A 171163-nucleotide genomic window follows, 5' to 3' on the forward strand; every position below is an offset into this window, starting at 1 on the left:
TTAATATCAAATGTTGGGACTTCATCTAGACCTAAACGTTGTTGGAGCAAATTACTAACACCAGGAAATGCGTGATCTGGTGTTACTGTCGCAACAATAACCATATCAATGTCTTTAATCGTTACTGAAGAGGCTTCTAACGCTTTCAACGACGCTTTTTCAGCTAAATCGGTTGTCGTATCAGTTACACTAATATGACGGCGTTTAATCCCGGTACGAGATGCAATCCATTCATCATTAGTCTCTACTATATTTGCAAGATCATCATTGGTCAGTACCTTTGGTGGTACCGCATGTCCTGTGCCATTTATTTTTGTATATCTCATCGTTTTACGCCTCCTAAATTATCATAATTAAAGCGTTGGAAAAAGCCAATTTCACGATATTTTTGATATCGTTTTTGTAGCAATTCACTTTCTTTATAAATAGAAAGCATATCCAACCCTTGCTCAATTGCTTGTTTGGTTCGCTCATAAGTTAGCAATTTGTCATAATGTGCACCACCAATTGGTTCTTGAATAATACGATCAATAATGCCTAACTCTTCTAAATCATAACTTGTTAACTTCATACTTTCTGCGGCTTCACTTGCTTTTGATGCATCTTTCCATAAGATTGATGCATAGCCTTCTGGACTTAGTATTGAATATATACTGTTTTCTAACATATAAATATGGTCACTTACACCAAGTGCAAGGGCACCACCACTACCACCTTCACCAATAACAACCGATATAATAGGGACAGTTAAATGGCTCATTTCATACAAATTTTTTGCGATTGCTTCGCCTTGTCCTCGTTCCTCTGCGCCTATCCCAGGATAGGCACCAGGTGTATCGATAAACGTAATAATAGGACGGTTGAATTTCTCGGCTTGTTTCATTAACCGTAACGCTTTACGATATCCTTCTGGATGTGGCATAGCGAAATTCCTTGTGATATTTTCTTCAACAGTGGTCCCTTTTTGTTCAGCAACGATAGTGACTACATGTCCATTTATTTTACCGATCCCACCAATAATACTGCCATCATCACGAAAGTTTCTGTCCCCATGCAGTTCAATAAAAGACTCTGTCATATATTCGATAAAGTCTTTTGCTGTGGGACGTTTTTGATGACGTGCAAGTAAGACACGATCCCAGGCACTTAAATTCGTCATTGCCGTATGCTTGTACTGACTTATTTTTTCACGAATGGATTCTATAAGTACTTGGTCTTCTAAATCATTTAATTGTTCTTCTAATGTTTTTAGCTTTCGCTCTTTGTCTAAGATTGTCATCCAATCACCTTCCGATGATACTGTAATAATTGACTTAAGGTGTGAGTCATGTCTTTGCGATCGACAATCTTATCAATGAACCCTTTTTCTAATAAAAACTCACTTTTTTGAAAGCCATCAGGTAAAGTTTGATTAATAGTTTGTTCGATAACACGCGGTCCTGCAAAACCTATTAGTGCCCCAGGTTCAGCTAGAATAATGTCTCCTAATGTCGCAAAACTGGCTGTAACACCACCTGTTGTAGGATGTGTTAAGACACTGATATATAGTAATCCATTATCGCTATGTTTTTTTACTGCGCCACTGGTTTTAGCCATCTGCATCAAGCTAAAAATTCCTTCCTGCATACGTGCACCACCACTGGCTGTAAAGAGAATCATTGGCAATTGTTTATAAATAGCATATTCAAAGCTTTTTGTAACTTTTTCACCCACAACACTTCCCATACTTCCCATAAGGAAATAACTATCCATAACACCGATTACACAAGGGTTTCCGTCTATTTCGGCATACCCATAGATATAGGCTTCATCAAGTTTTGTCTGATCTTGATAGGTTTTTATTTTTTCATCATACCCTTCATTAAAGAGCGGATTCAAGGTAATAAACCCTAGTCCCTTTTCAACAAAGGTACCTTCATCAACCGTTATACGAATTCGATCGACAGCTCGCATACGAAAATGTTCATTACAGTGTTTACATGTAAACAATGTTTTTTTCATATGATTCATATTCACTGTTTCTTTACATTTTGGACACTTTTCGTATAATCCTTTAGGGACATCTACGGCATTTTTATAGTTTTGTTTTAACGTTAAATATTTCTTTTTTTGCGTATCTTTTTTACGCGTTTCAAATGCTTTTACGAGTTTATTCATAGTCATCACCTATCAGCATATCTTTATATTTAGCGATAAACGATGTGTCGAAGTCTCCGCGCCTAAACTGTTTATGACTAATTATTTGACGACAGAAGCTTCGATTATATGCAAATCCTTCAATAATCAGTTCATCTAACGCATTACGCATTTTCATCAGCGCTGCCTCTCGTGAATGATCGTGAACAATCAATTTCCCGACCAATGAATCATAATATGGACTCACGGTATACCCCGTATATAAGAAACTATCAAATCGTACACCAAATCCATTTGGTACATGTAATAACTCGACAGTTCCCGGGGATGGTCTAAAGTTATGATTGGGGTCTTCTGCGTTGATACGACATTCAATGGCATGTCCATTGACAGTAATATCTGATTGCTTAAGTAATAGTTTTTCGCCACTCGCAATACGAATTTGTTCTTTAATTAAATCAACGCCTGTAACCATCTCAGTTACAGGGTGTTCAACTTGAATACGGGTGTTCATTTCAATGAAATAATACTTGCCTTGACTTACAAGGAATTCAATTGTACCGGCATTTTCATACTTTACAGCCTTAGCTGCTTTTATAGCAGATTCTCCCATTTGCTGTCTTAAATCATCACTGATTAATGATGGTGACTCTTCCACAACTTTTTGATTGCGTCTTTGAACAGAACAATCTCTCTCTGCCAAATGGATCACATGGCCATACTTATCAGCCAATATCTGAAACTCAATATGTTTTGGGTTTTCAACAAACTTTTCAAGGTATACTTGGTCATCCCCAAAAGCGTTCTTTGCTTCTGATTTCGCAGTTTCATAGCCTATGACAAGTTCATCTCTGGTGTAAGCGATACGCATACCACGTCCTCCACCACCACTACTGGCTTTAATCAATACCGGTAGTCCAATCTCATCTGCTAATTCCTTAAGATGCTCAACTGATTTTATAATGCCTTTACTACCAGGGACTACAGGAACACCTGCTTCTATCATTGTTTTACGCGCTTCTGATTTATTTCCCATTTTGCGAATGACATCAGCTTGTGGACCAATGAACCGTAATCCTACTTCATGACACAATTCCGCAAAATCTGCATTCTCACTTAAAAATCCAAATCCTGGATGAATCGCTTCTGCATGGGTTTCGATCGCAGCACTGACAATGTTTTCCATATGTAAGTATGATTCACTGCTTTTGGCACCACCAACACAAACAGCCTCATCGGCGATTTGGACATGTAAACTTTCTTTATCAACATCACTATAAATTGCAACGGTCGCTATCCCTAACTGTTTGCACGCTCGAATAATTCGTACAGCGATTTCACCTCGATTTGCAATTAAAACCTTTTGAAACATTATGCTTCAATCTCCAAAAGGACTTCTCCATACTCTACCATAGTTGCATCAGTAGCATGGATCTTCACTACTTTACCACTCACAGGTGCCGTGATTTCATTCATAACTTTCATCGCTTCAACAATACATAAAGTGTCCCCTTCTGATACTGTTTGATTTAGTGAAACAAACGGACTACTGTCTGGCGATGGACTATTATAGAATGTCCCCACCAATGGTGCTTTCACTAATACATTCGTGTTTTCTTCCTCTGCCTTTGGCGCAGCAGTAGTTGTTTGTTCACTAACTACTGCTGTATTTGCCGCTGGCGTTAGAGAGGAAGTGATATTATTATTAGTTTTACCTTCTTTTTCTAATTTTAAAGAAAATTCGTCATTACTCAATTCTAATTTATGCACCTTAGAGTTCTCAAATTCCTTTAATATATTTTTTATCTGACGTAAGTCCATAATATCCTCCTCAGATACTTTGAAATTCAAATATTTTTTCGAATAAAAAAATTACGTTTTATTTGTTATTTTCGATGTAATCAACAATCGATTGGACAGTTGTTAACGATTGTGCTTTTTCATCACTAATTTCTAAATCAAATTCATCTTCTAATGCCATGATTAATTCAACCGCATCTAATGAATCTGCCCCTAAATCTTCTGTCAAGTTTGCTTCAAGTGTGACTTCGTCTTTATCAACACCTAATTCGTTTGCAATAATGTCCTTTAACTCTTCAAATACCATAATTATCCTCCAATCTTTCTAAATTATATCCTATTTTATCCAAAAAAAAAGGACTTGTCAAATCCTTTTGAAGTTCAAAGCATCAATTTTATTTTCATATTGATTCTCGCTCATATGTTACGTCTGAACGTATGCGCACATATGCATACAATGAGACACATATTTTCAAAATATCGCCAGGAACATACAAGTAGAATGCCTTTATAACAAGCCAATATCTTACATTTGATACAAAAGTTAAATATGCGGCTCCACTCATATATATAATTGCGTTGGCAATAAGTAAAATGACGAAAACACTTACATAATTTTTATTTATAAAATTTATGTTTTTCATTTTAGCAATAAAAAAAGCGGCTATAATAAACCCAATTAGAAATCCTAAACTTTTACTTAAAACCACGCCTAGTCCACCAGTAAAACCACTAAAAATAGGGAGTCCAATAGTCCCTAATAAAACATACACACTCATACTAAGAAATGCCTTTTTGGGTGACAATAATAATCCCGCTAAGATGACAAACAACGTTTGTAAGGTGATTGGTGGTAAACTCCCTAATGGAATGACAATCCCTGCCGTTGCCGCCATTAAAGCGGGAAAAATCGCGATTTCCGTTAAATCTTTTGTTTTACTTGTCATAATACAACTCCTCTAATGTAATGTCATCCATTGATACCAATCTGAATGTATCATCAAATGAAATTTGTAATAACCCTTTACGGGTAATTTTTGTAATCGTTGCTTTGTGACCTTGAAACTTTATTTCTTTACCAATAACATACGAATGAGCAATATACTGTTGATATAAGTGCTCTTCTTCTTTGTGCATAATATCATTACAGTTTTTGACAAAAGCATATAAAATATCTAGTGGATCAAAATTATATCCTGTTTCAAATTTAATACTTGTTGCTTTGGCTTCAAGGGTTTCAAACTGCTCTTCTCTTACATTCAACCCAATACCAATAATCATAAATCCCTTTTTCGCTTCAATCAAAATACCAGCAATTTTTCTTCCTCTTACCATAATATCATTTGGATATTTAATCTTAGCCTCAAGACCAAACTCAGCTAGTGCTTGAACCAAGACGGTACTAGCCCGCATGACATAGGAAAAATTACAGTCATAATCTCTTTCTAATAACAAGCTAAAAAATAGATTTCCTTCATTACTAATCCACTCTTTACCACGTCTACCCTTACCAGCTATTTGTCTCTTGGCTGTAACAATTGTCCCCGGTTCCAACTTGTCAAGGTGGTTTTTGACATACTCATTTGTACTGTCTAAAGAATTGAAAAATAAAATATCTTGACCAATCACTGGTCCCACCTCCTTCTGCCCATAGTCTAATTCTTTTTACTTTGTATGTCAAATAAAATCAATTAATAATCACCTTACTTGTCTTTAAAAAAAGCAAGTAACAATGCGTTACTTGCTTATAAACTATTTTCCTGCTTTTGCTTTTTTAATGTTTTTCTTGAGTTCTCGCTCTGCCTTAGCAAAGTCAAAATTACGCTTTCTATTTTCTTCAAGGCGTTCTTCACGGACGGTATTTAAATGGTCCATCGCACTTTCTTTACTCATACCAACATGCGCTTCTTGTGCACTAACGTTCACAATATTATTGTTGTGTTCAACAACACCATTAATAATCACGGTGAATAATGCTTTGTCGTCGCGTACCATTTTGACATAGCCTTTATCAATTGATGAAATGATGGGAATATGATCTTTTAAAATCGCAAACTCACCATTCATCTGTGATGAGACAACAACATAATCAACATTTTCGTTATACAGTTCACCACTTGGGGTTACGACATTGACTTTCATATTTTCACCTACTTCATAGATTCAGCTTTTTTGACAGCATCTTCAATACTTCCGACTAAACGAAAGGCTTCTTCAGGTAAGTGATCATACTCACCTTCTAAAAGTGCTTTAAATCCTTTAATGGTATCTTCAACAGAAACGTATGTTCCTGGTTGACCTGTAAATTGTTCTGCAACGTGGAAGTTTTGACTTAAGAATAATCGTATACGTCTTGCACGATGCACAACTAATTTATCTTCTTCACTTAATTCATCCATACCTAAGATAGCAATAATATCAAGTAACTCGTTATAGCGTTGAATTGTTCTTTGAACTTCTCGTGCAACATCGTAATGTTCTTGACCAACAATCTCAGGCGCTAGGGCACGTGAGGTCGACGCAAGAGGATCCACCGCTGGATAAATACCTTCCTCACTAATTTTACGTGACAAGTTAGTTGTCGCATCTAAGTGCGTAAAGGTTGTTGCTGGGGCTGGATCTGTATAGTCGTCCGCAGGCACATAGACCGCTTGAATTGATGTAATTGATCCTTCTTTCGTTGAGGTAATACGCTCTTGTAATTTCCCCATTTCAGTTGCTAAAGTCGGTTGATATCCAACCGCACTTGGCATCCGACCAAGTAACGCTGATACTTCTGAACCAGCTTGGGTAAAACGGAAAATATTATCAATAAATAGAAGAACATCTTGCTTTTCACGGTCACGGAAATGTTCAGCCATCGTTAATCCCGTTAATCCAACACGCATTCTTGCACCAGGGGGTTCATTCATTTGACCAAACACCATTGAAGTTTTTTTGATAACACCCGAATCTGTCATTTCATGATATAAGTCGTTTCCTTCACGTGTACGTTCGCCAACACCGGCAAATACACTAATACCACCATGTTCCTGTGCTATATTATTAATCAATTCCTGAATCAGTACCGTTTTTCCTACACCAGCACCACCAAAGAGTCCGATCTTACCCCCTTTGATATAAGGCGCGAGTAAATCAACAACTTTTATACCCGTTTCAAGAATTTCGACGTCACTACTTAATTCATCTAATTTAGGGGCAGGACGATGAATTGGATCTCGTTGAATATCTTTTGATAGTTCCCCTTTTCCATCAATTTCATTTCCAAGTACATTGAAAATACGTCCTAATGTTTCTTTCCCTACAGGGACACTAATTGGCGCTTTGGTATCCACTACTTCCATTCCTCGAACAATCCCATCTGTTGAATCCATGGCAATTGTACGAACAACATTATCACCAAGGTGAAGTGATACTTCAAGTGTCAAATCAATGGCAACATTATGATTATCCTCTGCATCTACTTGAATCGTTAATGCATGGTTAATTTCTGGTAACTCTTCTTCAAATTTAACGTCAATGACAGGTCCCATAACCTGTGTGACTTTACCTTTGTTCATCAAATTCCTCCTCTAGCTAACAGCATTGGCGCCACCAATGATATCAGTTAGCTCAATTGTAATTGCGGCCTGACGAGCACGGTTATAATGTAATTGAAGGTCTTGAATTAACTCTTCTGCATTATCAGTTGCACTCTTCATCGCAGTCATCCGTGATGCATGTTCACTTGCTTTGGCATCTAAAATAATGCCATATAGTGTGTTTTCAACATACATCGGTACTAAATGATTGATAATTTCTTGTGGATTAGGTTCATATGCGTAAATATCATTTAGTGTGGATTGTGGTTCTTCTTTATCCTCGTCTTGATCATCTTCATTTTGTGTAACAGGTAATATATCAAATGATTCAACTTGTTGTGTTATGGTATTAATAAAATGGTTATAGTAGACAACAACTTTGTCAACTTTACCGCTTAAAAAAGCAGTCATAAACAGATCTGTAATTTCTCTAAAATCAATGAACTGAATGTCATCTCTTACATTGATTGGTTTATCATTTAACAGTTGGTATCCTTCTCTTTTGGCAAAACCCATCGCTTTATGGCCGATCGGTGCAACAATAAATTCATTATCGCTTTGATGGTGTTCTTTAACGTGCGCTTTAAACGCTTTAAACACACTTGAGTTATAAGGACCTGCTAACCCACGATCACTTGAGACAATGACATAACATGTGACTTCAATATCATGCTTAATAAGCATTGGATGCGAGACATCTTCAGATGTCTCTAACACATTATCAATCATTTCCTGGAGTCGATACATTAATGGTTGATAATCTTTCATAAGCTTTTCAGCTTTTTTCAATTTACTGGCACTTACCATATGCATCGCTTTGGTAATCTGTGATGTCTTTTTGGTTGCGTTAATTCTTGATTTTATTTCTCGCATTGATGCCATAATAACACCACCTTATACAAAAACTTTTTTGAAACGTTCTAACACATCATCGAGTGTATCAGTATCTGGTAGTTTTTTCGTTTCAACAATTTGTTTCAACAATTTACTACCCTCATCATCTTGTTCAAAATACTCATGGAGTTCTGTTTCAAAACGATCAATGTCATCAATTTTAATATCATCTAAATAGCCATTTGTCAAAGCGTAAATACTTAAGACTTGTTTTTCTACCGGTAGCGTTTCATGTAATCCCTGTTTTAATATCTCAACAGTTCGTTTACCGCGCTCTAGACGTGCTTTTGTAGCGTCATCTAAATCACTACCAAATTGCGTAAATGCTTCTAACTCACGGTATGAAGCAAGGTCCAACCGGAGTGTTCCTGAGACTTTCTTAATTGCTTTGATTTGCGCTGCACCACCAACACGAGATACCGATAAACCGGCATTAATCGCAGGGCGTACGCCACTGTAAAATAGGTCACTTTGCAAGAATATTTGACCATCTGTAATACTAATAACATTGGTTGGAATGTAAGCACTAATGTCGCCAGCTTGTGTTTCAATAATTGGTAAGGCTGTTAAACTTCCCCCACCTAAGTCATCATTTAACTTCGCAGCACGCTCTAGCAATCTTGAATGAAGGTAGAATACATCACCAGGGAATGCTTCACGTCCTGGTGGGCGGCGAAGTAACAAACTCAATTCGCGATAAGCTGTCGCATGTTTACTTAAATCATCATAGACAACAAGAACATCTTTACCCTCAAACATAAACTCTTCTCCCATTGTAACACCTGCATATGGCGCTAAATAAAGAAGTGGAGATGGTTGTGACGCACTCGCATTAACGATGATTGAATAATCCATCGCACCATGTTGTTTTAATGTCTCATGGACACTCGCAACAGTACTTTCTTTTTGACCGACAGCAACATAAATACAAATGACATCCTTACCTTTTTGGTTAATAATAGTATCCACCGCAATCGATGTTTTCCCTGTTTGACGGTCACCAATAATTAACTCTCGTTGTCCACGACCGATAGGGACTAAAGCATCAAGTACTTTAATTCCTGTTTGAAGTGGCTCATCAACACTTTTACGGCTCATTACACCGGTTGCTTTTTGTTCAATAGGACGCGTTTTAGCGGTTTCTATTTGACCTAAACCATCAATAGAATTACCGAGCGGATCAACCACTCGTCCAATTAAGGCTTCGCCTACAGGCACCTCTAAAATCCGTCCTGTCGTCTTGACTTCATCGCCTTCTTTGATGGCGGTACTTTCATCAAGAAGAATCGCACCTACATGATCACTTTCTAAGTTTAAAACCATGCCCATCACATCATTTGGAAAAGCAAGTAATTCTCCACTCATTGCTTGATCCAAACCATGAATTAATGCAATCCCATCACCGACACTAATTACAGTTCCTACGTTATCTGTTTTAATGTCAAAACTATATTTCTTTATTTGTTCTTTAATCAGCGAACTAATTTCTGCTGGATTAATTTTACTCATGATTCCACCTCGCTATTTCTTTAAGTTAGCTTTTAGGCTGTGTAAATAATTATTGATAGTATCATCAAGTATATATCCTTCATACTCAATTCTTAGTCCACCAACAATTGATTCATCAACAACATTTTTAAGCGATATATCTCGATTTGTTTTTTGCTTAAGATCTTTAATAACACGATCTTTTTCTGTATCTGATAAGTTCTTTCTCGAATAGACCGTTACCTCTAACAACTTATTCTGCTTATCTAGAATCGTTTTATACTCATCTTTAATGTTATTCAATTCATTTAGCCGATTATTATCGATCAACACAAACAAAAAATGACGAAAAAGTTCATCTTCACTCATTTTTGCAATAACTGTTTTTTTATCTTCTTTAGGCACATTTGGATGTGTCAAGAAAATATGACTATCACGATCAATTTGTGTTAATACAGTATCAAAAAGGGGATAAATATTATCAGCTTTTTTGGCTTCATTTGCAAGAGAAAACAAAGCTTCTGCATATTGAAACCCAAGTAAACTCATGATTTCATGACCTCACTTGTAGCTTTTTCTATCCACTTTTTATGTTGTGTTTCATCAATCTCTTTTTCGATGATTTTTTCTGCCATCAACGTTGCAACACTCACAATTTCATCATTAATTTCTGCTTTTGCTTTTTCAACCATACTGTCCACTTCTTTATGGGCATTATTAATAATTGTTTTCGCATCATTCTTAGCTTCCGAAATGATTTCTTTGCGCTTTTCTTCACCACGTTCTTTGGCTTGGTTGTATTTTTCGCTAGCCGATTCTTTGATTAAAATCAATTCTTCTTCAGCTTGCTTTTTTAAATCTTCTGATGCATTTTTATTCGCAACAGCTTTTTCATAATTTTCTGACATTTCTTTACGGCGATCTTCTAAATACGCCGTAACTTTTTCCCAGAAAAAGTATTTAACAACCAAAAACAAAATCACCGTTGAGATAATCTGAATCGCCATTTCTTCAAATGAAACCCCTAAGGCTTCATTCACAAAAAGCGAAATTTTTTCAGCAAACCCCATGATTTTGCCTCCTAATAAAGCGTATTTTTAATTATAATGTTAATCCGTTTGCAAAAATTAATAAGATTGCAACAAGTAATCCGTATAAACCAGTTGTTTCCGCTAATGCTTGACCGGTAATCATAACGGTACGAATACTGCCAACAGCTTCAGGTTGACGTCCGATAGCTTCTACAGCTTTACCTGCAGCATATCCTTGTCCAATCCCTGGCCCAATTCCTGTTAATACAGCGATACCTGCTCCTAAGAATGCCATACCTGCTGCGAAAAACTCTGTAAAAATTGAAACATATTCCATTGCTATTTCCTCCTAAATTTTTTTATATTTTATATATTATCTGAAAACTCAGTTAATAACTATTCTTCTACTGCCATACTGATAAAAATGGTCAGTAACATATAATACACATATGCCTGGACAACACCAAAGAAGATATTGAATACGGCATGTAAGAATGGTCCAAGAATTATACCAGCCCATCCTAATATTGCATAAATAAATAGCGCGATAATACTACCACTGATTAAGTTCCCAAATAAACGTAAGCCCATCGCAAATGGTGTTGACATTTCTCCAATAATATTAATCGGTGTAAACGCCCAATGTGGACTAGCTATATCTTTAGCGCGTTGCTTTGGTTTCTTAATAAATAGTGCTGAAAACTGAATCGATAGAAAGGCAAAAATACTGAAACTTAATGCCACACTAATATTAGATAATGGAGCTGTTAACCCTAGAAGTCCTGCTGTGTTCGCAAGCGACAAATACAGTAGAATAGTAAACAATAAGGGGGTGAATTTTCGCCAATACGTTGGGAAAAAATCCTTTTGTGAAGTATTAATACTATCAACTAATTTTACCACTACTAATGTAAATCCTGTTGGCACTTGATCTGTCTTTAAACGTGACACCTTAATTCCTTGAAATACCAAAATCACCATCATTAATAATGTGATGATTAATGATGCCTTAATCCCGCCTGATAATCCCACATAAAACTCAAGCATTTTGCTCACCTCGATCAGTTATAAAATAGAGTATATAAAAAACAATTTTAAATGAAAATAATCCGATAGCAGTCACAATGATATTCAAATTGGGATGTACTGCTGCTGTAATCAGAATGATTGCATAAAATAGATATCTAAAGGCGTAATTCTTGATAGCCATACGTTGAGCTCCTTGTTTATCTTGAGCTAGTACTTTTTTTGAACTTTTATATAACATACTCATCGTAAACAGCATTGTAATTGAACCTAAGGCATAAGATAATGCCCAGATTGGTTGATTTACCAACCAAAGCACAATACTGATGATGAATGTTAATCCCCACATAACAGGGAATGTTACTAAGAAAGGGTCACGTTTATCCATCGTTATCCTCCAAATCATTTGCCCGTTTAATCAGTCGTAAAATACCTGCAACAATTGCAATTAATGCGAGTAATATTGTAAATAACGGACTACTATCAAAGCGTGTATCTAAGAATCGTCCAATAAAGAACAATCCCCCAATCAATACAACCATCTCAAACGCAAAAGCACTCACTAAAGCAATGAGTCTAGCTGTATCTTTTTCCTTCATTATTTTGTGCCAAATAATCTGTCGCCACAATCTCCAAGTCCTGGAACGATGTAGCCAACATCATTTAATTTCTCATCCAATGCAGCTAAATAGATATCAACATCTGGATGATCTTGATTAAGTTTTTCAACACCTTCAGGTGCCCCAACTAATCCTACAAATCGAATATCTTTAGCCCCACGTTTTTTTACAGCATCAATAGCTGCAGAGGCACTTCCTCCAGTTGCTAACATCGGATCAACAACCAAGACAGTCCCATCAACAATTTCTGCAGGGAATTTCGCATAATATTCATGTGGTTGTAATGTTGTTTCATCGCGATACATACCAACATGACCAACTTTGGCTGTTGGAATAATCATTTGAATACCATCAACCATCCCTAAACCAGCACGTAAAATTGGTACAATAATAACATCTTTACTTAATTGTTTTGCAATCGTTTTTTGAATTGGCGTTTCTATTTCAACATCTTTCGTTGCTAAATCTCTTGTAATTTCATACGTAATCAATCCCCCAATTTCATTTACGTTCTCGCGGAAACGTTTTGTATTGGTTGACTTATCACGAATGATTGACATTTTATGATCAATTAATGGGTGATTCAATACCGTTACTTTTGCCATCGTCATCACTCCCAATAATTGTTAATTTTATTAACACGTCGTTCATGGCGTTCAACACCACTAAACTCTGTATTTACCCATACATCAACAATTTTCAATGCAAGGTCTTTACCAATTATGCGGCCACCCATAGTTAACACATTACTATCATTATGTAATCTGGTTGCTTCTGCGGTAAATACATCATGAACAAGCGCTGCACGAATACCTTTAATTTTATTCGCCATAATAGACATACCGATACCTGTACCACAAACTAAAATACCGCGATCAAACTTTTTATCGCGAACACCCTCTGCGACTTTAACAGCATAGTCATTATAGTCAACACTGTCCTGTGTTTCAGGCCCCATATCTGTCACATCAAAGCCTTTCTCTTTTAAAAACTTTTTGATGGCTTCTTTCAGCTCAAAACCACCATGATCTGCACCTAATGCAATTTTCATTTTTCAAAACACCTCACTGTTTGTTTTGTCTCACCTATAATATATCATTACAATTATATCAAAACATGTGAATAAAACAACCTTTTTATGAAACAATTTCATGATTATTCGACCTTGAAAATGTGTTATCGAAAATGTGTTACCGAAAATCGTTTCGACTATCGAACTATTCAATAAACTAACGCTCAAATGCATGCTGCATTTACCATTCTACAACTTATAAAGAATTATAATTAAGAGCTACGTGTCGTTGAATAACACCGTATTATAATCAATTAAAAGTGTTTTTATTCACCATATTTATTGTAACACATTTTAATAAATTATGTTATAATTAGTTTTGAGGTGTTTTAGATGTTAAAGAAATTTATTGACTACTATAAAAACCATCAATTGTTATTTTATTTAGATACATTAGCCGCCACAATTATGAGTGGGTTGAATCTTATATTTCCTGTCATTGTTAAAAATTTCATTGATGACTATATCCCTAATGAAAGATTGAACTTAATTTTTACTTTTGGGGCTATTTTATTTTTGCTTTATTTGGTTCGCATGGGCTGTAACTACTTTGTGAATTATTATGGCCACGTTATGGGAACACGAATTGAACGAGATATGCGGATTGACCTCTTTAAGAAGATTCAAACATTAGATTCCGATTACTTTGATGAACATAAAACAGGTAGTATTATGACCTATATTGTTGGCCATTTACGAGATATATCCGAAATGAGCCACCATACACCAGAAAATTTATTTGTTTCATTAATCATGATAGTAGGTAGTTTTATCATTTTGATTAACATCCATGCACCATTTACATTAATCGTCTTCTTCTTCATTGTCTTACTCGTCATTTTTAGTGCAATGCGCCGTAAAAAGATGTTGAATGCTTCAAGAAAAACTCGTACAACACATGAATCAATTAACTCTGAAATTGAAAACTCTCTAGGAGGTATTCGTTTAACAAAAGCATTTACGAATGAGGACTTCGAAATGCAAAAATTCACCCGTGTTACCAATCAATACCAAGAATCTTATGATCACTTTTATAAACAAATGGGGATATTCTCAAGTGGCACGAATTGGTTCATTGATTTACTCTATATTGCAGTGTTAGTTTTCGGTGGTTACTTTGTATACTTAGGACAAATAACGGTTGGACAGTATACCCAATATTTTCTATACTTAGCGTATCTAATCCAACCGATTAGAACATTAATTATGACAATTGAACAGGTTCAAAAAGGTTGGAGTGGCTATGAGAAGTTTTACAAAATACTTCAAATCGAGCCCAAAATTGTTAATCCTGATCATCCTGTATTCTTGAAGGACCCACAAGGAAAAATAGAATTTGATAATGTGGATTTCACCTATCAAAGAAACCGTACTCACGTTTTAAAGAATTTCAATTTAACTGTTAAGCCTGGTCAGAAAGTTGCCTTAGTAGGTGAAACAGGTGTGGGTAAAAGCACGATATCAAAACTGATTCCACGTTTTTATGATGTTGAAAAAGGTACTGTAAAAGTTGATGATGTTAATGTAAAAGATTACGACATATACTCATTGCGTTCAAACATAGGACACGTACAACAAGATGTTTATATATTCTTTGGTAGTATTAAAGATAACATACTATATGGTCGACCAGAAGCAACTTATGAAGATGTTGTTACTGCGGCAAAACAAGCAAATATTCATGACTTCATCATGTCATTAGAAGATGGTTATGAGACACTTGTTGGCGAACGTGGTGTCAAACTATCGGGTGGACAAAAACAACGGGTGAGCATTGCTCGAGTATTCTTAAAGAACCCCCCTATACTCATTTTAGATGAAGCAACATCCTCACTCGATACAATCACAGAACGACTCATACAATCAGCTCTAGACAAACTAAGTAAAGGTCGAACAACCCTAGTGATTGCACATAGACTATCAACCATTTCTAATTCTGATGAGATTCTTGTCTTAAGTCAAAATGGTATTAGTGAAAGAGGCACTCATCAAGAACTGATTCAAGCAGATGGATATTATGCATCACTTTATAAAGCAAGCATAAACCAAGTTTAAGAGATGGCAACATCTCTTTTTTTGTCGTATTGATTTCTTTTATACGGTTTTTACATTATAATAATTATAAAGAGGTGAGTAATGTGGCAAAATTTGATTTATTAGAAGCTGCCCTTGTTGGTAGTGCTAGTGCTTTAGGATATAACTGGATCTATGATCGTGAGTTGCTTAATTCCATAAAGGATGATAAACAACTTCTATTCGCACCAATTGACCATGAACTGTATAAGCAAGCAAAACATGCGTTTGATGTTTATCCAAATTACAGTGTTGGTGATGTTGATTTTATGGCAGAAATGATGCTTGTCTTACATCGTTATTTAATGAACACCGACATCCCTACACCAAAAGGGTTCTTTAAAGCAGTGTATGAACATATCAGCGATAACGGACCTTATGATGGGTATATTGAAGGGTATGGAAAAGATCTTATTAAACGCTATGAAGATAATGATATAACTCTGCCAACCCCCTACATTGATAAACAGCTTATAGGACCAGCAATTTACTTGGTGATTCATGAGCATTTCAAAGAAGATAGAATTAAAACTGGCCTTCGTTATGCTCATGTATTTACAAGTTATAAACATACGAAACATTTCATGCTACTGTTTAAACAGTTACTAAATGATTTAGACAATGGCATATCTATGAAAGAAACTTTACAGCAAAACATTAAGAATGCACCCGCTTCATATCAACCTTCTTTAACAAAAGCTTTAACAGATATTGATATTGATTCTTTTATAAAAGAATATAGTGGCGTAGCTTGCGGTCTTGACCAGGCTGTCCCTTTAATCTTCTACATCTTAGCACATAATGATACGACAGCAGCTGCCTTAAAACAGAATATTATTTTAGGAGGCGCAAGTTGTGCAAGAGGTATCTTTATAAGTGCCTTAATGAATAAAGTAGACCCGCTTAAAACAAAGTACAAAAAGAACCTTAAAATTACGCTGTAAGGCGTAATTTTTATATGCTCTTAAACTCATACAAGCATTAACGTTTTCATCCACTCAAAACACGTTTAATAAGAAATAGGAGGTGTTCCTGTGGCAAGTGATTTAACGAAAGGACGTTTGACAGACCATTTCAAAAATATTAGTATTCCAGCATCTGTTGGTTTTCTATTTAATACATTTTATAATGTTGTGGACACCTTTTATGCTGGGCGTTTAGGAACTGAGTCTTTAGCTGGTCTCACCATTAGTTTTCCTATTTTTTTTTGCTTCTTTCTATCAGCAACGGATTAGGAAATGGAACAGCCGCATTGTGTGCAGTCGAGAAGGGGAAAGATAATCAAAAACAGTTTCATCTCATCGCTAAAAACGCGCTGTTTCTAGCCATTATATTTGGACTTTTTATCCCTTTATTGTCGCCACTATATATAGATGGTTTATTTGCCTTAACACGGGCTGAACAATCGGTTATTAATATTGGTATTACCTATACTCAAACCATCTTAGTTGGTATAATATTCTTCATGATTAACAGTACCTTTTATGGCATTTTAAAGGCTCAAGGTATCACTAAACCCTACCGAAACTTCTTAATTATAGGATTCTTACTGAATGTCCTTCTAGATCCATTATTTATGTTCGGATGGTTATTCATACCAGAACTTGGTGTTAGGGGTGTCGCGATTGCGACAATCCTTATTCAAGCAATGGGGAATATCTATTTAGGATATCATGTGCTTCAATCTGGCTATGTTAAAATTGAGTATATTCAACCTATTAAGATTAAACTTGAAGCGATTAAAGATATTTTAGATCAAGGAATTCCTGCATCATTAAACAGCGCGACCATTGCGATTGGTGTCTTTATCATTAATTACTATGTCATTAAGTATGCTGGGTCAAGTACCTTAGCTGGCTATGGTATTGCTGTTAGGATTGAACAAATTGCTCTAATTCCAGCACTCGGACTTAATGTTGCTGTATTATCTATTGTTGGACAAAACTATGGTGCAGAGCAACTTGAAAGAATTAAAAAAACCCGTAAAAAAGCCACACTCTACGGGGTTATTATTATGCTAATTGGTACTGCTGTGATTGTACCATTGGCGCCATTCCTAATACAAATTTTTGATAATTCTAATGATGTTGTAAATGCGGGGAAAACTTATTTACGGATTGAAGCTATAGCCTTTACAACATATGTCTTCATCAATGTCAACAACTCCACCATCCAAGGTATAAAAAAACCGCGTTTTGCGATTATCCTTGGTGTTTATAGACAAATACTACCGTTTGGACTGTTTTATTTGCTTGGTACTACTTTTGGTCTTGGTATTTATGGTGTCTGGTGGGGTATCGTTATCATTAACTGGTCTGCTGTCTTGTTATCACACACCTACACAACATATCGGCTTAACCATATCTCATATGACCGTAAAGATGCACAACCGTTTACTGCTGCAATGGCTAAGTAGACGGTTTTTTTTTAAAAGAAAAAAAGACTCATTAAAGTCCTTTATCCTAAAACTTTCTTTTCAATAATCCAATATAAAATAACACCAATCAATGGAAAGAAAATCACAATTAAAGCCCAAATGATTTTGTTTAAATTCTTTGGATTAGGTCCTGTAAATAAAACGTAGAGCGTGTAAATAACCAAAATAAAGTGAAGCAATCCCAATAATCCTTCAAACATTAGTCGACCTCCTTATTTATATCTCTATTTTAAAAGCGTAATAAATCAAGTGATGTCTGATCATGATCGTGAATTTCACCGGCTTTTTCGAATGCTTTTTTAACAATTATTTCACCAATAAGTTTATATACAATAACTGCAGATAAGACAACGGTGAATATTGTTTGACCGATGATCTCATATTGAATGTTTCCTGTTTCTTGAGCAATTTGAACAAAACGTAACTCAGCGAGAATTGCCATGTCTAATGCGACGCCACCTTGTGGAATCATCATTAGCCCTAAAAACTTCTTCGCTTTTGTATTTTCTTTAACAGCATAAGTAGCCATCATCGTTCCAAAAACCTTACCAAATATCCGTGCAAATAGGTAAATTATAGTTAATATTCCAATAACATCCATTTGTTGAATGCGTAAATCCGCCCCTGACATAGTGAAGAACACCAGCAATAATGGGAGTAAAATAGTATCTGTATTATTTTTGATTTTATTAATAATTTCTGGGTTAAAGAAATTTGTTATTACAATCCCCATTACGAGAGGAATTAAGATGTCAGACATATTGACTAATTCACTAATACCTACTGAAATCATGATTGATACAACTATGATTAACTCAAGTGACATGTTAGTTGAATGGCGTAAATATTTAATGACTAATGATGTGAAATATCCTAAAAGTAATCCGATAAAGACAGACATCGCGATATCAAATAATGGTTGTTGGATTAGTTCCATAAATGTAATAACTTCCCCTTCATGCCCTGCTAAGAATATCGCAAACGGTAAAATCAATGTAAAGACAATAATGCCAACAATATCATCAAGCGCTACTACTGGAGGAATTAATTCAGATAATGTCCCTTGTGTTTGATAGCTTCGCATACATGCAATAATTGGTGCAGGTGTTGTAACGGTTGCGATTGATGCTAATATAAGGGCATATACAATATTGTGTGTACTAGCTAGAAAATAAACAAATGCAAAGACAACAGCAAATGTAAATAATGCTTGAATTATCGTGATTAAAATAACTTCTAATCCTTTATTTTTTAATATTAACCCTTTTACTTCCATGCCGATATTAAACCCAATGAATCCCATGGCTAGTATTTTCACAAGTTTTAGATCCGTTATAAAGTCTCCTGAAATAAGACCAATTGCGTTTGGTCCAAATAGAATTCCTGCAAAGATATAACCTGTTACTTTTGGTAATTTAAATCTATGAAAAATAATTCCACCCATAAGACCAATAATAATTAATAGGCTTAAATTAAGAAAAAAACTTGAGCCATAATCAGTTGCTAATAAATAAAACATATACATCATCCAATTCTAAAAATGTTATGTCGATATATTCTTTCTTTTATTTTAGCACGAACAAGCTAAATATTCTAATATTTTATAATTGATTAGAAATCAAACACTCTTTACCCATTCTTTTTTAATACAATTACATTTTTATTATTGTGTTTTAAAATCTCTAACCCGGTCGTTTTAGCAATATATTGAAAGGTTTCAATTGTATAAAAACTTATGTGTGTATTATCTCTACGATACCACCATGATAAAAAGTCTTCCCGATCATACTTATTAAAACTTGTCATTACAAACAAATACCCTCCTGGCTTTAACAAAGATTTCAAATGTTCAAACTCTTCTATCGGGTGAGCAAAATGTTCAGCTACCTCAGTTGTAGTTATAAAATCAAAGGCCTTTGTTTGATACGTCATATCCGGATGGTAAAAAGGGTCATAGTGCATCATATCGTACCCCTTCCTTTTAAGGAGTTCGTATAATACAGGTCCTGGTCCCGAACCGAATTCAAGCCCTTTTTTGAGACCTTCAACAGGTTCTATAAATGCCTCTATAAATGACTCAAACATATTTACATATCCTGTAGATTCAAAAGTGTTTTGGTGTTGATCATAGGTTGCCTTTTCATTTTTTTCATTGACCTGATACTGTGTTTGCTTATAAATGAACCCGCAATTATCACACACATCATAATATAGTGATAGTTGAGGGTCATATAGCGGCGTGGTCTTCATATGACAAATTTGACATTTATGACTCATGTTTATCACTTTTTCCTGTCCAGACTTTTTCTTTAAGTTCTGTCAGAATATGATTAATCTCTTGATCAATCATAACTTTGGGTGAGTTATCATCTGAAGTATCATCATTCTCAACAATTAATACCTTACTATCCTCTTTTAATGTATGGGTGTGATACACCCCTTTTTTTATGTTATAAATCTTATGAGGTTCCATATCAATAGCGTTAATATTGGCAATTCTGCCATCTTTCTTATCGCCCAAAAACAAGATACACTTACCACTTAACAAGATGAATGTTTCATCTGTTTCTAAGTGGGCTTGAAAATTATCAATCTGCATTGTTTCTAATTCATCGATATAATTTAACATGGCAACTCGCCAATTATTATAGGCTACTAATGGTTTATAACCTGGCTCATTAAAATCTATTATTTCTATTCTTTTCATTATTGCCTCCAATCCGCTATTGATTATAACACACTTTGTATAATTAATCACAAAAAAAGTGCCTTATAATGGGCACTTTCATTATTTTTATATGATGTTAAGCTGTTGTAGTTTCTTCTGTATCCTCGTCTTCCTCTTCCTCTTCATCATCGTCAGGATCTTCTTTTTCAATTTCTTTACGGTCTTTACCTTCTTCTTCAATTTCGTAAGTATAAATTGTTTCTCCTGCTTCATTTTCGCCAACAGTTATTTTAATTTCTCCTTCAACACCATCAACCTCATATTCAAGTTTATAAACGAGACCTTCATCTTCCATTTCACGTTTGAATTCGTATGATTTACCTTCTTCTACGATTTCAATTTTGTACTCGTCAGCCTCTTGTTTAATTTGGAGTTCAACGGCACTTTCAACACCATCAATGTTTTTAACAATGACAAACTCTGTTTCGACTTCTTCTTCATCACTTTCTGCCTTATAGGTGATTGTGATTGTATCAGTACCGTTTGTTGCGGTAAGCGTCATTTCTTTTTCAGTTTCTTCCTCATCTTCGTCATCTTCAGAGTCATCATCAGTATCTACTTCTTCATTTTCATCGTCTAACTCATCTTTGTCTTCGTTATCTATTTCTTCATTTTCATCGTCTAACTCATCTTTGTCTTCTAAGTTGTTGGTGGCAATGATATTATACTCAACGTCATCAACGATAAAGATTCCGGTAATGGCATCCGAATCAACATCTAAATTATAATAAAGAACATAAAAATCTTGATTAACTGTGATTGTCATTTTATGTTCATATTCAGCGCGGTCTGATGTTTCTTCAATGATACTTCCAAATTGATCTGCGCCATTAATGAATGCCATTAATTTATCAACGTAAACATTAATATTATCTAACTCATCTTCAACAACTGTCGTTTCCTGTTCTGATAAAAATGTAAGTTCAGAAGCTGTTGGGGTATCTATATCCCCTGTGTTCATGAATCCAGCACTTAAATATGATAGTGTTGCAATTGCTTCATCACTTGATAAAGGTTCTTTTAAAGTGGTTGTCTCAGTTCCTGAACATCCTACTAAAGTTATGGCTAATGCAAGTGTAACCAAAAATGCTAATAATTTTTTCATTTTAATTCAACTCCTTTTCACATATATACAAAGGTCATCCAGTTTTTTCTCCATTTTTGTTAAAATTAATCAATTATTTTAACAAATGCTCTAACAAATGCTCCTTCAGAAGCTATTTTAAGTGGCATAATATTAACCTCAAAATGAGTGAGCGATAATAGTTTGTCGGTATTCACTGCATTTTCAACAATTAAGATATCGTGTTTCAATAATTTTTTATGGATAGTAAAAGGGGCATAATCAGGGCTAAAACTATCTAAAATGATGGCTTTAACTTGTTGCTTGATTAAAAGTGATACAAACTTATCTGTAAGTACCGGATAGTCATTATAATAAGCATCATCACCAAAATCAACTTGTTTATTTGTATGGATAATAACAATAGAATGCATGGGAATTTTCAATGCATCACTATCCTCTAATTCAATTTGACTGGCGTTCGTAAAATCAAGTGCGACACCTTGAGCAATAAAGTGTTCTAGGGGATAGTCACTCATTAATTTCCCACCAGGAATCATATGACTTGGTGCATCCATATGGGTACCTACATGCATTGAGGTATCTAGTCTTGAATCAGCATATCCATCATTCTCTATTGTCTTATATGTTGTTAAAGAAAGCATATCATCAAAAGGCGACGTGCTAATTAAATCGGTAATCGTTCGTGTTAAATCGATTATCCTCATATCAGTTCACCTACTAAATCAGTTGTTATCTTAGGTACTACTGTGCATCTTTTGTGTTCAAAATCATCCAACTTATCTCTTTCAACACCAATGACACTTGCACCACTTTTAATACCTGCCTTAATCCCAGATAGGGAATCTTCAATAATCAGCGTTTCTTCTGGTTGACTCTCTAGTAAAGCCATTGCATGAAGATATAGATCTGGATATGGTTTATTTCTTAAGTTATTATCTTTTGTCCCTTCAATTACAAGATCAAAATAACCCAGTAGTCCTGCTTTGTCAAGCACTTCTTTGGCCATGGATGAGGCACTCACAACTGCAAGTTTAAGTTTTGATTGTTTTACATCTTTAATAAAATTCATTGTATCTTGATACACATCAACATGTTTATTAATACGTTCTTTATATACCTGACGTTTGGTTTGTGAAATTAATTCAATTATTTTCTTGTCATTTGAACCAATCACTGCGCTAATCGCTTGTTGATGGTTACGCGCCTGAACATGTTCATGATAGTTATTTTTCGTAATATCTATATCAGCTAACTTGAATGCTTCTTGCCAAGACTCAAAATGATACTTCTCAGTATTGGTTATCACACCATCCATATCAAATAAAATTGTTGTTATCATATTATCACCATTATTATTCTATCATAGAAACAAAGGACTTGACATACTTATGATTTATTATTCAGTGTCATTTTCTCTAAATATAAAAATGCAACCATAAAGGTTGCATTTAGTCTTATTCTTCAAACACGTCATTATATTGTTTTGTAACGCGAATAAATGTTGTACATTTGGATAATTGTTTTAATGTTGGTGCCCCAACATATGTGCATGTCGACCGTAATCCACCTAAGATATTTTTTACTGTACAATCCACATTGCCACGATATGGTAATCTAACTGTTCTCCCTTCACTACTTCTATATTCAGCCACACCACCATGATGTTTATCCATTGCAGTATCACTCGACATTCCGTAAAACTCAACATATTTTTTGGTTTCAGTCTTAAGTTGTTGTGTCTTTGGATCAACTTCTTTTGTTTGCATAACTTTTTCGATGATTGTCCCGCCACCTTCGTCATGACCAGCAAACATTCCGCCTAGCATTACAAAGTCTGCACCTGCACCAAATGCTTTGGCAATATCGCCGGGTGATGTACAGCCTCCATCAGCTATAATATGTGCGCCAAGTCCATGTGCTGCATCAGCGCACTCCATGATTGCACTGAGTTGTGGATAACCTACGCCCGTCTGAATACGTGTGGTACAAACACTACCCGGCCCGATCCCAACTTTAATTATGTCAGCGCCGCGTAAAATGAGTTCTTGTGTCATATCCGCAGTCACTACATTACCTGCGATAATGGTATAATGCGGGAAGTCTGTACGTACCTTTTCAACAAAGTCTCCAAACTTTTCTGAATAGCCATTGGCCACATCAATACAAATAAAGTAGAGTTCTGGATGTGCTTGTATAATTGCTTGCACTTTTTTATAGTCTCGTTTCGAAATACCCGTGCTAATCGCAACATAATCAGGATTAACATTAAAGCCTTTTAAATCATCTTCATCATATGTCTTTACGAGACAGGTAAAGAGTTGCCGTTTTTGTAACTCGTTGGCCATTTCTAATGTTCCAACACCATCCATATTGGCAGTCATAATTGGAATACCAGTCCATTCTTTATGGCTATGTTTAAAGGTGTATGTTCTCTTTAAACTGACTTCTTTACGACTTGATAAATTCGATCGCTTTGGTCGTATTAAGACATCCTTAAAATCTAGTTTTGTATCGCTTTCCATTCGCATGTTTAGCCTCCTTAGGCAATCGTTAATTATGAACTAACTCTATTTTTATAATACTCGATTCCGTAATAAATTGGAAGACCTAAGAGAATTAATCCTGTTCCGATTAATGACGATTGTAAATTCTCAACATATGTCGCAATCAATAATAAAACAGTAATAATCACTGCTAGAGCAGGTAAGAATGGATATCCCCAAACACGGTATGGTCGCTCTATATTTGGTCTTGTTTTGCGGAATATAAATAAACTAATAAAGATTAATGTATTGAATAATAATCCTCCAAATGCTACAAGTGAAATTAAATCATCTAGCCCGAACACAAGTAACAAAATAGCCATTGTTCCTGATCCAATAATTGCATAAACAGGCGTTTTGTAAGTTGAATCAACTTCTTTAAATTTGCTAAAGAACACACCGTCTATACTCATAGCATAATAAACACGTGGAAAAACAATTATTGCGCCGTTAAGAGCGCCTAAAACACTTAAAAGCATCGTTATCATGACTAAATACATACCAATGTTTCCTAATAATAAAAATCCAGCATTAATCCCTGTATAAATGTTACCACCTGAAATCATAGTTTCAAGTTCAGAGATAGACAAGACGCGGAATGTCGAAAACTGATACAACACATAAAGTAATGTCACAGAGCCTATTGAAATAATTAACGACAAGGGTAAATTACGTTCTGGATGTTTCACTTCTCCAGCAACATTATTAAGATTTGTCCAGCCCTCATATGCCCAAAATGTTGCGATGACGGCATACCCTACCAAAGTAAGAGATTCAAAAACACCTAATCCGGCAAAATCTAATTGAAGAGAGACGCTATTTGTCCCTAATAATAATCCTAAAATAACAATCAATAAAATAGGAATTGCTTTAATGACCAGAAATGCTTTTTGCACAAGCGTTCCTAACTTAATCCCAAAGTAATTTAGCACGGACAAACCAATAATAGCCACTATCGAAATAAGTGACATCACCAATGCACTCATTTGGATGCCATACAGTAATCCTAATATGTTGTTTAGAATTAAACTGAATGCAATAGCTAATGCTGCAATACTACCACTTGATGCTAAAGTAAAATTCATAAACCCACTTAAAAACGCTATTGGTTTACCGAATGCTTCACGTAAATAAACATAATAACCGCCAGCTTTAGGCATCATTGCGCCAAGTTCAGCATAAATCAAACCATACATCAAGGTAATTAAACCGCCTAATAACCACACAAATAAACTCGTTCCAGTTGAGTAATTTGTCCGTATTAAAACATATGACCCAATAAAAAAGATACCCGATCCTACCATGATACCTGTAAGAATTGATATCCCCCCGAATAACCCTATAGATCGCTTAAGTTCTTGCTTTTTTTTCTCCATAAATGAACTCCTTTTCTGTGATAGTCCTAGTATATCATAATTTTTATAAAATAACCTGTGTAAAACTAAAAAAAGAAACATTTTTGTCTCTTTTCCATCACATTGTTTTCCAATATTTACGTTTCCAACCATGTGAAGGTGATGGTCCCGACTCAAAGAACCGGTCATATTTAAACCCATTCTTAAGCAAAAATGAATGTACTTCATTATCTCGATCATCATTGCCAGGCATAAGGATAATCGTACCGCCAGGCTTAGTGATGCGTTCTAACTCATCCAATTCTTCTTCTGGCAAGTCTCCAAATACATGGCCCGTCACGGTTATATCAGAAAAATGATCATGAAATGGAATCTCTGTCAACAATCCATCGACAATATAAACATGGGTGAGTTCTAATGAAGGGGCTTTTTCTTTTAGATACGTTCTCAAATGGCCAATCGGTTCTACACCATAAGCATTTTTAGCGTTTGGTGTCATTCGGAAAAGTTGTGAACCAGTGCCACTTCCAATATCAACTATCGTTTTACCTTTGAAGTCGGTCAGTGATAATAATGCTTGATCATCCCAGTTGTTAAATGACAATTGATCGTAGATATTAAGATCTGTTACATAGATTATCCAATCTTCTAACGACTGAATAAATGCTGATTCAATGTCTTTTAGTGTTGTATTATCTGGGAGTATTTGATAGCTCGTTTCTAATTCTTTAAATGTTTTACATAATGATGGTGCTTTGTGTTTTAATATCCAAATTACATAGGGATAATGATGCAATCGTAGTCCTAAAGATTGTTGATCTTTATACTTAACCATCCACTTTAGTTGAATCGGTTCTAAAAGTATGACTACATGAAAATTATAATGACTTAAATCTATCCAACCTAACATGTTACCTCCTGATGTTTTTCAGGTCTAAATGAAATTACGTACGCCGTTCCTTTTTCATTTTGTATAGTTTCATTGTAATCGCCTCCAATTTTACTAAACTAGTTGTCTTTTTTCAATATAAAAAAAGCCCTATAAGGGCTTAAATATCTAACTTAATTTGACGATTAATCTGATCCTTGACAGGTTGATAGCTTCTTCTATGTAGTGGTGTCACACCAAATCTTTTTAAAGCCGCCATATGTTCTTTGGTAGGATAGCCTTTATGCCGGTCAAATCCATAATCAGGATAGGTGATAGCTTGATCAATCATATACCGATCACGACTCACTTTTGCGATAATACTTGCTGCCGCAATGCTTTCACTTAATGTGTCTCCTTTTATAATAGACTCACATATGATATCTTTTAAAGATAATGGCATGGCATCACTTAATACCACGTCTGGTCTTAATGATAATTGCGTAATCGCATCATTCATAGCTTTTTTGCTGGCTTGATAGATATTTATTTGATCTATTTCTTCGGGATATATAAAGACTGTTGCAATCGCTTTTGCATACCTATGAATTTCATCATATAGATGGTTACGTTTCTTTTCACTTAATTGCTTCGAATCATTTAAACCATCAATGGGATGATTCTCATCAAGGATAACAGCACTCGCAACAACTGGTCCTGCTAAAGGACCCCTTCCTGCTTCATCAGTACCAGCGATTAATCGATATCCTTGTTTAAGATATTTCGTTTCAAATTGTCTCAAAGTCAGTCACCTCATCCAAACATAAGCGACCAAATTTTAAATGTCTAAAATCATGTAAAAACAAACTATAAACACGATCATAATCAATTTCATTACCCCGCATGATACATCCGCGTGCCCTCCCGATATTATCAAGCACCTCAATGACATCATCACTTAACAAAATATCGTAATAATTCTTCAATGCCTCAGGATTGTGTTCTAGTAAATAATTTAAGCCATAGATCACCACATTATCAATGGGTAAAATACTATCTTTGATTGCTCCAATTAAAGCAAGTTTTAAGGCAATTGCTTCATCATCAAATTTGGGCCATAATATTCCTGGTGTATCCATAACTTCTAGTCCTTTTCTAACAGTAATAAACTGCGTTTGTCTAGTCACACCTGGTTTATCCCCTATCTTTAATTTCTTCTTACCCGCTAATTGATTGATGATAGTTGATTTTCCTACATTGGGAATACCTACTATCATTAGCCTTATAATGGGTTCATTAATGCCTCTTTCCTGCGCTTTTTTAATCATATCTTCTGTCACAGTATCAATGAGTGTATATAGTTTTTGTGTTGTTTTTTGATGTTGGGCATTAACAAAAATAGAGGGGATCCCCTCTTTTGCAAAATACATTTGCCACATATCTAAATGATATTGGTCCGCTAAATCTGCTTTATTCATGACAACAACACGTTGAGTGTTTTGACTAATATCAGGAATAATTGGATTCATTGATGATTTTGGTGCTCTTGCATCCACAAGTTCTAAGACCACATCAATTTGTTTCATCTTTTCTTTCAATTGGCGTTTGGTCTTGGCCATATGACCAGGATACCATTGTATTTGTTTCATAATTGTCACCTATTTAATAAATTATAGTCTTTAAACTGAAAAATGACTTTACCATAAATATTTGCTTCATCAACCACACCAAATGTTCTCGAATCAATGGAATACCCTGTTAGTGATTGAAGTGCGTGTCCATTGCGGTTGTCCCCTAATACAAAATAAGTATTTTCTTCAACGGTAAAACGGCATTCATTTTGTTGTGGTTGTAGACATGAGGTTACCACTTCGGTTTCGTCAATATAAGGTTCTTCTAATAATGTATCATTAATATAAACACGGCCTTCTTTAATCGTAACTGTCTCACCTGGTAAGCCAATAATGCGTTTAATTAAGTAGGGGTCATCAAGGGTGTCTTCATATAATATGACGACATCTCCCCGTTCATATTCATTGCTTAAATGCGAGAATATCACTGCCTCATCATCTGAGAATGATGGGGCCATAGAAGACCCACTGATAGGGGAAAAACTAAAGACAAACATATTGAGTACGGTAATTGAAAAGACTAAATAGGGAATAATCACCATATAGTCCAATGTGGTATGAAAGACTTTATATATACGATAGGGGACTGCTTTTTCTAAGTCATTTTCCTTAATTGTATGGTCATATAATAAGTACGTTACCGAGACAAAAACCGTTACTGCAAGTAACACATCGAATACCAATGTATGTGTTGGATTAAAATCTTGGTATGGATCAATCATTAATAAGATTCTATGAACTAAAATGATGAGTAATACGGCGGGTACTTTCAGCATTAACTCTCTTTGTATACTTGCGATGTGTGTTAACTGTATCTTTATTTGGTCATCATATTCTATCTGTGCGTTCATGATGTCATCTCCTTAATTAAACAGCTTGTCTAGTTCTTCTTTTGTCATGAGTACATCACGAGCTCTTGAGCCAACATTATCCGAAACAATGCCCATATCAAAGAGTGTCTCAACAATGTGTTGAGCACGATTAAATCCAATCTTGAACTCTTTTGAAATCTTGTTAATTGAGGCAGCTTCTTCTGCGACAACGAAGTATGCGACAGGTTTTGTTAATTCATCTGCTTCTACTTCTGTGGTTACTTTTTTAATCAAACTTTCTTCATCAAACAAATAATCACTTGGTGCTTGTTTACGTATATAATTGGTTACATGACGGATATCCTCATCAGAAATAAAGGCACCTTGTACCCGGTGATGTGGTTTACCACTTTCAACAAACAACATATCACCACGGCCTAATAATTTATCCGCACCAGCACCATCAATAATGGTCATTGAATCAACATGTGATGATACCATAAAGGCAATACGCGTTGGTATATTAGACTTAATAGTTCCCTTAACAACATCTGTGCTTGGACGTTGTGTAGCAATTATTAAATGGATTCCACATGCTCTTGCTTTTTGCGTTAAGCGCATAATAGCGTCTTCGACATTCGATGATGATACCATCATTAAATCAGCTAACTCATCAACAACAATAACAATAAACGGCATGTCATCTAGGTTTTCAGTTTTCGCGTATTTATTATATGCCATAATATCTCTAACATGATATTTTGCAAATGTATCAAATCGACTTTCCATCTCATCAACAACCCATTTCAATCCCGCCATCGCAACTTTAGGATCTGTGATCACTGGTGTAATAAGATGTGGTAAATCATTATATACACTTAGTTCAACCATTTTGGGATCAATCAACAAGAGTTTTAACTCTTCTGGTGTATACTTAAATAATAAGCTCATTAATAATGTATTAATACACACACTTTTCCCACTACCTGTCGCACCAGCAACTAAGCCATGCGGCATTGTACGTATGGAAGTAAATACACCATGCCCATCAATATCAATACCTAGCGCTACGGTTAAAGGATCTGTCGCATGGATAAACGCATCTTTTTTTACAACATCATAAAAATGCACAATATCTGCTTTCTCATTTGGGACTTCAATACCAACAGTATTTTTCCCAGGAATGGGGGCTTCTAAACGAATTTCTTTCGCGGCAAGAGCCATTTTAATATTATCCGCAATACCCGTAATTTTTTTAACATTCACACCTTTATCAAGTGCGATTTCATATCTAGTAACAGTTGGACCTTTGGTATATTTTTTTACCGATGCGCCTATATTAAACTCTTCAAATGTTTGATTTAAAATATCAATTTGCTTATTTAGCCATTCACTATTATTCGTGACTTTTCGGACTGGCTTTTGTAATAAATCAGCTGTTGGTAGGGTGTACTCAGCCTTTGTTTTCTTTGGCTTTTCTACCTTTTGAGATACCTTATTATCCGGTGTTGTCACCGGTGTCTCATGCGTTTTTTCAGGTTGTTTTTTTGATACAACATCTTGCTCATCAGCTGTTTTTTCAAAATGTGATGTTTTGTCTTGATTTTTACGATCGAAAAAGTCACTAATGTTTGTTTTTTTGGATGGCTGGGGTGATATGTTTTCTTCAGTTGTATGAGATTGCCTAGTTTCAAAAGAGGTAGAGTTATGTCTTTTTTCTTCTTTACGTCGGCTTTGGGAATCCATTGCTTCTTTTAGATTTCTTCCTTTCACCAAATCAAACTCTGGATAAGCTGTGCCATAACGTTTAATCATCTCTTCTTTACTCATTTTAGGTTTCGTTCTAAAACTATCAAACTGTAAATCCACATCGCCTTCACGTTTATATGGATTCGGAATTACAACATCATCTTTGACTTTTCGTCCAAATATAGGACTAACAAAGTTTTCTTGCTTGTAAGGTTCTTTCTTTTCAACGATTTGTGGTATTTCAAAAGGAACGGTATCTTCTGACCGTTCAGTAACAACTAAACTACGCATTTTCTTAAAAAAGAACATCCCATCACCCCATCATGTCGTACTATTTTGAATGAATGTTTTTACTTCACTATATGTTTTTCTTCGTTTATTTACAAGACGATCAACTTCGTCTCCATTTTCAAATACAATAAAACTTGGAATACCAAATACTTCTAAGTGTTTTGCTAAATCGATTAACTCATCACGATCAATATCTAAAAAGTCAAACGCGTCAAACTCCTTTTCTAATTTAGGTAAATGTGGTTTTATAACGATACAATCTGGACACCACTTTGTATGCCAGAAAGTAATCACCTTATCATGGGTCTCAATTGCATTATAAAATTCTTTAAGTGTCGAGATTTTCTTCATCTTCGTCATCTCCTCCTTGTAAGTAATTCTCTAGTTGATCATCTACTAAGTTTAAATCATAATCTTCATCAAAGACTTTCTTAGAATAAATCTTTACGGTTTCTTCTCCAACTACTCCTATAATCACAATACAGACCTTACGGGTAATGACATCAATTGACGTATTGATAACAAGTTTACGAAACCAATAAACAGGATTTACTGCATTAAATGCCATTGATCCATACTTTAATATTTTACCAACTTTATATTTTTTTGACCATTTTACTGCACGACTTTCTTCCACCATTTTTTTCTTATCATACATTTTCATTATGTTGGTTACCCGAATATTTTTGGTATTTTTCAATATCGGTTTATCAAGAATATCGTCTATCCGATCACTGATGTAGTGATTTAATGAGATCAACTCATGAATACTAAGTTCCAGCATTGGATACTTTGAATTTGGAAAAAAATAGCGTGCAATTTCCTCTATTAACTCATAGCTAATATCAAAGGTTAACTTCGCTACACTATCACGGTTCAATTTTAAACTGTGTTTCAATTTTTTCTGTCTACTAATAATAAGTTGTTTAAGCTCTTCATCATTCACATCAACCTGTGGTCTTGTGATATCAGAAACATCCACATTTTTGCCACGAACAATTAAATAAACCGTCGTCGCCGTAAACAGAAATATACCGGTAATCATACCAAAAAAGAAATTGGTAAAACCACCTAAGGAAAAGTCAAACATGGTTTTCCCTCCTCACTACATATCATTATAACATAATTATCATAAGTATTGTGTAAAAAAGTCAAATGTGTCATAATAATAAAGGTGATTTATATGAAAAAATATTTATTTGCTTTAGATTTAGATGGTACCCTTTTGCAAGATTGGGAGACCATTTCTGAAGCCACAAAAACTTACCTTAGACAATTAAAATCCGACGGACATACCATTGTTTTAGCAACCGGAAGACCCTATCGTAGTAGTGAACCATTCCATCGTGAGTTAGGTCTGAAAACACCTCTAATCAACTACAATGGTGGGTTAGTCACAAGTGATCACGATAAGACATTTGAGCCTTACTCACTGACAATAGATAAAAATGATATCTTGACCATTTTTAATGATAATATTAATTATATCGACAATTGCTTTGGTGAAGTAAAGGATGATATCTTTTTATATCGAGAGACAGAAGAGATTGAACCATTATTACACAACTTTAACGGTGCCCGTTTATTTGTTGGCGACTTAAACAAAACCCTTGATGAAAATACAAACGGATTTATAATCATAGCTAAACCACAACAATCAGAACAAATTGAGTCCTATGTTAAAAAGCATTTTAAAGATCGCGTCCTATGTCGGAATTGGGGAGAACACTATCATCACGTTTTAGAACTCTATACCCCCGAGACGAATAAAGGTAAGGGATTAGCATATGTTGCGGAGCACCTAAAGATTCCAAGAGAAAATATCATCGCCTTTGGTGATGCCCACAACGACATTGAAATGCTTAAATATGCCAGTCTTGGTGTCGCAATGAAAAATGCTCAAGATCGCTTGAAGGTTCATGCAGATGATATCACAGAGTATTCAAATACCGAAGATGGATTAATTCATTACATCAAACAATTCTTAAAAAAAGAACAGTAATTTGCATCTAGCAAATTACTGTTTTCAATATCTAGAAACGGAAACGCCCTTTGCCTTTACCTTTTCCTTTTTTTGCCTTTTGTTTCGGCATACTTCCTAAAGGATTATTTGGATTTATTTGGGATGGATCCATATTTTTCATTTGTTTCATCATCTTTGATTGTTGTTGCATAGTTTGAATAAGACGATTAACATCACTGACTTTTCGTCCACTACCTTTAGCGATTCGTCGTCTACGTGAACTGCTTTTTTCTATCAATCTTGGTTGTTTGCGTTCTTGTTTGGTCATCGATGAAATCATAGCTTCTACATAGACAAGTTGCTTCTCATCAATATCTTGATTTTTTAACGCTTTTCCAACACCTGGGATAAGTTTTAAAATACCGCCAAGTGATCCCATTCGTTTGATCATTTTAAGTTGTTTGATATAGTCGTTATAGTTGAAGTTTCCACTCATCATTTTTTCCATCATCGACATCATATCAGTTTCATCAATATTTTCAGTTACCTTATCGACAAGTGTTAACACATCACCCATGCCTAATATTCGTGATGCCATTCGTTCAGGATGGAAAACTTCTAATTGATCAAGTTTTTCACCAAGTCCCATTAACTTGATTGGCACCTCTGTTACTTGGCGTAAACTTAAGGCAGCTCCGCCACGTGTATCACCATCTAGTTTGGTTAATATAGCCCCTGTAATAGAGAGTTGCTCATGGAATCCTTTAGCTGTTGTAACTGCGTCTTGTCCTGTCATTGCATCAATGGTTAAAAGTATTTCATCGGGTTCCACAGCTGCTTCGATATCAACTAATTCTTTCATCATTTTTTCATCGATTTGTAAGCGTCCAGCGGTATCAATAATTACCACATCGTGACTGTGATCTTTTGCAAATCCTAATGCTTCTTTTGCTGTTAAAACCGGATTAACATCTGTGCCTTTTTCAAAGACTGGCATATCCAAATCTTGTCCAATCGTTTTTAACTGTTCAATTGCCGCAGGACGATAAACATCTAATGCAACAAGCATTGGATGTTTGTTTTGCTTATCTTGTAAAAACTTTGCTAGTTTACCAACAGTGGTAGTTTTCCCAGCTCCTTGCAAACCAACAAGCATAATGATACTCAATCCTTGGTCCTTAACATTTAAAGGTACTGCTTTTTCACCCATGATTTTTTCTAATTCATCACGAACAATCTTTACGACTTGTTGTCCTGGGTTGAGTCCTTTTAAGATTTTTTCACCTTTGGCTTTTTCTTTTACACCTTTAGTGAATTGTTTCACAACACGAAAATGAACGTCTGCCTCAAGTAAACTCAGACGTACCTCACGCATCATTTCATCGATATCTTTTTCATTTAAGCGCCCTTTTCCAGTTACACGACGCATCGCCATCTGAAGACGATCACTTAAATTTTCAAATGCCATAAAATCACTCAATTTCCTTTACTTTGTCTATTAATTCTTTAATCGTAGTTATCTCTTCTAATTCGCCAATCTCACGATAAATGGATTGTCGTTTTTGATAGTTTTGATATAAGCTTAATTGTGTTTCATATTCCTCTAATTTTGTCTCTACCCGTTTTAACTGATCAAATACAGCGTTACGGCTAATATGATGATTTTCTGCGATTTCCGTGATGGAATAATCATTAAAGTAATAGGCTTCAAAATAGGATTGTTGCTTGTTTGTTAATAATTTACCATAAAAATCATATAGCCGTTGTAAGTAAATAGTATCATCTAATGTTTTCATCAAAATAACCCACTAAATAATCCATACATATATTCTTCTAAGTCAAAATGTTCTAGATCATCTAAACCTTCGCCTAGACCTACATATTTAATCGGGATTCCTAACTCTTCTTTAATAGCTAAGGCAATTCCACCCTTAGCAGTTCCATCTAGTTTGGTGAGAACAATGCCACTTAACGATGTCACGTCATTAAATATTTTAGCCTGTGATAACCCATTTTGTCCTGTTGTTGCATCAATAACTAGTAAGGTTTCATGTGGTGCACCATCTACTTCTCTACCAATAACACGATGTATTTTTTCTAACTCATTCATCAAATTTTTCTTATTTTGAAGTCTTCCGGCAGTGTCGCATAAGACAAGATCAATATCATGTTCTTTGGCATAGTTTAATGCATCAAACATCACACTTGATGGATCACTTTTCGCAGGTTTTGAAAAAAAATCGCTGCCAACTCGTTGTGCCCATGTTTCAAGTTGTTCAATCGCTCCAGCACGGAAAGTATCGCCTGCGACCATTAATACTGATTTGCCTTTATTTAGATACTCGTGTGCTACTTTGGCAATGGTGGTTGTTTTACCTACCCCGTTAACCCCAACAAATAGTACGACATTTAGTCGCTCGTCTTCAATCGCTAAGTTAGAGGAAACTACATTGTCTTGAACATACAACTTAAACATCTCATCAATAATTAACTCTTTAAATGCTTCTGTAGATTCGATCGATTTATCGGATACAGTGTCTTTTAAATGATCAATAAACTTTACGACTGTATCGACACCCATATCCGCCATAATAAAAATTTCTTCAATATCATCAAATAATGCATCATCGATAGTTTGTGATGATTCGATGACATTTTTTAAATTTGATAAGACACCTTCCCGTGTCTTATCCATGCCAATTTTATATTTACGTGCTTTTTCTTTTTTTGCTTTACTACTAAATAGATTCTTAAAAAAACCCATATCTTCACTTCCTTTAAAATCAATGCATATTATAACATACGATTGTATCAGTTGCCATTATAATAAAAAAAAAGTCCCTAAAAAGGGAAAATCCGCCTCTCGGCGGATTAAGGAAGGGGATGTGTGAATAAATAAATTATTCACCATGCTATGTAAGGGATAAGTTGCGACTAAGTCGCATCTTTAATATAACACGATTTTATAAATTATGTCAATAGATTTCACGAAGTTTTTTCATAAAACCACATCTGTCGCTCGGTTGCGCGAAAAAAATTTTTTCGGCTTAGCATAGCGATAGATTAACATTAACACCTGATTGACCATTTTATTAATAAAACCAATCAAGAGTTGTTATTTTCATTTGTGTAAACGTTTTTATTTTTTATATCCGCATTGTTTTTGGTCTTGACACATGACAATGCCATCTTCATCTTTCATCAATAACTTACCACATTCCGGGCAGGTTTCACCAGTTGGTTCATATTGCAAAATATTACGGCATTTAGGGAAGTTATCACACGCATAAAAAGTATTTCCTTTATTGCGGCCACTTTTTGCTACACGTTTAACAATTGTTCCCGTTTGACATTTTGCACAGGTAACGCCTGTCGATTCTGGTTCAACTTTTTCTTGTTCTTTGTTTTGCTTAATATACTTACACTCAGGAAAATTACTACATGCTTCAAAAGTTCCATATTTTGATTGCCGATATACCATCTTATGTCCACATTTTGGACAGGTTTCGCCAGTAAACTTTGGCGCTATTTTTTCCATGTGTTTATTTGCATTTTCTACCATTGGGATAAATGAGTGATAGAAACTAGAAATGATTTTTGTTTGATCTTCATTTCCCATTGATATTTCATCTAAGACTTTTTCCATGCGGGCAGTATAATCAACACTGATAATTTGAGCAAAGAACTCATCTAACTTCTCTATTGTCAAACGGCCTTGATCAGTTGGCATAAAGGCTTTTGATTTCATCGTAACATACTTTCGTTTCTTCAACGTTGAGATGGTTTGTGAATAGGTTGATGGTCTACCAATACCAACTTCTTCCATCTCTTTAATTAATTTTGCCTCTGAAAATCTAGCCGGCGGTGATGTGAAATGTTGTGTCGGTTCAATCTCATCATGTTTTACCGATTCACCTTCTGTGAAGTCTGGTAATTTTTGATCTGTCACTGTTTCATAATCATACACTCTTAAATATCCATCAAATACAAGTTTTTGTGCCGTAGATTTAAAGAGATATACTTTATTCTTAAGTAAAAGAGATGTCGACTCTAAAGTCGCAGCCTTCATCAATGATGCGATCGCCCGTAAATAAATTAAACGATATAATTTATACTCATCACGTTTTAAATAGGGCTTTACTTCTTTGGGTGTATACTCTACAGAAGTCGGTCGAATAGCTTCATGGGCATCTTGGGTATTACTCCCATTTTTTGGTTTTTTATAGACCCCTCTGTATTCTTTACCATGGGTCTTTTCAATATGTGATAATGCTGGTTGAATAAAGGTGTCGCTCATCCGGGTTGAATCGGTACGCATGTAAGTAATTAAACCCACGGTTTCATCACCTAACTCAATACCTTCATAGAGTCGTTGAGCAATCAACATTGTCTTTGCGGAACTAAAATTCAATTTAGTAGAAGCTTCTTGCTGCATAGCTGATGTCGTAAACGGTAATTTTGATTGTCGCTTACGATTACGTGTATCAATTTTATCAATTGTAAATTGATCGTCTAAATCATTCACAACATCCATTGTTTCTTTTTCATTTGTTAACTCAGCTTTTTCGCCATTGATCTTATCTAATTCAGCTTCAAAATTTGGAAAAATGGCTTTAATTTTCCAGTACTCATCCGGTACGAAGGCCTCAATTTCTTTTTCTCGTTCAACAATCATCTTCAATGCGGCACTTTGAACGCGACCGGCTGATTTAGATTTGATTTTGTTTTGTAATAATTTAGATAACTTAAATCCGATAATACGATCTAAGATACGTCGGGTCTCTTGGCTCGATACCAGATCATAATCGATATCTCTCGGATGATCAAACGCTTCTTTAACACGATCACGTGTAATCTCATTAAAAATAACGCGTTTAGTTGGTTTATCTTTGGTGTTCAGCGTTTCCTTGAGATGCCAACTAATTGCCTCACCTTCACGATCCGGGTCAGTAGCAAGATAGATTTCATCTGCCTTTTTAGCAGCCTTCTTCAACTCTTTAACAATTTTATTCTTATTTTTAATCACACTATATTGTGGTTTAAAATCATTTTCAATTTCTAGACCTAAGCCACCTTTTCCTTTAATCGCTAAATCACGAATATGTCCTTTAGATGATAATACATGATAATCATCGCCAAGATATTGTGAAATAGTTTTTGATTTACTTGGTGACTCAACAATTACTAATTTCTCTGCCATTGTTTCGCCTCACTTTCTCTATTATGTTATACACACGAAACTTGGTTTGTCAAGTAAGGTGTTTTCTATCTGTCTATTATATATATTAAAGATATATATACTTTTTTTCTTATTTTTTTATCACAAAGGTCATACGATCTTTACCTTGCATATCCTTCATTTGTCGAATCTCAACATCTTCAAAGTGATCTTCAATCAATTTTCTTAGAGCATCATTCTTATCATAAGCATGTTCAAAAGCCATAATAAATCGTGCATTTAAAATCTTTTTAGCATTCTTAATAATAACACGGTAGAAGTCTAATCCATCTGCGCCCCCGAACAGAGCAATATGGGGTTCGTTATCTTTAACAAGATGGTCGACTGCTTCATCTTTAGGAATATATGGTGGGTTTGATACAAGAATATCAAAGGTCTTACCCTCAAACGGCTTCAGCATATCTCCTTCATAAAATGAAACATTCGCATCTAGCAATTGGTTATTTTTTTTCGCCACAGCCAATGCTTCTATAGAGATATCAGAAGCACTCACGGTCATATGCTTTTCTTCTTTATCTAAGGTAATTGCTAGACATCCACTTCCGGTTCCAATGTCGACGACATCAACAGGGCGTTGATTAAAAACTTCATCATAAATCATTAACAGATTCGCAACTAACTCTTCTGTTTCAAAGCGTGGAATTAACACATCTTGATTAACGAAGAACTCATAACCGTAAAAATACTCTTTTTGTGTGATGTGTTGAACAGGAATATTTTTAACGACATATTGGTCTACGCCATATAAAAATGCTTTATAATCCGGTTCAGGCATCTCTTCGTCAAAGTGTAAGAATAACTCGTTATTGCTTAATTGAGAAAAGTGTTGTAACAACACTTTAATGCCAGTGGTTTCTTTTTGATTATCCAAGGCATATTGTTCATTAATCTGTAATGCTTCTTTATATGTAGGCATATTATCACCTTCAAGTTACGAAAGAAGAGTAAGTGACTTACTCTTCTCCTTCTAGTTTGCGTTTAAATTCTTCATCAATTAAGGCATCAATAACAGGTTCTAATTTCCCATCAATGACGCGGTCTAATTGCTTAATAGTATAGTTGATACGGTGATCGGTAACACGGTTTTGTGGATAATTATACGTTCTAATTTTCTCACTGCGATCCCCACTACCTATTTTACTACGGCGTTCTTCGCCTTCTTTTTCCATTTGTTCCTGCATTTTTTGATCATACAAACGTGCTTTTAAAATACGTAATGCGGATGCTTTATTTTCATGTTGGCTTTTCCCATCTTGACAAGTAACAATTGTCCCTGTTGGCTCATGGGTAATACGGACAGCACTATCCGTTTTATTAACACTTTGTCCCCCCGCTCCACTCGAACGATACGTATCAATTCGTAAATCTTTCATATTTAAATCGACTTCAATATCTTCTGCCTCTGGCAAGACTAAAACCGTTGCGGTTGATGTATGTATACGTCCTTGTGATTCTGTCGCAGGGACCCGTTGAACGCGATGTGCACCTGATTCATATTTCAAATAGGAAAAGACATTTTTACCTGATACCGTAAATTCTATTTGACTATATCCCCCAGCATCACTCGGTTCAGCATTGGTAACTTCAATTGTCCATCCCATATGCTCAGCATACTTTGTATACATGCGGTATAAGTCACCGGCAAAAATATTACCTTCAGAACCACCGGCAGCACCACGAATTTCAACGATTACGTTCTTTGTATCATTTGGATCTTTAGGAACTAAATAACGTTGTAATTGAGCTTCATATTGAGGTACTTTTTCTTTCATTTCCATGAGTTCCATTTCTGCCATCTCAACGATTTCAGGATCTGTTTCATGGGTCATCTCTTTTAAATCTTCAATGGTCGATAAAGCATCTAAATATGTATCATATAATTCAACAATCGGTTCTAACTCACTACGTTCTTTTGATAATTCTGTTAATCTATCAATATCTGTCACTACATCTTCTTGCATTAATAACTGATTTATTTCTTTAAAACGTGCTTTTATTTGATTTAAACGATCTTCCATATTATCACTCCGGACATATTATACTTGATTTAATTTGAATTTTCAAATAAGATTCCATCTGGCTTACCGAGTTTCTTCAATAAGAATATAAACCAAATAACTAAGATGGTTCCTTTTAAAATACTGCTTCCTGAGACAGCCCACCATATACCAGCGTATCCTAAGGATATACTCAATAGCGCCGCACCAGGTATGCGTAAAAAGTTCCCAACAATACCAACCCCTGATGGAATCATTGTTTTACCAAGACCGTTAAATGCCCCAGCAACACCTAACTCAACAATCATAAACAGCTGAGAAATACTTAATATTTCTAAATATAAAACACCTATTTTTAAGGTTCCTAGTTCATCAATAAAAATCGAAAAGACTTCTTCTGCAAAGACAAACATCCCTATATTAATGATAATTCCATACGGTACTAAAAGCCGCATCGCAACTTTAAAGCCTTCTTTGATTCTATCATATTGCATGGCTCCAAAATTCTGTCCAACAAAACTTGCTAATGCGACTTGAAAACCAGATGCAATCATCCAAGCTACTGCTTCAATTTGACTTCCTAGACGTTGGGTTGCCATGACGTCTTCACCATAACTCGCAACCATTACACCAATCACAATACTAATCGATGTAAAAAGCATACTCTGTATCCCGACTGGTGTTCCAATACGGATAATTCGCTTAAACATTTTTTTAGAAAAATATTTTATTGGCCGTAAGCTAAATGGTCGATACGGTGAAACATATATAATGATATAAATTAGAAAGATAAATGACTGCGAAATAACCGTCGCAATAGCCGCCCCTTTAACACCCATAGCTAATCCCGTAAAGGGTAGGCCAAATAAAATGAAGTCTTCTAAAATAAAGAACGGGTCGAGAATAATGTTGACAAGCAATCCTGACCCTGAGACAAGGAGGGTATTAATGGTTTTTCCAAGTCCATCATATACACCATTAAAAAGGTTAACGTAAAAGAAAGCAAAGCCAAACATTGCAATGATTTGCATATAATCTTTGGCATAAATGATCACGTTCGCATTATTTAAATTGAAGATTCCTACATAAAAATCATTGAAAAATAGGCCAAAACTCATATAAAGTAAGGCAAAAAATGAAATTATTATAAAGCCGGTATTCCCTGCATGTCTCACACCATCTAAATCATTTTTTCCTGCCATTTGACTTATATTAACACTCGTACCTATTTTAGCGAGTAAAATAAGCCCAAACCCAAACCAAGGATAATACCCTACAGTGCCTACAGCTGCTATAGCTTCGGTTGGACTGAGACCAATACTGTCTACTCGTCCAACCCAAAACATATCAGTTAAATTATATGTCATTTGTACTAAACTCGTTAAAAGTGTTGGTAGTGCAACTATCAATAATTTTAATAAGATATTGCCTGTGGTTAAATCTATTTTGCGTTTCATTAACTTTCTCATGTCATCACCTTTTTCACAAACAAGATTATATCACTTCTTTTATAAAAATACTACTAAAAGGTTATTACTTCTAAAGGAAACTTAAGTATGATATAATAAACTCAATATTATTATGGGTAGTGCCTCATTAAGACAATTGATTATGAATTATTAGATGCCCTATTTGAAGGGGCTTATGTCGTAGATAAAAACCGTAAAATTGTTCATTGGAATAAAGAAAGTAACGCAAATCATAGGGTAAAAAAAGACACTGTTATCAACTAACATTAATAAGCTTACATAAATCTACAATCGTAAATGTATCGTTTACCAATTAACCTAAAGTATAGAAGCGTTTAAGTATAAAACACATTTGCTGAAAAAGTGCGTATTCTTATCAAATAATCAATATTTTTTACAAACGATGATACACTAATTTATGTTACAATAAGTGTTGGTGGGTCATTATTGAAAGGTGACGACACAGTTTGAAAAATTCATTAAACGCGCAGATCAAAACATGTATTATGCTAAATCACACGGGAGAAATCAGAATAAAATAGATTAGGATGGATAATATGGAATACGTTGTATATATTATTGGTGGGTTAATGGCGGGTATTGCCACGGGCCTTGTTGGACTGAGTGCCGCAACCATTATTGCACCATTATTTGTGACCGCTTTAAGGATGAATCCTTATGTTGCAATAGGTATTGCTTTAGCCAGTGATGTCTTTGCAAGTGCACTAAGTGCGGCCAATTATATTAAACATAAAAATATTCACTTATTTCATGCCGTATCATTAGCTATCCCAGTTGTATTATTTACCCTTATAGCCTCCTACTTCTCAAAAGATACTAACCCTGAAAGTCTTGGTGGCTTAGTCAATATCTTCGTTATCTTCTTAGGCTTAAGATTTCTAATCTTCCCCCTTGCAGGAGATACCAATAAGAAACTGTTAACCTTAACTAAAAGCAAAGTCTTACAAAGCGTATTATGGGGAGCCATCATAGGATCTATCAATGGATATTTTGGTGCTGGAGGTGGTCTCAGTATGTTAGCCATATTGACAGTTGTTCTTGGCTATGATTTAAAAAATGGTGTTGGAACGAGTGTCTTTATTATGACCTTTACCGCATTTGTTGGCGCAGCTGCACATATTGTATTTGGTGGAACAGAGTGGATCCCTTTAATAATCACGTCAATTTCTGCAATGGCAGGGGCAAACTTATCGAGCAATTATGCCAATACAATTGAAAGTGATAAATTAAATAAACTTATTGGATCATTTCTTGTTGTCTTTGGAATTGTCCTTGTTAGTATTTACTTCACCCGATAACCATAAAATAAACCCCCATTACATCTTGTAAAGGGGGTTTTAATTAATTATGCATCTTTTTCAAGTAATTCAATAAATTTCTCAACAATGTTCGGATCGAACTGGGTTCCTGCATGATCGCTTAATTCTTTAATAGCTTCAGCGTATGTCTTTTTTGGCCGATAAATTCTATCATGGGTCATTGCATCAAACGAATCAACAACAGCAATGACTCTTGCAAATAGCGGAATCTCTTCACCCTTTAATCCTTGTGGATAGCCTGTCCCATCGTACCATTCGTGGTGAAACAATACACCGTTACAGACATCATCACTATCAGTGATATTACGAATAATTTTATAGCCAGCCTCACAATGTTTTTTTATGACTTCAAACTCATTACTCGTCAATTTAGAGGGTTTCATAAGAATGTTATCAGGAATCGTAATCTTGCCAATATCATGAACTTGAGCAAGTAATCGAATATCTTCTATTTCACTCGCACGGGAAAAGCCTAAAGCATGAATTGTTTGAATAGCTAATTCACTTACTCTATTGCTATGTTCTTTCGTTTCTTCCGTTTTTGCGTTTAATGTTTCCATGATTGAGCTTAAGACTTTTGATTTTCGCGAATTACGACTATTAAGCTTACGGCGATACATTTTATTTTCTGCCTCAGCAAAAGCTTCATCAAATGTTATATCATCGACATTAACAGCCATACCACCTTTACTAACTCTAAGTTCAATGGTTGACTCACGATTATATTTCTTTACCGCATCTTCAAGTTGATTGGCTTGATTGGTGACATGATCGTAATCTACCTGTTCAGTCAACACAACAAATTCATCGCCACCAATTCTAGCAATGAATAATGCATCATCAAAAATATCTTTTAAAAATTTAGCCAATGTCTTGATGATACGATCCCCTTCTATATGACCAAAGGCATCATTAATTAACTTTAACCCATCAACATCAAATACTAACACTGAGTATGTTCGTGGTAATTTATTACGGATGTAGCGTTCAAAATAGTTTCTATTATAGGTTTCAGTAAGCGTATCATGATCGGCTAAATACTGTATCTTATCTTGGTAAAGTGTGTTTTCAGTGACATCTAAAATCATTCCTGCCATCATCCGATCTCCATTAAATTCATCTTTACCACTCAACTCAATTGAATGTTCTAAGTAAATCACTTCATTTGTCTCTAGGTGACGATGTTTGGCTTTAACTTTCTTAAATCCTGTCTGTCGACCCGAAAAGACACTTTTAATTTCATTCAGTAATTTTTTACCCATCATTCTAGATGATGGATCGTCCATCAGTAACGTTTTTCTAAGATCTTTATAACGAATCATTCCATCAGTTGATACGGGTAATCCTAGTTTCTCATTAAAGGTATCGTTGCCATAAATCTTTAACGTTCCTTGAAGTTCACTTCGTGATTGATACCAAATCATACTATCGCGTGCTTTAATCGCTAGGTTTTCAGCGAGTTGAAGCCGTTCATTCTTGATTCTTAATGCTTCAAGCTCTAATCGCCTATTATGCGTTTCAGTGACATCAACGTTAATACTAACAAATAATAAAGGCTGCCCATTGTCATCTTTAGAAATCACATTAGTCCGTACGTCAATCCATTGTAAGGTATCTTCATTTTTAAAGTTAGGAATCACAACATGATACTTTTCAAGTCCCTCATAAAAGACTTTATTATGGGTTTTACGAAATGCCTGAATATGTTTTTCAAGCCCTTGTCCATGGCGTTTCATCATGACTTCTTGTTCATCTAATATATCCTTAATCGTTTCATTTTTATACACTCTGTTATCAGACATGAGTTTATTGTATGATTCAGTAAAGTAATACCGACCTTCTTTAAAATGACGTTGATAGTAAAATACACCCACACCAGAGTTTAATAATCCCTGATCAATTAAATTATGCAGTATTTCAAGTTGGTTGATTCGTTCAAAAACCTCTGACATATAAATGTCAATTGCCACAAAGAAACGGGGACTTCCATCTGGATACCGTAACAAACATTTACCGTAAGCTTCTACCCAGACAATATCGTTTTTTGCCGTAACGGCAGGCGTTCGTCCACCAAAGTAATCTGTTTCATTTTTTCTAACAGCTTCATAAGCTTCCATTTCTGTTTGAATGGCCTCATCATAAAGTTCTGATACTTGGCGTGCTTTTTCACGTACTTTTTGGAATGTTTTTGTGTTATATAAGCCATTGTCATTAACGTCAATTCCCAATATTTTAGGTCCTTGGTCTGACTGATAAAAGTGATCACTATAATGATCATAATCAATCCACCATGTGCTCCCTGCAAAGACACTGACGCCTGCGCCAATGACATTACTAAAAAGTGATAATTGTTCTTCTGTTTCCATTAATTTTTCTTTACAAATAAGATAGAGAATAATTTTATTTTCATGTTTTGAATCAACTTTAATAATAAAGTGATAGTTTTGTTCTTTACTTTTTCTTACATAATATGTTTCAGTATTATCTTGTTTTGATACATTAATTACCGATTTAAGCATGTCAATAAATTCTTGATCAAAACGTTGTGAGATCAACGGGTACGTTTCATCTGCATAAACGCCATCAAATCGTAGTAAAAGTGTCGCATTAAAATCAAAAGAAATGATACTATCAGATACAGTGATAGTAGCTATACCTAAAGCATCTTCCATTGAGTTAATAGATGATGCGAAAAAATCCTTAACATCCTGAATTGAAATAATGCGTTGTGTTTTCATATGTCACACCTCAAACTATTATTAAATTATATTATACCACATATCCGAAAATAAAAAAGGAAAGACTTTTACGTCTCTTCTCTTTCATTATATATCATTTTAGCCAGTGGAAATGGTTCAAGTACTCTTGGTAATATCCCTTTTAAGTATGCGATTAAAACACCATAATTAAGAATAGGAATGTTTTGCGCCTTAGCAAGATTAATGCGGTGCATCATTTCTTTTTTATTTAACATACAAGCGCCACAATGAATGATTAGTTTAATATCAGACATATCTTCTTTGTACCCACCCCCACTGGTGTGTTCAAATATAAAATCTTTTCCCGTATAATCACGAAGCCAACGAGGTATTTTCACTGTACCAATATCATCGCTTTGACGATGATGTGTACAACCTTCACTTATCAGTATTTTATCATTATTGTCTAATGCTTCAATCATATTAGTCCCTTTAATCAATGTCTCTAACTCTCCTTTATATCTAGCAAAGAGAATTGAGAAACTTGTCAACATAATATCATTAGGCGTATCTGCACTGACTCGTGAAAATACTTGTGAATCTGTCACAACCATCTTTGGTGGTTTATGTAAATTATTTAACACATTTCTCAGTTCATGTTCTTTAGTAATAATTGCTGTTGCATCACTTTCTAAACAATCCCTAATAACTTGTTGTTGAGGTAAAATAAGCCGTCCTTTAGGTGCAGCTTTATCAATTGGTACCACAAGTACAACGATATCAGAAGGATGTAATAAATCTCCAATGATTTGAAACTTATAATCATCAACTGGCACACGGTGCCCGAGGGTTTCTTTTAATTCCTTTATGCCTTCTTGTGTTTTGGCACTAACCTTTATTACTTTGTAATCTGATAATATATTTGGAATTTGATATGCTTGTTCATCGATTTTATTATATACAATAATAAAAGGAATCTTTTTATCTTCAATTTGTTTAATAAGTTTTAGCTCATTATTAAAATCTGTCACATGATGATCTATGACAACTAGTGCAATATCTGTTTTGTTCAAAACTTTCTCAGTTTTTTGAACACGAAGTGTGCCTAAGTCACCGGTATCATCTATACCTGCAGTATCAATGATTACAACAGGTCCTATTGGCAAAAGTTCCATGCTTTTGTATACAGGATCAGTCGTCGTACCAGGTGTTGAAGAAACAACAGAAATATCTTGGTTGGTCAATGCGTTAATCAGACTTGATTTTCCAACGTTCCTACGACCAAAGATGGCAATATGCATTCGACTACTTCTGGGTGTTTTATTTAACGACATTTAAATTACCTCCTTTGCCGAGGATGTGTACATTGTTTTAAGGACAATAATGTGGCTAACTCCTCTTCAGTAAACATCTTATGTTTTAAAAGTACTTGCCTTATTGATAAGTTATTTACCCCTGCTTCTTTAACAATATCAGCCGCTTGTTCGTAGCCAATTATATCAATAAGAGGTATAATGATACTGTGTGATTGATTTAAATTATGTAGACATCTATCTGTATTGACCACTATTGTATCAATAACAAGTGTACGAAACTTACGAATACCTTTAATCAATAATTTTAGTGATTCTAATAAGGTTTCTGCAATTAAGGGCATAAAAGCATTTAATTCTGTATTTCCCATCGTTACAGTTTGTTTTATGAGTTGATCATTACTTAATACCCGTTGTCCAATTTGAATCATGTTTTCAACAATGACTGGATTCACTTTCCCTGGCATAATGGTAGAACCATCTTGTCGTTTTGCTAATGATATTTCACCGATTCCACCATTTGGCCCAGAGGAAAGAAATCGTAAATCTTGAGAGAGTTTTATTATGTTACTAGCAACAACACTCAGTAATCCTGAGGTTTCTGTGAATGCATCAAGATTCTGCGTGGCATCAATTAAATTATCACTTCGGCAAGTCCGATATGTGTAGCTTGTTTCAATCTAGCTAACATTTTAAAGCCATAAGTTATTGGCGCATTTATACCAGTACCAATGGCTGTCCCACCGATATTAATATAACGTAGACGTTCCTCTGCTTTATAAATTCGCCAACGATCACGGCTTGTTACATCGGCATATGCTGAAAACATCTGAGAAGCTAATATGGGTACTGCGTCCATCATTTGTGTTCGACTAAGTTTTAATATGTTGGCATATTCCGTTTCTTTACGTTGAAAAGCCTCTTGCAATAAACTAAGTTCATCAGCTAGCTCTCTTACTAATCGAATTGATGCGATTTTTAAAGCCGTTGGATAAGTATCATTCGTTGACTGGTGCATATTAACATCATCTATTGGATGACAATTTTCATACATATGTAAATCATGACCTAAATAGATTAAAGCAACATTCGCTATGACTTCATTAACGTTCATATTAGTACTTGTTCCTGCGCCACCCTGATACTTGTTGACAACAAATGATTGGTCATACATGCCTGAGAGTATATCATCACACGCTTGAAAAATCGCCTTCGCTTTACTATCATCTAGATAACCAAGTTCGTGATTGGTTTTCGCAGCACATTGCTTTATTTCCACATAAGCATATATCAATTCTAGACTAACTGTGTCGTCAGACACATTAAAATTGTCAAGAGACCTCGCTGTAAAAGGGCCATAGTACTGTGTCTTATCTAAGGTAATGTTACCCAATGAATCCGTTAATGTAACCATTAGAAAAACAAGTCCCTTTCGCCTTGAATAATACGGTCTATATTCGTTAACAATTTATTTTTCACTGTAACATGTTTAATATTGTTAGCGTGATTTCTAACAAATTCTAATCCTTCTTTTTTTAACGTGTCATCTCCATAATCCATAATATATTCCGTTAATGTCATTAAAGCATTTGGCTCACATATATGCCCTATTTTACCACTTTTAGCTAATCTCATAAATCGGTCTCCTGTACGTCCATTACGGTAACAGGCTGTACAATATGACGGAATGTGTCCTTTATCCATTAATGCTTTATTGACTTCTAGAACACTACGTTCATCAGACAGTTCGAATTGATCAGGTTCATGATGACTCGAGTCATCATGATACCCACCGACATCTGTTTTACTTCCAGCACTGACTTGTGAAATGCCATGTTCAATAAGTTCACTTCTAATATTAATCGGTTCTCTTGTGGATAAAATCATCCCAACATATGGTACACTTAAGCGTAAAATTGTTACAAGTCGTTTAAATTCTTCATCTGAGACCATATGGGGATAGTCTTCCAAAGACATTCCTTCTGCTTTTTTCAGCCTTGGAACACTGATTGTATGGAAACCTACACCATATTTATCTTCTAAGTAACGATTATGTGTAATCAGTGCCATCACTTCAAATTTCCAATCTGATAGACCAAATAACACACCTGCGCCTACATCATCGATTCCAGCTTCAAAGGCGCGATCGAAAGCATGAAGGTGATAATCATAGTCTCCTTTGAGACTACTTGGATGTTGGTCATAGTAAGCATCTTTATCATAAGTTTCTTGGAAAAGAATATAGGTTCCAATGCCAACATTTAATAACTTCTTATAGTCTTCGATTGTTGTTGCGGCAATGTTCACATTTATACGCCGAATAGATGAATGTTCATAAATCATTTTAATCGCATTGACTACATAATCAATTGCTGTTTGTTTTGGGTCTTCTCCACACTCTAGTGCGAGTCGTTTATGTCCAAGTTTCTCCAGCTGTTTTGCTTGTTCTTTAATTGCTTCATAAGATAACTTCTTTCTAGTGAAGTGGTTGTCTCTGCGATACCCACAATACTTGCAATTATTCACACAAAAATTAGATATATATAGTGGCGCAAACATGACAACACGTTCGCCATAAATTTCTTCTTTTATTTGTCCTGCGACCTGATAAATTTTATTCAATTGTAAACTATTTTCTGCGTTCAAAAGTACGGCAATTTCGTGTAAAGATAATTGTTGTCTTTTGGCCGCTTTTTGAATAACTTGGTCAATTTCTTCTAGCGTTGGATTATTAGCTTCTTCTAGTATTTGATAAATGTGCTTTTTATCGATCATAATATCCTCTTCTTTCAACATCAATATGGTCACCAACTCCAAAGTCTGCGACATGTTGATAATGTTTTATACGTCCTTGAACACATAAGTAACAGGTGCTGATTGTATCATTCACACAAATTTTATTTTGATATATTTCATAATCCTTTTTAAATTCAGTTGGCCCAACATTTGGCATGAATACATTTGCCCCAGCTAAAAGTCCTTCTTCTCTACCTGTTTTATGAACACTTCCTAATGCTGTTGTGCTAGGTAGTAATACTTTTGGCAACATCAATCTCACTAATGCGAGCATAACTAATGTTTCTGTTAGGGTACCATCTGGGTTATTCTTTAATTTTGTTTGGTTGTGACAAATGTAAGGACCAATTCCAATCATATGTGGATTAAGGCGTTTTAAATACTGCAAGTCCTTTACAAGATCCTTGTTTCGTTGTCCGGGTAGACCAACCATAAAGCCAGCTCCTACTTGATACCCAATATCTTTTAAATCAGCCAAACATTGCCTTCTTAAATCAAAGGACATATCCTTTGAATGAATCATTTCATATAATGATTTAGATGCTGTTTCATGTCTGAGAAGATATCGATCCGCTCCTGCATTAAACCATTTTTGATAAGTCGCTTTCGAATGTTCTCCAAGTGATAATGTCACACGAGAGTCTGAAAACTTTTGTTTTATTTTCATAATGAGTTGAGTAATGAATGATTCTGTTAATTTAGGATCTTCTCCAGCTTGTAATACAAATGTTCTATATCCTAATTCATAGGCTGTTTTGCAAGATTCTAAAATATCGTTTTCACATAAACGATAACGATTAACTGCGTTGTTATATCGACTAATGCCACAGTAGTAGCATCCTTTTTGACAATAGTTAGAAATTTCTATAAGGGCTCTTAAGAAAACTTTATTCCCATAGAAAGGTAACTTTGCTTCGTAAGCTTGGTTATATAAATAGGGTAAAGAGGTGTGATCGATATGATTCAAAATAAATAATAAATCATCAGATGACAAGACTTTATTGGCACGGATTTGTAAAATCAAGTCTTTTACACGTGTTTGGATAGATTCACATGTTGTAGTTTTTGACTTGATCATTGGTAGAATATGGGACATAGATGTCACCTCCACTTACAGTATAGCGTAAGCAAATAAAAAACTTTGTAACAAATGTTACAAAGTTTATATTTTTTTACTTATTTTAATTTTTTTAAATATCACCAAGTTCAGACTGAACCCGACGTTCAATACTAGCAAAATAACTACATGATTTATTAAACAATAAACGAATATTATCTACAGTGGTAGCTCCCTGTCTATTTTTAGCAATAATAATTTCTACCTGATCTTTGTGTTGGGTTTCTTTATTATAATATTCATCACGGTACAAGAACATAATAACATCAGCATCCTGTTCTATTGATCCTGAATCACGTAAGTCGGCCATGATTGGATGTTTATCCTCTCGTCGTTCAACAGCACGTGATAGCTGTGATAATGCAATAACAGGAATTTCTAACTCACGCGCCATCTCTTTTAGTGTTCGAGAAATTTCCGAGACTTCTTGGACTCGGTTTTCATTACGACGATTGCTTGATCCACTTAACAATTGTAAGTAATCAATGACAACTAAATCAAGTCGATTATCTTGTTTAAGTTTACGACATTTTTGACGTAAATCTGTTACACGTACTGTTCCAGAATCATCAAATAAAATATTTAGTTGACTTAGGTTTTCTTTCGCCACTGATATCTGTTGCCACTGTGCAGGACTTAAATTACCCGTTCTTATGGCCGTTGAATGAACTTTAGATTCAGCACTTAACATCCGACCAACTAATTGGTCACTTCCCATTTCTAAACTGAAAAATGCAACATATGGTTTATCCGGCGTTTTTGCTATATTCGTTGCTAAATTTAAGGCAAATGCTGATTTACCCATTGATGGTCTAGCTGCAATAATGAGTAACTCTGTTGGTTGCAACCCTAATGTGTAATCATTTATCTCATCAAATCCTGTATCTAACCCTGTTAACTTGCCTTGATTATTCTTAGCTGCTTCCGTTTTTTCAATAACTTCTTCAGCAACCAGTGCTATTGGAACAAATTCACTACTTCGCCTTGTTTTAGCGATATCAAAAATACGTTTTTCAGATAAATCAACAAAAGCATTCGTATCTTCTGCAGAATACCCTTCTTCGATAATTTCACGACAGGCATCTTGAATTCTGCGCGTCAGTGATTTATCGATAACAATATTCATGTAGTTTTGCAAGTTAGCGATTGATGGTACACTCTCACTTAACCCTAATATATAATCAATACCACCCGCATCATTTAATAATCCTTTCGTTTCTAGCTTGCTTGCTAATGTGGTATAGTCAATATCCGTTCCTTCTTGAAATAAATCAACCATAGCATTGTATATCACACGATGGCGATATGTATAAAAGTCATCACCGGTCAATTTATCTACAAGCGACTTCATAACGCCTTGGTCTACAAACACACTCCCAAGAACGGACTGTTCAGCTTCAACATTGTGTGGCGTTACTTTTTCCATGATACCCCTCTATTCTTCAACAACTAATACTTCTATTTTAGCTGTAACATCTTTATGTAGTTTGACATCTACATGATAACTTCCTAAAGATTCAATTGGGTCGTCTAATTGAATCTTTCGCTTATCTAAGTCAATATCATGTTGTTTTTTATATTCATCGGCAATTTTCTTGGTATTCACTTTGCCATAAAGTTTACCTTTTTGACCAAGTTTAACGAATACCTTGACTGGTTTTTTCTCTAGTTGTTTTTTTAACTTCCTCATTTTAGATATCTCTTTTTTCTCATTTTCTTCTTTTTTCTTTTGTTCCATTTCAAGAGATTGCAGATTTTCTTGTGTTGCTTCAATAGCGATTTTGTTTGTCATAAGGTAATTGGCATACCCATTAGCTACCTCAATAACATCGCCTTTTTTACCCTTCCCCCGTAAATCCTTAATTAATATAACTTTCATTGGTTCTTCCTCCTTGACAGCTTGATTTAATACTTGGATTAAATCTAATCGAACTTGTTTCATATCTGTTGTTTCTACTTGTGCACCTGCATTATTTAAATGGCCTCCGCCATTAAATTTCTCCATAATTACTTGAACATTAAATCCTTCCAAACTTCGCGCACTAATGCCAACGTAATGCTCATCTAATCGGCCAATGGCAAAGGATGCGACGATGTCTTCAATTTCTAACAAATCATCAGCTACTTTAGCCAATAACGTACGATCTGGTTCTAAGTCATCAGGTATCATTACAATGCTAAAACGATGATGGACAACTTCAGCAAGTCCTAGCAATTGTGACTTCAACTGAATTTCTTGTAATCCTTCACGTAAAATTGTTTTTACTTTGAATGTGTCTGCTCCGTATTTTCTGAGTAATGCACTGGCTTCAAATGTACGTGATCCTGTGCGGTACATGAAGTTATTGGTATCAACGATAATACCACTAAGCATAACTGTTGCTTCAAATTTATTTATTTCGATATCTTTATCACTTAATTCAATCATCTCTGTGATCAGTTCAACACTACTAGATGCATATGGTTCTATATGGGATAATTTTGCTCCACTAATGGCATCACTTAACTTACGGTGATGATCAATAATAGCAAAATGTTTAATACGCGTAATAAAACGACCATCGAGTGTTTGACTAAAGGAATGATGATCAAGCAATATGAGTAAATCATCACGTGTTATATCATCGAGTGCCTCTGATGGCGATACGATATAGTCAAGGATTGTAATATACTCATATTCAATTAACTGTAAAATCTTTTTGACTGTTTTATCAACATTGTCTCGGTTAATGACAATATAAGCTTCTTTACCGTAAGCTAATGCGAATTTCAAAGCACCTATTGAGGCACCTAAGGCATCAGTATCTGGTAATTTGTGTGGTACTATATAGACCTTATCTGTATCTTCAAATAAGTTTTCTAGCCGTTGCATATTGGTTCTTGTTGTAATTTTAGTCCGTTTTTCTGCAGTATTGGTATTCCCACCAAAGTACATTAAATCATGATTCTCTAAATTAACAACGATTTGATCGCCACCACGACTGAGTGCTAAATCTAGTGCATCTTGAGCAATGTCTCCTAGTTTATCATAAGCAATGGAACTACAAGCAATACCCGCAGATAATGTAACTAACAACCCATGTTGGCGTGAGATATCTCCTATTTGAGTTATTATTTTAAACTCATTTTGAATGAGTTTCATTAAGATATCTCGCTGTAAGACAGCCACTAATTGAGAGTTTGTCAGAGGTGTGATAAAGAAATCATACTCTTCTCCCCATGCCTCTAATGCTTCCAAATATTTCCCTTGCACAAAGTTCCTATCACTTACATCAAGTTCACTCATGGCATCCTCTAAATTATCTAAGTTCAATTTCATTATTGCCGGCATAGAATCATTTAGCTCTCTTCGCCATTTTTCACGATCTGTTACCTCGGTAATGAATAGTGTATTGTCTTCAATATAGACTTGTACTTCATACTCTTTGCGATATATTTTCGTCACAAATGTGAAGTTTTCATCATGTTTTTCTAACTCTTGGTAGATGTGTTGGTTTAAGACGTCTAATGAGCGATCTTCTAGGGCATTTTCAAACACTTCACGGGCATTTTTGTTAGACCATTTAATCTCATAATTGTCATCATAAATAACAATCCCGACGGGCATATCTTCAACAAGACGTTCTTCAACTAGCCGTTTGCGATCAAGTAATGATTTTGTATCGGTTAATTTTGTTTTTAACCATTTTATGCGTAAGGTTTTACGGTGATGCGAAAATTGCAACACCATCCACACGACTAAAATAAGTGCTATACTGCTTAGTGATAGCACAAAAAATGGAATATCCCGATATATGATATTAATGATTATAACAATTGCGATGAATAGAAATGGATATATCTTTTCAAACCATGCTTTCATCATGAATCACCCCAATTTACTTTAGATAATTATAACATATAGAAAGGTATTTTCAAAACAAATCTATAGTCTTTATAGGTTAAAAAAAGACTCATTTGCATGAGTCTTAGTCTTTAACGTATGGTAATAATGCCATATGACGTGCGCGCTTAATTGCAATCGCAAGTCTTCCTTGATATTTCGCTTTAGTACCAGTAACACGTCTTGGTAAAATTTTCCCGCGATCACTGATAAATCTTTTCAGTAATTTTACATCTTTAAAATCAATATAATCTATATTATTATCTGTAAAATAACATCTTTTTTTACGTCTTCTACGAAATCCTCCTGGTCTAGCCATTAGGTCATTCCTCCTTTGTTAATTAGAATGGTAAATCATCTTCAGCAACATCAATCTCAGGTGTCTGTTGTTGTGGTCTACGTTGCTGGTTAGTTTGATTATTATTTTGTCTACTTTGGTCTTGACGATAATAACCATCTTGTTGTTGTCCATAATCTTGATTGTTAGAGCTTGCATTTTTCGGCTCTAAAAATTGTACACTATCACATACAACATCTGTTGTATAGCGACGAACACCATTGTTGTCATCATACTGTCCGGTTTGAATACGTCCTTCAATTCCAAGTAGACTTCCTTTATTAATGTACTTTGCCATGTTTTCTGCTTGATTACGCCAAGCAACACATGAAATAAAGTCTGCTTTACGTTCACCATTAGATTCAGTATATGTACGATTTACAGCAAGTGTAAAACGAACATAAGGAATATTACTATTGGTATAACGCATTTCTGGATCTTTTGTAATTCTACCGACTAAAATTGTTTTGTTAATCATAATGACACCCCTATTTTATAGTTCGTCTTTGATAATGATATGACGAATCACGTCTTCTTTGAGTCGAATTACACGCTCAAATTCACGTCTTGCTTCATCCGTTGCTTGCACTTCAAGAACAACATAGTATCCTTTTTTGTGATCTTCAATTTCATAAGCAAGTTCTCTCATTCCCCACTCATCAACATTAGTGACAGCAGATCCATTGCTTTCAAAGATGGCACTTAATTCTTCAATTAATGCTTTGCGATCATCTTCTAATACAGTTGGACGAATGATATACATAATTTCGTACTTTCTCATTTTTTAACCTCCTTTTGGTCTAGTGGCTACTTACGTAGCAAGGATGAGTTTTTCACTCACGTTTTGTAATTATACCACAGAAAAATTGGTAATTCAACTAATTTCACTGCATAAATATTATGGCACAAAAGAGCGTTGATTACAAGTTAATTTCATTCCCAGAAATATAACTTAAAATATCTTCTTGCATCCGTCTAGGCACATTATGTCTACAGTCATATAAGAAAAACTGATCAATCATATCTTGGTGATGTTTAATAAACTTGAGTGATGGTCTTGGTGGTACTTCATCATCATTTTCACTGACAAATATCGCTAATTCATTATATTGCCATTCATTCCTTTTTAAAATAGGATCTATCGACTTAATATAATCAAGCTTATCTTGTGTAAAAAACTTTTCTGTATCTATTCCAGCAGATGATATCGCATAATATGCTTGTTTATGAAAATCAGGTGTTGAGATAATCGGTAGTAAACGGTTAATTTTATCTGTCTTTGTCGCAAGTAAGTAAGCAACCATACCACCTAAAGAAATACCTAAAATGTCAAATGTTTCATAGTGTTTAAACGCTGTATTGAATAATTTTAAAATATCGTCGGCTGTATGTTCGATTACATGAAATGCTTCTTTTAAGCGAAAGTACCCTGACTGACTAATAAATGGTTCTTCTAATCTATCACCATGTTTATACGCATCAATACTCACAACATGATATCCTAAACGGGCAACATTCATGGCTAAGTATTCAGTGCCTCTAACTTTATTGGATTCATAACCATGTTGTATAAAGGTTAAGCCTTTTGGTTTTTTTTCTGGCAGATATTCAATTAATGGAATCCCTTGTATAACATGTTCTGTTACTGTAATTGTCATTCTATCATCGCCTTCCTGATCATGTTAAGTGCATACTGTGATGCACGATGTCGAATCATTTGTCTATCACCATTAAATATATTTCTTTTCACAGTTATTTTCCCATCCTTATATAAGCCAAAATAGACAAGACCTACAGGTTTTTCATCTGTGCCACCACTTGGCCCGGCGATACCTGTTACAGCTAAAGCAATATCACTTTGTGTTGCGTTAGCTAGACCTTCAACCATTGCTTTAGCGCATGCTTCACTAACAGCCCCATCATTCAATAATATCTCATGATCGACGTTAAGGTATCGTTCTTTAGCCGTATTAGAATAGGTCACAAGACTTTCAGAAAATACTTTAGAGGCACCGCTAACATTCACAATACGACTAGCAATCATACCTCCAGTACAACTTTCTGCAAGACTTAATTGCCTATTTTGTTGTATTAATTCACGCACAACAACACTTTCTAAAGTATCATCGAGTTCTCCATATATGTATTGTGAGAATTGTTTTTTAAATCGCTTAACAACGTCTTCTAACGCTTCTTTGTTATAAGAATATAGAATATATTTAATTTCACCAACACTAGCATAAGGATTCACACGAACATCTGGATGCATGTCATAGTATGCTTGCATTTGTTCTTCTAATGTTGACTCTCCAACACCGACGAGTTTAAATCCTTGGCTGTAATAATTAATGTGTAGTTCCTTTTTCAACAGAGATACAACTTTATCAAGCATTGGTTTCATTTCATGCGGTGGTCCTGGGAATAATACAATCCGTTGATCATGTTTTTTAAAATATACTCCCGGAGCTGTACCCAGTGTATTATCTAAGACTATTCCCTCTTTGGGTGTTCTTGCTTGTTTTTTATTCGCATCTGTCATCGTTCTACCCATCCGTGCGAAGTAAGCTTTAATCTCAGATAAGATACGTTCATCTATCACTGTTTCTATATCAAAATAATCAAAAACAACTTCTTTTGTAATATCATCAATGGTCGGTCCTAATCCACCAGTAAAAATAATCAACTCGGCGTCAATGCTTTCTAAGATGTCATGATATTCATCTTTATTATCGTCTATCACAAATGAACGATTAATCTCAATACCAATTGTTAATAATGCTTTTGCAATAGTTGCTAAATTTGAATTAATAGATCGTCCTGTTAATAACTCTTTACCGACTGTAATGACTGCTGTTTTCATATAATCACCTGATTATATTATACAACAGTTTCACTGTTTTTGCAGGTGATTCGTTCAAAAAGTAAAAGAAAAAGCTACTCGTAAAAGTAGCCTTCTTTATCGTAATTCCTCTTTCAATTTAATGGCCTTTCCACCAACCCATACTGTTTTTATATCTTGGCGATGGTCAATCTCTAATTTCACTTTAATCTCACTAGGTAAATTCATACTAAATCCTTGGTATAAGCTATATTCAGTTTTCTTATCATCTCTATATCGATATAGATAACAAGCCAACGCTCCATTTGATGTCCCAGTAGCACTCTCTTCATTAATCCCAACACCTGGTGCAAAATTACGGCCATATAGTTGGCCATTCTCATCAAAACTGAACAAATGGAGACCAATGACACGATATTGATTAGCAACTTGTGTCATTTTCTTAAACTTGGGTGTAAGTTGATTCATTGTCTTAACATCTTTTATAGGGACAAATATCTCTCGTAACCCTGTTGATACAATTTGTATTTTATTTTTGTCTTTGATAAAGTCTTTTTCCTCAAAGCAATGTCTGATAACACGATTACTTACTGTTTCACCAAACAAAGGGTTCTTCTGTTGCATGTACACTTCATCTTCATGTACATCCAGTTTTAAAATTCCAACTTCTGTTTGTTGAGTATACATGCCGGGTGCGATAACCCCTTTATCTCTTAACATATTAAAGGTTGCAATCGTGGCATGTCCACATAAATCAACTTGTTCAGTTGGCGTGAAAAACCATACTTTAAAGTCTGCCAATCGACTGTTTAAAACAAATGCTGTTTCACTATAATTTAATTCTTTCGCGATGGCTTGCATCTCAGCTTTACTTAAATCGTCTGCGGGATACACAACCCCTGCTTTGTTCCCACCGTCTTTAGTTTTAGGAAAAGCTGTTGCGTGAAATATTGTCATGGTTCATCACCTCATATGATAGTCTATTCCCATTATAGCATAAAAAAAGACACTTTCGTGTCTTTTATTATAGATTAAAACGATAGTGCATAATATCGCCATCTTTTACAATATATTCTTTTCCTTCTAAGCGGAAAGCACCAGCTTCTTTAGCGCCTTGTTCACCATTATATTTAACATAAGCATCAAACGGTATCGTTTCGGCTCGGATAAACCCCTTTGCAAAATCAGTATGAATAACACCAGCACATTCAGGTGCTTTCATGCCTTTTTTAAAGGTCCATGCTCTAACTTCTTTTGGTCCCGCTGTGAAAAATGTTGCTAGACCAAGTAAGTCATAACTGTGTCTAATCAATTTATCAAGTCCTGATTCCTCTAATCCCAAGTCTTCTAAAAACATCGCTTTTTCTTCTTCATCCAACTCAGATAATTCTGCCTCAATCTTGGCACTAATAACAACAACATCACTTTTTTCATTTTTTGCAAATGTCTCAATTTGTTTGACATAATCGTTATCTTCATAATCTAATACATCATCTTCATGAATGTTAGCCACATACACAATTGGTTTAGCTGTTAAGAAATTAAAATGTTTGATCATTTTTTGTTGTTCTTTTGTAAACGACATTGAACGAATCGGTCTATCTTCTAATAAAACAGTTTGAATCTCTTTTAAGATATTATACTCTAGAACACTTTCATCATCAACTTTTAGTTGTGCTTTCTTTTCAACCTTAGGGATGCGTTTTTCAACAACTTCTAGATCAGCAAAGATTAACTCTAAATTAATTGTTTCAATATCACGAATAGGATTAATACTGCCATCAACATGAGTAATATTCGGATCATCAAATGCTCGTACAACCTGTACAATTGCGTCTACTTCACGGATATGACTTAAGAATTGATTACCAAGTCCTTCTCCTTTTGAAGCGCCTTTTACAATACCAGCAATGTCGGTAAATTCAAAAATGGTTGGAATTGTTTTTTTAGGTTGCACCATGTCACTGAGTATTTGTAGACGTTTATCGGGTACTTCTACAACTCCGACATTCGGATCAATTGTCGCAAACGGATAATTGGCACTTAAAACTTCTGATTTTGTTATGGCGTTAAATAACGTTGACTTTCCGACATTCGGAAGTCCAACGATACCTGCTGTTAAACCCATAGGTATCACTCCTTTTAAACCTTTTCTATTGTACTTGAAAAAAAGCCTTTTTACAAGTAAAAAGATGTTGATTTCATTTAAAGACAAAAGGACACCAGAGTGTCCTTATAGTTGTTATCTTTTGTGATATGCAATGGCTAACTTTGCACCAACTCTTGCATTGTTATAGACGAGTGCCAGATTGGCTTGAAGACTTTTGCCATCAGTCGCTTTAACAATGTAATCAAGCAAGAATGGCGTTACATCTTTTCCTTCAATATGTTGCTCTTTACTAGCGGTTAATGCTTCTTCTATAACCCGGTTCATGTAGGTATGATCTAAAGAATCAGATTGTTGAATCGGGTTAGCAACTAAGACGCCACCTGATAAATTTAACTGCTCTTTAGTGTGTACCATGTTTGCTATTTCACTTACTGTATCAGCCTTTAAACGTAAGTTGATATCAGATTCTCTCGTGTAAAAGGCGGGTAGTATGTCTGTTTGATAGCCCACAACTGGGACCCCTTTTGTTTCAAGATACTCCATCGTTCTAGGTAAATCTAAAATAGCTTTTGCGCCTGCACATATGACTGTAACATTTGTTTTTGATAACTCTTCTAAGTCCGCTGAGACATCCATTGTTTCTTCATATCCACGATGGACCCCACCAATACCTCCTGTGACAAAGAATTTAATTCCAGCTTTTTCAGCACACATCATAGTTGACGCAACTGTTGTTGCACCGAGTCCTTTTTTGGTAATAACTGTTGCGAAGTCACGTCTGGACACTTTTGTAACGTGTTCAGCTTTTGCTAATGTTTCTAAATCATCTTCAGTTAATCCTATCTTAATTTTTCCATTCATGATTGCAATGGTAGCTGGAATAGCACCTTCTTCTCTAATGATTGATTCGACTTTCTTAGCCATCTTTACATTATCTGGATAAGGCATTCCATGAGAAATGATTGTGGATTCTAATGCGACAACAGGTTGGTTATTGTCGATAGCTTTTTTTACCTCTGGTAAGATATCTAAATACGTTTCTTTATTGTGTGTCATTTGTATCAAACTCCTTTTCAATACGTTTCTTAGATAGATTTTTATTAACAGCATCAAGTGTCTGTATAGTTAGTGCTGCACTAACTGTTCCATATTGAGTGCTTTTCTCAAGAGACATGTTATTTATTAATCCGTAAATTGTTGCAGCACTAAATGCATCTCCTGCGCCAGTCACATCCTTGATTTCATGATTATTAATTGAGCGTGCTGGCTGGTGATGTATTCCTTTAGCATTGCCATAATAAGCACCTTTTTCTCCCTGAGTAATGACAACATTTGTTATACCTTTATCTAACCATAGTTGCACTAAGTCCTGCGTTGCATCATCATCTTTATTAAAATATGTTAACGCTTCGTCACGATTAGTGATGAGTACCTTAACACCTTTTAAATCATTCGGCAAATGACTCATTTTAGGACTTGATACACCAACAATAGCTAACGGTTTATCGTGTGTATTAGAAAATTCAATTAATGCTTCTAGAGCTTCCTTTGTCATATTCATGTCAGCAATTAGCCACTTACTTTGATGTAACTGTTTTTTATGTCGAATAATCCAATCACGATCCATATTGTTATATATTGCCATGTTTGCGAAGCCCACTGCCATACTTCCCGATGTGTTTAACACTGCATAATAGCTCCCTGTACTTTTACCTTCTAAGCGTTCAATAGCATCTACATTCATGAAATGTTTCATATCATTAATAAGTTGTTCACCGGTACTATCTTGCCCTATTAATGTCATTAAGGCAACATCTTCATTTAATCGTGATAAGTTCTCAGCAACATTTCTAACGACACCGCCATAAGACGAACTTTCTGAGACTGGATTCGATGTTTTCATGACAAGATCATTGTGTAATTTAAATCCATAATCAACATTAGCACCACCTATACAGGTAATATATTCTTTTGTTTTTAAGACGTATGGTTTCCCTAGAATATAGCCATTTTGTGTTAACCCAGAAATAAGATTAGCCACAGCTGGTCTTGATAAGCCCAGCTCACTTGCGAGTTCTTTTTGTGATAAATATGGATTATCACGCAATAGTTTAAGGATTTTTTCTTCATTATTATTTAATGACATAGTACAACCTCATAACTTTTGTTTATTAACAAACTTTTGTTTATAGGTATATATTATCATTATTATATGCTCATGTAAAGTAATATCATGATTAAATTCTATTTCCTTTATACACGTAAAAAAAGAGCTATTAACTAGCTCATTTTTCATAAATATCTATTATGTGCATTAAATCATCTTCAAAGGCTTTCAAATACTGTTGGATAAACATCTTAATAGACGTCTTTTCACCACGAACTAATGGCATTAAATCCATTGCATAGGTTGCTCTTTTAACACGATCACTTTGATGTGTTTCATCAAACGTCGCATTTGCAATACGTCTACCAATAGTAGCATTTACATAGTCTTTACCACTTTCAAGTTGTGAGGTGTAAACACGTAACAAGTGTTCAGATAACTGAGGATAATTTGAGATATCCAGTTTGACCTTATCTTTCCCCATCCAATCTAAAGCACGCCACACTTCACATCCATATATTTCGCGTGGCCTTTTATTTTTAGGAAGTCGTCTAATCGCATTAATGACTTGCACAGCGACACCAACATGCGTGGTATGTTTATCGGCTAAGTTATGGGTATAAATAATATCAGGTGTTGTAAGAGTTAAGATATTATATAAGTCGTCTTCAATATCTGAATGGATAGTTTTCACAGCGCTACTCGGATAATTTAGCAACGCAATGCTGTTGTACTTACCGACTCTAGCTGCCTCTAACTGTTCTTCATTGCGGCGTTGGACTATTTCTTGTTCAGTTAGTGTTTGAAAAGATTCGTTTCGGATACTCCCACTACCCGATGTGACGGTCACACCCGTAAAGAACTTATCATCAGCTTGATAGCAGGTCGCTATGCCGTGATAAGCCATAATTTCAAGATCATCTTGGTGAGCACCAATGGCCAGATGGGTTGTTTTTGATATAGCCGCCTGTTCATCGTTGTTATCTATTACTTTTAAAATTGCCGTTTTATTATGGAATCGCATGTATGTCACTCCTTATTGAATACCCTTAAGGATTAATGAGAGTTTCTACCGTATCTAATGACATCGATTTAAACTGTTTTACATAAAAGATTGTTGTGATAACAGCAACGATTATTGTCACGATTATTGTAAACAGGTCAAAGCGTGTTGAAACAGAACCATATCTAAAATATAATACACCAACGAAATTATATATGGTGTGCAGCAAAATAGGAACCCAAATATTTTGGGTTAAAAATAATGTCATTGACCAGAGCAGTCCAAGTAGGGTCGTATAGCCAACTTGTTGGAGTGTTTCACCAACACCTGCACCTGCGAATAAATTAATCAAATGAAATAATCCAAAAAGCACTGAAGATAATACCATACCGAGAAAAACATTCTTTTTATTTATTGTAAGCAGCTGCATAATAATCACAAAAATTACATACCGAAATAAGACTTCTTCAAAGATACCAATACTGAGACATTCAATAAAGAATAACACCACTACACCTAAGCCAACATTCAAGTTTAGTGAGCCATTATATAGTACATGCCAAGGAAAATTATTCAAAGAAACAATGAACGCTGGGATGATTAACCACCCTGTAGAATAAAGTGATTTTTTCTCCATATGAAAAACAGGATATCCCTTCAAATAAAGACCATAAATGAATATCGTTGCCAAGAAAAACCGTAAGGAAGTTGTTCGGAAACTTGTAATGACATCCGATGGGAATAACCTAAACAAGCCAGCAACAATCCATACTAGAAGAAATATAAGCGTCATACAAGCTAACAAATGAATTGATCGATAGTTATTGAGTCTCTTCATAGACTGTCTCCCTCTTTCGTTTTTGTTTATGTGAATAAAGTATAAACACACCTAATATTACCATTAATAAACTCATGAACTGTGATGGGGTTGGGTAAGTATTATACGTTGTTGATACAAGAGATAAAAACGACCCACGGTCATCACCTCTAATAAACTCAATCAAAATCCGCCAAATACCATAGCCAAACAAATATCCTTCAATCTCATATCCCCGTATCCATTTCGCACGATCCAATACGATAAACAAGCTAAACAAGAAGAGTGACTCGAATAATTGTGTTGGATAGACTGCTAAGCCCTCATATGTTTCATGGGCATCTCCATAAGGAAAAGTCACCCCTAACAAAGAGTCTGTTGGCACACCATAGCAACACCCTGCTAAAAAGCAGCCGATTCTACCAAATGCATGAGCTAATACCACGCCCGTTAATACAGTACCAAAAATAGATCGATACTGAATGCTCTCTTCTTTCAAGAAGAGTTTAAGTAATACAATAAAACACCCTATGCCACCGATAAGTCCGCCCAGAAAAGAAATTGACTCAAAATCAGGTTCACCAGCTTGAATCGAATGGAAAAGCCCATCAATAATATAGGATGATCCTAAGGCAAAAATCAGACTGATACTTATAAATAAAAGTAATTTATTGGTAATTTTAACACTGATATTATCCCGTTTTTCGAACCGTTTTGAAACATAAAACAGCATGGAAAAAACCCCAATCAATATGAATATATCATATAACGGGATGGCATTGCCAAACACCTGTGGTAACATATAAGGATACATTATCTCACTCCATTTTAGTCATTATTATCATTATCTATATTATAGTTTATCACGTTCGCAAATGCAATTTGATTGTTATTTATGAGACCTATTACAATTGAAAAGACACCCTTTAAAAGGGTGCCTTTAACAAAATAAGAGGGTTATTCAATATTATTATTCATATTGACTAAAGTCAATATTACTAAATACATCTGATTCCTTGTTTTTGTATCCTGTAGCAAAGATTAAGTCATAAGTCTTTTGTTTGTTATCAATTGTTAATACATCGATTGGTGAGTAAGCTGTTTTTGCACCATCAATTGAAGGTCCTGAGTTTAATCCTTCTAATCCATCGACACCATCAACAACGTTTTTCGCGATAGCAACACTATCAGCAACTAATTTAGATACGTCTTTGAAGACTGTCATTGTTTGAGTTCCTTTACCTTTTACTTCGTCACCCATTAATGACGCTAATGTAATATCAGCAGCATCTTGTCCAGTTGTGTAGTATGTTCCATAAGGGTTTGCCATTTTTGCGAACTCTTGACGGATTGCAGTTGATGTATCATCGTTAGGTGCAAGGACGAATACTGGTTCATCAGATTTGTCTGCGCTACCTAAGTTAGCAACAACAGCAGCAGCTTTTGTAGCAGCTGTTTCAGCATTCCAGTCAGTGTCAACTGAGTTCATAGCAGCTTGTAATGCATCTTTGTCAAAGTCAGTTTCAGTAGGTTTTGCAAGGTCACTAAAGTCATCAGTAACATTGATAATGTTGAATCTGTCCATTACAGGAACCAATTCTTCCATAGCCCCACCAAAGAAGTACGTTGCATTAGGCCAGTCAGCAGTACGACCAGCAAAGATAGCTAAATCACATTTTGAAGTTGAAGTACATCCTTCATTATTTGATTCTTCAACTAAGTGAGCACCCATTGCTTTACCAACATTCCAACTATTGAAAGTTGTATAATAATCAGCATGATCATCTGCAGATTTTGCCATACGGTCATGTGCGATTAAGATAACCCCAGCTTCGTGTGCTGCTTGAACAGCTCCAGCTCCAGAACCTTCAGCAGTTAAGATAATAACTTCTGCACCTTTAGCAATTAATGCTTCAACATTTGTTTTCTCTTTAGCTTCGTTTCCTTCACTAAATAAAATCTCATACTCGTATCCTTCACCAAGTGCTTCTAATTCTTCTTCAAAGAAGGCACCATCTTGGTTTGCCCATCTTTCTTCAGATGCATCAGGTAATACGACACCAATTTTAATGGTTGAACTACCACATGCTGCTAAAGAAACGGTGAATACAGCAACTAATAATAAACTAATAATCTTTCTCATTTTTCTCTCCTTTTTTTGTTTTTATTATAGAGTACTTAAATAAGTACCAATAACCATTAATTATTTACAAAATCTTCTTCTTTTGCGGCTCTAATCTTCTCTTGAATCTTGTTTAATTTACCTTGTGCATTAGTAAATGCATATTCGTATTCAATCGTATCTTCTCTGTCTTCTTTTTTAGCTTTTTTCAAATTGTTTTTCGCTTCTTTGAATGCTTGTTTTGCTTCGACTAATTCATCTTTATAAGCTTTTTTCGCATAATGAATACCGACGTAATCAATTGGTAGAACATTACGTGTGAAGATATCAAAGATAACAGCGAGCAATAATACTGAGCCAAGAATAATCGGCTCTAAGTTTGCATCTACACCAGCTAATGCCATACCATTTCTCAATGCCATGATGACGACAGACCCGATAACGGCATTAATCACTTTACCAACACCACCAGCCGCACTAGTTCCACCAATGAAGGCTGCAGCAATGGCATATAACTCCCAGAATGGTCCATGGTTTGGTGATGTGTTTTGAAGACGAGATGCGTACATAACCCCAGAAATTAAAGCTAAAATACCCATAGATATAAAGACAATAACTAATATTCTCTCAACACTAATTCCTGATAATTCTGCGGCATCTGGATTACCACCTACAGCATAAATACGTCGTCCTAATGTCGTTTTTGTTGTCATAAAATGATACAAAACAACGACTACTACTGTGACTAATAAGAGATATGATATTCCTCTAAACGAAGCGAATGTGAAAATTAAATATCCTAAAATGAAAATCATAACGAGCATTTTTGTCACAAATAGTTCAAGTTTTTCATTTGGGATATTCAGTTGCTTATTTTTACGTCTTGTGTTGATCCCGCCAATTAACAGTAGCAGTATCCCTAAGACACCAACGACTATGGTGATGATATCAAACCCACCGACAGTATATGTTGGTAAATATCCAACTCCAAGGTTTTTAAAAAAACTATGTGTTGTTGGGATAGTACGGTTATTCGTTCTAAACATCAACAATCCCTTAAAGATGAACATTCCGGCTAATGTCACAACAAATGCAGGCACTTTGATCTTTGCAACAAGAATACCCTTTCCTGCTCCTACGATAACCGTTATCACTAATGCACCGAGTAGCGCTAACCATACAGGTTGTCCTAAATTTTCAACACCAACAACGACATAGGCTCCTAAGAAGGCTCCTATGAATCCAACAGATAAATCAATCTGGCGAGTAACAATAACTAACGTCATCCCAACGGCCAAAACGCTTACATAAGCGGTTTGATTTAAAAGGTTGGTAAAGTTAATTGCTCCTAAGAATATCCAATCTGTCATAAAACTAAATGTGATGAAAATAACAAAGAGTGCAATAAACATACCATAGTCACGTATATTGGTTCTTATCATTGATAACAGTGTTAACATGTACTTATAAATTATCCAAAATATTTTTTTTATCGTATTCATAATTTCCTCCTAAACCGTTGCACTTTCCATTATTTTTTCTGCTGTGGCGTCTTGTATATTAAACTCTGCTGTTTGTAATCCTTCAGCGATAACGTATATACGATCGCACATTCCTAATATTTCTGGAAGTTCAGAAGAAATGATTAAAATACTCATACCTTGTGCAACTAAATCGTTAATAATTGTGTATATTTCATATTTTGCACCAACATCAATTCCCCGTGTTGGTTCATCTAAAATTAATATCTTAGGGTTAGCAAATAACCATTTTGCAACCTGTACTTTTTGTTGATTACCACCACTTAGATTATTGACAGCTTGCAATATAGATGGGGTTCTAATATCAATTTCTTTAACATATTTTTCAGCATATTCATTTTGCTTAAAGAAATCAATAACACCTGATTTAGATATTTTCTTTAAGTCAGAAATTGTAATATTTTGGGAAATGGTATTATTTAATATTAAGCCATCTTGCTTTCGGTCTTCTGACACATAAGCAATCCCTTGTTTAATCGCATCATTTGGATGTCTTAGTTCAACACCTTTTCCATGAACTAAGATACGACCACTGACTTTAAATTTGTCAGGATTACCAAAAATACAGTGTGCTAACTCTGTTCTTCCAGCGCCCATTAAACCAGCAAGTCCCACGACTTCACCTTTACGTAACTTAATGTTTGCATCATTAACAATATAGCGATTTACGTTATGGTTATAAGCATTTAAATGAACGGTTTCAAGAACGGTTTCACCACCCTCATACTTTGGTCGCTTAGGGAAAATATCCTCAATTTCACGTCCAACCATATTACGTATAATCTCTTGTTCATTAATATCTTCTTTTTTTATCCGTACAATTGTTTTTCCATCCCTAAGTACCGTTAGTGAATCCGCAATAGCTTCTACTTCTTTTAACTTATGTGAAATCATAATTGATGTGATTCCTTGTTCTTTCAATTCAACCAATAAATTCAGTAGATTTTCACTATCATTTTCATTTAATGCGGCAGTCGGTTCATCTAGAATCAATAACTTTACGTTTTGACTTAATGCTTTAGCAATCTCGATTAGCTGTTGTTTCCCAACACCTAAACTTCCTACCATACGGTGGATGTCTACTTTAAGTCCTACCATATTTAAGTATTTAACCGCTTCCTTTTTTGTTTTATCCCAGTCCATAACATACGCTTTATTGATTTCATGGCCAACAAATATATTTTCATAAACTGTTAAATTCGGGAATAATGCCAATTCCTGATTGATAATGACAATTCCATCACTCACAGACTGCTTAATATTATGAAAATGTTTTACTTCCCCATCAAAGATGATGTCACCACTATAGCTTCCATATGGATAAATACCGCTTAATACTTTCATTAAGGTTGATTTTCCTGCTCCGTTTTCCCCAACGATAAAGTGAATTTCACCACGTTTTACATTAATGTTTACCTCATCAAGCGCTTTCACGCCAGGGAAAGTTTTAGTGATATATTTCATCACTAACAAATCATCTTGTTTCAACTGAATCACCTCATATTTATGTCAAATTTATCCTAACTTAAAACGATTTGAATAACGCTTTAAGTGTTGGATATAATTGAACGAATTTATTATATTTCTTATTATACGCATTGACATTCGATGTGTTTGGCGTAAATTCTTTACCTAATGTAACAAGTTGTTTACATGCTGATTGTACTGTCGGATATTCTTTACAGCCAACCATTGCTAAGATTGCTGCACCAAGTGCTGGTCCTTCTTCTGATGTAATTTTGGCTACTTCTACATTAAAGACATCACTAATCATTTGTGCCCACACATCACTTTTAGCGCCACCACCAGTTAATCGAACACGCTTAATATCAACACCTAAATCTTGTATTAATGTGAAAGAATCTCTTAAGGCAAAGGTAACGCCTTCAACAACAGCTCTATCCATATCTTCTTTGGTATGATGAACGCCTAGTCCATAAAATACACCTTTTGCATACGGATCATTTATTGGAGCCCGTTCGCCAGTTAAATATGGTAAAAAGTAAATGTCATTGTCTGGTTTACTATGAACAACTTGTTTATAATAGGCTTCAAAATCATCGGTATTAAAAATAGCATTGTTCCACCATTTTATCGCACCTGCCGCATTTAACATAACGGCCATCATATGATAATTCCCATTCGCATGGGCATAAGATTGTAAATAGCTTTTATGATCAATCTTGAATGTGTTGCTTGAGACAAATATAACACCACTTGTGCCTAAACTTAAACTACATTCACCATCACCAACGACACCGACACCGACAGCGCCAACTGCTTGGTCACCGCCACCAACTATAATATGAACATCTTGTGTAATATTCAGGATGTTTTTAATGTCGTCATTCATCGTACCAACGACATCAAAACTTTCATGAACACTTGGCAACATATCACGTGTGATATCAAGAATATCTAGCATCTCAGGACTATAATCGCGTTTCTCTGGGTTAAAGTAAAGGGTTCCTGATAAGTCCGATACATCACTTGCAAATGCGCCAGATAACTTATACACTAGAAAATCCTTAGGCAACATTATTTTACTGATTTTGTCAAAAATATCTGGTTCGTGTTCTTTTACCCATAATATTTTTGGAGCTGTCAAACCAGTTAAAGCAATGTTACCTGTATATTTAAGGAGTGAATCTTTACCAACAGTTTGGTTTAAATATTCTACTTGATTTATAGTTCTTTGATCATTCCAAAGTAATGCGTTTCTCAATACCTTATCATTCTCATCCAGTAATACTAGGCCATGCATTTGACCAGAAAAACTCATACCTTGAATATCATTCTCATATCCAACAACAACTTCTTTCAAAGCTTCTAAGGTTTGTTTTAACCATGCATTTGGATCTTGCTCAATCCAAGATGCTTTTGGAATGATTAAGTCATAAGAGCGTTTTGCGGTATTGATAACCTCGCCCTTATTATTAGTGAGAATGACTTTGACCCCTGATGTTCCTAAATCGACTCCAATAAACATTCTAATCTACCCTAAGATATATTGGTTTAATATTGATTCAAGCAATTCTTGTTTACCAGGTTCATTTGGTTCAAGTTCCTTTTTGTCCATAACATATGTTTCTAATTCTTTGAATCCAACTTCATTGTTTACAATTTTCTTACCAATACCTGCATTATATGACCGATAGCGTTGCGATAGATTATCTTCTAATACACCATCTTCATGTAGCTTAGCTGCGACACGCAATCCAGCAGCGTAGGTATCCATCCCGACAATATGAGCAATCATTAAATCTTCTTTAATGAATGATGGACGACGTACTTTTGCATCAAAATTAAGTCCTCCTGTTTTTAATCCACCCGCACGTAAAATTTCATACATTGTTAATGTTGTATCATAAATATTGGTCGGAAATTGATCGGTATCCCAACCTAACAGTAAATCTCCTTGATTGGCATCAACACTACCTAGCATATCATTGTCTGCGGCGAAACGTAACTCATGTTGCATGGTATGCATAGCTAAGGTCGCGTGGTTGGTTTCTATATTTAGTTTGAAGTGTTTATCTAAATCATATTTTCTTAAAAACGACACAACAGTTGCACCATCAAAATCATACTGGTGTTTTGTTGGTTCTTTTGGTTTCGGTTCGATATAGAATTGTCCATTAAATCCAATTTCTTTAGCATAATCAACTGCCATATGTAATAAGCGTGCAAAGTTGTCTTGTTCTAATTTCATATTGGTATTTAATAAAGTTTCATATCCTTCACGTCCGCCCCAAAACACATACCCTGCGCCACCTAAGCGATGAGTGATTTCCATAGCTTTTTTGATTTGCGCCGCGGCAAAGGCAAAAATATCTGCATTTGGACTCGTCCCTGCACCATTAACGTAGCGTGGGTTAGAAAACGCATTCGCTGTTCCCCATAACAGTTTAATGCCTGTACGCTTCATTTCTGATTCAATGAGATCTGCGATCTCATCAAGGTTTTTATTGGTTTCTTCTAATGTTTCTCCCTCAGGTGCTATATCGCGATCATGGAAACAAAAATACTCTAATCCAAGTTTTTCCATAAATTCAAATGCTACTTTAACGCGCGCTTTGGCTTGTTCCATACCACTAAGACCCTCATCCCATGGACGAATCATCGTACCCTCGCCGAATGGGTCTTCGCCCATCCCAGTAAACGTATGCCAATAAGCCATTGAGAATTTCAAATGATCTTTCATAGGTTTTCCTAAAATCTCTTCTTCAGGATTATAGAATTTGAAGGCAAACGGATTTAAACTTTTTGGTCCTTCATATTTAATTTTATCTACATTTTCAAAGTATTTCATGTCTTTTCTCCTTTTCACTTTTTATTTCTATTTGCTAATTTATTTTTTATACTTTATAATTTAAGTTGTAATTTGAAAGGGTGTGTTATAAATGAAAACCTCTAATTCGAAATCTATCAAAGCGGAAAACACGAAACTAGTTGTTGAAAAGCTTGTTGAATTAAAGGAAACTACACGAATTGAACTCGCACGATTAACGACATTAAATAAGGCGACAATATCATCTATCATACAAGGATTAATTAAAAAACAAATCGTGATTAAGACCGATAAAAGTATCAAAACAAGTGGCCGCAGCGCTAAGGTCATAGCCTTAAACAAGAATGCAGGACGTATTTTAAGTCTTGATCTCCAGACTACTCAGATTTACGGTGTTATAACCAATCTATATGGTGAAATGCTGTTTGAAATTAAGCACCCAATTTCAAATCCAAATTTCAGTCCTTATCTTGAAGAACTTTTAAAAACCATTGATGAATTAAAAGATAATACATTCGATTCTACCTACGGTATTATTGGAATCGGAATTGGTGTTTATGGTATTATCGATAAAAATCATCGTATTAAATTTGCTCCATTTACTTCTTGGAAAAATATTGAGCTTAAAACAATCATTGAAGACTATACTGGTCTTGATACCTATGTTGAAAATGAAGCAAATATCTCTGCTTTAGGTGAGAACACCGTATATCCTGATCACCATAATCTTATAACGCTCAATATCGGTGTTGGTGTCGGTATGGGCATAGTTATTAACAATACACTCTATACTGGTGAGGATGGTTTCGCCGGTGAAATTGGCCATACCATAATTCATCCAGGTGGTAATCCTTGTGTTTGTGGTAATAATGGATGCCTAGAAACCTATCTTAAAGATTCCGCAATTATTAATCGTTACCATCAATTAACAGGCGTCATTGTCGATTTAGATGAACTCATACAACGTTATAAACTCAAAGATCCTTATGCAATGAAAGTATATAGCGAGTTTATTGAAAACGTCAGTATTACAGTCAACAATATATCACAAATGCTTAATCCTAAAGCAATCATTATCAATAGTGTTATTGTCCAAAATATCTCAGAAAGTATTTCATTAATTAAAAACAATCTTCATTCTCAAATAATGAACTTAGACATTTTGACGACCTCAAAATACCGTGCAAAAACCAACGTCATCGGATTAGCCCATTTGCTTATTCAAGACTTTCTAAAAATCGACAATTACACACCACGAAATATTGCATAGAAATGAAAAAACGTTAACGCTTTCAAACATGGTTTATCACTTAAACTTAGTAATGTAAAGGCTTTTTTTGAGTTTTTTTAAATGATAAACTATGGCTATTTAAAGCGATAAATCAATTATTTTTATGATTTCAAATACTCTTTATAATTATTATACAAAAGCGTTATCCCTATCGATAAGCGCATTACGATAGTTTCATATTAAAATAAATTAAAAAAAGCAATTCTAAATTTTACTAAAGAATTGCTTTTAATATGACTTTTTTATTGATCATCCGGATGCACATTGAGTGTTGCGGAATCACTGATGTACTCACTACCATTGCGAATATATTTTAAAATCACGGTGTCACCAACACTTGAATTTAAAATGGCTTCTTTTAAATCATTAAAGTTATAAATGTATAAGAAGTCATCCATATCGGCTGTTTTATATCCAATAATCACATCACCATCTTCTAGTCCTGCTTCGTCCGCGGCGCCACCAGGCGCAATTGTAGCACAGACACCGTAGTCTAAGCCACAAGCATTAACTTGTGCATAGGTGCTAATACCTAAGTAAGGTCTTGTAATAATACCATCATCTTCTAAGTCTTCAATAATTCTTGCGACTGTATTAGATGGAATCGCAAATCCGATATTACTCACATTATCAGTGACAAGTTTCATATTATTAATACCTATTAACTCACCATTAATATTTACCAAAGCGCCTCCACTATTACCCGGGCTAATCGCCGCATCATGTTGTAAAAGGGTTGCATCAAAATCTCCATTTTGAACATATCTTGCTAGTCCACTAATGACTCCCATAGTTACGGTACCATAATACTCAAAACCAAGCGGATTTCCGATCGCAAATGCAAATTGACCAATTTCAACATCATAGCTATCAGCTAATGGTATCACCGGAAATTCTTCACTAGAGGTAAACGTTAAAACAGCTAAATCCGTAACCGGGTCCATACCCAAAATATTAATATTATCGTTTACTACTTCAAACAGTAATCCATTGCGTTCATACACAATGGTCAATGTATCATACTCAGCAACAACGTGTTCATTTGTTACAACATAATACATATTATCAATATGCTTATATACGACTCCACTGCCCGTTCCGTATCCCAATGAACTTTCATTAACAATCCCGACAACACCGTCGTGAATATCACCTATCATTGATTTAACAGAACTTTCAAATTCTTCAAGTGTGTAAGTCGTATTGGTTTCAGCTTCTGGTAATAATTCTTCAATTATTCCGATAAGTTCTTCTTCTGTATAAGCCGTGTCAATAACATCATCACCGGGGTCTTCATAAACTGGCACACAGGCAGATAATGATAAGACAAGGACTAGGATTATTACATATAAGTTTCTTTTCAACGTCATCACTCCTTAAGATTAAATAATGTCATCGCATTTTGCGTTGTTGTTTGTGCAATATCTTTAAACGACATATCGCGTAAATCTGCTATTTGTTCTGCAACAAGTTTCACGCGTGCCGGCTCATTCCGTTTACCACGATATGGATGTGGCGATAAATATGGGGAATCTGTCTCAACTAATAAACGATTAAGGGGTACCATCTTTGCGACTTCCTTTGGTGTTTTCGCATTTTTAAACGTTACTGGGCCCCCAAGCGATATATGCAAACCTAAATCGAGAAATTTATCAGCCATTTCAGCACTACCACTATAACAATGCATAACGCCTTTTATATGATCATACTCACTGAGTACATTATAGGTTGCTTCACTGGCATCTCGCATGTGAATAATCAACGGTTTATTTAGTTTTATAGAGCGCTTGATCTGTTCCTTGAACACTTCTACTTGATCATCGATATGATTATTGTCCCAATAAAAGTCAAGCCCGCACTCTCCTATACCAACGACTTTATCATGTGCTAAAAGTTCATCTAAAATAACAAAATCATTATCATTGATCTCTTTTGCAATAGTTGGATGAAATCCAACTGTCGCATAGATAAAATCATATTGTTCTGCTAAAGTAATCGCTTTTTCATTAGTTTTGTGATCAAAACCAATGACAATCAATTTTTCTACGCCTGCTGCTTGTGCACGTTCAATAATCGCTGCTTCTTTTCCATCAAATTCATCTGCGTTTAAATGTACGTGTGTATCTATTAACATTATTATCACCTATGAACATTATAACAAATATTCCATAAAAAGATATGGAATTTACGTGAAAAAAAGAGACCGAAGTCTCTTTTTAAATGTATGAATTATAATTATTCAATAATTTTACTTACGTTTCCAGCACCAACTGTGCGTCCACCTTCACGGATTGAGAACTTAGTACCTTGTTCTAAAGCGATTGGGTGAATTAAGTCTACAACCATTGTTACGTCGTCACCAGGCATAACCATTTCAACACCTTCAGGTAATTCAATAACACCAGTTACGTCAGTTGTTCTGAAGTAGAATTGTGGACGATAGTTACTGAAGAATGGTGTATGACGTCCACCTTCTTCTTTACTTAATACGTAAACTTGACCTTCAAACTTAGTATGTGGTGTTACACTACCAGGTTTAGCGACTACTTGACCACGTTGGATGTCTTCACGGTTAACACCACGAAGTAAGACACCAATGTTGTCTCCAGCTTCTGCTTGGTCTAATAATTTACGGAACATTTCAACACCTGTTACAACTGATTTAGTTGTATCTTTAATACCTACGATTTCAACAGCATCTCCAACTTTAACAGTTCCACGGTCTACACGACCAGTAGCTACTGTTCCACGTCCAGTAATACTGAATACATCTTCAACAGGCATCATGAATGGTTTATCTGTTTCACGAACAGGATCTTCGAAGTACTCATCAACCTGTTCCATTAATTCGATGATTTTTTCTTCGTGTTCTTCGTCTCCTTCAAGAGCTTTTAATGCAGATCCCATTACAACAGGAATGTCGTCTCCAGGGAAATCGTACTCGTCTAATAATTCACGGATTTCCATTTCAACTAATTCTAATAATTCTTCATCATCAACCATATCAGTTTTATTCATGAATACGATTAATTTAGGTACACCAACTTGGCGAGCAAGTAAGATATGTTCACGTGTTTGAGGCATAGCTCCATCTGCAGCAGATACAACTAAGATAGCCCCGTCCATTTGTGCAGCACCAGTGATCATGTTTTTAACATAATCGGCATGCCCTGGACAGTCAACGTGTGCATAGTGACGCTTGTCAGTAGAGTACTCGATGTGTGCACTATTGATTGTAATTCCTCTTTCACGTTCCTCTGGAGCGTTGTCAATTGAAGCGTAATCTGACGCTTTTGTATCTCCGATTCCTCTTTTTGATAATACAGTTGCGATAGCAGCTGTTAATGTAGTTTTTCCATGGTCTACGTGTCCAACTGTACCGATATTCATATGCGGTTTATTGCGGACAAATTTTTCTTTAGCCATTTTACAGTTTCCTCCTTATTTTTTCTTGAATAGAATTGTTATTTTCCAAAGTTATTTTATCGCATTATCAACGATAATGCAAGTTTTAAGTCAATTAACCGTTACGCTTTTCAACAACTTCTTCAGCAATTGACTTTGGACATGGCGCATAATGCGAGAATTGCATTGTATAGTTTCCACGACCCTGTGTATTAGAACGCAAACTAGTTGCGTAACCAAACATTTCTGCGAGTGGGACTTTAGATCGGATTTGTTGTGCATTTCCACGTTTCTCTTGTCCCTCGATTTGACCACGACGGGATGTAATGTCACCTATAACGTTCCCCATATATTCTTCAGGAACAATAACATCTACACTCATCATTGGTTCTAATAAAATTGCTTTTGATGCATCTTTGGCTTTTTTAAGCGCCATATTAGCGGCTACTTTAAAGGCCATCTCACTCGAGTCAACATCATGGTATGATCCATCAAATAATGTCGCTTTGATGTCGATTAATGGATATCCTGCTAAGACACCACCTTCAAGTGACTCCTGCAATCCCTTATCGACAACTGGAATATATTCTCTAGGAACTTTACCGCCAACAATTTTATCGACAAATTCGTAACCTTTTTCAGGGTTTGGTTCAAACTTGATCCAAACGTGTCCATATTGTCCACGTCCACCTGACTGACGTACGAATTTCCCTTCAACTTCTGCTTCTTTCGTGAATGTTTCACGATAACTAACCTGAGGTGCTCCAACTTGAGCTTCTACTTTGAATTCACGTTTCATACGATCAACAATGATATCTAAGTGTAATTCACCCATACCAGCGATAATCGTTTGTCCTGTTTCATCATCAGTATATGTTCTAAATGTTGGATCTTCTTCAGCTAATTTATTTAAGGCAACACCCATTTTATCTTGATCGGCGCGACTATTTGGTTCAATCGCAACACTGATAACAGGTTCTGGGAATACCATCTTTTCTAAGATGATATGTGAATCAGTTGAACATAATGTATCTCCTGTAGACGTATCTTTAAGTCCGACAGCAGCAGCAATATCTCCTGCATATACTTGTTCAATTTCATCACGGCTGTTGGCATGCATTTGTAATAAACGCCCAACACGTTCTTTATTTCCTTTAGTGGCATTACGAATGTAAGATCCTTTATTTAGAACTCCTGAATACACTCGGAAGAATGTTAATTTCCCGACATATGGATCAGTTGCTACTTTGAAGGCAAGTGCTGCAAATTCAGCATCGTCATCCGCTTTAATGCGAATCTCTTCTTCATCAGCATCTATTCCTTTAATTGGAGGGACATCTGTTGGTGCTGGTAAGTAATCTAACACGGCATCAAGTAATAACTTAACCCCCATGTTTTTATATGCACTACCACACATTACTGGAAAGAATTTAACATCAAGTGTCGCTTGACGAATCGCTGATTTTAATAAGTCAGCATCAATATCTTCACCTTCTAAATACATCATCATGATATCTTCATTGAAATCAGCAAGTTTTTCAATTAATAATTCACGACGTTCAGTAACCGTGTCCTCTAAATCTGCAGGAATATCTATTTCCTTTGCTTCTTCTAAATAATGTCCATCAAACTCATAAGCTTTCATTTCAACAAGATCGATAATCCCATTAAAATCATTTTCTGCACCAATTGGCCATTGAATCGCAGCGGCATTTGCCCCTAAACGATCCCCAACTGATTTAACACTAAAGGCAAAGTCTGCCCCTGTTTTATCCATTTTGTTGGCGAAGATGATCCGTGGTACACGGTAATCATTTGCTTGTCGCCAAACAGTTTCAGTTTGTGGTTCAACACCAGCTTGTGCATCAAGTAACGCAACACTACCATCTAATACTCGTAGTGAACGAGAGACTTCAACTGTGAAGTCGACGTGACCAGGGGTATCAATGATATTAATACGATGATTTTTCCATTCTGCTGTTGTTGCCGCAGATGTTATCGTGATTCCACGTTCTTGTTCTTGTTCCATCCAGTCCATTTGTGATGCACCATCATGTGTTTCACCAATTTTATGAATACGTCCTGTGTGGAATAAAATACGTTCAGTAGCCGTTGTTTTTCCAGCATCAATATGCGCCATAATTCCGATATTTCTGGTGTGACTTAATTTGTACTTACGTGCCATACTGATATCTCCTTTCTACCAACGGTAATGAGCGAACGCTTTATTTGCTTCAGCCATTCTATGAACGTCTTCTTTTTTCTTAACAGACGCACCTGTTCCTTGACTGGCATCAATAATTTCCTTCGCTAGCCTTTCTTCCATTGTTTTTTCATTTCTTAATCTTGAATATTGCGTTAACCATCTAAGTCCTAATGTATATTTACGCTCATTTCTTACTTCAGATGGTACTTGATAGTTTTGCCCACCAATACGTCTTGAACGTACTTCGAATGTCGGCATAATATTGTTTAATGCTTCTTCAAACACCTCAATTGGTGGTTGATTTGTCACTTCTTCTACGCGCTTAAATGCTGCATAAAGAATTTTTTGAGCTGTTCCTCTTTTACCATCCAACATAATATTATTAATTAACTTAGTAACTAATTTAGAATTATACAGTGGATCAGGTAAGACATCTCTTTTCGATATATGACCTTTACGAGGCATACTAGTCTCCTCCTTTCAAACTAATTGATATTTATGGTTTTTTAGTTCCGTATTTTGAACGTCCTTGACGGCGTCCTTCAACACCAGTTGTATCGAGTGTTCCACGTACGATATGATATCGTACACCAGGTAAATCTTTTACCCGTCCACCACGAATTAATACAACACTATGTTCTTGTAATTTATGTCCTATTCCAGGAATATATGCTGTTACTTCAATCCCATTTGTTAAACGCACACGCGCATACTTACGTAACGCAGAGTTAGGTTTTTTTGGTGTCATCGTTGCAACACGTGTACATACCCCACGTTTTTGTGGGCTGTTCACTTTTGAGTACTCTTTTTTGATTGAGTTCCAACTGATACCTAAATGAGGTGATTTTGTTTTTTTAGTTTTTGATTCTCTACCTTTTCTTACTAACTGATTAATCGTTGGCATATTGGTTCCTCCTCTCATGTTTATGTCCACGCATCCAGGTGGTTCACTTTTTTCATAAAAACTAGGGCTTATAAGGATAAACCCTGATGTTTTTTCATTTAATAGCGTATATATTATATCTCACACATGCAGGTGTGTCAACCCTAAACAGTATTTTTTTTAAAATTTCTAAAATATCGCTATATTGCGTTGTTTTCTTAATCCAAATTTGAAGCGCAACGTAGCGTTGCGTAATGACAACAAATCGGTTATTGTTAAATACTGTATCATAAGTTGCAATATAAAAGATAACTATAATTAAAAAGGGGATGACTTTGAATAACATAGGACGCCCTATTCAATCATTACGACAACATCGACACATGACTCAAGACCAACTTGCGAGTGAAATTGGTGTATCACGACAAGCCATATCTAAGTGGGAGCAGGGCGATGGATTACCTGATCTTCATAACGTTCAAGCACTTGCCAATGTTTTAGACATTAGCGTTGATACCTTACTCAATCATCAATCAACTAGTTCGTTACCTAGTAGTGGTAACAGCTTTTCCACCCATTCAACAAACAATATGTCTGGTAATTTTTAAAAAAAACTACTCTACAAAGCCAAACACACAACTAACTCTGAAGAAGCAAGGAAAATTAAAAAAATCTTATCGCTTGCTGGTGGTATTGGTGTCGTTGTTGGCATATCAATGATTCTTTTTGGATTTATTGGATTTGGTAAAGGGGCATTCGACAGTGTAAATAACTTTGGTAATGATACTTATCATCAGTTTCCGACAAGTCCAACTGATTCGTTTAATCCAACAATTACGGAACCAGAGATGTTTAACCCTCTACCCCACATCATTGTCTTTATGTTAGGTGGTGTGATTACCGGAATAAGTAGTTATGTACTATATGCTGGTTTAGCAATTGTGGTGACGGGTGTTGCCTCAAATTACTTAGATGACCGTCCAAAATGCCCACAATGCGGCGATGAAGTAGACTCTGATGAAAACGTCTGTTCATCATGTGGTGCTAAATTAGATAGCGTCAAAGCTAAAACCTGTGACTGTGGCAAAGTGAATCAACCAAGTGATGTCTATTGTCGTGAGTGTGGTGCTATATTAAGCTAATCAAAAGCGTTTATTCTAGTCGAATAAACGCTACTTTTATTAAATGGTGCCGCATGTAGGATTTGAACCTACGACCTCTACCTTACCATGGTATTGCTCTACCGGGCTGAGCTAAAGCGGCGATGCATGCAAAATATATTATACCATAAACTTGCCTCGTGACAAGTCTTTTAAATACATTTTTAATAAAAATAATGCCACACAGCGTTAAGCGCTATGTGGCATCTTCTATAACTTAAAAATTAAAATCTGATGTATCAAATGGTTGGTCTTCTAAGGCTGACTCCTCTTCGACTTCTGGTTTCTCATAATCAAATGCAGTATCTCTTAGAATACCTGTACCAGCAGGAATTAGTCCACCGATGATGACATTCTCTTTTAATCCGAGTAAGTCATCTGTTTTTGCACGAATTGCCGCATCAGTTAAGACACGTGTTGTCTCTTGGAAACTTGCTGCACTTAAGAACGATTCGCTACGTAAACTTGCTCGGGTAATCCCGAGTAACGCAGGACGTCCAATCGCAGGTGATTTTCCTTCAATTAAGACATTGCGGTTGGCTTCTTTAAATTCTCTAATTGATACTTGGTCCCCTGGTAACAACATTGTGTCACCCTCTAAGATAACGTTGATACGACGCATCATTTGGTGAATAATAACCTCAATATGTTTATCTGAGATTTCAATGTTTTGGGCACGGTATACTTTTTGTACTTCTTTTAATAGATATTGTTGTACTGTTTCAGCATCTGTCGCTTTTAACAGTTGTTTTGGATCAATACTACCTTCCGTTAATTTTTGGCCAGCATATAATGCTTCACCTTCATTAACGCTAACACTGTCTCCAGTATTGGTCATATATTCAATTTCTTGGTTGTCATTTGCCACAACGACTTTTGTGCGACCGTTGACAATTTCCTTTGATTTTACAACACCATTGATTTCACTAATGATCGCTTTACCTTTTGGTGTTCTTGCCTCAAATAATTCTTGAATACGCGGTAGACCTTGGGTAATATCGGCACCGGCAACACCTCCCGTATGGAAAGTACGCATGGTTAACTGTGTTCCTGGTTCACCAATTGATTGCGCTGCGATGGTTCCAATACTTTCTCCAACTTCAACTTGTTCTCCGGTTGATAAGTTTTGACCATAACATTTTTTACAGACACCACGCTCACTTGCACAGGTTAAGACGCTTCTAATACGTAATTCTGAAATCCCTGCATGAATAATTCTACGGGCAATTTCCTCAGTAATATATTCATTTTTATTCACAAGGATTTCACCTGTATCAGGATCAGAGCGTGTTTCCGAAGAAAAGCGGCCAACTAAACGATCAATAAATGGTACAATCAAGTCCATTTCAATGACCATACCATCGGCTGGTGTGTCATAATAAATAGCGACACTATTGATATTTGCACGAATCATTTCATCGGCAATATCAGGTGTAATGATGGTATCTTGTTCAACGATTACATCACGTGTTCTACTGTGATAAACCGTATTTCTAGCGTAGCGGTTAACAATCTTATTTTTAAAGTCTTGTTTACCGTGTGTATCAGAAATCGCGAAGACTTCTGTTCCACGATCAGTACCACAGTCTTCTTCTGTCACAACTAAGTCCTGACTAACATCTACAAGGCGACGTGTTAAGTAACCGGAATCGGCTGTTTTGAGTGCGGTATCGGTTGATCCTTTACGCGCACCATGTGTCGAGATAAAGAACTCTGACATCGTTAATCCTTCAATAAATGAAGACTTAACAGGTAACTCGATTGTTGATTTAATACCGGCACGGATATTGTATGCCTTGTTTAATCCCTCACGCTTGGTATTCGCCATACTACCACGAATTCCGGCTAACTGCGTAAAGTTAGAGGCATTACCACGTGCACCTGAGTCACTCATCATGAAGATGTGATTGTCATTGGTAAGTTCTTCCATTAATCCTTTTTGGATTCTATTTTTAACGGCTGCCCATTCTTTAATAACGAGTTTATAACGTTCATAGTCTGTGAGTAGTCCGTTATGGTATTGTTCATATAAGTAATCAACTTTCGCTTGCGCTTTGTCAATTTCTTCTTTCTTATGTGAATACACTTGAACATCACTCGCACTAACGGTAATACCCGCTTGTGTTGAGTATTTAAATCCTAAGTTTTTCAGTTTATCTAACATTTTTGATGTCTCATTTATCTTAAAGACTAAGAATACTTCAGAAATGATATTAGATAAAAATCCTTTTTTAAATGGAGGCACTAGCGCTTGTGATGCGATATGCTCTTTAACATTCGTTCCCATTGGGACAAAGTAACGATCCGGTGTATGGTAACGTTCTTCACCAGTTTCTGTGTTTACTTGTTTTTGTAAGTTTTCAAGTGTTGGTTCATTTAAATAAGCAAATTCTTTCGGTAAAATTGAGTTAAATGTTAATTTACCAAATGTTGTGATGAGGTATCCATTACGTTGTTCTTCGGTAATTGGTGCGTTTCCTAAAGCACTTCCTTTTAATGCAATACGGCTATGTAAAGTGATCATGTTGTTTTCGTATGCTAAGGCTGCTTCATCATAATCACTAAAGACGCGTCCTTCACCTTTCTCACCAGCTTTTTCTAGGGTAAGGTAATAATTTCCAAGTACCATATCCTGTGATGGTGTAACAATTGGTTTTCCATCTTTTGGATTTAAGATATTGTTTGAGGCAAGCATAAGCACACGTGCTTCTGCTTGTGCTTCTTCACTTAAAGGAACATGGACTGCCATCTGGTCACCATCAAAATCGGCATTAAAAGCAGTGGTTACTAATGGGTGAAGACGGATTGCTTTCCCTTCCACAAGTTTTGGTTCAAACGCTTGAATCCCTAATCTATGTAACGTTGGTGCACGGTTTAACATGACTGGATGTTCTTTAATAACATCTTCTAATACGTTCCACACATCTGGGTTCTCAACTTTATCAACAGCTTTTTTAGCAGCTTTAATGTTAGTCGCAATTTCGCGTGCTATTAACTCTTTAATAACAAATGGTTTAAAGAGGTTTAAGGCCATTTCTTTTGGTAATCCACATTGATACATTTCTAAATCTGGTCCAACAACGATAACACTACGACCTGAGTAATCAACACGTTTACCGAGTAAGTTTTGACGGAAACGTCCTTGTTTACCACGGAGTAAGTCACTCAATGATTTTAATGGACGATTCTTTTCAACGACTTTACGACCACGTTTCGAGTTATCAATTAAGGCATCGACACTTTCTTGAAGCATCCGTTTCTCATTTTTAGTAATTAAGTGTGGTGCGCCTTGTTCAAATTGACGTTTTAAACGATTATTACGGTTTAAAATACGACGATATAAATCATTTAAATCGGTTGTTGCGAAACGTCCACCATCAAGTTGTACCATCGGACGTAAATCTGGTGGTATAACCGGTAAAACTTCTAAAACCATCCATTCTGGTTTATTATCAGAATTCAAGAAGGCTTCTACAACGTTTAATCGTTTAATGATTTTTTTACGTTTTTGTTTTGATGCACTACTTAAGTTTTTACGTAAGATTAAACTTTCTCGTTCAAGATCTAGTTTTTTAAGTAAGTATTTAACAGCTTCAGCACCACTTAAGGCTTTGAAGCGACTACCGTATTCCATATATTTCATTGAATATTCGGCTTCACTTAAGATTTGCTTATATTGTAAGTCGGTATCGCCTGGATCTACAACAATGTATGATGCCAGGTAAACAACTTGTTCTAAATTCTTTGTTTTTAAATCAAGCAAAGTTGCCAAGCGAGATGGGGTATTGCGTAAATACCATGTATGTACAACTGGCGCAGCTAATTCAATATGACCCATACGTTCACGACGTACTTTGCTTTCTGTGATTTCAACACCACATTGAGGACATTTTTTCCCAACATGGCTTGTGCGTTTTGATTTATTATTACATGCACATTGGTAGTCTTTGGTTGGTCCAAAGATAATTTCACAGAATAATCCATCTTTTTCTGGCTTTAACGTCCGGTAATTGATTGTTTCATGTTTTTTTACTTCTCCGAAAGACCATCCACGAATCTCTTCTGGAGATGCCAAACGAATTTTATAATGCGTAAATTTTTGACTCATCAAATCACCCTACTTTCTACGACTGAAAACCATATTTTGAAATATAGTCTTCACTGTCTTCGTTGACCAAACTCTTATTTGCTTCATTCACACCAGTTTCTTTATTGATTAACTCAACATAAATACCTAGTGATTGTAATTCACGTGTTAAGACACGGAAACTTTCTGGTAAGCTTGGGTTTGGTATGCTTTTGCCATCGACAATAGCTCTAAAGACTTTATTACGACCGATGATATCATCTGACTTCACAGTCAACATTTCTTGTAATGCATATGCTGCACCGTATGCTTCAAGTGCCCATACTTCCATTTCTCCGAAACGTTGTCCACCATTTTGTGCTTTACCACCCATAGGTTGTTGGGTAACGAGCGTGTATGGTCCAACACTTCTTGCATGTAATTTATCGTCAACCATGTGGTCTAATTTAATCATGTACATAACACCAACACTAATTGGGTTATCGTATGGTTCACCGGTTTGACCTGAATAAAGGGTTACTTTTCCATCATTGCGCATACCAGCTTCAGCCATGATATCTTGTAATTCTTCAATTTCAATACCATCAAATACTGGTGTAGCGACATGAATACCTAACCGTTTTGCGGCCATCCCTAAATGAATCTCAAGAACCTGTCCGATATTCATACGTGATGGTACCCCAAGTGGATTTAACATAATATCTACTGGTGTTCCATCTTCCATATATGGCATATCTTCAATCGGTAATATTTTAGAGATAACCCCTTTATTACCATGTCGTCCAGCCATTTTGTCTCCTTCAGAAATCTTACGCTTCTGAACGATGAATACACGAACAACCTCATTTACACCTGGTGGCAACTCATCACCGTTTGCACGACTGAAGTATTTAACATCTTGGACGATTCCGCCCCCACCATGTGGTACTTTTAATGATGTATCGCGTACTTCGCGTGATTTTTCACCGAAGATTGCGAGTAATAATTTATCTTCTGGGGTTGGATCTGTAACACCTTTTGGTGTCACTTTACCAACTAAGATATCCCCTTCAAATACTTCTGCTCCTGGAATAATGATTCCATTTTGGTCTAAGTATTTGCGTCCTTCTTCACTTACATGAGGAATTTCACGTGTGATTTCTTCTTTACCTAATTTTGTATCTCTAGCTTCTAATTCATATTTCTCGATATGGACAGACGTATACACATCTTCTTTAACTAAGCGTTCACTTAAGATAACAGCATCCTCATAGTTATATCCATTCCATGTCATAAAGGCAACGGTAACATTCCGCCCTAATGCCATTTCGCCATCTTCCATTGATGGACCATCAGTAATGGTCATACCTTTGTAAATTTCATCACCGAGTGAGACAATTGGTTTTTGATTAATGCATGTTCCTTGATTACTACGTTGGAACTTATATAAATCATATACATCAATTTCACCATCTTCGCGACGAATTTTAATGGTTCTAGCATCGACATAATCAACAACACCAGCGTTCAGTGCAACAAGTGCACTACCACTATCGTGCGCAGCTTTATATTCAATACCAGTACCAACGAATGGTGCTTCTGGAATTAATAATGGGATTGCCTGACGTTGCATGTTCGCACCCATTAAGGCACGGTTCGCATCATCGTGTTCCAAGAATGGAATACATGCTGTTGAGATACTAACAATCTGTTTTGGTGAAACATCCATTAATTCAATGTTTTCACGTGGGTGCATCTTCGTCTCACCTTGGTATCTTGCAACAACTTGATCATCGATGAGTTCACGATCATCATTTACTGCCGCATTTCCTTGGGCAATAATATAACGTTCTTCAACATCAGCTGATAAGTAAATCATCTGGTCAGTAACGTATGATGTTCCATCTTCTTGTTGTTCTACAATTAAATACGGTGTTTCCATAAATCCATATTTGTTTACTTTAACATATGATGCCAAACTATTAATTAATCCAATGTTTTGACCCTCAGGTGTTTCAATTGGACAAATACGTCCGTAATGAGAGTTGTGAACATCTCGGACTTCAAATCCAGCACGATCACGGGTTAAACCACCAGGACCAAGCGCTGAAATACGACGTTTATGTGTTAATTCGTCTAACGGATTTGTTTGCGCCATAAATTGTGATAACTGACTGCTTCCAAAGAATTCTTTTAAGCTTGATGTTAGCGGTCTAATATTAATAAGTTTTTGTGGTGTAATCTCATCGGGTTCTTTCGTACTCATGCGATCCTTAACATTTTTTTCCATTTTAGTCAGACCGATACGGAATTGATTTTTCAATAATTCACCAATTAAACGTAAGCGTCTATTTCCTAAATGGTCAATGTCATCAAGTGATCCTACACCCTCAAATAAGTTTAAGTAGTATGAGATACTTGCAAGGATATCTGAAGGGACAATGTGTACAGCATCTTCAAATGAATTGTTCCCAATGACTTTAACGATTTTTTCATTATCGTCTTCATCTTTAGTCACAACATTCAATATTTGAATTTCAGCTAATTCTAAGTAAATATTATCATTATCAAGAACATCTTCGTACCCTTGTTTTAATTCTTTCACATAAGTTTTCCCAAACTCTTCAGTTAACATTTTTTCTGTTTGGCCAATGTGTTTTAAGTATGCTTTATAATAACTTTTCGCATTTTGATAACTTTGATGACGAATCTCATGTAATAATTCTTCATCCGTCATGAAGTCAAATAACTTAACTTCATTGACTTCCGCAGAACGGAAAATATCAAGTTGTGTCAAAAAGTCATATTCTATATCATTAGATAATACACCCGGTACAGTTTGTGTAATTAAATGACGGTATTCTTTTAATGATTCTGCCATCTTACGTGTCACTAAGGTATTCTTCTCAACAATGATTTCACCCGTATCTGGATCAACAAAATCATCAGCAAGTTTATTACCTATAACACGTTCAAAAACATCAAGTTTTTGATTGACTTTGAAACGTCCAACTTCCGCTAAGTCATAGCGTTTTGGATCAAACAAGCGTCCTTTTAAGAACGTAATTGCTCCTTCAATCGTTGATGTTTCACCTTGACGTAATTTTGAGTATACTTCTTTAATCGCTTCATGGCTTGTCGTTGTTGAATCTTTACCAAGGGTGTTCAGTAAAAATTCGGTTTCACCATAAATGTCTAATATTTGCTCATTATTGATAAATCCAACAGCGCGTAAAATAGTGGTCAATGGAATTTTTTTACTGCGATCAAGTTTGACATATAAGATGTCTTTTGATCCCATTTCAAATTCTAACCATGCACCACGGGTTGGAATCACCTGTCCAACAAACTTACTTTTCAGTGTTTTCTTATCAATGTTTTCACTAAAAAACACACCAGCACTACGCACGATTTGTGATACTATGACACGTTCACTACCATTAATAATAAATGAACCATTTGGTGTCATCATTGGAAAATCGCCCATAAAGATGCGTTGTTCTTTGACTTCACCAGTTTCTTTATTCTCTAATCTTACGTTGACTCTTAGTGGACGAGAATACGTCATATCCTTATCGCGTGATTCACTGATGTTATATTTAGGTTGATCAAATATAAAATCACCGAAAAACAAACTAATGTTTTCTATAAAGTTTTGGATTGGTGAGATATCTCTAAATAGTTCTTTAAGACCTTGTTGAATGAACCAATCAAATGACTCCGTTTGGACACGGATCAAGTCTGGTAATTCAACATTTGTTTTGACTTTCGAGTAATTTCTTCGCTGTCTTTTTTTACCATATTGAATTAATTTATAACTCACTAACTTTCACCCCATTTAAAAAGTAAAAAATGTCTATATACGCAAAAAAGCGCGCGTTATCGCAATTTAATATATTATCACACTATCGTCAAATAGTCAAATGATTTTCGCGATTATTACATAAAATCCTTTGTCGCGCGTCACGATACGTACATCGTTGAATATACTGTTCAGTTTTTTTATTGCGGATTTTGCACCATGTTTTTTATGCATCACAATGACAAATTTACCACCTGGGTTCAAATGCTCTTTGGTTTGTTCGAACAATCGATAAACAACACGTTTACCAGCATGAATTGGCGGGTTTAAAACTACCATATCATAACTTCTGTTAATATTCTCATAACCATCAGATTGCCATATTTTTTGTGATAGATTGTTTAATGTCAGATTATCTTTTGTCAGTGCAACAGCACGTTCATTGATATCAACCATGTCAACATCAACATGAAACTTCTTTGTAAGATAGATGCCAATGATACCACTCCCACATCCTAAATCTAACACATGGGATGAATCATCAACTTCTATTGTATTTAAAAGAATTTGTGTGCCTAAATCCAAGTACCCTTTATTGAATACACCATGATCAGTGTAGACCGTAATTGGGATGTGATTGATATCAAAAGTAACTTGCTTACGGTTACTTTTGACATCTGTATCGTTTGAAAAATAATGTGGCATTCTACCAACTCCTTATTTTTCTACCATAATAGGCAAAAAACCTGAGTTAAAACTCAGGTCATTTGTTTACATGTTGTTATTTAACTGTAACAGTTGCTCCAACTTCTTCTAATTGTTCTTTAATTTCGTTAGCTTCTTCAGGGCTAATTTCTTCTTTAATTGGTGCAGGTGCACTATCAACTAAAGCTTTTGCTTCTTTTAATCCTAAACCAGTAATTCCACGTACTGCTTTGATAACTGGAATTTTCTTAGCACCGAAATCTTCTAAGATTACAGATACTTCGGTAGGTCCTTGGTCTGCTTCAGCAGGTCCTGCAGCAGCTACAGCTACAGCACTTGGGTCAACACCAAATTCTTCTTTCATTAAGTCAACTAAGTCTTTTAATTCTAATAGCGTTTTTTCTTTTAACGCTTCAATGATTTCTTTGTTTTCTAAAGCCATTTTTCATTCCTCCTATTTATGCTTCTTCAGTTTCAGTTTCTTGTTCCTTGGTCATAAGATCAAGGGCGATTGCAATTTCTTTGATTGGTTGTAAGATTCCCGATGCAATCATAGTCAATAGTTCTTCTCTTGATGGGATTGTTGCGATCTTTTGGATGTTTTCGTGATCCATGTACTCACCATCAACAACACCAACTTTTAATTCTAATGCTTCATTATCTTTTGCAAATTCATAGATGACTTTTGCTGCTGAGACACTATCAGCGTTACTAAATGCAATAGCATTAGGTCCTGTTAATACATCCGCAACATTTTTGTAGCCAGCCATTTCTGTTGCTCGTCTTGAAATGTTATTTTTAATAACAGCCATTTCACAATCATTTTCGAGTAACGCCACACGTAACTTTGTTACCTGCTCAACAGTTAACCCACTGTAATCAACGATGACAAAACTATTGGCATTTTCCAAACGTTCTTTTAACGACTCGACTTGTTGTTTCTTCTTCTCAATTGCTTTTTGTGACACGCTTCCACCTCCATGAAATGTGATCCAAACAAAAACCTCTTATGTCATAGACAAAAGAGGTATAAATATCTTATAACTCGTTTCTCTCGTTAGGATATTAAGCTTTATAAATAAAGCACCTAAGTCTTCGACATAACGTTTCTATTTGATTGTTATTTGCTTACTTATTTTATTACAAAATGGTATCTTTGTCAACTTTGATACCAGGACCCATTGTCGATGCGACAGCTACATTTTGAATGTACACACCTTTAACGGTAGCAGGGCGTAATTTTACGATAGTATCATACATTGCTTTAAAGTTTTCTAGGATTTGATCAACGCTAAATGATACTTTCCCTAATGTAACATGAATGTTACCAACTTTATCAACGCGGTACTCTACTTTACCTGCTTTGATTTCTTCTACTGCTTTAGCAACGTCCATTGTGACAGTACCGGTTTTTGGATTAGGCATTAATCCTTTTGGTCCAAGTACACGACCAAGACGACCGATTTTACTCATCATATCCGGTGTTGCGACTACTGTATCAAAATCCATCCATCCTTTTTGGATTTTTTGGATATATTCATCTTCACCTACATAATCTGCGCCAGCTTCTTCAGCTTCTTTAGCTTTATCCCCTGTCGCAAATACTAATACACGTTTAGTTTTACCTGTCCCGTGTGGTAAGACGATTGCTCCGCGTAAATTTTGATCTGCTTTTCTTGTGTCTAGATTTAAACGCATTGCAAGTTCTACAGATGCATCAAATCCTTCAAAAGAAATTTCTTTAAGTAGATTAATTGCTTCCCGTGCATCATATGCTTTTTCTTCTACACGTTCACTAGCAGCTAAGAATTTTTTTCCTTTTTTCGCCATTTTCTTTACCTCCTAAATGTGGTCTAACGGAAACTCCTCCCACAAATAGTTGTAGATTTATGTTACAACTAAATGTTTAATCTTCGATTAGGATTCCCATGTTTCTTGCGGTACCAGCTACAATATTCATTGCTGCCTCAATATCATTTGCGTTCAAATCAGGCATTTTTACTTCTGCAATTTCTTTTAATTGTGCTTTTGTTACAGTACCAGCTTTTTCAGTTAATTGATCACCTGCACCTTTTTCAATACCAGCTGCTTTTTTAAGTAAATAACTTGCTGGTGGTGTTTTGGTGATGAATTTAAACGTTCTGTCTTCAAATACAGTGATTTCAACAGGAATTAAATCCCCCATTTGCTCCTTAGTTTCATTGTTGAATTTTGTACAAAATTCTTGAATGTTAACACCTGCTTGTCCTAATGCTGGACCGACTGGCGGCGCTGGGTTAGCTCTACCTGCTGGGATTTGTAATTTTACAACGGTTTTTACATCTTTTTTAGCCACGAAAGACACCTCCTCTTGCTTCGTGATGTGGTCATTGGACGATTAATCCTTCCACTCAAAAAATAGCATGCCATAATCCATGCCATGCTATTTTACTATATTTATTAGTTCATTGTCAAGTCTTAATCTATATTTTTTCAATATCATCAAATGACAGTTCGACAGGTGTTTGGCGACCGAACATATCCACCAACACTTTAAGTTCGCGTTTCTCTTCGTCAATCTCATCAACTTTACCAACTTGATTAGCAAATGGCCCCGTAATAACTTTGACGCTCTCGCCAACTTCTACATCGATTGTAGGTACTTCCATAAGCCCACATTTCTTCAAGATTGGATTGATTTCTTCAGGTGGTAATGGAACAGGTTTAGTACCGCCACCGCTTGAACCTAAAAATCCAGTAACACCAGGTGTATTACGGACCACAAACCATGAATCATCAGTTACAACCAATTCAATGAATACATAACCAGGGAAAATCTTAACCATTTTTTCTTTGGTAGTCCCATCTGCTTTTTTCTCAATACGTACTTCCTCAGGAATCACGACTTGGAAAATTTTATCTTCCATCTGCATTGATTCCATCCGACGTTCAAGATTTACCTTCACTGAATTTTCATAACCAGAATAGGTTTGTACAACATACCATTGACGTTCTGGTTGATTACTCATTGTTTTACACTCCTAAAGTGCGAATCCACTCAAACAATGGACGAAGTCCAAAATCTGCTAAGACGAAGAATAATGAAATGATAATAATAAATCCAAATACTCTTGCGCTGTGGTTTAAGATCATATCGCGACCAGGCCAGCTTACTTTACGCATTTCAGCAAAACTTGGTACGAAGAATGGCCAGATTGCCATTAAGAATGAGATTGCACCAATAATTATAACAAAGATACTGAAGATTGTTATTTTATATGGTTCATTGAAGATCCATAAATCAGTATATCTGATGGTTAACTCTCTTCCTTCAATTAAGTAAACACCTAATACAAGTACTAATATCCCTAAAACGCCTAATAATACGCGTTCGAATGGATATTCTTTCTTTAAAATCTCTAAGACTTTATTCGGTTTTAAATCTGTCGGTTTTTTTGCCATTTTTATTCTCTCCTATTTGCTTTCCTTGTGGAGTGTGTGTTTTCCACAATGTTTGCAATATTTTTTCGTTTCAAATCGTTCTTTATCTTCTTTTTTCTTTTGTATACTGTAATTTCTCGATAAACACTCAGTACAAATTAAGATAACTTTTTGTCTCATAATACCAACTCTCTTGCAAATATATAATTTAGCAAAATAATGCGACTTTGTCAAGTCACATCCCAAAATGTGCTTTTATTTTTTGTTTTGCTCGATAGACTGAATTGTACACCACTTTTTCTGGGATTTCTAGTCTTTTGCAAATATAATCTACGCTATAATTTTTTATTTCCTTTAATATATAAATACTAAATTCACGATTTGTCAAGATATTTTCTATTTCTTTTTTATACAAATCATAATAAACACTCTTATCTTGGGTATGATGATTGTGTTCAAAAATATAGTCGACATTCTCATAAAATATCTCGGTTCGTCTGACTTGCTTATTAATATATGTTATATACATGCGATCTAAGTTCTGTTCAAAATAGCGTGTGAATGTCTTATTATAAGAGGTATCATAAGTTAAGATACTTTTATGAAGCATCATGTAGGCTTCTTGAACCATGTCGTCATACATGTACGCTAGGTTATAATATCCTATCTTTTTCGAAATTAACGGCGAGTATTTCTCAAACATAAGTTCTAAGGCATCATTGTTTCCCTCACGGATTTGGTCGATGATCTTAAAATCATTATGTTTGTAAATCGTCATACTGCCTCCTTATTTATTATGTTTTTTGTGGTATATTTCTTGCATAATGATACCCGCTGAGACACTGGCATTTAAACTATTCACATGTCCCCCCATCGGGATATTAACAATAAAGTCACAATTTTTCTTTACAAGACGGCTCATCCCTTTACCCTCACTTCCAATAACAACACATAGATTCATATCAACATCTAATTGTTGGATAGTTTGCTTGGCTTCCATGTCAGTTCCTGCAATCCAGAACCCAGAATCCTTCAATGTTTTAATGGTATTGTTTAGGTTTGTCACTTGGACAACATCCACATATTCTATAGCGCCTGTAGAAACTTTTATAACGGTGTCTGTTAAATGCACACTGCGGTGTTTTGGAACAATCACAGCGTCCACATCAAATGCATCGGCACTTCTTAAAATAGCGCCTAAATTATGAGGGTCTTCTAACCCATCTAACATGATAATGACCTTATTCTCTTTTTGTTTACTTAAGACATGCTCTAAAGCAAGCATTCTATAGTCTTCAACTTCTGCGAGTATATTTTGGTGGACACGATCATACAATCCTTCTAACTCATCTTTCCGTTTATACTCTATTTGAATACCAGCCTTTTGAGCCATGTTAATAACATCATTACGATTGTTTTCAAGGGTATACAGTCTATAAATTTTTCGCTTTGCCTTGATGGCTTCGCGAATGACATTTAATCCTGTGATTTTGGTTGCCATTTTATCACTTCCTACGATTTTTATTGTAACACACATTCAATACTTTTCCTATTGAAAAAAGGAGAAAGTTATTGTACTGAAAGCGTTTTACGTGTATAATGGATAAGTGAATTTTGAGGTGAGTTTATGGATAATTATCAAGCAATGAGAATCTTAAATGCAAATATTACTAAAACCATGGGATGTACTGATATTGGTGTTGTTGGATACATCGCTTCAATCGGGGCTTATGCACTGAGAAACAAGACCATCAAAAGCATTCATTTAATCATGAGTGAAGAGCTTTATAAAAACAGTGTTAATGTCGGTGTCCCTGGACTTCGTAAGAGTGGTCTTGAAGAAGCCCTTGCGCTCGGCATTTTATTAAAAGACCCTAAAAAACAACTCAGTGTCTTTGAGAGTGTTACAGATGATGATATTGGCGAAGTTCAATCCCTTTTAGAGGCTATTGACGTTACGATTGAACATCGCGCCTTCGACGATACCGTCCTTTATGAAGAGCTCACAATGACATCTCATGAAGGCGACACTATGAAAATTATTATTAAAGATGCCTATGACAATGTCATTAAAGTCGTTAGAAATAAAGAGGCGTTAAAGGAATTCGAACGCACCGCCTTATTGGAACGCGTAAACAAATATACTATTGATAATTATGACGAAATACTAACTTATGTCCACAAAAATAACTTTGATGGTTTAGACGAACTGTTCGAGACTGCTAAAAACCAGTATGAAAACGCCCGTAAAGCAATTAAAGAAGAAAAAGGGAATTATCTAAGTGAAGATATAAAAGGTCCACAGCGCCAATGCCTATATGATTTAAGTAATTTCTTACGCAAACATATCACTGTCCCTTCTCGTAAACGGATGCTGGGTGATATTTATACAGTCTATGGTGTTGCTGGCAGTGGTAACTTAGGTATTGGAACCTTAATTACACCGATGTTTCTTTCCGATGTTTTCGAATTAGATGATTCACAAACCAAGCAACTTGTGGTCTTATCATTTCTAACAAGCGTCTATGTCAAACAACAAATGAGTGTTGTGACAGTCCTATGCGGCACAGGACATGCGACTGGGTGTAGTGCTGCTGCAGTTACCGCATTCTTAAAAGATGGTAGCGACCAACAAATCAAAGATGCCATCAACTTATATTTATCATCTTCAATGGGATATGTTTGTGATGGTGCTAAATTATCCTGCACGTACAAAGTATCCTTTGCCGCCATGAACGGTATGATTGCTGGCAAAATGTCTCTTGATCATCCTGGCACATGTGATGGTACTGGTCTTAATAATCAAGATTTAGATAAAACAATTGCTAATCTTGGGAAACTAAATAACGAAATTTTAAAGGGTGCAAATAAAGGAATCATTGAGTTAATTTAATCCATATCAAAAAAAGATATCAACTGTTCAAAAGTTGATATCTTTTAATTTAATTGTGTTTTCTAGAAAATACCTAATCCAAATGCAGCTGCGAAGACTAATGAAATAGTTGTCATTAATTTGATCAAAATATCAATTGATGGTCCAGCAGTATCTTTAAATGGATCCCCTACAGTATCTCCTGTGACACTTGCTTTATGGGCAATACTCCCTTTACCACCGAACTCGCCGGTTTCAATCAGTTTTTTCGCATTGTCCCAAGCACCACCAGCATTAGCCATAAAAATGGCTAACATAATTCCGGTTGCTAATGTCCCAGCAAGCAGGCCTCCAAGCACTTCTGCCCCAAATAAGAAACCAACGGTTAGTGGTGTCATAATTGCAAGTAATGCTGGTACTACCATTTCTCTTAGCGCTGCAGCTGTAGATATTTCAACACATCGTGCATAATCAGGTTTATCTTTACCCTCTAAAATACCTGGTATCTCACGAAATTGTCGTCTGACTTCTTCGATCATTTTATTCGCTGCTTTACCCACTGATTTAATAACCATTGATGAGAAGAAGAAAGCAAGCATCGCACCAACAATTAAACCAGCCATAACCTCTGGTGTTGCAATATCAATTACCGCTAAATTAGCTTTGCGGATGAAAGCACTAAATAGAGCTATAGATGTCATCGCTGCAGATCCTATCGCAAACCCTTTTTCAATCGCCGCAGTCGTATTACCCACTGAGTCAAGCTGATCGGTAATGGCTCTGACACGTTTATCAAGTCCACTCATTTCAGCAATTCCACCTGCGTTATCAGCAATTGGTCCATACGCATCGACACTAATGGTAATTCCTGCTGTTGATAACATACCGACTGCGCCAAGTCCAACACCAAATAGTCCGCCAACTAAATAAGATGATACAATTCCTATGGCTAAGATAATAATAGGAATTAATGTAGACTCCATTCCCGTAGAAATCCCAGCAATAATATTGGTCGCGTGACCTGTTTCTGATTGTTTCGCGATATTCACAACGTGTTTATATTCTGCTGCAGTATAATATTCGGATACAAGTCCAATCAATACGCCAACTGATAATCCAATAATAATACTAATAAACGGTGCATAAACAAAGGCAAAGTTTCTAATATTCATAAAAATCCCACTAGGATCAGTATATAATGTAGAATTAATTGTGTCTTTAAAAATAAAGTTAGTGATAAAGGTAAATAGAATAAATAGTCCAGCACTCACATAAGTCCCCATTTTCAATGCTTTAAATGGGCTTTTTCCTTCTTTACCTTTTACAAAGAACGAGCCAATAATAGAAGATAACACACCACTAAAAGCAACGGTCGTAACGAATAGAATACCATTCATTCTTTCTGCTGATGTAAAGATTAAAGCTGCAATGGTAGCCGCCCCAATAACACTTGATACATACGACTCTAATAAGTCACTTCCCATACCAGCTACATCACCAACATTGTCACCAACGTTATCTGCGATAACGGCTGGATTACGTGGATCATCTTCTGGAATTTCGGCTTCAATTTTTCCAACAAGGTCAGCCGCAACATCGGCTGCTTTGGTGTAAATTCCCCCACCAACACGACCGAATAATGCAATCGATGAGGCTCCCAAACTATAGCCAGCTGCGTAGGTAATTGCTTCGTATGGATCAAGTCCAAATGCAAATGATAAGGCAAGTACAATGAACAGCCCTAAGAGGCCAAATCCAACAACACTCATTCCCATGACACTTCCACCTTTAAACGCAACATCAAGCGCTTTAATAATGCCACTTTCTTCTGCGGCAGTGGTTGTACGTGAGTTTGCATGAGTTGCACTTTTCATTCCGACATATCCAGCCAATAAACTAAAAAGTGACCCTAAAACAAATGCTAAAGATGTTCCAAGAGCGTAAAACAGATCAGAATACTGTGTTTGTTCAACCACAATGTTACTATTACTGTTTTCGGTTAATCCAGAAATGTGATCATATCCAAAATAAAAACCAACAAAGATAACGATAGAAGCAATTACAATATAAGAAAAGATTACCTTATATTCACTTCTTAGGAACGCGTGTGCTCCTTCTTTAATGTAAGAGCTAATTTCTTTAACACGGTCCTTACCTTCATTGAAACCTAAAATTGTTCTGTACAAATAAAAAGCATAGCCTAATGCGGCAATTGATATTAAAATTCCTAATGATAAAAATAACACTGTATTCATGTAATTCCCTCCGTTTCATATGTATTATTATACTTGGTTTATGAAAGTATTGTCAAGAAGTCATCCGACTAATCTTTTATATTAAAACACTCTTTATAACCTTTAAAAAAAATGCACCACTATTGGTGCATTGTTTACCTTAATTAAGTACCATAATAATCAATCCATTTTAAGCTGAATGATATTGGCTTAAAAAATGGTTCAATCAACCAACATTGTACATGATATGACGCACTTGCATTAAGACATCGTCTAGGTTTGTCAATGTCTCATAAAGAGGGTTTTTTCATATAAGAACATGCTATCATGATCAAAAAATTACTTACCCGTCGTTTTACATCTATTAAAAAGTGATTTATATCAGCTTTATCTAGATTTTTTTTAGCCTTTTCTTCTAATTCTGGGAAGTAGATAGCTTGATTATATGGTTGTTTGAAAGGCTTTTTCTTTAATCGGAACCAAAAATAAGATCCCATTAATGCATGATATATTTCTTGCCATACATAATGTCCATCCAGCTCTTTCTTTAATAATTGATCATGCGTTTTATCAATGACCTGTTCCAGCATGTCTAATGCGAGGAAGTATTGTTTTTCTAATTGCTGAATTACATATCACCTCAGACAAAGTATATCATAAAAAAACACATGAATCCGACGTCATTCATGTGTTAAACACTTTATCTAATAAAGCATCAATACGGTCCATTTTATGCGATAAATGTAAATATCCTAACAGCGCTTCAAATCCTGTGGCAGTTTGGTAATCTACACGCGACATATTTGTCGGTTTTCTTGAGGTAGCGTTACGTCCTTTTTTGAAGATTCTTATTTCTTCTTCTGTCAACGTATCTTCAATATCTCGATAGGCTTTTGCTTGACCTATGGCACTCGTATACTTAGTTGCGGCTTGGTGTAAATGCTCAACTTTTTCAATACCACTATTTAATAAATGGATCCGTACTTTTTGTTCAAAAACAGCGTCTCCTATATAAGCTAATGTTACGCCATTATAAGTCATTATAAAATACCTTTTTCTTGTAACTCTGAACGGATTTTGTCTGCTTTTTCAAAATCTTTATCCTGACGGGCATGTTCCCAGTCGCGGTAAAGTTGTTTATCATCTTTAGGCATTGGGCTAAGTCCTGGCCGCAAGGCAAAGACACTAAATATCTCATCCATAACTTCTAACACCGAACGTAATAATTCTAAATCATCTGTTTGACGGATAAACTGGTTAGCTAACTTAACAAGTTCTTGTAATACTGTAATAGCGTTTGGCGTATTAAAGTCATGATCCATTGCCGTTAGAAAATCATTGTAAAGTTCTAATAGCTTAGGATGAATTTTGCCTGATCCTTGCAACATATCACCTAAATCTAGTTTTACATAGATTTGTTTGTACACACGCATAATTTTATCCCATTCAGTTTGATATGTCTCTAAGACATCTTCGGTATATTGAATTGGACTTCTATAATGGGTTGACAGGGTAAATAATCGAAAGACATTCGGGTCTATGTCTAAATCTTTGACTAAGATGACGTTCCCCTCACTTTTACTCATTTTCCCTTCCCCAATGTTTAATAATCCGTTATGCATCCAATAGTTTGCGATGGTGTGATTATTTAAAACTAACGATTGGGCTATTTCATTTTCATGATGCGGAAACATTAATCCACTCCCACCACCATGAATATCTATTTTTTCACCAAATACATCATCAATCATCGCCACACATTCGGTATGCCATCCTGGTCTACCTTCTCCAAATGGCGCATCAAATGTGATTCCTACATCTGTTTTTTTCCATAAGGTAAAATCAAGAGGATTTTCTTTCTTCTCATTAACATGAATTCTCGCACCAGTCTCTAAATCTTCGATTCTCTGATTGGATAAGTATCCATAATCACGTGCTCTATCAACTCTAAAATAGACATCTCCATCCACTTGATAAGCAAAGCCTTTATCAATCATTTGTTGGATATAATCAATGATGTGATCCATATATTCTGTGACACGTGGTTTTATATAGTCAGTTTTAGAATGAACTTTTTCAACATCCTTTAAAAAAGCATCGATGAAGTGGTTCGTGATTTCTTTTTCTGTTTTTTCTAATTCAATCGCTTTGGTAATTATTTTATCATCAACGTCTGTGAAGTTAGATACATATTTCACGTCATAGCCGCGATGTTCAAAATAGCGTCTAACTGTATCAAAAAAGATAACAGGCCGCGCATTTCCTATATGAATATAATTATATACCGTTGGACCACACACATACATGTTCACTTGACCTTTATGGATTGGCTCAAACTCTTCTAACTGATTGGTATAAGAATTAAATATCTTCATCGCTTTCACTCCTTTATATTTGCAAGTATAAGTTTACCCCTTTTTGTAAGCTTTGTCAATTAAAGCATAAGCACAAAAAAACAGGAGCTTAGCTCCTGTTTGTTAATTCTTATTAAAGTTTTACAACGTTTGCTGCTTGAGGACCTCTGTCTCCTTCAACAACTTCGAATTCAACCTCTTGTCCTTCGTCTAAACTCTTGAACCCTTCAGCTTGAATTGCGCTGTAGTGAACAAAGATATCTAAACCTTCTTCAGATGTAATGAATCCATAACCTTTTTCAGAATTAAACCATTTTACAGTACCTGTCATTAAAATAAATCTCCTTTTCTTTCTTTTGTTTCTATCATTATTATATAATAGATTATTATGAAATGCAAATGCTTTTACGTAAATAGGTCACACTTTGGCGCATAACTCTATAATGTAGTAATGTTACTAACCTGTTTTTGGTCTTCATTTTCTTGTCTTTTTATCGCGATATAGACAAAATATGTATAAAAAACAGGAACAACCGCTATCATCAGAAGTTTCAGGGCGGTGTAGGTAAAGTAAGATGCTCGTAGACCAAGTGTTCTATAGATACTACGCCGAATAAATGTATCAACAACAGGAATCTGTAAGAACATCATTATAAGTATGATGATACAGGTCACTCTAACTGTTTGATTACTTTCATAATGAAAATACGTAATAACGTTTATCAATGCATAGAGAATTATCCCTATCCATAACACTGTGAACATAGTTCCAATGATCATTAAGAATGAATTATTTATATTTAACATGGTAAAATTATACTGCCCAGTAACAAGCATCATTAAGGCCTCTAATGCGATGAGTCCTAAAATAGCGCTATAAGCATATAGAATCTTTTTGCCAGATTCACGGATATAACCAAACTGAACGATTGTGAATGGAAAAACAAGTCGAACCGCAACAGTGATTAAGATAATTAGACCTGTTATGCGATTAAACACCTCTAAACTAGAAATTCTGCGAAATCCGAAAGCTAAAATACTATTCGGAACTAGTACACCTAATTCGAGCATAATGAATACTATTAATGGAATAATTATTTCTTTTTTCATATCGTCACCTCATTAGAGCATCTATTGACTTCTATTATGGGAATCATTTATCCACTTACAGTCAACAAAGATGTATGCGGAAAGACAATACAGTAGTACTGATAAGATTTCCATAAATATCCATACATCAAGTAAAACAAGATTAAAGCTATAGGATACTTAAGTATATCGCTCTTTATTTTATTACTTTATCCAATCTTTCTAAAACTGAATCTTTACCCAGTAAAGCGAGTGCTTTAGGTAAATCTGGTCCATGCATCTGTGCAGTGGTTGCGATTCGTAAAGGCATATATAACATTTTACCTTTTGCGCCAGATTCTTTTTGTGTGAGTTTGATTAACTCTTTTATTGTATTTGGGTCAAAACTTTCTGCTTTTGTGATTAACTTTTTGAATACTGTTAACGTCTCATTAACGCCTTCTTGTTCTAAAAACTCTACCATTTCTTGATCAAGTTCAAATGGTTGATTAAAGAATTCGTCATATAAGGTTACAATTTCTCTCCCGTAACTCATACGATCTTGTAACATCGTAACAAGTTGTTCAATCCATTCACTATCTTTTTCTTGAGCAATCCCAGCATCAATTAAATGCGGCATACATAGTTCGACAGCATCTTCAGCATTTAATTTCTTTATATATCGGTTATTAATGAAGGCTAATTTTTCTGTATCAAACTTGGCAGGTGATGTAGATAACCGTTTTTCATCAAACATTTGAATTAATTGTTGTTTATTTAAAATTTCTTTTTTTCCTTGAGGCGACCATCCCAACAATGAAATAAAATTAAATAAAGCATCCGGTAAATAGCCAAGTTCTTGATACTGTCCAATGTATTGGATAATTGAGTGATCACGCTTTGATAACTTTTTATTGTTTTCATTAACGATTAAAGTCATATGGCCAAAGATTGGAATATCCCAATCAAAGGCGCGGTAAATCATCATTTGTTTTGGGGTGTTAGTAATATGATCTTCTCCTCTTAATACATGACTTATTTTCATGAGGTGGTCATCAATAACACAGGCAAAATTATAGGTTGGTATTCCATTTTGTTTAACCATTACCCAGTCACCAATATCCTCACTTTGAAAGGTAACCTCACCTTTAACAAGATCATTAAATGTATAGCTTTCATCGTCAGGCACTTTGAATCTTAGTGTATATGGGAGATCCTTCTCTTCCTCTAGATAAAGACATTTTCGTGAATAGTGCAATTTATCTTTACCGGCTTTAATCATTTGTTCACGTTCTTCTGCAAGTTCTTCTGCAGTACAATAACATTTATAAGCAAGACCACGTTCTAACAATTCTTCTGCGAACTGCTTATAAATATCAAGTCTTTCTAATTGACGATACGGCCCATATCCACCATCTTGGTCAATCGATTCGTCCCAATCGATTCCTAGCCATTTTAAATACTTAAGTTGCGACTCTAATCCACCTTCTACATTTCTAGCGGTATCCGTATCTTCTATCCGGACAATAAAATTTCCTTTATGATGTTTAGCAAATAAATAATTAAACAGTGCTGTTCTAGCATTTCCTATATGCAAGTGTCCTGTAGGACTTGGCGCATATCTTACGCGTACATTTTTCATATTATCGACTCCTTAGTGCGTTAAAAATATTATAGTATAGTTATACCCTTTTTACAACCTAATCATTAAAAAAACACAACGTGGGATGTTGTGTTTTTTGTTGGCAATAAATATTAACGTTTACTGAATTGTGGAGAACGACGTGCTTTTTTAAGACCGTATTTTTTACGTTCTTTAACACGCGGATCACGTGTAATTAAGCCCGCTACTTTTAAGGTTTTACGGTAATCAGGGTTTACTTCAAGTAATGCGCGTGTAAGTCCATGACGGATTGCTCCGGCTTGTCCTGAAATTCCGCCACCTTTAACGTTTACCTCGATGTCAAAAGTCTTCATGTTTTCAGTCAGTGCGAGTGGTTGTTCAACATCTAAACGTACAGCTGCAGATGGAATATAATCATCAAAACGACGATTGTTGATAATGAATTTACCAGTTCCAGGCGTTAACATAACACGTGCAACAGAGCGTTTTCTACGTCCTGTTCCTCTATATACTACTTCTTTAGCCATGTTTATTCCTCCTAACCTTTCAATTCATACGCAACAGGTTGTTGCGCTGCATGCTTATGCTCGTTCCCAGCATAAACAAATAGTTTTTTACCAACTTGACGTCCTAATTTACCTTTCGGTAACATACCTTTAACAGCATGCTCAACAATACGTTCAGGGAACGTGTTGTTTAAATCACGAGCCGTAGGTTGTTTTAATCCACCTGGATAACGAGAATGTCTGTAATATTTCTTTTGATCCCATTTGTTTCCAGTCAGTTCAACGTCTTTTGCATTAATTACAATAACGTAATCTCCGCAATCTACATGTGGTGTAAATGTTGGTTTGTGTTTTCCACGAAGTAATGTTGCGACTTCTGTCGCTAAACGACCAACGCGTTTACCTTTCGCATCAACAACAAGCCAACGACGCTTGATATTGTCTTTATTTGCCATAAATGTTTTCATAACTAGCCTCCAATAATTTTATTGTGGGCGTGGGTGTAAATGTACCGGTCTATATAATATAGTATTTCCCTGAGTTTGTCAACTTATTTTACTTGTTGATTTCTTGTTTTTTATAACATTTTTGTTTTTCTGAGTACCCATAAAACGCCCGGACTTAACACCAAAATAATCCCAAATATAATAAGATAAAAATTCGGTCCTATGTAAAAGTGATCTTGTGGATATGTATGTGTATCTAATTCAAATGTCTCTGACGTGACATCGTAATAATAATAGACATTTCCACCACTTAAAGTGTCATTTGCTTCAAGTAAGTCAGCGACATTTTTCTCATCTGATATAGCAACTGTTCTACCCTCTTGATCATAGGCAATGATCTTATAAGATGCAATATTTTGATTGGGCAGATCATAAAATCGCGCATGGCATTCACTGATTTCTACAGAGGCATTTGGGTAATAAGCCGAGTAACTCATATATCCTGTATTGTTTAAATATTCTAGATGAGTAATATCTGTGACATGCATGAAGTTTTGTGTGTTAATCTCTGTATTAAGTGTATACACCGATTCATCGATCAACAAATCAAAATAAATCCTCTTCTCACAGTCATCTGTCGCGACTGTGACTGGTGAATACACAAATGCAACATCCGCGCTAACCGATTGAACAATAAACAACATACCTAAAATAACACTAGTAAATAATCGTTTCATCGATTCACCCTTCCATTTTATTGTTAGCCTTAAATACAAACTTATGCATCTTGGTTGTTATCCATTTCCATATCATATAATACGGCACGATTACGACCTGTTTCTTTGGCATAATAAAGAGCTTTATCTGCTTCATGTATTAATGAATCAATCGTACTTTCTTCAGTGTACTCAGTCACACCAAGTGATACCGTAATATTGATGTTCGCAATATTTGAGTTTTCAATAAGATGTTTCAATTGTTTAGCTTTCTTAAGCGCTTTATCTTTTGGTGTGTTGACTAACACAATAATAAATTCCTCGCCACCAAATCTAGCAATGATATCTTCTTGACGAATATGATTATCAATTGTATTCACAAGGTTTTCAAGGACCTCATCACCTTTTAAGTGTCCATAAGTATCATTAATGTCTTTAAATAAATCAATATCTAACAAAAGCATACTAAATGGGTTTCCTGTCCGTTTTGTTCGAGCAATTTCATTTTCTAAAAATTGATCTAAATAGCGTCTATTATAACTCCCTGTTAAAGGGTCGTGTTGACTAATGTTTTTTAACCGTCTGCGACCAATATCAATCACTAAAATAAACGCAAAAGAACTCCATACAAAGAGCGTTGCGCCGATGGCATATGAAATATAGCGCATTTGAAGCTGGGCAAATATGTTACCTGAATAGGTACTTATGAAATATCCTATCTCATTTCCTTCGATATTTTCTATTGGAATAAAGACAAAATCATAGTTTGATCCTTCATGTTCACCATTGATATATTTTTCTTCATATGTAGTTAAGTCCAGTCGACTTTGACTGATATCACCCAATCTTTATTGAAAAGGTAATCCGGCAATACATTAAAATCAGACTCTTCAAAATATCGTCTTTCAACATAATACTCATCAGAGAAACTCATTGTGTAATCATTAAATACATCCGCATCAATATACTCATCAATTAAGCGTTTCAACAATGACCATATAGTCTTTGTTATCAAACCGATGTGATAGTTCTTGTAAAGTTTCTGTAACGGAGATACTAAAATCTACTGTCCCAATATGCTCACCTTGATAAGTTAGGGGAAAGAGAAAATGATACTGATTACTGGTATCTCGCATTTCAAAACCTGAAATAAAAGAGGCTTCTTGATTCACATATTCAACACTATACCGATCTGTCTTTTCACCATATATACTAGGTTCATGCATTTGTAAAAACAGTGTCCCGTCAGGTAAATAAAAGCTAAATTGATCAATATTATAGGTCTCCATAACAGTAAAGTCCGGTAAGTAATAATCATACAATTCATCCCGGATGGCATTTCTTGTATTTTCGTTTCCCTTCACTGCTTCATTATATCGAAATAAGATGCTCTCATCGAGAATTAAATCCTGATAGTAATAGTGTGTGAATTCTTCATAATGATCGATTCTTCCATTTAATTGAATTGATAATTCATCGTATGCATTATCAAAATAGCATCTCTATCTTGTTTGTATCCAAGAATAATAAATGCCAACATAATCCCATATACAATAATAAAGATTCCAACAATAATGATGACTCTTTTTTTATTGCGCATGACTATGGTTCACCTCATTTTGAGAAAAACGCCAACTTTTGTCGGCGTTTGTGTGGATTGTTTTTATGAAATTTTATCGCCTTTGTCAAGTTCGTTAACAGTTAAGACTTCTAATAATTGCTTATTCTTCCCTGCAAGAATCATTCCTTCACTCAGTTCCCCTCTTAATTTTACTGGTTTCAGATTTTTAATAACGACAACTTTTTTACCCGTAAATTCCTCAGCGCTATAGTATGGTTTAATCCCTGAGACAATTTGTCTAACACGATCACCAGTATCAATTTGACTTACTAATAATCGATCAGCGTTCGGATGGGGCTTACTTGATACTACTTTCCCTACAACTATGTCTAATTTCGTGAAGTCTTCAATTGTTGCATAGTCTACTTGTTGTTTTGTTTTAGTGTTCTTCTCTTTTGGGGCAACGGGTTGTTTTTTAGGAGGTGTTAACATATTTTTGATGTATGTTTCTTCTTCCGCTTGATCAAGTCTCGGAAAGATTGGTACAGGCTTATCTGTGACGTGAACATCTGTTAATTGCCCAAACGCTAAACTTTCCCATGTTTGATAGTTATCATCAATATTAAGTTGTTCAAACAATGCATCTGATGCCTTTAATAAGATAGGTTTCAATAAAATACCAATGATTCTAATACTTTCAACCAAGGTATATAGGCAACCATTAAGTGCCGCTTGCTTCTCTTCATCTCTTGATAATATCCATGGTTCAGTTTCATCAATATACTTATTGGTTCTTGAGACTAATGTCCATACTGTCTTAATCGCATCACTAATATCAAGTTTCTCCATTGACTGTTCATAAGACTGAATTGTTTGTGCAATCATTGCCTTCAAGTCGGCGTCAACTTCAAAGAAACTCTTTGTCGGTTTTGTTAGTTTCGAATCAAAATATTTATTTATCATTGTAATTGTTCTGTTCACAAGATTTCCAAAATCATTGGCTAAGTCATAATTGATTCTAGCCACAAAATCTTCTGGTGTAAACACACCATCTCCCGAATAAGGAATCTCCCGCAATAAGTAATATCTGACAGGATCTAATCCATATCGTTCGATAAGTTGATTTGGATAGACAACTTTACCTTTTGATTTACTCATTTTACCATCTTTCATCATATACCATCCATGGGCATATAATTTAAAGGTAACGTCAATCCCTAATGCTTTTAACATAATTGGCCAATAAATGGCATGAAATCTTAATATATCTTTTCCAACTACATGGACTACTTCATCACCATGCCAGTATTTTTGGAATTTATCATCATTATCACTACCATATCCTAAGGCAGTAATATAATTGCTTAAAGCATCAATCCAAACATAAATAACATGTTCAGGATTACTTTTTACTGATACGCCCCAGTCAAAGCTTGTGCGTGATACGCTTAGGTCTTGCAAACCTGACTCAATAAAACGTACAACCTCATTTTTACGTGATTCTGGGGTGATGAAGTCTGGGTGTTCATCGATATAGTCTAATAACCAATCTTGGTACTTAGACAGTTTTAAAAAGTATGATTCTTCTTTGACAAGTTTTGTTTTACGTCCACAATCTGGGCAAATATGTCCCTCTTCTAATTGGGTTTCAGTAAAGAAAGATTCATCATGAATACAATAGTATCCTTCATAATGTCCTAAGTAAATGTCTCCTTGTTTTAACAAAGTGTCAAATATTTGGGCCACAACCGTTTCATGACGTTCTTCAGTCGTCCGAATAAAATCATCATACTCAATATCTAAAACATCCCATAATTTTTTTGTTTCATCGGCAATATAATCAACATGTTCTTGTGGGCTGATTCCTCGTTCATTTGCGACTGTCTCCACTTTTTGTCCATGTTCATCCATACCCGTTAAATACCATGTATCAAATCCACGCATCTTTTTATAGCGTGCCATTGTATCACATAGCACAGTCGTATAGGAATTACCGATATGTAATTTCCCACTTGGATAATAAATTGGGGTTGTTATATAAAATGTTTTACTCATATGAATCACTCCTAGTATCTTGTTTTCATTATATATGTTCATGTATTTTTTTCAACTTATGTCATTATGTTTTATGGTATAACTGGTACACATCATTTTTTGGTAAATCATGACGTTTTGCAATGACCTTGATCGCTTCTTTTGATGAAACACCCTGATCAATCAAAGCGTACACTTCATCTAAAAGATTCACCTCTTGATCCTTTGGTTCATCTTGAAAGCCTTCTAAGATAAGTACAAGTTCCCCTTTTAGTGGTGGGAGGTCTTGAAGTTCTTTTAAAGTACCACTGATTGTCTCTTCATAGCGTTTCGTGAGTTCACGGGCTATAACAACTTTCCGGTCTCCAAAGACATGATAAAGCGTTTCTAATGTACTGTTTATGCGATGAGGACTTTCGTAGAAGATTAATGTATAGGGTTCTTTTCTTAATCCTTCACATGCGGTTTTTAGTTTACTTGATTTTGTTGGTAAAAAGCCATAAAAGATAAATGGATGTGTCGGTAAGGCACTCACACTTAATCCGGTTAAAAAGGCACTTGGGCCAGGAATACTGACAACAACAAACCCACTTTCTTTGACAAGATTAACAACACTATATCCAGGATCGCTAATTAAAGGTGTCCCTGCATCACTAATGAGGGCTATGGATAAGCCTGATCTTAAGTCGTTTAATATATGGTGCTGTTTCGTGGTTTTATTATGATCATGATAACTATCTAAAGGTTTATCAATTTGATAGTGTTCAAGCAACGTACGTGACGTTCTTGTATCTTCACAATATATTTTATCGACCGACTTCAGTGTGTTGATTGCCCGAAAAGTCATATCGTCTAAATTACCAATTGGTGTTGCGACAAGATATAAAGTAGCACGATCACTCTCAAAATGTTTAGTCCGTTTCATGTGAATCCTCTTTTCCAAAATTAAAGATTCGATTAATCTCATCGGTATATCCTTTATCATTATGCACATAAAGTGGTTCTAATAATGATAGTTCAGCATTTGAGTTATTTACAGCCTCGATTAAGACCATATTACTCTCTTTACCTTTTTTCGGGTAGACAAACCGCATACGTTTTATGCCAAACTGATGGCGGTTCAAGGTATCTAATATCTCTAGTAAACGTTTGGTCCGGTGAACCATGTATAACGAGCCTTTGGTTTTTAATAACCGTTTAGCCTCATAGACGATATCTTCTAAAGTCACCTTCACTTCATGTCTAGCGATAGTTTTAAATGTTGATTCGTTGATATGAGAAGATGCCTTGTATTTAAAGAATGGTGGATTACAGGTCACAATATCAAACTGGCTATTCTCAAATGCTTGATGAATCTGATTAATGTCTTTGTGTAAAACAGTTATTTGATGCGTTAACTGATTCAACTCAACACTTCTTTTTGCCAAATCCACAGCAGCTTCTTGTATGTCAACAGCGGTGATGTGCGCATCTGTTTTCAATGTCAAAAATAACGGGATAGGCGCATTACCTGTCCCTAAATCTATAATTTCTTTGGTTTTTGTTAAGGGAATGACAAAATCAGCTAGGAGGGTAGAGTCCAAGCTGAAATTAAACACATCAGGACGTTGTATAATTTTTAAATGCTCATATCCAAGTAACTCGTGAATGACCTCTTCTGACTTATTCCTCGTAGCCATTTGAATCATCACCATCAAACTCTTTAATTGTGACTAACTCTTCAAGTTCATAACTTTTAACGCCATCTTCTTGTGTTAAAACTCGAACCGATTGGTTGATGACATTAACAGCAATCACTTTGGCATATCCATCCACAGTTTCTACTTCACTACCAACTTTTGGCAATGTTTTTTTATACTCGTTATAGGTCTCATTCTCATAGCGAATACAACATAATAATTTGCCACAAAGTCCTGAAATATTATTAGGATTTAGTGATAGATTTTGATTTTTGGCCATTCGAATAGATACGGTTTCAAAATCGCCTAAAAATGTTGTACAACACAATAAGTATCCACATGGTCCGATGCCACCTAAGAATTTAGCACCATCCCGTGTTCCTACTTGTCGCAATTCAATGCGTAAATGGAACTCGTTTGCTAGGTCTTTAACTAACTCACGAAAATCAACGCGACCTTCTGCGTTGAAATAAATGATTAATTTGCTGCGGTCTAAGGTGTATTCAGCGCCAAGCAGTTTCATTTCTAACTGATTATTATTGACATGTACTTGTGTGCGTTCTATCACACCTTTAATGTCTTTTTCATTTTGATAGTGATCCATCAAATCTTTATTGGTCGCTTTTCTTAAGATTGGTTTTAATGTAGAAATTATTTCTGAGTCTGCAATTTCTTTTTGTTCTTCAATAACTTCTCCAAGCTCTATCCCACGAACTGTTTCTACCACGACTTTGTCGTATTGTTCTAACTCAATATTATTAGGATCAAAATAATACTTTTTACCTACCGGTTTAAACCGGATTCCGACAACGGTATTTGCCATATTATTCACTTCTTTCTAATTCATAAAGTAGGTTATCATATGCTAAACGTTGATTGATGTATCGATCTAATCGAGAAGATACATCAAGCATATGTTCTAATTCTTCTATACGTCTGTTTTTAGTTTTTTGTTGACTTAAGTCTGACATTAAATCAAGATGTGCTTGATAGACTAAGTGTGTCATATCTCCTTCAAAATAATGTAGTATATCTTTGTGGAATAAAACCATGCATTGCATAAAGAGTTTTGATAATGTATTATCATACAAAATAAAATCTCCTTGATCATGAAATAACATCATAGCAGATTGTTGTGAATCAACAATTGCTCTATAAATATCAGGCACAAAATCAATGATTTCTTCAAATCCATCGATACTGGCAATCTCTTGTGCTTCATTAACGCTACTTGTTAAATGACTCAATATACTAGCTTTGTGTTTTTCATAGCCAATATCTGTTAACTCTTGTTTAACCACATTGGCAGATAATGAAGTGAAAGATACAATTTGTGTTCTTGAGATAATTGTTGGCAATAAGGCATTAATATTCGTTGTTGTTAAGATACCAACAATATTATCGTGTGGTTCTTCTAAAAACTTTAATAATGAGTTAGCGGCACTCACTTGTATCTTATCAATATCCTTTATAATATAGACTTTTTTTCCAGGTTCAATTGAAGTCTTTGAAAATTCTATTTGGAGATCAATAATCTGTTGTTTACGAATTGTTGTCTTTTGCGACTCAACAATATACATATTGGGATGTGTATGATGCATAATACGTCGACAATTGTGACATGTTAGACAAGGCTTATTATCATTTTCGGACTGACATAATAACATTTGAGCAAAATAAATAGCTGTTTCAAACTGTTTTGCCCCAACAGCACCTTCAAAAAGGTACGCATGGCTTAAGCGTCCTTTTTTTACACTATTTTCAAGCAACTTAATAACTCGCCCTTGTGATTCTTTTATTGCATCAAATGCCATAACATACTCCTTAAAGTATTATAATACAGTTTTAATAATCTGCAAAGTATCTTCAATTACAGATTCGATTGGGTTTTCTCCATTGACCACATAAAATCGTTCTTGATATTTTTTAGCTAATATTTGATAACCTTCATATACCTTTTTATGGAACGCTAACGTTTCCAAATCTAAACGGTCAATTTTGCGTTGGTTATTAAAAACCCGCTTTAAACCGACTTCTGGTTTAACATCAATAAAGATTGTTGCATCAGGTAAAGTTTGATTAATGGCAAAAGCATTTATATCATAAACTTGATCAATACCTAATTCTCTAGCATGTCCTTGATAAGCTAAAGATGAATCGATAAACCGATCGCATAAAATCACTTTATTGTCCTTTAAAGCCGGCAATATTTTTTGATGAAAGTGTTGGGCTCTTGATGCTGCGAATAATAACGCTTCAGCCCGACTGTCCATTTCTGTATTCTCTTTAGATAGAATGATATCACGAATCTGTTCTGCAATTTTGATACCACCTGGTTCTCTTGTTACTAGTATATCATATCCATCGGCTCTTAAAAATGCTTCGATGGCTTTTATAACTGATGTTTTTCCAGATCCTTCAGGACCTTCAAATGTAATAAATACTCCGCTCATGCTTATCACTCCTAATTACAACGTTTATTATCGCACATTTTTTACAAATTTTAAATAACCTTTTACTATATTAATACATCTTTTATGTTATAATAAAAGGTAGAAATTTCATAAGGGTTGGTTAGTATGCGTTTAGCAGTACAAAATCTAACATTTGGTTATGATTACCGTACAGTCTTAAAAGATGTATCTTTTAGGCTAAATACCGGTGATTTTTTGGTTATCATCGGTAATAATGGTAGTGGTAAATCTACATTAATCAAATGTATTTTAGGGATTAACAAAGTAGCACATAATCAGATATTGATTGATGATGTAGATGTTAATCAATATAAAAATTTCAAGAATATTGGGTATGTCCCACAAAAATTCGATGATTTTAATTACGAATTTCCAATTACCGTTAATGAAATACTAAACGCTTCTAGTTATTCTAACATTTCCGAAGATGAAAAACTAGAGCTTTTAGATAAAATCGGGATTCTCGAATTGCAAAATGAAAATATCAATAACCTTTCAGGGGGACAGTTACAACGCGTCTTTATCGTACGTAGTTTGATGAACAATCCGAAATTATTAATCCTTGATGAACCAACAGTTGGAGTCGATCGCAAAAATGTCAAAAATTTCTATAAGACGGTTAATCAATTAAATGACGAAGGTATTACAATAATATTAATTACGCACAATATCAAAGAAGCAAATGCGCATTTTACTCATGTGCTTTCATTACATAATGGCGAGGGAATTTTTAAGCCTGTTAATGAGGAGGATGAGAACAATGATGCTAGCTGATCAAGCATTTATATTTGCCTTGTTTGAATATCCTTTCTTGCGTTACGCTTTAGCTACAGGTTTAATTATGGGATTTATCACACCTATGATTGGATCATTTGTTGTAATAAGACGGTTGAGTTTTATCGCCGATACGCTTTCGCACTTTAGTTTAGCTGGACTTTCAATTGGAATCTTTTTAATAAACACTTTAGGATATACATTCATATCTGATCCACTTTATCTAGCGATTATCGCCAGTATTATTGGCGCTTTCATTATTGAGATACTACGTGGTTACTATCAAAACTATAAAGAAATTAGCATGCCGATTGTATTGAGTTTAGGAACCGCTTTGAGTGTTTTATTTATCTCATTAAGTGGTGGATTTAATACAAGTATTTATAACTTTTTATTCGGTAGTATTTTAACCGTTGGTGATCGTTATTTATCAATTATCATCGGTACTGCTTTACTTGTCATAATTCTCGTACTTGTTTATTATAAACAAATCGTCATTGTTAGCTTTGATGAACTGTATGCGCGCTTACTGGGTATTAAAATTGGCATTTTCCAATTTATCTCTACATTTGTATTAGCGCTTGTCGTGTCATTATCTATCGCGACCGTAGGGGTATTACTAGTATCATCATTAATGATTATCCCTGTTGCTGCGGCGATGAAAATTGGCAAGAGCTTTAAAAATACAATTGTAATTGCCATTATATTTAGCGAGTTATCGATCATGGGTGGCTTATGGTTATCTTATGAACTCAATATTGCGAGTGGTGCTACAATCGTATTAATCAATATTTTTATCCTCTTTATTGTTGGTATTTTAAAACGATTCTACGTCAACAAAAGAATAAAGAATCGACAAGCGCAATCAATGCAAGAAACTAATTAAACCTATATATAAATGAAAAGAACTGAGGTGGAAAATCTCAGTTCTTTTCTGTATCTATTTAGGCAAACGATACACAGTAATATTCACCTGATGTGTGAAAAACAAAAGCGCATATTAATATGCGCTCGTTGTCCCCCTACGTGCATCTTCCAAAATCCACACACACCATGTTTCAATTACTACTTCTATTATATAAAACAATAAGCCATATTGAAATGACAAAAGTGTCACTAATTTTTGAGTTTTGTTAATTTTGTGTCAAGCAAAAGGTGGATAATACATAATTTTTTTAAATATACATTGAAATTGCTAGAAAAACAAGTATTACTAATATTACACGTTGAAATAATTGTTCGTTCATTTTATTACTTAAATGAACCCCAACTAAAAGCGCTAATGATGCAAAAAGAGTGAAATACGCTGTGTTTAGTAAAATATCTACCGTATACATCTGTTTTATGATTAAGAAAATAACCGCGATGATACCCATAACAAGAAAATGAAAAGCTAACGTGTTTTTAAATTTTATTTTATTAGCATTGACACTCGTTAGATAAAACACAACAGGTGGACCGTCAATGGATGCAATACCATTCCCTAGACCACTAAATAATCCAACAATAGTTTTATTCATTGTTGTTTCACTAAGTTTAAAATGTAAATGAAATAATCTATTAATAACAGCAAATAGGATCAAGGTTCCTGCAATTATTTTAATCCAATCTCCACCTAAGGATTCAAGTAATGTGAGTCCAATAAAGGTTCCTACAATACCCAATAACGATATTGGCCAAACATAAGATAGACTATGTGTTGAAAAGCCTTTATGTCTTACTAACAATAAAGTATTTAATACTACATTAAAAGTTAGCATCATAACAACTACTTCTTCAATGGGAATAAAATAAATTAGTAATGGGATTGTGACTAAACTGCTACCAAATCCTGAAATGCCTTTTACCAACCCTGCAAAAATAGCAATAACTGCAATTATAAGAAGTTCAACCATTAGCATTAACGCGCAAAATTGAGAGAAGTTTTACCCTCAATCACGCTAATCTCCTTACAAAAATCTTTCGACCCATATAGAACAAACGCTAATTCTTGTGAAGTCTTTGATCTGTGTATTTGTTTATCATTATTTGTCATATTATCTCCTCTTTCTAAAGTAAGTATAACATAATTTAGAGATAAGTTTTACCTTAGTTTATTTTTTGGGTATAATACGCGTAGGTGATAATTATGAAAATTTTAGCATGTGTTGGTAGCAAACGCAAAAACGGAAACACACACACATTAGTAAAACAAGCAATGGAACAATTTGATTCTAGTAACAGCATTGATATCGTAACATTATCTGATTATAACTTTGAAGGATGTACAGGTTGCGAGGGCTGTGCTATGACCAATGAATGTGTTATCCAAGATGATATGCAGATTCTTTATGGTAAGATAGATGCAGCTGATTTACTAATCCTAGCCTCTCCCACTTACTATTATAATATTACAGCTGACATTTTTACATTTATTTAATAAAACTGATGCGAAGGAAAGTGATCAAGCACAACAACAAATAAATCACTTTGTCACAGAAATCAAGTCATCTATAAAAAAATAAATTATATAATAATTTAGCCCAACAGTGGGATATATATTGTTTGATTCAACGGCATTATGTGATATCATATAAGTGTCACAAAAGGAGGATGTCCTGTTGAAAGAACCAAAAAATCTAGCTAAACATGTACAGATAGCATATGAAATAGCACAAAAGATAAATCAAAACATATTACAAGAAGGCGATAAACTACGGGGACGTAATTTAGCTGCAACAGAATACAAAGTCTCCTCAGAAACAGTTCGAAAAGCACTTGCGCTCCTTCAACAAAAAGGAGTCGTTATTGTTAAAGAACAAAGTGGGGCCTTTGTCTTATCAGTAGAATATGCCAAAGATTTTGTGAAAGCTATCAAGGAAGATATGAAATTATCGAATCATGTGGAAAACATAAAAGAGTTATTAAAAGAAAACAAAGCAATAACGAAACAAATAGAAAAAGAGTTCCGATTAATTGATCTCACAAAACGCAAGAGTACAACCGACTTGCCTTTTGATATTTTTAGTTTTAAAGTGACTAAAAATTGTCAATTGATTGGTAAAACGATGCAAGAATGTGCTTTTTTCCATAATACAGGAGCCACCTTGTTTGGTATGATTAAAAATAAACAAGTAATTTCTTCTGTTCCTAACTCAACTGTAATCGATGTAGACGATATTTTGTTTTTCTCAGGGGATGAAAAGAAAAAAGCGAAAACACTTACATATATAAAAGATATTTCTAGTTAAGCGCTATATACCTAGAATAAGCCGTTTTCGGCTTTTTTTACGCGTTTTTTTAAACCACCAAAATCATTGATTAACTGACAACTTTATGATAGTATTGTAATTGTCAGTTTGACAAGGAGGAGTTTTATACAAATGAAAAAATTATTTTTATTATTATCAGCGTTCGTTATTTCGCTTGGATTAAGTGCATGTGGCGGACCCGAAGAAAAAATTATCATGGGCGAAGGAAATTGGAACTCATTCGTTTTTCATAACCAAGTAGCCAAAATTATTATTGAAGAAGGATATGATTATTCAGTAGATATTGTTCCGGCAGATACTAACGTTTTAATACCTAGTTTAAAAGAGGGCGATGTTGACATTGCAATGGAAATCTGGAGTGATAACATTCCAACATATGATGAAGATATTAAAAATGGTGCCTACGTTGAGTTAAGTACTAACTTTGATGACAACCGTCAGGGACTATATATTCCTGCTTATCTTCAAGAAGAATATCCAGAATTAATATCTGTAAGAGATTTACTTGATTATCCAAATTTATTTCCAAATCCTGAAGGTGGAGATAAAAGTGTTATTTATGGTGGTCCTGAAGGTTGGAGCGCTACAACACACTTACATGACAAGATGGAAGCTTATGGTTTAAATGAAGAATTTGTGTTTAAAACAATTGATTCAAGTTCAACATTGAATGCAAGTTTGGCTGGAGCATATGCTAATGAAGAACCATGGGTTGGATATAATTGGGAACCAACATGGGCTTTAGGTATGTATGATATGGTATTGTTGGAAGATTCTGCTTATAGTGCTGAAGATTTCGAAGCTGGAATAGGTGCTTTCCCAAGTGTTGATGTAAATGTTGTTGTCAATACCGAGTTTGCTGATACTTATCCAGAATTAAATACATTCTTAAGCAATTATGAAACAACAAGTGATATCACATCAGAAGCCCTAGCTTATATGCAAGATAACGATGATGATACTGGTGAGTTAGCAGCAATTTACTTCTTAACAAATTATGAAAACCTATGGAGTGAATGGGTTACTGATGAAGCCTATAACAATGTCATGGACTACATTAATAACAAATAACTAAAAACTACATAATAGAAAATGCAACCTTCATAGGGTTGCATTTCTATCGATTTAAAGGAGTGATTTTATGTTTAATTTTCCAAAAGCCTTAGAATTTTCAATTGCTGGGTTTATTGATGCCATAGTAGATTGGATCCTTACGAATTTAGATGGCCTATTTGAATTAATATCGACGATAATTATCTATGTATTTTATTACGTTGAAACATTTTTAAACTTTATACCTTGGTGGGCAATGATTCTTGTTATTATTTATGCAGGATATAAACTATATAACTATAAAATGGGTCTCACCTTAGGACTACTATTATTCTTAATAGGCGTTTTTGGGCTGTGGGAAATGATGATTTATACACTAGCAATCGTATTGATTTCAGTACTTGTTAGTTTACTTGTCGGGATTCCTACAGGGATATTTATGGCTAAAAGTACACGGGTTGAGAAAATCCTATTACCTATATTAGATGCCATGCAGACAATGCCCAGTTTTGTATACTTAATACCAGCCGTCATGTTATTTGGTCTTGGTAAAGTACCTGCAGTTTTCGCAACAACAATTTATGCTATTCCACCGGTTATTCGTTTAACTTTCTTAGGAATATCAAATGTTGATAAAGAAGTTCGTGAAGCTGGTATGGCGTTTGGATCAACACCATTCCAACTATTATTTAAGATAGAATTACCTCAAGCATTATCAACAATAATGACTGGGGTCAACCAAACAACAATGATGGCTATGGCAATGGTTGTTATTTCGTCAATGATTGGTGCAGAAGGAATTGGACAAGAAGTACTCGTCGCAATTCGTAACTTAGAAGTTGGACGTGGTTTCCAAGCTGGATTCGCCGTTGTTTTCCTTGCGATTTTACTTGATCGCTTATTACAAGGAACAACCAAGATATTACAAGGAGGCGATGAAGTATGAAAAAAGTAAAGCGTAAAAACAAAATTGAAGTAGAAAACCTACAACTTATATTTGGAAAAGGCAAAGCAAAACAAAAAGCCATTAAAATGATTGAAGATGGTGCCTCTAATGAAGAAATTAGAGAAGAGACAGGATGTGCGGTTGGTATTAGAAATATTGACCTTAACATTAAAGAAGGCGAACTATTTGTTATTGTTGGACTTAGTGGAAGTGGAAAATCAAGTTTCTTAAGATGTTTTAATAAACTGAATAATCCAAACCGAGGAGAAATTAGAATTGATGGCGAAAATATCTTATCTTATGATAAAGAACAATTACGTAAACTACGCCGGAATCAAATCGGAATGGTTTTCCAACACTTTGGTTTACTTAGTCACCGTACAATTTTAGACAATGTTGCTTACGGATTAGAAGTTCAAGGTCTTGATGAAGAAACACGCCAAGAAAAAGCTTACGAGGCCAACAAAATTGTTGGACTAGAAGGTTGGGAAGATTACTATCCACACCAATTAAGTGGTGGTATGAAACAACGTGTAGGGCTCGCTAGAGCCATTGCAACTGAACCTGAAATATTATTAATGGATGAACCCTATAGTGCACTTGACCCACTCATTAGACGCGATATGCAAAATGAGTTGTTAAATCTTGAAGAGTATATCGATAAAACGATTATCTTTATTACCCATGATATGAACGAAGCATTTAAAATGGGAGATCGGATCGCATTACTTAAAGATGGTGAAATCGTTCAAATGGGTAAACCTATGTCATTCTTTGATGATCCAAAAAATGACTATGTTAAAGACTTTATCGCAGATGTTGATAAGGGTCAAGTATTAAAAGCTAAACAGGTCATGGACGATGCAGAAATCGACTTTAAAGAAGATGATGACAGAAACGTTGTATTGAAAACACTCGAAAGAGAAAATCTTCAAATTGGCTTTGTCGTTGATGATGAAAACAAACTAGTTGGTCGGATATCACTAGAAGATGTTAAGAAATCACGTGCTAAGACCATAAAAAGTCTTATTGAAACTGATATTCAATCGTTCTATCGCCAACGTTTCATTAAGGAAATCTTACCCCTCGTTGGTGAAACTGAATACTCAGTCCCTATTGTTGATTCAAAGAATCGACTTAGAGGAACCATCAACAAAGAAGTTATTATTAACGCATTAATATAAAAATTTAGATACTCAGCTAAACGCTGAGTATCTTTTTTATTCGGGGTACATCATTTTTCTTGTTACACCACCATCGATCGTGATAATTTCACCATTGATGAAATCATTACTGGGATCCGTTAGAAATAGTACTCCCTTTATGATATCTTCTACTTTGCCAACTCGATTAGATAAATGGAAATCATGGTCAATATCTCTTAAATCATCATCATGGCTATTTATCCAACCAGGGGCAATCCCATTGACCGTTATGTCTTTTTCTTTAAGTGTTACCGCTAACCCATGTACTAAAGATGAGAGTCCCCCTTTAGATACAGTGTATCCAATTGTATTCTTTTCTGACATAACAGCTCGTGTTGAACTGAGAACAATAATGCGACCGTGATTTCCTTTAAACCGCTTAGCATAGTCCTGAGCTATTTGAATATGACCAACTAAATTAGTATTAATAACCGTTTTTATATCAGTTATAGATTGATTTAAAAAAGGTGATTGATCAAACGTTGCTGCATTTAAAATAATAATGTCTATATGGTGTTCTATATTACTTAATACTTGATTTAATGCTTTTTCATCAGCAATGTCACATGCAATATATTTATAATTAGGTTGATTGCTTTTACTTGGCTCTAAAATATCAATATTAATCACATAATCGCCCTCTTCCAAGTAGCGAGTCACTATCCCTTCTCCAATACCTTTTGATCCTCCAGTAATTAATATAGTTCTCATTTCATCAACTCCTTTTAAACCTATTATACAACATTATTCAAAAAACATCATTCATTCTTAAGCGATTCATTATTGTATGATAGAATAGTAGTAAATAGCTGTGAAAGGATGATTCAACTATGATAACAAAGATTCGTGAACGCGCATTTACCTTGGCACAAAAGATCATTGATAAAACTGGACCAAGATTAGCCGGAACAGAGGCATCGTTACAAGCCGCAGAAATTCTAAAAAATCGATTAAATGCGTTTTGTGATAAGACTGAATTTGATTCTTTTCATCTTCATAAAGGGGCTTTTCTAGGATGGATCCGTTTGCTTGTTTTGGCTTATACTGTTGGGGTTATATTGCTTTGGTTAGGTTATCCTACAATTGCCTTTATTTTAGCCTTAATAAGTATCTTAATACTTGTGCTTCAATTCTTCTTATACCTACCCATTATTGATTCTTTATATCCGAAAAAAGAAGGAAGGAATGTGATTGGATATATTAATCCAGAAAAAGAGATCAAACGTCAGATCATAATTAGTGGTCATCACGACAGTGCCCGTATTTTTAATTTTTTTATTCACCAACCCAAATTGTATAATTTACGTGTGACAGGTTCCATTGCGCTTGTTATTTTATTAACTATAACCTCACTAGTTATGATGCTAATTAATATGCCCATTGGAGAGTTAATCATTGTAATCATTCTAACTGCTGGCTTATTACTAGTCCTACAGATGTGGTTCTTCGCTTCTCATAAAGGAACACCAGGAGCTGGAGATAACCTAATAGCCAGTACAATGGCTATTGAACTTGGAAAATACTTTAGCGATTATACACTAGAACATACGCGTATTATAATTGCTAGTTTTGATGCGGAGGAAGAAGGTTTACGTGGTGCTAGAGCATTCGCAAAACATCATAAGGTATTATTGAATAAATACCCTACCACATTATTGAATACTGACTGTGCCTATAATCTGGACGATTTGTTTTTCTTAACCAGTGATATTAATGGCGCCGTAGATTTAGATACTCCACTGGCCAAAGATTTAGTTAATATCGCTGAAAAGCAAGGCTACAAAACATGCCATAAACCAATTGCATTTCTAACAGGTGGAACTGATGCGGCTGAACTAGCCAAAGTTGGTATCAAAGCAACAACGTTAATTGGCATGCCTTGGGATAATAATTCCCGCTCAAGTGTGTATCATACACCAAATGATACACTGGATAGTGTTGATCCAAAAGTTATCGAAGCTGCTATTTCTATTTTTAAAGAATATATTGAGAATGAGGATACATTAACTAGCTAATAAAAATGAGTACATTTTAATGAATGTACTCATTTTTTTATGTGATAAAATCCAACTAAGCCTAAGTCTTGATATACTTTTGATCTAAGTCCTTCAAAAAACTTCTTTTACTCATCTGTATTGTCAGTTGTTAAGACTAAAAGATCTTAAATGTAACTAGTGGTTTCGCCATCACATATAACATTGATTAGTCTAATAAGTTTGCCATCATCATAAGCCGCATAAACAGCTAATGAGTGTTTAATCGCTTTTAGTAACTTAGTTAAATTATTAGTAGAGTGATTCCATCCATTATCTAAATAGAGAGTTTTTATAACTTCTCCCTTAAATATTAATGGTTTCTATTGAATCATTACTATCCTCGTAAAATACCTTATTCAAGTATAACCCTGATGGATTTGCTAATGTCTTGATAATTTCGTTATCTCTCTCATCAAACACATCTTTCAAAGCATAGTCTACTTTTCCTTGTGCAATCATAACACTAGCCCCAACAATATATCTCACCATATGTCTTAAAAAACCTTTGGCTTTAATAATGATATGGATTTTATGCTGAGTGACTTGATGAACATGTATTTCATCAACAGTACGGATTGTGTTTGTCGTCTGTGGCCGTTTGCTAAAACCATAAAAATCATGGGTTCCAATAACATCATTTAATATGTTTTTTAAATGATCAAAATTCACAGATCCAATAAACCATTCATTATGGGTTAATGTTGCATCGTACGGGCCTGTATTCAACTTATAGAGATATTCTTTTTGCTGAACATCAAAGCGTGCGTGAAATGCTTTAGGTACATTCATTATGTTATATGCGTAGATATCATCTGGTAATATTGCATTGATAATATATTGATATTTCTCAATGGGCATTAAACTAGATGTATCAAAATGGATAACTTGAGCAATTGCATTTACGTGTCGATCAGTACGGCCACTACTAACCACTTTAATGGATTCTTTTAAGGCTTCTTTTAATGTCTTTTCTATGACAGATTGAATGGTAACATGGTGATTCTGTTTTTGAAAACCGTGGTACATATGCCCATTATAGGATAATGACATCTTAATGCGGTTACGTCCATCATCAGGCATTTGATAGTAATGTACTATATTACCGTTTTTTATTGTGAATTTAGCAGCATATTGTTTACCACCAGTCGCGAATCGAGTATAATATTTAGCGCCATACTGCGTAATATCTATAACTTTATAATCGGTAAACTTTGTAAAAAAGTATGTTGTAAATGCGTCGATATTTGGAAATTGATGCGTGTGTTGAATATTAGCTTGAAAGAGTGTTTTATCTACGCAATCAAATAATTTTTCCTTATCCTTATTCTGCAATGCGAGATAAAAATCTTCAATCAGTTTCATAGGCCCATCACCCTTAAAATAATGGCTAGGGGGATGGTTAATGATGTAATGATAATGGTAACTGTATCAATTGTTTGCCAAGTTAATAAGTGTAATCGTGTACGTTTCTTTCCTGGCACAAAGTTACGTGCTTCCATTGCATTAGCCAACTCATCACTTCGTTTAAAACTAATAATGAACATAGGCACGAGTAAACTGACTATCTGAACAACTTTATCTTTTAATTTACCTTCTGAGAAATCGACACCACGAGATGCTTGAGCCAACATAATTTTATTAGCTTCATCCAATAATGTTGGAATATAACGTAAAGCAATACTAATAATTAAGGCAATCTCTTCTGCACTAATTTTGATGATTGATAACGGTTTTAATAGTTGTTCTAAGCCTAATGTTAAATCTGTAGGTTTAGTAGTTAGCGTAAGTATGGTTGATAGCGTTACAATAATAATTAGTCGGACCATAATAAAGAATGCACCTTGAAGCCCGCCTGTATAGACAACTAACTGTCCTTCACGCAATAAGTCACCAATAGGTAGTAAGATGAATACACTAATGACCGTAACTACCATAAGTAAGAAGTATATTACACCAAATGGAATAAACCGTTTTGTAATAAACCAAAACAAAACCACAGCAACGGCTATACCAATAGTGTAATAACTATAATGAAGCGTTTCATCAAGAACGACCTGCCCTGTTTGAATAAACAGGATTTGAAATGTAAATGTGAAAAAGAGTAAAACAATAATCGGTCGTAGTCCTTTAACAATTCGGCCAATCGGGATACCGCCAATTTTTAAAATAACTAAAAGACCCATTAATAATATAAGGATCTGTATTATATCTGTCAGAATAAAGGTTGAAATCATCAGTAAAATTAATGCCATAATTTTACTTCTTGGATCCATTTTATACAAAAAACTAGTACCTGGTATATATTGACCGATAACGATATTATTCATCGAATCACATCCTTAATTCGCTCAAAAAGTTCGTCCATATTTTTGGGGAATGGACGAATAGATATCTCATACCGTTCTTCAAGTTGCTTTGTCATTTTAATCAAATCAGGCTCTTCTAAATTCCACTCTGCGAGTGATTGATTATTAAATAATGCTTCCGATGTCCCGTCGTAAACGAGTTTTCCATCGCGCATAACTAGAACTCTTGATGCGATTTTATGAACAATATTCATGTCATGTGTAATGATGATGATTGTTTTATTATATGTTTCATGAATTGATTTAAATAAATCAATCAATGCGTCTCTTCCTTTAGGGTCCAAACCGCTTGTCGGCTCATCTAAAACCAGTATATCAGGTTGCATTGCGAGAATACCCGCAATGGATATACGTTTTTTCTCTCCGCCACTTAAATTAAAAGGACTGCGGTCGAGATACGATTCATCTAGGCCTACTTGTTTGATCGCAGTTTTTGCTCGCGCTTTGGCTTCTTCTTTTGATGTATTAAAGTTCATTGGGCCAAACATAATATCCTTCTCTACTGTTTCTTCAAATAATTGGTATTCCGGAAACTGAAAAACTAAGCCCACCTTTTGTCTTAATGGGGTTAACTTTTGTTTCTTTGCTTTTTTCTTATCAGCGTCTATTTTTACACCATATATTTCAACTTGACCAGATGATGGTTTTATTAGTGCATTCATATGTTGTACAAGTGTTGATTTACCACTTCCTGTTTCACCAATCAACGCAATAAATTCACCAGTCCCTTTTATTGTAAGGTTCACATTTTTAAGCGCCTCGAATGTACTACTATCAGGACTATGATATTGATAACTTACTTCTGTAAACTTAATTGCCATAAATAGTCCCTCAATTCTTCATTCACAATCCCGGCAGACGCAATCTTGTGATAGAGTTTTAACGATGGTAATAACTCTAAATTTGATTCATTTAGTGTATCTTTATCTTGTAACACGATTTTTGTTTCATCATGTTTTAATACTCTGCCTTCTTTTAAAACAATAATCTCATCAGACATAATTGCTTCTTTCATGTCGTGTGTAATTGTAATGATCGTTTTCCCCTGTTTTTTTAATGTTTTGATAAAGTTCAATACATCATCGCGTCCATGTGGGTCTAACATAGATGTCGCTTCATCAAAAATAATAATATCCGTATCCATAGCTAATATGCCGGCTATCGCAACACGTTGCTTTTGGCCACCACTTAACTGATGGGGTTCTTTACTAAGGTAATCTTGCATACCTACTTGTTTCGCATATTTATCTATTCGATGGATAATTTCTTCTCGTGTAAAACACAAGTTCTCCATTCCAAATGCAATATCATCTTCGACAGTCACCCCAACAAACTGATTATCTGGGTTTTGAAAGACAATACCGACTTTTTCACGTATTTCATGAACGGTCTCTTCAGTTAATATTATGTCATCAACTGTAATCGTCCCGTTCTTTGCTTTTAGTAAACCAACAATAAGTTTAGCTAATGTTGATTTACCACTCCCGTTATGTCCTAAAATACTTACCCAACTACCTTTTTCTATTGAAAAAGATACATCGGTTAGAACATGGGGTTGGTTGTGATATCCAAAGGATACATTTTCTACTGTAATCATGCGCATCAACTCCACAAGTCATTATATCAAAAAGAAGCTTCTTTTACACTGATAATAATAAATTCTAATCATCTTTGATGATTATTTTCATTCTGTCACCTTCACGCTTTATCCAGATGTTGTCAACCTGACAAACACCTTCATCTTTCTTAGCGTTAAAACAGTCTAGTAAAGTATCATATTCCGTTGACAACTTAATCTTTAACATATGATTTAGCGTATCAATAGATACATCATTATCGACATAATATGTAAACTCGTTTTCTTTTTCAATAGGATCAAGCACCTGGTCATGTTCGTCGTAAATGTTTCCGACTATTTCTTCTAAAATATCTTCTAGCGAGGTTACGCCAACAAATTTTCCCTCTTCTGTCATTAAACACGCTAAATGCATGCTATTACGCTTCATCTTACGAAGCAAAAGATTAATCTTTATATCTTCAAAGACAATCAATGGTCTATGCATAATTTCATGGATGTGTTTAGAACTATGGTGATGCAAGGCATCTAATAGATCCTTAACGATTAACACCCCTATAATCGCGTCCGTATCAATGTGATAAACGGGAATCCGAGAATATTGAGAATCAATTGCACATTCGATTATGTCTTCCATCGATAAGGTATCGTCAATCATTGTCACATTGTCTTTAGGTGTCATAATCATATTGGCCATTAAATCATCAAACTGAAATACTCTTTCTAAAATAGCCTGTTCTTGCTTTTCATATAAGCCTGCCATATTGCCATACAGGATCATTTCTTTTATGTCACGTTCACTAATCTCTTCATCAATTGCTTGACGCTTAATTCCAAACACCCTTAACACAAGTTTGGTAGATTGTGTCAATAGCCATACAAAAGGCCGCGTAATAATCATTGAATAATATATAATTGGCGCTGTTAACTTACTTATCACAATATGGTTACTTAACGCAATACGTTTAGGTACTAGTTCACCAAAAATCAATGTAATATATGAGAGTAAAAAAGTAACGATAACTAAACTAATTGTTTCACTAATAGGGATACCAAGCTGGTTAATAAGCAAAGCAAAATCGACTTTTAAATTTGCCCCCGCAAACGCACTCGATAAAAAACCAGCCAATGTAATCATGACTTGAATGGTTGATAAGTATCGTGTTGAATTGTGTTTTAATCCTTTTAAATAATTTTTAATTTTAGAATCTGACATTCTTTCTATTTCTCTGTTGGTTAATTTTACAAGAGCCATTTCCGCTCCTGCAAAGAATCCATTTACTAAGGTTAGGATGAGGATAAGAAAAAGTATCCAAAACATGTTAATCACTCCTTTAAGTCAACTTTTATTATACATCATTATAACAATTAATGAAACAAGAAAACAGGTACCAAAATGGTCACCTGTTAGTTGATCGTTCACTACCCTTATTTAGCATGAACGTATGACCGGGTCAAAAATATAAGAGTAGAGTGTTGTGTCCGATCCATCACAACTTTATTATTATTAGTCTCTAAGACTAGTGAACACTATTGATTGTTTAATCTTTCAAGTTCAATTGATAATACATTATCTTGGATAGGTTCAGTAATGATAACCCCTTTTTCGGTTCGTTCAAAAGCATATGCTTTATTTACGCCCTCGACACTCTTAATTTGGTATTCTCCGTAATCAAGATGATCTTTATTTTGGTAAATGAAGGTAACAGAGGTATTATTAATCATAGTCTTTACACTTGCACGACAATTCAAAAATTCTTCTTTAGTAAGTTTTGGCGTTAAGACAAGGCTACCATAACGTCCTTTAATTCCAAAAATTTCGGTAACAAGGGTCAATAAGTACCAACTAGCTGAACCTGTTAAATATGGATACATTCCACGACCACGTGCATCGACATATTCTGGAAGGCCAGGGTACATCTTAGCTTTTCTGATGTCGCTCACGAAATTATAAATGGTTGATAATACTTTACGTCCTGCTTGAATATATCCTCTTTGATATAATGCATTGGCATACATCACAGCCATGTGACTGAACATAGCGCCATTTTCTTTATGTCCAAACCCAAAGCCAAAGAGTCTTCCCATGTTGGTTTTAACTTCATCAAAGTTGGTATTTAAGCGGTATCCCCCTACAGTTGGGTCATACAAATACCTATCCGATGCTTGTATAATTTGATCGATTTGTTCATCAGTCGCAGCCCCACTCATAATTGCAAATACTTGTGGCGTTAATGTCATATCTTTGTTTGATATATTATCAAGTGGTAATCCATTATTATCATAATATCCATTAAACCACCCCTCGGATTCATTGGCTAAGAATTCATTCTCCCTAACTTGAGATAATAACTCCTCTCCGAGTTGATTTAAGTGTTTCGCTACTTTTAGTGTATTGTATGTTTTTGTTTCTAATGAACCTGTACTTACACGATCAAAGTATTGACTTAAAATGTCTTGTTTAGTTTGTACTCCTTCTACTTTTGCTGCATGTAAAAGGATATCAAGTGCTGAGAATAATGTTATCGTTGCATGGCCTAAAGATTCAAGATGTTTTAAAATCATTGCTAATGTTTTAAGATTGCTTCCATAAAGTGCTGTAAAAGCAATTGATTCTCCTTTGTCACTAGCCATGTCTAGTCCGTCATTCCAATCCGCATCTTCTAAACGAATATTACCATGTTTACCTACATTGAAATAAGGTATAATATTTTGGACCAATAGATGTTCTAAAATAGTCCCTTTAATATCATTACGAATTGTTTTTTTGGTCTTCTTTGTATAGTGTGTAAACTCATCATCAAAATAGGAGACATTTTCGAATAAGATATCTATATCACCTGTTTTATCAACATAAAGTTTTGTTGTTAACAATGGCCAACTTCCATGATCCATCCATACGCGTGGGATGTTATTGCGATCTGACTTAAACTCGCCTGGCTCATCACCAATAATTGTTGCATTACTCCCGTCAACACGTACACCATTAAAGTTATTGATCAAGGCCTCTCGAACACTAGAAGCATCCATCAAAATTAAAGATAATTGATCTTGCCATAAATCACGCCAACCTCTCCCCCCTTTTCCATAGTCGTGATGTGGAAGGAATGAGTTACCATATAAACGTCTTAATGTTGGTTGGATCGTCACCCATTACAACCAAGCAGAATAAGCATCGTCTTGAATTGAAGTTTCTAATTGGTTAGTTAAGTTTGTCCAATATAATTTAGCTTGAACTTTTTGCTCTTCATACATTTCTTCAGTAAGCGAAGACTGATTTAACTTACTGTTGATGCCTAATGCAAAATATAGTGTAAATGATTCATTCGGTTCAACAGATATCTCATTAAACTCAAATCCACCTGTCATCTCATAGCCAGTAAATGTGTCCCCTGGTTTATATGTATTTTGCCGTTCATTTTTTACAACACTCGGTGTTAATAATGACTGTCCCTCACCGATAAACTCTTCTAAAAGAGGCCAATAATTTTTTAAAATAGTATCATGTGTTAAATACTGAATATCATAACGATTTTGATTCAAATGATGACCACGCTCATCAAACAAGAATGTTGGTTGATTTGTCATGCCAGTCTTGTGTAGGGTTAACTTGTTAAGTAATGCTGATACATGACGATGATCCCGTAAATTATCAGCACTTCGGCTATACATTGGAACATTTAAAACTGGTTTTAAGGTTAATGGTTTTGAAGAAGTATTTGTTAGTATAACTTTATGATACTCAACCGTATCATCTTTTCCGATAAAACTTTCAATCTCAGCATCAAAAAGTTGTTGTTTGCGGGTTATTTTATGGATTAAAAAATCTGCCTCTAATGTCACCTTATCAGGTGTTAACATTTGTTTTGGGGTATTCCCAGTGATACTCCATGTAAACTCATCATTGACACGAAAATAAACGTTTCGGTTCATAAATGAATTATGTGAATCCTCATTACTTGTTGGTAATAAGAAAAAACTATTTTGATCAATGTTTAAACTTCCATTTAAAGAAGGTGTGATTGATCCCTTCAGTCCTAAATCATTACAAAGTGGAAAGTATGTATAACTTAACTGGTCAACATTATTAACTTGAAATGATCCATCATGGTTTAGTATTAATTTAGCATTCATAATTCATCTCCTATCTATATCAATATTAAACGGTGTTTAATCCATTGTATTATATTATAAAAACCGATTTCTGTAAAGGGCTATCAAAAACAAGACAAATTTATTTGTCTTGTTTTATTGTCGATTCTCTTTCAATCAATTTAACGGGTATTTTTATCTGCATTTCTTCCAATTCTTTATCGGAATCAATCATTATTAGGAGTTTTTTAGCAGCAGTTTCTCCAATTTGCTTGGTATCTTGCCTAATAGTTGTTAGTTTTGGTGACAGATACTTTACAAAATCGATATCATCAAAGCCGATAATACTGATATCTTGTGGGACTCTTATTCCCGCTTCTTGAAAAGCTTTCATAGCACCTAATGCAATCTGGTCACTAGCACAGAATATAGCTGTAGGCAATGCGTTTAAAGCCATTAATTTTCTGGCTGCTTGATACCCCGATTCATAGGAATAATAATCCGCTGTTACAATGAAGCGCTTATCAATATTTAAGCCATGCCTACGCATCGCATCAAGATATCCTTCATATCGCTCATTACCTGCGATAGAGAATTTACTTCCTCGGATATGACCAATTTTAGTATGATTCAAGTCAACAAAATGGTCAACAGCAAGTTTAGCCCCCAACTCATTATCACTAATAACCGTATATAAATGGTCGTGATACAAATCTGTTGTGATACAGGCTACATCGGAGTCAATCAATTCTTTCAAATTGGGATTCGTCGCGGTACTTGTTACAATAAACACGCCATCAATATTCTTTTGTGCGCAATATTCTAAATAGGTCATCTCTCTATTACCAAGATTGGTGATGACAAATGAAATTTCATAACCTCTTCTTTCTACGTATGCTTTAAACGCTTGTAGAATACTTGAGAAATAATGGTGTTCAAGCCCAATCCCTAAGTTTTCAGAATAAATCACGCCAATAGTATATGAGGTTTTTGTTTTCAATTTAGATGCGTTACTGTTCGGAAAATACCTTACTTTATTTGCATAATCCACCACACGCTTTTTCATCCGCTCACTAATTCCACCACTATTATTTAACGCTTTAGACACTGTACTGGGCGCGACACCCAATTCCTCTGCGATATCATAAATTGTTTTTTTCATACTCTAATCACCATACTACTCTTCGTCTTTTTTATCTAATCCTACAATAATTGCTCCTAAAATAACAATAAACAAAATGATTAATAAAATTCCACCTATAACCATAATACTCATATGAAGTCCCCCTCTCACTAATAACCAATGTGGACCTTACTTTGAGTTAATTATAACATAATTTAACTAATAAATTAATAAAAAAGAGTGCTTTATATGTTTATAGTTAAATGATATAATTACGATAAGGAGGTCGTCTAAATGAAAACTGTAATTGACTTTAAAAATCTCACAAAATACTATGGTGATGTCTGTGGCTGTAAAGACATTGATTTTTCTGTAAAAGAAGGCGAAATCTTTGGTTTTATTGGTCCTAACGGAGCAGGCAAAAGCACCACCTTAAGAACGATGTTAGGGCTTTTGTTCCCGACAAGTGGTAGTGTTGATATTTTTGGTAAAGATGCGATTGAACACGGTCCTGAATTACGCAAGGCTATTGGGTATCTACCCAGTGAGATATTTTATTATGAGAATATGAAAGTAAAAGATTTACTCCATTATGCGGCGAGTTTTTATGATGGTGATTATACATCCCGCATTGAAGAACTAGCTTCTTTAATGGAACTTGACTTGACAAGAAAAATAAGTGATTTAAGTTTTGGTAATAAGAAGAAAGTTGGTATTGTTCAAGGCTTATTGCATAAACCGAAGTTAATCATTTTAGATGAACCTACTAGTGGATTAGATCCCTTGATGCAACAAAAATTCTTTGATTTAATCAAGAAAGAAAATAAAGAAGGCGCAACAATCTTATTTTCATCACATATTTTAAGCGAGGTTCAAGCATTATGTAATCGTGTTGGTATTATTAAAAACGGAGAGATAATCGACATACAAGATATACAAGAACTTAAAAAAGAAACATATAAAAAAATTACTTTAATGGGTAACGAATTACCTAATAACCCCTATGATTTAGATGGTATTTCAAACTGGGAAATCATCGATCATCAGGTTACGTTTTTATTTAATGGGAAAGTGAATCAGCTGTTGGCTTTATTAAATGACAAAGCATTAGATGATGTATTAATAGAAAACCCTACGCTTGAAGAAATCTTCATGCATTACTATGAGTAGGTGAGCGTATGAATGTCCTACGTTTTGAAGTAAAGAAATTATGGTTATTTACCCTTTTTTGGAGTATTGGATTAGTTTTTGGCCTGCTACTTTATATGGCTTTTTTCCCTACAATGGCCGCAGACCCAAGTGCAATGAATGCAATTCTCGAAAACTTCCCAGGAGAATTTCTTAGTTTCTTTGGGCTTGATTCTGCACTTCCCTTTAATACAATCCTTGGATACTATGCCTTAACGATAAGTTTTATTATGGGCGCAATCGCAATACATGCCAGTTATTTAGGATTATCTATATTGAGTATTGAAGAACGTGAGTTAACTGCTGATTTTTTGATGACACGACCAATATCACGTCAGTCATTATTTATCCAGAAATTAGGGGCGGCGTGTTTCCACCTTGGCGTTGTTTATATTGTAATAAATATAAGTTCAATCCTAAGTGTCATGTTGTTTCGCTCAGGTCAGTCAGTAGATTACACTAAATTACTAACCTTTACGACAAGTTTACTTTTTTTCCAACTCTTCTTCTTATCATTAGGTATACTAGTTAGTTTAGTTATCCCAAAATTTGATAATGTGGTTAGTTACGCAATGGGTATTGGTTTTGGCCTGTTTATTATATCTTCTTTTGGTGATATGCTGTCGATTGATATCGTATCCTATTTTACAGCATACGGATATTTCAATCCAAACGAGGTATTAGTAAATGGGCTATCGATTATATCAATGCTTTTAAATACGCTTTGGATTGTGATTACAATAGGCATTGCTTTTAAATTATATCTAACACGTAATATCCATACTGTTTAGGAGGAATATCATGCCACTTTTTATATTTGAAATTAAACGACGTTTAAAATCACTCTTAATATGGTATTTTGCGCTATTCATTATCATGATTGTTGCGAGCGTTGAATTTAGTGTTTATCAAGGAGACGAATCAATACGTGAGGCCATGGTTGCCTTTGAACCGTTTTTCAAAGCGCTTGGTGTTGAGAATTTAAACTTTACCACTGCAATAGGCTTCTTGGCCATTTTTAGTATATACATTTATCTTCCATTGACAATCTTTAGTGGGTTATTAGGCTTAACTATATTATCAAAAGAAGAACACAAAAAGACAAGTGAATTTTTATTGACATTACCATTAAAAAGAACTACTGTATTAACTCAAAAGTTATTATCTGGTGTTTTACTCACTGTCATACTAAATATGTTATTACATTTTACTATTCTAGCTATTTTTTACCAATATAACCCAACAATTGAATTGATTAGTTTTGTGTTTCATATGAGCCTAGGGGTTCTTATCATACAGCTAATCTTTTTCAGTATTGCATTCATGCTAGGTATTATTGTCGCCCGTGAAAAAGTACTCAATGGTGTCTTTTTAACGTTGCTCATTAGTACGTTTATTCTAAACATGTTGATTGGCTATCTTGATAATGCCTATTTTCTTCCTTACCTAACCCCTTTTTATTACTTTAGAGCAAGTCTAATGGTAAGTGGAGAGTTTAAAATCAGTTATATGATTCTGTCTTTACTACTGATCGGTTTATCCTTAGGATACACGTATTACTACTATCCCAAGAAAAATATTACACTGTAGAAATAGTGTCCAAATAAAAAATGACAACTTCTTTTAAGTTGTCATTTTTATTACTTTTTATGTATTATGATTTCAGTTTAAAATAGGCAATGAGTGCTTCATCGGAAATGCGTGTCGTGAAAGCATTCATAATGAATAACTCAACTTCTTTATCCGTTGCCGATTTGAAGCCTACTTTGTAGTCTTGACCAACAACAAGTTCTAAATCTTCATGATTAAACGGAACAAGTAAGGCACCTTCTAAAACAGAAGAATAAACAACGTCACCGCCAATAAGATTTTTCACTAGATCTATTAATAGGCGTCCGCCGTGTGCTTTTTGTAATGCTTTATACACTTTTTTACCAACAATCATAGTATAAGGTGCTTCAGCAAAACTATCTTGAAGTGCTAATACACCTTCAGAAATAGCATCAAATAAGGCTTCTGGATCCAGTTTCATATCAAATTTATGTTCTGCTAAATCAACTAATCCATCGATGCGAGCATCTTTATTCCCATAATAAATAGTCTTTTCTTCAAATAAAGCAATTTCTTTAGCTGCGTCTTCTAATGCATCTAAATCAGCATCTTTTGCGCCACGATCAATGTTATCTAATTCCCAACGATCCAGTTTGAAATAAATACGGGTTTCAATCAGCGGTTTTACGTCATAAAGCCCTGCCTCTACTTTACCTTCTGACTTGCATACATTCAATCGTCCCATTGAGATGCTTTCTTTTTCAAGTCCTAACGGTCCATTGACAAACAATGCTTTACGTGATGTTAAATTATTTTTCACCGCATCACTAGCAGTTTCATTAATTTCTGCCCATGCTTCCGCAGAAATGGGAGCTAAACTTTGTTTAAATAAATCCATACGTCTCCTCCTACTCTTTCATAGAACCAACGGCTAAATCTTTTTCTTCTGTTGCTTCTTCACCTTCTTCATGATGACCGATTGGTCCTTCTTTAAATAAGTTTTCTCTTAATTCAGTATCTAGTTCAGGAATTCTTCGACGAAGATATTCTAATGCCATACAAGCATGCTCTAACTCTTCATCACGATTATGTTTCAATATGCTCTTTAACGACTCGTCGCTTGTTACTGCCATGCGTTGGTTATACCAATCCACAGCTTCAAACTCCTCAATTAAACTTTTGAATGCACGTGTTAAATCACGCGTCTTTTCATCTAATACCTCATAAGGTTCATGATATTGATCCAATGTAATTCCTCCTTTTTTTATTTTACATTATTATTATAACATATTTGTACTAATAATAAAGCCTTTTGATTATATATGCTATAATAAATCTGAAAGAGGCGAAACGTATGACAAAAGACATGACATGGATAAAAACTGGGTATTTTGCTCATCGCGGACTTTACAATGATAAAGATATTCCTGAGAATTCAATGGCCGCATTTGAAGAAGCAATCGCACATGGCTATGATATTGAGTGCGATGTCCGTTTAACCAAGGACAATCGATTGGTTGTTTTTCATGATGCATCATTATTTCGTATGACTGGTAAAAAAGCTCACGTCCGTACGCAAACATTGTCCGATATTAAGCGTCTAACACTACTTGATACAAGTGAACGGGTTCGTACATTAAGAGATGTTCTTACAAGCTTACCACAAGATACTTCTTATCTTATTGAACTTAAACCTTACCGTTCTGCTAGACGTCTTGTTAACGTATTTTTAAAAGAAATAGAGGGATTAAAAATCCGATATGCCGTACATTCATTTGATCCTTTTGTTATATATCAATTTAAGAAAAAAGTGCCTAACATCATTCGAGGACAAATTGCAGAAACATTTCCTGGTAAGAGAGGATTAATGTATTTTTTATTAAAGCATATGGCTTTTAATTGTATCTCAAAACCAGATTTTATTAATTATCGATTTGAAGATTTACCGCGTAAGCGGTTGGATCGGTTAAAACAAAAAGGTATACCCATTCTATCATTTTCTGCCCGAAGCGAAGAGGACTTAACGTTTGTAAGAAATCACTATGATAATGCTGTATTTGAGCATTTCAAACCAAAAAAAGAGTATAACGAATAAATTATTCGTTATACTCTATTGTTTTTCTATGAGTATTTGCAACATGCATATCAGAAATTTTATAATACGCTATAACTTGTAATATATAAATAACGATAAGTAAGATTAAACGATAAAAGACAAAGTATTGAGCCAATAAGACTTGTAATGGCCAAATATAGTAAAAATGAAATCCTATATTGTTTAGGAAAACAAAACCTGCGAGCGCAACAAGCGGTTGAAGCATGTAGCGATTATTATAGTGTGTGGCCGCATAAATACCCAAGTAAACAAATGTAATTAAACTAATCATAAATGCTAAAAACACAATCCAAGATGTTGAGTTAGGTGCAATTTGATTACAAATCATCACGATTAAAAGAGCTGGTATCGTAACTCGAATAATCTTATAGTGTGAAAAATCTATCAATACTAATATGTAAAACACCGAAGAACTAAGCAACATTAAAATCAGTAACCCAGTAGGTAAATTTAACACATTGTACATCGTATATCCACACAATCCAGGTCCTGTAAAAATCTTAATGAGTAGCGTAACTAAATTCGCGGCTATTAATACAGCAAACTTGTGAATAGTTGTCATAACAATCTCCCTTTTCATAGTATAATGGGTCTTTTTTAAGAATAAAACATCGTGCCTTTTGGCTTTAAAATAGCTAGAAAAACTTTTTTTATTTTTTTTAATCATTGTGCTTTACTTTCTTTTTTAACGTGTTATAATATCCTCTGGCTTGATAAAAAAACTACCAATAAAGGGGGAGTAATCATGTACATTACGCATATGGAAAACGTTATGATTTTTGAACAAACACGTTTAGAACACAGAGAAAAAATCAAAAAAGTAGACAAGCATAATCGCTAAAAAAGAGTTCGCTTAATTGGGAATTCTTTTTTATTATATCACATTATTTATAATTAAACACAATTATTTATAATATAATTTCGTTATTTGCATGCACATAACAAAAAAGCTAACCGAGGTTAGCTTTTTTAATTTAGTCAACAAATTCAATGATTGCCATTTCTGTTGAATCACCACGGCGAGGTCCCATTTTATAAATGCGAGTGTATCCGCCATCGCGATCTGCGAAGCGTGGTGCGATATCATCAAAAAGTTTTTGTAGTGCGTTTTTATTTTCACCAGCATCTATAGGTCTTACTGTTTGACCAGCTTGACGGCGTGATGCAAGTGTATTTTTCTTACCAAGAGTTACCATTTTGTCCGCTAGACGTTTTAACTCTTTTGCTTTTGTCGCAGTTGTTGTGATGCGTTCATGAATGATTAATTGTGTCACTAAATCACGAAGCATCGCTTTACGTTGATCACTTCTACGATTTAATTTTCGATATCCGCTCATGAATTCTACCTCCTATGTATGTCTTGCAAGTGATAGATTCAATTCATCTAGTTTAGTCTTCACTTCTTTAAGCGATTTTTTACCTAAGTTACGTACTTTCATCATATCTTCTTCTGTTTTCTGAGTTAACTCTTCAACAGTGTTGATACCCGCACGTTTTAAGCAATTATATGACCGTACTGATAAGTCTAAATCTTCAATTTGCATTTCTAAGATTTGAGAGTTTTGTTCGTCTTCACGTTCAACCATAAACTCTTCTTCTTTAACTTTTTCACTTAATTCAACCATAACATTCAAGTGTTCAATCATCATTTTAGATGCAACAGCGATTGCTTGTTGAGGTGTTACAGCGCCATTAGTCCAGATTTCAAGCATTAATTTATCATGTCCAGCATCCCCACTAGACGCAGGGCTAACATCATAATTAACGCGTGTAACTGGTGTATAAATACTATCGATTGGAATAACCCCAATCATGCTTCGATTGATAAATTGTTTGTTTTCATCAGCGCTAACGTAACCAATCCCACGTCTTGCGGTCATGACCATACGGAATTTCCCAGCGCTTACGGTTGCGATATGTTGATCTTCATTGATGATCTTCACTTCATTATCGCAAATAATATCTTTTGCAGTAACTACTTGAGGTCCGTCAACATAGATTTCCAATCGTTTTTCTACATCTGGATCGTCATTATCAATACTTAGTACAACTTCTTTTAAATTCAATACGATACTTGTTACATCTTCAACCACACCGTCAATGCTCGAATATTCATGGTCAACACCATCAATTTCTACATTAACAATCGCAGCACCTGGTAAAGAAGATAAAAGAATACGACGCATTGAGTTTCCTAATGTAATTCCATACCCTCGTTCAAGTGGGGTAATTAGGAACTTTCCATAGGTATTATCGTCATCAAGTAATTCGATCGATGTATTTGGTTTCTCGAATTTTAAATCTTTCAATAGATTCCCTCCTTTAGATTACTACGGTTTATTTATGAGGTCGTTTTGGTGGACGACACCCGTTGTGTGGAATTGGTGTAACGTCGTTAATTGCAGTAATGTCTAATCCTGCAGTTTGTAAACTACGAATTGCTGCTTCACGTCCAGGACCTGGACCTTTAACAGAAACTTCAACACGTTTTACACCGTGATCCATAGCTGCTTTAGCGCATGCTTCTGATGCTAACTGTGCAGCAAATGGTGTTGATTTACGACTACCTTTATATCCTAATGCACCCGCACTGCTCCAAGCAATTGCGTTTCCATCTCGATCTGTAATCGTAATGATTGTATTATTGAAAGTCGAATGAATATGTGCCACTCCGGAAGGAATATTTTTTCTCACACGACGTTTCTTTTTAACTCTTTTTTTAACTTGTTTACGTGCCATTATTGTCTTCCTCCTTTATTTTTTCTTGTTCGCTACTGTACGTTTTGGACCTTTACTTGTCCGTGCGTTATTGCGTGTCTTTTGTCCGCGTACAGGAAGCCCTTTACGATGACGCATTCCTCGATAACTTCCAATTTCTTTTAAACGTTTAATATTCATATTAACTTCTCTTCGTAAGTCACCTTCAACCTTTACAGTTTCGACTTCACTACGAATACGAGATAATTCGTCTTCTGTTAAATCTTTTGTTCTTGTACTTTCATTTACATCTGCTTTTGCTAAAATATCTTGTGCAGTTGACTTTCCGATTCCATAAACATATGTTAACGAAATAACAATACGCTTATCGCGTGGGATATCAACACCTGCTATACGTGCCATTTATCGTGCACCTCCTATTAACCTTGTCTTTGTTTGTGCTTTGGATTTTCACAAATAACCATAACTTTACCTTTACGCTTGATTATTTTACATTTATCGCACATTTTTTTTACACTTGGTCTTACTTTCATAATAATTTTCCTCCTTTGGAGCGCTAATTTCTCTTTTTATGACGGTAAGTAATTCGCCCACGTGTTAAATCGTACGGAGACATTTCCACCGTGACTTTGTCGCCTGGTAGAATGCGAATGTAATACATACGGATTTTACCAGAAACGTGTGCTTTTACTTTATGACCGTTCTCTAACTCAACCAAAAATTCTGTATTTGGTAATGCCTCGACAACAGTACCTTCAAACTCAATTTTTTCTTCTTTAGCCATAATTCCTCCTTTAAACCGTTGTTAAAAGAATAGGTTTATCCTCGGTAATCACAATCGAATGCTCATAATGAGCACTAAGTGATCCATCTATTGTAACCGCAGTCCAATTATCTTTTAGTACTTTAACCTCTTTACGACCCATGTTAATCATTGGTTCTATCGCAAATGTCATACCTGGTTTTAATAAGGTTCCTTTGCCAGGAAGTCCAAAGTTTGGTATTTGAGGATCTTCATGTAACTCTTTACCGAGTCCATGTCCTACAAATTCTCGCACAACACTATATCCATGTCTCTCAGCATATGTTTGAATCGCATGTGAGATATCTGATAATCGATTGCCTGCTTTAGCCTGTTCTAATCCTTTAAATAATGATGCTTTTGTTACGTCCATGAGACGTTTTGCCTCATCACTAATGTCACCAACTGCATATGTCCAAGCACTATCTCCGTGATATCCTTTGTAATACGCACCAATATCGACACTGATGATGTCACCTTCTTGAAGGATGACTTGCTTATTTGGAATACCATGTACCACTTGTTCGTTAACACTTGTACAAGCACTACCCGGAAACCCACCATATCCTTTAAAGGATGGGGTTGCACCATGGTCACGAACTACCTGTTCTACCACTTGATCTATCTCTAATGTAGATATCCCTGGTTGAATCATTTTACTCACCGCTTCATGGGCAAGCGCAACAATTTTACCAGCTTCTCTCATAATATCTATTTCACGCGGTGATTTAATCGTAACCATTATAAATCCTCCAAAACCATCATAATATCTTCTGTTACTTGGTCAAAGGCTTGCATACCATTAACATGGTATAAGATACCTTTTTCCTCATAGTAATCAAGTAATGGCTTTGTTTTTGTTTCATATATTTCAAGGCGATTTTGCACTGATTCGTGGGAATCATCTTGACGTTGGTAAAGTTCGCCACCACATTCATCACAGACACCAGGTGTCTTCGGTGGTTTAAACTTTAAGTGATAGGTTTCTCCACAATTACGACAGACACGACGATGCTCCATGCGTTCAAATAACACATCATGACTCGATAAAATATTGATTACAGCATCAAGCTGTGTATCCATTTTATCTAACATCTGATCTAGCGCAACGGCTTGATTAACTGTCCGTGGATAACCATCTAGTATAAAACTACTTTTTGCATCTTCTTTTTCGAGACGTTTACGAACAACTTGGTTGGTGATGTCATCACTTACTAAATTGCCATTCTTAATGTACTTCATTGCTTCAATACCAACGGAATCGCCAGCATTGTAGGCATCTCTGAACATCTGTCCTGTTGAGATACTAGGCATATCATACTTCTCTTTAATTAATTTTGATTGGCTACCTTTCCCAGCACCTGGAGGACCCATTACTAGTATCTTCAGAGAAAACACCTATCTAATGAATCCTGAGTAAGTTTGCTCTTGCGCTTGGGTTTTGATTTGTTTTGTAGTTTCGATAGCCACACCTACAACAATCAATAAGCTTGTTCCACCAATTTGCACATAAGCTGGAAGATCAAAGATCATCGCTAGAAAAATTGGTAGTGACGCAACAAATACTAAGTATGTTGCTCCGATAATTGTAATTCTAAACAATGTTTTAGAAATATAGTTTTCAGTATCAACTCCAGGTCTAACACCTGGAATATATGCTTGTTGTTTTTGTAAGTTATCCGCTACTTTTTCTGGATTAATTTGAACAAATGCATAGAAAAATGCAAAGATAAAAATAAGTCCAACATACACAACATATCCAAGTGGACGTTGATATGTAAAGAGTTCATTCATCCAAGTTCCAAAGAGCGTTGCATTTAATTCTGGTATAAAGTTTAAGATTGTTGATGGAATACTCAAAATAGTAACCGCAAAGATAACTGGAATAACACCCGCAGAGTTAATTTTTAATGGGATGTTTGATTCGTTTTTACCTTTAAAACGTTGTCCTGCTGGACGATTTGAGTACTGAATTGGTACTTTTCTATAAGATGATTGCATTATGGTAACGAATAAGATTACGGCAATATAAATAAATAAGACTAAGGCAAAGATTAAGTAAGACTCAACATTTGCAGTTGCTGCTGTAACATACTCGCCAACTAAACTCGAAATCATGCTTGGCATACCACTAACGATCCCAGCAACGATAATCATACTGGTTCCATTCCCAATACCATACATGGTAATTTGATCAGAAAGCCAAAGTAAGAATGCTGTCCCAGCGGTCATAACAATCGCTAAGTAAGTGTAGGTAACAAAGGTAACTTGGAAATCACCAATATCAAAGATACTGTCTCCTGTTAAACGGAAACCATATGTCATAGCTAATGCTTGAATAAATGCTAATCCAATAGCTAAATAACGTGTTAATTGGTTGATTTTACGTTTACCCGTTTCGCCTTCTTCTTGCCATTCTTTTAAGATTGGCACAATGTCCATTTGTAATAACTGAACAACGATCGATGCGGTAATGTAAGGCCCAATACCAAGGGCTATAATACTGTAATTCTTTAATGCATTACCTGTGAATGCATTCGCGATGCCTAGAATACCACTGTCAGCTTGTTCAAAAAAGCTACTAATGATATCAGGGTTAACGAGGGGGATGTGAATATAAGTTGCTGTCTTATAAATGAGAAAAGCAAAAAGCGTAAATAAAATCTTTTTCATTACTTCTTTATTTTTTAATGCCGCAACTATAGTCTGCATCTAAATCACCTCGACGCTTCCACCAACTGCTTCTATTTTTTCTTGCGCAGATTGACTGAATTTGTTTGCCTTGACTTCTAGTTTAACAGTTAATTCACCGTCACCTAAAACTTTAAGTCCATCAAGGTTGCGTTTGATAATACCATCATTACGTAATAATTCAGGTGTAATAACAGTACCCTCTTTATAATCATTTAATTCTTTAACGTTCACAACTGCGTATTCTTTACGGAAGTGATTGTTGAATCCAACTTTACGTAGGCGTTTGAATAATGGTGTTTGCCCACCTTCAAATCCTGGACGAGTTCCGCCTCCTGAGCGTGAATTTTGTCCTTTAGTCCCGCGACCAGCAGTTTTACCTAAACCGCTTCCTGGACCTCTACCTTTACGTTTTCTGTTATTTGTTGAACCAGGAGTTGGTCTTAAGTTATTTAAATCCATGGTTTTCCCTCCTACTTCTCTTGTACTTCTACTAAGTGTGAGATTGAACGTACCATACCACGAATGGTAGGTGTATCTTGTTTAACAACTGTTTTTCTCATCTTTTTTAAGCCAAGTGCTTTAACGGTTTTACGGTGGTTTGGTTTTGCACCGTTAGCACTTTTCACTAACGTGATATGTAATTCAGCCATTAGTGTAAAATCTCCTCAACGCTCATACCACGTGTACGTGCAACTTGTTCCGCAGTTCTTAAGCGATCAATTGCATCGAATGTAGCACGAACGATATTAATTGGCGTATTTGACCCTAAGTTTTTACTTAAGATATCTTCAACACCAGCTAACTCAAGTACGGCACGCACTGCACCACCAGCAATGACTCCAGTCCCGCCAACAGCAGGTTTTAAGAATACTTCTCCACCTGAATGTTTTCCAACAATTTGATGTGGGATTGTTTTTCCGTACATTGGTACTTTAACTAAATTATTTTTGGCATCTTGGATTGCTTTCTTAATCGCATCTGGTACTTCTTGAGCTTTACCAGTACCGAATCCAACTTTACCTTTTTTATCACCGATTACAACAAGTGCACTAAAGCGGAAACGACGTCCACCTTTTACAACTTTTGTAACACGGCTAATATTGACAACTCGCTCTTCGTATTGCTTTGGTTGGCGTCTACGGCGAGGTCTTCTTCTACGATTTTTCTTGTCTTGCATTGGCTAACCTCCTTAGAATTTCAATCCTGCATCACGTGCAGCATCAGCTAATGCTTTAACGCGACCGTGGTATCTATACCCACTACGATCAAAGACAACATTATTGATATTGTTTTCAAGCGCGCGTTTAGCGATTTTTTCTCCAACCACTTTTGCAGCTTCAACATTTCCACCATTGTCTACTTTGTCATCTTTTTCAATCGTTGATGCGCTTGCAAGTGTCACCGCGTTAATATCATCGATTACTTGTGCATATAAATGTTTGTTAGAACGATATACACTTAAACGTGGACGAAGTGGTGTCCCGACCAATGATTTTCTTGCTCGTAAGTGACGTTTTTGACGCATTTTATTTCTCGATTTTTTCTTAATCATAATCAACACTCCTAACTGCTACTTAGCAGTTTTTCCTTCTTTTCTACGTACGTGTTCATCGACGTAGCGAATTCCTTTTCCAAGATAAGGTTCAGGTGGACGAACCTTTCTTACATTTGCAGAGAATTCTCCGACTTGTTGTTTATCAATACCTGAAATAGTAATTGCTGTATTTTTCTCAACATTTACATCTAATCCTTCAGGGATTTCCATTTCAACATCGTGTGAATATCCAGCACTAATTACAAGTGTTTTACCTTTAACTTGTGCACGGTATCCAACACCGATCATTTTTAAATCCTTTTTATAACCTTGAGTCACACCGTCAACCATATTATTTATTACGGCACGGGTAGTTCCGTGAATCGAACGGTGAGATTTTGACTCAGATGGTCTTTCTACGATAACTTCCTGATCAGTCACTGAAACACTCATGTCTTCATGATGTGTAAATTCAAGTGATCCTTTAGGACCCTTAACAGTAACCAAGTTTCCGTCAACTGTGACAGTAACACCTTCAGGAATAGCCACCGGCTTTTTACCAATACGACTCATTTTTTTACCTCCTGTTTGATTACCATACGTATGCGATGATTTCGCCACCAACACGTTGTTTACGTGCCTCACGGTCTGTCATAACACCTTGAGATGTTGAAATCACGGCAATACCTAGTCCATTTAATACTTTAGGAATTTCGTTTGTTTTTGCATATACTCTAAGACCGGGCTTAGAAATACGCTTTAATCCTTTTACAACGCGTTCGTTTTGCATATATTTCATGGTGACGCGAAGCACATCTTGAGGATGTTTATTTATAATGTTATAATCTGTGATATATCCTTCTTTTTTTAACAACTCTGCAATTTCATTTTTGAGCTTTGAAGCAGGAATATCCACTTTCGCTTTTTTCATTTGGTTTGCATTCCGGATACGGGTTAACATATCTGCGATAGGATCTGTCATTACCATTTATTTTTCCTCCTTCCAATTGCTTGGAATATAGTTTATTTTAGCTTACCAGCTTGCTTTTTTAACGCCTGGTATTTGTCCTTTATATGCCAATTCACGGAAACAAATACGGCATAATTTAAATTTTTTGTAAACGCCATGAGGTCTCCCACAACGTTGACAGCGTGTATATTCTCTTGAAGAGAATTTCGCTTTCTTTTGTTGTTTTACAACCATTGATTTTTTTGCCATTAGTTTCCTCCTTATTTCTTAAACGGCATTCCGAGTTGTTTGAGCAATTCTAACCCTTCGATGTCTGAATTAGCCGTTGTAACAATCACGATATCCATACCGCGAACACGGTTAACTTTATCATAGTTAATCTCAGGGAAAATTAATTGTTCTTTAACACCTAGTGTATAATTTCCACGACCATCAAACGCTTTGTTTGACACCCCTTGGAAGTCTCTAACACGTGGCAATGCCACAGCGATTAATTTATCTAAAAATTGATACATTCTTTCACCGCGTAATGTCACTTTACATCCAATTGCCATACCTTCACGAATTTTGAAGTTCGCAATTGATTTTTTAGCTTTTGTAATAACTGGCTTTTGTCCAGTTAATGTCATTAATTCTTCAACTGCGTCATCTAATGCTTTGGCATTATCTTTCGCATCTCCAACACCCATGTTGACAACGATTTTATCAACTTTTGGTGCTTCCATAATTGATGAATAATCAAATTTCTCAACCAATGCTTGACGCACTGATGTATTGTATGTTTCTTGTAAGCGATTCATGCTAAAAGCCTCCTTTCTGATTAGTCTAATACCTCACCAGATTTTTTAGAATATCTTACTTTACGTGTGACGTCTTCTTTTTTAACTTTCTCAGTGATAGTTTTATAACCAACACGTGTTGGTCCATTTTTACCATCAACAAGCATTACATTTGATGCGTGAATTGGTGCTTCATATTCCATGATGCCACCTTCTGGATTATTTTGAGTAGGTTTCGCATGTTTTTTAATAATATTAACACCTTCAACGATCACTTTATTCGTTTTTGGAAAAACTTTTAACACTTTTCCCTCACGATTGAGGTTTGCACCGCTAATAACTCTAACAGTATCGCCTTTTTTAATTTTCATTCTGTAACCTCCTACTCTATAATACTTCTGGAGCTAGTGAAACAATTTTCATAAATCCTGCTTCACGTAACTCACGTGCTACTGGTCCAAAAATACGGGTTCCGCGTGGACTCTTGTCGTCACGAACAATTACAGCAGCATTATCATCGAATTTTATATAGCTTCCATCTTTACGACGAACGCCTTTTTTCGTACGTACAATTACAGCACGTAAAACGTCTCCTTTTTTAACCATTCCACCAGGAGTTGCTTGTTTTACGGTAACTGTTATAATATCGCCAACGTTGGCGTATTTGCGTCCTGTTCCCCCTAAAATCTTAACTGCTAAGACTTCACGAGCACCAGAATTATCCGCTACTTTTAATCTTGATTCTTGTTGAATCATCCTAAGAACCTCCTTTAAGCTCTCCTACATTTATTAAGAGCGTGTTTCCACAACATCTAATAAACGGAATCTTTTCGTTTTTGACAATGGACGTGTTTCCATAATACGTACTTTGTCGCCAACTCTTGCTTTGTTGAGTTCGTCATGACAAGTGTATTTTTTCGATTGTTTAACACGTTTTCCATATAATGGATGTTTTTTGTATATTTCAACTAATACAGAAATTGTCTTATCGTTTTGATCAGCGACAACCATTCCTGTTAATACTCTACGACTATTACGTTCCATATTGATCTCTCACCTCTATTTAGCGCGCTCGTTAAGCACAGTTTTCATGCGAGCGATCGCTTTCTTTACTTTTCCAATGCGAGCAGTATTCTCAAGTTGACCTGTCGCTTGTTGAAAACGAAGATCAAATAGTTCCTTTTTCAACTCAGATATTTCTTCATTGATTTGCGTAGTGTCCCATTCTCTAATTTCATTAGCCTTCATTAGAATCACCACTTTCTCGTTTTACAATTTTCGTTCTTACTGGTAATTTGTGAGAAGCTAAGCGCAATGCTTCACGCGCGATTTCTTCACTTACACCACCAACTTCGAACATGATTGTTCCACGTTTTACTACTGCTACAAATCCGTCAGGAGCTCCTTTACCAGAACCCATACGAACTTCTAATGGTTTCGCTGTTTTCGCCATATGTGGGAAAATACGAATCCAAACTTTACCTTGACGTTTCATAAAACGTGTTAATGCGATACGAGCTGACTCAATTTGACGGCTGCTTATCCAAGCACCATCTAATGATTTTAACCCGTAATCACCAAAATTTATTTCAATGCCACCTTTTGCTCTACCTTCATATGATACACGATGAGGACGGCGATATTTCGTTCTTTTCGGAGTTAACATTAGTTTCTCCCTCCTCTTTTTTTAGCCGGTAGAATTTCGCCTTTATAGATCCAAACTTTAACACCAAGTTTTCCATAGGTTGTGTTTGCTTCAACAGCAGCATAATCGATATCTGCACGGAATGTATGTAATGGAACATTTCCTTCAGAATATCCTTCACTACGTGCCATTTCAGCTCCACCTAAACGACCTGATACTAATGTTTTACATCCTTTAGCGCCAGCGCGCATAGCACGTTGGATAGCCATTTTTTGGACGCGTCTAAATGAAGCACGGTTTTCTAATTGGCTCGCGATATTTTCTGCGACCAATTTCGCATCTAAATCCGGCTTTTTGATTTCTTGGATATTTAAATATACTTCTTTACCTGTTAAGTTTTGTAGTTTTTCAACAACGGCATTCTTAATGCTGCTGCCACGACCGAAAACCATTCCTGGTTTTGCTGTGTGGACAGAAACGATAATGCGGTTTTTCATACGCTCTATTTCAATTCTTGAAACTGCTGCATTTCTATAAAAATCTTCTAATAATTCGCGAATCTTAAGATCTTCATGTAATAAATCAGCTACGTCATTTTTATCCGCATACCAGCGAGAATCCCAATCTTTAATAATTCCTAATCTCAATCCGACTGGACTTACTTTTTGACCCAATGTGATTCCCTCCTTTACTCTTTCTCAGCCACAACAGCTGTGATGTGACTAGTACGTTTATTAATAGCGGTAGCTCTACCTTGTGCGCGTGGTCTAAAACGTTTCAACGTAGGGCCTTCACCGACATATATCTCTTTGACGAAAAGGTTATCTGTGTCCATGTTGTAATTATGTTCTGCGTTGGCAACTGCAGACTTAATTAACTTGGCAACAACTGGCGCAGCTTTTTTAGGTGTAAGTTGGCAGATAGCTAATGCCTCTGGAACATCTTTACCTCTAACTAAATCAAGCACCAATTTCACTTTACGAGAAGAGATTCTAACCATTTTTGATTGTGCTCTGGCTTCCATTATGCTTTGCCTCCTCGTTTAGTTGCTTTCTTTTCTTCTTTGTTATGTCCTTTGAAAGATCGTGTTGGAGCGAACTCTCCTAATTTATGTCCAACCATATCTTCTGTAACATATACAGGGATATGCTCTTTTCCGTTATATACTGCAATTGTATGTCCAACAAACTCAGGGAAAATCGTCGAACGACGTGACCAAGTTTGTACAACACGCTTCTTGCTTTGCTCGTTTAAAGCTTCAATTTTATTCATCAAATGATCGTCACAAAAAGGTCCTTTTTTTAATGAACGTGCCATATTGAGTTCCTCCTCTCCTATTTACGACGGCTAACGATTAAACGATCGCTAGCTTTTTTCGATTTTCTAGTTTTAAGTCCAAGGGCTGGTTTACCCCAAGGTGTAACAGGTGATTTCAGACCGATAGGCTGACGTCCCTCTCCACCACCATGTGGGTGATCGTTTGGATTCATTACTGATCCACGAACAGTAGGTTTAATACCTCTGTGTCTATTTTTACCAGCTTTACCGCGGTTAACTAATTCATAGTCTTGGTTACCAACTTCACCGATGGTAGCTTTACAAGTTCCTAGAATTTTACGACGTTCTCCACTTGCTAATTTAACAAGCACATAACGTTCTTCACGGCCAATAATTTGTGCTTTCGCACCTGCACTACGTGCAATTTGTCCACCTTTACCAGGTTTCATTTCCAAGTTGTGGATAAACCGTCCAACTGGAATTTTATTTAGTGGTAATGCATTCCCTACAACGATATCTGCATTATCACCTGATTCTAAAGTCATACCTACTTTAAGTCCTTTAGGTGCAATGATATAGCGTTTTTCTCCATCTGCGTAATGTAACAATGCAATGTTAGCACTACGGTTTGGATCATATTCGATTGTAGCTACTTTTGCAGGAATATTGTCTTTATCACGTTTGAAATCGATGATCCGGTATTTACGTTTCGCTCCACCACCATGATGGCGAACCGTAATTCTACCTTGACTGTTACGACCTGACTTTTTAGGAAGTGGTTTTAATAACGACTTCTCTGGTTTATTCGTTGTGATTTCAGAATAATCCAAGCTTGTCATATGTCGTTGTCCGTTGGTCATCGCTTTATATTTCTTTAAAGCCATATGAAATCCTCCTTAACTTTATGCTTCGAAGATTTCAATCTTGTCACCATCAGCTAATGTAACAATAGCCTTTGTAATGACAGGTTTGAAACCTTGGTGTTGCCCAACACGTTTTTTCTTGCGGGCACTCTTAAGCTTATTTACTTTAGTGACAGTCACATCAAATAACTCTTCAATAGCTTTTCTAATTTGAATTTTATTTGCGCGCTTGTCAACGCTAAATGTATATTTGTTTTGTTCTTCAGAAAGTAACATTGTTTTTTCTGTGATAATTGGGTGTTTGATAATTTCACTCGCTCTCATTATCCAAGCACCTCCTCATAATTTTTCACAGCAGCTTCTGTTAACACAACTGTTTTATAATTTAATAAATCATAAACACTTGCATGAGCAACAGTTGCTAATGTGATGTTTGGAATGTTACGTGCTGCTAAAATTAGATTGTCGTTTAACGCATCAACAACAATAATAACTTTACCTTCTAGTTTTAGGTTATTAAGTACCGCAACCATTTCCTTTGTTTTCATACTCTCTAATGCTAAGTCTTTAACAATAACTAATTGCTCATCTTGCAACTTAGAGCTTAATACGCTTTTTAATGCTAAACGTCTTACTTTGCGATTTACTTTTAATTTATATTTACGTGGTGTAGGACCAAATACTGTTCCTCCACCAACCCATAAAGGTGAACGGTTTGAACCAGCACGAGCTCGTCCTGTCCCTTTTTGTCTCCAAGGTTTTGCGCCACCTCCGGAAACTTCACTACGTCCTTTCACTTTATGTGTTCCTTGACGCATACCAGCACGTTGTGATTTAACAACTTCATAAACTGCTTGTGTGTTAGGTTTAATCCCGAACACAGCATCATTTAATGTGATGTCACCAGCAACGTTACCGCTTTGATTCATCAATGCAACTTTTGGCATTTTAAATCCTCCTTTCGAAAGTGGTTATTCTTGAGCTTCTTCAGCTTCGGTTTCAGTTTTAACGATATAATCTTCTGGATTTAGTGCGTCAACAGGTTCTTGGCTAACAGCACGTTTAACGAAGACTAATCCTTTTTTAGGTCCTGGAATAGACCCTTTAACTAGAAGTAAATTACGGTCTAAATCGACTTTAACAACTTCTAAGTTTTGAATTGTAACAGTTTCATGTCCCATATGTCCTGGTAAGTTTTTACCTGGGCGAACATGATTTGGATCAATTGGTCCCATTGTCCCTGGTCCACGGTGATAGTGACTACCGTGACTCATTGGTCCGCGTGATTGATTATGACGCTTAATTGAACCAGCAAATCCTTTTCCTTTTGAAGTTCCCGTTACATCAATAACTTCGCCTTCTTCAAATATATTTACCCTAATCTCTTGACCTACTTCAAAGTTATACATTTCATTTCCTCTAACTTCTCTTAAGTAGCGCTTAGGATCCGCATCAGCAGCTGCTAAATGACCTAATTCAGATTTATTAGCTAACTTCATACGTTTGTTTTTGAAGCCTAATTGGATGGCTTCATATCCATCTTTTTCTAAAGTTTTCTTTTGAAGAACAACATTTGGTTCACAACTTACAACTGTAACAGGTACTAATTCACCCGCGTCGCTGAAAACTTGTGTCATTCCAACTTTTGTCCCTAAGATACCTTTGGCCATGAGTAAACCTCCTTAAATTTGTTTAATTATTTTAATACAATGTCAACACCAGATGGTAAATCTAGGTGCATCAAACTATCGATCGTAGCCGGAGTAGGATCCGTAATATCGATTAGACGTTTGTGAGTACGTCTTTCAAATTGTTCACGAGATTTTTTGTTAACGTGAACTGAACGCAAGATTGTGAAGATTTCTTTTTCAGTTGGCAGTGGTACAGGTCCGCTAATTTTAGCACCTGTTTTCTTTGCCGTTCTTACAATTTTTTGCGCTGATTGATCTAATAATCTGTGATCATAAGATTTCAATCTAATTCTAATTTTTTGATTTGCCATGTTTTCCTCCTTTTTATGCCTATTCTCTTGTAATAGACTTGCTCCATGGAAATTACCTGACGACCAAGACAACGCCTCTCGGTGTGTCAGCAACCTCCCACTTCGTTGCCTGACTCAGACGTGAGTCTTAGACATATTACCAAAAAAGATTTACCAATGCAAGTACTTTTCTCACTTTTTTTAAAATTCCTTCCTTATTATATATATAGGGCTTATTTCGGTATTAAAATAAGAAAATTGCATAATATACTATCTATGTGATATACTCTTTATGTAACATATGTTACAAAAAGGAGTGGTTTGATGCAATTACATCAGGTACCATTACTAAAAAGCGCAAAAGTTGATTTGAGACAAATTGATATCGTATCCTATCCCAAAGGATATACGATTGAACAAGAGGGTGCAATGAGTACTTATATTGGGATTGTTTTAAGTGGATCTATTGTTATCAAGTCCTATTCTCTTGCAGGTCATACGTTCATTATTCGTTCACTCTATGAAGGGATGATGTATGGTGATGTATTAATATTTGGCAGCCACAGTAAGGCCTATCCAGGCACTTTGATCGCAAGAGAACATACCCAAATTGCCAAGATTAATAACCAACTGTTTAAACGGTGGCTTAGTGAATCAGAAACACTGCTAAGTAACTATTTAAAACTACTAAGTGATAAGACCTACGAAGTAAACAACAAAAACAAACTATTAAGTCAAGATTGCTTAAGAGATAAAATTTTATATTATCTCTATGCACAAAAAAAGAAGCAACAATCAAACATCATTAAACTCGACCAATCAAAAGAAGAGCTCGCTGAAGCACTTTATGTAAGACGCCCCTCATTAAGTAGAGAACTCTCTAAAATGAGAGATGAAGGATTAATCGATTATGATAGGCATACGATCACGATTAAGGTACAATAAAAAAGACAACTTTTGCAAGTTGTCTTTTATTACTTTTCAATGTAAAGAATACCGATAGTACCGGCACCACAATGAGTTGATATCGTACAGCCCGCTTTTGTTTCAAGCAAGTTATTTACACTCATATTGTTAACGACGTTTTGACGTATGTAATCAGCATTCTTCTCCGCTTTTGAATGCGTAATCATAATATAATCACTTTCAATCTTATCTTGATTTGAAATAGTTTCATTCACCATATATCGTACTGCTTTTCGCATAGCGCCAGATATTTTTTTACCTACTATCATTTTCCCATCAACAACTTTGATTAATGGGTGAAGTCTTAACATATTACCCATAAAATTGCTTAAGGCATTTAACCGACCACCCTTGTATAAATACTCTAAGGTGTCAATCACAAATTGACTTCTTACTTTAGGAACGGTGGCTTCTAAACTAGCAACAATTTCATCAATATTCAGACCCTCTTCAATCATATCTGATGCCTTAAGTAATAAAAGACCAATACCACTTGATAAATTCGCTGAATCAACAAGATATATATCTTCTGACTCTAATAACGTCTTAGCTAAATTAGCACTTTGAAATGTTCCAGAAAACTGTGCGCCAATACCCAAATAAAGAATTTGATATCCTTCATCTAGAAACCGTTTAAAGACCTCTTCAAACTCTCCTGGTGAAATGGCTGCACTTTTAGGTAAATCCCCTGTTTCCTCTACTTTTTGATAGAGTGTATCAACTGTAATATTTACTCCATCTAAATAACGTTCATCACCGAATGATACGTGCATCGGTATGATTTCAATATTCCGTTTTTTTATGATGTTAGAACTTAAATCACATGTGCTATCTGATATTAACTTAATTGGTTTCATCTTTCTCCCCCTATTTCATATAACATTATAGCACATTATAGGATTTTTTATAACGAGTTATTATAAATTTTAGTAAAATATATTACAAGTCTTTTCTTTGTCTTTTTTTGGTTATTATTGCTATAATTAAGGATAGAAAGTGAGTGATACTATGCATAAGCATGTTGCTTTTAATGATTCTCATCTCCATTTACTTGGATTAGGCTATGTCCAAACAATGGTTGATTTATCTGGATATAAATCAATTAAAGATACCTACAATATAACAATTGACAAAGATCTTATATATGGTCGCGGTTGGCATCAAGATCAGTTTATTGAAAAACGCTACCCAACAAAGGATGATTTAAACCAAGTATCAACACAAAAACCCGTCATCTTTTTGCGTGTCTGTGGTCATGTCCTGGTCTGTAATGATAAAGCAATGGCACTCGCAGGAGTTGATAAAGATACACCTCAAGTACCTGGCGGAAAGTTTGACCTAACTACTGGTACATTTAGTGAAGATGCAATGAAACTAATTAAATCAATCTTACCTAAAAATGATAAAGCAGCCATAAAAAATATGTTTTTATCTGGCCAAGAACAGTTGTTTTCACAAGGGATTACACAATGTGCGAGTGATGATTTTTCAATCTTAGATGTCCCTTATGAACTTGTACTAGAGTCCTTAAAAGAGCTGTATGACTCAGGTGAGATGACAATTCGTTTGACCGAACAAGCGAACATACCAGATGTGAAAATATTAAAATCTTTCTTAAATAAAAACCATCATAAAACGACTTTTGGGAACTTTAAAATGGGACCACTCAAGTTATTAGCAGATGGTAGTCTTGGTGGGCGTACAGCTTATCTCAATGAGCCATATGATGACGATCCATCAACAAGGGGGATTAAAGTCTTTACTGATGCTACACTAGAAGAACTTATTTATCTTGCGGACTCCCATGGAATGGATGTTGCTATCCATGCAATTGGTGATGGAATCATTGATATTATTTTAGATACAATTGAACGTGTAACAAACCGTACTGGAAGAACCAATCATCGGCACAGTTTAATTCATGCTCAACTTGCAACTTCGTCTCAAATTCAACGTATGAAAAATATGGGAATAATGCCAATCGTACAACCCATTTTTATCAACAGTGATTTACCTATTGTTAGTAAGCGACTTGGTAAAAAAAGAATAAAGGAATCATATTTATTCCATAAAATGTTCATGGAAGGATTAAATGTCGGATTTAGCACTGATGCGCCTGTAGAAGCTGTTAATCCATTCGCTAATATATATACAGCAATGACAAGAAAATCGATTAAACATCCCAATCTAGAGGCAATGAAAAACGATAATCCATTCACTTATGAAGAAGCATTGGAATGCTATACAAGCCATAATATGTTCCACTCATATGATAAAGGTCAAACTTTTAACGACTATATCTATTTAGATAGGGTCCCCAACAAAAATGCGCCCGAAGACTTACTTGAAATCAATGTATTAGAAACGTATTTAGACGGTAATCTCGTTTACAAAAAAGAATAACTTAGGCTGTGAACTAGTAAGATGTTAGTAGACACAAAAAGAACTGTGTTTATTAACATCTTTTTGAATACTAACCATAAGAGGTGAAATCGGGTTTAGTATAGTTTAGTAGACAGTATAAGTAAAAAATCAACTCTTTATTATAGAATGAGGAAAGGAGGTTTTACTTATAATAAAAAACCACACTGAAAAACGTTCATTTTTCAATGTGGTTTATTATTTATTTTTCCTTTAAGTACACTATAAACAATCACTTACCATGAAATTAGGACCAATAATACAATAATAAATATAATACTTAAAAACGTTATCACTAGAATCCAATTATGAAGATTGTGCTTTTCAGATGTATTAATATCCTCTTCTTTAGATTCACCAACACGAATAGCGTGCTGGCCTAAACTATGGTCGCGATCATTGTTTGAAATCCGTGTTTGATCATTTTTAATAACAGCCTTTTTATCATCACTCATCAAATCACTCCTCTTAATCGCATACTTAATGATAACATGATTTCTTTATTTCATCCAAATATAAGGCTATCAATACACATTATCCTTTTAAGTAGCAAGATAAAACTTATTTTAACTATACTGGTTTTCTCTATTGATGTAGCCAATAAATTGTGATACACGCTCTTCAATTGAACTCGACTCTAAAACGAGATCCATTGTATCTTCATTAAACATTCCATGTTTTCTTTCAATCATCATTTCTACAGGTTTTGGTAGATTGCCATTCATGCGCATTTTAAAGCGTTCTTTTATTATCTCTTGATCTTCTTTCAATAATACTTTAACTGCATTATCTGGCAATAATTCAAGGTCTTTTTTCTCTGAAACAACATAAATAATAATTCCGTCAGCCTGATTCAATATATCACAGAAGGTCTTATTAGCTATTGATTCATTTTTGGCGAGTTACAAATAATCTTTATCCGAATATTCTTCAAATTTGATATGGTTTTTCAAGGCTTCAACTAAAGTAGATTTACCTGTGTAGTTTTCACCGATTATTGCGATTACCATAGTATTCCTCCACTCTCAAAAAAAGGCCTTAAATAGGGTCTTGTTTATTGTGTAATAATAGTTCCTGATTCTAATTTGAATGCTTTTTCAGCATTGTTTAATGATGCAATAACGCTTGTTTTTCCAGTTTTTGCAAAACGTGAGGTTGCTTTAATCTTTGGCAACATACTTCCTGGAGCGAAGTGTCCTTCTTTGATATATGTCTCTAACTCATCAACAGTCACATTAGATAGTGCTTTTTCATTGTCTTTACCAAAATTAATATACACTTGATCAACAGCTGTTAAAATAACAAGCATATCTGCGTCGATTTCCTCAGCTAAAGTAGCGCTGGCATTATCTTTATCAATTACTGCCGCTATCCCTTCTAAGCCTTTTTCCGTTTCTACAACAGGAATCCCTCCACCACCAACAGTGATAACAATATGTCCTGCTTTTAATAAGGATTGAATCATCGCTTTCTCTTTAACATCAATTGGCATCGGACTCGGTACGACACGTCGATATCCCCGTCCAGAATCCTCAACCATATTATAGCCCATTTCTGCTTCTAATTTAAGAGCTTCTTCTTCTGTATAAAATGCCCCAATAGGTTTTCTTGGATTATCAAATGCCTCATCGTTGGCATTAACAACAACTTGAGTAATCAAAGCTGCAATATTACGGTTAATCTTATGCATACTTAAAGCGTTACCGATAGCATTTTGCATATGATACCCAATATACCCTTGGCTCATTGCTCCGCACTCAGGAAAAGGCATTTGAGGTGTATTTTCACTTTCCGTAAATGCAAGGTTTATCATCCCTACTTGGGGACCATTACCATGTGCAATCACCACCTCGTGACCATCCTTTATTAACTCAACAATGTGCTCAGCAACATTTGTAAGAAGTAGTTTCTGTTCGGCAGGGGTTTTACCTAGAGCATTACCTCCTAGACTAACAACTATTCTACTCATACTGATCCTTTAATGTAGCCAGCATAACCGCTTTAATAGTATGCATTCTATTTTCTGCCTCCTGAAATACTACACTTTGTTTCGATTCAAACACTTCGTTAGTCACTTCCATTTCACCATTCTTTAACTTTGGAAATTGCTCTTTAAATGTGTTAGCAATTTCTTCACCAACATTTGTATCTTTTCCATGAAAGGCAGGTAAACAATGCATAAATATAGCATTTTTATGTGCGTTATTCATTAATTCTTTATCTACTTGATAATCAATTAATTGTTCAATTCGATCTTGCCAAACATCTTTTGGCTCACCCATACTAACCCAAACATCAGTATAAATAACATCAACATCTTTTGTACCTTCCATTTTATCTTCTGTAAAATTCAAGGTTGCGCCTGTTTCCTTAGCAATTTCATTACAGGTATCGATTAATGATTGTTCTGGCCATAACGCTTTAGGTGCAACACCAGTGAAATGAAGACCTAATTTAGCTGCGCCAATCATTAAACTGTTACCCATATTGTTTCTCGCATCACCAACATAGGTAAACTTGATCCCTTTCAACTCTCCAAAAACTTCCTTTATTGTTAAAAAGTCAGCTAAAATTTGAGTTGGATGATAAATGTCAGTTAACCCATTCCAAACGGGAACTCCACTATGTTCAGCAAGCGCTTCAACATCCGATTGATTGTATCCTCTAAATTCAATACCATCATACATTCGACCAAGAACTCTAGCAGTGTCTTTAACACTCTCTTTTGTATTCATTTGAGATCCATTAGGACCCAAGTAAGTGGTACTCATCCCTAAATCTTGAGCACCAACCTCAAATGCACAACGTGTCCGGGTAGAGTCCTTTTGAAACAGTAAAACTACGTTCTTATCGGTCAATACTTTGTGTTCAATTCCCTCATACTTTTCACTTTTCAACTTACTCGAAAGTTTAATTAAATAGTTAATCTCTTCGGGTGTAAAGTCTAGTAATGTCACAAAATTACGGTTTTTTAAGTTCATAATTCGCTCCTTATTATTTTAGTATTTTTTATAAATCTTCCCTTAACAATGGCATGCTCATGCAACGTGGCCCACCTCGTCCGCGAGATAGTTCACTAGATGGAATTTCTAACACCTTAATGCCTGCATCTCTTAACGCTTGATTAGTAACATTATTTCTCTCATAAACGACAACAACACCAGGTGCAATAGCAAGGGTATTTGCACCATCATTCCATTGTTCACGTCCGCTGGTGATAAGATCTTTTCCACCGCAATGAATTAAGGTGATTTCTCTTTGTAAATGTTTCTTTAAAATAGCTTCTAAAGAGGTTACAACTTTCGTTGTTTGGATACCGTTATCAGTACGTTCAATTTCGAAAATAGTTAATCTTTCCTGAATACCAGGATGTATTGTAAAAACACCATAATCTACTTGTGTAAAGACAGTATCTAAGTGCATAAACGCGCGCGACTTTGGAATATTAAATGCTAACACCGTCTTAAATGAGGTGTTTTCTCGGAATAATCGTTTACTAATTCGTTCAATTGCTCGAGGATCTGTTCTTTGTGAAATACCTATGGCTAAAACATCCTTACTTAGTACTAAGAAATCTCCACCCTCAGATTTATATCGATCAAACCTGTCATTATAAAATGGAATATCCTCATTTTCAAATCGAGGATGATATTTAAACATATATTCACTCAATAAAGTTTCTCTTGTTCTAGCTTGAGTCATCATGTTATTCATGACAACGCCATTTCCTAAAGTTGCAAATGGGTCTCGTTGAAATAAAAGATTCGGCATTGGATCAGTAAAGAATGGATATTCATTTTCTAACATGTCCATAATTGAAGTTTTTTCAACAATGTGAATATCAGTTGTTCGGATTCCTTCAATCATTTTGGAAACCATAGTTTTACAATCAAGTTTCTCTAGATACTCATACAATGCATCTTTTACAGAATATGATTGAACATGTGACTCCTCAATAAACTGGTTAATAAAATTGCTCTTTACTTCTGGATGATTTTCAAGTGCTTCTACCACCATATCTTGAATATAGAGCACTTCAATATTGTGATTTCTTAACACATCTGCAAAAGCATCATGTTCTTTTTGCGCTTGTTTTAAATAGGGGATATCGTCGAATAATAGCCGTTCTAAGATATCAGGTGTTAGATTTTCTAGCTCTAAACTCGGCCTGTGTAGTAAGACAGTTTTTAAAGTGCCAATTTCAGATGTAACATTTATTTTCATAGAATCATTCCTCTCATTCTTTAATATATACACGTGGAACACGATCACTAATGCTACAAAGCACCTCATAATTGATTGTATCTAAGCGATCGGCTACTTCGTTAATATCAATACCTTTACCAAATAAGTATACCGTATCCTTCTTAGTAACGCTATCATCAATTTGTATAAAGCACTGATCCATACAAATTCGCCCAACAAGGGGGTATCTTTTATTATTGATCATCACATTTCCGTTTTGATTTTTTCGAATGAATCCATCTGCATATCCAATCGGTAATATACCAATCATTTCATCTTCTCTTGCAGTATATGTAATGCCATAACCGAGTTTATCACCTTTACTGAGCGATCTAACCTGGCTAATTCTTGTTTTCAAAATCATCGTTGGTTTTAGAAAATCCATATTATCATCTAATGAACACCCATAAAGACTTATACCCAGTCGAACATGTGTAGTAAAATCAAATTGGTTTTCATATTTAATACTAGCGCTTGAATTTGAAACATGTACTTTCTTGAAATCATAATTTAAATCATTGAGTATTCTTTTAAATTTTTTTAATTGCATCAAATAGTACGCTTCATCACAATCAGCTGTAGCAAAGTGAGTATAAATACCCTCTAATGAAATAAATTGATGATCTTCACAAAATTGAATAACTTCTTTAATGTCATCTAAATCATTAAACCCTAAACGGTGCATCCCTGTATCTACCTTAATATGTACTTTCAAATGAGCATCTAATTGCATTAAATCTTCAATTTGATCAAAATTAGTTAAGGTAACAGTAATATTATTTTTGGCTGCAGTACATAAACTTTTTCCTTCAACGACTCCCATACATAGAAGCGAAATATTTTGGAATTTTTGACGTAGTTTCAACCCTTCTTCAAGCAAACTTACTGCGAATTGGTCAACCCCTTTTTCATGTAAGTATTGTGTCACCTCAATATCGCCGTGACCATATGCATTTGCCTTAACAACAGGTATAATTGTCTTATCTCCAACACGTTTTTGAACCTCTAAAAAATTCGAATATATATTCTTTAACACAATGTCGGCTTGTGTCTTACGGTGATATTTAAACATAGTGTTTCACCACATAAACAGATGTCATAAGGGTCAGAATTGCAGGATAGGTCAATTTAAATTTCAAAACATCTCCCACTTGATACGTTTTACCACTTTGACTAGCATTAACGATAAGGTGATCGCTACTTGATCCTAGGACTTCTACCCTATCAAACGGAATCAGCTCATTGTGATTCACATCTTGTTTTCCGACAGCAAGAATCACTCGTTCAAGCTTACCCTTATCTTCGAATGAGGGGGTGTTTCCAAATGCATCCATACCAATTTGACCTATCGGAACACTAGGTTTGACTTTATTCTCGATTACCTCTGCCTCGAGAACAAATACATCATTAAATAAGTTATCATACATCTTTCCATATGCAGTTTCTCTTCCAATGACGGTGCTTTCTCCTAATCTGATATTGTTAACCCCTGATGGAATTTGATTTGATTTTAATAGTTCTAAGTTAGATGAATTACCTCCACTAATAATGTTAAGAGGTTTCCCGGTTAAATGTTCAATTTTAACCTTAAAGGCAACTAACTTTTCTAGTGTTTCAACGCTAGGTATAATACCTCCGTAGCAAGTCAGGTTTGTGCCAATACCTTCTAGTATAATATGGGGAAGCTTCATAACCTCATGTACAACATAATTTAACTCTTTTTCAGTATAAATACCCTCTCTTAAATCACCTAGGTCAATCATAAGAATAACCTTATGTTTTTTACCTTGTCGTTGAGCTGATTCGTTGATTTTTTGGATTGTTGTTAGTTCTGAATTTAGAGAAATATCAACTTGACTCACCAAGACATCTATTTCAGATAACATTGGTAGTCTCAGCAATACTTTAGGCTTATCAGTTTCCATTTTCAATAAGTTCTCTAACCTAGAATCTGCTAAGTAGTCAACATTAGATTCATTATATACATCAATCAACTTTTGGTCTGCGCAAAAAACCTTGGTTACTCCCATCATTGTATGGTTATGTTGATGAGCGAGTTTAACTAAGGTATTTACATTATGCTTGAACTTCTTTAAGTCAATCGTGATTCTTGGATACATAAAATCACTCCAATCTTAGTGATTGCTTTAAAAGAATTGTTGCTTCTTTTGGATACTTTAATGATAACACACCTAGCGATGCCATGATATAGTTATGGTCTTTATAAATTGTGACATGTCTAGGCAACAACTTATTAGGGTGCTTCAATATATACTCATTGATGATTCTTTCTGTGTCAGGAAGATGAATGAGTGCACCCCCTGTAAGGATAATATTAATTACCTGTGTAAGGTCTTTCCCTTCAGGAATTATTTTTTGTCCTGATGAGGTATAGACTTTTTTCATATCACCAACATGTCGATTTAGTGCTTGTATAACACAATGCTTTGTCAATTGATAGACTAATGCATATTCTTCTTCTGTGTGGGGGATATAACTATAGTTTTTAATCAACGTTTGATAGGTTTTTTCTGACATATTTAACGCTGATTTTAAGGCTTCTTGATCTAGTGTTTTTAATACATTCTTATGATTAATAAATACCCCAAGATCCCCCTCTACTGTGCGCTTAGATAAAGGTTCACCTTCCATATATAAAGCAAATTCATCACTGGCATTTGCGATTGAATGAATATCAGTGGTAGCGCCACCGACATCAATTGTAATAAGATTACCAATCTCTTCACGCAATAACATACTACTTTCCATAACACTACCTGGTGTAGGCATAATAGCCCCTGTAACGAGTTCTTTTATGTGCGACATACCTTTCGCATGAATAATGTGTTCTTCGAACGTCTTATAAATCACTTCACGTAAGGGTAATATATTAAGTTGGTCGACTCTTGGATAAACATTATCAACCACTTTTAATAAGTGTAGTTTATCTGCGTCTGTAAACAGTTGAAAAATTTGCTCTTGGTTTTCTATATTACCAGCATAAATCATTGGTACTTCTAAATCAAGTGTAAGTAATTTTTCGGTATTATATAGGGCAGTTTCTCTTTCACCATAATCAGTACCCCCAGCAATTATAATCATATTTGGAGATAATGAGATTATCTTCTTAAGATCACTTTCTCGCAATTTGCCTGCTGTAACGAAATGAATATTTGCCCCAGCATTAAGCGCAGCTTCTTTAGAAGCTCTAACTGTCATTTCATAAACTAATCCATGAACACTAACGCGTAAACCTCCTGCAGCACTACTAGAGGCAAACATTTCTTTATATGATAAATCATTCACCCCTAAACTTTGTTTAAGCTGAGCAATTGCTTCTTTTAGTCCGTGATTAACATCAGTTGACACACTAGTATTAGCTACTCCGCGTCCTACAAAAGCAATATCATCATGGATATTGAAGGCATTCACAATTGTTGTAGTTGATCCTATTTCTGCGATCAAGACATCAACGATCATCCGACATCATTTCTTTATGTTTATCTAGTATATAACTAGCGATATGGATACCTTTAGTTCCTCTTCCGAAACCTTGGTCCATTTTATTTTCACGGGCGATTTCAGGTGTAACTTGCGTCCCACCTGCAAGCAATATGAGTTGATCTCTTACACCCTTTTCAACCGCATAGTTATGTAATTTGCGCATATTTTTATAGTGAATGTCATCATGACTTATAATAGTAGACATCATGATTACACGTGAATCTGTTTCTATAGCCGCATCGACGAATTTCTCAATGGGAACACTGGTTCCGAGATACGTATAATTAATACCATATTTCTCTATTCCACCGTGTTTAATATCTAATACCTCACGGATTCCCACACTGTGTTCGTCATTTCCTGCCGTTCCTGCGACAACACTAATATTATGCTCTTTCATATATGCAAAGACCTCATCTTCAGAGTGAGTCTTCATTTCCTCTGGCAATACAAGGTCATCTATTTTTATATCTACATTAAATTTCCCTTTAATTTGAACACGTGTTCCTTCAGATGGATGTAACGCCTCTAAATGAATAACTTCGACATCGCTCAAATTCATTTCTTGACCTGTTTTAATAGCCGCAGCCTCAGCAATACGTTTTTCAATAGGGAAGAATAAATCAACTACTACTGTACCATCGCCAAGCCACTCTACTTCTGGCTTTACGATATCCCCTTTACGATATTTCTCAGTCTCATCTAGACGAAGATACACATTGTCTGTCTCATCTAGCTCATCAATATATTGAATTTTATCGCGTACTTCAAAGGTACAACCATTAATTAATTCGGACGGATTATCTTTGCACGCTACATCATATTGTTCAACATTATTGTATCCATAATGGGCAGTAACTGGGGCCATATAATCATTGTCACGTAAGACGACTGTGCCATTACCTACACCACCATTGATATCCCGCTTAATTCCATCATCATGGCGTTCTGGGTATTCACCACTATCGACAAACATCCCTGCTTCAACAGCTTTAAAATACCCACCTAATTCAAGAATTTCTTCCATCATTAAAATCGCACGTTCTTGGATCTCACGTTTTTTATCATGTAAGTATCCTGTATCCTTTATTGCGACCATACTCAATAAATCATCCATACCTATCATGGCTTGTTTAGCGGTATCTAAGGCTTCAATATTGTAAATATGCCAAGGTACATTACGTCCTTCATCAGGTGTAATTGTACTTTGTATGTCGGCACTTGTTAACCGTGATATAAGAAGATTTAAAACATGTGTTACTGTGGCTTCTCTTGTTGATGATTCCATATATTTTGTATTCATTTGGGCACGCATTTTATACTCACTAAAGAATTCTCGCAAGGCAACTGCATAAGGTAAATTTAGCTTCAGGTCAGGGGTTGGTGGCGCAGCTGGTGGTACGGTTGATAAACAAATATCCTCAGACTTGATACCACACTTTTCACTAAATACTGAGTTGATTCCATGCTGCACTAGTAACTCTGGCATCACTTTCCATGCATCTCTAGCTGTCGCATTAGCATTGTGTGCACCATCAATCTGGGCAATCTCACCATAGGCCATAACACGTTTACTCTCAGCCGCATCAACAAAACTTCTCATCATATTAATATTACGATAAAGAACGTTATATTGAGGGTCTTGATGAGCCCCATTAACGCCTTCTTCTGTGAATAAAACGGCTATTTCCGGACCAGCAACACCACTCACATAAGAATGATAGTTAATGGGTCTTCCCACTTCTTCTTCAATTAAATCTAAGGCTTTCCTTTGCGCACGCAATTGTTTACGTGTCACAGGAATTCCCCCGATTCCTTGAGGTGTCCCTTCTAACAACCCATCAAAATGTGACTGTCCGGCAGTACGTATTACCATAACATGATCAGCACCGTGATAAGCTGCCATTCTCATCCGACGAATGTCATCTTCAAATCGGCCACTAGCAATCTCTGTAGTGATGACACTATCAGGTTGTGGATCAATATTGCCAACACTATGCGCTCCCATTAATGGGACATAGTTTTTTAATGATGGTGATGCTTGTTTATATATAAATGGTCCAATTTGTTGAGGTCCAACATCACGCCAAACCCAACCTTTACGTTTCGGCTTATAGGTATCTAAATCATTTAAAATATGTCTAATATCGAGTTTTTCATTTGGTTTAAGCATGATTAAACACCTCTATCAAATAGTCTAGGTGTGTACCATCTTGGATTTTAATACCTGCCTCGCGTAAGGGTATATTAAATTCTTTATGTATTTTAAAAACACAGTGTCCAGCACCTTTTCTTAACAAATTATGTTCGTTTAAGACATCTACTATTGCTTTAGCTTCAGGTGATGAGAATCCCATTCTTAGAAGGATACTCCGTTCAATAGATTTAGATGTATTGTGATATGCTAAGTCAAGTAAAGGATCTGTAATTTTCTCAGCGAGTTCAAAGAAATAGGCTTTAAGTTTCTCATCACTCATATCTGTTAAGTGTTTTCTACGACGTTGAAAATCATCATTTCTTTCCTTCATCCTGCAACTCCTTTAGTAATGTATTTAATGTTGATCGATTGATATGTAACTCTGCTTCTAAAAAGGTTTTATCTTTATCAGTTAATGAGATATGTTTATATTTCTTTAAATAACTTAATCTTATATCATGAAATGGAATCTCTTCATAACCTAGATAGGAAGCATCTCTTGGAAAAATAATATTTTTACCTGGAATTTCGTCTAGTGGATTCCCAAATAGAAGCTCAATACCGTTCTTTTTAGCAAATGATAGCTGTGGCATTATGTGTTTTCCAGCACCAGTATACTCTGTTTCTTGAACAACTATAATCTCATCTTCTTTCATTTCTTGAGCCAATTTGAAAGCAGCAGCTAATGATGTATTTCCTGCAGGTCCACGCTCCATACCCTCTAATTGGGCTAGTACTTCAGTGATAAAGAAAACACTACCTTGGTTTACCATTACATATTGATCCATATATCGTAATGGACGTGCAGCACTTCTTGGAACATCACTTCTGTCTGGATTCATTGCAAATGGTATGCCAAATCCAGTATGACCTGTTGTAAAAGATTTTCGATTAAAATCTTGATCGCTCGCCATATGTAGTCCGTAAAGATTGACACTCGCACCTATAATCTTTGTTTGATTAGCCCCCTGTGCTTTTAATCCTCTAGCAGTCCCAGTTAGATTCCCTCCGCCAGCATTGGTAATAACAACCGCTTCAGGGTATTTCCCATAGGTAGTCATGCACTCTTCTGCAATTTCAACTCCTAAACTTTCTACACCTTTAATACCATAAGGAGAATATAAAGTGGCATTAAAATAGCCAGTCTCATCTAATAATTCTAAAAAGGTATAGAATAGCTCTGGACCGACAGATAGTTGAATAACTTCTGCGCCATATGCTTCACATTTCCGTGCCTTTTCTAAGATTTCAGGCTGACTCACATTCTTTGAATCAAAACACTCTTGTACAATGATACATTCTAAATTTTCTTTAGCAGCAAGGGCTGCAACCGCAGCACCGTAGTTACCACTAGTTGCCGCAATAACACCTTTATAACCAAGTTTTTTCGCTTGGTCAACTGCCATACTTGCTCTACGCGCTTTATATGATCCACTTAAATTCGCGGCTTCATCTTTTAACAAGATGCGTGCACCATATCCAGCTTTTGCAAATTTCCTCGCATACGCTGTGATATTTCTTAACTCAACGAGTGGTGTATTTCCGACCATGTTACGATGTTGGACAAGTTTGATGTCCTCAATAGAATAATCAAAATCATTCATCATGGTTTCATAATCAAATCCAATACCATCTTCTTCATATTTAGCATAATCAATACCAACACTTTTTTTCATAATTTCATTCTTACGGGCCATTAACTTCTCGTATTTTGTCATGCTTTCTTGCCCCCTAGATCTTGCTTAATAATATCTCTTATGGTTAATATTTCAGGTACAAAATCACCGTAACCATGTTTATATTTTGGATTTGCTTCTTTTAACTTCCCGTTAACTATGCGTCCTGTAATTGTCTGAATATCAACATAATCAAACATTTCAGCATCTTCTAGTAAAAATCCTTTCACCCACATTTTTAGTGGGACTTTTTTCGTATCATCTGGTAAATTATGACTTCTATCTTTTGGATCTAATAGTGTTTTTCTTATTCTAACGTAAGTTCCTTTTTCTATCATTTTTCATCCTTCTCTCTTATTACTGTGACACCTTCCATAGCAATGTTACTGACAAATCCAATTGACAATGCAAAGAATGTCAATCCATACATACTAAGAAATCCTCCCCAAATTTGGGCAATGTTATAATCATATGATGGTGAAATATCTCCATATCCTAATGTAGAGATTGTCACAATCGTGTAGTACAAAAAATCACCATAGGTATATTTAACATCTTGTATCGTGAACGCAGATAACCCGTTCCCATTATAAAAATAATTAAATAGCTGATTTCCTTCTTCATCATAAACTGTGTTTATATAATTACCGTTACTGTCATAAAAATGCATAATTTCAGTACCTGTTTGTGTATAAATGCGATCAACAACTTGATTTGTTTCTTCATCATAAACGGTATCTAACTCGTTCCCAAAGCTATCATACACAGTATCAATTGGGCTCCCAAGGCTATCATACACTTGTGTTATGGCAATCTCATTGTCATCATAAACGGTATCAACGATTACTTGCTCTTCAGCTTGATAACTGAAATTATAACTGTCGGGTTCCCATATATAAATACTATACGCAACAACACTTGCATATAATATGACATAGATATGAAAACTGAAAAAGACCAAAAATACTACTTTAGTAACTGTCTTATTATGTTTGTCCATAAGATTTTGAAAGATATTTATTTCGCCAATAATCATATTTAAATTAACACCGAGTAAAGCGATGAATCCGATAATTAAAATAAAAATCATGATTTCTGCTAGGTAAATAATGTCAAAAATTTGAAAGACAATAAACATCACCATAACAGCCGCAGATAAAGTTAATATAAATCCATTTTTCGCATCAATTGATTGGTCTAAGATATCTGGTATAATGTAAAACAAATATTGCCAACTACAGATTATAACTAAGAAGACTAGTTCTGTTAGTATCGCACTAGAAACAATATCAATTACACGTTCATTGGTTTGAACCCCATCAACTACCACAGAATATATTAACAATCCGCTAATCAACACATATAAAATAATTGCGAAAATACTACGATACCGTTTAAATGTGGTATTTTGTATCTTCTTTTTAGATGATTTCACTTCTTTTTTTGCCTCTTTAAATAATCTATTAAGTGGTAGATAAAAGAAATTAAATACTATTTTATGTACGTTAAACAGTAACAATACAAAGACAACAAACAGTGCTGCAAAAGCAAACAATCCAGTTTCAATGTAGTCTGTGCCGTGATAAACTGTTATATTTATGTAGTAAAAAGCACCGACATAAAATAATCCACTAAATAATAAATACCACTCTTTTTGACTTCGCTTACTATTATTTTTTTTCAAGCGAATCACTCCTTACTTATAGTTAGTCTTCAAGTAAGTCTCGCATGTCACCTAAAATAGCTCTTGGCACAGGTAAATCAATCATGGTTTTTAATCCTGGTCTAGCATTTAATACGTGAGGGATCATATTGACACACATTGCAATTGTTCCTATTCCCCCATCTATCTCTGGTGTGATGGCCATATTTATGTCTGGTACACCTTTGATTCGAATATAGTCACCTGTGTGTGTACCTTCCATTTCTGGTTCTATTTGTTGTGGGTGTTTCATATCAATAAATGTTTTGCCATCAACAAGTCCTTGTCCTGTCATGTTCACACCTGCTACATTGCCTTTTTTTGCTTCTCCGTATGGACTTTTACGATCGACATTAGTAACGATTGGTTTCATTTGTTGCTTGAATCCGTCTAACTTAACACCTAATGCATCAGCAATCATCCCAACGCTTTCTCTAAATCCAACATGTCCTGCAAGTGTCTTATTTTGGACACCTTTTTCAAAGGTATCTAATGTGATACCAACTCCTTGTTCTTCCATAACAGCTGGTCCAAATGGACTTAAACTATTAACACGCTCAGCTTCGATATGCTCTACACGTTTCATTGTACCACTTAATGCAACAACAAGTAAATCCATAATAAATCCGGGATTGATCCCTGTCCCTAGTACAGTGACACCGTTTTCCTTCGCGATAACATCAAGTTCTTTCGAAAGTTCAGGTTCTTGTGCTTGTGGATAAGCCATCTCTTCTGCTGTTGATATACAGTTTATACCAGCCTCCAAAACTTGCTTCATTTTTGGAAAGGCTTTTTTTGTAAACGAATCTGTTGCTAATAATACTAAATCACATCTATCTTTATTTAACAAAGATGCAATATCATCTGTTATGATTACTTCTGGATGCATTGAATTTGCTACATTTAAATGATCAATCATTGAGGTATTAACAAAATCTTTGTGTAAATCACAGACACCTGTGATTTCAACACCGTCTTTCTCAAGCAACATTTCTGCCATTCCTCTTCCCATAGCACCGAATCCCCATAAAACAATTTTAATCTTCTGCATGTAATATTCTCCTTTGTCATAGACTATAAATCTTCACAGTATAGTCTATCATAAAAACGCTTACAAAGAAACAGTTTTAGTATATATTTTTAATAAAGATTAATGCTTCATTTGGTCATTTAACCATCTAATTTTAACTAATTATAATTTTCCTTACGCTCTTCTAAACAAATAACTCTTTTCCTAACAATAACTGTCCTTGATAAATCTATGTTATACTAATATCAATAAGTATTACTTTTGGGTGATAAAAATGATTATAACCGCGTCTAGACGTACTGATATTCCAGCTTTTTATGCACAATGGTTTATAAACCGTATCCGTGAAGGATATGTTTTAACAGCTAACCCATACAACCCTAATCAAATTAAGCATATTAGTTTAACACCTAAGTCCATTGATGTAATTGTTTTTTGGACTAAGAATGCAGCTTCGATGTTACCTATGCTTAATAAACTTAATGGCTTTAATTATTACTTTCAATATACCGTGACACCATACCAAAAAGACATTGAAGAACAGTTACCTAAAATAGATATCCGTGTAAAAACATTCAAAGTTCTCGCTGATAAAATTGGATTAGAGAAAGTAATTTGGCGTTATGATCCAATCTTATTAACCGATAAGTATACTATTGATTTTCATATTAGAGCATTTACGTATTTATGTGAAAAATTAAAAGATAGCACACACAAGGTCATCATAAGTTTTTTAGATGAGTATGCTAAAATAAGAAAGACCTTAAAAACAGAAAAAATTTACCCTTTATCCAATAAAGAGATCGATATAATTGCTTATAAGTTCAGTGAGATAGCCAACAAACATGATTTATCAATTGAAACCTGTGGTGAAGCAATGGACTTATCTATGTATGGTATTAGTCATGCAAAATGTATAGATTCTGAATACATTAATCACGTATTTGATAAAAAATTAATTTATGAAAAAGATCCTTACCAAAGAGAAACATGCTTGTGTATGGACAGTATAGATATTGGTGCTTATAACTCATGCAAACATTTTTGTAAATATTGTTATGCCAATTATCACAACACATCGGTCATTAATAACACACAAAAGCACGATCCAAACTCACCCCTTCTAATTGGACACTTAACTGGGGAAGAGACAATTACTAAAGTCAAGAAGGTACCAAATTTGTTCTCACAATAATATTGACATTAGATAGTTAAAGTATAGGTGATTGTAATGAAAATTATATTTTTAGGTGATAGTCTTACAGAAGGTACTCCCGGCGTTTCATTTTTTGCGCCTTTAAAAGAGTCCTTTTCTAATCACAAACTAATCAATTATGGTAAGGGAGGAGATACCGTCTCAAGTTTGTTAGCACGCTTAAAAAGATTAGATCTAAAAGCAAATATTATTGTGCTCTTTGTTGGAGCAAATGATGTTTTTGTGAAGGTCTCCTGGACGTTTTCAGTCTATAAAACAATTACGAAGCAAAAGTGGGCCAAGGATAAAACAACCTTTAAAGATAAGTATGACGCATTACTTAGTAAGGTGACAGAAAAAGCGACACATGTAATTGTTATACCACCTTTATTAATTGGTGAACAATTAGATAACGAGTATAATCAACTATTAAAAGAGTATAGAGAGAGTATTGAACATTTAGTTAATACTTACCAGAATATAGATTATATTGATCTCCATCAGGAATTTAAAAACTATTTAGACGCCAAAGAAAGCAGTGACTATATTGCTAAAAGTCTAAAGAGTATTATGCAAGATGTGAGAAATTTAAAGACTAAAGAAGAGATTGATTGCGTTAGTCAAGATAGAGGGTTACACGTTACACTTGATGGTGTACATTTAAACTCAACAGGCGCGCTTATTATCACACGTAAACTTGAAGAAGTCTTAACATATTATATTAATAAAGAGACTTAGAAATTCTAAGTCTCTCAGACTGTTGACAAACACCACATTAATAAAAGAAAATCGATTATGATTATCAAATCATAGTCGATTTTTTGTATTTTTAGACTACATTGCGAAAACCAAAGCTTTTCTAGTCCATATTTGATAATCTTTCGAGATATCTTGCTGCTTTTTTAAGATTCATACATCCTAAAGTGAGTAAGATATGATTTCTTACTCTATTTCTACCCCTTAGATTGGTGTATC

Annotated in this window: 187 protein-coding genes, 1 tRNA gene, 2 pseudogenes and 1 other annotated feature (1 of these 191 running past the window's edge); of the genes and pseudogenes, 25 read left to right on the top strand and 165 right to left on the bottom strand. The window is 35.2% G+C overall.

The features are described from left to right. The 20 genes from UMR38_04325 to rpiB all read right to left on the bottom strand — a co-directional run. Positions 1-326 carry the 5' end (the start) of a beta-ketoacyl-ACP synthase III gene (locus UMR38_04325; protein MEC9485080.1) on the bottom strand. The gene continues 643 nt to the left of window position 1, outside the view, so 326 of the gene's 969 nt are visible here — the first part of the coding sequence; the start codon lies at positions 324-326; its stop codon lies off the left edge, out of view. Further along, on the bottom strand, positions 323-1279 hold the full coding sequence (locus UMR38_04330) for an acetyl-CoA carboxylase carboxyltransferase subunit alpha (protein ID MEC9485081.1): 957 nt from the start codon (positions 1277-1279) through the stop codon (positions 323-325). Before UMR38_04330 ends, UMR38_04325 begins: the two co-directional genes overlap by 4 nt. Next, positions 1276-2157 (bottom strand): acetyl-CoA carboxylase, carboxyltransferase subunit beta, encoded by an 882-nt coding sequence (accD, locus tag UMR38_04335; GenBank protein MEC9485082.1) that lies wholly within the window; start codon positions 2155-2157, stop codon positions 1276-1278. The genes UMR38_04330 and accD overlap by 4 nt, the downstream gene beginning before the upstream one ends. Continuing rightward, the gene (gene accC, locus UMR38_04340; GenBank protein MEC9485083.1) at positions 2150-3508 is read right to left on the bottom strand and encodes an acetyl-CoA carboxylase biotin carboxylase subunit; all 1359 of its coding nucleotides are present in this window, start codon (positions 3506-3508) and stop codon (positions 2150-2152) included. Before accC ends, accD begins: the two co-directional genes overlap by 8 nt. Then, a complete protein-coding gene (gene accB / locus UMR38_04345; protein MEC9485084.1) occupies positions 3508-3957 on the bottom strand; it encodes an acetyl-CoA carboxylase biotin carboxyl carrier protein in 450 nt (149 codons plus the stop codon). Before accB ends, accC begins: the two co-directional genes overlap by 1 nt. Positions 3958-4015: 58 nt before the next feature. Then, entirely contained in the window at positions 4016-4243 is a 228-nt protein-coding gene (gene acpP, locus UMR38_04350) for an acyl carrier protein (protein ID MEC9485085.1), read from the bottom strand. 94 nt (positions 4244-4337) lie between these two features. Further along, positions 4338-4883, bottom strand: coding sequence for a biotin transporter BioY (locus tag UMR38_04355; GenBank protein MEC9485086.1), 546 nt, complete (start codon positions 4881-4883; stop codon positions 4338-4340). Next, positions 4873-5565, bottom strand: coding sequence for a biotin--[acetyl-CoA-carboxylase] ligase (locus tag UMR38_04360; GenBank protein MEC9485087.1), 693 nt, complete (start codon positions 5563-5565; stop codon positions 4873-4875). The genes UMR38_04355 and UMR38_04360 overlap by 11 nt, the downstream gene beginning before the upstream one ends. A gap of 123 nt (positions 5566-5688) precedes the next feature. Then, a complete protein-coding gene (gene atpC / locus UMR38_04365; protein MEC9485088.1) occupies positions 5689-6078 on the bottom strand; it encodes an ATP synthase F1 subunit epsilon in 390 nt (129 codons plus the stop codon). 8 nt (positions 6079-6086) lie between these two features. Further along, positions 6087-7496, bottom strand: a complete 1410-nt coding sequence (gene atpD / locus UMR38_04370) for a F0F1 ATP synthase subunit beta (protein ID MEC9485089.1) — start codon at positions 7494-7496, stop codon at positions 6087-6089. A 12-nt stretch (positions 7497-7508) separates the two neighbouring features. Further along, on the bottom strand, positions 7509-8399 hold the full coding sequence (gene atpG, locus UMR38_04375; protein MEC9485090.1) for an ATP synthase F1 subunit gamma: 891 nt from the start codon (positions 8397-8399) through the stop codon (positions 7509-7511). Positions 8400-8411: 12 nt separating this feature from the next. Continuing rightward, positions 8412-9920 carry a F0F1 ATP synthase subunit alpha gene (atpA, locus tag UMR38_04380; GenBank protein ID MEC9485091.1) on the bottom strand — a complete coding sequence of 503 codons (1509 nt, stop codon included), beginning with the start codon at positions 9918-9920 and terminating at the stop codon, positions 8412-8414. 12 nt (positions 9921-9932) lie between these two features. Next, positions 9933-10448, bottom strand: a complete 516-nt coding sequence (gene atpH, locus UMR38_04385; GenBank protein ID MEC9485092.1) for an ATP synthase F1 subunit delta — start codon at positions 10446-10448, stop codon at positions 9933-9935. After that, on the bottom strand, positions 10445-10969 hold the full coding sequence (gene atpF / locus UMR38_04390) for a F0F1 ATP synthase subunit B (protein ID MEC9485093.1): 525 nt from the start codon (positions 10967-10969) through the stop codon (positions 10445-10447). The genes atpH and atpF overlap by 4 nt, the downstream gene beginning before the upstream one ends. Positions 10970-11000: 31 nt before the next feature. Continuing rightward, on the bottom strand, positions 11001-11267 hold the full coding sequence (atpE, locus tag UMR38_04395; GenBank protein MEC9485094.1) for an ATP synthase F0 subunit C: 267 nt from the start codon (positions 11265-11267) through the stop codon (positions 11001-11003). A 59-nt stretch (positions 11268-11326) separates the two neighbouring features. Continuing rightward, a complete protein-coding gene (locus UMR38_04400; GenBank protein MEC9485095.1) occupies positions 11327-11977 on the bottom strand; it encodes a FoF1 ATP synthase subunit a in 651 nt (216 codons plus the stop codon). Beyond that, the gene (locus UMR38_04405) at positions 11970-12344 is read right to left on the bottom strand and encodes an ATP synthase subunit I (GenBank protein ID MEC9485096.1); all 375 of its coding nucleotides are present in this window, start codon (positions 12342-12344) and stop codon (positions 11970-11972) included. Before UMR38_04405 ends, UMR38_04400 begins: the two co-directional genes overlap by 8 nt. Beyond that, the gene (locus UMR38_04410) at positions 12337-12555 is read right to left on the bottom strand and encodes an AtpZ/AtpI family protein (GenBank protein MEC9485097.1); all 219 of its coding nucleotides are present in this window, start codon (positions 12553-12555) and stop codon (positions 12337-12339) included. The genes UMR38_04405 and UMR38_04410 overlap by 8 nt, the downstream gene beginning before the upstream one ends. Further along, positions 12555-13181: a uracil phosphoribosyltransferase gene (gene upp / locus UMR38_04415; GenBank protein MEC9485098.1), complete on the bottom strand. Its 627-nt coding sequence runs from the start codon at positions 13179-13181 to the stop codon at positions 12555-12557. The genes UMR38_04410 and upp overlap by 1 nt, the downstream gene beginning before the upstream one ends. A gap of 5 nt (positions 13182-13186) precedes the next feature. Next, the gene (gene rpiB / locus UMR38_04420; GenBank protein MEC9485099.1) at positions 13187-13627 is read right to left on the bottom strand and encodes a ribose 5-phosphate isomerase B; all 441 of its coding nucleotides are present in this window, start codon (positions 13625-13627) and stop codon (positions 13187-13189) included. Between the two features lie 354 nt (positions 13628-13981). Here rpiB and UMR38_04425 point away from each other — a divergent pair, with 354 nt between their 5' ends. The 3 genes and pseudogenes from UMR38_04425 to UMR38_04435 all read left to right on the top strand — a co-directional run bounded on the left by UMR38_04425 (position 13982) and on the right by UMR38_04435 (position 18137). After that, positions 13982-15703 (top strand): ABC transporter ATP-binding protein, encoded by a 1722-nt coding sequence (locus UMR38_04425; GenBank protein ID MEC9485100.1) that lies wholly within the window; start codon positions 13982-13984, stop codon positions 15701-15703. An 83-nt stretch (positions 15704-15786) separates the two neighbouring features. Next, positions 15787-16665 carry a hypothetical protein gene (locus UMR38_04430; GenBank protein MEC9485101.1) on the top strand — a complete coding sequence of 293 codons (879 nt, stop codon included), beginning with the start codon at positions 15787-15789 and terminating at the stop codon, positions 16663-16665. Positions 16666-16854: 189 nt separating this feature from the next. Beyond that, positions 16855-18137: pseudogene (locus tag UMR38_04435) on the top strand (MATE family efflux transporter). Between the two features lie 41 nt (positions 18138-18178). Here the strand turns inward: UMR38_04435 and UMR38_04440 are convergent. The 16 genes from UMR38_04440 to UMR38_04515 form a co-directional block, all read right to left on the bottom strand. Next, complete coding sequence (locus UMR38_04440) at positions 18179-18358, bottom strand: PLDc N-terminal domain-containing protein (protein MEC9485102.1); 180 nt, start codon at positions 18356-18358, stop codon at positions 18179-18181. Between the two features lie 29 nt (positions 18359-18387). Then, a complete protein-coding gene (locus tag UMR38_04445) occupies positions 18388-19677 on the bottom strand; it encodes a cation:proton antiporter (protein MEC9485103.1) in 1290 nt (429 codons plus the stop codon). A 110-nt stretch (positions 19678-19787) separates the two neighbouring features. Continuing rightward, entirely contained in the window at positions 19788-20435 is a 648-nt protein-coding gene (locus UMR38_04450) for a class I SAM-dependent methyltransferase (protein MEC9485104.1), read from the bottom strand. Then, positions 20425-20865: a hypothetical protein gene (locus tag UMR38_04455; GenBank protein ID MEC9485105.1), complete on the bottom strand. Its 441-nt coding sequence runs from the start codon at positions 20863-20865 to the stop codon at positions 20425-20427. Before UMR38_04455 ends, UMR38_04450 begins: the two co-directional genes overlap by 11 nt. A 97-nt stretch (positions 20866-20962) precedes the next feature. Beyond that, complete coding sequence (locus UMR38_04460) at positions 20963-21991, bottom strand: hypothetical protein (protein ID MEC9485106.1); 1029 nt, start codon at positions 21989-21991, stop codon at positions 20963-20965. A 65-nt stretch (positions 21992-22056) separates the two neighbouring features. Further along, the gene (locus UMR38_04465) at positions 22057-22677 is read right to left on the bottom strand and encodes a cyclase family protein (GenBank protein MEC9485107.1); all 621 of its coding nucleotides are present in this window, start codon (positions 22675-22677) and stop codon (positions 22057-22059) included. After that, positions 22674-23312, bottom strand: coding sequence for an HAD family phosphatase (locus UMR38_04470; GenBank protein ID MEC9485108.1), 639 nt, complete (start codon positions 23310-23312; stop codon positions 22674-22676). The genes UMR38_04465 and UMR38_04470 overlap by 4 nt, the downstream gene beginning before the upstream one ends. 115 nt (positions 23313-23427) lie before the next feature. Further along, positions 23428-24501, bottom strand: a complete 1074-nt coding sequence (locus UMR38_04475) for a GMP reductase (protein MEC9485109.1) — start codon at positions 24499-24501, stop codon at positions 23428-23430. A 26-nt stretch (positions 24502-24527) separates the two neighbouring features. Further along, positions 24528-25892 (bottom strand): amino acid permease, encoded by a 1365-nt coding sequence (locus UMR38_04480; GenBank protein MEC9485110.1) that lies wholly within the window; start codon positions 25890-25892, stop codon positions 24528-24530. A 97-nt stretch (positions 25893-25989) separates the two neighbouring features. Further along, the gene (locus UMR38_04485) at positions 25990-26781 is read right to left on the bottom strand and encodes a methyltransferase domain-containing protein (GenBank protein ID MEC9485111.1); all 792 of its coding nucleotides are present in this window, start codon (positions 26779-26781) and stop codon (positions 25990-25992) included. A 139-nt stretch (positions 26782-26920) separates the two neighbouring features. Then, complete coding sequence (locus UMR38_04490; GenBank protein ID MEC9485112.1) at positions 26921-27541, bottom strand: ribonuclease HII; 621 nt, start codon at positions 27539-27541, stop codon at positions 26921-26923. Next, on the bottom strand, positions 27528-28388 hold the full coding sequence (ylqF, locus tag UMR38_04495; GenBank protein MEC9485113.1) for a ribosome biogenesis GTPase YlqF: 861 nt from the start codon (positions 28386-28388) through the stop codon (positions 27528-27530). The genes UMR38_04490 and ylqF overlap by 14 nt, the downstream gene beginning before the upstream one ends. A gap of 5 nt (positions 28389-28393) precedes the next feature. Further along, positions 28394-29221 carry a signal peptidase I gene (gene lepB / locus UMR38_04500; protein ID MEC9485114.1) on the bottom strand — a complete coding sequence of 276 codons (828 nt, stop codon included), beginning with the start codon at positions 29219-29221 and terminating at the stop codon, positions 28394-28396. A 12-nt stretch (positions 29222-29233) separates the two neighbouring features. Beyond that, on the bottom strand, positions 29234-31240 hold the full coding sequence (locus UMR38_04505; protein MEC9485115.1) for a DNA translocase FtsK: 2007 nt from the start codon (positions 31238-31240) through the stop codon (positions 29234-29236). A gap of 12 nt (positions 31241-31252) precedes the next feature. Beyond that, positions 31253-31573: a thioredoxin family protein gene (locus tag UMR38_04510; protein MEC9485116.1), complete on the bottom strand. Its 321-nt coding sequence runs from the start codon at positions 31571-31573 to the stop codon at positions 31253-31255. Beyond that, on the bottom strand, positions 31551-32312 hold the full coding sequence (locus tag UMR38_04515) for a hypothetical protein (GenBank protein ID MEC9485117.1): 762 nt from the start codon (positions 32310-32312) through the stop codon (positions 31551-31553). The genes UMR38_04510 and UMR38_04515 overlap by 23 nt, the downstream gene beginning before the upstream one ends. A 93-nt stretch (positions 32313-32405) precedes the next feature. On the opposite strand from UMR38_04515, the gene UMR38_04520 reads away from it, so the two are divergent. After that, positions 32406-33224: a Cof-type HAD-IIB family hydrolase gene (locus UMR38_04520; GenBank protein MEC9485118.1), complete on the top strand. Its 819-nt coding sequence runs from the start codon at positions 32406-32408 to the stop codon at positions 33222-33224. Positions 33225-33255: 31 nt separating this feature from the next. On the opposite strand, the gene ffh is transcribed toward UMR38_04520, so the two are convergent. The 7 genes from ffh to UMR38_04555 form a co-directional block, all read right to left on the bottom strand. Next, complete coding sequence (ffh, locus tag UMR38_04525; GenBank protein MEC9485119.1) at positions 33256-34653, bottom strand: signal recognition particle protein; 1398 nt, start codon at positions 34651-34653, stop codon at positions 33256-33258. 4 nt (positions 34654-34657) lie between these two features. Further along, positions 34658-34981, bottom strand: coding sequence for a sigma factor-like helix-turn-helix DNA-binding protein (locus UMR38_04530; GenBank protein ID MEC9485120.1), 324 nt, complete (start codon positions 34979-34981; stop codon positions 34658-34660). Next, positions 34981-35949: a signal recognition particle-docking protein FtsY gene (ftsY, locus tag UMR38_04535; protein ID MEC9485121.1), complete on the bottom strand. Its 969-nt coding sequence runs from the start codon at positions 35947-35949 to the stop codon at positions 34981-34983. The genes UMR38_04530 and ftsY overlap by 1 nt, the downstream gene beginning before the upstream one ends. A gap of 375 nt (positions 35950-36324) precedes the next feature. Continuing rightward, positions 36325-38385 (bottom strand): type I DNA topoisomerase, encoded by a 2061-nt coding sequence (gene topA, locus UMR38_04540; protein ID MEC9485122.1) that lies wholly within the window; start codon positions 38383-38385, stop codon positions 36325-36327. A 109-nt stretch (positions 38386-38494) separates the two neighbouring features. Further along, positions 38495-39340 (bottom strand): peptide chain release factor N(5)-glutamine methyltransferase, encoded by an 846-nt coding sequence (gene prmC, locus UMR38_04545; GenBank protein ID MEC9485123.1) that lies wholly within the window; start codon positions 39338-39340, stop codon positions 38495-38497. 37 nt (positions 39341-39377) lie between these two features. Beyond that, the gene (prfA, locus tag UMR38_04550) at positions 39378-40442 is read right to left on the bottom strand and encodes a peptide chain release factor 1 (GenBank protein MEC9485124.1); all 1065 of its coding nucleotides are present in this window, start codon (positions 40440-40442) and stop codon (positions 39378-39380) included. Positions 40443-40471: 29 nt separating this feature from the next. Then, positions 40472-41890 (bottom strand): MATE family efflux transporter, encoded by a 1419-nt coding sequence (locus UMR38_04555; GenBank protein MEC9485125.1) that lies wholly within the window; start codon positions 41888-41890, stop codon positions 40472-40474. Positions 41891-42447: 557 nt separating this feature from the next. Between UMR38_04555 and UMR38_04560 the strand changes: the two genes are divergently transcribed. Next, entirely contained in the window at positions 42448-43209 is a 762-nt protein-coding gene (locus UMR38_04560) for a sulfite exporter TauE/SafE family protein (protein ID MEC9485126.1), read from the top strand. 47 nt (positions 43210-43256) lie between these two features. On the opposite strand, the gene UMR38_04565 is transcribed toward UMR38_04560, so the two are convergent. The 25 genes from UMR38_04565 to xylA form a co-directional block, all read right to left on the bottom strand. Next, complete coding sequence (locus UMR38_04565; GenBank protein MEC9485127.1) at positions 43257-45968, bottom strand: HD domain-containing phosphohydrolase; 2712 nt, start codon at positions 45966-45968, stop codon at positions 43257-43259. A 68-nt stretch (positions 45969-46036) separates the two neighbouring features. Next, positions 46037-47263 (bottom strand): [FeFe] hydrogenase H-cluster maturation GTPase HydF, encoded by a 1227-nt coding sequence (hydF, locus tag UMR38_04570; GenBank protein MEC9485128.1) that lies wholly within the window; start codon positions 47261-47263, stop codon positions 46037-46039. Between the two features lie 5 nt (positions 47264-47268). After that, positions 47269-47922, bottom strand: a complete 654-nt coding sequence (locus UMR38_04575; GenBank protein ID MEC9485129.1) for a lyase family protein — start codon at positions 47920-47922, stop codon at positions 47269-47271. Next, complete coding sequence (locus UMR38_04580) at positions 47877-48656, bottom strand: lyase family protein (protein MEC9485130.1); 780 nt, start codon at positions 48654-48656, stop codon at positions 47877-47879. The genes UMR38_04575 and UMR38_04580 overlap by 46 nt, the downstream gene beginning before the upstream one ends. Continuing rightward, positions 48656-50038 (bottom strand): [FeFe] hydrogenase H-cluster radical SAM maturase HydG, encoded by a 1383-nt coding sequence (hydG, locus tag UMR38_04585; protein ID MEC9485131.1) that lies wholly within the window; start codon positions 50036-50038, stop codon positions 48656-48658. Before hydG ends, UMR38_04580 begins: the two co-directional genes overlap by 1 nt. After that, positions 50007-51134: a [FeFe] hydrogenase H-cluster radical SAM maturase HydE gene (hydE, locus tag UMR38_04590; GenBank protein ID MEC9485132.1), complete on the bottom strand. Its 1128-nt coding sequence runs from the start codon at positions 51132-51134 to the stop codon at positions 50007-50009. The genes hydG and hydE overlap by 32 nt, the downstream gene beginning before the upstream one ends. 94 nt (positions 51135-51228) lie before the next feature. Further along, entirely contained in the window at positions 51229-52581 is a 1353-nt protein-coding gene (dnaB, locus tag UMR38_04595; GenBank protein MEC9485133.1) for a replicative DNA helicase, read from the bottom strand. A gap of 9 nt (positions 52582-52590) precedes the next feature. Next, positions 52591-55020, bottom strand: coding sequence for a 50S ribosomal protein L9 (gene rplI / locus UMR38_04600; protein MEC9485134.1), 2430 nt, complete (start codon positions 55018-55020; stop codon positions 52591-52593). A 103-nt stretch (positions 55021-55123) separates the two neighbouring features. Further along, positions 55124-55357 (bottom strand): 30S ribosomal protein S18, encoded by a 234-nt coding sequence (gene rpsR / locus UMR38_04605; GenBank protein ID MEC9485135.1) that lies wholly within the window; start codon positions 55355-55357, stop codon positions 55124-55126. Positions 55358-55379: 22 nt separating this feature from the next. Then, positions 55380-55853, bottom strand: a complete 474-nt coding sequence (gene ssb / locus UMR38_04610; GenBank protein ID MEC9485136.1) for a single-stranded DNA-binding protein — start codon at positions 55851-55853, stop codon at positions 55380-55382. 15 nt (positions 55854-55868) lie between these two features. Next, positions 55869-56156, bottom strand: coding sequence for a 30S ribosomal protein S6 (gene rpsF / locus UMR38_04615; protein MEC9485137.1), 288 nt, complete (start codon positions 56154-56156; stop codon positions 55869-55871). Positions 56157-56295: 139 nt separating this feature from the next. Continuing rightward, positions 56296-57033 carry a hypothetical protein gene (locus UMR38_04620; GenBank protein ID MEC9485138.1) on the bottom strand — a complete coding sequence of 246 codons (738 nt, stop codon included), beginning with the start codon at positions 57031-57033 and terminating at the stop codon, positions 56296-56298. Beyond that, positions 57030-58235: a competence/damage-inducible protein A gene (locus UMR38_04625; protein MEC9485139.1), complete on the bottom strand. Its 1206-nt coding sequence runs from the start codon at positions 58233-58235 to the stop codon at positions 57030-57032. The genes UMR38_04620 and UMR38_04625 overlap by 4 nt, the downstream gene beginning before the upstream one ends. A 96-nt stretch (positions 58236-58331) precedes the next feature. Then, on the bottom strand, positions 58332-59171 hold the full coding sequence (locus UMR38_04630; protein ID MEC9485140.1) for a PhzF family phenazine biosynthesis protein: 840 nt from the start codon (positions 59169-59171) through the stop codon (positions 58332-58334). A gap of 67 nt (positions 59172-59238) precedes the next feature. Beyond that, positions 59239-60342 carry a redox-regulated ATPase YchF gene (gene ychF / locus UMR38_04635; protein ID MEC9485141.1) on the bottom strand — a complete coding sequence of 368 codons (1104 nt, stop codon included), beginning with the start codon at positions 60340-60342 and terminating at the stop codon, positions 59239-59241. A 114-nt stretch (positions 60343-60456) separates the two neighbouring features. Beyond that, entirely contained in the window at positions 60457-61380 is a 924-nt protein-coding gene (locus UMR38_04640; GenBank protein MEC9485142.1) for a pseudouridine-5'-phosphate glycosidase, read from the bottom strand. Further along, on the bottom strand, positions 61367-62470 hold the full coding sequence (locus tag UMR38_04645) for a carbohydrate kinase (protein MEC9485143.1): 1104 nt from the start codon (positions 62468-62470) through the stop codon (positions 61367-61369). Before UMR38_04645 ends, UMR38_04640 begins: the two co-directional genes overlap by 14 nt. Before the next feature lie 139 nt (positions 62471-62609). Further along, entirely contained in the window at positions 62610-63455 is an 846-nt protein-coding gene (locus UMR38_04650; GenBank protein ID MEC9485144.1) for a PIG-L family deacetylase, read from the bottom strand. Between the two features lie 25 nt (positions 63456-63480). After that, positions 63481-64272 carry a CPBP family intramembrane glutamic endopeptidase gene (locus UMR38_04655; protein ID MEC9485145.1) on the bottom strand — a complete coding sequence of 264 codons (792 nt, stop codon included), beginning with the start codon at positions 64270-64272 and terminating at the stop codon, positions 63481-63483. Next, complete coding sequence (locus UMR38_04660; protein MEC9485146.1) at positions 64256-65065, bottom strand: prolipoprotein diacylglyceryl transferase family protein; 810 nt, start codon at positions 65063-65065, stop codon at positions 64256-64258. The genes UMR38_04655 and UMR38_04660 overlap by 17 nt, the downstream gene beginning before the upstream one ends. Before the next feature lie 156 nt (positions 65066-65221). Then, positions 65222-66394 carry a substrate-binding domain-containing protein gene (locus UMR38_04665; GenBank protein MEC9485147.1) on the bottom strand — a complete coding sequence of 391 codons (1173 nt, stop codon included), beginning with the start codon at positions 66392-66394 and terminating at the stop codon, positions 65222-65224. A 56-nt stretch (positions 66395-66450) separates the two neighbouring features. Continuing rightward, the gene (locus tag UMR38_04670) at positions 66451-67875 is read right to left on the bottom strand and encodes a hypothetical protein (protein MEC9485148.1); all 1425 of its coding nucleotides are present in this window, start codon (positions 67873-67875) and stop codon (positions 66451-66453) included. Between the two features lie 9 nt (positions 67876-67884). Beyond that, on the bottom strand, positions 67885-69402 hold the full coding sequence (locus UMR38_04675) for an ATP-binding cassette domain-containing protein (protein ID MEC9485149.1): 1518 nt from the start codon (positions 69400-69402) through the stop codon (positions 67885-67887). A gap of 37 nt (positions 69403-69439) precedes the next feature. After that, positions 69440-70903: a xylulokinase gene (xylB, locus tag UMR38_04680; protein MEC9485150.1), complete on the bottom strand. Its 1464-nt coding sequence runs from the start codon at positions 70901-70903 to the stop codon at positions 69440-69442. Positions 70904-70909: 6 nt separating this feature from the next. Further along, positions 70910-72226 carry a xylose isomerase gene (xylA, locus tag UMR38_04685; GenBank protein MEC9485151.1) on the bottom strand — a complete coding sequence of 439 codons (1317 nt, stop codon included), beginning with the start codon at positions 72224-72226 and terminating at the stop codon, positions 70910-70912. A gap of 91 nt (positions 72227-72317) precedes the next feature. Here xylA and UMR38_04690 point away from each other — a divergent pair, with 91 nt between their 5' ends. After that, positions 72318-73475 (top strand): ROK family protein, encoded by a 1158-nt coding sequence (locus UMR38_04690; GenBank protein ID MEC9485152.1) that lies wholly within the window; start codon positions 72318-72320, stop codon positions 73473-73475. 263 nt (positions 73476-73738) lie between these two features. Here UMR38_04690 and UMR38_04695 read toward each other — a convergent pair whose 3' ends face one another. The 6 genes from UMR38_04695 to rpsL form a co-directional block, all read right to left on the bottom strand. Continuing rightward, complete coding sequence (locus UMR38_04695; protein MEC9485153.1) at positions 73739-74860, bottom strand: trypsin-like peptidase domain-containing protein; 1122 nt, start codon at positions 74858-74860, stop codon at positions 73739-73741. A gap of 5 nt (positions 74861-74865) precedes the next feature. Continuing rightward, on the bottom strand, positions 74866-75630 hold the full coding sequence (locus UMR38_04700) for a TatD family hydrolase (GenBank protein ID MEC9485154.1): 765 nt from the start codon (positions 75628-75630) through the stop codon (positions 74866-74868). 101 nt (positions 75631-75731) lie between these two features. Further along, entirely contained in the window at positions 75732-76922 is a 1191-nt protein-coding gene (gene tuf / locus UMR38_04705; GenBank protein ID MEC9485155.1) for an elongation factor Tu, read from the bottom strand. Between the two features lie 94 nt (positions 76923-77016). Next, positions 77017-79086, bottom strand: coding sequence for an elongation factor G (gene fusA / locus UMR38_04710; protein MEC9485156.1), 2070 nt, complete (start codon positions 79084-79086; stop codon positions 77017-77019). Positions 79087-79101: 15 nt separating this feature from the next. Then, complete coding sequence (gene rpsG, locus UMR38_04715; GenBank protein MEC9485157.1) at positions 79102-79572, bottom strand: 30S ribosomal protein S7; 471 nt, start codon at positions 79570-79572, stop codon at positions 79102-79104. A gap of 31 nt (positions 79573-79603) precedes the next feature. Beyond that, on the bottom strand, positions 79604-80011 hold the full coding sequence (gene rpsL / locus UMR38_04720) for a 30S ribosomal protein S12 (GenBank protein MEC9485158.1): 408 nt from the start codon (positions 80009-80011) through the stop codon (positions 79604-79606). Positions 80012-80325: 314 nt separating this feature from the next. Between rpsL and UMR38_04725 the strand changes: the two genes are divergently transcribed. After that, the gene (locus tag UMR38_04725) at positions 80326-80598 is read left to right on the top strand and encodes a helix-turn-helix transcriptional regulator (GenBank protein MEC9485159.1); all 273 of its coding nucleotides are present in this window, start codon (positions 80326-80328) and stop codon (positions 80596-80598) included. A gap of 108 nt (positions 80599-80706) precedes the next feature. After that, positions 80707-81132 carry a zinc ribbon domain-containing protein gene (locus UMR38_04730; protein MEC9485160.1) on the top strand — a complete coding sequence of 142 codons (426 nt, stop codon included), beginning with the start codon at positions 80707-80709 and terminating at the stop codon, positions 81130-81132. Positions 81133-81176: 44 nt separating this feature from the next. Here the strand turns inward: UMR38_04730 and UMR38_04735 are convergent. The 13 genes and pseudogenes from UMR38_04735 to rlmB form a co-directional block, all read right to left on the bottom strand. After that, a tRNA-Thr gene (locus UMR38_04735) sits at positions 81177-81253 on the bottom strand. A gap of 372 nt (positions 81254-81625) precedes the next feature. Further along, a pseudogene (rpoC, locus tag UMR38_04740) lies at positions 81626-85258 on the bottom strand (DNA-directed RNA polymerase subunit beta'). Between the two features lie 16 nt (positions 85259-85274). Further along, the gene (locus UMR38_04745) at positions 85275-89039 is read right to left on the bottom strand and encodes a DNA-directed RNA polymerase subunit beta (GenBank protein ID MEC9485161.1); all 3765 of its coding nucleotides are present in this window, start codon (positions 89037-89039) and stop codon (positions 85275-85277) included. A gap of 96 nt (positions 89040-89135) precedes the next feature. Next, a complete protein-coding gene (locus UMR38_04750; protein ID MEC9485162.1) occupies positions 89136-89723 on the bottom strand; it encodes a methyltransferase in 588 nt (195 codons plus the stop codon). Positions 89724-89799: 76 nt separating this feature from the next. Then, positions 89800-90165 carry a 50S ribosomal protein L7/L12 gene (gene rplL / locus UMR38_04755; GenBank protein ID MEC9485163.1) on the bottom strand — a complete coding sequence of 122 codons (366 nt, stop codon included), beginning with the start codon at positions 90163-90165 and terminating at the stop codon, positions 89800-89802. Between the two features lie 16 nt (positions 90166-90181). Next, entirely contained in the window at positions 90182-90691 is a 510-nt protein-coding gene (gene rplJ, locus UMR38_04760; protein MEC9485164.1) for a 50S ribosomal protein L10, read from the bottom strand. 20 nt (positions 90692-90711) lie between these two features. Continuing rightward, positions 90712-90840: a sequence feature (ribosomal protein L10 leader region), on the bottom strand. A 23-nt stretch (positions 90841-90863) separates the two neighbouring features. Next, positions 90864-91553 carry a 50S ribosomal protein L1 gene (gene rplA / locus UMR38_04765; GenBank protein ID MEC9485165.1) on the bottom strand — a complete coding sequence of 230 codons (690 nt, stop codon included), beginning with the start codon at positions 91551-91553 and terminating at the stop codon, positions 90864-90866. A gap of 76 nt (positions 91554-91629) precedes the next feature. Continuing rightward, positions 91630-92058 (bottom strand): 50S ribosomal protein L11, encoded by a 429-nt coding sequence (rplK, locus tag UMR38_04770; protein MEC9485166.1) that lies wholly within the window; start codon positions 92056-92058, stop codon positions 91630-91632. Between the two features lie 127 nt (positions 92059-92185). Next, positions 92186-92731, bottom strand: a complete 546-nt coding sequence (gene nusG, locus UMR38_04775; protein ID MEC9485167.1) for a transcription termination/antitermination protein NusG — start codon at positions 92729-92731, stop codon at positions 92186-92188. A 4-nt stretch (positions 92732-92735) separates the two neighbouring features. After that, positions 92736-93164, bottom strand: coding sequence for a preprotein translocase subunit SecE (gene secE / locus UMR38_04780; GenBank protein MEC9485168.1), 429 nt, complete (start codon positions 93162-93164; stop codon positions 92736-92738). A gap of 12 nt (positions 93165-93176) precedes the next feature. Further along, positions 93177-93323, bottom strand: coding sequence for a 50S ribosomal protein L33 (rpmG, locus tag UMR38_04785; protein ID MEC9485169.1), 147 nt, complete (start codon positions 93321-93323; stop codon positions 93177-93179). 55 nt (positions 93324-93378) lie between these two features. Then, the gene (locus UMR38_04790) at positions 93379-93921 is read right to left on the bottom strand and encodes a sigma-70 family RNA polymerase sigma factor (protein ID MEC9485170.1); all 543 of its coding nucleotides are present in this window, start codon (positions 93919-93921) and stop codon (positions 93379-93381) included. 9 nt (positions 93922-93930) lie between these two features. Continuing rightward, the gene (gene rlmB, locus UMR38_04795; protein ID MEC9485171.1) at positions 93931-94644 is read right to left on the bottom strand and encodes a 23S rRNA (guanosine(2251)-2'-O)-methyltransferase RlmB; all 714 of its coding nucleotides are present in this window, start codon (positions 94642-94644) and stop codon (positions 93931-93933) included. 126 nt (positions 94645-94770) lie between these two features. Between rlmB and UMR38_04800 the strand changes: the two genes are divergently transcribed. Continuing rightward, complete coding sequence (locus UMR38_04800; protein MEC9485172.1) at positions 94771-96036, top strand: L-serine ammonia-lyase, iron-sulfur-dependent, subunit alpha; 1266 nt, start codon at positions 94771-94773, stop codon at positions 96034-96036. 62 nt (positions 96037-96098) lie between these two features. On the opposite strand, the gene UMR38_04805 is transcribed toward UMR38_04800, so the two are convergent. The 20 genes from UMR38_04805 to tmk all read right to left on the bottom strand — a co-directional run bounded on the left by UMR38_04805 (position 96099) and on the right by tmk (position 112690). Then, positions 96099-98270: a sodium-translocating pyrophosphatase gene (locus UMR38_04805; GenBank protein MEC9485173.1), complete on the bottom strand. Its 2172-nt coding sequence runs from the start codon at positions 98268-98270 to the stop codon at positions 96099-96101. 269 nt (positions 98271-98539) lie between these two features. Beyond that, a complete protein-coding gene (locus UMR38_04810; protein MEC9485174.1) occupies positions 98540-98839 on the bottom strand; it encodes a hypothetical protein in 300 nt (99 codons plus the stop codon). A 94-nt stretch (positions 98840-98933) separates the two neighbouring features. Then, the gene (locus UMR38_04815) at positions 98934-99290 is read right to left on the bottom strand and encodes a ribonuclease III domain-containing protein (protein MEC9485175.1); all 357 of its coding nucleotides are present in this window, start codon (positions 99288-99290) and stop codon (positions 98934-98936) included. Next, positions 99290-100624 (bottom strand): cysteine--tRNA ligase, encoded by a 1335-nt coding sequence (gene cysS, locus UMR38_04820; GenBank protein ID MEC9485176.1) that lies wholly within the window; start codon positions 100622-100624, stop codon positions 99290-99292. Before cysS ends, UMR38_04815 begins: the two co-directional genes overlap by 1 nt. 112 nt (positions 100625-100736) lie before the next feature. Further along, the gene (locus tag UMR38_04825; protein MEC9485177.1) at positions 100737-100934 is read right to left on the bottom strand and encodes a cold-shock protein; all 198 of its coding nucleotides are present in this window, start codon (positions 100932-100934) and stop codon (positions 100737-100739) included. A gap of 107 nt (positions 100935-101041) precedes the next feature. After that, positions 101042-101713 carry a hypothetical protein gene (locus UMR38_04830; protein ID MEC9485178.1) on the bottom strand — a complete coding sequence of 224 codons (672 nt, stop codon included), beginning with the start codon at positions 101711-101713 and terminating at the stop codon, positions 101042-101044. Positions 101714-101888: 175 nt separating this feature from the next. Further along, positions 101889-103313: a glutamate--tRNA ligase gene (gltX, locus tag UMR38_04835; protein ID MEC9485179.1), complete on the bottom strand. Its 1425-nt coding sequence runs from the start codon at positions 103311-103313 to the stop codon at positions 101889-101891. Between the two features lie 113 nt (positions 103314-103426). Beyond that, positions 103427-103822: a 30S ribosomal protein S9 gene (gene rpsI / locus UMR38_04840; GenBank protein MEC9485180.1), complete on the bottom strand. Its 396-nt coding sequence runs from the start codon at positions 103820-103822 to the stop codon at positions 103427-103429. Between the two features lie 11 nt (positions 103823-103833). Next, on the bottom strand, positions 103834-104268 hold the full coding sequence (gene rplM, locus UMR38_04845; protein ID MEC9485181.1) for a 50S ribosomal protein L13: 435 nt from the start codon (positions 104266-104268) through the stop codon (positions 103834-103836). A gap of 110 nt (positions 104269-104378) precedes the next feature. Next, a complete protein-coding gene (locus UMR38_04850) occupies positions 104379-104984 on the bottom strand; it encodes a hypothetical protein (GenBank protein ID MEC9485182.1) in 606 nt (201 codons plus the stop codon). Positions 104985-105025: 41 nt separating this feature from the next. Continuing rightward, positions 105026-105808 carry a GGDEF domain-containing protein gene (locus UMR38_04855; GenBank protein ID MEC9485183.1) on the bottom strand — a complete coding sequence of 261 codons (783 nt, stop codon included), beginning with the start codon at positions 105806-105808 and terminating at the stop codon, positions 105026-105028. Beyond that, positions 105775-105951 (bottom strand): hypothetical protein, encoded by a 177-nt coding sequence (locus tag UMR38_04860; protein MEC9485184.1) that lies wholly within the window; start codon positions 105949-105951, stop codon positions 105775-105777. The genes UMR38_04855 and UMR38_04860 overlap by 34 nt, the downstream gene beginning before the upstream one ends. Then, positions 105935-106327 carry a hypothetical protein gene (locus UMR38_04865; GenBank protein ID MEC9485185.1) on the bottom strand — a complete coding sequence of 131 codons (393 nt, stop codon included), beginning with the start codon at positions 106325-106327 and terminating at the stop codon, positions 105935-105937. Before UMR38_04865 ends, UMR38_04860 begins: the two co-directional genes overlap by 17 nt. A 92-nt stretch (positions 106328-106419) precedes the next feature. Further along, positions 106420-106563 carry a hypothetical protein gene (locus UMR38_04870; GenBank protein ID MEC9485186.1) on the bottom strand — a complete coding sequence of 48 codons (144 nt, stop codon included), beginning with the start codon at positions 106561-106563 and terminating at the stop codon, positions 106420-106422. 63 nt (positions 106564-106626) lie between these two features. Continuing rightward, positions 106627-108579 carry a methionine--tRNA ligase gene (gene metG, locus UMR38_04875; protein ID MEC9485187.1) on the bottom strand — a complete coding sequence of 651 codons (1953 nt, stop codon included), beginning with the start codon at positions 108577-108579 and terminating at the stop codon, positions 106627-106629. A gap of 64 nt (positions 108580-108643) precedes the next feature. Further along, entirely contained in the window at positions 108644-109483 is an 840-nt protein-coding gene (gene rsmI / locus UMR38_04880; protein MEC9485188.1) for a 16S rRNA (cytidine(1402)-2'-O)-methyltransferase, read from the bottom strand. After that, positions 109470-110237, bottom strand: a complete 768-nt coding sequence (locus UMR38_04885; protein MEC9485189.1) for a tRNA1(Val) (adenine(37)-N6)-methyltransferase — start codon at positions 110235-110237, stop codon at positions 109470-109472. Before UMR38_04885 ends, rsmI begins: the two co-directional genes overlap by 14 nt. Beyond that, the gene (locus UMR38_04890) at positions 110221-111060 is read right to left on the bottom strand and encodes a stage 0 sporulation family protein (GenBank protein MEC9485190.1); all 840 of its coding nucleotides are present in this window, start codon (positions 111058-111060) and stop codon (positions 110221-110223) included. Before UMR38_04890 ends, UMR38_04885 begins: the two co-directional genes overlap by 17 nt. A gap of 1 nt (position 111061) precedes the next feature. Next, positions 111062-112051, bottom strand: a complete 990-nt coding sequence (locus tag UMR38_04895; protein ID MEC9485191.1) for a hypothetical protein — start codon at positions 112049-112051, stop codon at positions 111062-111064. 18 nt (positions 112052-112069) lie between these two features. Next, positions 112070-112690: a dTMP kinase gene (tmk, locus tag UMR38_04900; protein MEC9485192.1), complete on the bottom strand. Its 621-nt coding sequence runs from the start codon at positions 112688-112690 to the stop codon at positions 112070-112072. Positions 112691-112816: 126 nt separating this feature from the next. Here tmk and UMR38_04905 point away from each other — a divergent pair, with 126 nt between their 5' ends. Both UMR38_04905 and UMR38_04910 read left to right on the top strand, forming a co-directional pair. After that, a complete protein-coding gene (locus UMR38_04905; GenBank protein MEC9485193.1) occupies positions 112817-113485 on the top strand; it encodes an ATP-binding cassette domain-containing protein in 669 nt (222 codons plus the stop codon). Continuing rightward, positions 113472-114371, top strand: coding sequence for a metal ABC transporter permease (locus UMR38_04910; GenBank protein ID MEC9485194.1), 900 nt, complete (start codon positions 113472-113474; stop codon positions 114369-114371). Before UMR38_04905 ends, UMR38_04910 begins: the two co-directional genes overlap by 14 nt. Before the next feature lie 289 nt (positions 114372-114660). Here the strand turns inward: UMR38_04910 and UMR38_04915 are convergent, their stop codons facing one another. Continuing rightward, the gene (locus UMR38_04915; protein MEC9485195.1) at positions 114661-115380 is read right to left on the bottom strand and encodes a sulfite exporter TauE/SafE family protein; all 720 of its coding nucleotides are present in this window, start codon (positions 115378-115380) and stop codon (positions 114661-114663) included. A gap of 233 nt (positions 115381-115613) precedes the next feature. Here UMR38_04915 and UMR38_04920 point away from each other — a divergent pair, with 233 nt between their 5' ends. The 5 genes from UMR38_04920 to UMR38_04940 all read left to right on the top strand — a co-directional run bounded on the left by UMR38_04920 (position 115614) and on the right by UMR38_04940 (position 119919). Then, positions 115614-115904, top strand: a complete 291-nt coding sequence (locus tag UMR38_04920; protein ID MEC9485196.1) for a flavodoxin family protein — start codon at positions 115614-115616, stop codon at positions 115902-115904. Positions 115905-116085: 181 nt separating this feature from the next. Then, complete coding sequence (locus UMR38_04925) at positions 116086-116715, top strand: GntR family transcriptional regulator (protein MEC9485197.1); 630 nt, start codon at positions 116086-116088, stop codon at positions 116713-116715. Between the two features lie 132 nt (positions 116716-116847). Then, complete coding sequence (locus UMR38_04930; GenBank protein ID MEC9485198.1) at positions 116848-117807, top strand: ABC transporter substrate-binding protein; 960 nt, start codon at positions 116848-116850, stop codon at positions 117805-117807. Positions 117808-117877: 70 nt separating this feature from the next. Then, complete coding sequence (locus UMR38_04935) at positions 117878-118735, top strand: ABC transporter permease subunit (protein MEC9485199.1); 858 nt, start codon at positions 117878-117880, stop codon at positions 118733-118735. Further along, complete coding sequence (locus UMR38_04940; protein ID MEC9485200.1) at positions 118732-119919, top strand: betaine/proline/choline family ABC transporter ATP-binding protein; 1188 nt, start codon at positions 118732-118734, stop codon at positions 119917-119919. The genes UMR38_04935 and UMR38_04940 overlap by 4 nt, the downstream gene beginning before the upstream one ends. Before the next feature lie 36 nt (positions 119920-119955). On the opposite strand, the gene UMR38_04945 is transcribed toward UMR38_04940, so the two are convergent. Beyond that, the gene (locus UMR38_04945; protein MEC9485201.1) at positions 119956-120651 is read right to left on the bottom strand and encodes an SDR family oxidoreductase; all 696 of its coding nucleotides are present in this window, start codon (positions 120649-120651) and stop codon (positions 119956-119958) included. Positions 120652-120770: 119 nt separating this feature from the next. On the opposite strand from UMR38_04945, the gene UMR38_04950 reads away from it, so the two are divergent. Next, complete coding sequence (locus UMR38_04950) at positions 120771-121955, top strand: M20/M25/M40 family metallo-hydrolase (GenBank protein ID MEC9485202.1); 1185 nt, start codon at positions 120771-120773, stop codon at positions 121953-121955. Positions 121956-122279: 324 nt separating this feature from the next. On the opposite strand, the gene truA is transcribed toward UMR38_04950, so the two are convergent. The 8 genes from truA to UMR38_04990 form a co-directional block, all read right to left on the bottom strand. Then, positions 122280-123338, bottom strand: coding sequence for a tRNA pseudouridine(38-40) synthase TruA (truA, locus tag UMR38_04955; GenBank protein MEC9485203.1), 1059 nt, complete (start codon positions 123336-123338; stop codon positions 122280-122282). Then, complete coding sequence (locus UMR38_04960) at positions 123335-124303, bottom strand: energy-coupling factor transporter transmembrane component T (protein ID MEC9485204.1); 969 nt, start codon at positions 124301-124303, stop codon at positions 123335-123337. The genes truA and UMR38_04960 overlap by 4 nt, the downstream gene beginning before the upstream one ends. After that, positions 124300-125163 (bottom strand): energy-coupling factor transporter ATPase, encoded by an 864-nt coding sequence (locus UMR38_04965; protein MEC9485205.1) that lies wholly within the window; start codon positions 125161-125163, stop codon positions 124300-124302. The genes UMR38_04960 and UMR38_04965 overlap by 4 nt, the downstream gene beginning before the upstream one ends. Further along, on the bottom strand, positions 125139-125939 hold the full coding sequence (locus UMR38_04970; GenBank protein MEC9485206.1) for an energy-coupling factor transporter ATPase: 801 nt from the start codon (positions 125937-125939) through the stop codon (positions 125139-125141). Before UMR38_04970 ends, UMR38_04965 begins: the two co-directional genes overlap by 25 nt. A gap of 64 nt (positions 125940-126003) precedes the next feature. Beyond that, positions 126004-127239 (bottom strand): hemolysin family protein, encoded by a 1236-nt coding sequence (locus UMR38_04975; protein ID MEC9485207.1) that lies wholly within the window; start codon positions 127237-127239, stop codon positions 126004-126006. 209 nt (positions 127240-127448) lie between these two features. Then, the gene (locus tag UMR38_04980; protein MEC9485208.1) at positions 127449-129068 is read right to left on the bottom strand and encodes a hypothetical protein; all 1620 of its coding nucleotides are present in this window, start codon (positions 129066-129068) and stop codon (positions 127449-127451) included. Positions 129069-129071: 3 nt separating this feature from the next. Continuing rightward, positions 129072-130052 carry a hypothetical protein gene (locus UMR38_04985; GenBank protein ID MEC9485209.1) on the bottom strand — a complete coding sequence of 327 codons (981 nt, stop codon included), beginning with the start codon at positions 130050-130052 and terminating at the stop codon, positions 129072-129074. 100 nt (positions 130053-130152) lie between these two features. Beyond that, on the bottom strand, positions 130153-131172 hold the full coding sequence (locus UMR38_04990) for a LacI family DNA-binding transcriptional regulator (protein ID MEC9485210.1): 1020 nt from the start codon (positions 131170-131172) through the stop codon (positions 130153-130155). Positions 131173-131427: 255 nt separating this feature from the next. Here UMR38_04990 and UMR38_04995 point away from each other — a divergent pair, with 255 nt between their 5' ends. From UMR38_04995 to UMR38_05005, 3 genes are read left to right on the top strand one after another with little or no spacing between them, the layout of a single operon-like run. Then, positions 131428-132303 carry an ABC transporter ATP-binding protein gene (locus tag UMR38_04995; protein ID MEC9485211.1) on the top strand — a complete coding sequence of 292 codons (876 nt, stop codon included), beginning with the start codon at positions 131428-131430 and terminating at the stop codon, positions 132301-132303. A gap of 8 nt (positions 132304-132311) precedes the next feature. Continuing rightward, complete coding sequence (locus tag UMR38_05000) at positions 132312-133112, top strand: ABC transporter permease subunit (GenBank protein ID MEC9485212.1); 801 nt, start codon at positions 132312-132314, stop codon at positions 133110-133112. A gap of 10 nt (positions 133113-133122) precedes the next feature. After that, positions 133123-133911, top strand: a complete 789-nt coding sequence (locus UMR38_05005) for an ABC transporter permease subunit (GenBank protein MEC9485213.1) — start codon at positions 133123-133125, stop codon at positions 133909-133911. 64 nt (positions 133912-133975) lie between these two features. Here the strand turns inward: UMR38_05005 and UMR38_05010 are convergent, their stop codons facing one another. Together UMR38_05010 and UMR38_05015 are read right to left on the bottom strand one after the other, a co-directional pair. After that, positions 133976-134770: a family 1 encapsulin nanocompartment shell protein gene (locus tag UMR38_05010; protein MEC9485214.1), complete on the bottom strand. Its 795-nt coding sequence runs from the start codon at positions 134768-134770 to the stop codon at positions 133976-133978. A gap of 10 nt (positions 134771-134780) precedes the next feature. Then, on the bottom strand, positions 134781-135119 hold the full coding sequence (locus UMR38_05015) for an encapsulin-associated ferritin-like protein (protein MEC9485215.1): 339 nt from the start codon (positions 135117-135119) through the stop codon (positions 134781-134783). A 107-nt stretch (positions 135120-135226) separates the two neighbouring features. On the opposite strand from UMR38_05015, the gene UMR38_05020 reads away from it, so the two are divergent. Beyond that, positions 135227-135967 carry a glycerophosphodiester phosphodiesterase family protein gene (locus UMR38_05020; protein ID MEC9485216.1) on the top strand — a complete coding sequence of 247 codons (741 nt, stop codon included), beginning with the start codon at positions 135227-135229 and terminating at the stop codon, positions 135965-135967. Position 135968: 1 nt separating this feature from the next. Here UMR38_05020 and UMR38_05025 read toward each other — a convergent pair whose 3' ends face one another. The 31 genes from UMR38_05025 to rpsJ all read right to left on the bottom strand — a co-directional run bounded on the left by UMR38_05025 (position 135969) and on the right by rpsJ (position 151273). Beyond that, complete coding sequence (locus UMR38_05025) at positions 135969-136550, bottom strand: hypothetical protein (GenBank protein MEC9485217.1); 582 nt, start codon at positions 136548-136550, stop codon at positions 135969-135971. 412 nt (positions 136551-136962) lie between these two features. After that, positions 136963-137325, bottom strand: coding sequence for a 50S ribosomal protein L17 (gene rplQ, locus UMR38_05030; GenBank protein ID MEC9485218.1), 363 nt, complete (start codon positions 137323-137325; stop codon positions 136963-136965). A 12-nt stretch (positions 137326-137337) separates the two neighbouring features. Next, entirely contained in the window at positions 137338-138297 is a 960-nt protein-coding gene (locus tag UMR38_05035; GenBank protein ID MEC9485219.1) for a DNA-directed RNA polymerase subunit alpha, read from the bottom strand. 28 nt (positions 138298-138325) lie between these two features. After that, positions 138326-138727, bottom strand: coding sequence for a 30S ribosomal protein S11 (rpsK, locus tag UMR38_05040; GenBank protein ID MEC9485220.1), 402 nt, complete (start codon positions 138725-138727; stop codon positions 138326-138328). Positions 138728-138742: 15 nt separating this feature from the next. Then, complete coding sequence (rpsM, locus tag UMR38_05045) at positions 138743-139108, bottom strand: 30S ribosomal protein S13 (protein ID MEC9485221.1); 366 nt, start codon at positions 139106-139108, stop codon at positions 138743-138745. A 17-nt stretch (positions 139109-139125) separates the two neighbouring features. Continuing rightward, complete coding sequence (gene rpmJ / locus UMR38_05050; GenBank protein MEC9485222.1) at positions 139126-139239, bottom strand: 50S ribosomal protein L36; 114 nt, start codon at positions 139237-139239, stop codon at positions 139126-139128. A 23-nt stretch (positions 139240-139262) separates the two neighbouring features. Beyond that, positions 139263-139490: a translation initiation factor IF-1 gene (gene infA / locus UMR38_05055; protein MEC9485223.1), complete on the bottom strand. Its 228-nt coding sequence runs from the start codon at positions 139488-139490 to the stop codon at positions 139263-139265. Between the two features lie 10 nt (positions 139491-139500). After that, positions 139501-140250, bottom strand: coding sequence for a type I methionyl aminopeptidase (map, locus tag UMR38_05060; protein ID MEC9485224.1), 750 nt, complete (start codon positions 140248-140250; stop codon positions 139501-139503). Further along, entirely contained in the window at positions 140250-140906 is a 657-nt protein-coding gene (locus UMR38_05065) for an adenylate kinase (GenBank protein MEC9485225.1), read from the bottom strand. The genes map and UMR38_05065 overlap by 1 nt, the downstream gene beginning before the upstream one ends. After that, entirely contained in the window at positions 140907-142220 is a 1314-nt protein-coding gene (gene secY, locus UMR38_05070; GenBank protein MEC9485226.1) for a preprotein translocase subunit SecY, read from the bottom strand. Further along, entirely contained in the window at positions 142221-142661 is a 441-nt protein-coding gene (gene rplO, locus UMR38_05075) for a 50S ribosomal protein L15 (protein MEC9485227.1), read from the bottom strand. An 11-nt stretch (positions 142662-142672) separates the two neighbouring features. Next, entirely contained in the window at positions 142673-142852 is a 180-nt protein-coding gene (rpmD, locus tag UMR38_05080) for a 50S ribosomal protein L30 (GenBank protein MEC9485228.1), read from the bottom strand. After that, complete coding sequence (rpsE, locus tag UMR38_05085; GenBank protein ID MEC9485229.1) at positions 142852-143379, bottom strand: 30S ribosomal protein S5; 528 nt, start codon at positions 143377-143379, stop codon at positions 142852-142854. Before rpsE ends, rpmD begins: the two co-directional genes overlap by 1 nt. Before the next feature lie 12 nt (positions 143380-143391). Beyond that, positions 143392-143763 (bottom strand): 50S ribosomal protein L18, encoded by a 372-nt coding sequence (rplR, locus tag UMR38_05090; GenBank protein ID MEC9485230.1) that lies wholly within the window; start codon positions 143761-143763, stop codon positions 143392-143394. Positions 143764-143772: 9 nt separating this feature from the next. Beyond that, a complete protein-coding gene (rplF, locus tag UMR38_05095; GenBank protein MEC9485231.1) occupies positions 143773-144309 on the bottom strand; it encodes a 50S ribosomal protein L6 in 537 nt (178 codons plus the stop codon). 19 nt (positions 144310-144328) lie between these two features. Continuing rightward, on the bottom strand, positions 144329-144724 hold the full coding sequence (gene rpsH, locus UMR38_05100; GenBank protein MEC9485232.1) for a 30S ribosomal protein S8: 396 nt from the start codon (positions 144722-144724) through the stop codon (positions 144329-144331). Positions 144725-144769: 45 nt separating this feature from the next. Continuing rightward, positions 144770-144955, bottom strand: a complete 186-nt coding sequence (locus tag UMR38_05105) for a type Z 30S ribosomal protein S14 (GenBank protein MEC9485233.1) — start codon at positions 144953-144955, stop codon at positions 144770-144772. Between the two features lie 11 nt (positions 144956-144966). Next, a complete protein-coding gene (gene rplE / locus UMR38_05110; protein MEC9485234.1) occupies positions 144967-145506 on the bottom strand; it encodes a 50S ribosomal protein L5 in 540 nt (179 codons plus the stop codon). Between the two features lie 20 nt (positions 145507-145526). After that, a complete protein-coding gene (gene rplX, locus UMR38_05115) occupies positions 145527-145856 on the bottom strand; it encodes a 50S ribosomal protein L24 (protein MEC9485235.1) in 330 nt (109 codons plus the stop codon). Between the two features lie 16 nt (positions 145857-145872). Further along, positions 145873-146241 carry a 50S ribosomal protein L14 gene (rplN, locus tag UMR38_05120; protein ID MEC9485236.1) on the bottom strand — a complete coding sequence of 123 codons (369 nt, stop codon included), beginning with the start codon at positions 146239-146241 and terminating at the stop codon, positions 145873-145875. A 33-nt stretch (positions 146242-146274) separates the two neighbouring features. Then, positions 146275-146529 carry a 30S ribosomal protein S17 gene (gene rpsQ / locus UMR38_05125; protein ID MEC9485237.1) on the bottom strand — a complete coding sequence of 85 codons (255 nt, stop codon included), beginning with the start codon at positions 146527-146529 and terminating at the stop codon, positions 146275-146277. A gap of 15 nt (positions 146530-146544) precedes the next feature. Beyond that, a complete protein-coding gene (rpmC, locus tag UMR38_05130; GenBank protein ID MEC9485238.1) occupies positions 146545-146733 on the bottom strand; it encodes a 50S ribosomal protein L29 in 189 nt (62 codons plus the stop codon). Then, positions 146723-147151, bottom strand: a complete 429-nt coding sequence (gene rplP / locus UMR38_05135) for a 50S ribosomal protein L16 (protein ID MEC9485239.1) — start codon at positions 147149-147151, stop codon at positions 146723-146725. Before rplP ends, rpmC begins: the two co-directional genes overlap by 11 nt. Beyond that, a complete protein-coding gene (rpsC, locus tag UMR38_05140) occupies positions 147151-147804 on the bottom strand; it encodes a 30S ribosomal protein S3 (GenBank protein ID MEC9485240.1) in 654 nt (217 codons plus the stop codon). Before rpsC ends, rplP begins: the two co-directional genes overlap by 1 nt. A 14-nt stretch (positions 147805-147818) precedes the next feature. Then, the gene (gene rplV / locus UMR38_05145; GenBank protein MEC9485241.1) at positions 147819-148154 is read right to left on the bottom strand and encodes a 50S ribosomal protein L22; all 336 of its coding nucleotides are present in this window, start codon (positions 148152-148154) and stop codon (positions 147819-147821) included. Further along, positions 148154-148447: a 30S ribosomal protein S19 gene (rpsS, locus tag UMR38_05150; GenBank protein MEC9485242.1), complete on the bottom strand. Its 294-nt coding sequence runs from the start codon at positions 148445-148447 to the stop codon at positions 148154-148156. Before rpsS ends, rplV begins: the two co-directional genes overlap by 1 nt. Before the next feature lie 17 nt (positions 148448-148464). Then, on the bottom strand, positions 148465-149292 hold the full coding sequence (gene rplB / locus UMR38_05155) for a 50S ribosomal protein L2 (protein ID MEC9485243.1): 828 nt from the start codon (positions 149290-149292) through the stop codon (positions 148465-148467). An 18-nt stretch (positions 149293-149310) separates the two neighbouring features. Continuing rightward, on the bottom strand, positions 149311-149595 hold the full coding sequence (gene rplW, locus UMR38_05160) for a 50S ribosomal protein L23 (protein MEC9485244.1): 285 nt from the start codon (positions 149593-149595) through the stop codon (positions 149311-149313). After that, a complete protein-coding gene (gene rplD, locus UMR38_05165; GenBank protein MEC9485245.1) occupies positions 149595-150218 on the bottom strand; it encodes a 50S ribosomal protein L4 in 624 nt (207 codons plus the stop codon). The genes rplW and rplD overlap by 1 nt, the downstream gene beginning before the upstream one ends. Positions 150219-150242: 24 nt before the next feature. After that, entirely contained in the window at positions 150243-150941 is a 699-nt protein-coding gene (gene rplC / locus UMR38_05170) for a 50S ribosomal protein L3 (protein ID MEC9485246.1), read from the bottom strand. A 26-nt stretch (positions 150942-150967) separates the two neighbouring features. Next, positions 150968-151273 carry a 30S ribosomal protein S10 gene (rpsJ, locus tag UMR38_05175; GenBank protein MEC9485247.1) on the bottom strand — a complete coding sequence of 102 codons (306 nt, stop codon included), beginning with the start codon at positions 151271-151273 and terminating at the stop codon, positions 150968-150970. 303 nt (positions 151274-151576) lie between these two features. Between rpsJ and UMR38_05180 the strand changes: the two genes are divergently transcribed. Next, a complete protein-coding gene (locus UMR38_05180) occupies positions 151577-152197 on the top strand; it encodes a Crp/Fnr family transcriptional regulator (GenBank protein ID MEC9485248.1) in 621 nt (206 codons plus the stop codon). A gap of 29 nt (positions 152198-152226) precedes the next feature. Here UMR38_05180 and UMR38_05185 read toward each other — a convergent pair whose 3' ends face one another. Next, entirely contained in the window at positions 152227-153075 is an 849-nt protein-coding gene (locus tag UMR38_05185) for a DegV family protein (protein ID MEC9485249.1), read from the bottom strand. A 139-nt stretch (positions 153076-153214) separates the two neighbouring features. Between UMR38_05185 and UMR38_05190 the strand changes: the two genes are divergently transcribed. Continuing rightward, positions 153215-154621 (top strand): amidohydrolase, encoded by a 1407-nt coding sequence (locus UMR38_05190; protein MEC9485250.1) that lies wholly within the window; start codon positions 153215-153217, stop codon positions 154619-154621. A gap of 254 nt (positions 154622-154875) precedes the next feature. Here the strand turns inward: UMR38_05190 and UMR38_05195 are convergent, their stop codons facing one another. The 14 genes from UMR38_05195 to ord all read right to left on the bottom strand — a co-directional run bounded on the left by UMR38_05195 (position 154876) and on the right by ord (position 169014). Then, positions 154876-155094, bottom strand: a complete 219-nt coding sequence (locus UMR38_05195) for a hypothetical protein (protein MEC9485251.1) — start codon at positions 155092-155094, stop codon at positions 154876-154878. 111 nt (positions 155095-155205) lie between these two features. Continuing rightward, complete coding sequence (locus tag UMR38_05200; protein MEC9485252.1) at positions 155206-155496, bottom strand: hypothetical protein; 291 nt, start codon at positions 155494-155496, stop codon at positions 155206-155208. Positions 155497-155693: 197 nt separating this feature from the next. After that, a complete protein-coding gene (gene arcC, locus UMR38_05205) occupies positions 155694-156608 on the bottom strand; it encodes a carbamate kinase (protein ID MEC9485253.1) in 915 nt (304 codons plus the stop codon). Further along, complete coding sequence (argF, locus tag UMR38_05210) at positions 156601-157620, bottom strand: ornithine carbamoyltransferase (protein ID MEC9485254.1); 1020 nt, start codon at positions 157618-157620, stop codon at positions 156601-156603. Before argF ends, arcC begins: the two co-directional genes overlap by 8 nt. Positions 157621-157648: 28 nt before the next feature. After that, positions 157649-158863, bottom strand: coding sequence for an arginine deiminase (arcA, locus tag UMR38_05215; protein ID MEC9485255.1), 1215 nt, complete (start codon positions 158861-158863; stop codon positions 157649-157651). A gap of 13 nt (positions 158864-158876) precedes the next feature. Next, positions 158877-159956 carry an alanine racemase gene (gene alr / locus UMR38_05220; GenBank protein ID MEC9485256.1) on the bottom strand — a complete coding sequence of 360 codons (1080 nt, stop codon included), beginning with the start codon at positions 159954-159956 and terminating at the stop codon, positions 158877-158879. Next, positions 159949-161004 carry an alanine/ornithine racemase family PLP-dependent enzyme gene (locus UMR38_05225; GenBank protein MEC9485257.1) on the bottom strand — a complete coding sequence of 352 codons (1056 nt, stop codon included), beginning with the start codon at positions 161002-161004 and terminating at the stop codon, positions 159949-159951. Before UMR38_05225 ends, alr begins: the two co-directional genes overlap by 8 nt. Before the next feature lie 4 nt (positions 161005-161008). Further along, positions 161009-162364, bottom strand: a complete 1356-nt coding sequence (locus UMR38_05230; GenBank protein ID MEC9485258.1) for a glutamate mutase L — start codon at positions 162362-162364, stop codon at positions 161009-161011. Beyond that, a complete protein-coding gene (gene oraE / locus UMR38_05235; protein ID MEC9485259.1) occupies positions 162354-164561 on the bottom strand; it encodes a D-ornithine 4,5-aminomutase subunit OraE in 2208 nt (735 codons plus the stop codon). The genes UMR38_05230 and oraE overlap by 11 nt, the downstream gene beginning before the upstream one ends. After that, positions 164554-164916: an ornithine aminomutase subunit alpha gene (locus UMR38_05240; GenBank protein MEC9485260.1), complete on the bottom strand. Its 363-nt coding sequence runs from the start codon at positions 164914-164916 to the stop codon at positions 164554-164556. Before UMR38_05240 ends, oraE begins: the two co-directional genes overlap by 8 nt. Further along, positions 164900-166303 carry a 2-amino-4-oxopentanoate thiolase subunit OrtB gene (gene ortB / locus UMR38_05245; protein MEC9485261.1) on the bottom strand — a complete coding sequence of 468 codons (1404 nt, stop codon included), beginning with the start codon at positions 166301-166303 and terminating at the stop codon, positions 164900-164902. The genes UMR38_05240 and ortB overlap by 17 nt, the downstream gene beginning before the upstream one ends. After that, on the bottom strand, positions 166300-166599 hold the full coding sequence (gene ortA / locus UMR38_05250; protein MEC9485262.1) for a 2-amino-4-oxopentanoate thiolase subunit OrtA: 300 nt from the start codon (positions 166597-166599) through the stop codon (positions 166300-166302). Before ortA ends, ortB begins: the two co-directional genes overlap by 4 nt. Beyond that, a complete protein-coding gene (locus tag UMR38_05255) occupies positions 166596-167945 on the bottom strand; it encodes a potassium channel family protein (GenBank protein MEC9485263.1) in 1350 nt (449 codons plus the stop codon). The genes ortA and UMR38_05255 overlap by 4 nt, the downstream gene beginning before the upstream one ends. A 22-nt stretch (positions 167946-167967) precedes the next feature. Further along, positions 167968-169014, bottom strand: coding sequence for a 2,4-diaminopentanoate dehydrogenase (ord, locus tag UMR38_05260; GenBank protein MEC9485264.1), 1047 nt, complete (start codon positions 169012-169014; stop codon positions 167968-167970). Positions 169015-169267: 253 nt separating this feature from the next. On the opposite strand from ord, the gene UMR38_05265 reads away from it, so the two are divergent. Next, positions 169268-170188, top strand: coding sequence for a DUF1848 domain-containing protein (locus UMR38_05265; protein ID MEC9485265.1), 921 nt, complete (start codon positions 169268-169270; stop codon positions 170186-170188). 36 nt (positions 170189-170224) lie between these two features. Next, entirely contained in the window at positions 170225-170926 is a 702-nt protein-coding gene (locus UMR38_05270; protein MEC9485266.1) for a GDSL-type esterase/lipase family protein, read from the top strand. Positions 170927-171163 lie beyond the last annotated feature (237 nt).

The sequence above is a fragment of the Candidatus Izemoplasma sp. genome (assembly GCA_036172455.1).
Classification (GTDB): Bacteria; Bacillota_I; Bacilli_A; order Izemoplasmatales; family Izemoplasmataceae; genus JAIPGF01.

Coding starts and splice junctions, on each gene's coding strand:
- UMR38_04330 (MEC9485081.1), bottom strand. CDS start 1,279: ATGACAATCTTAGACAAAGAGCGAAAGCTAAAAACATTAGAAGAACAA.
- accD (MEC9485082.1), bottom strand. CDS start 2,157: ATGAATAAACTCGTAAAAGCATTTGAAACGCGTAAAAAAGATACGCAA.
- accC (MEC9485083.1), bottom strand. CDS start 3,508: ATGTTTCAAAAGGTTTTAATTGCAAATCGAGGTGAAATCGCTGTACGA.
- accB (MEC9485084.1), bottom strand. CDS start 3,957: ATGGACTTACGTCAGATAAAAAATATATTAAAGGAATTTGAGAACTCT.
- acpP (MEC9485085.1), bottom strand. CDS start 4,243: ATGGTATTTGAAGAGTTAAAGGACATTATTGCAAACGAATTAGGTGTT.
- UMR38_04355 (MEC9485086.1), bottom strand. CDS start 4,883: ATGACAAGTAAAACAAAAGATTTAACGGAAATCGCGATTTTTCCCGCT.
- atpC (MEC9485088.1), bottom strand. CDS start 6,078: ATGAAAGTCAATGTCGTAACCCCAAGTGGTGAACTGTATAACGAAAAT.
- atpD (MEC9485089.1), bottom strand. CDS start 7,496: ATGAACAAAGGTAAAGTCACACAGGTTATGGGACCTGTCATTGACGTT.
- atpG (MEC9485090.1), bottom strand. CDS start 8,399: ATGGCATCAATGCGAGAAATAAAATCAAGAATTAACGCAACCAAAAAG.
- atpA (MEC9485091.1), bottom strand. CDS start 9,920: ATGAGTAAAATTAATCCAGCAGAAATTAGTTCGCTGATTAAAGAACAA.
- atpH (MEC9485092.1), bottom strand. CDS start 10,448: ATGAGTTTACTTGGGTTTCAATATGCAGAAGCTTTGTTTTCTCTTGCA.
- atpF (MEC9485093.1), bottom strand. CDS start 10,969: ATGGGGTTTGCTGAAAAAATTTCGCTTTTTGTGAATGAAGCCTTAGGG.
- atpE (MEC9485094.1), bottom strand. CDS start 11,267: ATGGAATATGTTTCAATTTTTACAGAGTTTTTCGCAGCAGGTATGGCA.
- UMR38_04400 (MEC9485095.1), bottom strand. CDS start 11,977: ATGCTTGAGTTTTATGTGGGATTATCAGGCGGGATTAAGGCATCATTA.
- UMR38_04405 (MEC9485096.1), bottom strand. CDS start 12,344: ATGGATAAACGTGACCCTTTCTTAGTAACATTCCCTGTTATGTGGGGA.
- UMR38_04410 (MEC9485097.1), bottom strand. CDS start 12,555: ATGAAGGAAAAAGATACAGCTAGACTCATTGCTTTAGTGAGTGCTTTT.
- upp (MEC9485098.1), bottom strand. CDS start 13,181: ATGGCAAAAGTAACGGTATTGAATCACCCATTAATTGATCATAAAATG.
- rpiB (MEC9485099.1), bottom strand. CDS start 13,627: ATGAAAATTGCATTAGGTGCAGATCATGGTGGTTTTGAGCTGAAAGAA.
- UMR38_04425 (MEC9485100.1), top strand. CDS start 13,982: ATGTTAAAGAAATTTATTGACTACTATAAAAACCATCAATTGTTATTT.
- UMR38_04440 (MEC9485102.1), bottom strand. CDS start 18,358: ATGTTTGAAGGATTATTGGGATTGCTTCACTTTATTTTGGTTATTTAC.
- UMR38_04445 (MEC9485103.1), bottom strand. CDS start 19,677: ATGTTTTATTTATTAGCAACTGATTATGGCTCAAGTTTTTTTCTTAAT.
- UMR38_04450 (MEC9485104.1), bottom strand. CDS start 20,435: ATGAGTCATAAATGTCAAATTTGTCATATGAAGACCACGCCGCTATAT.
- UMR38_04455 (MEC9485105.1), bottom strand. CDS start 20,865: ATGAAAAGAATAGAAATAATAGATTTTAATGAGCCAGGTTATAAACCA.
- UMR38_04460 (MEC9485106.1), bottom strand. CDS start 21,991: ATGAAAAAATTATTAGCATTTTTGGTTACACTTGCATTAGCCATAACT.
- UMR38_04465 (MEC9485107.1), bottom strand. CDS start 22,677: ATGAGGATAATCGATTTAACACGAACGATTACCGATTTAATTAGCACG.
- UMR38_04470 (MEC9485108.1), bottom strand. CDS start 23,312: ATGATAACAACAATTTTATTTGATATGGATGGTGTGATAACCAATACT.
- UMR38_04475 (MEC9485109.1), bottom strand. CDS start 24,501: ATGCGAATGGAAAGCGATACAAAACTAGATTTTAAGGATGTCTTAATA.
- UMR38_04480 (MEC9485110.1), bottom strand. CDS start 25,892: ATGGAGAAAAAAAAGCAAGAACTTAAGCGATCTATAGGGTTATTCGGG.
- UMR38_04485 (MEC9485111.1), bottom strand. CDS start 26,781: ATGTTAGGTTGGATAGATTTAAGTCATTATAATTTTCATGTAGTCATA.
- ylqF (MEC9485113.1), bottom strand. CDS start 28,388: ATGAAACAAATACAATGGTATCCTGGTCATATGGCCAAGACCAAACGC.
- lepB (MEC9485114.1), bottom strand. CDS start 29,221: ATGAACGCACAGATAGAATATGATGACCAAATAAAGATACAGTTAACA.
- UMR38_04505 (MEC9485115.1), bottom strand. CDS start 31,240: ATGTTCTTTTTTAAGAAAATGCGTAGTTTAGTTGTTACTGAACGGTCA.
- UMR38_04510 (MEC9485116.1), bottom strand. CDS start 31,573: ATGAAGAAAATCTCGACACTTAAAGAATTTTATAATGCAATTGAGACC.
- UMR38_04515 (MEC9485117.1), bottom strand. CDS start 32,312: ATGTTTGACTTTTCCTTAGGTGGTTTTACCAATTTCTTTTTTGGTATG.
- UMR38_04520 (MEC9485118.1), top strand. CDS start 32,406: ATGAAAAAATATTTATTTGCTTTAGATTTAGATGGTACCCTTTTGCAA.
- ffh (MEC9485119.1), bottom strand. CDS start 34,653: ATGGCATTTGAAAATTTAAGTGATCGTCTTCAGATGGCGATGCGTCGT.
- UMR38_04530 (MEC9485120.1), bottom strand. CDS start 34,981: ATGAAAACATTAGATGATACTATTTACTTACAACGGCTATATGATTTT.
- ftsY (MEC9485121.1), bottom strand. CDS start 35,949: ATGGGTTTTTTTAAGAATCTATTTAGTAGTAAAGCAAAAAAAGAAAAA.
- topA (MEC9485122.1), bottom strand. CDS start 38,385: ATGGCAGAGAAATTAGTAATTGTTGAGTCACCAAGTAAATCAAAAACT.
- prmC (MEC9485123.1), bottom strand. CDS start 39,340: ATGCCTACATATAAAGAAGCATTACAGATTAATGAACAATATGCCTTG.
- prfA (MEC9485124.1), bottom strand. CDS start 40,442: ATGGAAGATCGTTTAAATCAAATAAAAGCACGTTTTAAAGAAATAAAT.
- UMR38_04555 (MEC9485125.1), bottom strand. CDS start 41,890: ATGAGAAAGTTAATGAAACGCAAAATAGATTTAACCACAGGCAATATC.
- UMR38_04560 (MEC9485126.1), top strand. CDS start 42,448: ATGGAATACGTTGTATATATTATTGGTGGGTTAATGGCGGGTATTGCC.
- UMR38_04565 (MEC9485127.1), bottom strand. CDS start 45,968: ATGAAAACACAACGCATTATTTCAATTCAGGATGTTAAGGATTTTTTC.
- hydF (MEC9485128.1), bottom strand. CDS start 47,263: ATGTCGTTAAATAAAACACCCAGAAGTAGTCGAATGCATATTGCCATC.
- UMR38_04580 (MEC9485130.1), bottom strand. CDS start 48,656: ATGGTTACATTAACGGATTCATTGGGTAACATTACCTTAGATAAGACA.
- hydG (MEC9485131.1), bottom strand. CDS start 50,038: ATGTTGAAAGAAGAGGATATTATGATCGATAAAAAGCACATTTATCAA.
- hydE (MEC9485132.1), bottom strand. CDS start 51,134: ATGTCCCATATTCTACCAATGATCAAGTCAAAAACTACAACATGTGAA.
- dnaB (MEC9485133.1), bottom strand. CDS start 52,581: ATGGAAAAAGTAACGCCACACAATGTTGAAGCTGAACAGTCCGTTCTT.
- rplI (MEC9485134.1), bottom strand. CDS start 55,020: ATGATGAAAGCATGGTTTGAAAAGATATATCCATTTCTATTCATCGCA.
- rpsR (MEC9485135.1), bottom strand. CDS start 55,357: ATGGCTAGACCAGGAGGATTTCGTAGAAGACGTAAAAAAAGATGTTAT.
- ssb (MEC9485136.1), bottom strand. CDS start 55,853: ATGATTAACAAAACAATTTTAGTCGGTAGAATTACAAAAGATCCAGAA.
- rpsF (MEC9485137.1), bottom strand. CDS start 56,156: ATGAGAAAGTACGAAATTATGTATATCATTCGTCCAACTGTATTAGAA.
- UMR38_04620 (MEC9485138.1), bottom strand. CDS start 57,033: ATGACAATTACAGTAACAGAACATGTTATACAAGGGATTCCATTAATT.
- UMR38_04625 (MEC9485139.1), bottom strand. CDS start 58,235: ATGAAAACAGCAGTCATTACAGTCGGTAAAGAGTTATTAACAGGACGA.
- UMR38_04630 (MEC9485140.1), bottom strand. CDS start 59,171: ATGACAATATTTCACGCAACAGCTTTTCCTAAAACTAAAGACGGTGGG.
- ychF (MEC9485141.1), bottom strand. CDS start 60,342: ATGGGTTTAACAGCAGGTATCGTTGGACTTCCGAATGTCGGAAAGTCA.
- UMR38_04640 (MEC9485142.1), bottom strand. CDS start 61,380: ATGACACACAATAAAGAAACGTATTTAGATATCTTACCAGAGGTAAAA.
- UMR38_04645 (MEC9485143.1), bottom strand. CDS start 62,470: ATGTCATTAAATAATAATGAAGAAAAAATCCTTAAACTATTGCGTGAT.
- UMR38_04650 (MEC9485144.1), bottom strand. CDS start 63,455: ATGCGATTCCATAATAAAACGGCAATTTTAAAAGTAATAGATAACAAC.
- UMR38_04655 (MEC9485145.1), bottom strand. CDS start 64,272: ATGAAGAGACTCAATAACTATCGATCAATTCATTTGTTAGCTTGTATG.
- UMR38_04660 (MEC9485146.1), bottom strand. CDS start 65,065: ATGTATCCTTATATGTTACCACAGGTGTTTGGCAATGCCATCCCGTTA.
- UMR38_04665 (MEC9485147.1), bottom strand. CDS start 66,394: ATGAGAAAGATTATTAGTTTATTATTAGTTGCTGTATTCACCGTTTCT.
- UMR38_04670 (MEC9485148.1), bottom strand. CDS start 67,875: ATGAATACGATAAAAAAAATATTTTGGATAATTTATAAGTACATGTTA.
- xylB (MEC9485150.1), bottom strand. CDS start 70,903: ATGTTTATTGGAGTCGATTTAGGAACATCAGGGGTCAAAGTCATTCTC.
- xylA (MEC9485151.1), bottom strand. CDS start 72,226: ATGAAATACTTTGAAAATGTAGATAAAATTAAATATGAAGGACCAAAA.
- UMR38_04690 (MEC9485152.1), top strand. CDS start 72,318: ATGAAAACCTCTAATTCGAAATCTATCAAAGCGGAAAACACGAAACTA.
- UMR38_04700 (MEC9485154.1), bottom strand. CDS start 75,630: ATGTTAATAGATACACACGTACATTTAAACGCAGATGAATTTGATGGA.
- tuf (MEC9485155.1), bottom strand. CDS start 76,922: ATGGCTAAAGAAAAATTTGTCCGCAATAAACCGCATATGAATATCGGT.
- fusA (MEC9485156.1), bottom strand. CDS start 79,086: ATGGCACGTAAGTACAAATTAAGTCACACCAGAAATATCGGAATTATG.
- rpsG (MEC9485157.1), bottom strand. CDS start 79,572: ATGCCTCGTAAAGGTCATATATCGAAAAGAGATGTCTTACCTGATCCA.
- rpsL (MEC9485158.1), bottom strand. CDS start 80,011: ATGCCAACGATTAATCAGTTAGTAAGAAAAGGTAGAGAATCAAAAACT.
- UMR38_04730 (MEC9485160.1), top strand. CDS start 80,707: ATGATTCTTTTTGGATTTATTGGATTTGGTAAAGGGGCATTCGACAGT.
- UMR38_04750 (MEC9485162.1), bottom strand. CDS start 89,723: ATGCCACATTATTTTTCAAACGATACAGATGTCAAAAGTAACCGTAAG.
- rplL (MEC9485163.1), bottom strand. CDS start 90,165: ATGGCTTTAGAAAACAAAGAAATCATTGAAGCGTTAAAAGAAAAAACG.
- rplA (MEC9485165.1), bottom strand. CDS start 91,553: ATGGCGAAAAAAGGAAAAAAATTCTTAGCTGCTAGTGAACGTGTAGAA.
- nusG (MEC9485167.1), bottom strand. CDS start 92,731: ATGAGTAATCAACCAGAACGTCAATGGTATGTTGTACAAACCTATTCT.
- secE (MEC9485168.1), bottom strand. CDS start 93,164: ATGGCAAAAAAACCGACAGATTTAAAACCGAATAAAGTCTTAGAGATT.
- rpmG (MEC9485169.1), bottom strand. CDS start 93,323: ATGAGACAAAAAGTTATCTTAATTTGTACTGAGTGTTTATCGAGAAAT.
- UMR38_04790 (MEC9485170.1), bottom strand. CDS start 93,921: ATGACGATTTACAAACATAATGATTTTAAGATCATCGACCAAATCCGT.
- rlmB (MEC9485171.1), bottom strand. CDS start 94,644: ATGGCAACCAAAATCACAGGATTAAATGTCATTCGCGAAGCCATCAAG.
- UMR38_04800 (MEC9485172.1), top strand. CDS start 94,771: ATGGATAATTATCAAGCAATGAGAATCTTAAATGCAAATATTACTAAA.
- UMR38_04805 (MEC9485173.1), bottom strand. CDS start 98,270: ATGAATACAGTGTTATTTTTATCATTAGGAATTTTAATATCAATTGCC.
- UMR38_04810 (MEC9485174.1), bottom strand. CDS start 98,839: ATGCTGGAACAGGTCATTGATAAAACGCATGATCAATTATTAAAGAAA.
- UMR38_04815 (MEC9485175.1), bottom strand. CDS start 99,290: ATGACTTATAATGGCGTAACATTAGCTTATATAGGAGACGCTGTTTTT.
- cysS (MEC9485176.1), bottom strand. CDS start 100,624: ATGAAGATATTTAATTCTTATACCAATCAGTTAGAAGAGTTTGAGCCA.
- UMR38_04825 (MEC9485177.1), bottom strand. CDS start 100,934: ATGACAGGTACTGTAAAATGGTTTAATTCTGAAAAAGGTTATGGATTC.
- UMR38_04830 (MEC9485178.1), bottom strand. CDS start 101,713: ATGAAAAAAGAAATAATTATTCCATTAATAGTATTCATTATGCTCGAA.
- gltX (MEC9485179.1), bottom strand. CDS start 103,313: ATGAAAAATGTACGCGTAAGATATGCGCCAAGTCCTACAGGACACTTG.
- rpsI (MEC9485180.1), bottom strand. CDS start 103,822: ATGGCTAAAGAAGTAGTATATAGAGGAACAGGACGTAGAAAACGCTCT.
- rplM (MEC9485181.1), bottom strand. CDS start 104,268: ATGAAAACATTTATGGCAAATAAAGACAATATCAAGCGTCGTTGGCTT.
- UMR38_04850 (MEC9485182.1), bottom strand. CDS start 104,984: ATGAAACGATTATTTACTAGTGTTATTTTAGGTATGTTGTTTATTGTT.
- UMR38_04870 (MEC9485186.1), bottom strand. CDS start 106,563: ATGCGCAATAAAAAAAGAGTCATCATTATTGTTGGAATCTTTATTATT.
- metG (MEC9485187.1), bottom strand. CDS start 108,579: ATGAGTAAAACATTTTATATAACAACCCCAATTTATTATCCAAGTGGG.
- rsmI (MEC9485188.1), bottom strand. CDS start 109,483: ATGAAACGGACTAAACATTTTGAGAGTGATCGTGCTACTTTATATCTT.
- UMR38_04885 (MEC9485189.1), bottom strand. CDS start 110,237: ATGGCTACGAGGAATAAGTCAGAAGAGGTCATTCACGAGTTACTTGGA.
- UMR38_04890 (MEC9485190.1), bottom strand. CDS start 111,060: ATGGCAAATACCGTTGTCGGAATCCGGTTTAAACCGGTAGGTAAAAAG.
- UMR38_04895 (MEC9485191.1), bottom strand. CDS start 112,051: ATGGCATTTGATGCAATAAAAGAATCACAAGGGCGAGTTATTAAGTTG.
- tmk (MEC9485192.1), bottom strand. CDS start 112,690: ATGAGCGGAGTATTTATTACATTTGAAGGTCCTGAAGGATCTGGAAAA.
- UMR38_04905 (MEC9485193.1), top strand. CDS start 112,817: ATGCGTTTAGCAGTACAAAATCTAACATTTGGTTATGATTACCGTACA.
- UMR38_04910 (MEC9485194.1), top strand. CDS start 113,472: ATGATGCTAGCTGATCAAGCATTTATATTTGCCTTGTTTGAATATCCT.
- UMR38_04915 (MEC9485195.1), bottom strand. CDS start 115,380: ATGGTTGAACTTCTTATAATTGCAGTTATTGCTATTTTTGCAGGGTTG.
- UMR38_04920 (MEC9485196.1), top strand. CDS start 115,614: ATGAAAATTTTAGCATGTGTTGGTAGCAAACGCAAAAACGGAAACACA.
- UMR38_04930 (MEC9485198.1), top strand. CDS start 116,848: ATGAAAAAATTATTTTTATTATTATCAGCGTTCGTTATTTCGCTTGGA.
- UMR38_04935 (MEC9485199.1), top strand. CDS start 117,878: ATGTTTAATTTTCCAAAAGCCTTAGAATTTTCAATTGCTGGGTTTATT.
- UMR38_04940 (MEC9485200.1), top strand. CDS start 118,732: ATGAAAAAAGTAAAGCGTAAAAACAAAATTGAAGTAGAAAACCTACAA.
- UMR38_04945 (MEC9485201.1), bottom strand. CDS start 120,651: ATGAGAACTATATTAATTACTGGAGGATCAAAAGGTATTGGAGAAGGG.
- UMR38_04950 (MEC9485202.1), top strand. CDS start 120,771: ATGATAACAAAGATTCGTGAACGCGCATTTACCTTGGCACAAAAGATC.
- truA (MEC9485203.1), bottom strand. CDS start 123,338: ATGAAACTGATTGAAGATTTTTATCTCGCATTGCAGAATAAGGATAAG.
- UMR38_04960 (MEC9485204.1), bottom strand. CDS start 124,303: ATGAATAATATCGTTATCGGTCAATATATACCAGGTACTAGTTTTTTG.
- UMR38_04965 (MEC9485205.1), bottom strand. CDS start 125,163: ATGGCAATTAAGTTTACAGAAGTAAGTTATCAATATCATAGTCCTGAT.
- UMR38_04970 (MEC9485206.1), bottom strand. CDS start 125,939: ATGATTACAGTAGAAAATGTATCCTTTGGATATCACAACCAACCCCAT.
- UMR38_04975 (MEC9485207.1), bottom strand. CDS start 127,239: ATGTTTTGGATACTTTTTCTTATCCTCATCCTAACCTTAGTAAATGGA.
- UMR38_04985 (MEC9485209.1), bottom strand. CDS start 130,052: ATGAATGCTAAATTAATACTAAACCATGATGGATCATTTCAAGTTAAT.
- UMR38_04990 (MEC9485210.1), bottom strand. CDS start 131,172: ATGAAAAAAACAATTTATGATATCGCAGAGGAATTGGGTGTCGCGCCC.
- UMR38_04995 (MEC9485211.1), top strand. CDS start 131,428: ATGAAAACTGTAATTGACTTTAAAAATCTCACAAAATACTATGGTGAT.
- UMR38_05000 (MEC9485212.1), top strand. CDS start 132,312: ATGAATGTCCTACGTTTTGAAGTAAAGAAATTATGGTTATTTACCCTT.
- UMR38_05005 (MEC9485213.1), top strand. CDS start 133,123: ATGCCACTTTTTATATTTGAAATTAAACGACGTTTAAAATCACTCTTA.
- UMR38_05010 (MEC9485214.1), bottom strand. CDS start 134,770: ATGGATTTATTTAAACAAAGTTTAGCTCCCATTTCTGCGGAAGCATGG.
- UMR38_05020 (MEC9485216.1), top strand. CDS start 135,227: ATGACAAAAGACATGACATGGATAAAAACTGGGTATTTTGCTCATCGC.
- UMR38_05025 (MEC9485217.1), bottom strand. CDS start 136,550: ATGACAACTATTCACAAGTTTGCTGTATTAATAGCCGCGAATTTAGTT.
- rplQ (MEC9485218.1), bottom strand. CDS start 137,325: ATGAGCGGATATCGAAAATTAAATCGTAGAAGTGATCAACGTAAAGCG.
- rpsK (MEC9485220.1), bottom strand. CDS start 138,727: ATGGCACGTAAACAAGTTAAAAAAAGAGTTAAAAAGAAACGTCGTGTG.
- rpsM (MEC9485221.1), bottom strand. CDS start 139,108: ATGGCACGTATAGCAGGTGTTGATATCCCACGCGATAAGCGTATTGTT.
- rpmJ (MEC9485222.1), bottom strand. CDS start 139,239: ATGAAAGTAAGACCAAGTGTAAAAAAAATGTGCGATAAATGTAAAATA.
- infA (MEC9485223.1), bottom strand. CDS start 139,490: ATGGCTAAAGAAGAAAAAATTGAGTTTGAAGGTACTGTTGTCGAGGCA.
- map (MEC9485224.1), bottom strand. CDS start 140,250: ATGGTTACGATTAAATCACCGCGTGAAATAGATATTATGAGAGAAGCT.
- secY (MEC9485226.1), bottom strand. CDS start 142,220: ATGCAGACTATAGTTGCGGCATTAAAAAATAAAGAAGTAATGAAAAAG.
- rplO (MEC9485227.1), bottom strand. CDS start 142,661: ATGGATTTAAATAACTTAAGACCAACTCCTGGTTCAACAAATAACAGA.
- rpmD (MEC9485228.1), bottom strand. CDS start 142,852: ATGGCTGAATTACATATCACGTTAGTGAAAAGTGCTAACGGTGCAAAA.
- rpsE (MEC9485229.1), bottom strand. CDS start 143,379: ATGCAAGACAAGAAAAATCGTAGAAGAAGACCTCGCCGTAGACGCCAA.
- rplF (MEC9485231.1), bottom strand. CDS start 144,309: ATGAGTCGTATTGGTAAAAAGCCGGTGGCTATTCCTGAAGGTGTTACT.
- rpsH (MEC9485232.1), bottom strand. CDS start 144,724: ATGGTAATGACAGATCCTATCGCAGATATGTTAACCCGTATCCGGAAT.
- UMR38_05105 (MEC9485233.1), bottom strand. CDS start 144,955: ATGGCAAAAAAATCAATGGTTGTAAAACAACAAAAGAAAGCGAAATTC.
- rplE (MEC9485234.1), bottom strand. CDS start 145,506: ATGAATCGCTTACAAGAAACATACAATACATCAGTGCGTCAAGCATTG.
- rplX (MEC9485235.1), bottom strand. CDS start 145,856: ATGAAAATTAAAAAAGGCGATACTGTTAGAGTTATTAGCGGTGCAAAC.
- rplN (MEC9485236.1), bottom strand. CDS start 146,241: ATGATTCAACAAGAATCAAGATTAAAAGTAGCGGATAATTCTGGTGCT.
- rpsQ (MEC9485237.1), bottom strand. CDS start 146,529: ATGGAACGTAATAGTCGTAGAGTATTAACAGGAATGGTTGTCGCTGAT.
- rpmC (MEC9485238.1), bottom strand. CDS start 146,733: ATGAAGGCTAATGAAATTAGAGAATGGGACACTACGCAAATCAATGAA.
- rplP (MEC9485239.1), bottom strand. CDS start 147,151: ATGTTAACTCCGAAAAGAACGAAATATCGCCGTCCTCATCGTGTATCA.
- rplV (MEC9485241.1), bottom strand. CDS start 148,154: ATGGAAGCCAGAGCACAATCAAAAATGGTTAGAATCTCTTCTCGTAAA.
- rpsS (MEC9485242.1), bottom strand. CDS start 148,447: ATGGCACGTTCATTAAAAAAAGGACCTTTTTGTGACGATCATTTGATG.
- rplB (MEC9485243.1), bottom strand. CDS start 149,292: ATGGCTTTAAAGAAATATAAAGCGATGACCAACGGACAACGACATATG.
- rplW (MEC9485244.1), bottom strand. CDS start 149,595: ATGAGAGCGAGTGAAATTATCAAACACCCAATTATCACAGAAAAAACA.
- rplD (MEC9485245.1), bottom strand. CDS start 150,218: ATGCCAAAAGTTGCATTGATGAATCAAAGCGGTAACGTTGCTGGTGAC.
- rplC (MEC9485246.1), bottom strand. CDS start 150,941: ATGGCCAAAGGTATCTTAGGGACAAAAGTTGGAATGACACAAGTTTTC.
- rpsJ (MEC9485247.1), bottom strand. CDS start 151,273: ATGGCAAATCAAAAAATTAGAATTAGATTGAAATCTTATGATCACAGA.
- UMR38_05180 (MEC9485248.1), top strand. CDS start 151,577: ATGCAATTACATCAGGTACCATTACTAAAAAGCGCAAAAGTTGATTTG.
- UMR38_05185 (MEC9485249.1), bottom strand. CDS start 153,075: ATGAAACCAATTAAGTTAATATCAGATAGCACATGTGATTTAAGTTCT.
- UMR38_05195 (MEC9485251.1), bottom strand. CDS start 155,094: ATGAGTGATGATAAAAAGGCTGTTATTAAAAATGATCAAACACGGATT.
- arcC (MEC9485253.1), bottom strand. CDS start 156,608: ATGAGTAGAATAGTTGTTAGTCTAGGAGGTAATGCTCTAGGTAAAACC.
- argF (MEC9485254.1), bottom strand. CDS start 157,620: ATGAACTTAAAAAACCGTAATTTTGTGACATTACTAGACTTTACACCC.
- arcA (MEC9485255.1), bottom strand. CDS start 158,863: ATGAAAATAAATGTTACATCTGAAATTGGCACTTTAAAAACTGTCTTA.
- alr (MEC9485256.1), bottom strand. CDS start 159,956: ATGTTTAAATATCACCGTAAGACACAAGCCGACATTGTGTTAAAGAAT.
- UMR38_05225 (MEC9485257.1), bottom strand. CDS start 161,004: ATGTATCCAAGAATCACGATTGACTTAAAGAAGTTCAAGCATAATGTA.
- UMR38_05230 (MEC9485258.1), bottom strand. CDS start 162,364: ATGATCGTTGATGTCTTGATCGCAGAAATAGGATCAACTACAACAATT.
- oraE (MEC9485259.1), bottom strand. CDS start 164,561: ATGCTTAAACCAAATGAAAAACTCGATATTAGACATATTTTAAATGAT.
- UMR38_05240 (MEC9485260.1), bottom strand. CDS start 164,916: ATGAAGGAAAGAAATGATGATTTTCAACGTCGTAGAAAACACTTAACA.
- ortB (MEC9485261.1), bottom strand. CDS start 166,303: ATGACAAAATACGAGAAGTTAATGGCCCGTAAGAATGAAATTATGAAA.
- ortA (MEC9485262.1), bottom strand. CDS start 166,599: ATGATAGAAAAAGGAACTTACGTTAGAATAAGAAAAACACTATTAGAT.
- ord (MEC9485264.1), bottom strand. CDS start 169,014: ATGCAGAAGATTAAAATTGTTTTATGGGGATTCGGTGCTATGGGAAGA.
- UMR38_05265 (MEC9485265.1), top strand. CDS start 169,268: ATGATTATAACCGCGTCTAGACGTACTGATATTCCAGCTTTTTATGCA.
- UMR38_05270 (MEC9485266.1), top strand. CDS start 170,225: ATGAAAATTATATTTTTAGGTGATAGTCTTACAGAAGGTACTCCCGGC.